The sequence below is a fragment of the Streptomyces sp. NPDC051218 genome, from assembly GCF_044455475.1.
Taxonomy (GTDB): Bacteria; Actinomycetota; Actinomycetes; order Streptomycetales; family Streptomycetaceae; genus Streptomyces.
In genome coordinates this window covers 111,918-339,642 of record NZ_JBITEU010000006.1, presented here as the reverse complement: position 1 = coordinate 339,642, position 227,725 = coordinate 111,918, and the positions used below count along the sequence as shown (strand labels likewise).

General features: G+C 70.6%; 209 protein-coding genes and 7 tRNA genes (2 of these 216 only partly in view). 147 read left to right on the top strand and 69 right to left on the bottom strand.

Annotation, left to right across the window (positions count from 1 at the left end):
* The 9 genes in view from ACIBCK_RS20290 to ACIBCK_RS20250 are tightly spaced (at most 31 nt apart) and all read right to left on the bottom strand, a layout consistent with a single transcriptional unit that may run on beyond the window.
* Nucleotides 1-928, bottom strand: the 5' portion of a protein-coding gene (locus ACIBCK_RS20290) for a PDR/VanB family oxidoreductase (protein ID WP_399392003.1). The gene continues 8 nt to the left of window position 1, outside the view; 928 of the gene's 936 nt are visible here — the first part of the coding sequence; the start codon lies at nt 926-928; its stop codon lies beyond the left edge, outside the window.
* A 13-nt stretch (nt 929-941) separates the two neighbouring features.
* Nucleotides 942-2,597, bottom strand: a complete 1,656-nt coding sequence (locus ACIBCK_RS20285; RefSeq protein ID WP_399392001.1) for a thiamine pyrophosphate-binding protein — start codon at nt 2,595-2,597, stop codon at nt 942-944.
* A 13-nt stretch (nt 2,598-2,610) separates the two neighbouring features.
* Nucleotides 2,611-3,396: an SDR family oxidoreductase gene (locus tag ACIBCK_RS20280; protein WP_399391999.1), complete on the bottom strand. Its 786-nt coding sequence runs from the start codon at nt 3,394-3,396 to the stop codon at nt 2,611-2,613.
* Nucleotides 3,397-3,415: 19 nt separating this feature from the next.
* Complete coding sequence (locus tag ACIBCK_RS20275; protein WP_399391998.1) at nt 3,416-4,186, bottom strand: SDR family oxidoreductase; 771 nt, start codon at nt 4,184-4,186, stop codon at nt 3,416-3,418.
* Nucleotides 4,179-4,700 (bottom strand): cupin domain-containing protein, encoded by a 522-nt coding sequence (locus tag ACIBCK_RS20270; protein WP_399391996.1) that lies wholly within the window; start codon nt 4,698-4,700, stop codon nt 4,179-4,181. Before ACIBCK_RS20270 ends, ACIBCK_RS20275 begins: the two co-directional genes overlap by 8 nt.
* Nucleotides 4,701-4,714: 14 nt before the next feature.
* Nucleotides 4,715-5,503 carry an alpha/beta fold hydrolase gene (locus ACIBCK_RS20265; protein ID WP_399391995.1) on the bottom strand — a complete coding sequence of 263 codons (789 nt, stop codon included), beginning with the start codon at nt 5,501-5,503 and terminating at the stop codon, nt 4,715-4,717.
* Nucleotides 5,500-6,297 (bottom strand): aspartate dehydrogenase domain-containing protein, encoded by a 798-nt coding sequence (locus ACIBCK_RS20260; protein WP_399391993.1) that lies wholly within the window; start codon nt 6,295-6,297, stop codon nt 5,500-5,502. The genes ACIBCK_RS20265 and ACIBCK_RS20260 overlap by 4 nt, the downstream gene beginning before the upstream one ends.
* Nucleotides 6,294-7,247, bottom strand: coding sequence for a VOC family protein (locus ACIBCK_RS20255; protein ID WP_399391991.1), 954 nt, complete (start codon nt 7,245-7,247; stop codon nt 6,294-6,296). The genes ACIBCK_RS20260 and ACIBCK_RS20255 overlap by 4 nt, the downstream gene beginning before the upstream one ends.
* A 31-nt stretch (nt 7,248-7,278) precedes the next feature.
* Nucleotides 7,279-8,766: an aldehyde dehydrogenase gene (locus ACIBCK_RS20250; RefSeq protein ID WP_399391989.1), complete on the bottom strand. Its 1,488-nt coding sequence runs from the start codon at nt 8,764-8,766 to the stop codon at nt 7,279-7,281.
* A gap of 305 nt (nt 8,767-9,071) precedes the next feature.
* Here ACIBCK_RS20250 and ACIBCK_RS20245 point away from each other — a divergent pair, with 305 nt between their 5' ends.
* Entirely contained in the window at nt 9,072-10,451 is a 1,380-nt protein-coding gene (locus ACIBCK_RS20245) for an MFS transporter (protein ID WP_399391987.1), read from the top strand.
* A gap of 245 nt (nt 10,452-10,696) precedes the next feature.
* On the opposite strand, the gene ACIBCK_RS20240 is transcribed toward ACIBCK_RS20245, so the two are convergent.
* The 8 genes from ACIBCK_RS20240 to ACIBCK_RS20205 form a co-directional block, all read right to left on the bottom strand.
* Nucleotides 10,697-11,452: an FAD-binding oxidoreductase gene (locus tag ACIBCK_RS20240; protein WP_399392306.1), complete on the bottom strand. Its 756-nt coding sequence runs from the start codon at nt 11,450-11,452 to the stop codon at nt 10,697-10,699.
* Between the two features lie 4 nt (nt 11,453-11,456).
* Nucleotides 11,457-12,068 carry a sulfite oxidase-like oxidoreductase gene (locus ACIBCK_RS20235; protein WP_399392304.1) on the bottom strand — a complete coding sequence of 204 codons (612 nt, stop codon included), beginning with the start codon at nt 12,066-12,068 and terminating at the stop codon, nt 11,457-11,459.
* A gap of 38 nt (nt 12,069-12,106) precedes the next feature.
* Nucleotides 12,107-13,498: an amidohydrolase gene (locus ACIBCK_RS20230; protein ID WP_399391986.1), complete on the bottom strand. Its 1,392-nt coding sequence runs from the start codon at nt 13,496-13,498 to the stop codon at nt 12,107-12,109.
* 34 nt (nt 13,499-13,532) lie between these two features.
* Nucleotides 13,533-14,324: a purine-nucleoside phosphorylase gene (locus ACIBCK_RS20225; RefSeq protein WP_399391984.1), complete on the bottom strand. Its 792-nt coding sequence runs from the start codon at nt 14,322-14,324 to the stop codon at nt 13,533-13,535.
* 161 nt (nt 14,325-14,485) lie between these two features.
* Nucleotides 14,486-16,093, bottom strand: coding sequence for an FAD-dependent oxidoreductase (locus ACIBCK_RS20220; protein WP_399391982.1), 1,608 nt, complete (start codon nt 16,091-16,093; stop codon nt 14,486-14,488).
* Between the two features lie 5 nt (nt 16,094-16,098).
* A complete protein-coding gene (gene glpK, locus ACIBCK_RS20215; RefSeq protein WP_399391980.1) occupies nt 16,099-17,646 on the bottom strand; it encodes a glycerol kinase GlpK in 1,548 nt (515 codons plus the stop codon).
* A gap of 67 nt (nt 17,647-17,713) precedes the next feature.
* A complete protein-coding gene (locus tag ACIBCK_RS20210; protein ID WP_399391978.1) occupies nt 17,714-18,505 on the bottom strand; it encodes an MIP/aquaporin family protein in 792 nt (263 codons plus the stop codon).
* Between the two features lie 369 nt (nt 18,506-18,874).
* Complete coding sequence (locus ACIBCK_RS20205; protein ID WP_399391976.1) at nt 18,875-19,639, bottom strand: IclR family transcriptional regulator; 765 nt, start codon at nt 19,637-19,639, stop codon at nt 18,875-18,877.
* Between the two features lie 251 nt (nt 19,640-19,890).
* On the opposite strand from ACIBCK_RS20205, the gene metH reads away from it, so the two are divergent.
* From metH to ACIBCK_RS20185, 4 genes are all read left to right on the top strand, one after another.
* The gene (gene metH, locus ACIBCK_RS20200; protein WP_399391974.1) at nt 19,891-23,418 is read left to right on the top strand and encodes a methionine synthase; all 3,528 of its coding nucleotides are present in this window, start codon (nt 19,891-19,893) and stop codon (nt 23,416-23,418) included.
* A gap of 98 nt (nt 23,419-23,516) precedes the next feature.
* Entirely contained in the window at nt 23,517-24,218 is a 702-nt protein-coding gene (locus tag ACIBCK_RS20195) for an HAD-IA family hydrolase (protein ID WP_399391972.1), read from the top strand.
* A gap of 321 nt (nt 24,219-24,539) precedes the next feature.
* The gene (locus ACIBCK_RS20190; RefSeq protein ID WP_399391970.1) at nt 24,540-26,147 is read left to right on the top strand and encodes an ABC transporter substrate-binding protein; all 1,608 of its coding nucleotides are present in this window, start codon (nt 24,540-24,542) and stop codon (nt 26,145-26,147) included.
* Between the two features lie 69 nt (nt 26,148-26,216).
* On the top strand, nt 26,217-27,803 hold the full coding sequence (locus tag ACIBCK_RS20185) for an ABC transporter substrate-binding protein (RefSeq protein WP_399391968.1): 1,587 nt from the start codon (nt 26,217-26,219) through the stop codon (nt 27,801-27,803).
* A 73-nt stretch (nt 27,804-27,876) separates the two neighbouring features.
* Here the strand turns inward: ACIBCK_RS20185 and ACIBCK_RS20180 are convergent, their stop codons facing one another.
* Both ACIBCK_RS20180 and ACIBCK_RS20175 read right to left on the bottom strand, forming a co-directional pair.
* Nucleotides 27,877-28,548: a response regulator transcription factor gene (locus ACIBCK_RS20180; protein ID WP_367040211.1), complete on the bottom strand. Its 672-nt coding sequence runs from the start codon at nt 28,546-28,548 to the stop codon at nt 27,877-27,879.
* Between the two features lie 14 nt (nt 28,549-28,562).
* Nucleotides 28,563-29,444 carry a RecB family exonuclease gene (locus tag ACIBCK_RS20175; protein WP_399391966.1) on the bottom strand — a complete coding sequence of 294 codons (882 nt, stop codon included), beginning with the start codon at nt 29,442-29,444 and terminating at the stop codon, nt 28,563-28,565.
* Between the two features lie 130 nt (nt 29,445-29,574).
* Here ACIBCK_RS20175 and ACIBCK_RS20170 point away from each other — a divergent pair, with 130 nt between their 5' ends.
* The 3 genes from ACIBCK_RS20170 to ACIBCK_RS20160 all read left to right on the top strand — a co-directional run bounded on the left by ACIBCK_RS20170 (nt 29,575) and on the right by ACIBCK_RS20160 (nt 32,825).
* Nucleotides 29,575-31,071, top strand: coding sequence for a site-2 protease family protein (locus ACIBCK_RS20170; protein WP_399391964.1), 1,497 nt, complete (start codon nt 29,575-29,577; stop codon nt 31,069-31,071).
* Between the two features lie 49 nt (nt 31,072-31,120).
* Entirely contained in the window at nt 31,121-32,032 is a 912-nt protein-coding gene (locus ACIBCK_RS20165) for a tRNA (adenine-N1)-methyltransferase (protein ID WP_160503993.1), read from the top strand.
* 202 nt (nt 32,033-32,234) lie between these two features.
* Nucleotides 32,235-32,825 (top strand): hypothetical protein, encoded by a 591-nt coding sequence (locus tag ACIBCK_RS20160; protein WP_399391962.1) that lies wholly within the window; start codon nt 32,235-32,237, stop codon nt 32,823-32,825.
* A gap of 88 nt (nt 32,826-32,913) precedes the next feature.
* Here ACIBCK_RS20160 and ACIBCK_RS20155 read toward each other — a convergent pair whose 3' ends face one another.
* Nucleotides 32,914-33,228, bottom strand: a complete 315-nt coding sequence (locus tag ACIBCK_RS20155; protein WP_399391960.1) for a ferredoxin — start codon at nt 33,226-33,228, stop codon at nt 32,914-32,916.
* A gap of 254 nt (nt 33,229-33,482) precedes the next feature.
* On the opposite strand from ACIBCK_RS20155, the gene arc reads away from it, so the two are divergent.
* From arc to prcA, 5 genes are all read left to right on the top strand, one after another.
* Nucleotides 33,483-35,249: a proteasome ATPase gene (arc, locus tag ACIBCK_RS20150; RefSeq protein ID WP_367040202.1), complete on the top strand. Its 1,767-nt coding sequence runs from the start codon at nt 33,483-33,485 to the stop codon at nt 35,247-35,249.
* A 213-nt stretch (nt 35,250-35,462) separates the two neighbouring features.
* Nucleotides 35,463-36,974, top strand: a complete 1,512-nt coding sequence (gene dop / locus ACIBCK_RS20145; RefSeq protein WP_399391957.1) for a depupylase/deamidase Dop — start codon at nt 35,463-35,465, stop codon at nt 36,972-36,974.
* 124 nt (nt 36,975-37,098) lie between these two features.
* Nucleotides 37,099-37,317, top strand: coding sequence for a ubiquitin-like protein Pup (locus ACIBCK_RS20140; RefSeq protein WP_249590985.1), 219 nt, complete (start codon nt 37,099-37,101; stop codon nt 37,315-37,317).
* 218 nt (nt 37,318-37,535) lie between these two features.
* On the top strand, nt 37,536-38,381 hold the full coding sequence (gene prcB, locus ACIBCK_RS20135; RefSeq protein ID WP_399391955.1) for a proteasome subunit beta: 846 nt from the start codon (nt 37,536-37,538) through the stop codon (nt 38,379-38,381).
* Between the two features lie 60 nt (nt 38,382-38,441).
* Entirely contained in the window at nt 38,442-39,206 is a 765-nt protein-coding gene (prcA, locus tag ACIBCK_RS20130) for a proteasome subunit alpha (RefSeq protein WP_399391953.1), read from the top strand.
* Between the two features lie 65 nt (nt 39,207-39,271).
* Here prcA and ACIBCK_RS20125 read toward each other — a convergent pair whose 3' ends face one another.
* Nucleotides 39,272-40,297, bottom strand: a complete 1,026-nt coding sequence (locus tag ACIBCK_RS20125) for a LacI family DNA-binding transcriptional regulator (protein ID WP_399391951.1) — start codon at nt 40,295-40,297, stop codon at nt 39,272-39,274.
* Nucleotides 40,298-40,427: 130 nt separating this feature from the next.
* Between ACIBCK_RS20125 and ACIBCK_RS20120 the strand changes: the two genes are divergently transcribed.
* The 17 genes from ACIBCK_RS20120 (at nt 40,428) to ACIBCK_RS20040 (ending at nt 57,559) form a co-directional block, all read left to right on the top strand.
* Nucleotides 40,428-41,687 (top strand): MFS transporter, encoded by a 1,260-nt coding sequence (locus tag ACIBCK_RS20120; RefSeq protein ID WP_399391949.1) that lies wholly within the window; start codon nt 40,428-40,430, stop codon nt 41,685-41,687.
* Nucleotides 41,688-41,696: 9 nt separating this feature from the next.
* Complete coding sequence (gene pafA / locus ACIBCK_RS20115; protein ID WP_150165878.1) at nt 41,697-43,058, top strand: Pup--protein ligase; 1,362 nt, start codon at nt 41,697-41,699, stop codon at nt 43,056-43,058.
* Between the two features lie 130 nt (nt 43,059-43,188).
* On the top strand, nt 43,189-44,190 hold the full coding sequence (locus ACIBCK_RS20110) for an FKBP-type peptidyl-prolyl cis-trans isomerase (RefSeq protein ID WP_399392302.1): 1,002 nt from the start codon (nt 43,189-43,191) through the stop codon (nt 44,188-44,190).
* A 46-nt stretch (nt 44,191-44,236) separates the two neighbouring features.
* Nucleotides 44,237-44,611: an FKBP-type peptidyl-prolyl cis-trans isomerase gene (locus ACIBCK_RS20105; protein WP_367048861.1), complete on the top strand. Its 375-nt coding sequence runs from the start codon at nt 44,237-44,239 to the stop codon at nt 44,609-44,611.
* Between the two features lie 169 nt (nt 44,612-44,780).
* Nucleotides 44,781-45,734, top strand: coding sequence for a helix-turn-helix transcriptional regulator (locus ACIBCK_RS20100; protein ID WP_399391947.1), 954 nt, complete (start codon nt 44,781-44,783; stop codon nt 45,732-45,734).
* 16 nt (nt 45,735-45,750) lie between these two features.
* A complete protein-coding gene (locus ACIBCK_RS20095) occupies nt 45,751-46,749 on the top strand; it encodes a helix-turn-helix transcriptional regulator (RefSeq protein WP_399391945.1) in 999 nt (332 codons plus the stop codon).
* A gap of 11 nt (nt 46,750-46,760) precedes the next feature.
* Nucleotides 46,761-47,012, top strand: a complete 252-nt coding sequence (locus ACIBCK_RS20090; RefSeq protein WP_399391943.1) for a hypothetical protein — start codon at nt 46,761-46,763, stop codon at nt 47,010-47,012.
* Between the two features lie 9 nt (nt 47,013-47,021).
* Entirely contained in the window at nt 47,022-47,219 is a 198-nt protein-coding gene (locus ACIBCK_RS20085; protein ID WP_399391941.1) for a hypothetical protein, read from the top strand.
* 249 nt (nt 47,220-47,468) lie between these two features.
* Nucleotides 47,469-47,762, top strand: coding sequence for a Sec-independent protein translocase subunit TatA (tatA, locus tag ACIBCK_RS20080; RefSeq protein WP_160503964.1), 294 nt, complete (start codon nt 47,469-47,471; stop codon nt 47,760-47,762).
* 47 nt (nt 47,763-47,809) lie between these two features.
* Nucleotides 47,810-48,772 carry a twin-arginine translocase subunit TatC gene (gene tatC, locus ACIBCK_RS20075; RefSeq protein WP_399391939.1) on the top strand — a complete coding sequence of 321 codons (963 nt, stop codon included), beginning with the start codon at nt 47,810-47,812 and terminating at the stop codon, nt 48,770-48,772.
* Nucleotides 48,773-48,789: 17 nt separating this feature from the next.
* Nucleotides 48,790-49,698, top strand: a complete 909-nt coding sequence (locus ACIBCK_RS20070) for a diacylglycerol kinase (RefSeq protein WP_399391937.1) — start codon at nt 48,790-48,792, stop codon at nt 49,696-49,698.
* A 52-nt stretch (nt 49,699-49,750) separates the two neighbouring features.
* Nucleotides 49,751-52,561: a DEAD/DEAH box helicase gene (locus ACIBCK_RS20065; RefSeq protein ID WP_399391935.1), complete on the top strand. Its 2,811-nt coding sequence runs from the start codon at nt 49,751-49,753 to the stop codon at nt 52,559-52,561.
* Nucleotides 52,562-52,966: 405 nt separating this feature from the next.
* Nucleotides 52,967-54,604 (top strand): ATP-binding protein, encoded by a 1,638-nt coding sequence (locus ACIBCK_RS20060; protein WP_399391933.1) that lies wholly within the window; start codon nt 52,967-52,969, stop codon nt 54,602-54,604.
* Nucleotides 54,601-55,008: a roadblock/LC7 domain-containing protein gene (locus ACIBCK_RS20055; RefSeq protein ID WP_249591002.1), complete on the top strand. Its 408-nt coding sequence runs from the start codon at nt 54,601-54,603 to the stop codon at nt 55,006-55,008. Before ACIBCK_RS20060 ends, ACIBCK_RS20055 begins: the two co-directional genes overlap by 4 nt.
* Nucleotides 55,005-55,394, top strand: coding sequence for a DUF742 domain-containing protein (locus ACIBCK_RS20050; protein WP_367040178.1), 390 nt, complete (start codon nt 55,005-55,007; stop codon nt 55,392-55,394). The genes ACIBCK_RS20055 and ACIBCK_RS20050 overlap by 4 nt, the downstream gene beginning before the upstream one ends.
* Nucleotides 55,375-55,989: a GTP-binding protein gene (locus ACIBCK_RS20045; protein WP_399391931.1), complete on the top strand. Its 615-nt coding sequence runs from the start codon at nt 55,375-55,377 to the stop codon at nt 55,987-55,989. The genes ACIBCK_RS20050 and ACIBCK_RS20045 overlap by 20 nt, the downstream gene beginning before the upstream one ends.
* Nucleotides 55,990-56,056: 67 nt before the next feature.
* The gene (locus ACIBCK_RS20040; protein WP_399391930.1) at nt 56,057-57,559 is read left to right on the top strand and encodes a cytochrome P450; all 1,503 of its coding nucleotides are present in this window, start codon (nt 56,057-56,059) and stop codon (nt 57,557-57,559) included.
* On the opposite strand, the gene ACIBCK_RS20035 is transcribed toward ACIBCK_RS20040, so the two are convergent.
* The 4 genes from ACIBCK_RS20035 to ACIBCK_RS20020 form a co-directional block, all read right to left on the bottom strand.
* Nucleotides 57,553-58,437, bottom strand: coding sequence for an RluA family pseudouridine synthase (locus tag ACIBCK_RS20035; protein ID WP_399392301.1), 885 nt, complete (start codon nt 58,435-58,437; stop codon nt 57,553-57,555). The two genes, ACIBCK_RS20040 and ACIBCK_RS20035, sit on opposite strands and share 7 nt — an antisense overlap.
* A 111-nt stretch (nt 58,438-58,548) precedes the next feature.
* Nucleotides 58,549-59,154, bottom strand: coding sequence for a GNAT family N-acetyltransferase (locus tag ACIBCK_RS20030; RefSeq protein ID WP_399391929.1), 606 nt, complete (start codon nt 59,152-59,154; stop codon nt 58,549-58,551).
* A gap of 265 nt (nt 59,155-59,419) precedes the next feature.
* Nucleotides 59,420-60,262, bottom strand: a complete 843-nt coding sequence (locus tag ACIBCK_RS20025; protein WP_399391927.1) for a siderophore-interacting protein — start codon at nt 60,260-60,262, stop codon at nt 59,420-59,422.
* Nucleotides 60,263-60,314: 52 nt separating this feature from the next.
* On the bottom strand, nt 60,315-61,220 hold the full coding sequence (locus ACIBCK_RS20020; RefSeq protein ID WP_399392300.1) for a 5'-3' exonuclease H3TH domain-containing protein: 906 nt from the start codon (nt 61,218-61,220) through the stop codon (nt 60,315-60,317).
* A 270-nt stretch (nt 61,221-61,490) separates the two neighbouring features.
* Between ACIBCK_RS20020 and ACIBCK_RS20015 the strand changes: the two genes are divergently transcribed.
* The 5 genes from ACIBCK_RS20015 (at nt 61,491) to ACIBCK_RS19995 (ending at nt 67,888) form a co-directional block, all read left to right on the top strand.
* Complete coding sequence (locus tag ACIBCK_RS20015) at nt 61,491-62,651, top strand: glycine betaine/L-proline ABC transporter ATP-binding protein (RefSeq protein ID WP_399391925.1); 1,161 nt, start codon at nt 61,491-61,493, stop codon at nt 62,649-62,651.
* A complete protein-coding gene (locus ACIBCK_RS20010; RefSeq protein WP_399391923.1) occupies nt 62,644-65,256 on the top strand; it encodes an ABC transporter permease/substrate binding protein in 2,613 nt (870 codons plus the stop codon). Before ACIBCK_RS20015 ends, ACIBCK_RS20010 begins: the two co-directional genes overlap by 8 nt.
* Before the next feature lie 127 nt (nt 65,257-65,383).
* Entirely contained in the window at nt 65,384-66,454 is a 1,071-nt protein-coding gene (locus ACIBCK_RS20005; RefSeq protein ID WP_399391921.1) for a hypothetical protein, read from the top strand.
* A gap of 105 nt (nt 66,455-66,559) precedes the next feature.
* Complete coding sequence (locus ACIBCK_RS20000) at nt 66,560-67,138, top strand: helix-turn-helix domain-containing protein (protein ID WP_399391919.1); 579 nt, start codon at nt 66,560-66,562, stop codon at nt 67,136-67,138.
* A gap of 27 nt (nt 67,139-67,165) precedes the next feature.
* Nucleotides 67,166-67,888 (top strand): helical backbone metal receptor, encoded by a 723-nt coding sequence (locus ACIBCK_RS19995; protein ID WP_399392298.1) that lies wholly within the window; start codon nt 67,166-67,168, stop codon nt 67,886-67,888.
* On the opposite strand, the gene ACIBCK_RS19990 is transcribed toward ACIBCK_RS19995, so the two are convergent.
* Nucleotides 67,815-68,993 (bottom strand): TDT family transporter, encoded by a 1,179-nt coding sequence (locus tag ACIBCK_RS19990; protein WP_399391917.1) that lies wholly within the window; start codon nt 68,991-68,993, stop codon nt 67,815-67,817. The genes ACIBCK_RS19995 and ACIBCK_RS19990 overlap by 74 nt on opposite strands.
* Before the next feature lie 70 nt (nt 68,994-69,063).
* Here ACIBCK_RS19990 and ACIBCK_RS19985 point away from each other — a divergent pair, with 70 nt between their 5' ends.
* Nucleotides 69,064-70,041, top strand: coding sequence for a LysR family transcriptional regulator (locus ACIBCK_RS19985; protein WP_399391915.1), 978 nt, complete (start codon nt 69,064-69,066; stop codon nt 70,039-70,041).
* 163 nt (nt 70,042-70,204) lie between these two features.
* Here the strand turns inward: ACIBCK_RS19985 and ACIBCK_RS19980 are convergent, their stop codons facing one another.
* From ACIBCK_RS19980 to ACIBCK_RS19970, 3 genes are all read right to left on the bottom strand, one after another.
* Nucleotides 70,205-70,930 carry a gamma-glutamyl-gamma-aminobutyrate hydrolase family protein gene (locus tag ACIBCK_RS19980; protein ID WP_399391914.1) on the bottom strand — a complete coding sequence of 242 codons (726 nt, stop codon included), beginning with the start codon at nt 70,928-70,930 and terminating at the stop codon, nt 70,205-70,207.
* A gap of 38 nt (nt 70,931-70,968) precedes the next feature.
* Nucleotides 70,969-72,414, bottom strand: a complete 1,446-nt coding sequence (eat, locus tag ACIBCK_RS19975; RefSeq protein ID WP_399391913.1) for an ethanolamine permease — start codon at nt 72,412-72,414, stop codon at nt 70,969-70,971.
* Between the two features lie 148 nt (nt 72,415-72,562).
* Nucleotides 72,563-73,309 carry a FadR/GntR family transcriptional regulator gene (locus ACIBCK_RS19970; RefSeq protein ID WP_399391912.1) on the bottom strand — a complete coding sequence of 249 codons (747 nt, stop codon included), beginning with the start codon at nt 73,307-73,309 and terminating at the stop codon, nt 72,563-72,565.
* Nucleotides 73,310-73,386: 77 nt separating this feature from the next.
* Here ACIBCK_RS19970 and ACIBCK_RS19965 point away from each other — a divergent pair, with 77 nt between their 5' ends.
* The 6 genes from ACIBCK_RS19965 (at nt 73,387) to ACIBCK_RS19940 (ending at nt 80,670) form a co-directional block, all read left to right on the top strand.
* Nucleotides 73,387-74,757 carry a glutamine synthetase family protein gene (locus ACIBCK_RS19965; RefSeq protein WP_399391911.1) on the top strand — a complete coding sequence of 457 codons (1,371 nt, stop codon included), beginning with the start codon at nt 73,387-73,389 and terminating at the stop codon, nt 74,755-74,757.
* 7 nt (nt 74,758-74,764) lie between these two features.
* Nucleotides 74,765-76,132, top strand: coding sequence for an aldehyde dehydrogenase family protein (locus tag ACIBCK_RS19960; RefSeq protein WP_399391909.1), 1,368 nt, complete (start codon nt 74,765-74,767; stop codon nt 76,130-76,132).
* A 6-nt stretch (nt 76,133-76,138) separates the two neighbouring features.
* The gene (locus ACIBCK_RS19955) at nt 76,139-76,921 is read left to right on the top strand and encodes a 3-oxoacyl-ACP reductase (RefSeq protein WP_399391907.1); all 783 of its coding nucleotides are present in this window, start codon (nt 76,139-76,141) and stop codon (nt 76,919-76,921) included.
* 78 nt (nt 76,922-76,999) lie between these two features.
* Complete coding sequence (locus ACIBCK_RS19950) at nt 77,000-78,292, top strand: haloacid dehalogenase-like hydrolase (protein WP_399391905.1); 1,293 nt, start codon at nt 77,000-77,002, stop codon at nt 78,290-78,292.
* Nucleotides 78,293-78,326: 34 nt separating this feature from the next.
* A complete protein-coding gene (locus ACIBCK_RS19945; protein ID WP_399391904.1) occupies nt 78,327-79,658 on the top strand; it encodes a haloacid dehalogenase-like hydrolase in 1,332 nt (443 codons plus the stop codon).
* Nucleotides 79,659-79,713: 55 nt separating this feature from the next.
* Nucleotides 79,714-80,670 carry a DUF2510 domain-containing protein gene (locus ACIBCK_RS19940; RefSeq protein WP_399391902.1) on the top strand — a complete coding sequence of 319 codons (957 nt, stop codon included), beginning with the start codon at nt 79,714-79,716 and terminating at the stop codon, nt 80,668-80,670.
* A 16-nt stretch (nt 80,671-80,686) separates the two neighbouring features.
* On the opposite strand, the gene ACIBCK_RS19935 is transcribed toward ACIBCK_RS19940, so the two are convergent.
* The gene (locus ACIBCK_RS19935) at nt 80,687-81,889 is read right to left on the bottom strand and encodes an amino acid deaminase/aldolase (protein ID WP_399391900.1); all 1,203 of its coding nucleotides are present in this window, start codon (nt 81,887-81,889) and stop codon (nt 80,687-80,689) included.
* A 351-nt stretch (nt 81,890-82,240) separates the two neighbouring features.
* Here ACIBCK_RS19935 and ACIBCK_RS19930 point away from each other — a divergent pair, with 351 nt between their 5' ends.
* The 3 genes from ACIBCK_RS19930 (at nt 82,241) to ACIBCK_RS19920 (ending at nt 86,540) form a co-directional block, all read left to right on the top strand.
* A complete protein-coding gene (locus ACIBCK_RS19930) occupies nt 82,241-84,289 on the top strand; it encodes a hypothetical protein (RefSeq protein WP_399391898.1) in 2,049 nt (682 codons plus the stop codon).
* Nucleotides 84,286-85,452 (top strand): type VII secretion-associated serine protease mycosin, encoded by a 1,167-nt coding sequence (mycP, locus tag ACIBCK_RS19925; protein WP_399391897.1) that lies wholly within the window; start codon nt 84,286-84,288, stop codon nt 85,450-85,452. Before ACIBCK_RS19930 ends, mycP begins: the two co-directional genes overlap by 4 nt.
* 353 nt (nt 85,453-85,805) lie before the next feature.
* A complete protein-coding gene (locus ACIBCK_RS19920) occupies nt 85,806-86,540 on the top strand; it encodes an SseB family protein (RefSeq protein WP_399391895.1) in 735 nt (244 codons plus the stop codon).
* 4 nt (nt 86,541-86,544) lie between these two features.
* Here the strand turns inward: ACIBCK_RS19920 and ACIBCK_RS19915 are convergent, their stop codons facing one another.
* Complete coding sequence (locus ACIBCK_RS19915) at nt 86,545-86,931, bottom strand: DUF1844 domain-containing protein (protein ID WP_363312720.1); 387 nt, start codon at nt 86,929-86,931, stop codon at nt 86,545-86,547.
* Nucleotides 86,932-87,331: 400 nt separating this feature from the next.
* Between ACIBCK_RS19915 and infC the strand changes: the two genes are divergently transcribed.
* The 10 genes from infC (at nt 87,332) to ACIBCK_RS19865 (ending at nt 98,503) form a co-directional block, all read left to right on the top strand.
* Nucleotides 87,332-88,006, top strand: a complete 675-nt coding sequence (infC, locus tag ACIBCK_RS19910; RefSeq protein WP_367048850.1) for a translation initiation factor IF-3 — start codon at nt 87,332-87,334, stop codon at nt 88,004-88,006.
* A 105-nt stretch (nt 88,007-88,111) separates the two neighbouring features.
* Complete coding sequence (gene rpmI, locus ACIBCK_RS19905) at nt 88,112-88,306, top strand: 50S ribosomal protein L35 (RefSeq protein ID WP_030560333.1); 195 nt, start codon at nt 88,112-88,114, stop codon at nt 88,304-88,306.
* A 94-nt stretch (nt 88,307-88,400) separates the two neighbouring features.
* A complete protein-coding gene (gene rplT / locus ACIBCK_RS19900; RefSeq protein ID WP_003970214.1) occupies nt 88,401-88,784 on the top strand; it encodes a 50S ribosomal protein L20 in 384 nt (127 codons plus the stop codon).
* A 193-nt stretch (nt 88,785-88,977) separates the two neighbouring features.
* Nucleotides 88,978-89,823 (top strand): TrmH family RNA methyltransferase, encoded by an 846-nt coding sequence (locus ACIBCK_RS19895; RefSeq protein WP_399391893.1) that lies wholly within the window; start codon nt 88,978-88,980, stop codon nt 89,821-89,823.
* Nucleotides 89,824-89,878: 55 nt separating this feature from the next.
* Nucleotides 89,879-91,021 carry an ATP-binding protein gene (locus ACIBCK_RS19890; RefSeq protein WP_399391891.1) on the top strand — a complete coding sequence of 381 codons (1,143 nt, stop codon included), beginning with the start codon at nt 89,879-89,881 and terminating at the stop codon, nt 91,019-91,021.
* Between the two features lie 148 nt (nt 91,022-91,169).
* Nucleotides 91,170-92,300, top strand: coding sequence for a phenylalanine--tRNA ligase subunit alpha (gene pheS / locus ACIBCK_RS19885; protein ID WP_367040124.1), 1,131 nt, complete (start codon nt 91,170-91,172; stop codon nt 92,298-92,300).
* Entirely contained in the window at nt 92,300-94,810 is a 2,511-nt protein-coding gene (gene pheT / locus ACIBCK_RS19880; protein ID WP_399391889.1) for a phenylalanine--tRNA ligase subunit beta, read from the top strand. Before pheS ends, pheT begins: the two co-directional genes overlap by 1 nt.
* A gap of 408 nt (nt 94,811-95,218) precedes the next feature.
* Nucleotides 95,219-96,265, top strand: coding sequence for a PP2C family protein-serine/threonine phosphatase (locus ACIBCK_RS19875; protein ID WP_399392296.1), 1,047 nt, complete (start codon nt 95,219-95,221; stop codon nt 96,263-96,265).
* Nucleotides 96,266-96,534: 269 nt separating this feature from the next.
* Nucleotides 96,535-97,884 carry a transcriptional regulator gene (locus ACIBCK_RS19870; RefSeq protein ID WP_399391888.1) on the top strand — a complete coding sequence of 450 codons (1,350 nt, stop codon included), beginning with the start codon at nt 96,535-96,537 and terminating at the stop codon, nt 97,882-97,884.
* Nucleotides 97,885-97,960: 76 nt separating this feature from the next.
* Nucleotides 97,961-98,503 carry an NUDIX hydrolase gene (locus ACIBCK_RS19865; protein WP_367040117.1) on the top strand — a complete coding sequence of 181 codons (543 nt, stop codon included), beginning with the start codon at nt 97,961-97,963 and terminating at the stop codon, nt 98,501-98,503.
* Here the strand turns inward: ACIBCK_RS19865 and ACIBCK_RS19860 are convergent.
* Together ACIBCK_RS19860 and ACIBCK_RS19855 are read right to left on the bottom strand one after the other, a co-directional pair.
* Nucleotides 98,500-98,757 carry a hypothetical protein gene (locus ACIBCK_RS19860; protein ID WP_367040116.1) on the bottom strand — a complete coding sequence of 86 codons (258 nt, stop codon included), beginning with the start codon at nt 98,755-98,757 and terminating at the stop codon, nt 98,500-98,502. The genes ACIBCK_RS19865 and ACIBCK_RS19860 overlap by 4 nt on opposite strands.
* Nucleotides 98,758-98,956: 199 nt before the next feature.
* Nucleotides 98,957-99,817, bottom strand: coding sequence for a 3-hydroxybutyryl-CoA dehydrogenase (locus tag ACIBCK_RS19855; protein ID WP_399391886.1), 861 nt, complete (start codon nt 99,815-99,817; stop codon nt 98,957-98,959).
* 179 nt (nt 99,818-99,996) lie between these two features.
* Here ACIBCK_RS19855 and ACIBCK_RS19850 point away from each other — a divergent pair, with 179 nt between their 5' ends.
* Nucleotides 99,997-101,229 carry a glycoside hydrolase family 10 protein gene (locus ACIBCK_RS19850; RefSeq protein WP_399391884.1) on the top strand — a complete coding sequence of 411 codons (1,233 nt, stop codon included), beginning with the start codon at nt 99,997-99,999 and terminating at the stop codon, nt 101,227-101,229.
* 19 nt (nt 101,230-101,248) lie between these two features.
* On the opposite strand, the gene ACIBCK_RS19845 is transcribed toward ACIBCK_RS19850, so the two are convergent.
* Together ACIBCK_RS19845 and ACIBCK_RS19840 are read right to left on the bottom strand one after the other, a co-directional pair.
* On the bottom strand, nt 101,249-101,443 hold the full coding sequence (locus ACIBCK_RS19845; protein ID WP_399391882.1) for a DUF1918 domain-containing protein: 195 nt from the start codon (nt 101,441-101,443) through the stop codon (nt 101,249-101,251).
* Between the two features lie 91 nt (nt 101,444-101,534).
* Entirely contained in the window at nt 101,535-102,467 is a 933-nt protein-coding gene (locus tag ACIBCK_RS19840) for a DMT family transporter (RefSeq protein ID WP_399391881.1), read from the bottom strand.
* Between ACIBCK_RS19840 and ACIBCK_RS19835 the strand changes: the two genes are divergently transcribed.
* Together ACIBCK_RS19835 and ACIBCK_RS19830 are read left to right on the top strand one after the other, a co-directional pair.
* Nucleotides 102,466-103,911 carry a PLP-dependent aminotransferase family protein gene (locus tag ACIBCK_RS19835; protein WP_399391879.1) on the top strand — a complete coding sequence of 482 codons (1,446 nt, stop codon included), beginning with the start codon at nt 102,466-102,468 and terminating at the stop codon, nt 103,909-103,911. The two genes, ACIBCK_RS19840 and ACIBCK_RS19835, sit on opposite strands and share 2 nt — an antisense overlap.
* 145 nt (nt 103,912-104,056) lie before the next feature.
* Nucleotides 104,057-104,695: a deaminase gene (locus tag ACIBCK_RS19830; protein ID WP_399391877.1), complete on the top strand. Its 639-nt coding sequence runs from the start codon at nt 104,057-104,059 to the stop codon at nt 104,693-104,695.
* Here ACIBCK_RS19830 and ACIBCK_RS19825 read toward each other — a convergent pair.
* The 4 genes from ACIBCK_RS19825 to ACIBCK_RS19810 all read right to left on the bottom strand — a co-directional run bounded on the left by ACIBCK_RS19825 (nt 104,610) and on the right by ACIBCK_RS19810 (nt 107,017).
* Nucleotides 104,610-105,113 carry a DUF6314 family protein gene (locus ACIBCK_RS19825; protein ID WP_399391876.1) on the bottom strand — a complete coding sequence of 168 codons (504 nt, stop codon included), beginning with the start codon at nt 105,111-105,113 and terminating at the stop codon, nt 104,610-104,612. The two genes, ACIBCK_RS19830 and ACIBCK_RS19825, sit on opposite strands and share 86 nt — an antisense overlap.
* The gene (locus tag ACIBCK_RS19820; RefSeq protein WP_399391874.1) at nt 105,110-105,346 is read right to left on the bottom strand and encodes a hypothetical protein; all 237 of its coding nucleotides are present in this window, start codon (nt 105,344-105,346) and stop codon (nt 105,110-105,112) included. Before ACIBCK_RS19820 ends, ACIBCK_RS19825 begins: the two co-directional genes overlap by 4 nt.
* Nucleotides 105,347-105,404: 58 nt before the next feature.
* Nucleotides 105,405-106,391, bottom strand: a complete 987-nt coding sequence (locus ACIBCK_RS19815) for an aldo/keto reductase (protein ID WP_399391872.1) — start codon at nt 106,389-106,391, stop codon at nt 105,405-105,407.
* 152 nt (nt 106,392-106,543) lie between these two features.
* A complete protein-coding gene (locus ACIBCK_RS19810; protein ID WP_399391871.1) occupies nt 106,544-107,017 on the bottom strand; it encodes a VOC family protein in 474 nt (157 codons plus the stop codon).
* 175 nt (nt 107,018-107,192) lie between these two features.
* Here ACIBCK_RS19810 and argC point away from each other — a divergent pair, with 175 nt between their 5' ends.
* From argC to ACIBCK_RS19785, 5 genes are read left to right on the top strand one after another with little or no spacing between them, the layout of a single operon-like run.
* Nucleotides 107,193-108,221, top strand: coding sequence for an N-acetyl-gamma-glutamyl-phosphate reductase (gene argC, locus ACIBCK_RS19805; RefSeq protein ID WP_399391869.1), 1,029 nt, complete (start codon nt 107,193-107,195; stop codon nt 108,219-108,221).
* Nucleotides 108,218-109,372 (top strand): bifunctional glutamate N-acetyltransferase/amino-acid acetyltransferase ArgJ, encoded by a 1,155-nt coding sequence (argJ, locus tag ACIBCK_RS19800; protein WP_399391867.1) that lies wholly within the window; start codon nt 108,218-108,220, stop codon nt 109,370-109,372. Before argC ends, argJ begins: the two co-directional genes overlap by 4 nt.
* Before the next feature lie 20 nt (nt 109,373-109,392).
* Nucleotides 109,393-110,346 carry an acetylglutamate kinase gene (argB, locus tag ACIBCK_RS19795; RefSeq protein ID WP_399392295.1) on the top strand — a complete coding sequence of 318 codons (954 nt, stop codon included), beginning with the start codon at nt 109,393-109,395 and terminating at the stop codon, nt 110,344-110,346.
* Entirely contained in the window at nt 110,343-111,551 is a 1,209-nt protein-coding gene (locus ACIBCK_RS19790) for an acetylornithine transaminase (protein ID WP_399391865.1), read from the top strand. Before argB ends, ACIBCK_RS19790 begins: the two co-directional genes overlap by 4 nt.
* Nucleotides 111,552-111,558: 7 nt before the next feature.
* A complete protein-coding gene (locus ACIBCK_RS19785; RefSeq protein WP_160503870.1) occupies nt 111,559-112,113 on the top strand; it encodes an arginine repressor in 555 nt (184 codons plus the stop codon).
* 140 nt (nt 112,114-112,253) lie between these two features.
* Here ACIBCK_RS19785 and ACIBCK_RS19780 read toward each other — a convergent pair whose 3' ends face one another.
* The 7 genes from ACIBCK_RS19780 to ACIBCK_RS19750 all read right to left on the bottom strand — a co-directional run bounded on the left by ACIBCK_RS19780 (nt 112,254) and on the right by ACIBCK_RS19750 (nt 118,926).
* Nucleotides 112,254-113,225: a PfkB family carbohydrate kinase gene (locus ACIBCK_RS19780; RefSeq protein WP_399391863.1), complete on the bottom strand. Its 972-nt coding sequence runs from the start codon at nt 113,223-113,225 to the stop codon at nt 112,254-112,256.
* A complete protein-coding gene (locus ACIBCK_RS19775) occupies nt 113,222-114,691 on the bottom strand; it encodes a purine-cytosine permease family protein (RefSeq protein ID WP_399391861.1) in 1,470 nt (489 codons plus the stop codon). Before ACIBCK_RS19775 ends, ACIBCK_RS19780 begins: the two co-directional genes overlap by 4 nt.
* 48 nt (nt 114,692-114,739) lie before the next feature.
* Nucleotides 114,740-115,744: an ADP-ribosylglycohydrolase family protein gene (locus tag ACIBCK_RS19770; protein ID WP_399391860.1), complete on the bottom strand. Its 1,005-nt coding sequence runs from the start codon at nt 115,742-115,744 to the stop codon at nt 114,740-114,742.
* A complete protein-coding gene (locus tag ACIBCK_RS19765; RefSeq protein ID WP_399391858.1) occupies nt 115,744-116,460 on the bottom strand; it encodes a GntR family transcriptional regulator in 717 nt (238 codons plus the stop codon). Before ACIBCK_RS19765 ends, ACIBCK_RS19770 begins: the two co-directional genes overlap by 1 nt.
* A gap of 71 nt (nt 116,461-116,531) precedes the next feature.
* On the bottom strand, nt 116,532-117,527 hold the full coding sequence (locus ACIBCK_RS19760) for a bile acid:sodium symporter family protein (RefSeq protein WP_399392293.1): 996 nt from the start codon (nt 117,525-117,527) through the stop codon (nt 116,532-116,534).
* Nucleotides 117,528-117,621: 94 nt separating this feature from the next.
* Nucleotides 117,622-118,335 carry a L,D-transpeptidase gene (locus ACIBCK_RS19755; protein ID WP_399391856.1) on the bottom strand — a complete coding sequence of 238 codons (714 nt, stop codon included), beginning with the start codon at nt 118,333-118,335 and terminating at the stop codon, nt 117,622-117,624.
* A 3-nt stretch (nt 118,336-118,338) separates the two neighbouring features.
* Entirely contained in the window at nt 118,339-118,926 is a 588-nt protein-coding gene (locus ACIBCK_RS19750; protein ID WP_399391854.1) for a pyridoxamine 5'-phosphate oxidase family protein, read from the bottom strand.
* 137 nt (nt 118,927-119,063) lie between these two features.
* On the opposite strand from ACIBCK_RS19750, the gene argH reads away from it, so the two are divergent.
* The 4 genes from argH (at nt 119,064) to ACIBCK_RS19730 (ending at nt 123,769) form a co-directional block, all read left to right on the top strand.
* Nucleotides 119,064-120,494, top strand: coding sequence for an argininosuccinate lyase (gene argH / locus ACIBCK_RS19745; protein WP_399391852.1), 1,431 nt, complete (start codon nt 119,064-119,066; stop codon nt 120,492-120,494).
* Between the two features lie 96 nt (nt 120,495-120,590).
* Nucleotides 120,591-121,565: an aldo/keto reductase gene (locus tag ACIBCK_RS19740; RefSeq protein ID WP_399391850.1), complete on the top strand. Its 975-nt coding sequence runs from the start codon at nt 120,591-120,593 to the stop codon at nt 121,563-121,565.
* Between the two features lie 114 nt (nt 121,566-121,679).
* Entirely contained in the window at nt 121,680-122,231 is a 552-nt protein-coding gene (locus ACIBCK_RS19735) for a TetR/AcrR family transcriptional regulator (protein ID WP_399391849.1), read from the top strand.
* Complete coding sequence (locus tag ACIBCK_RS19730; RefSeq protein WP_399391847.1) at nt 122,228-123,769, top strand: MFS transporter; 1,542 nt, start codon at nt 122,228-122,230, stop codon at nt 123,767-123,769. The genes ACIBCK_RS19735 and ACIBCK_RS19730 overlap by 4 nt, the downstream gene beginning before the upstream one ends.
* Nucleotides 123,770-123,979: 210 nt before the next feature.
* Here the strand turns inward: ACIBCK_RS19730 and ACIBCK_RS19725 are convergent, their stop codons facing one another.
* Complete coding sequence (locus ACIBCK_RS19725) at nt 123,980-124,600, bottom strand: 1-acyl-sn-glycerol-3-phosphate acyltransferase (protein WP_237330157.1); 621 nt, start codon at nt 124,598-124,600, stop codon at nt 123,980-123,982.
* A gap of 455 nt (nt 124,601-125,055) precedes the next feature.
* On the opposite strand from ACIBCK_RS19725, the gene ACIBCK_RS19720 reads away from it, so the two are divergent.
* The 3 genes from ACIBCK_RS19720 to ACIBCK_RS19710 all read left to right on the top strand — a co-directional run bounded on the left by ACIBCK_RS19720 (nt 125,056) and on the right by ACIBCK_RS19710 (nt 127,362).
* Nucleotides 125,056-126,231 (top strand): glycerophosphodiester phosphodiesterase, encoded by a 1,176-nt coding sequence (locus ACIBCK_RS19720; RefSeq protein WP_399391844.1) that lies wholly within the window; start codon nt 125,056-125,058, stop codon nt 126,229-126,231.
* A gap of 74 nt (nt 126,232-126,305) precedes the next feature.
* Nucleotides 126,306-126,821, top strand: coding sequence for a sigma-70 family RNA polymerase sigma factor (locus ACIBCK_RS19715; protein ID WP_399391842.1), 516 nt, complete (start codon nt 126,306-126,308; stop codon nt 126,819-126,821).
* Between the two features lie 37 nt (nt 126,822-126,858).
* Nucleotides 126,859-127,362, top strand: a complete 504-nt coding sequence (locus tag ACIBCK_RS19710) for a GNAT family N-acetyltransferase (RefSeq protein ID WP_399391840.1) — start codon at nt 126,859-126,861, stop codon at nt 127,360-127,362.
* A 6-nt stretch (nt 127,363-127,368) separates the two neighbouring features.
* Here the strand turns inward: ACIBCK_RS19710 and ACIBCK_RS19705 are convergent, their stop codons facing one another.
* Nucleotides 127,369-127,803 (bottom strand): hypothetical protein, encoded by a 435-nt coding sequence (locus tag ACIBCK_RS19705; protein ID WP_399391839.1) that lies wholly within the window; start codon nt 127,801-127,803, stop codon nt 127,369-127,371.
* A gap of 1 nt (nt 127,804) precedes the next feature.
* Complete coding sequence (locus ACIBCK_RS19700) at nt 127,805-128,164, bottom strand: hypothetical protein (protein ID WP_367040068.1); 360 nt, start codon at nt 128,162-128,164, stop codon at nt 127,805-127,807.
* A gap of 92 nt (nt 128,165-128,256) precedes the next feature.
* On the opposite strand from ACIBCK_RS19700, the gene ACIBCK_RS19695 reads away from it, so the two are divergent.
* The 10 genes from ACIBCK_RS19695 (at nt 128,257) to ACIBCK_RS19650 (ending at nt 141,623) form a co-directional block, all read left to right on the top strand.
* A complete protein-coding gene (locus ACIBCK_RS19695; protein WP_399391838.1) occupies nt 128,257-128,904 on the top strand; it encodes an HAD family hydrolase in 648 nt (215 codons plus the stop codon).
* Between the two features lie 407 nt (nt 128,905-129,311).
* The gene (locus ACIBCK_RS19690) at nt 129,312-130,370 is read left to right on the top strand and encodes a methionine ABC transporter ATP-binding protein (protein ID WP_399391836.1); all 1,059 of its coding nucleotides are present in this window, start codon (nt 129,312-129,314) and stop codon (nt 130,368-130,370) included.
* Nucleotides 130,367-131,098 (top strand): methionine ABC transporter permease, encoded by a 732-nt coding sequence (locus ACIBCK_RS19685; RefSeq protein ID WP_399391833.1) that lies wholly within the window; start codon nt 130,367-130,369, stop codon nt 131,096-131,098. The genes ACIBCK_RS19690 and ACIBCK_RS19685 overlap by 4 nt, the downstream gene beginning before the upstream one ends.
* Nucleotides 131,099-131,153: 55 nt before the next feature.
* Entirely contained in the window at nt 131,154-131,990 is an 837-nt protein-coding gene (locus ACIBCK_RS19680) for a MetQ/NlpA family ABC transporter substrate-binding protein (protein WP_399391831.1), read from the top strand.
* A gap of 2 nt (nt 131,991-131,992) precedes the next feature.
* Entirely contained in the window at nt 131,993-132,817 is an 825-nt protein-coding gene (locus ACIBCK_RS19675) for a MetQ/NlpA family ABC transporter substrate-binding protein (RefSeq protein WP_399391830.1), read from the top strand.
* Nucleotides 132,818-132,951: 134 nt separating this feature from the next.
* On the top strand, nt 132,952-133,596 hold the full coding sequence (locus tag ACIBCK_RS19670) for a GNAT family N-acetyltransferase (RefSeq protein WP_399391828.1): 645 nt from the start codon (nt 132,952-132,954) through the stop codon (nt 133,594-133,596).
* Nucleotides 133,597-133,713: 117 nt separating this feature from the next.
* Nucleotides 133,714-134,925 carry a precorrin-6y C5,15-methyltransferase (decarboxylating) subunit CbiE gene (cbiE, locus tag ACIBCK_RS19665; RefSeq protein ID WP_399391826.1) on the top strand — a complete coding sequence of 404 codons (1,212 nt, stop codon included), beginning with the start codon at nt 133,714-133,716 and terminating at the stop codon, nt 134,923-134,925.
* A 354-nt stretch (nt 134,926-135,279) separates the two neighbouring features.
* Entirely contained in the window at nt 135,280-139,290 is a 4,011-nt protein-coding gene (gene cobT / locus ACIBCK_RS19660; RefSeq protein WP_399391824.1) for a nicotinate-nucleotide--dimethylbenzimidazole phosphoribosyltransferase, read from the top strand.
* Nucleotides 139,291-139,485: 195 nt separating this feature from the next.
* Entirely contained in the window at nt 139,486-140,718 is a 1,233-nt protein-coding gene (cobA, locus tag ACIBCK_RS19655) for a uroporphyrinogen-III C-methyltransferase (RefSeq protein WP_399391822.1), read from the top strand.
* Nucleotides 140,719-140,804: 86 nt separating this feature from the next.
* Nucleotides 140,805-141,623, top strand: coding sequence for a TrmH family RNA methyltransferase (locus tag ACIBCK_RS19650; protein WP_399391820.1), 819 nt, complete (start codon nt 140,805-140,807; stop codon nt 141,621-141,623).
* On the opposite strand, the gene ACIBCK_RS19645 is transcribed toward ACIBCK_RS19650, so the two are convergent.
* Nucleotides 141,614-142,939 carry a serine/threonine-protein kinase gene (locus ACIBCK_RS19645; protein WP_399391819.1) on the bottom strand — a complete coding sequence of 442 codons (1,326 nt, stop codon included), beginning with the start codon at nt 142,937-142,939 and terminating at the stop codon, nt 141,614-141,616. The genes ACIBCK_RS19650 and ACIBCK_RS19645 overlap by 10 nt on opposite strands.
* 195 nt (nt 142,940-143,134) lie before the next feature.
* Here ACIBCK_RS19645 and ACIBCK_RS19640 point away from each other — a divergent pair, with 195 nt between their 5' ends.
* The 4 genes from ACIBCK_RS19640 (at nt 143,135) to ACIBCK_RS19625 (ending at nt 145,391) form a co-directional block, all read left to right on the top strand.
* The gene (locus ACIBCK_RS19640) at nt 143,135-143,431 is read left to right on the top strand and encodes a hypothetical protein (RefSeq protein WP_399391817.1); all 297 of its coding nucleotides are present in this window, start codon (nt 143,135-143,137) and stop codon (nt 143,429-143,431) included.
* Between the two features lie 198 nt (nt 143,432-143,629).
* Nucleotides 143,630-143,836, top strand: a complete 207-nt coding sequence (locus ACIBCK_RS19635) for a hypothetical protein (RefSeq protein WP_399391815.1) — start codon at nt 143,630-143,632, stop codon at nt 143,834-143,836.
* Nucleotides 143,837-144,026: 190 nt separating this feature from the next.
* A complete protein-coding gene (locus ACIBCK_RS19630; protein ID WP_399391813.1) occupies nt 144,027-145,016 on the top strand; it encodes an aminoglycoside phosphotransferase family protein in 990 nt (329 codons plus the stop codon).
* Between the two features lie 69 nt (nt 145,017-145,085).
* Nucleotides 145,086-145,391: a zf-TFIIB domain-containing protein gene (locus ACIBCK_RS19625; protein WP_266868962.1), complete on the top strand. Its 306-nt coding sequence runs from the start codon at nt 145,086-145,088 to the stop codon at nt 145,389-145,391.
* A gap of 55 nt (nt 145,392-145,446) precedes the next feature.
* Here the strand turns inward: ACIBCK_RS19625 and ACIBCK_RS19620 are convergent.
* The 5 genes from ACIBCK_RS19620 to ACIBCK_RS19600 form a co-directional block, all read right to left on the bottom strand.
* Nucleotides 145,447-145,521, bottom strand: a tRNA-Val gene (locus ACIBCK_RS19620).
* A gap of 29 nt (nt 145,522-145,550) precedes the next feature.
* Nucleotides 145,551-145,622: transfer RNA gene (locus ACIBCK_RS19615), tRNA-Val, on the bottom strand.
* A 48-nt stretch (nt 145,623-145,670) separates the two neighbouring features.
* Nucleotides 145,671-145,742, bottom strand: a tRNA-Val gene (locus tag ACIBCK_RS19610).
* A 1-nt stretch (nt 145,743) separates the two neighbouring features.
* Nucleotides 145,744-145,817 (bottom strand) — tRNA-Cys (locus ACIBCK_RS19605).
* Between the two features lie 39 nt (nt 145,818-145,856).
* Nucleotides 145,857-145,929 (bottom strand) — tRNA-Gly (locus ACIBCK_RS19600).
* Nucleotides 145,930-146,092: 163 nt separating this feature from the next.
* On the opposite strand from ACIBCK_RS19600, the gene ACIBCK_RS19595 reads away from it, so the two are divergent.
* The 3 genes from ACIBCK_RS19595 to ACIBCK_RS19585 all read left to right on the top strand — a co-directional run bounded on the left by ACIBCK_RS19595 (nt 146,093) and on the right by ACIBCK_RS19585 (nt 148,890).
* On the top strand, nt 146,093-147,172 hold the full coding sequence (locus tag ACIBCK_RS19595) for a chorismate-binding protein (RefSeq protein WP_399392292.1): 1,080 nt from the start codon (nt 146,093-146,095) through the stop codon (nt 147,170-147,172).
* The gene (locus ACIBCK_RS19590) at nt 147,169-147,990 is read left to right on the top strand and encodes an aminotransferase class IV (protein ID WP_399391811.1); all 822 of its coding nucleotides are present in this window, start codon (nt 147,169-147,171) and stop codon (nt 147,988-147,990) included. The genes ACIBCK_RS19595 and ACIBCK_RS19590 overlap by 4 nt, the downstream gene beginning before the upstream one ends.
* 75 nt (nt 147,991-148,065) lie before the next feature.
* A complete protein-coding gene (locus tag ACIBCK_RS19585; RefSeq protein ID WP_399391809.1) occupies nt 148,066-148,890 on the top strand; it encodes a GNAT family N-acetyltransferase in 825 nt (274 codons plus the stop codon).
* Here ACIBCK_RS19585 and ACIBCK_RS19580 read toward each other — a convergent pair.
* Complete coding sequence (locus tag ACIBCK_RS19580; RefSeq protein ID WP_399391808.1) at nt 148,887-149,420, bottom strand: DsbA family protein; 534 nt, start codon at nt 149,418-149,420, stop codon at nt 148,887-148,889. The two genes, ACIBCK_RS19585 and ACIBCK_RS19580, sit on opposite strands and share 4 nt — an antisense overlap.
* 198 nt (nt 149,421-149,618) lie before the next feature.
* On the opposite strand from ACIBCK_RS19580, the gene ACIBCK_RS19575 reads away from it, so the two are divergent.
* Together ACIBCK_RS19575 and ACIBCK_RS19570 are read left to right on the top strand one after the other, a co-directional pair.
* Complete coding sequence (locus tag ACIBCK_RS19575) at nt 149,619-150,062, top strand: hypothetical protein (RefSeq protein WP_399391806.1); 444 nt, start codon at nt 149,619-149,621, stop codon at nt 150,060-150,062.
* Between the two features lie 273 nt (nt 150,063-150,335).
* On the top strand, nt 150,336-150,506 hold the full coding sequence (locus ACIBCK_RS19570; RefSeq protein ID WP_399391804.1) for a hypothetical protein: 171 nt from the start codon (nt 150,336-150,338) through the stop codon (nt 150,504-150,506).
* Between the two features lie 34 nt (nt 150,507-150,540).
* Here ACIBCK_RS19570 and ACIBCK_RS19565 read toward each other — a convergent pair whose 3' ends face one another.
* Together ACIBCK_RS19565 and ACIBCK_RS19560 are read right to left on the bottom strand one after the other, a co-directional pair.
* Nucleotides 150,541-151,122 carry a CGNR zinc finger domain-containing protein gene (locus ACIBCK_RS19565; RefSeq protein WP_399391802.1) on the bottom strand — a complete coding sequence of 194 codons (582 nt, stop codon included), beginning with the start codon at nt 151,120-151,122 and terminating at the stop codon, nt 150,541-150,543.
* 228 nt (nt 151,123-151,350) lie between these two features.
* On the bottom strand, nt 151,351-151,764 hold the full coding sequence (locus tag ACIBCK_RS19560; RefSeq protein ID WP_003959770.1) for an SsgA family sporulation/cell division regulator: 414 nt from the start codon (nt 151,762-151,764) through the stop codon (nt 151,351-151,353).
* Between the two features lie 191 nt (nt 151,765-151,955).
* Here ACIBCK_RS19560 and ACIBCK_RS19555 point away from each other — a divergent pair, with 191 nt between their 5' ends.
* Entirely contained in the window at nt 151,956-152,387 is a 432-nt protein-coding gene (locus ACIBCK_RS19555) for a TIGR02611 family protein (RefSeq protein WP_399391800.1), read from the top strand.
* Between the two features lie 66 nt (nt 152,388-152,453).
* Nucleotides 152,454-152,525, top strand: a tRNA-Val gene (locus tag ACIBCK_RS19550).
* Nucleotides 152,526-152,650: 125 nt separating this feature from the next.
* Here ACIBCK_RS19550 and ACIBCK_RS19545 read toward each other — a convergent pair.
* Complete coding sequence (locus tag ACIBCK_RS19545) at nt 152,651-155,185, bottom strand: SCO7613 C-terminal domain-containing membrane protein (protein ID WP_399391798.1); 2,535 nt, start codon at nt 155,183-155,185, stop codon at nt 152,651-152,653.
* A 92-nt stretch (nt 155,186-155,277) separates the two neighbouring features.
* On the opposite strand from ACIBCK_RS19545, the gene ACIBCK_RS19540 reads away from it, so the two are divergent.
* Nucleotides 155,278-155,724 carry an SRPBCC family protein gene (locus ACIBCK_RS19540; RefSeq protein WP_399391796.1) on the top strand — a complete coding sequence of 149 codons (447 nt, stop codon included), beginning with the start codon at nt 155,278-155,280 and terminating at the stop codon, nt 155,722-155,724.
* A 62-nt stretch (nt 155,725-155,786) separates the two neighbouring features.
* A tRNA-Val gene (locus ACIBCK_RS19535) sits at nt 155,787-155,858 on the top strand.
* A gap of 88 nt (nt 155,859-155,946) precedes the next feature.
* On the opposite strand, the gene ACIBCK_RS19530 is transcribed toward ACIBCK_RS19535, so the two are convergent.
* Nucleotides 155,947-156,672, bottom strand: a complete 726-nt coding sequence (locus ACIBCK_RS19530) for a 3'-5' exonuclease (protein ID WP_399391794.1) — start codon at nt 156,670-156,672, stop codon at nt 155,947-155,949.
* Between the two features lie 168 nt (nt 156,673-156,840).
* Between ACIBCK_RS19530 and ACIBCK_RS19525 the strand changes: the two genes are divergently transcribed.
* From ACIBCK_RS19525 to thrS, 3 genes are all read left to right on the top strand, one after another.
* The gene (locus tag ACIBCK_RS19525; RefSeq protein WP_399391793.1) at nt 156,841-157,407 is read left to right on the top strand and encodes a DUF4365 domain-containing protein; all 567 of its coding nucleotides are present in this window, start codon (nt 156,841-156,843) and stop codon (nt 157,405-157,407) included.
* Nucleotides 157,404-158,645 carry a hypothetical protein gene (locus ACIBCK_RS19520; protein WP_399392290.1) on the top strand — a complete coding sequence of 414 codons (1,242 nt, stop codon included), beginning with the start codon at nt 157,404-157,406 and terminating at the stop codon, nt 158,643-158,645. Before ACIBCK_RS19525 ends, ACIBCK_RS19520 begins: the two co-directional genes overlap by 4 nt.
* Before the next feature lie 131 nt (nt 158,646-158,776).
* On the top strand, nt 158,777-160,753 hold the full coding sequence (gene thrS / locus ACIBCK_RS19515; RefSeq protein WP_399391791.1) for a threonine--tRNA ligase: 1,977 nt from the start codon (nt 158,777-158,779) through the stop codon (nt 160,751-160,753).
* 27 nt (nt 160,754-160,780) lie between these two features.
* Here the strand turns inward: thrS and ACIBCK_RS19510 are convergent, their stop codons facing one another.
* The gene (locus ACIBCK_RS19510) at nt 160,781-161,440 is read right to left on the bottom strand and encodes a potassium channel family protein (protein ID WP_399391789.1); all 660 of its coding nucleotides are present in this window, start codon (nt 161,438-161,440) and stop codon (nt 160,781-160,783) included.
* A gap of 67 nt (nt 161,441-161,507) precedes the next feature.
* On the opposite strand from ACIBCK_RS19510, the gene ACIBCK_RS19505 reads away from it, so the two are divergent.
* The gene (locus tag ACIBCK_RS19505) at nt 161,508-162,071 is read left to right on the top strand and encodes an HIT family protein (protein ID WP_399391787.1); all 564 of its coding nucleotides are present in this window, start codon (nt 161,508-161,510) and stop codon (nt 162,069-162,071) included.
* A 6-nt stretch (nt 162,072-162,077) separates the two neighbouring features.
* Here ACIBCK_RS19505 and ACIBCK_RS19500 read toward each other — a convergent pair whose 3' ends face one another.
* Both ACIBCK_RS19500 and ACIBCK_RS19495 read right to left on the bottom strand, forming a co-directional pair.
* The gene (locus tag ACIBCK_RS19500) at nt 162,078-163,745 is read right to left on the bottom strand and encodes a hypothetical protein (RefSeq protein WP_399391785.1); all 1,668 of its coding nucleotides are present in this window, start codon (nt 163,743-163,745) and stop codon (nt 162,078-162,080) included.
* 132 nt (nt 163,746-163,877) lie between these two features.
* Nucleotides 163,878-166,085 carry an elongation factor G-like protein EF-G2 gene (locus ACIBCK_RS19495; protein WP_399391783.1) on the bottom strand — a complete coding sequence of 736 codons (2,208 nt, stop codon included), beginning with the start codon at nt 166,083-166,085 and terminating at the stop codon, nt 163,878-163,880.
* 258 nt (nt 166,086-166,343) lie between these two features.
* Here ACIBCK_RS19495 and pgsA point away from each other — a divergent pair, with 258 nt between their 5' ends.
* The 15 genes from pgsA to ACIBCK_RS19420 all read left to right on the top strand — a co-directional run bounded on the left by pgsA (nt 166,344) and on the right by ACIBCK_RS19420 (nt 181,766).
* On the top strand, nt 166,344-167,015 hold the full coding sequence (gene pgsA, locus ACIBCK_RS19490; RefSeq protein WP_367039990.1) for a phosphatidylinositol phosphate synthase: 672 nt from the start codon (nt 166,344-166,346) through the stop codon (nt 167,013-167,015).
* Nucleotides 167,012-167,950 (top strand): phosphatidylinositol mannoside acyltransferase, encoded by a 939-nt coding sequence (locus ACIBCK_RS19485; RefSeq protein ID WP_399391781.1) that lies wholly within the window; start codon nt 167,012-167,014, stop codon nt 167,948-167,950. Before pgsA ends, ACIBCK_RS19485 begins: the two co-directional genes overlap by 4 nt.
* Nucleotides 167,947-169,107, top strand: coding sequence for a glycosyltransferase family 4 protein (locus ACIBCK_RS19480; RefSeq protein ID WP_399391779.1), 1,161 nt, complete (start codon nt 167,947-167,949; stop codon nt 169,105-169,107). The genes ACIBCK_RS19485 and ACIBCK_RS19480 overlap by 4 nt, the downstream gene beginning before the upstream one ends.
* A gap of 125 nt (nt 169,108-169,232) precedes the next feature.
* Nucleotides 169,233-169,778, top strand: a complete 546-nt coding sequence (locus tag ACIBCK_RS19475) for a hypothetical protein (RefSeq protein WP_399391777.1) — start codon at nt 169,233-169,235, stop codon at nt 169,776-169,778.
* A gap of 180 nt (nt 169,779-169,958) precedes the next feature.
* On the top strand, nt 169,959-170,873 hold the full coding sequence (gene pdxS / locus ACIBCK_RS19470) for a pyridoxal 5'-phosphate synthase lyase subunit PdxS (protein ID WP_160503800.1): 915 nt from the start codon (nt 169,959-169,961) through the stop codon (nt 170,871-170,873).
* Nucleotides 170,874-170,885: 12 nt separating this feature from the next.
* The gene (pdxT, locus tag ACIBCK_RS19465) at nt 170,886-171,491 is read left to right on the top strand and encodes a pyridoxal 5'-phosphate synthase glutaminase subunit PdxT (protein ID WP_399391775.1); all 606 of its coding nucleotides are present in this window, start codon (nt 170,886-170,888) and stop codon (nt 171,489-171,491) included.
* Nucleotides 171,492-171,539: 48 nt separating this feature from the next.
* Nucleotides 171,540-172,298 (top strand): YebC/PmpR family DNA-binding transcriptional regulator, encoded by a 759-nt coding sequence (locus tag ACIBCK_RS19460; RefSeq protein WP_371530267.1) that lies wholly within the window; start codon nt 171,540-171,542, stop codon nt 172,296-172,298.
* A gap of 134 nt (nt 172,299-172,432) precedes the next feature.
* On the top strand, nt 172,433-173,026 hold the full coding sequence (gene ruvC, locus ACIBCK_RS19455) for a crossover junction endodeoxyribonuclease RuvC (protein ID WP_399391773.1): 594 nt from the start codon (nt 172,433-172,435) through the stop codon (nt 173,024-173,026).
* A complete protein-coding gene (gene ruvA / locus ACIBCK_RS19450) occupies nt 173,023-173,631 on the top strand; it encodes a Holliday junction branch migration protein RuvA (protein ID WP_399391771.1) in 609 nt (202 codons plus the stop codon). The genes ruvC and ruvA overlap by 4 nt, the downstream gene beginning before the upstream one ends.
* A 47-nt stretch (nt 173,632-173,678) precedes the next feature.
* On the top strand, nt 173,679-174,761 hold the full coding sequence (gene ruvB / locus ACIBCK_RS19445; RefSeq protein ID WP_399391769.1) for a Holliday junction branch migration DNA helicase RuvB: 1,083 nt from the start codon (nt 173,679-173,681) through the stop codon (nt 174,759-174,761).
* Between the two features lie 164 nt (nt 174,762-174,925).
* Complete coding sequence (gene yajC / locus ACIBCK_RS19440) at nt 174,926-175,393, top strand: preprotein translocase subunit YajC (RefSeq protein ID WP_367039972.1); 468 nt, start codon at nt 174,926-174,928, stop codon at nt 175,391-175,393.
* Nucleotides 175,394-175,563: 170 nt separating this feature from the next.
* Nucleotides 175,564-177,330: a protein translocase subunit SecD gene (gene secD, locus ACIBCK_RS19435; protein ID WP_399391766.1), complete on the top strand. Its 1,767-nt coding sequence runs from the start codon at nt 175,564-175,566 to the stop codon at nt 177,328-177,330.
* 1 nt (nt 177,331) lies between these two features.
* Nucleotides 177,332-178,465, top strand: a complete 1,134-nt coding sequence (gene secF / locus ACIBCK_RS19430; protein ID WP_399391764.1) for a protein translocase subunit SecF — start codon at nt 177,332-177,334, stop codon at nt 178,463-178,465.
* The gene (locus ACIBCK_RS19425; RefSeq protein WP_399391762.1) at nt 178,462-179,010 is read left to right on the top strand and encodes an adenine phosphoribosyltransferase; all 549 of its coding nucleotides are present in this window, start codon (nt 178,462-178,464) and stop codon (nt 179,008-179,010) included. The genes secF and ACIBCK_RS19425 overlap by 4 nt, the downstream gene beginning before the upstream one ends.
* Nucleotides 179,011-179,192: 182 nt before the next feature.
* On the top strand, nt 179,193-181,766 hold the full coding sequence (locus ACIBCK_RS19420) for a RelA/SpoT family protein (protein ID WP_399391760.1): 2,574 nt from the start codon (nt 179,193-179,195) through the stop codon (nt 181,764-181,766).
* A 70-nt stretch (nt 181,767-181,836) separates the two neighbouring features.
* Here ACIBCK_RS19420 and ACIBCK_RS19415 read toward each other — a convergent pair whose 3' ends face one another.
* Nucleotides 181,837-183,069 (bottom strand): DUF349 domain-containing protein, encoded by a 1,233-nt coding sequence (locus tag ACIBCK_RS19415; protein ID WP_399391758.1) that lies wholly within the window; start codon nt 183,067-183,069, stop codon nt 181,837-181,839.
* A gap of 133 nt (nt 183,070-183,202) precedes the next feature.
* The gene (locus tag ACIBCK_RS19410; protein ID WP_399391756.1) at nt 183,203-184,024 is read right to left on the bottom strand and encodes a peptidylprolyl isomerase; all 822 of its coding nucleotides are present in this window, start codon (nt 184,022-184,024) and stop codon (nt 183,203-183,205) included.
* Nucleotides 184,025-184,170: 146 nt separating this feature from the next.
* Here ACIBCK_RS19410 and ACIBCK_RS19405 point away from each other — a divergent pair, with 146 nt between their 5' ends.
* From ACIBCK_RS19405 to rpsD, 6 genes are all read left to right on the top strand, one after another.
* On the top strand, nt 184,171-184,875 hold the full coding sequence (locus tag ACIBCK_RS19405) for an MBL fold metallo-hydrolase (RefSeq protein ID WP_399391755.1): 705 nt from the start codon (nt 184,171-184,173) through the stop codon (nt 184,873-184,875).
* A 13-nt stretch (nt 184,876-184,888) separates the two neighbouring features.
* Nucleotides 184,889-186,151: a histidine--tRNA ligase gene (gene hisS / locus ACIBCK_RS19400; RefSeq protein WP_399391753.1), complete on the top strand. Its 1,263-nt coding sequence runs from the start codon at nt 184,889-184,891 to the stop codon at nt 186,149-186,151.
* Between the two features lie 144 nt (nt 186,152-186,295).
* On the top strand, nt 186,296-186,949 hold the full coding sequence (locus tag ACIBCK_RS19395; RefSeq protein ID WP_399391751.1) for a vitamin K epoxide reductase family protein: 654 nt from the start codon (nt 186,296-186,298) through the stop codon (nt 186,947-186,949).
* 44 nt (nt 186,950-186,993) lie between these two features.
* Entirely contained in the window at nt 186,994-188,343 is a 1,350-nt protein-coding gene (locus ACIBCK_RS19390) for a replication-associated recombination protein A (RefSeq protein WP_399391750.1), read from the top strand.
* Nucleotides 188,344-188,395: 52 nt separating this feature from the next.
* Nucleotides 188,396-189,148, top strand: a complete 753-nt coding sequence (locus ACIBCK_RS19385) for an HNH endonuclease family protein (RefSeq protein ID WP_399391748.1) — start codon at nt 188,396-188,398, stop codon at nt 189,146-189,148.
* 374 nt (nt 189,149-189,522) lie between these two features.
* Entirely contained in the window at nt 189,523-190,137 is a 615-nt protein-coding gene (gene rpsD, locus ACIBCK_RS19380) for a 30S ribosomal protein S4 (protein WP_160503779.1), read from the top strand.
* Here rpsD and ACIBCK_RS19375 read toward each other — a convergent pair.
* Nucleotides 190,125-192,305, bottom strand: coding sequence for an ATP-binding protein (locus ACIBCK_RS19375; protein ID WP_399391746.1), 2,181 nt, complete (start codon nt 192,303-192,305; stop codon nt 190,125-190,127). The genes rpsD and ACIBCK_RS19375 overlap by 13 nt on opposite strands.
* Before the next feature lie 139 nt (nt 192,306-192,444).
* Between ACIBCK_RS19375 and ACIBCK_RS19370 the strand changes: the two genes are divergently transcribed.
* The 13 genes from ACIBCK_RS19370 (at nt 192,445) to nusB (ending at nt 205,394) form a co-directional block, all read left to right on the top strand.
* Nucleotides 192,445-192,915, top strand: coding sequence for a DUF948 domain-containing protein (locus ACIBCK_RS19370; protein ID WP_399391744.1), 471 nt, complete (start codon nt 192,445-192,447; stop codon nt 192,913-192,915).
* Between the two features lie 7 nt (nt 192,916-192,922).
* Nucleotides 192,923-193,297, top strand: a complete 375-nt coding sequence (locus ACIBCK_RS19365) for a DUF6167 family protein (protein WP_399391742.1) — start codon at nt 192,923-192,925, stop codon at nt 193,295-193,297.
* Nucleotides 193,297-195,966, top strand: a complete 2,670-nt coding sequence (alaS, locus tag ACIBCK_RS19360) for an alanine--tRNA ligase (RefSeq protein WP_399391740.1) — start codon at nt 193,297-193,299, stop codon at nt 195,964-195,966. Before ACIBCK_RS19365 ends, alaS begins: the two co-directional genes overlap by 1 nt.
* Nucleotides 195,966-196,451 carry a Holliday junction resolvase RuvX gene (ruvX, locus tag ACIBCK_RS19355; protein ID WP_399391738.1) on the top strand — a complete coding sequence of 162 codons (486 nt, stop codon included), beginning with the start codon at nt 195,966-195,968 and terminating at the stop codon, nt 196,449-196,451. The genes alaS and ruvX overlap by 1 nt, the downstream gene beginning before the upstream one ends.
* Before the next feature lie 124 nt (nt 196,452-196,575).
* Nucleotides 196,576-198,252 (top strand): endolytic transglycosylase MltG, encoded by a 1,677-nt coding sequence (gene mltG / locus ACIBCK_RS19350; RefSeq protein ID WP_399391737.1) that lies wholly within the window; start codon nt 196,576-196,578, stop codon nt 198,250-198,252.
* Complete coding sequence (locus ACIBCK_RS19345; RefSeq protein ID WP_399391735.1) at nt 198,249-199,079, top strand: shikimate dehydrogenase; 831 nt, start codon at nt 198,249-198,251, stop codon at nt 199,077-199,079. The genes mltG and ACIBCK_RS19345 overlap by 4 nt, the downstream gene beginning before the upstream one ends.
* A gap of 124 nt (nt 199,080-199,203) precedes the next feature.
* Entirely contained in the window at nt 199,204-200,388 is a 1,185-nt protein-coding gene (gene aroC, locus ACIBCK_RS19340; protein WP_399391734.1) for a chorismate synthase, read from the top strand.
* On the top strand, nt 200,385-200,900 hold the full coding sequence (locus ACIBCK_RS19335; RefSeq protein WP_399391733.1) for a shikimate kinase: 516 nt from the start codon (nt 200,385-200,387) through the stop codon (nt 200,898-200,900). Before aroC ends, ACIBCK_RS19335 begins: the two co-directional genes overlap by 4 nt.
* A gap of 5 nt (nt 200,901-200,905) precedes the next feature.
* Nucleotides 200,906-202,009: a 3-dehydroquinate synthase gene (gene aroB / locus ACIBCK_RS19330; RefSeq protein WP_399392288.1), complete on the top strand. Its 1,104-nt coding sequence runs from the start codon at nt 200,906-200,908 to the stop codon at nt 202,007-202,009.
* 161 nt (nt 202,010-202,170) lie between these two features.
* Nucleotides 202,171-203,106 (top strand): Pro-rich N-terminal domain-containing protein, encoded by a 936-nt coding sequence (locus tag ACIBCK_RS19325; protein ID WP_399391731.1) that lies wholly within the window; start codon nt 202,171-202,173, stop codon nt 203,104-203,106.
* A 93-nt stretch (nt 203,107-203,199) separates the two neighbouring features.
* A complete protein-coding gene (locus ACIBCK_RS19320; RefSeq protein ID WP_399391729.1) occupies nt 203,200-204,330 on the top strand; it encodes a M24 family metallopeptidase in 1,131 nt (376 codons plus the stop codon).
* Between the two features lie 60 nt (nt 204,331-204,390).
* Nucleotides 204,391-204,957 (top strand): elongation factor P, encoded by a 567-nt coding sequence (gene efp / locus ACIBCK_RS19315; RefSeq protein WP_344521662.1) that lies wholly within the window; start codon nt 204,391-204,393, stop codon nt 204,955-204,957.
* Nucleotides 204,958-204,959: 2 nt separating this feature from the next.
* On the top strand, nt 204,960-205,394 hold the full coding sequence (nusB, locus tag ACIBCK_RS19310; RefSeq protein ID WP_367039927.1) for a transcription antitermination factor NusB: 435 nt from the start codon (nt 204,960-204,962) through the stop codon (nt 205,392-205,394).
* A 215-nt stretch (nt 205,395-205,609) separates the two neighbouring features.
* On the opposite strand, the gene bldD is transcribed toward nusB, so the two are convergent.
* Nucleotides 205,610-206,110 carry a transcriptional regulator BldD gene (gene bldD, locus ACIBCK_RS19305; protein WP_249591133.1) on the bottom strand — a complete coding sequence of 167 codons (501 nt, stop codon included), beginning with the start codon at nt 206,108-206,110 and terminating at the stop codon, nt 205,610-205,612.
* Between the two features lie 198 nt (nt 206,111-206,308).
* Between bldD and pyrR the strand changes: the two genes are divergently transcribed.
* The 14 genes from pyrR to ACIBCK_RS19235 all read left to right on the top strand — a co-directional run bounded on the left by pyrR (nt 206,309) and on the right by ACIBCK_RS19235 (nt 223,005).
* Nucleotides 206,309-206,881 (top strand): bifunctional pyr operon transcriptional regulator/uracil phosphoribosyltransferase PyrR, encoded by a 573-nt coding sequence (pyrR, locus tag ACIBCK_RS19300; protein WP_399391726.1) that lies wholly within the window; start codon nt 206,309-206,311, stop codon nt 206,879-206,881.
* Nucleotides 206,882-206,962: 81 nt separating this feature from the next.
* A complete protein-coding gene (locus ACIBCK_RS19295) occupies nt 206,963-207,943 on the top strand; it encodes an aspartate carbamoyltransferase catalytic subunit (protein WP_367048841.1) in 981 nt (326 codons plus the stop codon).
* Nucleotides 207,943-209,229, top strand: a complete 1,287-nt coding sequence (locus tag ACIBCK_RS19290) for a dihydroorotase (RefSeq protein WP_399391724.1) — start codon at nt 207,943-207,945, stop codon at nt 209,227-209,229. The genes ACIBCK_RS19295 and ACIBCK_RS19290 overlap by 1 nt, the downstream gene beginning before the upstream one ends.
* Complete coding sequence (locus ACIBCK_RS19285) at nt 209,226-209,795, top strand: hypothetical protein (protein ID WP_399391722.1); 570 nt, start codon at nt 209,226-209,228, stop codon at nt 209,793-209,795. Before ACIBCK_RS19290 ends, ACIBCK_RS19285 begins: the two co-directional genes overlap by 4 nt.
* Complete coding sequence (gene carA / locus ACIBCK_RS19280) at nt 209,792-210,943, top strand: glutamine-hydrolyzing carbamoyl-phosphate synthase small subunit (protein ID WP_399391720.1); 1,152 nt, start codon at nt 209,792-209,794, stop codon at nt 210,941-210,943. The genes ACIBCK_RS19285 and carA overlap by 4 nt, the downstream gene beginning before the upstream one ends.
* Nucleotides 210,936-214,244 carry a carbamoyl-phosphate synthase large subunit gene (gene carB / locus ACIBCK_RS19275; protein WP_399391718.1) on the top strand — a complete coding sequence of 1,103 codons (3,309 nt, stop codon included), beginning with the start codon at nt 210,936-210,938 and terminating at the stop codon, nt 214,242-214,244. The genes carA and carB overlap by 8 nt, the downstream gene beginning before the upstream one ends.
* Before the next feature lie 63 nt (nt 214,245-214,307).
* On the top strand, nt 214,308-215,414 hold the full coding sequence (locus ACIBCK_RS19270) for a quinone-dependent dihydroorotate dehydrogenase (RefSeq protein ID WP_399391716.1): 1,107 nt from the start codon (nt 214,308-214,310) through the stop codon (nt 215,412-215,414).
* Nucleotides 215,411-216,256, top strand: coding sequence for an orotidine-5'-phosphate decarboxylase (pyrF, locus tag ACIBCK_RS19265; RefSeq protein WP_399391714.1), 846 nt, complete (start codon nt 215,411-215,413; stop codon nt 216,254-216,256). Before ACIBCK_RS19270 ends, pyrF begins: the two co-directional genes overlap by 4 nt.
* Before the next feature lie 296 nt (nt 216,257-216,552).
* On the top strand, nt 216,553-216,876 hold the full coding sequence (locus ACIBCK_RS19260) for an integration host factor (RefSeq protein ID WP_005319887.1): 324 nt from the start codon (nt 216,553-216,555) through the stop codon (nt 216,874-216,876).
* 38 nt (nt 216,877-216,914) lie between these two features.
* A complete protein-coding gene (gene gmk / locus ACIBCK_RS19255; protein ID WP_367039911.1) occupies nt 216,915-217,508 on the top strand; it encodes a guanylate kinase in 594 nt (197 codons plus the stop codon).
* Between the two features lie 74 nt (nt 217,509-217,582).
* Complete coding sequence (gene rpoZ / locus ACIBCK_RS19250; RefSeq protein ID WP_005319902.1) at nt 217,583-217,855, top strand: DNA-directed RNA polymerase subunit omega; 273 nt, start codon at nt 217,583-217,585, stop codon at nt 217,853-217,855.
* A gap of 148 nt (nt 217,856-218,003) precedes the next feature.
* Nucleotides 218,004-219,215 (top strand): bifunctional phosphopantothenoylcysteine decarboxylase/phosphopantothenate--cysteine ligase CoaBC, encoded by a 1,212-nt coding sequence (coaBC, locus tag ACIBCK_RS19245; RefSeq protein WP_399391712.1) that lies wholly within the window; start codon nt 218,004-218,006, stop codon nt 219,213-219,215.
* Nucleotides 219,216-219,525: 310 nt separating this feature from the next.
* Nucleotides 219,526-220,734, top strand: coding sequence for a methionine adenosyltransferase (gene metK / locus ACIBCK_RS19240; protein WP_399391710.1), 1,209 nt, complete (start codon nt 219,526-219,528; stop codon nt 220,732-220,734).
* Between the two features lie 123 nt (nt 220,735-220,857).
* Complete coding sequence (locus ACIBCK_RS19235) at nt 220,858-223,005, top strand: primosomal protein N' (protein ID WP_399391708.1); 2,148 nt, start codon at nt 220,858-220,860, stop codon at nt 223,003-223,005.
* Nucleotides 223,006-223,227: 222 nt separating this feature from the next.
* Here the strand turns inward: ACIBCK_RS19235 and ACIBCK_RS19230 are convergent, their stop codons facing one another.
* A complete protein-coding gene (locus ACIBCK_RS19230) occupies nt 223,228-223,776 on the bottom strand; it encodes a hypothetical protein (protein WP_367039899.1) in 549 nt (182 codons plus the stop codon).
* Nucleotides 223,777-224,370: 594 nt separating this feature from the next.
* Here ACIBCK_RS19230 and fmt point away from each other — a divergent pair.
* Complete coding sequence (gene fmt, locus ACIBCK_RS19225) at nt 224,371-225,315, top strand: methionyl-tRNA formyltransferase (RefSeq protein WP_399391706.1); 945 nt, start codon at nt 224,371-224,373, stop codon at nt 225,313-225,315.
* 34 nt (nt 225,316-225,349) lie between these two features.
* Entirely contained in the window at nt 225,350-226,819 is a 1,470-nt protein-coding gene (locus tag ACIBCK_RS19220; protein WP_399391704.1) for an RsmB/NOP family class I SAM-dependent RNA methyltransferase, read from the top strand.
* Here the strand turns inward: ACIBCK_RS19220 and ACIBCK_RS19215 are convergent.
* Nucleotides 226,793-227,725, bottom strand: the 3' end of a protein-coding gene (locus tag ACIBCK_RS19215; RefSeq protein ID WP_399391703.1) for an MMPL family transporter. It continues 1,290 nt past the right edge of the window; only the last 933 of its 2,223 coding nucleotides appear in the window; the start codon falls outside the window, past its right edge; the stop codon is at nt 226,793-226,795. The genes ACIBCK_RS19220 and ACIBCK_RS19215 overlap by 27 nt on opposite strands.

Sequence of the window (227,725 nt, the reverse complement as noted above, 5' to 3'; positions counted from 1 at the left end):
CGAGGACGAGACGGCCGGACGCGCAGCGCGAGACGCAGATCATCATCGAGGCGTTCGCGGCGTGCTCGGCCTCGCTGAGCAGGAAGTCGCGGTGGTCGGGCGTGCCGTCGAGCACCCGGGTCTCGCAGCTGCCGCAGATGCCTTCCTGGCAGGAGCTGTTGACGCTCAGGCCCGCGGCCTCGGCGGCCTGGAGCACCGAGGTGTCCTCGCCGACGGAGAGGGTCACGCCGGAGCGGCGGCACTCGACCTCGAACGCGGACTCGTCACCGGTCCGCTCCGCGACGGGCGCGGTGAACCGCTCCACGCGCAGTCGGTCCGCCGGGGCGACGGCCGCCACGGCGGCGAGCAGGGGCTCGGGGCCGCAGCAGTACACGAGCGTGCGCTCGGGCAGATCGCTGAGCGTGGCGGAGAGATCGATGTGACCGAGCTCGTCCTGTGGCACGAGGGTCAAGTCACCGCCCAGGGCGGCGATGTCATCGGTGAAGGCCATCGACCCCCGGTTGCGCCCGCCGTAGACCATGCGCCACTCGGCGCCGCGCCTGGCGGCCTCGCGGGCCATGGCGAGGAGCGGGGTGATGCCGATGCCGCCCGCGATGAAGAGGTAGCCGGGCGCGTCCTCGAGCGCGAAGTGGTTGCGCGGCTCGGAGACGGTGACGCTCTGGCCGGGCCGCAGCGCGGTGTGCACGTGCCGTGAACCGCCGCGTGAGGAAGCCTCGTTGAGGACGCCAATCCGGTACGCGGACGTGTCCCGCGGATCCCCGCACAGGCTGTACTGGCGTACGTGGCCGCCCGCGTGCAGGTCGAGATGCGCGCCGGGGGTCCAGGCGGGCAGCGGCTTGCCGTCGGGGTGGGTGAGCTCGACGGAGAGGACTCCGTCCGCTTCCCAGGTCATGCGGCGCACAAGGAGCGTGAGTTCGCTCTCGTTCATGGAGAAGGCCTCCTCACTGGCCGGGAATCTTGACGGGCGGGGTGAACGGGTTCTTCATCGGGCCCAGGCGCGCCAGGTCGACCTCGACGAGGGTCGGCCCGTCGGAGGCGACGGCGTGGCTGATCACCGGGAGCGCGTGGTCCTCGGCGGCGATCCGGGCGTAGGGCAACCCGCAGGCACGAGCGAGCAGTTCGAAGTCGGGGGTGGCGAGATCGACGCCCGAGCGGCGCTCGCTGTAGCGGTCCTGCATGTTGCGGAGCACGCCGTACCCGCCGTCGTTGAAGACGATCAGGGTCAGCCGGGGCCGCTCCTGGGCGAGCGTGAGCAGTTCGCCCAGGTGGACGGCGAGGCCGCCGTCGCCTGCGAGGACGACGGTGGGTGCGTCGGGCCGGGCGAGCGCCGCGCCGATGCCCATGCCGAGGCCTTGCCCGATGCCGCCACCGCGCGGGAAGACGTTGTCGCGGGGGTCGTACATCTCCAGGAGCCGGTTGCCCCAGCTGCTGGACGGGATGGTCACGTCACGGGCCACGACGGCCTCGCGGGGCAGCGCGGCGCGGATGGCGTCGCAGATCGCTGCCTGCGGACCGATGTTGTCGTGCAGGGTGGCACGGACGTCCTCGCGGACGGCGGCCACCCGCCGGGTCCACCCCTCCTCGGCCGGGCGCGCGTGCGGCAGCAGGGCCGCGAGTACCTCGGGCGCGTGCCCGTGCAGGGCGTGCCGAGCCGGATACACGCGGCCGAGGGCCGCGGCGTCGATGTCGATCTGGATGTGCGCATCGGGGAGCACGAGCCCGTAGTCGGCGGTCTCGTTGGACCGGAAGTGCGTGCCGACGGTCACCAGCAGGTCAGCGTCCGCGAGGAGGGCACGGCAGACCGGGGTGGTCGCGAAGTTCCCGATCACCTGCGGATGATCCTCGGGCACGGCCCCCCGCCCGGAGTTGGAACTGAGCAGCCCGGCACCGGTGACGCGCAGCAGCTCGGCCAGCTCGTCCCGAGCCCGGGTGGCCCCACCGCCGGCCCAGACGAGGGGGCGCCTGGCCTTGGCCAGGAGGGCCTGAGCGGCGACGAGATCGCCTTCGGCGGGAAGTGAACCGCCCGCGGGACACACGACCGCTGAGCCGATCTGGGCCCGGCCCCCCGCATCCCTCTGTGCCGCGTACTGCAGGTCCACCGGCCACTCCACGCTTGCCGGGCCGGCCGGGGCCGTCAGGGTTGCTTGGGCCGCCTTGCGCAGGATGTGGGCCGCCGTGTCCGTGGACGTCACCGTCTGCGCGTACTTGGAGACCGCCCGGAGCATCCCCAGCTGGTCCTTCGTCTCGTGGATGAAGCCTCGGCCGCTGCCCAGGTACTCCGTTTCCACCTGGCCCGTGACGTGCAGGACGGACGTGCCCGCGCTCAGTGCTTCGACCAGGCTTCCGGCCGCGTTGCCCGCGCCCGTGCCCGTCGAGGTGAGCGCGCAGCCCAGGGAGCCGCGCGCACGGCCGTAGGCGTCGGCGGCGTTCACCGCGGTCGCCTCGTGGCGGACCGGGACGAAACGCAGCTCCCGGTCCACCGCCTCGACCAACGGCAGGTTGTGCACGCTGACGATCCCGAAGACCGTGTCGATGCCGAGTTCCCGCAGGACGGCGACGAGGAGATCGCCGCCGGTGGCGTAGTGAGTGGGTGCCATGGGAGTGAGCTCCTCAGAGGATGCCGCGGCCTACGCCGCCGCAGACGTCGATGCTGGTGCCGGTGGTGTACGAGGCGCGGGGCGAGAGCAGCGCGACGATCGCGTACGCGACCTCCTCCGCGCGGCCCAGCCGGCCGAGCGCGATGCCGCGGTCCGCCGCCAGCTCCGCCTGCCACTCCTCGTACGACAGACCCGAATCGGCTGCCGCGTGGCGGCGGGTCCACTGACCGGTGTCGATCAGGCCGAGGCAGACGGAGTTGACGCGGATGCCCTCCGGGGCGAGCTCCGTGGCAAGGGACTTGGAGAGGTTGAGGATGCCCGCGCGGGCCGCGCTCGTGGTGATGAGGCGCGGCTCGGGCTGCTTGGCGAGGACCGCGTTGACGTTCACGACACTCGCCGCGTCCGACGCGGCCAGGTGCGGGCGCGCGGCGTGCAGGGGGTTCAGGACACCGGCGAACTTCAGCTCCAGCTCGTCGCGCCAGTCCTCGGCGGTCGACTCGTCGAGGCCCTTCATGCGGGACTGCCCCGCGTTGTTGACGAGCCCGTCGAGCGAGCCGAAGGTGTCGGCCGCGCGCTCGGTGAACTCCCGTACGGCATCCGCGTGGCGCACGTCGCACACCCCCGTCAGGAGGCGGTCGCCGCCGCCGAGTCCCGCAGCCGCCTTCGCGAGACGGTCGGCGTCACGCCCGCAGGTCGCGACGCGCGCGCCCTCGTCGAGCAGGGCGCGGACCGTGGCCAGGCCGACACCCGAGCTGCCGCCGGTGACCAGGACGGTCCGGTCGGAGAGGCCCAGATCCATAACTCGAAGCTCCGTTACGTCAGTTCATGGTGAAGCCGCCGTTCACGGCGACCACCTGTCCGGTCAGATAGCGGGACTCCTCGGAGAGGAGGAAGGAGACGAACCCGACGAGGTCGTCCGGCTGTTGCGGGCGCGAGATCGCCCGGTTGCCCCGGTAGAGCGCGTGCCGCTCGGCCGGCACCGTCTCGGTGGCCTCGACCTCCGTGAGCCCCGGCGCCACCGCGTTCACGGTGATCCCCTTGTCGCCCAGCTCGCGCGCCATCGCCCGGGTCAGCGCGATGACCGCGCCCTTGGACGCGATGTAGTGGGCGAGGCGCGGTGATCCGTAAAGGGCCGCGTCCGACGCGATGTTCACGATCCGGCCGGGGGAGCCGAAGAGCGGGTGGAGGGCCTTGGCGACCAGCCACGGGCTGCGGGCGTTGACGGCCATCAGGCGGTCCCACACCTCGATGTCGATGTCCTGGAACTCCTTGCCGCCGACGCCGTTGGCGAGAGCGGCATTGTTGACCAGGCCGTACAGCGGACCCAAGTCACGTACGGTCAGGGCGAGTTCGCTCACCGAAGCCGGGTCCGCCACATCGCACCGTACGAAGTGCACGTCCAGGCCCTCCGCGCACAGCTCCGCGGCGGCCTCGCCGCCCCGCACCGCGTCCACCTCGGCGACGACGACCCGGAAGCCGTCCTCGCCCGCCCGGCGGGCCATGGCAAGGCCGAGGCCACGGCCCGCCCCGGTGACGACGACCGTACGGACATCAGGTGCAGGGACGTCAGCGGCAGGGACGTCAGTCACGCGTGACGCCGTGCATCGGCGAGTGCTCCGGGTAGGTCGGCACCTGCGGCTTCTGCGTGCCGATGACCACACAGAAGAGCGCGTCGGTGTCGCCCTCGTTCTTCAGGGAGCGCGCCACGCCCGCCGGGACGACGATCATGTCGCGGTAGCCGAGGGTGCGGTACTCGGCCTCCTCGGAGCCCCGGTGGATGCCCACCTTGACCTGCCCCTCCAGGACGAAGAAGGCCTCCTCGACGTCGTGGTGGGTGTGCTCGGGGCCCTCGGCGCCCGGCGGCAGCAGCATGTTGGAGAAGGTGAAGCCGCCGGACGGCAGGATGCGGCTGTCGTTCTCGTGGTTGCCGGTCGCGCCCGAGCCGACGTACCGGATCTGCCCGCGGCGGTACTGCGGGCCCGCCTTCTCCTGGAAGGACAGCGTGCTGAAGTCCGCGACACGGGACTCCTTGGTGGCGATCAGCGAGTCGGTGTACTTGCCGAGGTCGCCGCCGTTGTCGTACTCGGTGGTGGTCAGAGGCATGGAGGGGCTCCTTCTCAGAGGTGTTCGGGGATACGGGCGGTGATGCGCAGGTGCGAGAGGACCCAGGCGTTGAAGGCCTCGGGCCGCTCCTGGTTGGCCAGGTGACCGGCGTCCTTGACGATCACGTAGGCGGTTCTGTGCAGGGCTCCGGCGATGGCCTGCGAGGCCTCGACGCCGGTGACCCGGTCCTGGTCGCCGCAGAGGACGAGAGCGGGCGCGGTGATCCCCGGGATCTCGGGGCGCAGATCGGCGTCGGCCATGGACTCGGCGGCGTACGCGTATCCAGGCAGGCGCACCGACGCGGCCATCGTGTCGACGACCCGGCGGACGAGCTGCGGGGACGCGTCCGGTGAGACGAGCCGTGGCCCGCGCCGCTCGGCGAACTCCCGCGGCCCGAGCTCCGCGAGCTCGGCGGCCCGCTCCCGCATGGCGTCGGCCTTCGCGGGATCGGTGCCGGAACCGGCGCTGGAGTCCGCGACGACCAGCGAGTCGACGAGCTCGGGATGCCGGGCCGCGAGGCGCAGCGCGATCACCCCGCCCCACGAGACGCCGAGGACGTGGGCGCTCGCGCCGCGCTCCCGGATGAGGCAGGCCGCAGCGTCCGCGAAGCCGTCCAGGTCCAACGGCCCTTCCGGATCAGCCGACTTGGCGTACCCCGGAGCGTCCCAGGCCACGACCCGCACGTACGCGGACAGCTCGGCGAGCTGCGGTGCGAACGCGGCGGACGACGAGCCGATGCCGTGCAGGCACAGCAGTAGTGGCCCCGCGGAGCCCGCCTCCTCGACATGCACGGCGGCCGTCACAGGATCTGCCCCGTCCGCCCCGCGAGCGCGGCGAGACTGCGCAGGACCGCGTACGGAACGACCTGACTGGTCGCCGGGTTGGCCGGGTCCGGCAGATGCGCCACCTCGAAGCGGTACGAGCCGTGCGCGCCGGACGCCTCGACGACATGCCGCGTGTGGTGGGCGCCGGGATCGGCGACGACCCGGACCCGCACGGCGTCCAGGTCGCCGACGGCGATGGCGACCGATGCCGCGACGTTCGTCGACTTGGGGAACTTCACGGGGACATCGCGCGCCGTCCCGGACATGACCTCGACGGGCCCGGTCGCCGTCCGCATCCGCGACAGCAACTCCGCGTCCATCCACGGCTGTTCGAGCGTGGACGGCAGCTTTGTGGTGGTGAGCCGCACCTCGTCGAGCGGCCCCAGCGAACGCACCGCCTGGAGCAGATCGAGCCCGCCGACCGCGCCCCCGGTGAAGTACACCCGGCCGGGCCCCGCGGCCAGGAGCCGCTTGGAGAGCTCCTCGTCGGTGAGCGCGCCGGTGGAGGCGATCAGCAGATCGGTCCCGGAGGCGAGAACGCGCTCGCCCCATTCCCGTACCACCCCTTGGCCCGCCGCCTCGACGATGAGATCGCAGCGCTCCAAGGCCTCGTCGAAGGAGACCTGCGGCGCCGGGGCGCTCTCGCCGAGCGGGCGGTTGTCGACGAGGCAGGTCAACTCGGCGCCGGTGACGTGCTGTTCGGCCAGTGCGGCGCCGACGACACGACCGATCGCACCCCAGCCGACGATGCCGACCTTGCGTACGGCACTCATACCTGAACCTCCGGATTCTCTGGCCGGGACAGCGGTCCGGGGTCGGGTGACCCCGCCATGTGGCAGCGGATCTCCTTCGACGGCGGCCCGGCCGTTCCCCACAGGTCGGAGAGCTCGGGCACCCGCCGCCAGACCCGCGCGATCCACGCGTCCTCGACGATCTGGGCGACCTCGGAGGTGTACTCGCAGACGAGCCCGGAGGGGTCGGTGAAGTAGGAGAACGTGTTGTTGCCGGGCCCGTGGCGCCCCGGGCCCCACTGCGGGTCGATCCCGTGATGCCGCAGCCGGCCGAGGCCCCGCATGAAGTGGTCGACCGAACTCATCTCGTACGCCACGTGGTTGAGCGAGGCCCACTCCGCCTGGTTGAAGGCGATGCAGTGGTGGTCGGCGTTGCAGCGCAGGAAGGCCATCTGATGCTCGGACCAGTCGGAGACGCGCAGGCCGAGGACGTCGCGGTAGAAGGCGACGGAGGCGTCGATGTCCGCCGTGTTGAGCACCGCGTGCGTGACCCCGACCGGCACGGCGCCGTCCCGGCCGCGCGGCGCGACCGCGTGGACCTCCGCGCTGATCTCGATCAGCCGGTGCTCGGGGTCGGTGAAGCGCAGGCCGTAGCCGCCGCCGACCTGGTCGAGGGGGCCGGGCCCCGCGACCGGCGTGATGCCGCGTGCGAGCAGTCTGCGGGCGGCCTCGTCGACCTCGGCGGGTGTGCCCACGGCGAAGGAGAGCCTGCCGAGGCCCGTGCGGTCGGCGCGGGTGAGCTGGAGGGCGTGGTGCTCGGCGCCGGTGCCGCGCAGCCAGGCGGCGGTGCCGCGCTCGGACTCGACGGTCTCCAGGCCCCAGACCTCCTGGTAGAAGTCGGCCGCCTCGGTGAAGGAGGGGGTGCGGAGCTCGACGGAGCGCAGGGCGCGGAGCCGGGCGATCGGGGGGCTGGGGGTTCGGGGTCGGGACATGACCTGCTCCAGAGGTCCGGAGGTACGGGGTTCAGTTGGCCCAGGGGAGAGGCGCGTCGGTGACGCCCCAGTACAGGGACTTCTGGTGTTGGTAGGCGCGGATGCCGTCGCGGCCCTTCTCACGGCCGAGACCGCTCTCCTTCATGCCGCCGAAGGGGGTGGCGATGCTGAACTGCTTGTAGGTGTTGATCCAGACGGTGCCGGCCTCCACGCGGCGCGCGATCCGCCAGGCGGCCCGGTGGTCGCGGGTCCAGATGCCGCAGGCGAGGCCGTAGACACTGGAGTTGGCCTGCCGCACGAGGTCGTCCTCGTCGTCGAAGGGCAGCGCGACCAGGACGGGCCCGAAGATCTCCTCCTGGCAGGTGCGCGAGGAGTTGGGGAGCCCGTCGAGGACGGTGGGCAGGTAGTACGCCCCGTCCCGGTACTCCGCACCCTCCGGCACACTCCCGCCGCACAGCACCCGCGCGCCTTCCTCGCGGGCGAGATCGACGTACGAGGCGACCGAGTCCCGGTGCTTGTGGTGGACGAGGGGCGCGACCTGGGTGTCGGGAGAGGTGCCGGGCCCGACGCGCAACTTCCCTACGCGCTCGACGAGTTCGCCGACGAACTCCTCGTAGAGAGCGCGGGCCACGAAGAGCCGTGACCCGGCGATACAGGACTGCCCGCTGGAGGAGAAGATCCCGAACATCACGCCGGCCAGCGCCTGTTCGACGTCGGCGTCGGCGAGGACGACCGTCGGCGACTTGCCGCCCAGTTCGAGCGAGAGGGGCATCAGCTTCTCGGCCGCGACGTGCGCGAGCGTCCGGCCGGTGCTCGTGCCGCCGGTGAAGGTGACCTTGCCGACGCGCGGATCGCGGACGATCGCGTCCCCGACGACACTGCCGCGGCCGGTGAGCACGGACAGCAGCCCGGCCGGGAGCCCGAACTCCTCCAGGGCGCCGCTGATCAGCCGGCCGAGCGCCAGCGAGACGAGCGGGGTCCACTCGGCGGGCTTGAGCAGGACCGCGTTGCCGCCCGCGAGCGCCGGGGCGAGCTTCTGGGCATCGCTGGCGACGGGGGAGTTCCAGGGGTTGATCGCGCCGACGACGCCGATGGGCTCGTACACGCTCATCGTCACGTAGTCGCCGCGCGAGGGAGTGATCGTCTCCTCGGCGGTCTCCAGGGCGGCGGCCGTGTAGCGGAAGGTCGCCGCCGCGCTGCCCACCAGGGCTCGGGTCTCGGTGAGCGCCTTGCCGGTGTCGGCGGTCTGCAGGGCCGCGAGATCGTCCGCGGATGCCTCGATCAGCTCGGCGACGCGGTGCAGGAGTAGGGCGCGCCGGTGAGGCAGGAGATCGCTCCAGCGCGGATCGGCGGCGGCCTCGGCAGCCCGCCGCGCCGCCTCGGCGACCTCGTCGGGGGAGACCGCGTGGATGGTGGCGAGGACGCGGCCCGTGGCGGGATCGACGGTGTCGGCGGGGGCGCCCGCGCCGCGTCGCCACTCGCCCGCGATGAGCGCCTCGTCGGCCGGGATGCGAAGCATGGGGCCTCCTTGCGTGCTGTGTCCGGTCGCAACCACCGGGTGTGCCGGGCGAGTTCCGGATGCTCTTCGGTAAGCGCTAGAAATCTAAGGGCTTAAATATCTGAAGCGCAAGACCCTGCCCAGGACCGTTCTTCGGTGATTTCCCTGCGGAGGCCCTTGACGGGCTCCGGTGTCCGGACGGTACAACTTAAGCGCTTAGAAACTTTGCGCTTACTCGCACCTTGGCTCGGGTTTCCCCAGACTCCGCAGTCCGTAGCGTTCCCCGCTCGTCCCCGCCCCCGCCCCCTCAGCAGCGGAGTACCCGCATGACGATCGACGCTTCCCCGGACCGAGCGGTCCGGGCCGCCATAGCCGCCCGCTTCGAACGGCTTCCCCTGTGCCGCTGGCACATCACCGTCCGGCTCATCGTGGGCGCGGTCACCTTCTTCGAAGCCTTCGACCAGCTCCTGATCGCCTACGCCCTGCCCGACCTGCGCCACGAATGGGACCTCAGCACCTCCGCCGCGACGCTGCTGCTCACCGTCGGCTCGATCGGCATGCTGATCGGGGCGCTGCTCTCCGGGCGGCTCGCGGATCGGATCGGCCGGGTGAAGGTCATCGCGCTGTGCATCGCGCTGTCCAGCGTCGCCAACCTGGCCCTGTCCGTGTCCACGTCGCCGGACGCCTTCATGGCCCTGCGGTTCGTCCAGGGCCTGGCCATCGGGGGCGAGGTGCCGGTGGCGGCGACCTTCATCGCCGAGATCACCCGTAGCCACCAGCGCGGCCGTTTCGTGCTCCTCTACGAGCTGGTGTTCCCGGCGGGCCTGACCGTGGGCGCGCTGGTCGCGGCCTGGGTGGTGCCGATACTCGGCTGGCGCTGGATGTACGCCCTCGCCGCGCTGCCCGGCCTGCTCTGCATCCTCGTACAGCGGAAGGTGCCCGAGTCGCCGCGGTGGCTCGCGGATCACGGCAGGACGGCCGAGGCGGACGCGGTGATGGCCGGCATCGAGGCGGACGTCGAGCGGATCACGGCGAAACCCCTGCCGCCCGTGCCCGAGGCGCTTCCCGTCGTGGCGCCCGGCGAGGCGGCCTCCGGTCTCCGCGGCTTGTTCACCGGCCGCTACCGCCGCCGGACACTGATCATCGGCGTGCTCTGGTTCACCGGCTACTTCGTCAACTACGGCATCACGTCCTGGCTCCCGACGATCTACCAGAACCGCTACGACCTCTCCCTCTCGGACGCGCTCCTCTACTCGACGGTCACGTCCTGCGCGGGTCTGCTCGGCTGCCTCGTGGCCGCGCTCACCGTCGACCGGGTGGGCCGGCGGAAGGTCATCACCGGTTGTCTCGGGGGAGCGGCGCTGATGCTGGCGACGCTGGCGGCCGTCGGCGCGGACACGCCGGTGCAGGTCCTGCTGTGGACCTCGCTCGCGGCGGTCTTCTTCTTCGGCTCCAACATCTGCCTGTACCTCTACACGCCGGAACTCTTCCCGACGCGGATGCGGGCGCTCGGCAGCAGCGTGGGCGGGGCGATGAACCGGCTCGGGGTGATCCTCGGCCCGATCGTGGTGGGGGTCGTGTACGCGGGTGGGAACGTGTCGACGGTGTTCGTGATGCTGGGGGGCGTGGCGCTGGTCGGGTCCGTGGTGGCTGCGGTCGGCGCCGAGGAGACGGCGGGGCGGAGGCTGGAGGAGGTCTCGCCGTAGGCGGGGGCGGGCGCTGCCTCCGGCGGATGTTTCCCCAACCCCGCCCCTTCCCGAAAACCCGCTCTGGCGCGGGGGCCTTGGTGGCCGTCATCACCGGCTCCGCCGAGTTCGTCCTCAAACGCCGGACGGGCTGAGACTCTCAGCCCGGCCGGCGTTTGAGGCCATCTTGTACGGGGTCTGGGGCGGAGCCCCAGTTTCGGGAAGGGGTGGGATTGGGGAGAGCCCCGCAGGGACCGCTCTGACCGTTACCCGAACCGCTCGATCCGGATGCGATCAACCGGCTGGCCCCCGGCCACCAGCAGCCGCGACGCATGCTCGGCGAACCCGTTCGACCCGCAGATGTACGCCTCCCAGCCCCCCTCGGGCTGAGCGGGGCCGAGGAACGGCGCCAGGTGCTCGGCACGAAGCCGCCCCTCCGCCCGCGTCAGAACGACCGTGGTCTCGTCCCCGTACTCATCCGCGTAGATCAAATCCTCGCGCGTCCGAGCGGAAACCAGAAGCCGCAACGGCACCGGCCGCCCGGCCCGCCGCCAGTGCCGCAGCATGGACATCAGCGGGACCACACCGGAGCCGGCCCCCAGCAGGAGTGCGGGACGGTCGCCGGGCCACGCGAAGAACCCCGACAGGGGCCCGCGGACCTCCACCACGTCGCCGACGCGGGCCACCGTGTGCAGATGGCCCGACACCTCGCCACCCGGCACATGGTCCAGGGTCAGCTCGATCTCACCGCCCTCGGCGGCTCCCTCGGGCGCGGAGGCGATCGAGTAGTGGCGCTGGGCCACGTACCCGTCCGGGGCGGTCAGCCGCAGCATCAGATGCTGGCCCGGCAGATGCCCCTGCCAGTGGGGCACCTTCAGGCGGAAGCTGGACACCGTGCCCGCCGCGTTCTCGCGCCGGACGTCCACCACCACGGCCCGCTGCCACTCGGACGCCGCACGATCGCTCACCGCGATCCGCCCCGGCACGGCGAACCGCGTCGGGGGAACGAAGGGTTCGGTCACAGACTCAGTCACCGGCGTACCGCTCCTCACGCCAGGGATTCCCCCGGTGGTGATAGCCGTTCTGCTCCCAGAAGCCGGGCTCGTCGTGGTCCAGGAGCCGCAGCCCCGCGACCCACTTCGCGCTCTTCCAGAAGTACAGGTGGGGAACGATCAGCCGCGCCGGGCCGCCGTGCTCGGGCGGCAGCGGGCCGTCCCCGTACTCCCAGACGATCCACGCCTTCCCGCCCGTCACGTCGGAGAGGGGGAGGTTCGTGGTGTACCCGGTGTGGGAGTAGGCGACGACGTGCGTGGCATCCGGGCGCGGCCCCGCCGCGGCCAGGAACGCGTCCAGGCTCACCCCGCCGAAGCGCACCCCGAACTTGGACCAGCTGGTCACGCAGTGGATGTCGCCGCGGTACTCGGACGCGGGCAGCGCGTGCGCCTCGTCCCACGTCCAGGTGTGCGGGGTGGTGACGAGGCCGTCCACGCGGAACGTCCAGTCCGCGGGCGCGAGCTCGGGCGTCACCTCGGCGGACAGGACGGGCCAGCCGTCGGCCGCGTCGTACTGCCCGGGAGGCAGCCGCGGGTCGCGGTCGGCGGCGCGGGCGCGGCCGGTGAAGCCGCGGGTGGGTTCGATGCTCATAACGTGCTCGATGCTCGTACCGTGCTCGGTGCTCATACGGTGCTTGCCACTTCGGAGGTGCCTGTCGTGCTCGCGGGACCGGTCGCCGCGCAGGCCGCCGCGTCCCGCAGGGCGCGCAGCGCACGGCGCTCGTCCACTGTCACCAGCGTACGGTCCCGCATCAGGACCCGGCCGTCGACGACCGTGTCCCGTACGTCACTGGACGCGGCGGCGTAGGCCAGCATCGACCAGGGGTCGTGGCGAGGCGTGAGATGCGGCCGGTCGAGGTCGAGGACGATCAGGTCGGCGCGCTTGCCGGGCTCCAGGGAGCCCAGCTGGTCGCCGAGACCGAGCGCCCGCGCCGATTCGATCGTGGCCATCCGCACGGCCTGCTCGGCGCCGACAGCCGTCGGATCGCCGCCCGCCTTGTGCACGAGCGCCGCGACCTTCACCGCGCCGAGGAGGTCCAGGGTGTTGGAGCTCACCGCGCCGTCCGTGCCGAGGCCCACCGTGACACCCGCGTAGAGCAGGTCGGGGACGCGTGCGATGCCGCAGCCCAGCTTCAGGTTCGACACCGGGCAGTGCGCGACGGACGTACCGGTACGGGCGATGGTTTCGATCTCTGCGTCCGTGAGGTCGACGGCGTGCGCGAGCAGGGTGTCCGGGCCGAGCACGCCCAGCGAGTCGAGCAGTTCCACGGGGCGCATGCCGTGCTGCTCGGTGACCATCTCCACCTCGCCCGCGTTCTCGGCGGCGTGGAGGTGCAGCAGGGCGCCGTGCTCACGGGCGAGCGCGCTGATCGCCGTCAGCTGCGCGGGCGCCAGGGTGTACGCGGAGTGCGCGAAGACCACGGGGCGGGTGCCCGGCGCCGGGGTGCGGGCGGCGAGGTCGGCCGAAGCCCAGCCGAGCCGGTCGGCGTAGGGGCGGCCGTCCGGCGGGCCCGGCACGTCCATGAACGTGGGTCCGGTCAGGAGGCGCCACCCGGCGTCGCGGGCCACGGCCTCGGCCGCCTCGTGGAACCAGTACATGTCGAGCGCGGCGGTGACCCCACCCCGTACGGATTCGGCGATCGCGCCCTGGATGCCCGCGCTCACCGTCTCCGGCGAGAGACCCTCCGCCTCGGCCGGGATCACGCGGGCCAGGAAGCCCTGGAGAGTGACGTCGTCGGCTATGCCACGGAACAGGGCCATCGCCAGGTGCGTGTGCGTGTTGATCAGGCCCGGCAGGACGAGGCAGCCGCGGGCGTCCAGTTCGTCGGCGGCCTCATAGGCGGCGCGCAGCCGCTCGGCCGGGCCGACGTCGACGATCCGGCCCTCGCGCACGGCGACGGCGCCGTCCCGCACGACGGTGCCGGACGCGTCGACGGTGAGGATGTCGCCGCCGTGGACCAGGAGATCGATGGAGCCGCCCCTGTCCTGGGCCGGCAGGTCGGTGGGGTGGTGCATCGGTTCCGTTCTCCTGGGGTGGTGCATGTGCGGCTCAGTGCTCCGTGGCGGCAAGGAGACGGAGCGCGTCCAAGGCTATCCGGGCGCCCCGGTCGACTCCTTCGGCCACCACGTTCCGGTGCGGGTTGTATCCACCGGTGGCAGCCTCGTCGACGAGTTCGTCGGCGTTGGCTCCGTCGACCACGAGCGCGCCGCCCGCGACCAGGCCGTGTGTGGACGCGAAGACGTACAGCGCCGAGAGCTCCATCTCGATGGCCGCGATCCCGGCGGCCGCGTACGCCTCACCGGGCAGCGGCAGGAACCCCGGCTGGAACGCGGCCCGCGTCCACACCACACCACGGTGGTACGGGGCCTCGGCCGCGCGGGCGGCCCGCTGGAGTGCGATGACCGCCTCCGGGGCCGCGAACGCCGGGTACTCGGCGGGGATCAGCTGCTGGGTCACGCCGTCGTCCCGTACCGCCGCGTCCGCGATGACCAGGTCGCCGTCGCGGATGCCGGGGCGGATCGCGCCGGCCGTGCCGAGCCGCAGGATGGTGCTCACGCCCGCCTCCGCGAGCTCCTGGAAGAGGAGCATCGCGCCGGGGGCGCCGACGCCGTGCGAGGCGACGACGACCGGGGTGCCCTGCCAACTGCCGGTGAAGGTGCGGTACTCGCGGTGGTACGACACCTCCTTCGCGTCGTCGAGGAGATCGGCGACGGTGGTGGCGCGCGCCGGGTCGCCGACCACGACCGCACGGGTGGGCAGGCCGGTGCGGGGGACGCGGGTGATGGGCAGCGCGTCGGCGAGCGTGCCGGGTTCGGTGCGCGTACGGGCGTCGGTCGTCATGAGGCTGCTCCTAGGGACTGCTCGCGGCGGCGCCTGCTGTGGCGCCCCGGGCCCCGGAGACGGTAGCCGACGGCGGGACGCGGGGAACAAGCCGCCCGGCACACGCAGGAGGGCGGTTCCCCGCGGGGAACCGCCCTCCGTCAACTCACGTCCAGCTGCGTCTACTTGCCGTCGAGTACGCCCTGGACCTTGGCGCGGACCTCGTCCGTGGCCAGGCCGCGGATCGTCAGCGTCGTGCGGCGGCGCAGCACGTCGTCCGCCGTCTCGGCCCACTCGTTGTCACGGGCGTAGACGACCTGGGCCCAGATCTCCGGGGCATCGGGCGAGACGCGCTCGGCGAGCTCCGGGTTCTCGTTCGCCAGCCGTGCGATGTCGAAGGAGAGCGAGCCGTAGTGCGTCGCCAGGTGCTTGGCGGTGTCGGCCGCCATGCGCGGGCCGGGCGCGGGACCGTCGACAAGGAGCCGGTGCGCGACCGCGCGCGGGTTGGCGATGCCGGGCAGCGGGAGCCGCTTCTGCAGCTGCGAGATCGGCTCGTAGTCGTCGCCGAGCGGGTGGCCCGGCAGCGACTCCAGCTTCTTCATGACCGTACGGCCGATGTGGCGGAACGTCGTCCACTTGCCGCCCGCGACGGAGAGCATGCCGCGCGCGCCCTCGGTGACGACCGTCTCGCGCTTGGCCTTGGAGGTGTCGCCGGGGCCGCCGGGCAGCACGCGCAGACCCGCGAAGGAGTACGTGATCAGGTCACGGGACAGCTGCTGGTCGCGGATGGAGAACGCGGCCTCGTCCAGGATCTGCGCGGTGTCGGCCTCGGTGACCTTGACGTCCGCAGGGTCTCCCTCGAACTCCTCGTCGGTCGTGCCGAGCAGCAGCATGTCCTCCCACGGCAGGGCGAACGTGATGCGGTACTTGTCGATGGGCGTGGCCAGCGCGGCCTTCCAGGGGGCGGTGCGCTTGAGGACCAGGTGCGCGCCCTTGGAGAGGCGGATGGAGGGGGCCGCGTCGGGGTTCTCCATCTTGCGCAGGTGGTCGACCCACGGGCCCGTCGCGTTGAGCACGAGCCGCGCGTTCACGCCGAACTCGTCGCCGCTCATGCGGTCCTTGAGCTCCGCGCCCGTGACCCGGCCGCCGGTGAAGCGCAGGCCCGTGACCTCGGCGTGGTTGAGGACGGCGGCGCCCGCCTCGACGGCCGCGCGGACCGTCATCAGGGCCATGCGGGAGTCGTTCATCTGGTCGTCGCCGTAGACGGCGACGGCCTTGAGGTTGTCCGTGCGCAGCTCCGGCACGTCCTGCGCGGCCTTCGAGGGCGAGAGCAGGTGGCCGACGCCGTCGCCGAAGGCGGACAGCGCGCTGTACGCGAAGACGCCCGCGCCCAGCTTGGCGGCGCCGTGCGGGCCGCCCTTGTAGACGGGCAGGTAGAACGTGAGCGGGTTCGCCAGGTGGGGGGCCACCTGACGGGACACCGCGCGACGCTCGAAGTGGTTCTCCGCGACCAGCTTCACCGCGCCGGTCTGCAGATAGCGCAGACCGCCGTGGAGGAGCTTGGAGGAGGCGGAGGAGGTGGCGCCGGCGAAGTCACCGGCGTCCACCAGGGCCACCCGCAGTCCCGACTGCGCGGCATGCCAGGCGGTGGAGATGCCCAGGATTCCGCCACCGATCACCAGGAGGTCGTACGTCGCCTTGGAAAGCTGCTCCCGGGTCTCGGCGCGGCTCTGGTGGGAACCGGCAGCCGGATGCGTCCCGAGGGCAGGGACGCTCTGCAGGGTGGTCATGTTGTTTACTCCTCGCCACTTTCGTCGAGCCAGCCCATGGAACGCTCCACGGCCTTGAGCCAGCTCTTGTACTCACGGGCGCGGGTGTCCGCGTCCATGGAGGGGGTCCACTCCGCCGCCCGGCGCCAGTTGGCGCGCAGTTCGTCGGTGCCGGACCAGAAGCCGACGGCGAGACCGGCGGCGTAGGCGGCGCCGAGGCAGGTCGTCTCGGCCACCATCGGGCGCACCACCGGTGCGTCGAGGAAGTTCGAGAGCGTCTGCATCAGCAGGTTGTTGGAGGTCATGCCGCCGTCGACCTTGAGGGCCGTGAGCTCGACGCCGGAGTCCTTCGTCATGGCGTCGGTGATCTCACGGGTCTGCCAGGCCGTGGCCTCCAGGACGGCGCGCGCGATGTGCGCCTTGGTGACGTACCGGGTGAGTCCGGCGATCACACCGCGGGCGTCGGAACGCCAGTACGGGGCGAAGAGGCCGGAGAAGGCCGGTACGAAGTAGGCGCCGCCGTTGTCCTCGACCGAGGACGCGAGCGTCTCGATCTCGGCGGCGGAGTTGATCAGGCCCATCTGGTCGCGCATCCACTGCACCAGCGAACCGGTGACGGCGATGGAACCTTCGAGGGCGTAGACCGGCTTCTGGTCGCCGATCTGGTAGCCGACGGTGGTCAGCAGCCCCGAGTAGGAGTTGATGGCCGACTCACCGGTGTTCATCAGCATGAAGGTGCCGGTGCCGTACGTGGACTTGGCCTCGCCCTTGGCGAAACAGGTCTGCCCGAAGAGGGCCGCCTGCTGGTCGCCGAGCGCGGAGGCGACGGGGATGCCGGGCAGGATGTCGCCGAGCTTGCCGCCGGTGACCTCGCCGTAGACCTCGGCGGACGAGCGGATCTCGGGGAGCATCGCCGTCGGCACACCGATGGACTCGGCGATCGACTCGTCCCACTGCATGGTGTGCAGGTTCATCAGCAGGGTGCGCGAGGCGTTGGTGACGTCGGTGACGTGCTTGCCGCCGTTGACACCGCCCGTCAGGTTCCAGATGACCCAGGAGTCCATGGTGCCGAAGAGGATGTCGCCCGCCTCGGCGCGCTCGCGCAGGCCGTCGACGTTGTCGAGCAGCCAGCGGGCCTTGGGTCCTGCGAAGTAGCTGGCGAGCGGCAGGCCGGTCTGACGGCGGAAGCGGTCCTGGCCGACGTTGCGGCCGAGCTCCTTGCACAGGGCGTCGGTGCGGGTGTCCTGCCAGACGATGGCGTTGTGCACCGGCTCGCCGGTGTTCTTGTCCCAGAGCAGCGTGGTCTCACGCTGGTTGGTGATGCCGATCGCCTTGATGTCCTCGTGGGTGATGCCCGCCTTGGAGATGGCGCTCGCGACGACTTCCTGGACGTTCGTCCAGATCTCCTTCGCGTCGTGCTCGACCCAGCCCGGCTTCGGGAAGATCTGCTCGTGCTCCTTCTGGTCGACCGAGACGATCCGGCCGTCCTTGTCGAAGACGATGCAGCGGCTGGAGGTGGTGCCCTGGTCGATGGCCGCGATGAAGGGCCCTGCGGTGTGTGCGTCGGTGGTCACGGTGTGCTCCTGGTCTTCTTGGCTCTCGGCGGTCTGTCTCAGGCGGTCATCGGCAGCGCTCGCGGTCCTACTTGAACGCGAGGTTGTAGAGGCCGCCGGCGATGGCGCCGCCGATCAGCGGGCCGACGATCGGCACCCATGCGTACGTCCAGTCCGAGCCGCCCTTGTTGGGCAGCGGGAGCAGGGAGTGCACGATGCGCGGACCCAGGTCACGGACCGGGTTGATCGCGTAGCCGGTGGGGCCACCGAGCGAGAGACCGATACCGACGACGACGAGCGCGGTGATCAGCGCACCGAGGACGCCGATGCCGTTGCCGTTGTCGTTCAGGCCCTGGGTGAGGATCGCGAGGACCAGTACGACGGTCGCGATGACCTCGGTCAGCACGTTCTGCGCGTAGTTCCGGATCTCGGGCCCGGTCGAGAAGATGCCGAGCACCGGACCGGCCTTGGGCGCGGTCTTCAGGTCGACCATGCCCTCCTCCGGCGGCAGCGTCGCGAGGAGCTCGGGGTCGGTGAGGTGCGCCTTGAACTGACCCATGTACGTGAGCCAGACCAGGAACGCGCCGATGATCGCGCCGAGCAGCTGCGAGCCGAGGTAGAGCGGAACATCGCTCCACTTGGTGCCGCCCTCGATGGCGAGACCGACGGTGACCGCCGGGTTCAGGTGGGCGCCTGACACGCCACCCGCCAGGTAGGCGCCGGTGAGCACCGCGAAGCCCCACCCGAAGGTGATCGCGAGCCAGCCGGCGTCCTTGGCCTTGGAGGCCTTGAGCGTGACGGCGGCGCAGACGCCACCGCCGAGCAGGATGAGTATGGCGGTACCGATGGTCTCGCCGATGAAGATGTCGGAGCTGGACACCCGCGACTCCTTTGTCCTTCGTCCAGGGGAAGGCGAACCCCGGGTCCCTCCGGTGGTCCGCGACCTCAGGTGAGGTCGTTGCCGGCCCTTGGCCTTGTCACACTCTAGCGCGTAATGCCGGTAGGTGTTCGACAATGCCGACCGATGGACGCGAGTCTCACCCCGTGGTTACTTGCCCGTCAAGAGTTCTGTTATTGAAAACACGATCGTTATTGATCGTTCCGGGTTATCGGTCGTGGTGGGGGTCGCCACGGGGGGAAACACGTGCATCGATGGTCGCGCAGAAGGATGCCCCCTGCATGTTGAGCAGGGGGCATGCGGCGTAAGGCGGGGGGCGGAGCCGGCGAGGGTGCCGGTCGCGGTGCGCGGCTAGAAACGCCCCGCGCCCAGGTCCCGCGACACGGCGCGCGCGCAGTCCCGTACGGCGGCGATCAGGTCGGGGCGCAGCTCCCCGTCCTTCTGGACCCGCTCCACCGCGCCGGTGATGCCGACCGCGCCGACCGGCATGCGGCGCCGGTCGTGGATGGGGGCGGCCACGGAGGCGATGCCCTCCCACGTCTCCTCGACGTCGGCCGCGTACCCCCGGGCGCGGGTCAGATCGAGGACGCCCTCGAAGCCGTCGGGGTCCACGACGGTGCGCGCGGTCAGGGCCGGCCAGTCGGCCTCGGCGGCCTCGCTGTGCGCCACCGGGTCGTAGGCGGCGAGCACTTTGCCGAGGGCCGTGGAGTGCAGCGGCTGCATCGCGCCGACCTCGAGCACCTGACGGCTGTCGTCGGGCCGGAAGACGTGGTGCACGATCAGGACGCCCTGCTGGTGCAGGACGCCGAGGTAGACGCTCTCGCCGCTGGACCGGGCCAGGTCGTCGGTCCACACCAGGGCGCGGGCCCGCAGCTCGTGCACGTCCAGATAGCTGTTGCCCAGGCGCAGGAGCTCGGCGCCGAGCTGATAGCGGCCCGAAGCGGACTCCTGCTCGACGAAGCCCTCCGCCTGGAGGGTGCGCAGAATGCCGTGGGCCGTGCCCTTGGCCAGGCCGAGGGCGGAGGCGATCTCCGAGAGGCCGAGCCGCCGCTCTCCGCCCGCGAGCAGCCGCAGCATCGCGGCCGCACGCTCGAGCGACTGGATGTTCCGTGCCATCGCAGCCCCTTCCTCCGTCCCCACTGACTCTGATTGCAACGTTCGACAATGCTGAACACTATCGGTCGTTGTCGACCTCCCGCGACAGAGCGGCCGACTGTGTTTGCCGCCGGTTCCGGACAGCCGGACGACGCGGGGCGTCCGGCCCGTGAACACACGCGCGCTGTGGACCTTCGTCCCGTTACCCTGACCGAGTGCGCCTTCCTCCGAAGCGCAAAGCCGACAGCCGTCGCACCTCTGGGAGCTCTTTCATGGCCTCGTTGCCGACCCCCTCGTCCGGTTCCTCGAATTCCTCGAACGGAACCCGAGCCGATGCCCTCCGTGAAGCCCTCGCCACCCGCGTGGTGGTGGCCGACGGCGCGATGGGCACGATGCTGCAGGCACAGGACCCGACGCTTGAGGACTTCCAGCAGCTTGAGGGCTGCAACGAGATCCTGAATGTGACCCGCCCGGACATCGTCCGCTCGGTGCATGAGGAGTATTTCGCGGTCGGCGTGGACTGTGTGGAGACGAACACGTTCGGCACGAACTTCGCGGCCCTGAGCGAGTACGACATCCCCGAGCGGAACTTCGAGCTGTCCGAGGCGGGCGCGCGGATCGCCCGTGAGGTGGCTGATGAATTCACCGCGTCGACCGGTCAGCAGCGCTGGGTGCTCGGCTCGATGGGTCCGGGCACGAAGCTGCCGACCCTCGGCCACGCCCCGTACACCGTGCTGCGCGACGCGTATCAGACCAACGCCGAGGGCATGATCGCCGGTGGGGCGGACGCGCTCCTGGTGGAGACCACCCAGGACCTGCTCCAGACCAAGTCCGCGATCCTCGGCGCCCGCCGCGCCCTGGAGGCCACCGGCGCGAATCTCCCGCTGATCTGCTCGGTCACCGTCGAGACGACGGGCACGATGCTTCTGGGCTCGGAGATCGGCGCCGCGTTGACGGCGCTGGAGCCGCTGGGCATCGACATGATCGGCCTGAACTGCGCCACGGGCCCGGCCGAGATGAGCGAGCACCTGCGGTATCTGGCCCGCCACTCGCGCGTCCCGATCTCCTGCATGCCCAACGCGGGCCTGCCGGTCCTGGGCAAGGACGGCGCGCACTACCCCCTGACGGCTCCGGAGCTCGCCGACGCCCAGGAGAACTTCGTACGCGAGTACGGCCTCTCCCTGGTCGGCGGCTGCTGCGGCACGACGCCGGAGCACCTGCGCCAGGTCGTCGAACGCGTCCGCGGCGTCGAGACGGTCCGCCGCGAGCCGCGCCCCGAGCCCGGCGCCGCCTCGCTCTACCAGACCGTGCCCTTCCGCCAGGACACCGCGTACATGGCGATCGGTGAGCGCACGAACGCCAACGGATCGAAGAAGTTCCGCGAGGCCATGCTGGAGGCCCGCTGGGACGACTGCGTGGAGATGGCCCGCGACCAGATCCGCGAGGGCGCCCACATGCTCGACCTCTGCGTCGACTACGTGGGCCGCGACGGCGTCACGGACATGGCCGAGCTCGCCGGCCGCTTCGCCACCGCCTCCACCCTGCCCATCGTCCTGGACTCCACCGAACTGCCGGTCATCCAGGCCGGGTTGGAGAAGCTGGGCGGCCGAGCCGTCATCAACTCCGTCAACTACGAGGACGGCGACGGCCCCGAGTCCCGCTTCGCGAAGGTCACCGCGCTCGCCAAGGAGCACGGCGCGGCGCTGATCGCGCTGACCATCGACGAGGAGGGCCAGGCCCGCACCCCCGAGCACAAGGTCGCCATCGCCGAGCGCCTCATCGAGGACCTGACCGGCAACTGGGGCATCCACGAGTCGGACATCCTCATCGACACCCTGACCTTCACCATCTGCACCGGTCAGGAGGAGTCCCGGGGGGACGGCATCGCCACCATCGAGGCGATCCGCGAGCTCAAGCGCCGCCACCCGGACGTGCAGACGACCCTGGGCCTTTCGAACATCTCCTTCGGCCTCAACCCGGCCGCCCGAGTTGTCCTCAACTCCGTCTTCCTGGACGAGTGTGTCAAGGCGGGCCTGGACTCGGCGATCGTCCATGCCTCCAAGATCCTGCCCATCGCGCGGCTGGAGGAGGAGCAGGTCAAGGTCGCCCACGACCTGATCTACGACCGCCGCGAAGAGGGCTACGACCCCCTGCAGAAGCTCATGGAGCTCTTCGAGGGCGTCAACATGAAGTCGATGAAGGCGGGCAAGGCCGAGGAGCTCATGGCCCTGCCGCTGGACGAGCGCCTCCAGCGCCGCATCATCGACGGCGAGAAGAACGGCCTGGAGGCCGACCTGGACGAGGCCCTGCAGTCCCGCCCCGCTCTGGACATCGTCAACGACACCCTCCTGGAGGGTATGAAGGTCGTCGGCGAGCTCTTCGGCTCCGGCCAGATGCAGCTGCCCTTCGTGCTGCAGTCCGCCGAGGTGATGAAGACGGCGGTCGCCCACCTCGAACCGCACATGGAGAAGTCGGACTCCGAGGGCAAGGGCACCATCGTCCTGGCCACCGTCCGCGGCGACGTGCATGACATCGGCAAGAACCTCGTCGACATCATCCTCTCCAACAACGGCTACAACGTGGTCAACCTCGGCATCAAGCAGCCGGTCGCCGCGATCCTGGACGCCGCCGCCGAGCACCGCGCGGACGTGATCGGCATGTCGGGTCTGCTGGTCAAGTCCACGGTGATCATGAAGGAGAACCTGGAGGAGCTCAACCAGCGCAAGATGGCCGCCGACTTCCCCGTCATCCTCGGCGGCGCTGCCCTGACCCGCGCCTACGTCGAGCAGGACCTGCACGAGATCTACGAGGGTGAGGTCCGCTACGCCCGCGACGCCTTCGAGGGCCTGCGCCTGATGGACGCCCTCATCGCGGTCAAGCGCGGCGTCCCCGGCGCCACACTGCCGGAGCTGAAGCAGCGCCGCGTGGCCAAGCGGGACACCCCCCTCCTGGAGGTCAAGGAGGACGAGGGGCCCGCCCGCTCGGACGTCTCGATCGACAATCCCGTTCCCACCCCGCCGTTCTGGGGCACCCGGGTCGTCAAGGGCATCCAGCTCAAGGAGTACGCGTCCTGGCTCGACGAGGGCGCCCTGTTCAAGGGCCAGTGGGGCCTGAAGCAGGCCCGCACCGGTGACGGCCCCACGTACGAGGAGCTGGTGGAGACCGAGGGGCGGCCCCGCCTGCGCGGCTGGCTGGACGAGCTGCACACCAAGAACATGCTGGAGGCGGCCGTCGTGCACGGCTACTTCCCCTGTGTCTCCAAGGGCGACGACCTGATCATCCTGGACGACCAGGGCAACGAGCGCACCCGCTTCTCCTTCCCGCGCCAGCGCCGCGGCAGGCGCCTGTGCCTCGCGGACTACTTCCGCCCGGAGGAGTCCGGCGAGACCGACGTGGTGGGCCTGCAGGTCGTCACCGTCGGCTCGAAGATCGGCGAGGCCACCGCCGAGCTGTTCGCCGCCGACTCCTACCGCGACTACCTCGAACTGCACGGCCTGTCCGTCCAGTTGGCCGAGGCGCTCGCCGAGTACTGGCACGCCCGCGTGCGTGCCGAGCTCGGCTTCGGGGGAGAGGACCCCGCCGATGTGGAGGACATGTTTGCCCTGAAGTACCGCGGCGCGCGCTTCTCGCTCGGCTACGGCGCCTGCCCCGACCTGGAGGACCGCGCCAAGATCGCCGAGCTCCTGGAGCCGGAGCGGATCGGCGTGCAGCTCTCCGAGGAGTTCCAGCTCCACCCCGAGCAGTCCACGGACGCGATCGTCATCCACCACCCCGAGGCGAAATACTTCAACGCGCGCTGAGCGGACAAGTCGTACACTTATCGGTCCAGTGCAGGCCGGTTGCCCACCCGTCACCAGGGGGCAACCGGCCTTCTCGTCCCCTATGGAGGTGTGCCCGGATGACCAGTACGGTTCCCGCGCTCGGTACCCGAACGGCCGAAGGCTCCGCCCTGCAGGCGGTGCTCCTCGACATGGACGGAACACTCGTGGACACCGAGGGGTTCTGGTGGGAGGCGGAGGTCGAGGTCTTCGCCGCGCTCGGACATACGCTCGACGAGGCCTGGCGTGACGTGGTCGTCGGCGGCCCCATGACGCGCAGCGCCGCGTTCCTCATCGCGTCCACGGGAGCCGACATCACGGTTCCCGAGCTGACCGTGCTGCTCAACGACGGCTTCGAGAACCGCATCGGCCGCGCCCTGCCGCTGATGCCGGGCGCCGCGCGACTCCTGGCCGAGCTCGCGGCGCACGAGGTGCCGATGGCGCTGGTCTCCGCGTCGCACCGGCGCATCATCGACCGCGTGCTCGACTCGATCGGGGCCCACCACTTCACGCTGACCGTCGCGGGCGACGAGGTGACCCGGACCAAGCCGCACCCGGACCCGTACCTCCTCGCGGCGGCGGGGGTTGGCGCGGAACCGGCCAGATGTGCCGTCATCGAGGACACCGCCACCGGCGTCGCGGCGGCCGAGGCCGCGGGCTGCCATGTGGTGGCCGTACCGTCCGTCGCGCCCATCGCACCGGCCTCCGGCAGGACCATCGTCCCCTCGCTCGAACATGTCGACCTGCGCTTCCTGCAAGGACTGATGGCCGGAAACCGCTGAACAGTTGAAGCTGTGACCTTTCCCACTCCCCGAGGGGTCGACAGCAGGTCACGGCTGTGCGGGCGCACCGTTATGGGCGAGTTGTGGAGTGACGTTGTGTCCTGATTGAGGGGAACCTCACGAAACCTTCCCGTGTCGGGTTATCGGTGCGTCCACGCCCGGTTTCGCTGCGTGATTGAGGGTCAACTCCGGTCCCTTCCAGCCCTCCTGGTGGTGCGGACTAATGTCGTCGCGAGAACATCGCCCCGCCCTCACGGACCGACTGACCCCACCCCTCGTTGCCGGTCCGGACGGGATCAACAGCTCTGGAGAACGTCGAGCATGAACCGTAAGACTTTGGTGCTGCCCGCCGTCGTGGGCCTGCTCGCTCCCGCCCTCGCGGCGTGCGGCGGAGCGGGCGACGGTGGGGGAGACGACGCGATCGCCGTCGGCACCACGGACCGGTTCGCCACCTCGGCCGAGGTCCCGGCCCCCTTCGACCCGGCGTACGCCTATGACGCGGGCTCCTGGAACATCCTGCGCCAGACGGTCCAGACGCTGATGGCCATGCCGCGTGGCGACGGCGACCCGGAGCCCGAGGCGGCTCAGCGGTGCGGGTTCACCGACACCGGCAACGAGCGCTACGAGTGCACCCTGCGCAAGGGCCTGAAGTTCGCCGACGGCACGCCGCTGACCGCCACCGACGTGAAGTTCTCCATCGAGCGGGTGCGGGACATCAAGGTCAAGGACCCCAGCGGTTCCGACGGCCTGGTGGCCAATGTCGATGCGATCGAGACCCAGGGCGACCGGGGCATCGTCTTCCACCTCAAGAGCCCCGACGCGACGTTCCCGTACAAGCTGGCCACGCCGACCGCGGGCATCATCAGCTCGGAGCACTACGCCAAGAACAAGCTGCGCGACGGCTTCGCGGTGGACGGCTCCGGCCCCTACACCGCCGAGCAGGAGATCAAGGGCAACGAGCTCGTCAAGACGACGTTCTCCAAGAACCCGAACTACAAGGGCGCGATGAAGCCCAAGAGCGACAAGATCGAGCTGCGCAACTACGGGTCGACCGACGCCATGGGTGACGCACTCAAGAGCGGCGACATCGACATGATGACGCGCACCATGTCGCCCGAGCAGATCAAGCAGCTCGGCGAAGACCCGGGCAAGAACATCGAGTTCGTCGAGACGCCCGGCCTCGAGATCCGCTACCTCGGCTTCAACACGGACGCCACCACCGTCAAGTCCAAGGCCGTCCGTCAGGCCATGGCGCAGGTCGTCGACCGCGGCGCCCTCGCGACCGGCGTGTACGGCGACGCGGCCGAGCCGCTCTACTCCCTGGTGCCGACCACGATCACGGGCCACACCAACTCGTTCTTCAACAAGTACGGCGACCCGAGCCCCGCCAAGGCCCGCAACCTGCTGCGGAAGGCCGACATCAGCACCCCGGTGAAGCTCACCCTGCACTACACGACCGACCACTACGGCCCTGGCACCAAGAAGGAGTTCGAGCTCCTGAAGAAGCAGCTCAACGCCAGCGGCGTCTTCGACGTGTCGATCAAGGGCACGGCCTGGAGCACCTTCAGGGCCGCCGAGCAGAAGGGCGCCTACGACGTCTACGGGATGGGCTGGTTCCCCGACTTCCCCGACGCCGACAACTTCCTCGCGCCGTTCCTCGACGAGGACAACTTCCTCGGCTCGCCGTACGTGAACAGCACCATCAACGAGGAGCTGATCCCGCACTCGCGCCGCGAGGCCGACCGGCTCACCGCATCCAAGAGCATCCAGAGGATCCAGGACATCGTCGCCGACGACGTGCCGGTGCTCCCCCTCTGGCAGGGCCGGCAGTACATCGCCGCCCGCGACGACATCACGGGCGTCGAGTGGGCCCTCAACTCCTCCTCGAACCTGCAGCTGTGGGAGCTCGGCCGCGGTGTGAGCGGCTGACCTCCGCCCACACCGGCACACACCGCCGGGCTTCGCTCCACCGATGGACATCAACGACAAGGCACGTACGTGAAATTGCGTAACCAGTGGCTGGCCCTCCCCCTCACGGGAGGACTGGCCGCCGCCCTGCTGACCGGCTGCGGATCGGACTCGGGCGGAGCGGGGGAGGACGGCGAATCGGTGGTGATGGGGATGTCGGACGACGTCCTGGCCACCGACCCGGCAGCGGGCTACGACCCGGGCTCATGGCTCCTTTTCAACAACGTCTTCCAGTCCCTGCTGAGCTTCCCGAACGGGGGCACCGAGCCGGAGCCCGAGGCCGCCAAGGAGTGCGGCTTCACGGACACGGAGACCAAGGTCTTCGAGTGCACGCTGCGGGACGGCCTGAAGTTCAGCAATGGCAACGCGCTGACCTCGAAGGACGTCAAGTACTCCTTCGACCGCATGATGAAGATCAACGACGAGGCCGGTCCGGCGATCATGTTCCCGATGCTCGACCGCGTCGAGACGCCGAACGCCAAGAAAGTCGTCTTCAAGCTCAAGTACGCCGACGCCACCTTCCCCAGCAAGATCGCGTCCGGCGCCGGTTCCATCGTCGACCACGCCTCGTACGAGATGAACGCCCTGCGCGGCGGCGGCCAGGCCACCGGTTCGGGTCCGTACAAGCTCGACTCCTTCGACAAGGAGCAGGCGGTCTTCTCGGTCAACCCCGACTACAAGGGCACCGCCAAGGTGAAGAACAAGGGCGTCACGCTCAAGTTCTTCCACGACGACCAGAAGGGCCTGAAGAAGGCGCTCCTGGACGACAAGATCGACATCGCGTACCGAGGCCTCGCTGCCAACGACATCGCGGACATCGAGGCGGACACCTCCGAGGCGAGCCAGAACATCGACGTCGTCGAGGGCACGAGCGCCGAGGTGCAGCACCTGGTCTTCAACATGAAGGACCCGGTCGCGGGCAAGCTGGGCGTCCGCAAGGCCATGGCGTACCTGCTCGATCGTGACGCCCTGGTCAGGGACGTCTACCGGGACACGGCCACGCCGCTGTACTCGATCGTCCCGGCCGGCATCGGCGGCCACAATACCGCCTTCTTCGACACCTACGGCGCGCGCCCGCAGCGCTCCAAGGCCGCGGCGGCCCTGCGCGCGGAGGGCCTGAGCGGCAAGGTCAAGCTCACGCTCTGGTCCACGCCCTCGCGCTACGGCCCCGCGACCGACCAGGAGCTGAAGGCGATCGCCAAGCAGCTCAACGCGAGCGGCCTCTTCGACGCCGACGTGAAGTCGGTCGAATTCAGCCAGTACGAGCGGGACATCAAGTCCGGCAAGTACGGCGTGTACGTCAAGGGCTGGGTGCCGGACTACCCGGACCCGGACAACTTCACCCAGCCGTTCTTCGGCAAGGGCAACGTCCTGGACAACGGCTACCGCAACAGCGACATCACCGGGAAGATCATCCCCGGCACCGCCGCCGAGACGGACCGCACCAAGACCGACGAGGACTACTCCGACCTCCAGGACATCGTCGCGAACGAGCTGCCGATCCTGCCCGTCTGGCAGGCCAAGCAGTACGCCGTCATCTCCGACGACGTGTACGGCGTCGAGTCGTGCCTCGACGCGTCGACGGTGTTCCGCTTCTGGGAGCTCAGCAAGGCCTGATCCCACGGACAGACGACGGTGGCCGCCCCCTGGGGGACGGCCACCGTCGTCGTTCGTCCGGCTTCACCGGCGCCTACTGGGCGCCCGGCCGCACCAGCCCGCTCTCGTACGCGTACACAGCGGCCTGCACCCGGTCGCGCAGGCCCAACTTCGTGAGCACATGACCCACGTGCGTCTTGACCGTCGTCTCGCTCACGAACAGGTCCGCCGCGATCTCCGCGTTCGACAGACCGCGCGCCACCAGCTTGAGGACCTCGACCTCCCGCTCGGTGAGCGTGTGCAGGGTGTCCGGCACCGGCTCGTCGCCCGAGGGGAGATGACCGGCGTACTTGTCCAGGAGCCTGCGGGTGATGCTCGGCGCGAGCATCGCCTCGCCCGACGCGACCACCCGGATCGCCTGCACCAGCTCGTTCGCCGGGGCGTCCTTGAGCAGGAAGCCGCTGGCGCCCGCGCGCAGCGCCTCCACCACGTACTCATCCAGGTCGAAGGTGGTCAGGACCAGGACCTTCGCAGGTCCGTCCCGGTCGGGCCCGGTGATCTGCCGGGTCGCCTCCACACCGTCCATCCGCGGCATGCGGATGTCCATGAGCACCACATCGGGCTGCAGCGCCCGCACCTGGTCGAGAGCCTGCAGGCCGTCTCCGGCCTCGCCGACGACCGCGACGTCCTGCTCGGCCTCCAGGATCATCCGGAACCCGGTGCGCAGCAGTGGCTGGTCGTCGACCAGTAGGACACGGATCGCCACGTAACTCTCCTTCGCTAGCCCGGGGTCATTCTGCCCTGCGTGCCCTCCTCGGACTCGGGCACCCTCACCGCAAGGGGGTACGGCGGGGGAGTCCCGCCGAATTCCGGACATACGGCCTGGTGGTCGCACCAGCCGCAGAGCTTCGTGGGCCTCGGCCGCCAGTCACCCGTCTCGGTGGCGAGCGTGATCGCCTCCCACAGCGCGTGCAGCTTCCGCTCGACCTGCTCCAGATCCTCGGTCCTGGGGTCGTACGTGATGACGTCGCCGCTGCCCAGATAGACGAGCTGGAGGCGGCGCGGGACCACACCCTTCAGCCGCCACACCACCAGGGCGTAGAACTTCATCTGGAAGAGCGCGCCCTCGGAATACTCGGGGCGCGGGGCCTTGCCCGTCTTGTAGTCGACGATCCGCACCTCGCCGGACGGCGCCACGTCCACCCGGTCGATGATGCCGCGCAGCCTCAGCCCCGACTCCAGATCGGCCTGCACGAACAACTCGCGCTCCGCGGGCTCCAGGCGGGTGGGGTCCTCAAGGGTGAACCACCGCTCCACGAGCCTCTCCGCGTCCGCCAGCCAGCGCGCGAGCCGCTCACCGCGCTCGTCGTCCGCGAACAGCTCCGTCAGCTCCGGCTTGGCCTCGCGCAGCCGGTCCCACTGGCCCGGGATCAGCGACTTGGCGCTCGTCGCCGTCCGCTCGCCCGCGGGCGCGTCGAAGAGCCGCTCCAGGACGGCGTGCACCAGCGTGCCGCGGGTCGCCGCCTCGCTCGGCTTCTCCGGCAGCTTGTCGATCACCCGGAACCGGTAGAGCAGCGGACACTGCATGAAGTCACTGGCGCGCGAGGGCGACAGGGACGCCGGACGCACGGCCGTCACGACACCGTCGGTGCTGGTTTCCATGAGGACAGACCCTACGACCCGCCACTGACAACGGCCGCATACCATCGACGACAGACCCTCTCGCCCTGCATGATCGAGCGTGTACCGCGCCGGACAGGGGCGAGGGACGCTGATCGAACGAGGGGACATCGTGGACGAGAGCGGCGGAAGCGGCAGGCCGCTATCCGACGGCACCGACGGTCGGCGACCGGGTGCCGAAGCAGGCTCCGAGGGCACGCAGAGCACTGACGACACCGCCCGGCCCCAGGCACACGAAGAGGAACCCCGGCAGGCACCCGAGGAAGAAACGCGCCCCGCGGCCGAACCCCCGCGGCCCGCCGACCGCCTCACCAAGACCCCGCACGACACGCCCGGGAAGACACCGAAGGCACCCAAGGAACCCAGGGCACCGAAGGCGCCGGACGACACCCACCCCGAGTTCGCGCACGCCACCCACGGCCCCGCCCCGAAGGCCACGCCTCCCCAGGACAAGAAGAGCCCCGGGGGAGGACTCCTGATGGGACGCCCCTTCGGCGTGCCCGTCTACGTGGCGCCCAGCTGGTTCCTCGTCGCGGCCCTGATCACCTGGGTCTTCGGCGGTCAGCTCGACCGCGTCCTGCCGGAGCTCGGCACCCTTCGCTACCTCGTCTCGCTCTTCTTCGCCGTCGCCTTCTACGCCTCCGTGCTCGTCCATGAACTGGCGCACACCGTCGTCGCCCTGCGCTACAAACTGCCGGTGCGCCGCATCCAGCTGCAGTTCTTCGGCGGCGTATCGGAGATCGAGAAGGAGTCGGAGACCCCCGGACGCGAGTTCGTCCTCGCCTTCGTGGGCCCGCTGCTCTCCCTCGTCCTCTCGGGCGTCTTCTACGGGGCCATGCGCCTCGTGGAGCCCGGCACCGTGCCCGGCGTCCTGCTCGCCGGGCTGATGATCTCCAACCTCATCGTCGCCGCCTTCAACCTCCTGCCGGGCCTGCCCCTGGACGGCGGCCGCATGCTCCGCGCCGTCGTCTGGAAGATCACCGGCAAGCCCATGAGCGGCACCATCGCCGCCGCCTGGGTCGGCCGCGCGCTCGCCGTCTCCGTCCTGATCGGCCTGCCGCTGCTCAACCAGTCCGGCGCACTCGGCGGCGAGCCCCAGGACATCGGCGGCATGGACACCGTCACCGACGCCCTGCTCGCCGCGATCCTCGCCGCCATCATCTGGACCGGCGCCGGAAACAGCCTGCGCATGGCCCGCCTGCGCGAGCACCTGCCCGAGCTCCGCGCCCGCGCCCTGACCCGGCGCGCCGTCCCCGTCGAGTCCGGCACCCCGCTCTCCGAAGCGCTGCGCCGCGCCAACGACTCCGGGGCCCGCGCCCTCGTCGTCGTCGACGCCGACGGCGACCCCATGTCGGTGGTCCGCGAGGCCGCCATCGTCGGCGTGCCCGAGCACCGCCGCCCCTGGGTCACCGTCAGCGGCCTCGCCCAGGACATCACCGAAGGCATGCGGATCTCCGCCGAGCTCGCCGGCGAGGAGCTCCTCGACACCCTCCGGGCGACGCCCGCCACCGAGTACCTCGTGGTCGAGGCCTCCGGCGAGATCTACGGAGTACTGTCCGCCGCCGACGTGGAGCGCGCCTTCGTCAAGGCCATGGCCCGCCCCAGCTGACGCCGCCACCCTGGTCCTCGGCCCCCGAACGGGCCGGTAGGCTGTTCACATGTCCGAACCGACCGGTGCCGCCCGCCGACGCGGGCCCTTCAAGGTCGGGGACCAGGTTCAGCTGACCGACCCCAAGGGCCGCCACTACACGTTCACGCTCGAGGCCGGGAAGAACTTCCACACCCACAAGGGTTCCTTCCCCCACGACGAGCTGATCGGTGCTCCCGAGGGCAGCGTTGTCCGCACCACGGGAAACGTCGCCTACCTCGCGCTGCGCCCCCTGCTCCCCGACTACGTCCTGTCCATGCCCCGCGGCGCCGCCGTGGTCTACCCCAAGGACGCGGGGCAGATCCTGGCCTTCGCGGACATCTTCCCCGGCGCACGCGTCGTCGAGGCGGGCGTGGGCTCCGGCTCGCTCAGCAGCTTCCTCCTGCGCGCCATCGGCGACGACGGAATGCTGCACTCGTACGAGCGCCGCGAGGACTTCGCCGAGATCGCCCAGCAGAACGTGGAGCGCTACTTCGGCGCCCCCCACCCGGCCTGGCAGCTCACCGTCGGCGACCTCCAGGACAACCTGAGCGACACCGACGTCGACCGCGTCATCCTCGACATGCTCGCCCCTTGGGAGTGCCTGGACGTCGTCTCCAAGGCGCTCGTCCCCGGCGGCATCCTCTGCTGCTACGTCGCGACCACCACCCAGCTCGCAAGGACCGTCGAGTCCATCCGCGAGATCGGCGGCTTCAACGAGCCGACCGCCTGGGAATCGATGATCCGCAACTGGCACGTCGAGGGCCTCGCCGTCCGCCCCGACCACCGCATGATCGGCCACACCGGCTTCCTGCTCACCGCCCGCCGCCTCGCGGACGGCGTCGAGCCGCCCATGCGCCGCCGCCGCCCCTCCAAGGGCGCCTACGGCGATGACTACACCGGCCCCAACGCCGGTGGCGGCACCCCCCGCGCGGAAGACTGAGACACCCGGCACCGCCGACACCCACGTACCACCGCTGAACGCACAGGCGCCGCCGCCGAGTTCCCCCCGAGACCGGGGAACTCGGCGGCGGCGCCTTTCCGTTCACGAAAGCCGCCGACCCCGGTGTTCCGCCCCACTGTGAGGTATGGCACGATGCTGGCCACCTCCCCCACCGGCACAGCCCTCACAGGAGACCCTCCTCGTGCAGCACCCCGCCGTCCCGGAAATGGCACACAACACCACCCGCCCCATCCACTGGCTGGCCACCGCGGCCGCGCTCGCCGCCGTCATCGCCGGCTCGTCCTTCCTGCAGCCCGACCCCGCGAACGCGGCCCAGCCGGGCTCCAAGCCCTCCGGCAAAACCGCCGCCGCCCCAGCCCCCGCGCCCGCGCTCGCCCCGGACCCGGCCACCGTCACCTACCCCCTCACCTGCGGAAACGTAAAACCCGTGGTCAAGAAGAAGGCCTCCGGGGACCTCGACGGGGACGGCAGACCGGAGACCGTCGCCGTGGTGCACTGCGCCGCGGGATCGGGCACGCCACCCGACGGCATCTTCGTCATCACGCGCCCCACGGAGGGCAAGCCCCGGGTCGTCGCCACCCTCGTCGACCCGAAGGACCGCCAGAACGTCAGCGACTTCGCCGTACGTGACGGTGTGATCACCGCCACCCTCCTCGGGTACTCGTCACCGAACGTGCCCAGCTGCTGCCCCGACCTCCAGGACGAGGCCAAGTGGCAATGGAAGGACGGCACGTTCGCGCGGTCCACGCCGGCCGAGGCGCACAGCGTGTGACCGGTCCCGCACGAACAAGGGCCTGTGCTCGCCGTCCAGCGGCGGGCACAGGCCCTTGTCCATGCGTCAGTTCGCGGAGCCCGCGGCCTCAGGCCGCGTCGGGACCATAGACCTCGACCCTGTCCGAAACGCGGCGCACGTGAATGCAGTCCCCCGGGCACTCCTTCGCCGAGTCGACCACGTCACGCAGAAGCGGCAACGGCACGGGCGTTGTGGCGCCCGGAGCCTGCAACAGCTCGTCATCGCCGCCCTTCACATACGCCAGTCCGTCGATGTCCAGCTCGAAGACCTCAGGCGCGTACTGCGCACAGATGCCGTCGCCGGTGCAGAGGTCCTGGTCGATCCAGACCTCCAGCGGATCACGGCTCTCGGAGCCGGTACCGGCCTTGTCTCCCACGGTCATCTCTCCTGCCGGTCGTCACGCCGAGTGAGCCGACTTGGCAGCAAGTCGGGCCAGCCCTGACGGGTGTTGAACGCTTCGACGATACAACCGCCCGCTTTCCGATGTTGTTGGGTGGGTAATGACCTGACGTGAGGGAGAGCGCAAGGGTGAAGATCGGACACACCTCTACCGTCTTTGTGATCTAGGGGTTTCAATCGACACCCACCCAGGTAGGGTCTGGAAGCGTCCAGCTCCCCTTGGAGGAGGTGAGGACCGTGGCAGCCCACGACGACGACATCAACCGCGGCATCCGGCCGGGGCGAGGGTCTGAGGACCCCGCCGGTCAGGTTGCCTATCTCGAGCAGGAAATCGCCGTCCTGCGACGCAAGCTCGCCGACTCTCCGCGGCATACGAGGATTCTCGAAGAGCGGATCGTCGAGCTGCAGACGAACCTGGCCGGCGTGTCCGCACAGAACGAGCGGCTCGCCAACACGCTCCGTGAGGCCCGCGACCAGATCGTGGCCCTCAAGGAGGAAGTCGACCGGCTCGCACAGCCGCCGGCCGGCTTCGGAGTCTTCCTCGTGGCGAACGAGGACGGCACCGCTGACATCTTCACCGGGGGCCGCAAGCTCCGGGTGAACGTCAGCCCCAGCGTGGAGCTCGAAGAGCTCAGGCGTGGCCAGGAAGTCATGCTCAACGAAGCGCTCAACGTGGTCGAGGCCATGGAGTACGAGAGCGTGGGAGACATCGTCACCCTCAAGGAAATCCTTGAGGACGGCGAGCGCGCCCTGGTGGTCGGGCACACAGACGAAGAACGGGTGGTGCGGCTCGCCGAACCACTCCTCGACGTCACCATCCGCCCCGGAGACGCACTCCTGCTCGAACCCCGCTCCGGCTACGTCTACGAAGTGGTTCCCAAGAGCGAGGTCGAAGAGCTCGTCCTCGAAGAGGTACCGGACATCGGCTACGAGCAGATCGGCGGCCTGGGCAACCAGATCGAGCTGATCCGCGACGCGGTCGAACTGCCCTACCTCTACCCGGACCTCTTCAGGGAGCACGAACTGCGGCCGCCCAAGGGCGTCCTGCTGTACGGGCCCCCCGGCTGCGGCAAGACGCTGATCGCGAAAGCCGTCGCCAACTCCCTTGCCAAGAAGGTCGCCGAGGTGACCGGAGCGGCTGCGGGGAAGAGCTTCTTCCTCAACATCAAGGGCCCCGAACTACTCAACAAGTACGTCGGCGAGACCGAGCGTCACATCCGCCTGGTCTTCCAGCGTGCGAGGGAGAAGGCGAGCGAGGGCACCCCCGTCATCGTCTTCTTCGACGAGATGGAATCCCTCTTCCGCACCCGCGGATCCGGAGTCAGCTCGGACGTGGAGAACACCATCGTCCCCCAGCTGCTCGCCGAGATCGACGGCGTGGAAGGCCTGGAGAATGTCATCGTCATCGGTGCCTCCAACCGTGAGGACATGATCGACCCGGCGATCCTGCGGCCGGGCCGGCTCGACGTGAAGATCAAGATCGAGCGTCCGGACGCCCAGGCGGCGAAGGACATCTTCGCCAAGTACCTCACCGAGCGGCTCCCGCTGCACGCGGACGACCTCGCCGAACACAGCGCCGACCGGCGCACCACCGTGGACGGCATGATCCAGTCCGTCGTGGAGCAGATGTACGCGGAGTCCGAGGAGAACCGCTTCCTCGAGGTGACGTACGCCAACGGCGACAAGGAAGTCCTGTACTTCAAGGACTTCAACTCCGGCGCCATGATCGAGAACATCGTCGGACGCGCCAAGAAGATGGCCATCAAGGCCTTCCTCGACGCCGACCAGAAGGGCATCAGGGTCTCCCACCTCCTCCAGGCTTGCATCGACGAGTTCAAGGAGAACGAGGACCTGCCCAACACCACCAACCCGGACGACTGGGCCCGCATCTCCGGCAAGAAGGGCGAACGGATCGTGTACATCCGTACGCTCGTCACCGGAAAGCAGGGCGCGGACACCGGACGCTCCATCGACACGGTGGCCAACACCGGTCAGTACCTGTAGAAAGCAGGGCGGCTGCGGGTGTCCTTCGTGGGTACCCGCAGCTGTCTGTTTTTCAATGAACGCAATGATCTCCCCACCAGCGCAAAGGCGCTCTAGGCTCTTCGGTACCGCCGAGTCGCGCAGTGCGGGGACGGGCACCGCACACGCACCGGAGAACCAGCGGTACTTGAGCGCCGTTCCCGAAGGGGAGCGCCGCCGGGCAAGGAGGGCCGCATGACCGTACGGCGAGTAATGGGCATCGAGACGGAGTACGGCATCTCCGTCCCCGGCCACCCGAACGCCAATGCCATGCTCACCTCGTCCCAGATCGTCAACGCCTACGCCGCGGCGATGCACCGGGCGCGACGCGCCCGCTGGGACTTCGAGGAGGAGAACCCCCTGCGGGACGCGCGGGGCTTCGACCTCGCCCGTGAGACCGCCGATTCCAGTCAGCTCACCGACGAGGACATCGGCCTCGCCAACGTGATCCTCACCAACGGGGCGCGCCTCTACGTGGACCACGCACACCCCGAGTACAGCTCACCCGAGGTCACCAACCCCTGGGACGCCGTCCTGTGGGACAAGGCCGGTGAGCGCATCATGGCGGAGGCGGCCGAGCGGGCCGCACAGCTGCCCGGGGCCCAGCCGATCCACCTCTACAAGAACAACACCGACAACAAGGGCGCCTCGTACGGCACGCACGAGAACTACCTGATGAAGCGGGAGACCCCCTTCTCGGACATCGTGCGCCACCTGACGCCGTTCTTCGTCTCCCGCCAGGTCGTCACCGGCGCGGGACGCGTCGGCATCGGCCAGGACGGGCACGAGCACGGCTTCCAGCTCAGCCAGCGCTCCGACTACTTCGAGGTCGAGGTGGGGCTGGAGACGACCCTCAAGCGGCCCATCATCAACACCAGGGACGAGCCGCACTCCGACGCGGAGAAGTACCGCCGGCTGCACGTCATCATCGGCGACGCGAACCTCTCCGAGATCTCGACGTATCTCAAGCTGGGCACGACCTCCCTGGTCCTCGCCATGATCGAGGACGGCTTCATCGCGGTGGACCTCGCCGTCGACCAGCCCGTGCGCACCCTCCACCAGGTGTCCCACGACCCGACACTCAAGCGACTGATCACGCTCCGTAGCGGACGGACACTCACCGCTGTCCAGCTCCAGATGGAGTACTTCGAGCTGGCCCGCAAATACGTCGAGGAGCGGTACGGCTCCGACGCCGACGAACAGACCAAGGACATCCTGACCCGCTGGGAAGACGTCCTGGGCCGCTTGGAGAGCGATCCGATGAGCCTCTCCGGGGAGCTCGACTGGGTCGCCAAGCGAGAACTCATGGAGGGCTACCGCCGCCGTGACAGCCTCGACTGGGACGCGGCACGGCTGCACCTGGTCGACCTCCAGTACGCGGACGTACGGCCCGACAAGGGCCTCTACAACCGCCTGGTGGCACGCGGCAAGATGAAGCGCCTCCTGGAGGAGCCGCAGGTCGAGCGCGCCCAGACCAAGCCGCCGGAGGACACACGCGCGTACTTCCGCGGCCGGTGCCTGGAGCAGTACGCGGACGACGTGGCCGCAGCCTCGTGGGATTCGGTCATTTTCGATCTCCCAGGCCGCGACTCCCTCCAGCGTGTGCCCACACTGGAGCCCCTGCGCGGCACGCGCAACCACGTCAAGGAGCTCCTTGACCGCTGCCGCACGGCAGAGGATCTGGTACGGGTGCTCTCCGGAGGCTGAAAGACCCGGCGTGTGGGAATCATCGAGGTGGTCCCCGGACGTTGCAGTAACTACGGGGCCGATGTCAGACCTGGCTTATAGGGTCTGATCAAGTACATCGCACCTAACGAGCGGGGTGAGGTAGATGGCGACCAAGGACACCGGCGGCGGACAGCAGAAGGCAACGCGTTCCACCGAGGAGGTCGAGGAGCAGACAGAGGAAGCGCAGGGCTCCGAAGACCTCAAGGAGCGCCAGGAGAAGCTGAGCGACGACGTGGACTCCGTGCTGGACGAGATCGACGACGTACTCGAGGAGAACGCCGAGGACTTCGTACGTTCGTTCGTACAAAAGGGCGGACAGTAGGGCCTGGCGGACGCGGCGCGGGGAGGGCGTGGCACGGTATCGGGCCACGCACCTCAACGCCCTGGACCGCACATGTGGATCACCGCCGCGAGGCGGGTAGGGTCCGTGACGAACAGCCGTTCAGACGTAATTCGCTTCAACTGCAATTCGGCCACCGGCGAGTTGGGACACGCTCCCGGCGCTCAGCGCCCGGCCGTCACTTACCTGGAAGGAAACGCGTGGAAGCCAACACTCGTAGCACCGGGCGTCTACCAGCTGCCTTCCTGACGCCTGGTTCTTCGTCGTTCATGGACTTTCTGTCCGAGCATCAGCCCGACATCCTGCCGGGCAACCGGCAGTTGCCGCCCACGCAGGGTGTGATCGAGGCGCCGCACGGCACGACGATCGTGGCGACGACGTTCCCCGGTGGCGTGGTGCTCGCCGGTGACCGGCGGGCGACCATGGGCAACGTGATCGCGCAGCGCGACATCGAGAAGGTCTTCCCGGCCGACGAGTACTCAGCGGTCGGCATCGCCGGCACCGCCGGCCTCGCCGTGGAGATGGTCAAGCTCTTCCAGTTGGAGCTCGAACACTTCGAGAAGGTCGAGGGCGCCACGCTTTCCCTGGAGGGCAAGGCGAATCGGCTGTCGACGATGATTCGGTCGAACCTGGGAATGGCCATGCAGGGCCTGGCCGTTGTCCCGCTCTTCGCGGGATATGACGTGGACCGCGAGAAGGGGCGCATCTTCAGTTACGACGTCACGGGCGGCCGTTCCGAGGAGCACGGCTTCGCGGCCACCGGCTCCGGCTCGGTCTTCGCGCGTGGAGCGATGAAGAAGCTCTACCGCAAGGATCTGACGGAGCAGGAAGCGACGACGCTCGTCGTGCAGGCGTTGTACGACGCGGCGGACGACGACTCGGCCACTGGTGGGCCGGACGTGGCCCGTCGGATCTATCCGATCGTCACCGTGATCTCCGACGAGGGTTTCCGGAGGCTCGCGGACGATGAGTCCTCCGAGATCGCCCGCTCGATCCTGGAGCGGCGCCTGGAGCAGCCCGACGGCCCGCGGGCCTCGCTGCTCTGATCGATCCGTATTCGCCACTGACTTCAGTTTCAGTCACTGACAGAAAGGGACGGATAGCCGGTGTCGACGCCGTTCTATGTCTCACCCCAGCAGGCCATGGCCGACCGGGCGGAATACGCCCGCAAGGGCATCGCCCGTGGTCGCAGCCTTGTTGTGCTGCAGTTCGCCGATGGCATCGTGTTCGTCGGCGAGAACCCGTCCCGTGCGCTGCACAAGTTCAGCGAGATCTATGACCGGATCGGCTTCGCGGCCGCCGGCAAGTACAACGAGTACGAGAACCTGCGGATCGGTGGCGTGCGGTACGCCGATCTTCGTGGGTACACGTACGACCGTGACGATGTGACGGCCCGTGGGCTCGCGAACGTCTATGCCCAGACACTGGGCACGATCTTCTCGAGCCAGGCCGAGAAGCCGTACGAGGTGGAGTTGGTCGTCGCCGAGGTGGGCGCGACCGCCGACGCCGATCAGATCTACCGGCTGCCGCATGACGGTTCGATCGTGGACGAGCACGGCTCGGTCGCGGTCGGTGGCAACGCCGAGCAGATCAGCGCGTTCCTCGATCAGCGTCATCGTGACGGTATGACGCTCGCCGAGGCGCTGAAGCTGGCGGTGCAGTCACTGTCCCGCGACACCAACGGCAGCGAGCGGGAGATCCCCGCGGAGCGCTTGGAGGTGGCGGTGCTCGACCGTACGCGGCCGCAGCAGCGCAAGTTCAAGCGGATCGTCGGGCGTCAGCTCGCGCGGCTGCTCGAAGGGGGCGCGTCGGCTCCCACGGACGCCGCGTCCGACAACGAAGAGCTGGATGCCGACTCCGATGAGGAGTAGGTGAGTCTGTTCCTCGTGTGCCCCGCGTACCGGCCCTGTGGCCGGGACGCGGGGCACATGTGTGTCTAGCGGGCGGCGGGGGCGGTCGAGCCTCGGATCACCAGTTCGACGGGGAGTGTGTCGGCCCGGGGTGTGCGGCCCTCCAGGACGGCGAGCAGGGAGGTCATGCCGCGTTCGCCGAACTGCTCGGCCGGGAGTCGCACGGTGGTGAGTTCGGGTTCCACGGCGGTGGCGAGGGTGAGGTCGTCGAAGCCGGTCACGGAGAGGTCTTCGGGTACGCGCAGGCCAAGGCGGCGGGCGGCTTTGCAGGCGCCCGCGGCCAGGATGTCGTCGTCGCAGACGAGTGCGGTGGGGCGGGGCCCAGAGGCGGAAAGAGCGGCCTCGGTGGCCGTGCGGGCGTCCTCCACGGTGAGGAGCGCCCGAGCGGTGCGCAGGGCCGCGTCGGTGCCCGTCAGTGCCTCCGTGAGGGCGTCGGAGCGTACGTCGAAGGTCCAGGAGTCGACGTCGGCGGCGAGGTGCAGGAAGTCGCGGTGGCCCAGGGCGAGCAGGTGCTCGGCGGTCCGGCGCATTCCGTCGCCGATGTCGAGGTTGACGGTGGCCGCGCCGAGGCTGCCCGCGGGGTCGCTGTCGAGCATCACCAGGGGGAGTGCGTCGCCCTGGATGGTGGCGAGGGCGTCGGAGGCGATGGAGGAGGCGAGGATCCCGTCGAGGGCGGCGCGGCTTGAGTCGAAGGGGTCGCGGGCGGGGCCGATGCCCTCGGGGGAGGGGTAGAGGACGACACCGAAGCCGTTCTCGGCGGCGACGCGGGCGGCTCCGGTGTAGACGCGGGCGAAGAACTCGTTGGTGAGGGCGGGGACGACGAGGAGGGCCGTCCTGGTGCGTCCGAGGCGGAGGTTGCGGGCGGCGAGGTTCGGCCGGTAGCCGAGCTCGCGGGCGGTGGCCCGCACGCGCTCGGCGGTCCGCTCGGCGACGCGTCCTCGCCACTTGTCGCCGAACACGAGGGAGACGGTGGCCTGGGACACCCCGGCGGCTCGTGCGACGTCGCGGCTGGTGGGGCGTGGCCCCGCGGCCTCCTGCTGTGGCCCGGCCACTTCTGGTACCTCCCAGGTCGGTCCCGCGGTGAGATCGGGATGGACCCGCGGTGAGCGCTCATGGTACGTATGAGGCTCGACGTTATACGTAAAACCTCGGCGCGTCCGCGCCGGGGGAGGGGCGGGAAGCATGGCTGCCGGATACGCGGAGATCCTCCGGACGAGATACGCCGGGCGGCTGCTCGCGGGCACGCTGGTCGGCCGGCTGCCGAACGCCACCGCCGCGATCGCGATCGTGCTGTTCATCCGTGCCGAGGGCGGGACCTACAGCCTGGCCGGCGGCCTCGCCGCGGTGTACGGCGTGGCGAACGCGGTGGGTCAGCCGCTGCTCGGCCGCCTGGTGGACCTGTACGGGCAGCCGCGGATCCAGCTTCCCTCGGCGGTGATCTCCGCTCTCGGCATGGGGGCCTTCGCCTTCACCGGGCCCGATTCGCTCGGCCTCGCCTACGTCGCCGTGGGCGTGGCCGGTCTGTTCACTCCGCCTCTGGAGGGCGGCCTGCGTGCGCTGTGGCCGAGCGTCCTGGGCAAGGAGGAGCAGGTCCACACGGCGTACGCCATGGACGCCATCGCCCAGGAAATCATGTTCACCGTGGGGCCGTTGCTGGTCACCGGCTGTGTGGCGCTCTGGTCGGAGCAGGCCGCACTGCTGGTCGTGAACCTCATCGGCGTGCTCGGTGCCCTCTCCGTGGTGACGTCGAAGCCCTCGCGCGCGTGGCGCTCGGCGCCCCGTGAGGCGCACTGGCTCGGCGCGCTGCGCTCACCCGGGCTGATCGCGCTGCTCGGCGCGTTCCTCTTCATCGGCATGGCGCTCGGCTCCATCACCGTCGCCGGGGTGTCGTACGCGGACGCGAACGGCGGCGACGCGGTGTACGGCTGGATGATGGCGGCGATCGGCCTCGGCGCCCTGGTCGGCGGCTCGGTGTACGGGGCGCGGCAGTGGGCCGGGGTGCCGGAGAAGCGGCTGACCGTCCTGGTGGCCCTGCTCGCCCTCTGCTACTGGCCGTTGACGCTGGCGCCCGGAGCTGTCGCGATGACGGCGCTCATGGTGGTCGCCGGAGTGTTCCTTGCGCCCGCGCTCGCGTGCGCGTTCATCATCGTGGACCGGCACGCGCCGCGGGGCACCGTCACGGAGGCGTTCTCCTGGCTGGTGACCACGTTCACGGTGGGCGCGTCGCTCGGCACGGCCGCCGCGGGCCCGGTCGTCGAGTGGGGCGGAACGGTGTGGGGCTTCGCCGTTCCGGGGGGCGCGGGGATCGCCGCGCTGCTCGTTCTGCTGGCCACGGCTCGGGTGCTCGTACTCCCCGCTGATCCGGCGGTCGTTGCGGGTTCATCGGAAAATGATCGAAACGGTGCCGTCGAACCCGGTTTCAGGGCAGGGCATCAGGCGTAATGTTCAGTCATGGACCGCCGCATTTTCGGGCTGGAGAATGAGTACGGCGTCACGTGCACGTTTAGGGGACAGCGCCGTCTGTCGCCTGACGAGGTGGCGCGCTACCTCTTCCGCCGTGTTGTCTCATGGGGCCGCAGCAGCAACGTCTTTCTGCGGAACGGCGCCCGCCTCTATCTTGACGTCGGGTCACATCCGGAATACGCAACACCGGAATGTGACAACGTGACCGAGCTGGTCACGCACGACAAGGCGGGCGAGCGCATTCTGGAAGGCCTGCTCGTCGACGCCGAACGCCGCCTGCACGAGGAGGGAATCGCGGGCGACGTCTATCTCTTCAAGAACAACACCGACTCGGCGGGAAACTCCTACGGCTGCCACGAGAACTATCTGGTGGCCCGGCACGGGGAGTTTTCGCGGCTCGCGGACATCCTCATTCCCTTCCTCGTCACGCGACAGCTGCTGTGCGGCGCGGGCAAGGTGCTGCAGACTCCACGCGGCGCCGTGTACTGCGTCAGTCAGCGTGCCGAGCACATCTGGGAAGGGGTCTCCTCCGCGACCACCCGCTCCCGGCCGATCATCAACACCCGCGACGAGCCGCACGCGGACGCCGAGCGCTACCGCAGGCTGCACGTCATCGTCGGTGACTCGAACATGTCCGAGACGACCATGCTCCTGAAGGTCGGTGCCACCGACCTCGTGCTGCGCATGATCGAGGCGGGCACGGTGATGCGGGACCTGACCCTGGAGAACCCGATCCGGGCCATCCGCGAGGTCAGTCACGACATCACGGGCCGGCGCAAGGTGCGTCTGGCCAGTGGCCGGGAGGCCTCCGCCCTCGAGGTCCAGCGCGAGTACTACGAGAAGGCCGTGGACTTCGTGGACCGCCGCGGCATCCGCACGGGCACGGTCGAGCAGGTCCTGGAGCTGTGGGGCCGCACGCTCGACGCGATCGAGGCCGAGGACCTCGACCGTATCGGCACCGAGATCGACTGGGTCATGAAGTACAAGCTCATCGAGCGGTACCGCGCCAAGAACAACATGACCATGTCGCATCCGCGGGTCGCGCAGATAGACCTCGCGTATCACGACATCCACCGCCGTCGCGGGCTGTACTACCTCCTGGAGAAGAAGGGGCAAGCCGCCCGTATCTGCAACGACTTGAAGATCTTCGAAGGCAAGTCGGTGCCGCCGCAGACCACGCGCGCGCGGCTGCGCGGCGACTTCATCCGCAGGGCCCAGGAGCAGCGCCGCGACTTCACGGTCGACTGGGTGCACCTGAAGCTCAACGACCAGGCACAGCGCACGGTGTTGTGCAAGGACCCCTTCCGGTCGGTCGACGACCGGGTGGAGAAACTGATCGCCGGTATGTAATCCCTGATACAGGAGGTGCGTTGCGGGAACGCAACGCGGGGCGCCGTACGTTCCTCGTACGGCGCCCTTCTCCATGCGTAGAGTTGCGCGCACGCCAACCGACAAGATCGACCGATACGAGGCCCCCACCGTGCGCCGACGCTCACTTCTCCTTGCTGTTCCGGCCGGCCTGCTGACACTGGCCGGGTGTGGTGACGACAAGAAGGCCGACAAGGCCAAGTCCAGCGACAGCCCGTCGCCTTCCAACTCGACCTCGGCCGCGCCGACGGCGAAGATCGTGGACGGGCCGGTGCCCGAGATCACGAAGGGGAACAAGTTCGGCCAGAAGCCGACCGTCGCCAAGGGGTCCGGGAAGCCGTCCTCCGACCTGGCGGTCAAGACGCTGATCCAGGGCAAGGGCGCAGAGGTCAAGAAGGGCGACTACCTCCAGGCGAACTACCTCGGCCAGATCTGGGCCACCGCCAAGGTCTTCGACAACTCGTACGACCGCGGTAACCCCACGGTCTTCCCGATCGGCACCGGTCAGGTCATCCCCGGCTGGGACCAGGCCCTGGTCGGCAAGAAGCTCGACAGCCGTGTGGAGCTCGCGATCCCGCCGAAGATGGGTTACGGCACCGAGGGCAACAAGCAGGCGGGCATCAAGGGCGACGACACGCTGGTCTTCGTCGTCGATCTGGTGGGCACGTTCAGCTCCAAGAGCTCGGCCAAGGGCAAGGAGGTCGCGCAGTCCAACATCGACCTGCCCAAGGTCGGCACGAACACGGACGGCAAGGCCCCCTCGATCGACGTCCCGAAGAAGGACGCCCCGACGAAGCTCGTGGCGAACTACATCCTCGAGGGCGACGGCGAGGAGATCAAGGAGACCGACAGCCTCCTGTGCCAGTACAAGGGCGTGCTGTGGGCCGACGGCAAGGAGTTCGACTCCTCGTACAAGAGGAACGAACTCGCCTCGTTCCAGCTGGCGCAGGTCGTCAAGGGCTGGGCGCAGGGCCTGACCGGCAAGAAGGTCGGCAGCCGCGTCCTGATCGTCGTCCCGCCGAAGCTCGGGTACGGCGACCAGCCGCCGCAGGGCAGCACCATCAAGAAGGACTCCACGCTGGTCTTCACCGTGGACATCCTCGCGAAGATGTAACACTGTCCCAGCTGGCCATTCGTATCAAAGCAGGAGCATGAGCAACGTGAGCATCGACAAGCCCGAGATCGACTTCCCCGACGGCCCGGTCCCCACCGACCTCGAGATCGTGGACATCTGGGAGGGCGACGGCCCGGAGGCCAAGGCCGGCGACACCGTGCAGGTCCACTACGTGGGAGTTTCCTTCTCCACCGGTGAAGAGTTCGACGCCTCCTGGAACCGCGGCAACCCGCTCGCGTTCCAGCTGGGCGCCGGTCAGGTCATCGCAGGCTGGGACCAGGGCGTCCAGGGCATGAAGGTCGGCGGCCGCCGCAAGCTGACCATCCCGTCGCACCTGGCGTACGGCGAGCGCGGCGCCGGTGGCGGCCGTATCGCGCCCGGCGAGACGCTGATCTTCGTCTGCGACCTCGTCGCCGTCTGAGCGACGACCGAGCGACGACTGAGCGACGACTGAGCGATGTCTGAGGACAGGGTCTGATCAGACCTGTCCGTCGAGGCCCATGCCGGTTCCGGCATGGGCCTCGGCTTTTCCCACGACACCCCGGGGCGGTACGGTCGGCGGTCGGAAGCACTGTTGAGAAAGGGCGTCGATGGCCATTGCCAAGGCCGAGCGGCTGATGAATCTCGCGCTGTGTCTGCTCGGGACGCGGCGGCCGCTCAGCAAGCGCGAACTGCGCGAGTCCATCGAGGCCTATCTGGAGGCGGGGTCCGACGACTCCTTCAACCGGATGTTCGAGCGCGACAAGGACGATCTGCGCGAACTCGGCCTGGTCATCGAGACGGTGGAGAACCTCGACGGCGAAGTGGGCTACCTCGCGCGCCGCGACAGCAACCGCCTGCCGCCCATCACCATCGACGCCGAGGAAGCCGCCGCGCTCGGCCTCGCGGCCAAGGTCTGGCAGCAGGCCAGGCTCGCCGGAGCCGCCAGCGGCGCCCTGCAGAAGCTGCGCGCCGCCGGCCTGCCGGAGGACCTCGACCCGTACGGAACGCACAGCGCGCTCGAACCGCGCATCCCCGTGCACGAGGCGTCCTTCGAGCCGCTGATGCTCGCCTGCCGCGACCGCCGCCCCGTCGTCTTCGACTACCGCAAGGCCACCGCCGCCCGCCCCGAGCAGCGCCACGTCGAGCCGTGGGCGCTCGAGTGCTGGCGCGGTCACTGGTACCTCGCGGGCTGGGACCGCGACCGCGGCGCCGAGCGCGTCTTCAGGCTCTCCCGCATCACCGGGAAGGTCCGCGCCCGCGCCGGCAAGTTCACCGCCGACATCCCCGATGTGGTCACGGTGCGCGAGACCGTCGCGAGCTGGGCGGGGGAGAGCGCCGACCGTTCCGCCCTGATCCGACTGCGTACGGGCGCGGGCTACCCGCTGCGTGCCAAGGCCGCCCATATACGTGAACTGGGCGAGGGGTGGGACGAGTTGGAGATTCCGTACGGGCACGGGCTCGATGCCTGGCTGGTGGAGTTCGGGCCCGACGTGGTGGTGATCGGGCCCGCCGAGCTGCGGGCCGACGTAGTGGACCGGCTGCGCGCCGTGGCCAAGGGCTGAGGGGGATACACAGACCATGGCCTCGAACGCCATCGACCAGACCCGGCGGATGCTCTCCCTGGTGACCTATCTGCGCGAGCGCCCCGGCGCCCACGTACAGGACGTCGCCCGTGCCTTCGGGATCACCGAGGACGAGCTGATCTCCGACCTGGACGTGCTGCCGCTGTGCGGGACCAGTTTCCGCGGCGGCGACCTCCTGGACATCGACACCGACGGCGACCGCATCTGGTGGCACAACCCGGACGACGTGGCGGCCCCCCTGCGGCTCGCCGCCGACGAGGCCACCGCGCTCCTGGTGGCCGCCCGCGCGGTCTCCACGCTCCCGGGGCTGCGCGAGAGCGACCGGCAGGCGCTGGTGCGCGCCACCGCGAAGCTGGAGACGGCGGCCGGTGAGAACGCGGGCGCCAGCGCGCGGCTCTCGGTGACCTTCGAGTCCGAGGGCGGTGTCTTCGCCGACGTCGACCGTGCCATCTCCGAGCGCCGCCGGCTCTGGCTGCGCTACTACTCACCGGCGCGCGACGAGCTGACCGAGCGCGAGGTCGATCCGATCCGGCTCTTCGCCGTCGGGCACACGTACATGGAGGCGTGGTGCTACCTCTCCGAGGCGCGCCGCACCTTCCGCCTCGACCGGGTGGCCGAGATCAGGATCCTGGACGAGCCGTCCGCGCCGCCCGAGGTCGAACTGCGTGACCTCTCCGAGGGTCTCGTGCAGCCCGCGGCGGAGGACCCCGAGGTGGTCATCGAGGTCGGCCCCGGCGGCCGCTGGGTCGCCGAGTACTACCCCCACGACAGCGCCGAGGAACAGCCCGACGGCGGCCTGCGGATCACGCTGCGCACCCCGGACCCCACGTCACTGCGCAGGCTCGCGCTGCGGCTCGGCGGGGACGGGCACATCGTCTCCCCGGCGGCCCTCGCGAACAGCGCACGGCAGGCGGCACGCGAGGCCCTGGCGGCGTATGACGAGCAGGACGAACACCCCGGCGGGCCGTACGACAGGCAGGAGCAAGGGCGTTGAACACAAGCCTTATGTCCGAGATTCCCGGAATGTCGAGAATCGCCCCTGTGCTCTTCAAGGCCGCCTGCCCCGACTGCCGCGCCCGCTTCGAACTCTCCGCGGGCTCTCTGCGGTTGGCCATCGGCGCCTCGGCCCGCACCACCTTCTACTCGTTCACCTGCCCCGAGTGCGGCAACGCCGTGCGCAAGCCCGCGGGCGAGCGCATCGTCGAACTGCTCACCGGCGGCGGGGTGCGGACCCTGCGTCTGCACTCGACCGTCTAGGCTCGGCGCATGTTCTGGGCGATGGTGGCGATTGCCGCGGGGTTCTGTGGCCTCGCCGTGCTCGGCGTACTGGCGATTCGGGTCTTCATCGAGGCGCAGCGTCTCAGCACTCAAGTGACGCGGACCACGCAGCGGATCAACCGCGCGGCGGAGGATCTCGAGGCGGCGGCGACGGACGTGGCCCGCGCGAGCCGGGATGTCCCGTAGGGCCTGTGCCTGCGCTCGATGCCCATGAGGCGCGCATCGATACCGCGGCCTGTCAACTTCCCTTGTCCGGCAGGTACGCTGCTGACGTAGCCCGGCATGCGAGGCGCGGGCCGCAACTGGGGGTACGCACAGGGATTGCCCTGCGTTCACCCCTGAGCGTTACGATCGCTGTCAGCACGGTGGCCGGACAGCAAGTCCGACCTGTCCGGCAGCCCCGCCCCTGCCGCCTCGGTGAGAAGGTAAAGACGTATGTTTTCCGGAAAGATCGGCGCCCCCGAGATCATTCTCATTCTCGTCGTTGTCATTCTGCTGTTCGGCGCGAAGAAGCTTCCCGACATGGCCCGGTCGCTCGGCAAGTCCGCGCGCATCCTCAAGAGCGAGGCCAAGGCGATGAAGTCGGACGGCAAGAAGGACGAAGCCGCCCCGGCCGACCCGCCCGGCGACCCGTCCGCCGCTCAGCCGCGCACCATTCAGGCCGCGCCCGGCGACGTGTCCAGCTCCCGCCCGGTCACCGAGCCCACCGACAGCACCACACAGCGCTGATCCAAGGCCGGCGACGGCCGGCCTGCCGCACGAGATGAGGACGTGGGTTGCTCAAGTCTGCCCGCAAGAAGGAACAGGATCCCGAGGGGCGGATGCCGCTTGCGGAGCACCTGCGCGAGCTGCGCAACCGGCTCGCGAAGGCCGTGCTGGCCATCATCGTCGTCGCGATCGTCGCTGCCTTCTTCTACAAGGACATCATCGAGTTCTTCACGAACCCGATCCTGAGCTCCGTAGGGTGCGAGTCGAGCTTCGCCGAGCTGGCGGACAAGGGCGGCGAGGAGACCTGCGCGCGCATCGTGCTGAACGGTCTGATCACGCCGTTCACACTCGCCCTGAAGATCTCGCTGATGGCCGGTGTGGTGCTCGCGTCGCCGATCTGGCTGTACCAGCTGTGGGCCTTCATCGCGCCCGGTCTGCACAGGAGCGAGAAGAAGTACGCGTACGCGTTCGTGGGCGCGGGCTTCCCGCTGTTCATGGGCGGCGCGTTCTTCGCGTACAAGACGCTGCCCACGATGGCCCGCGTGCTGCTGGAGTTCTCACCCGGCGGCGTCGACAACCAGCTGCCGCTGGATGAGCTGATCGACCTGGTCACCCGCATGGTGGTCGTCTTCGGTCTCTCCTTCGAGCTGCCGTTGCTCCTGGTGATGCTCAACCTCACCGGAGTCATCACCGGCAAGCGCATGCTCGGCTGGTGGCGCGGCATGATCATGGGCATCACGGTCTTCGCGGCCGTGGCGACGCCCAGCACGGACCCGCTGACCATGATGGCCCTCGCCGGACCGATCTGGGTGCTCTACTTCGCGGCCACCGCCTTCTCGCTCCTGAACGACCGGCGCAAGGCCAGGATCGAAGCGGCCAAGCCCGATGACGACGAGGCGTCCGACCTGGACCTCACGCCCGAGGACGTCGGCGAGATCGAGCCCGTGTCCGCGAACAGGGCGCTTCCGGAGCAGGCGAGCGGCGACGGAGCGAACCGAGACCGGGTAAACGGTTTCGACGACGCGACGTGACCTTGTAGGGTCCCGCCGTGACCAGCGACATCACGCTCTTCGTCAATCCCACCGCGGGCCGCGGCCGGGGCGCCCACGCGGCGCAGCCGGCCGCTTCCGCGTTGCGGGCCGCGGGCTACTCCGTACGTACGGTCATCGGCGAGGACTCCGCCGACGCGCTGCGCCGGGCGCGCGATGCCGTGGACGCCGGCACGCGCGCGCTGATAGCCGTCGGCGGTGACGGCATGGCGAGCCTCGCGCTGCAGGCCGTCGCGCGGACCTCGACGCCCCTGGGCGTGATCGCCGTGGGCACCGGAAACGACTTCGCGCGCGCCCTCGGGCTCCCGGTGCGCGACCCGGCCGCCGCGGGCGCCGTCATCGCCGAAGCGCTCGACGCGGGGCGCACCCGCGACGTCGACCTGGGGCGGGTGGGCAAGACGTGGTTCGGTACCGTGCTCGCCTCCGGCTTCGACTCGCGGGTCAACGACCGGGGCAACCGGATGCGCTGGCCCACCGGACGCTTCAAGTACGACCTGGCGATGGCCGTCGAGCTCGCGGCCTTCCGGCCCATCCCGTTCCGGATCACGCTGGACGACACACAGGTCCACGAGATCGACGCGACGCTCGTCGCCGTGGGGAACGGGTCCTCGTACGGCGGGGGCATGCGGATCTGCGCGCGGGCCGACATGGGCGACGGCCTCTTCGACGTCACCGTCGTCGGCGACTGCAGCCGTACGACGCTCCTGAAGGTCTTCCCGCGGGTCTACAAGGGAACGCACCTGGACCACCCCAAGGTCACCGTGTTCCGCGCCTCGAAGGTGGAGCTCGCCGCCCCCGGAGTGACGGGGTACGCGGACGGGGAACAGCTCGGCGGGCTGCCGCTGACGGCGGAGTGCGTGCCGGGGGCCGTGCGGGTCCTTGGCCCCGAGGGGCCGCAGGAACCGTAAGGCAGATAATGATCGTCCGTTGTCAGTGGTGGCCGGTAGTCTCGAAAGCACGATGACAGAGGACCTCTCACCGGCCGAGCGGTACGCGGCGGCGCGCGAGCGCGCTGTCGAGCAGGCCACAGCACTCGCCGGCTTCCGCGAGATGTACGAATTCGGCCTCGACCCCTTCCAGATCGACGCCTGTCGGGCGCTCGAGGCGGGCAAGGGTGTGCTCGTGGCCGCCCCCACGGGCTCGGGCAAGACGATCGTCGGCGAGTTCGCCGTGCACCTGGCCCTGCTGCAGGGCAAGAAATGCTTCTACACCACGCCCATCAAGGCGCTCTCCAACCAGAAGTACGCCGACCTCTCCAAGAGATACGGCGCGGACAAGGTCGGTCTGCTGACCGGCGACAACAGCGTCAACTCCGATGCTCCGGTGGTCGTGATGACCACCGAGGTTCTGCGGAACATGCTGTATTCGGGCTCCCAGTCGCTGCTCAACCTCGGCTATGTGGTCATGGACGAGGTGCACTACCTCTCCGACCGCTTCCGCGGCGCCGTCTGGGAAGAGGTGATCATCCACCTCCAGGAGTCGGTGACGCTGGTCTCCCTGTCGGCGACCGTGTCGAACGCCGAGGAGTTCGGCGACTGGCTGGACACCGTGCGCGGCGACACCCAGGTGATCGTCTCGGAGCACCGGCCCGTGCCGCTGTTCCAGCACGTCCTCGCCGGGCGCCGGATGTACGACCTCTTCGAGGAGGGCGAGGGCCAGCGCAAGGCCGTCAACCCCGACCTCACGCGCATGGCGCGGATGGAGGCCAGCCGCTCGTACAACCCGCGTGACCGCCGCAAGGGCAAGATGGTCCGCGAGGCCGACCGCGAGCGCGAGCGCCGCCAGCGGTCGAGGATCTGGACGCCGGGCCGCCCCGAGGTCATCGACCGCCTCGACTCCGAAGGCCTCCTGCCCGCGATCACCTTCATCTTCAGCCGCGCGGCCTGCGAGTCCGCCGTACAGCAGTGCCTGTACGCGGGGCTGCGGCTGAACGACGAGGACGCGCGGGCCCAGGTCCGCGAGATCGTCGAGGAGCGCACGGCCGCCATCCCGGACGAGGACCTGCACGTCCTTGGCTACTACGAATGGCTGGAAGGCCTGGAGCGCGGCATCGCCGCGCACCACGCGGGCATGCTGCCGACCTTCAAGGAAGTCGTCGAGGAGCTCTTCGTGCGCGGGCTGGTGCGCGCCGTCTTCGCCACCGAGACCCTCGCGCTCGGCATCAACATGCCCGCCCGCAGCGTGGTGTTGGAGAAGCTCGTCAAGTGGAACGGCGAGCAGCACGCCGACATCACCCCCGGTGAGTACACGCAGCTGACCGGCCGGGCCGGCCGCCGTGGCATCGATGTCGAGGGCCATGCGGTGGTGCTGTGGCAGCGCGCCATGAGCCCGGAGCACCTCGCGGGGCTCGCAGGCACGCGCACGTACCCTCTGCGCTCCAGCTTCAAGCCGTCGTACAACATGGCGGTGAACCTGACCGAGCAGTTCGGGCGCCACCGTTCGCGTGAGCTTCTTGAGACGTCCTTCGCGCAGTTCCAGGCCGACAAGTCGGTCGTCGGGATCTCCCGGCAGGTGCAGAAGAACGAAGAGGGCCTAGAGGGCTACAAAGCCTCGATGACCTGCCACTTGGGCGACTTCGACGAGTACGCGCGCCTGCGCCGCGAGCTGAAGGACCGGGAGACCGAGCTCGCCAAGCAGGGAGCCAACCAGCGCAGGGCGGCGGCTGCCGCCGCGCTGGAGAAGCTCAAGCCCGGTGACGTCATCCACGTGCCGACCGGGAAGTACGCGGGTCTCGCGCTCGTCCTCGACCCGGGGATTCCGGCGGGGCGGGTGAACGGCCACCGCGGCTTCGAGCACCAGGACGGGCCGCGGCCCCTGGTGCTCACCGCCGAGCGGCAGGTCAAGCGGCTCGCCTCGATGGACTTCCCGGTGCCGGTCGAGGCGCTTGAGCGGATGCGCATCCCGAAGTCGTTCAACGCGCGCTCGCCGCAGTCGCGCCGGGACCTGGCGTCCGCCCTGCGCACGAAGGCCGGGCACATCGTGCCGGAGCGGCACCGCAAGGGGCGCGCCGCCGCCGCCGACGACCGCGAGATCGCCCGGCTCCGTACGGAGCTGCGGGCGCACCCCTGCCATGGGTGCGACGAGCGGGAGGACCACGCGCGGTGGGCCGAGCGCTACTACCGCCTGCGCCGGGACACCGTGCAGCTGGAGCGGCGCATCGAGGGGCGTACGAACACGATCGCGCGGACCTTCGACCGGATCGTGGCGCTGCTCACCGAGATGGACTACCTCCGGGGCGACGAGGTCACCGAGCACGGCAAGCGGCTCGCCCGGCTCTATGGGGAGCTGGACCTCCTGGCGAGCGAATGCCTGCGGGAAGGCGTGTGGGAGGGCCTCAGTCCTGCCGAACTCGCCGCGTGCGTCTCGGCGTTGGTGTTCGAGGCCCGGATGGCGGACGACGCGCTCGCTCCCAAGCTGCCCTCCGGGAAGGTGAAGGCCTCGCTCGGTGAGATGGTGCGGATCTGGGGGCGGCTCGATGCCCTGGAGGAAGAGTTCAAGATCAACCAGGCGGAAGGGGTCGGCCAGCGCGAGCCGGACCTCGGCTTCGCCTGGGCGGCGTACATGTGGGCGTCCGACAAGGGCCTCGACGAGGTGCTGCGGGAGATCGAGATGCCCGCCGGGGACTTCGTGCGGTGGTGCAAGCAGGTGATCGACGTCCTCGGGCAGATCGCGGCAGCCGCTCCTCGCGAGGGTTCGACCGTGGCGAAGAACGCGCGGAAGGCCGTGGATCAGCTGTTGCGGGGCGTGGTGGCGTACAGCTCGGTCGGCTGAGGCCGGCCTGGACGGCGATCTGCGCCGGTCGAGCGGGCCGGCCGCGGCTGGGCGGGCCCGGGGGTTTTCACCCCCGGGCCCGCCCCTTTTCGTATCCAGGTCCGGCTGTTCGACGCCATCACTCCACGTGTTCGATTGATCGCCACGCGTGCAAATGGGGCCGAGTGTATGCCCGTGGGTGAGCGCGCTGCAGGGGGTTACTGAATATGACTCGGCGATGATTCCGGCGGACTAAGCTCGCCCGGAGCGCGGCGAGTTGAAACGAGTTGCGATAGATTCGCGCGCTTGTTCCCAGATCTTTCGTTTCTTCGCATACGTCTACCGCTCTCAACTCCCCGTAAGATCCCCCCATTTCCCCGTACCACCCCCCATTCCTCCCCCGAGACAAGTCTTCAGAGGGCATACATGGTGAGTGTTCAATCGCCTCCCGGTGGCCGAGAAGTCCCTTACGCACGCGTGCTGTTGCTGCCCGCCATACTGATGGCCGCGGCGGCCGGAGCCGCCGTCGCCGCGGTGCCGGAATCCGCCCGCATCGCGGTGGGCTGGTGCGGCGCGATCGCGACCCTCGTGGTCATCGCGGTCGGCGCCGAGGCCGTGCGCCGTGGCCGGACCATCCGGGAGTTGCACACCCAGTACGCGCAGCGGCTCGCATTCCTGGAGCGGCGCATCGCGTCCCATGACGACGAGACCGTCCGACTGGGCAGGGAGATCATCCCCGATGCCGTCTTCCGGCTCCGGCAGGGCGAAGCGCCGTCGGAAGTCATCCGCAACCTCGTCGACGCAGACGAGTCCTTCTCCGAACTCCCGCAGTCCCAGCGGCAGATGCTCCGCCACGTCCTGGAGACCCTGGACGCCGGAGAGGCGATGCGCGAGTCCTCGCAGCGCGCCTTCGTCAACATCGCGCGGCGCGTCCAGGCCATCGTCCACCAGCAGTCCGCCGAACTGCGCGAGATGGAGGAGTTCCACGGCCGCAACCCCGAGGTCTTCGACGACCTGCTCCGCATCGACCACGGCACCGCGCTGATCGGCCGCCTCGCCGACTCGATCACCGTGCTCGGCGGCGCCCGTCCGGGACGCCAATGGCCCAAGCCCGTACCGCTGTTCAGTGTGTTGCGCGGCGCCATGTCCCGGATCCTGGAGTACCAGCGCGTCGATCTGCACTCGATCGCCAAGGTCGCCATCCGCGGCACGTCCGTGGAGCCGCTCATCCACGCCTGCGCCGAGCTGCTCGACAACGCCACGCGCTACTCACCGCCGCAGACCCGCGTGCACGTCACCGCCGTCGAGGTGCAGACCGGCATCGCCGTCGAGATCGAGGACGGCGGCGTCAGCCTCAGCGAGGAGGCGCGGGCACGGGCCGAGCGCATGCTCGCGCAGGCCCAGGCCGGCTTCGACCTGAACGACCTCGGCGAGAGCCCGCGCCTCGGCATGGCCGTCGTGGGGCGCCTCTCGCAGATGTACAACCTCCAGGTCTCGCTGCGCCAGTCCGCGTACGGCGGCGTCCGCGCGGTGCTCATCGTCCCGCGCGAGATGATCACCGCAGGGCCCGCTCCCGGCCTCGCACACGGCATCGGCGCGTCCGCGGTGCCCCGGGTCAACTCCGAAGGCGTGCCCATCGAGGAGGCCGTGGGCATCCGGCGCAAGAAGCCCCGCGTGATGACGGCAGGGCCCCCGCTCTCCAAGTCGCTCGGCGCGGCCATGGAGGACGACATCCCCGAGGTCACCGAGTGGGCGGCGAACGGTCTGCCGCAGCGCCGCAGCAGGGTCCGCACCCCGCTGGCCGAGCGGCTCGCCCAGGAAGCCGCGGACGAGCGGTACGCGGCGCAGAAGGCCCAGTACGCCCCGCAGGCCGCCGCACCGGTCGTACCCGAACCGGCGAAGAAGGAAGAAAAGGAACCCGGCCTCTGGATCGAGGCCTTCATGAAGGGCGTCAACGGCGACGAGTCAGCAGCCGATGACCCGTTGTACCCCAAGGGCCACAGCGAGAACGACCACGGCACCGCCGACAGTGCCGACAACGCCGACGAGGGGGGCTGGAAGTGATCCAGCAACGGGCCAATTTCGACTGGATGCTCAAGGAGCTCGCCGACGGCGTGCCGCAGACCCGGCAGATCGTGGTGCTCTCCGCGGACGGCCTGCGCATCGCCCGCTACGGCGGCGATCCCGACGCCGCCGACCGGATCGCCGCCGCCTGCGCGGGACTTCAGTCCCTGGCCGCCGCGGTGGCCACCGAGATCCCGCACAGCGACGGCGGGATGCGCATGGTGATCATCGAGGTCGACGGCGGCTACTTCTATCTGATGGCGGCCGGGGCAGGGGCTTACCTCGCCGTCCTCGCCGACGAGACCGTCGACGCGGGCCTCATCGGCAACCGTATGCGGGACCTGGTCGTCCGGATCGGCGCCCATCTGACGAGCCCGCCCCGGCGAGACGGGCAGGCCGTATGAATCCTCCGCACGGCGAGAACCCCTCCCACCGAGACGACCCTCCCCAACGGGAACGGCGCAGCCCGGAGAACCCCGAGCGGCTCTACATCCTGACCGGCGAGGACACGGAGCGGGCGCCACTCGACCTCGTCACGCTGATCGTCGCCGACGGCGAGGCACCGCCCATGGCCGAGCCGGAGCACTCCGTCGTCCTGCGGCTGTGCAGGACGCCGCTGTCGGTCGCCGAGCTCTCCGCCTATCTCGCGCTGCCGTTCAGCGTGGTGACCGTCCTGCTGACGAAGATGCTCGGGGCCGACCTGGTACAGGCACGGGCGCCGATCGTCCGCTCCACGCTCCCCGATCGTTCCCTTCTCGAAGCGGTGATGCATGGACTTCAAAAGCTCTGACACGATCACCGGGCCCAGCAGCGAGGACACCCTGCCGCACACGGCCACCGCCGCCGTGAAGGTCGTCATCGTGGGCGGGTTCGGGGTCGGCAAGACCACGATGGTCGGCTCGGTCAGCGAGATCCGTCCACTGACCACCGAAGAGACCATGACCCAGGCCGGCATCGGCGTCGACGACAATTACGGCTCCGAGACCAAGACGGCCACCACCGTCGCCATGGACTTCGGCCGGATCAGTATCTCCGAAGAGCTGGTGCTCTATCTGTTCGGCACCCCCGGCCAGGAGCGCTTCTGGTTCCTGTGGAACGGCCTCTTCGAAGGGGCGCTCGGGGCGGTCGTCCTCCTCGACACCCGGCGCCTCGAAGTCAGCTTCGACGTGATCGGCCGCCTGGAGGAGCGCGGCGTGCCCTTCGTCGTCGCCGTCAACGACTTCCCCGACGCGCCCCACCACGCGATGGAGACGCTGCGCCGCGCCCTCGACCTGGACGAGGCGGTGCCGATGGTGAAGTGCGACGCCCGGCAGCGCGCTTCCAGCCGGGACACCCTGCTGACCCTCATGCGGTACCTGCACACCCTGACCGTGGCCCGCGTCTGACACCGCGCCCCATCCGCAACCCCATCCGCGACCCCGGAACCTCATCCGCGACCCCGGAGCGACGAACGTGACGACCCCTTCCCACTCCCACCCCGGCACGGACGACCCGGCCGTGCCGCCGCCCGGCTGCCCCGCGCACGGGCTCGGCCCCGGCGGCATGCGCCGTCTCTACGGGCCCGAGGCGGAGACCGACCTCGCGGGCCTGTACGAGAAGCTGCGCGCCGAGCACGGCGCGGTGGCCCCCGCCCTGCTGCACAACGACGTACCCGTCTGGGCGGTCCTCGGCCACAGCGAGAACCTCCACATGGTCCGCACCCCCTCGCAGTACACCCGCGACTCGCGCCAGTGGCGGGCCGTCCAGGACGGCTCCATGGCCGCCGACAACCCGCTCGCCCCCGTCGTCACCTGGCAGCCCATGGCCAGTTTCGTGGAGGGCGACGAGCATCAGCGGCTGCGCGGCGCGGTCACCGGCGCCATGGCGGGCCTCGACCACCGGGGCATCCGCCGCTACATCAACCGCTACAGCAACCTCCTGCTCAACGACATCTGCCAGGACGGCCGTGCCGACCTCGTGAGCGGGTTCGCCGAGCATCTGCCGATGATGGTGATGTGCCATGTCATCGGCATGCCCGAGGAGTACAACGAGCGGATGGTGCAGGCCGCCCGCGACATGATCCGCGGCACCGAGACCGCCATCGCAAGCAACGCGTACGTCATGGACGCGCTGATGCGCCTGGTGGCGCGGCGCAGGGCGCAGGCCGAGGAGGACTTCACCAGCAACCTCATCGCGCAGCCCGCGCAGCTCACCGACGACGAGGTCGCCGCCCACCTGCGGCTCGTGCTCATCGCCTCGTACGAGGCCACGGCCAACCTCATCGCCAACGCCCTGCGCATGGTCCTCACCGACCCGCGCTTCCGCGCCCAGCTCAGCGGCGGCCAGATGACGGTGCCGGAGGCGGTGGAGCAGTCCCTGTGGGACGAGCCGCCGTTCAGCGCGATGATCGGCTACTTCGCCAAGCAGGACACCCAGCTCGGCGGCCAGCAGATCAAGAAGGGCGACGGCCTGATCCTCGGCATCGCGCCGGGCAATGTGGACCCCGTCGTACGGCCCGACCTGGCAGCCAGCATGCAGGGCAACCGTTCCCATCTGGCGTTCAGCGGCGGTCCGCACGAGTGTCCGGGGCAGGACCTCGGCCGTGCCATCGCGGACACGGGCGTGGACGCGCTGCTCATGCGCTTCCCGGACGTGGAACTCGACGTCGAGGAGCACGAGTTGAGGTGGACCTCCTCGATCCTCTCCCGGCACCTGGTGGCGCTTCCGGTGCAGTTCGCGCCGCGGCCTCCGCAGGACGTGATGGCGCGGCCGATGGCGCGGGTGCCGGGCGCCCGTGACGACTGGCAGGTGTCGTCCCCCGCGCCGCGTCCCGCGTACGCGGCTCCGGCGGCGCCCAGGACCCCGGCGCCGCAGGCCCCTCCGCCGCCGCCCGCACCGGAGTCCGCACCGGTGGCTGCGTCCGTGCCCCGGCAGGGGGCGTGGCGCAGGCTCGTCACCTGGTGGCGTGGCTACTGATCCCAGTCGGCGTACGAGGTCCAGGCCGCCAACTCGCGTGAGCTGACGAAGCGGTGGTCGGCCCCTGTGACGGGGTCCGTGAACTCCAGTACACGGGACAGGAGTTGTAGGGGTCGCCGGAAGTCGTCCGGCGGCACCGGGCCCGTGACCAGCGGGTAGACGGGATCACCGAGGATCGGCAGGCCGAGCGCGTTCATGTGCACGCGCAGCTGGTGGGTGCGGCCGGTGTGCGGGGTGAGCCGGTAGCGCGCCAACTCGCCTTTGTTCTCCTTGAGTTCGATGCCGCTCTCGCTGTTGGGCTCGGCGCCGGGGACCTCGTACGCGGCGATGATGCCGCGCTCCTTGACGATGTGGCTGCGCACGGTGCGGGGGAGTTCGAGGCCGGGATCATGGGCGGCCACGGCCTCGTACTCCTTGCGTACCCGCCGCTCGCCGAACAGCGTCTGGTACGCGCCGCGTTCCTCCGGCCGCACGGTGAAGAGCATCAGCCCCGCGGTGAGCCGGTCGAGGCGGTGCGCGGCGCCGAGCGCGGGGATGTCGAGGTCCCTGCGGAGCCGGGCGAGCGCGGTCTCGGTGACGTGGCTGCCGCGCGGCATGGTCGCCAGGAAGTGGGGCTTGTCGGCGACGACGATGTGCTCGTCGCGGTACACGACGTCGATGCTGTACGGCACCGGAACCTCGTCCGGCAGATCCCGGTGGAACCACACGAAGGTGCCCGGCACATAAGGGGCGTCCGGCGCCACGGGGAGCCCGTCCACGCCGACGATCAGCCCCTCCCGCAGCATCCCGTCGATCACCTCGGGCCCGGCCTTGAGCCGCTCGACGAGATGATCCCGCACGGTCGCCCACGCCCCATCCGCGGGCAGCTTGACCCGCATGGGGTCGATGCCACGCCGCTGCGGCAGGGGAGAGGGCGGGATACGGGGCTTACGGGTCACAACCGGCAAGAGTACGGGGCCTGGCGACGGCGCCCTGCCGTGTGGGCCAGGTCAGGAGCATGCCGGCGGGCCCGCGGGGTCGTCCCGGATGCGGGCGTGCAGATGCATGTCGTGCCAGCCGTCGGCGTGGAGAACCGCGCTGCGCTTGGTGCCTTCCGGGGCGAAGCCGGTCTTGAGCGCGACGCGGCAGGAGGCCTCGTTGGCGGTGGCGTGAGTGAGTTCAAGGCGGTGCAGGCCTATTTCATCGAAGGCCCAGTCGGACAGCGTCGTGAGGGCGCGCGGGGCGATGCCGCGGCCGCGGGCCGATGGCATGGTCCAGTAGGCGACTTCGGCCTGCCCGTCGGCGAGCACGATCAGGCGCAGCGAGATGCGGCCCACCACCGTGTCCGTCGTGGCATCGGCGATGGCCCAGTGCGCGTCGCGCTCATCGGACCAGGCGTTGCGCCAGCCGTCGATCCAGCCGCCGGTCTCCTCGATGGAATCGGCCTCGCGGGCGTGCCAGCGCTGGATCACCGGGTCCTGGAACGCCTCGTACACGGCGGGCGCGTCATCGGGCGACCAGGGGCGCAGGATCAGCCCTCCCGGGACGGGGATGACGGGCTGTTCCCGATGGGCGAGGGAGCCCGCCGCGACGACGTCCGAGATCTTGAAGGGCATGGAGGCATGCTGCCAGCACCGAACGCCGAGCGGGACTGATTTACCGGGGCCCGCCGACGCCCCCGTCAGGGGCGCGGGGAACTGCGCGCCCAGCCCCCACCGGCCGGTGCACGGGACCCGGCCTTAGCTCCCGGCGGGGGCCCCGTTCCCCTCAGGCCGAGGCCAACGGCCCTGCCCCGCAAGGGGCGCGGGGAACTGCGCGCCCAGCCCCCACCGGCCGGTACACGGGAGCCGGCCTCAGCCCCCAGCAGGGGCCCCGTTCCGCTCAAGCCGAGGGCAACGGCTCCTGCTCTGCCTCCACCTGCGCGTTCCAGTCCCGCTTGGACGCCTGCCAGCCGTCCTCGTTGTGGCCGAGGCGCCAGTAGCCGGAGATCGAGAGACGCTCGCGCGGCACCTCGCGCTCCATGCGGAGGTGGCGGCGCAGCTCCTTCACGAACCCGGCCTCGCCGTGCACGAACGCCTGCACATCGCCCGCGGGGAAGTCGAGGGACCGTACGGCCTCGACGAGGGACTGACCCACGGGGAGCTGACCGCGGTGCAGCCAGGTGATCTCGGCGGCGGAGTTGATCTTCTGCTCCTCGTCCGCGTCGGCGACCTCCACGAACGCGTACGCCTTGGCGCCCTCGGGCAGGGCTTCGAGGGCCGCGGCGATCGCGGGCAGCGCGCTCTCGTCACCGGCCAGCAGATGCCAGTCGGCCTCGGCGTCCGGGGCGTACCCACCGCCGGGGCCGAGGAAGCGGACCGTGGCGCCGGGCTCGACGCTCTTGGCCCACGGGCCCGCAAGGCCCTCGTCGCCGTGGATGACGAAGTCGACGGCGAGCTCACGGGTGCGCGGGTCCCAGGAACGCACCGTGTACGTACGCGTCACGGGCCATTGGTCGCGCGGGAACTCCTCGCGGATCCGCTGGATGTCGAACGGCTCGGGATAGGTGACGCCCTCCGCGCCGAAGAGCAGCTTCACGTAGAGATCGGTGGAGTCGCCCACCGCGAACTCCGCGAGACCCTCGCCGCCCAGGACCACGCGCTGCATGTGCGGGGTGAGGCGCTCGGTGCGCACCACCTGGGCGACGTGGGTCTTCGGTGCCTTGCGTGCCGGACGTTCTGCCATGGCGGCGGCCTCCCCTGATCAAATGTTGCTTAGGCTTACCTAAGCTAACACCTCACCCCTGGAGAGTCGTGAGCAACCGCTTCAGGGCTCCGCCCAGGTTCCACCGCGCCGCCAGCTCGTCGAGGGCCGCGGGATCGCGGGGTTCGCTCGGCAGCGCCAGGTCCACGTCCGGCAGCGGTACGTCGCCCGCGACGCGGACCACCTTCGGCGCGACGGCCACATACGCGCGGGATTCGTCGAGCCGCCTTCGCTGGGACGGCGTCAGCTTGCTCTTCCGATCGTCCACCGCGGCCATGATTCCGGCCAGATCTCCATACGCGTCGAGGAGCTTGGCCGCTGTCTTCTCGCCGATGCCGGGCACACCGGGCAGGCCGTCGCTCGGATCGCCGCGCAGCAGGGCGAGGTCGACATAGCCGGAGCCGTCCACCCCGTACTTCTCGCGGAGCCAGGCCTCGTCGGTGATCTGGAGGGAGCCGACGCCCTTGAGGGGGTAGAGGACGCGGACGCCCCGCTCGTCGTCCACCAGCTGATAGAGGTCGCGGTCGCCCGTGACGATGTCCACCGGCCCCGCGGCGCGGCCGGCGTACGTGCCGATCACGTCGTCCGCCTCGTACGCCGGCACGCCCACGCGGGCGATGCCGAGTGCGTCGAGGACGTCCTCGATGATCGGGACCTGCGGCCCGAGCGTGTCCGGGGTCTCCTCGGCGTCCGGGTCCTGCTCGACCTCCTCGGCGACGCGATGCGCCTTGTACGAAGGGATCAGCTCGACCCGCCAGTGCGGACGCCAGTCCGCGTCCATGCAGGCGACCAGGTCGTCGGGGCGGTGGTCCTGGACGAGCCGGGCGATGAAGTCGAGCAGGCCGCGCACCGCGTTCACCGGGGTGCCGTCCGGCGCCTTGACGGAATCGGGGACCCCGAAATAGGCGCGGTAGTACAGGGACGCCGTGTCGAGCAGCATGAGCCGTCGCGTTCGCTGAGTCACCTTCGCATCATGCCGCACGGCACCGACAGCGCGATCCGACGGCGCATTCCAGCCGATCGAGGTGAATGGAATGTGAACTGGAACACTCTTGCGTTTGATCTGTGTAAGTGAGGGCAGGCGCCGAGCCGGAGCGCCTCCGGTCGAGGATTCAACTATTTCGGCGGGTAACTAGCGAGCGGAACTCGCGCGCTCCACGGCCCGCCGGCGGGGGAGGCGGGCCGTCTTGGTTCAACCCGAGAGGTGTATGTGTCCAGGCTGCAAGCCGAACACCTGTACAAGGTATTCGGCAGACGACCCGCTGACGCGGTGGAGAAACTCCGCCACGGAACCGACCGAGAGGAGCTGCGCGCCGAAGGCACCACCGCCGCGGTGATCGACGCTTCCTTCACGGTCGAGCCGGGCCAGATCTTCGTCGTCATGGGTCTCTCAGGATCCGGCAAGTCCACGTTGCTGCGCATGCTCAACGGTCTGTCGGAACCGACGGCCGGACAGGTGCTCTTCGACGGTCAGGATCTGACCGGTCTGAGCGCCCGTGAGCTGCGCGAGGTGCGCTCCAAGAAGATCAGCATGGTCTTCCAGCACTTCGCGCTCTTCCCGCACCGCAGCGTCCTCGAGAACGCCGGTTACGGCCTCGAGGTGCAGGGCGTGCCGCGCGCCGAGCGTGAGGAGCGCGCCACGGTGGCGCTCGAACTCGCGGGCCTCAAGGGCTGGGAGAAGTCCTGGCCCGACGAGCTCTCCGGCGGTATGCAGCAGCGCGTGGGCCTGGCCCGCGCGCTGGCGACCGACGCCGACCTGCTCCTCATGGACGAGTCGTTCAGCGCGCTCGACCCGCTGATCCGCCGCGACATGCAGGACCAGCTCCTGGAACTGCAGAAGCGGCTGAAGAAGACCATCGTCTTCATCACCCACGACCTGAACGAGGCCATGCGCCTGGGCGACCAGATCGCCGTCATGCGCGACGGTGAGATCGTCCAGATCGGCAACGCCGAGGACATCCTCGTCACCCCGGCCAACGACTACGTCGCCGCGTTCACGCAGGACGTCGACCGCTCCCGTGTCCTCACGGCGGGCGCGATCATGGCCGAGCCCCAGACCGTCATCGGTACGAAGACGCCCGAGGGCAAGGAGCTGAGGACCGCACAGGACGTGCTGTCCGCGGCCCCCGCCAAGGTCAAGGCGGACACCCCGATCATCGAGCTGTTCACGCCGTGCTCCACCAGCGGCGCGGCCGTCGCCGTGACCGACGACGAGGGCGTGCTCATCGGTGTCGTGCCGCGGGCGCGGCTGCTCGCGGTGCTCGGCGAGCCGATGAACCCCGAGAACGAGCCGCAGGACGCTGCCGTCCCGCTCCAGAAGACGCAGGACAACGGCGAGCAGGCCGTGGGCAAGGTGGTCAGCGGTGCCTAGGATTCCCTTCGGCGAGTGGGTCAACGACAGCGTCGACTGGCTGCTCAGCCACATGGCCTGGCTGTTCGATTTCTTCAAGACCGTCTTCCAGGGCGCCTACGACGGCATAGCCGACGTGCTCCAGGCGCCCGAGCCGCTGCTCCTCGCGGGCATCTTCGCCGTCATCGCCTTCTGGCTGCGCGGCGTGGTGGCCGGTGTGCTCACCTTCGCGGGCTTCGCGTTCATCGTCTCCCTCGAACTGTGGGACCACGCGATGATGACGCTGGCCCTGGTGCTCGTGTCGACGATCATCGCGCTGGTGATCTCGGTGCCCGTGGGTATCTGGGCCGCGCGGTCGAGCACGGTCAGCGGCATCGTCCGCCCGGTTCTCGACTTCATGCAGACGCTGCCGGCGATGATCTACCTCATCCCCGCCATCCTCTTCTTCGGGATGGGCGCACCCGCGGGCATCGTCGCCACCCTGATCTTCGCCCTGGCCCCCGGCGTCCGCATGACGGAGCTGGGCATCCGCCAGGTCGACAAGGAACTGGTCGAAGCCGCTGACGCGTTCGGCACCACGCCGCGCAACATCCTGCTGCGCGTCCAGCTGCCCCTCGCGCTCCCCACGATCATGGCCGGTGTCAACCAGGTCATCATGCTGGGCCTGTCCATGGCCGCCATCGCGGGCATGGTCGGTACGGAGGGCCTGGGCGCCGACGTCAACGAGGCCATCGGCCAGCTGAACGTCGGCCTCGGCTCGGAGGCGGGCGTCGCCATCGTCATCCTGGCCATCTACCTGGACCGGATGACCAGCTCGCTCGGCACCCAGGTCTCCCCGCTGGGCCGTCGCGCCATGGCGAAGGTGCGTGCCGCGCAGGGCCTGAACATCTGGAACTACCGTCCGCAGGCCGCCGTCGCGGTCGTCGGTGTGGTCGTCCTCGCGCTCGTCGCGGGCGGCATGGGTGCCTTCGGCGGCTCGAAGTCCGAGGACGTCGCGATCGACGGCAAGAACGTCGGCCAGGGCAAGGAAATCAACATCGGCTACATCCCCTGGGACGAGGGCGTGGCCTCCACCTTCCTCTGGAAGGAGATCCTGGAGCAGCGCGGCTTCAAGCCGCAGACCAAGCAGCTCGAGGCCGGCCCGCTCTACACCTCGCTGTCGCAGGGCAGCATCGACTTCCAGACCGACTCGTGGCTGCCGACGACGCACGCCTCGTACTGGAAGAAGTACGGCGACAAGCTCGAGGACCTGGGCTCGTGGTTCGGCCCGACCTCGCTCGAACTCTCCGTGCCCTCGTACGTGAAGGGCATCGACTCGCTCGAGGACCTCAAGGGCAAGAGCGGTCAGTTCAAGGGCAAGATCGTCGGCATCGAGTCGAGCGCCGGAATGATGGGGCTGCTCAAGGACAAGGTGCTCAAGGAGTACGGCCTCGACAAGGAGTACAAGGTCGTCGACGGCTCCACGCCGGCGATGCTGGCCGAGCTGAAGCGCGCGTACGCCAAGAAGGAACCGATCGTCACCACGCTCTGGTCGCCGCACTGGGCCTACAGCGACTTCGACCTGAAGAAGCTGAAGGACCCCAAGGGCGCCTGGGGCAAGGGCGATGGCGTGCACTCTCTCGCGCGCAAGGGCTTCTCGAAGGAGAACCCCCAGGTCGCGAAGTGGCTCAAGGACTTCAAGCTGAGCGAGAAGCAGCTCACGAGTCTTGAGGCGGAGATCAACAAGGCGGGCAAGGGCAAGCAGCAGGAAGCCGTCCGCGCCTGGCTGAAGAAGAACCCGGGTGTCGTCGACAAGCTGGCCCCGCTGCCGAAGAACACCACCCCCGCCGAGGCGAAGCGTCCGCTGAACGCCGCGTACTTCGCGTGGGACGAGAACATCGCCGTCACCAATCTCTGGAAGCGTGTCCTGGAGAAGCGCGGCTACAAGATGAAGCTGACGCCGTCCGATGTCGGCCCGGTCTACACCGCCCTCGCCCAGGGCGACCTCGACCTGGACCTGGACGCGTGGCTGCCCACGGCCCAGAAGCAGTACTGGGAGAAGAACAAGGCGAACCTCAAGGACCTGGGCTCCTGGTACAGCCCGACGTCCCTGGAGATCGCCGTCCCGTCCTACGTCAAGGGCGTGAAGTCGCTCGAGGACCTCAAGGGCAAGGGCGACAAGTTCAAGGGCAAGATCATCGGCATCGAGCCCGGCACGGGCGTGATGACGGCGCTCAAGGACAAGGTCCTGCCGGGCTACGGCCTGGACAAGGAGTACAAGATCGTCCCCGGTTCGACGCCCGCGATGCTCTCCGAGCTGAAGTCGGCGTACGCCAAGAAGGAGCCGGTCGCGGTCCTGCTCTGGTCGCCGCACTGGGCGTACAACGAGTACAAGCTCACCAAGCTGAAGGACCCCAAGCTCGGCTTCGGCAAGGGCGACACGATCCGGACGATCTCCAGCAAGGAGTTCCCGAAGCAGTACCCGCAGCTCACGAAGTGGCTCAAGGACTTCAAGATGAGCGAGAAGGAACTGGCCAGCCTGGAGAACGAGATCAACAAGGCGGGCAAGGGCAATGAGCCCGAGGCCGTCGACACGTGGCTGAAGAAGAACCCGGGCTTCGAGCAGAAGATGACTCCGCAGTCCTAGTTCTTCCTCCGCACCGCTGAATCACCGCAGCACCGCATCACCCGCAGCACCCCCGAGGGGTGGGCCTCGTCCTTGTGGCGAAGCCCACCCCTCGGGGCGTTCCAGGGGCCGCCCCCGCTCCCTAGGCTTGGCAGCCTCCCCGCTGCTCGAACGTAAGTGCCCCTCCGTGCTCTCCGTGCTCTCCGTGCCTTCCGTGCCTTCTGTGCCGTCCGTGAACGTCCGTGTCTCCCGCACCGTCCTCTGCCTCGCCGTGGCTCTGGCCCTGGCCGCCGGCCTGCTCCTGGCGCATCTGGCCAGCGCCAGCTCCGGTCCCGCCTCCGCGGGCACCGCCCGCCTCGCCGCGCTCGCCGAGGACGTCACGGCCGCCGACGGCCACCGATACGACACCCGGGACCACACCGGCCGCACCATGGACGCCGCGCAGATCGCGCAAGGCCCCGACGGCGGCTATCTGGCCGTCTACCACACGCTTCTGGACGACGGCCGCTTCCACGCGGCCGTCGCCACCTCCACCGATCTGCGGCACTGGCACCGCCGCCACGACTTCGGGCCCGGCACCCACCAGGCGTCGCTCGCCGACGACGGGCGCGGCGGGTACGTCCTCGCATACGAGAAGGACCCGAGGAACCACATCGCCGTGCGCGCCTACGCCGACCGGACCGCGCTGCTCGATGGGCGCGCGTCACGGTCCTTCGACGCGCCGCGCACCCTCTCGCGGTGCGCCGAGGGCACGCCCAGCATCACCGAAGCACGCGGGAACACCATCGAGCTGACCGGGCACTACCGCGCAGGCTGCGACACCGACCGCCAGCTGCGCGCCACCCTCACCGGATTCCGCGACTGGCATGCGACGCCCGACCGACGGCTCGACCGGGCGCTGCAGACCTGGGGCAACGGCGGAAACCTCGGCGACCGGACGCCCCTCGAACTCGCCGGGCAGCGGATGCTCCTCGTGGAGGGACAGCGGTGGCGGGGCGACTTCGGGAGCTGGCGGACCTACGCCTACGACCCCATGAGCGGCCGGGCCGACCGGCTGGCCATCTCCACGCACGGCGGAAGCCGCGCCTTCGCCAACCCGTCGGCGACCCTCGTCACCGACCCGCAGGGCAGGCCCGCGTTGCTGGTCAGCCTGTTCATACCGGCGCAGGGAGCGGCTCCGGGCGAGGCGGGGCAGCTCGTCTACTGGCACAAGCTGTAGGTGGCGGTCCTCGCAACCGGGCAGAACCGTTCGGCGAACATGCGTAGGGTGCAGAAAAGCCCACAGGGCTGAGAGTGGACCGACGCGCAGAAGGGAGCCGAGGCGATGGACGAGCAGAAGGAAACCCTCCGGGTGGGCTCGGCCGTGCGGCGCCGCCGCCGGCAGCTGGAGCTCACCCTCGCCGTGGTGGCCGAGCGCAGCGGTCTCTCGGTGCCCTTCCTGAGCCAGGTCGAGAACGAGCGGGCGCGGCCCAGCAGGCGCTCCCTGCAGCGCGTCGCCGACGCCCTTCTGACGACCGACGTGGAACTGCTGGCCGCCGCCGACCCCGCGTGCACGGTCGACCTGATGCGTGCCGATGAGGGCGACGGCGAGGGTTCGTCGCCGGACGACGCGTCCCGGGTACGCAATCTGGTGCGTGGTCACCACCAGTTGCACGCCATCGAGTTCACCGGCGACCACGACGAGGGACGCGAGTTCCAGCACCGGAACGACGAGTTGATGTACGTGGTGGGCGGCGCCGTCGAGGTCGAGGCGGAGGGCAGGGCGTATCGCCTCGGACGCGGCGACAGCCTGTATCTGACCGGAGGGGTGCGCCACCGGTGGCGGGCGACGGTCCCGGACAGCCAGGTGCTCGTCGTGGCCGTGGCCGACCACATCGAAGCACTGGACGGCTCGCGGCGCTGAGGGGGTCGCACGGTGGCTGGAGTACGGGTGGCCGGGGTACGGGTCGTCTCGCTGGTGCCCTCGCTGACCGAGGCGGTCGCGGTGAGTGCACCGGGAGCGCTGGTGGGGGCCACGGAGTGGTGCAGCCATCCGGAGGACCTGGACGTCGTCCGCGTCGGCGGTACGAAGAACCCTGACGTGCGCCGGATCATCGGCCTCGCCCCGGATCTGGTGATCGCCAACGAAGAGGAGAACCGCGCGCCCGACCTCGCGGCGCTGCGATCGGCCGGGCTCCAGGTGCTCGTGACGGAGGTACGCGATCTGCCGGACGCCTTCCGCGAGCTGACCCGGGTGCTGGCCGCCTGCGGGGCGGGGCGGCCCGGGTGGCTGGAGGAGGCCGAGTCGGTGTGGGGCCAACTGCCGCCCCCCGGAGCCCGGTTGAGGACGGTGATCCCCATCTGGCGGCGCCCCTGGATGGTCCTGGGCCGCGACACGTTCGCCGGGGACCTGCTGCGGCGCCTCGGCGTCGACAACGCGTACGCGACGCACGCCGAGCGCTATCCGCGGGTCACGGTCGATGAGCTGCGGGCGGTGGACCCGGACGTCGTGATCCTGCCCGACGAGCCGTACCGCTTCACCCGCGAGGACGGCCCCGAGGAATTCACGGCCCCGACGGCGCTCGTCAGCGGCCGCCACCTCACGTGGTACGGACCGTCCCTAGCCGAGGCGCCGGCTGTTCTCGGCTCGGCGCTGCGAGCAGCTTGCCGTTGAGGAGGCCGCGCAGGGTCTGGACGAGGGCCACCGTCCAGGCGGTCACCAGGAAGGCGTACAGGGCGATCGCCAGCCAGTCGTAGACCGCGAGTCCGGTGTGCTTGCCCAGGCCCTCGGCGCCGGTGACGCAGGTGCCGACGGGGAACGTGAACGCCCACCAGGTCATCGCGAAGCCCATGCCCCGACGTCGGGCCCGCACCACCATCGCGCCCGCGAGAGCCAGCCACAGCAGGGCGAAGCCCATCACCGGGACGCCGTAGAGCACGGCGAAGACGGCGAAGCCCTGGTCGTACGGGGCGGGGGCGACGCCCGTGGCCGCGGTGTCGGCGAACTTGTTCACGGCGGTCGTCGACTGGCCCAGCGGGCCGAGCACCAGGAACAGCGTGGGAGTGAGCGCGAGGGGGAAGGGGCCGCCGGTCAGCAGCCTGGCGAAGATCATCGGCAGCATCACCAGCGTGGCGAGCAGGCTGAGACCGAACATCGCGACGCAGGCGAAGAGAAGCGTCTCCTGGGCCTGACCGGCGGGCAGATGCGGTACGAGAAGCGGGCCGAGCGCGGCGGACACCATGGGCGCCACCACGGGCAGCAGCCACACCGGCGACGCCTGGCCCGGCTCCACACGGTGCTTCACCACCATCAGGTACGGGATCGCCACCGCCGCCGCGAGGCCGATGACCGTACCGGCGGTGAAGAGCACGGCGTCGAGCGCGACCGCCGCGCCCGTCCCGATCCAGTCCTCGCCCACGAGGAGCGCGCCGCCGCCGACCGCGAGCAGTGCCATGGAGAGGCAGCCGTAGAAGGGGGCGACGGCCGGGTCGAGGAGGTGGGCGCGGGCCTGGTCACGGTGGTGGACCCAGTGCAGGGTCCGGGCGGCGAGCAGCGCGGTCAGCATCAGCAGGGAGAACGCCCAGACCGCGGTGCAGGCGGTCCGCAGGCCGGGGATGTGGACCGGCAGGGTCGCGCCGGCGCCGCCGATGATCGCCGTGCCCATGACGGAGGCGTACCAGTTCGGGCCGAGGTGGCGGGTGGAGAGAGTGATGCCGGTGGTGGTGAGGGGAGTGGTGGGGGTGTTCGGAGGTGCCTGCTGGTGGGCGACGGTGACCATGCGTCCACGGTCGCCGTTCGGCGGGGCCCCCACCAGGAGTCATCTTCGTATGAGGGCATAAGCTGGCTTTATGAGTAAGTCTTCCGGTCCTGTGAGTGTGTCCGGTGCGTCCGATCCGCATACGTCACCGGGGGCGCAGCCGCTCGCACATCGGGTGCCGGATCTCGGGGCGCTCGGGCTGCTGCTCGCCGTGGCACGGCTCGGCAGCCTGGGGCGGGCCGCGAAGGAACTGGGCATCACGCAGCCCGCCGCGAGCAGCCGCATCCGGTCGATGGAGCGGCAGCTCGGCGTCGCGCTGGTCGACCGCTCGCCGCGCGGCTCCCGGCTCACAGACGCGGGGGCGCTCGTCACGGACTGGGCGCGGCGGATCGTGGAGGCCGCGGAGGCGTTCGACGCGGGCGCGCAGGCGTTGCGGGACCGGCGGGACTCGCGGCTCCGCGTCGCGGCGAGCATGACCATCGCCGAGTATCTGCTGCCGGGGTGGCTGATCGCGCTGCGGACGCAACGGCCGGACACGGCGGTGTCGTTGACGGCGGGCAATTCCACCGCGGTCGCGGAGCGGCTGCTCGCGGGGGAGGCGGACCTCGGCTTCGTCGAAGGGCTCGCCGTGCCGACCGGCTTGGACTCGGCGGTCATCGCCCACGACAGCCTGATCGTCGTCACGGCGCCGGGCCACGTCTGGGCGCGGCGCGGAAAGCCGCTGGGGGCGGGGGAGTTGGCGGCTACGCCGCTGATCCTCCGGGAGGAGGGTTCGGGGACGCGGCAGGTCCTCGACGCGGCCCTGGGGGGTCTCGCGCGCCCGCTGATCGAGCTGTCGTCCACCACGGCGGTGAAGGCGTCCGCGGTGAGTGGGGCGGGGCCGGCGGTGCTCAGTGAGCTTGCGGTGGGGGAGGAGTTGTCGGCTCGGCGGTTGGTGGCGATTCCGCTGGAGGGGGTCCGGTTGCGCAGGGCCCTGCGGGCTGTCTGGCCCACTGGGCACCGTCCCTCGGGGCCGGCGCGGGATCTGCTTTCCCTCACTCGGGCGGGGTCCGCGTCCGCCGGGGGATGAATGCCTGCCTCGCCTCCGGCGCATGCTTTCCCGCCCACCCGATTCCCCGGGGTAACGGGTGGGCGGGTGGGAGAGGTCCTGCCGGAGGGGATACCCGGCGGCGCGAGGAGGCGGTGGTGGGGCGGATACCCCCGGCCCGGAGGGCGAACCGCCGCGGTGTCAGTCACCGGGGTCGAAGCCGCTCTCCCGCCGCCTGGACCAACGCCGACATGACCCGGAGATCCTCACCCATCTCCGGGTGCCACTGCACGCCAAGGACCCACCGCGGGGACGGCAGTTCCACCGCCTCCACGGTCCCGTCCTCCGCGTAGGCCGACACGATCAGGTCCCTGCCCAGGCGGTCCACCGCCTGGTGGTGGTACGTGGGCACGGCGGACGCCTCCGGCGCGATGGACGCGTAGAGCGTGTCCGGCACCGGCTTCACCTCGTGCGTGCCGAAGACGCCCACCGACTCCACGTGGCCGTCCATGTGCTGCACCAGCGTCCCGCCCAGCGCGACATTGAGCAGTTGCATCCCCCGGCAGATCCCCAGCAGCGGCGTCCCCGACGCCAACGCCGCCTCGATCAGCGCCAGTTCCCACGCGTCCCGCTCCCGCGCCGGAGGGCCCGTACGCTCCTCACGCTCCGAACCGTAACGGGAAGGGTCGACATCGGGGCCACCCGCGATGACCACGCCGTCCAGCCTGGCGACGACCTCATCGGCGTACGAAGGATCATCCGGCGGAAGCATGGCGGTGAGTCCGCCCGCCGCCCGGACCAGCCGCGGGTACCCGGCGGGGAGCAGCGCCGCGGGCAGCTCCCACACGCCCCACCTCGCCTTCGACTCCAGGTACGTGCTGACGCCGATCAACGGCCTGCCGCCGGTCACGCTCACCCTCTTCTCCCTCATGCCGAACACGCCGAACACGCCGCTCAAGCCCCTCGCGCTCAGTCGCGTTCCAGTTCCGCCTCCGCGGCGGCCAGCGCCGCGAACTCCTCCTCCGGCGCCCGCGCCACGAGCCGCTTCCTGCTGTAGATGCCGAAGTAGGCGATCGCCACCACATATACCGCGAGCGCGATCAACGCCGCCGTCACATCCACCAGGAACGTCGCGACCAGCGCCGAGCAGGCGAGGGCCAGCGCCACCGACGAGGTCAGCATGCCGCCCGGCGTGCGGTACGGACGCTCAAGGCCCGGCTCCCTGCGGCGCAGCACGATGTGCGAAAGCGACATCAGCGCGTACGAGATGGTCGCCCCGAACACCGCCACGTTCAGCATCCGCGCCCCGTCCCCGGTCGCCGCCGCCAGGCCGAAGCCGATCGCGCCGGGGACCAAGAGGCCCAGGTAGGGCGCCTTGCGGCTGCTCGTGAGCGACAGGAACCTCGGCAGGTAGCCCGCCCTCGACAGGGCGAAGAGCTGCCTCGACCCCGCGTAGATGAGGGAGAAGAAGGACGCCACCAGGCCCGCCAGACCCGCATAGTTGACGATGCGGCTCAGCGCCGTCGCCTCCCCGCCCGGCTGCAACGCCTCCACCAGCGGATTGCCCGCGTCCTGGATCGCGTTCGAGCCGCGCGCCCCCGCCGACGCGAAGAACGTGAGGAGCGCGAGCACGATGAGGATGGCCATCGACCAGCGGATGGCGCGCGGCAGCGTGCGGGCGGGGTCCTTGGTCTCCTCGGCCGCGAGCGGCACACCCTCCACGCCCAGGAAGAACCACATGCCGAAGGGGAACGCCGCCCAGATGCCCAACAGGCCCATCGGCAGCCAGGAGTTGGAGCCGAAGGCGCTGGTGTCCACCGCGATGTCGTTCAGCTTCGACGCGTCGAAGTCCATGAACGCGCCGACCGCGAAGACGAGCAGCGCCGCCACCGCGATGCCCGTGACGACGAAGCTGAAGCGCAGCGCCTCGCCCACGCCCCACAGGTGGATGCCGATGAAGACGACGAAGCAGGCCAGATACACCGGCCAGCCGGACGTGAGGCCGAAGAGGCCGAGCGACTCGACGTAGTCGCCGATGAAGATGGAGATCGCGGCCGGCGCCAGGATGTACTCGATGAGGATCGCCGTGCCGGTGAGGAAGCCACCCCACGGACCGAGCGCCCGGCGCGCGAAGCCGTAGCCGCCGCCCGCGGTGGGCAGCACCGACGACAGTTCCGCCAGCGAGAACACCATGCAGGCGTACATCACGCCCATCAGCGCCATGGCGATCGACAGGCCGCCGAATCCGCCCTCCGCCAGGCCGAAGTTCCAGCCGGAGAAGTCGCCGGAGACCACGTACGCCACGCCGAGGCCGGTGAGCAGCAGCCAGCCCGCGCTGCCCCGCCGCAGCGTTCTCCGCTCCAGATAGTCGTCCGCCGGCTCGGCGGTACTGGTCTTGGGGGACTCCACGGTCATGACACGGCTCCTATGCGACTGCGCGGCGGCGGCACTGCGGTGGGCGGGATGGCGACTCAATGGAACGGATCCATACCTTTGCCGTGCGACACGCGAGAAAGCAAGACCCCTGCGTTACGTCACCGTTAATCACCCCGCACCCCGCCCCTTATGTCAGAAAGCCCCGCAGCAAGGCGGCCGTTCCGGCGCAGTGTTCGCGCATCATCTCCCGCGCCCCGTCCGCGTCCCCGTCGAGCACGGCCTCGACGAGCGCGGTGTGCTGGCGCTGTGAATGCTCCAGGTTCCGTACCAAGAGCGGGATGCAGTCCAGGAGGTCGTTGACCGTCGCGCGGACCGCCGCGTACTGCGCGGTGAGCGAGGGGGAGCCGCACAGTTCGGCGAGGGTCAGGTGCAGGAGGGTGTCCAGGCGGCGGTACTCGGAAAGGGGCGCGTCGTGCGTCTGTGCGAGCGCCGCGCGCAGACGCTCGCGCTGTTCGTCGCCGAGGCCGTGCGCCGCGCAGAGCCCGGCCGCCCCCACCTCCAGGACCTCGCGGAACCGCAGCGCGTCCTCCACGTCGACATCCGCCACGCGCCGCCGCAGCTCGTCCTCGCCGGCCGCCTCGGGGCGCGGACGGACGAACGTGCCGCCGTACCTGCCCCGCCGCGACTCGACCAGACCCTGGTCCTGCAGCACCTTGAGCACCTCGCGCAGCGTGACCCTGCTGATGCCGAGCCGGTCGGCCAACTCCCGCTCCGACGGCAGGCGTTCGCCGCCGGGCACCAGGCCGAGGCGTACGACCTGGAGGATCTGCTCCAGGGCCTCCTCGAAACCGTTGCCCGCCCGCACGGGACGCAGCACCGGTGTGAGCCGGTCGTCGTCGGGAGAAGCTGTTGCGTCGGCATCCGTGTGCGACATCTGGCCGTACCCCCTTCCCAATCAATGGTTCTCGGCAATACCTTATGGCTCTCGGCTGACCCAAGGAGGACTTTCCCGTGGCAGACCGCACACCCCCGCTCGGGATCGAGGAGCTGCATGCTCTCATCACGAGCGGCGAGATCGACACTGTCGTCCTGGCCTTCCCCGATATGCAAGGGCGGCTCCAGGGCAAGCGGTTCGCCGCCCAGTTCTTCCTCGACGACGTCCTCGAACACGGCACGGAGGGCTGCAACTACCTCCTGGCCGTCGACGCGGAGATGAACACCGTCGAGGGCTACGCGATGTCCTCCTGGGACCGCGGCTACGGCGACTTCGCCATGCGCCCCGACCTGACCACGCTGCGCCGCGTCCCCTGGAACGAAGGCACCGCGATGCTCATCGCGGACCTCGCCTGGAACGACTCCTCGCCCGTCGTGGCCGCGCCCCGCCAGATCCTGCGCCGCCAGCTGGAGCGGCTCGCCGAATTCGGCTACACCGCCAACGTCGGCACGGAGCTGGAGTTCATCGTCTTCAAGGACACCTACGAGCAGGCCTGGGACGCGGGCTACAAGGCCCTGACCCCGGCCAACCAGTACAACATCGACTACTCGGTGCTCGGCACGGGCCGCATCGAGCCGCTCCTTCGCCGCATCCGCAACGAGATGGCGGCCGCCGGACTCGTCGTCGAGTCGGCCAAGGGCGAGTGCAATCCGGGCCAGCACGAGATCGTGTTCCGCTACGACGACGCACTCGTCACCTGCGACCAGCACGCCATCTACAAGACCGGCGCCAAGGAGATCGCGTCCCAGGAAGGTGTCTCGCTCACCTTCATGGCCAAGTACAACGAGGCCGAGGGCAACTCCTGTCACATCCACCTCTCCCTCGCCGACGCCGACGGCGCCAACGCCATGGCCGGTTCCCAGGACGATCCCGGTGGCATGTCACCCGTCATGCGGCATTTCCTCGCCGGGCAGCTCGCGGCGCTCAGGGAGTTCTCGCTGCTCTACGCGCCCAACATCAACTCGTACAAGCGGTTCCGGCCGGGGTCCTTCGCGCCCACCGCCGCCGCCTGGGGCCACGACAACCGCACCTGCGCCCTGCGCGTCGTCGGCCACGGCCGCTCCATGCGCTTCGAGAACCGGCTGCCGGGCGGCGACGTGAACCCGCACCTCGCGGTCGCCGGACTCGTGGCCGCCGGTCTGCACGGCATAGAGCAGAAGCTGGAACTGCCCGACGAGTGCACCGGCAACGCCTACACCGGCGACTACGCACACGTCCCCACCACGCTGCGCGAGGCCGCCGAGCTCTGGGAGAACAGCCCCATCGCCAAGGCCGCCTTCGGCGACGAGGTGGTCGCGCACTACAGCAACATGGCCCGGGTCGAGCTGGACGCCTTCGACTCCGCGGTGACCGACTGGGAGCTCCGCCGCTCCTTCGAACGCATGTGAGGCACCCTTGCTCGAGGTATTGAATCCGGCGACGGAAGAACTGGTCGCGACCGTCCCCGCCGCCACCCCGCAGGACATCGACGCCGCCGTCGCGCGAGCGGCCTCGGCGCAAGTGAAGTGGGCCGCCGCGGCCCCCGCCGACCGCGCCCGCCTGCTCCGCCGCTTCGCGACCGTGGTCGACGAACACCTTGAAGAACTTGCCCAGTTGGAGGTGCGCGAGGCCGGTCACGTCATCGGCAACGCCCGCTGGGAGGCGGGCAACGTCCGCGATCTCCTGGACTTCGCCGCCGGGGGAGTAGAACGGTTGAGCGGCCGTCAGATCCCCGTACCGGGCGGCCTGAACGTCACGATCCTCGAACCCCTCGGCGTCGTCGGCGTCATCGCGCCCTGGAACTTCCCCATGCCGATCGCCGCCTGGGGCACCGCACCGGCACTCGCGGCAGGCAACGCGGTCATCCTGAAGCCCGCCGAGACGACCCCGCTCACCGCGCTCCGTCTCGCCGAACTCGCCCTGGAGGCAGGCCTCCCCGAGGGTCTCTTCCAGGTCCTCCCCGGCACCGGGGACGTGGCGGGCAACGCCCTGGTCGAGCACCCCGGCGTCGCCAAGATCGTGTTCACCGGCTCCACCCGCGTCGGCAAGCAGATCATGGCCAAGTGCGCCGACCGCGTGAAGCGCCTGACGCTCGAACTCGGCGGCAAGAGCCCGAACATCGTCTTCGCCGACGCGGACGTGGAGGCCGCCGCCCTCGCCACGCCGATGTCGTACCTCGACAACTCCGGTCAGGACTGCTGCGCCCGCACCCGCATCCTCGTCCAGCGCTCGGTCTACGACCGCTTCCTCGAGATCGTGCGGCCCGCGGTCGAGTCGGTCGTCGTCGGTGACCCGTCCGACGAGAAGACGCAGATGGGCCCGCTGATCTCGAAGTCCCAGCTGGAGCGCGTGCGTTCGTACGTATCCTCCGGCGCCGGAATCCACGGCACGGCGCCGGAAGGGCCCGGCTTCTGGTTCCCGCCGACGCTTCTCACCGATGCCGACGTCGACGCCGCGTCGCCGGTGGCGACCGAGGAGGTCTTCGGCCCGGTCGCCGTCGTCCTGCCCTTCGACGACGAGGCCGACGCGATCCGCCTCGCCAACGCCACCGAGTACGGCCTGTCCGGGTCCATCTGGACGCGCGACGTGGGCCGGGCCCTGCGGGTGTCGGCGGCCGTGCGAGCCGGGAACCTGTCCGTCAACTCGCACTCCAGCGTGCGCTATTGGACCCCGTTCGGGGGTTACAAGCAGTCCGGGCTCGGCCGTGAGCTCGGCCCTGACGCGCTCGCCGCCTTCACGGAAACCAAGAACGTCTTCATCAGCACGGAACGCACGGAGGCCTGACGCACCATGACCAACCAGAACATCTGCCGCCGCCTGGTGGGCCGCACCGCCGTCATCACCGGCGCCGGCAGCGGCATCGGCCTCGCCACCGCCCGCCGCCTCGCCTCCGAGGGAGCGCACGTCGTCTGCGGCGACATCGACGAGACGGCGGGCAAGGCCGCGGCCGACGAGGTCGGCGGGACGTTCGTCAAGGTCGACGTCACCGACGCCGAGCAGGTCGAGGCGCTCTTCAAGGCCGCGTACGACACCTATGGCTCGGTCGACATCGCGTTCAACAACGCGGGCATCTCGCCGCCCGACGACGACTCCATCCTGGACACGGGCCTCGAAGCGTGGAAGCGCGTCCAGGAGGTCAACCTCACCTCCGTGTACCTGTGCTGCAAGGCCGCCATCCCCTACATGCGGCGCCAGGGCAAGGGCTCCATCATCAACACCGCGTCGTTCGTGGCGAAGATGGGCGCGGCGACGTCCCAGATCTCGTACACGGCCTCCAAGGGCGGGGTCCTCGCCATGTCCCGAGAGCTGGGCGTGCAGTTCGCCCGCGAGGGCATCCGCGTGAACGCGCTGTGCCCGGGTCCGGTCAACACCCCGCTCCTCCAGGAGCTCTTCGCCAAGGACCCAGAGCGGGCCGCGCGCCGCCTCGTCCACATCCCCGTGGGCCGTTTCGCCGAGGCCGACGAACTGGCCGCCGCCGTCGCGTTCCTCGCGAGCGACGACTCCTCGTTCGTGAACGCCACGGACTTCCTGGTCGACGGCGGTATCGCCGGGGCATACGTCACGCCCATGTAGTTCATCCGCCAGCAACCACCCCGTCAGCCGGGCGTCGCACGACGCCCGGCTGACCTGCGTAAACACGGGAGTGTGTTCGTGAACTTCAAGCGCCGCGCCGTCGCGGCAGCAGCAGTGATCGCCGTCGCCGGAGCCGGTCTCGTCACCGTCCAGGCCACCGCGGAAGCCACTCAGCCCGTGCGGTCCCAGCGGAAGGACTGCCCTTCGCTCACCGTCTCCGAGGGCTGGTACGGCGCCAACAAGGCCAGGCTCCAGAGGATGATCGACACGTACGGGGCGTGCGGCGAGCGTCACCGCCGAGGTGATGCCAAGCCCGTCGCCACCTTCGACTGGGACAACACGGTCATCAAGAACGACGTCGGCGACGCCACGATGTTCTGGCTCCTGCGCAACAGCAAGATACGTACGCCGAAGAACGCCGACTGGCACACCACCAGCCGCTATCTCACCGACCCGGCGGCCAAAGCCCTCGCCAAGGCCTGCCCCGCCGGCGGCGCCACCCTCCCCACGCGCCGCGACACGGACTGCGCCGACGAGATCGCCTCCGTCTACGCCGAGGGCGCCACCACCGGCGGCGACACGGCCTTCGCGGGCTTCGACCACCGGCGCATGGAACCCCAGTACGCCTGGCTCGCCCAGCTCACCCGCGGCTGGTCCACCCGCGAGGTCAAGGGCTTCGCCGCCGCGGCCCGCAAAGAGAACCTCGCAGCTCCCATCGGCACCGAACAGCGCGTCGGCACCGGCGAGTTCACCGGCTGGGTCCGCTACTACGACCAGCAGCGCGATCTGATCCGCACGCTCAAGAAGGCCGGATTCGACGTCTACGTGGTCTCCGCCTCGCCCGAGCCGGTCGCCGAGGTGTGGGCGCGGAGCGTCGGAGTCGACGCCCGGCACACCATCGGCATTCGCAATGTCGCCGCGCACGGGAAACTGACGGCCCGTCTGCAGGGGTGCGGCACCGTCGAGGACGGCGACGACTCGATGATCACGTACATCGACGGCAAGCGCTGCTGGATCAACCAGGAGATCTACGGGGTCCGGGGAGCGGCTGCGGAGAAGGTCCAACCGGCAGCGGAGCGACCGGTGTTCGCGGCCGGTGACTCCGACACCGACATCTCCTTCCTGCGCGATGCCACGGCCCTGCGCCTCGTCCTGAACCGCAACAAGAACGAGCTGATGTGCCGCGCCTACGACAACGGCGACGGCCGCTGGCTGGTGAACCCCATGTTCATCGAGCCGAAGGGCAAGCTCGGAAAGCCATATCCGTGCGCGAGCACCGGCTACACCGAACGGGACGGCGAGGCGGGCCCCGTGCGCCGCGCCGACGGGTCCGTCATCCCCGACCAGAAGGACACGGTGCACGGGGCCTGACCAGGCGCGAGAGATTGATGTACGGTCCATGCGCATGCGCAACAGACATGCCTTGGCGTTGACGCTGGCCACGGCCGCCACTCTGGCAGCCGTGCCGGCGACGCTCCCCGCGGCCGCCGCCACGCCCGCGAACTCCCCGTACGTCTCGAACTCCCAGAAGTCCGCCGCTGTGAAGGCCCGTTGCCCGCAGCTGTCCAAGAAGCTGACCTGGTTCGGCGACAACCGTGCCCGGCTCCAGCGGATGATCGACGAGCGCGGGCGCTGCGGCTCCCACCGGGGCCACGACCAGAAGCGTCCCGTCGCCGCGTTCGACTGGGACAACACCGTCGTCAAGAACGACATCACCGACGCGACGATCGCCTGGTCCCTGCACCACGACAAGATCCTGCGTCCCGCGAGCTGGAAGTCCACCAGCAAGTGGATGACGGACGAGGCCGACCAGGCGCTCACCCGGGCCTGCGGCACGAAGGTGCCGGTCGGCGAGCCGCTGCCCACCTCCACCGACACCGACTGCGCCGACGAGATCTTCGAGGTCCGCGAGGACGGCAGGACGATGAGCGGCGCCGCCGCCTTCGCGGGGGAGTGGAACCACCGGCACACCGTCCCGCAGTACGCCTGGGTGCCCCAGCTCTTCGCCGGACACACCGTCCCCGAACTGAAGTCGTACGCCGCGAAGGCCCGCAAGCAGGTGCTCGCCGCCCCCGTGGGCGCCACCCAGACCGTCGGCACGCACGAGATCCCCGGTTACGCCCGCTACTACGACCAGCAGCGCGACCTCATCCGCACGCTCAAGAAGGCCGGGTTCGACGTCTACATCGTCTCGGCGGGCTCGGAGCCGGTGACCGAGGTGTGGGCCAGCGGCAAGGGGGGCGTGGGCATCGACCGGAAGCACACCATCGCCATCCGCTCGGTCCTCGACCGCAAGGGCCGCATCACTCCCTGGAACCAGGGCTGCGGCGACGTCCCCGTGAACAAGGGCGAGGCCATCCCCTACATCGACGGCAAGCGCTGCTGGATCAACCAGGAGATCTTCGGCGTCAGGGGCGAGTCGGCCTGGGACAAGCAGGACCGGGCCCACCGCATCGCGCTCGGCGGCGGTGACGCCGACACGGACGTGACGTTCGTCGGCGACGCCACTGGGGCTCATCTCGTCCTGAACCGCGAGAAGGACGAGTTCATGTGCCGTGCCTACGACAACGCCGACGGCCGCTGGGTCGTGAACCCCATGTTCATCGAGCCCATGCAGCAGAAGCCGGACCTCTACCCGTGCTCGACGGCCGCGTACAACGCACCGGACGGCAGCAAGGGCCCGGTCCTGCGCGAGGACGGCTCCGTGGTGCCCGACCAGGAGGACGCGGTGTTCTGACTGTTCCAACTGTTCCGACTGTTCTGATCTTCAGAGCACGTCCTAGAGTGCCGGGATGAGCATGTCGCCCCCTCCCGGCTGGTACCCGGACCCGTCGGCCCCGCCCGCACAGCACGTCGAGCGCTGGTGGGACGGATCCGCGTGGACCGAGCACCGGCGCGCGCCCGAATCACCCCAAATGGGAGGGCTGCAGCCGGGGTTCGGCCCGCCGCAGCCGGCGCGGCCGACGGGTTCCGGCGGAGGGGGTCGAGGCAAGGTGGTGGCCCTCGCCACGGCCGGGGTCGTCCTGGTCGCCTCGATCGTCACCGGTGTGGTGCTCCTGGGCGAGGACGACGGCGACCCGCAGGTCGAGGGGCCCGTACCGGGCGCGTCGGAGCCGGTGGACCCGCCGTCACCGACCTCGCCGAGCCCGACCACATCGGCGCCCGACCCCGACCCCTCGACGCTCGTCGACCAGCTCAACGGCATCACGATCCCCGTCCCCGACGGCTGGGAGAAGGCCGACAGCACGGTCGGCGGCGACCCGACCGTCCGCACCCCGGACGTCTACGACTGTCCGGGCGAGGGCAGCCTCTGCCGTCACGGCACGGTGTACTCGCGCACATCGACCGCGACCGACGAGCGCTCGCCCAAGGCACTGGCGCTCGGGGACATCAAGGACGCGGCGGACGGGGCGTACGAGGAGGACAAGGTCGGCATGAGCCCCTTCGGTGGCATCGCGAGCCACGAGAAGGTCAAGGAGGGGTCCGTCGCGGTCGCGGGCCGCTCCGGTTACCTCGTGCGCTGGCGGGTCCGCACCGAGAAGGGCCCCGGCGGGTATGTCCAGTCACTCGCGTTCCCCTCCAGCGTCGGATCCGAGGCGATGGTGATCATCCGCTTCGCGATCGACGCGCGGACCGACGAAGGCGCGCCGCCGCTCTCCGACATGGACGAGATCACCAAGGGGATCCGCCCGGTCGGCGGCGGAGAGACCAGCGGCGGTGTGGGCAGCAGCGTGGGCGCGACGCCCTGACGGGTCAGGGGCGCCCTCAGAGAAAGGTGTGGCCCTCGCCCCGGTACGTCGGAACGGTGGCCGTCACGCGGTCGCCCTCGACGAGGTGCAGCGCGTCGAACCGCTCGCACATCTCCCCGGCCTTGGCGTGCCGGAACCACACCTTGTCGCCGATCCGCAGGTCGTCGGCGGGCGCGCCGAGCAGCGGGGTCTGCACCTCGCCCGCGCCCTCCTGCGGGTCGTAGCGCAGACCCTCCGGGAGGTACGGCACCGGGGAGCGGTCGGCGCCCGCGGCACCCGATGCGGGGTAGCCGCCGCCGAGGACGGTCACGGTGCCCGCGCTCGGGCGGCGCACCACGGGCTGGGCGAAGAGCGCGGCCGGACGCCCGCTGAACGACGTGTAGTTGTCGAAGAGCCGCGGCACGTAAAGCCCCGACCCCGCCGCGATCTCGGTCACCGCCCGCTCGGCAGCGGTGTGCTGCACGCTGCCGGTGCCGCCGCCGTTGACGAACTCCAGGTCCGGCGCGACCGCCCGCACCGCGCGGATGGTCTCGGCGCGCCGCGCCCCGAGCTCCTTGCGGGCCGCGGCCTGCATCAGCCGGATCGCCCGCGAGCGCGCGGGATGACCGGCGACCGCGTCACCGACCCCCGCCACATGCCCCTCGTACGCCATCACGCCCACCAGCCTGAAGCCGGGCCGCCGGGTCACGGCGCGGGCGAGCGCGGCGACTTGGGCGGGGGAGTGCAGGGGTGAGCGCAGTGCCCCGATCCGCACCCGGCCCCCGAGGACCCGGTAGGCGGTGTCCAACTCCAGGCAGACCCGCACCTCTTCGCCCCCGCCGCCCCTCGCCTCGTCGATGAGCCGCAGCTGCGCCGGGTCGTCGACCATCACGGTCACCGAGGAGGCGAGCTTCGGGTCGGCGGCGAGTTCGGCGAAGGCGGCGCGGTCGGCCGAGGGATAGGCGAGCAGGATGTCGTCGAACCCGGAGCGCGCCAGCCACAGGGACTCGGCGAGCGTGTAGGACATGATCCCGGCGAAGCCGTCGCGGGCCAGGACCCGTTCGAGCAGGGCCCGGCAGCGCACGGACTTGCTCGCGACGCGGATCGGCTTCCCGCCGGCCCGGCGCACGAGGTCGTCGGCATTGGCGTCGAATGCCTCCAGATCGACGATCGCGACGGGGGCGTCGAGGTGTGCGGTGGCCCGGTCGTAGCGGGCCCGGTCTGCTGCACGGGAGGTCATGGCCGAAGCCTGCCAGACGCGATTACCCGAGGGTAGGGGGATGATCCGGGCAGATCGCCCGGGGCCGCGGACCGGTTCCCGCACGACCGGAATCTGCCCTTAGAGTTACGCGCAGAAGAGTGAGGAAACGGGGGGGGGTGCATGAGCACGGAAGCGCGACGGGCCCCTGTCCCACCACGCCCCACGACTCCACCCCCACCACCGGGCCCACCCTCAACGCTGCCGCCGCCCCCGCCATCGGCCCGCTTCCCCGATGCGCGTCCGCCGAGGGTAGATCCGGATCCGGAGCCCTCGCCCTCAGCCGATGCCCCCGTCGACGCCGATGCCGACAGGGACTCCGTCCTGGGGGACTTGCTCGCGCCCTTCGACCGGGTGCGGTTGCCGGGGCCGTCGGCGGCACTGGACGACGCGAACAACGCAGACCGTGCCCACGATGCGGGCTACGCGGGCGACTTGGGATACGAGGGCAAGCAGGGCTACGCGGGCGAGCCGGGCTACGCGGGCGACCCGGACCACCCGGGTGGGCCGGGCTACGCAGGCAACCTGGACCACCCGGGCGAGCCGGATTACGCGGGCAAGCCGACCTATCCGGGCGAGTCGGACCACCCGGGCGAGCCGGACTACGCGGGTGGGCCGGGCTACGCGGGTGGGCCGGGCTACGCGGGTGGGCCGGGCTACGCGGGTGGGCCGGGCTACGCGGGCGACCTGGGCCACCCGGGCGAGCCGGATCACGCGGGCAAGCCGACCTATCCGGGCGAGCCCGACCACCCGGGCGAGCCGGGCTACGCGGGCGACCTGGACCACCCGGGTGGGCCGGACTACGCAGGCAACCCGGACCAACCGGGCGAGCCGGACTACGCGGGCAAGCCGACCTATCCGGGCGGGGCGGACTACCTGGGCGGGGCGGACGACCCGGGCGGGGTGGACATCACGGACGGCGCGGCCGCCGAGGCTCAGCAGTCTCCGCCCCCGCCGCCCGCATCGGCACGTTTCCCCGATGCCCCGCCGCCAACGACGACAGGGACGCGCACGCCGGCCTCCGAGGCCGCCGCCCCGGCCCCTGGCCCACCCGCACCCCCGCCGCTGCCTTCCGCCCCGCCGCGCGTGGGCACCCCGGACGCGGAGGACGGACAGCGGGCCGCGGAGTACCCCCTGCGTCCGCCGATGCCTCCGGTGCCGCCGCCGGGCCCGGGACGGCTGCCGGAGCCTCTGCGGTTCTCGGATCCTGTGACGGCGGACATACCCACGCCCGATTCCCGGCCCACTCCTTCCCCCCGGACCACGTCAGGCCAGGAGCCCGGCTCCACAGCCACGTCGTCGCCCGAGCCGCGGGACGTGCCCGACGCGCGGCCCGGGTCGCCACGATCCGCGCGGTTCGAGTCGGCGCCGGTCGCTCCGCCCGCCGCTCCCTCCGCCGCTCCGCCGTCCACGGCCCCCCTGTCCGGTGGCGGCGAGGCCCGGTTCCCTGCCCCCGCGGTCCCGCCCGCCCGCGCCCCCAAGCCCAAGGCCCCCCGAACGGCCGCCGCCCGTCGGGCGGTTGGTGCTGTCGATCTCACCCCGGGGCCCGGAGCCGGACGGCCCTTCGTGTCGTTCGCCAGGCCCGCCCTGTACGACGACAGCACCACGCGGCTGCGCCCCGTCCGCACCTGGGTGCAGCCCCGCGTGACCGCCGCGGCCGCCTGTGTCGTGCTCGGCCTCGGGCTCATCGGGGGCGCGGCGACCGGGAGTTGGCTGACCGGGGACTCCGAAGGAACGGCCACCACGCGCAACACGTACGCCGTGGCGGGCGAGCTGTGGCACAGCGTGCCCGTCGACCAGCTCTTCCCCGCCGCCATCAAGGGCGACGGCGCGGGCCCCGGCGGCGCCGACCGCACCTGGACCCGCGTCGCCGTGGCCCCCGACTCGCACTGCAAGAGCGCCTTCGACCCGCTCCTGCGCAAGGCACTCGCCCCCGCCGGCTGCCTCCGCCTGCTGCGCGCCACGTACACGGACGCGACCCGCAGCCATGTCACCACCGTCGGCCTGCTGTTCACCAAGGCCGACGCCGACGCGATGAGCTCGCTGCGCAACCGCTTCACGGAGGAGGGCCTCGACCGGCGCCCCGACCTCATGCCACGGCCGTACGCGGCCAAGGGCACCCCCGCCGCGGAGTTCGGCGACGCACAGCGCGCGTCCTGGACCGTGTCCGTGCTCCCGGACGCCCCCGTCGTCGCCTTCTCCGTCTCCGGCTTCGCCGACGGCCGCACGGTCACCGAACCGGAGCCCGCCGAAGAGGCCATGGAAACGTCCACCACCTCGGCCCCCGCCCAGGCAGGCCTCGGTCACGAGGCGAAGGGCATCGCCGACCGCGTCGAGCGGCGGCTGCGCAAGACCATCGCGGCCACGGAGAAGTCCCCATGAGAATCCGCCCCCTGGGCGTCGCCGCCCTCGCCGCGACGCTCGCCCTCCTGCCCGCCACCGCCCACGCCGACGACGGCATACGCGCCCAGCAGTGGGCCCTCGACGCCATGCACACCGGCCAGGCCTGGCAGACCACCAAGGGCAAGGGCGTCACCGTCGCCGTCCTGGACACCGGCATAGACCGCGACCACCCCGACCTGACCGGCAGCGTCCTCGAAGGCAAGGACATGGTCGGCTTCGGCGCGAAGAAGGGCGACCGTCCCTGGGCCCGGCACGGCACGGCCATGGCCGGCATCATCGCGGGCCATGGACACGGCGCGGGCCGCGGCGACGGCGTCCTGGGCATCGCGCCCGAAGCCAAGATCCTGCCGATCCGCGTGATCCTGGAGGACGGCGACCCGAACCGCTCGAAGGCGCGCAACACCCGGGGCAACGCCCTGGCCGACGGCATCCGCTGGGCCACCGACCACGGCGCCGACGTCATCAACCTCTCCCTGGGCGACGACTCCAAGTCCGCGCACCCCGAACCCGCCGAGGACGCCGCGGTCCAGTACGCCCTGAAGAAGGGCGCCGTCGTCGTCGCGTCGGCGGGCAACGGCGGCGAGCGCGGCGACCACATCTCGTACCCCGCGGCCTACCCCGGCGTCATCGCCGCCACCGCCGTCGACGAGAGCGGCGAGCGCGCCTCCTTCTCCACCCGCCGCTGGTACGCCACGGTCAGCGCCCCCGGCAAGGACATCGTCATCGCCGACCCGGACCGGGAGTACTACGAAGGCTGGGGCACCAGCGCCGCGTCCGCGTTCGTCTCGGGCGCCGTCGCCCTCATCCGCGCCGCCCACCCCGGCCTGACCCCGCCCCAGATCAAGCAACTCCTGGAGGACACGGCCCGCGACGTCCCGACCGGCGGCCGGGACGACTCACACGGCTTCGGCTTCATCGACCCGGCAGCCGCGATCGCCGAGGGCGCCAAGAAGAAGCCGGACGGCCTGCGGTCGGCGGCGTACGGAAAGAAGTACTTCGGCCAGGGCCCGACAGCGGACAGGGACGACGGCCCCGCGGCCTGGGTGGGCCCGGTCGCGGGCGGCATGGGCGTGGCGCTCCTGGCGACGGCGGTCTACCTCTGGCGGGGGCGCCGGGGGAGCGGCCGCAGCTCTGCACGGTAGGGCTGGGGTAGCGGGGGCCGCACCCAAAGCGAACGAGGGCGACGGCAGCCTCGCGGGCCGGGGGCGCCCAGTGGTGGGCGGTGTCGGTCGCGGCTTTGGGCGGTGGGGCGGACCGTAGCGGACGAGGGTGACGGCGGCTCGCAGGACGGCTGTCGGCCGGGTGGCGGCGGCCTCTCCCCTCGGCGCGGGCGGCGGGAGGCCTCGACTGGCACCGGACCGTGGCGAACGGGAGCGACGGCAGCCTCGCGGGCTGGCTGGCGGCCGGGTGGCGGCGGGCCCCCCGGCGCGGGCGGTGGGAGCCTCGATCGGAACCGGTCGATGGGGGCGACGGCGCGCTCGATAGGGTCGGAGTCGTGGCGAACAAGAACATCCCGGACCCCGGCTTCTCCGATGACGACGGGACAGGTGACCCCCGGCTCACCGCGGCTCTGACCGCTTGGGCGCAGGACCGTACGGCCCACGGGGCCGTTCTGGAGGCACTCGCCGGCGCCCGGCTCCTCGTTCCCGTCGTCGCCGTGCTCGGCGAGGTCGAGGAGGACGAGAACGGGCTGCGCCGCGAGAAGACCAGCGACATGGCGGTCCCCACCCTCAAGGCGGGTGACCGCAAGGCACTGCCCGCGTTCACCTCGACCGAGGCCCTCGCCCTGTGGGACCCGGAGGCCCGGCCCGTCGCCGTCCCCCTGCACCAGGCGCTCCAGGCCGCCGCGCACGAGCAGGCCGACACGATCGTCCTCGACCTCGCGGGACCCGTCCCCTACGAGATCAACCGGCCCGCCCTGATCGCGCTCTCCGAAGGCCGCCACACCCGGGACCCGCTCTCCGACCCCGCCGTCACGGCCGCCGTACGCGCGTCCGTCGCCGCCGAGCCCGCCGTCCTGCGGGCCTACCTCGGCGCGGGCAGCGCAGACGGCACCCTCGCGCTCGTCCTCGACCCGTCGGCGGACCCCGCCGAAGCCGCCCAGCGCGTCGCCCGGCACATCGCGGCCGACGAAACACTGAGGGCCCGCCTGGTCAGCGGCCTCGACCTGGCACTGCTGCCGGCCGGGGCGACGCCACCGGGCGAGCCCTTCTACGTACGGGAAGGCTGAACGCTCAGCCGAAGACCGGGCCCGTGTACTTCTCGCCCGGACCCTGGCCCGGCTCGTCCGGCACCTCGGACGCCTCGCGGAAGGCCAGCTGCAGCGACTTCAGACCGTCGCGCAGCGGCGCCGCGTGGAACGAGGAGATCTCCGTGGCGCTCGCGTCCATCAGACCGGCGAGCGAGTGGATCAGCTTGCGAGCCTCGTCGAGGTCCTTGTGGCCCTCGCCGCCCTCGGCGAGACCGAGGTTCACGGCCGCCGCGCTCATCAGGTGGACGGCGACCGTGGTGATCACCTCGACCGCGGGGACGTCCGCGATGTCACGCGTCAGGGTGTCGAAGTCGGGGGAATCGGAGGCCGGGCCGGTGCCGGACTCGGGGGTGGGGGTCGCGTCGCTCATGTCCCACACGATAAGCGGAGCCCCGCCCGGAGCGGTCCGCGGGAGTCCGCGGCAGCCCGCGGGCGCCGTTGGTTAGCCCCACCCCCGCGGACCTGCTAACCTTGTGTAACGACCGGCCGGACACTCGCGTGCCACGCAGAGACCCGGCCCACAAGTGGAGGCTCCGCTTCCCACCTAGTCGCTCCTGGAGCGGCGGGTCACCGGTCAGGCGGCCGCAGTCCCCGAGACTACGGCAGGCCCGAGATGCGCCCCGCGATCACCGCGGAGGTGCTCCGGTAGTAATGGAGCCCCTTCCTGTGATCGGTTGGGGCATTTTTTATGTACTCACTCGGTTGGTCGAGATAACAGACGTAACGCGGCTGTCCGCCAGACCGCCGCGTGGTGCTACCGAGGAGGATCCATCAGCGCCGAGCCCCGCATCAACGACCGGATTCGCGTTCCCGAGGTGCGACTTGTCGGTCCCAGCGGCGAGCAGGTCGGGATTGTTCCGCTTGCCAAGGCCCTGGAGCTCGCACAGGAGTACGACCTCGACCTGGTCGAGGTGGCGGCGACCGCCCGTCCGCCCGTGTGCAAGCTCATGGACTACGGGAAGTTCAAGTACGAGTCGGCCATGAAGGCCCGTGAGGCGCGCAAGAACCAGGCGCACACGGTCATCAAGGAGATGAAGCTCCGGCCGAAGATCGACCCGCACGACTATGACACCAAGAAGGGTCACGTCGTCCGGTTCCTCAAGCAGGGCGACAAGGTCAAGATCACGATCATGTTCCGTGGTCGCGAGCAGTCCAGGCCGGAACTCGGCTACCGACTGCTGCAGCGTCTCGCGAACGACGTCGAAGACCTCGGGTTCATCGAGTCGAACCCGAAGCAGGACGGCCGAAACATGATCATGGTCCTCGGTCCGCACAAGAAGAAGACCGAAGCCATGGCCGAGGCTCGCGAGGCCCAGGCGGTCCGCAAGGCGGACGCGAAGGCCAACCCGGGCCGCTCGCAGAACTCCGCCGAGGACGAGGAGCCCGCAGAGGCTCCTGCCGAGGCTGCCGCCGAAGCCCCTGCAGAGGCCCCGGCCGAGGCCTGATCCCAGGACGCGAGTCCGGGGATCGCCAACTGACACATACGGTTCCCGGATGCCCGGTTTCACGACCGGGCATCCGAGTGCCACTGACGAGGAGAGAACGGCGCTATGCCGAAGAACAAGACGCACAGCGGTGCCAGCAAGCGCTTCAAGATCACCGGCTCCGGCAAGGTGCTCCGTGAGCGCGCCGGCAAGCGCCACCTGCTCGAGCACAAGTCGTCCCGTCTGACGCGTCGCCTCACCGGCAACGCCGAGATGGCCCCGGGCGACGCCAAGAAGATCAAGAAGCTTCTCGGCAAGTGAGTCCGGGCGCACACCGCGCCTGAACTCTGACCGGGACCCAATCGATACCGGGTCGTGTGAGTCCAACCACGGCCCCGCTACAAGGAGTTAACAAGTGGCACGCGTCAAGCGGGCAGTCAACGCCCACAAGAAGCGTCGGGCGATCCTCGAAGCCGCCAGCGGCTACCGCGGCCAGCGCTCGCGCCTGTACCGCAAGGCCAAGGAGCAGGTCACCCACTCCCTGGTCTACAACTACAACGACCGCAAGAAGCGCAAGGGCGACTTCCGTCAGCTGTGGATCCAGCGCATCAACGCCGCTGCCCGCCAGAACGGCATGACGTACAACCGCCTCATCCAGGGTCTGAAGGCCGCCAACATCGAGGTGGACCGCAAGATCCTCGCGGAGCTCGCCGTCAACGACGCGAACGCCTTCGCGGCGCTCGTCGAGGTTGCGCAGAAGGCTCTGCCGTCGGACGTCAACGCCCCGAAGGCTGCCTGACGCCCGCCGCTCATCCAGCGTGACGTTCGGACCCGTAAGCCGCCCGGCTTGCGGGTCCGACGTTGTTCGGCCACCCGTCTGCCGACGCCTGTCGCTGCCGTCCGCAGGCCCGCCTCGGCTGGTCGCGCAGTTCCCCGCGCCCCTGGCGGGGCGCCCCTGAGGGGGCGCCCGTATTTCTCCCGAAGGTGAATTCATGCCCGCCGCTCCTGAATTGATCTCCCCCAAGTCCCCCCGCGTCAGCGCCGCACGGCGGCTCGGCAAGCGGAACTTTCGGGGGAAGGAGCGGCTGTTTCTCGCCGAGGGGCCGCAGGCCGTGCGGGAGGGTGCCGCGCATCCGGACACGCTCGTCGAGCTGTTCGTCACCGTCGAGGCCGCCGAGCGGTACGCCGACATCGTGGGGGAAGCCCGTGCCGCCGGGGCGCGGGTGCACCTCGCCGACGAGGACGTCATCGCCGACATCTCGACGACCGTCACGCCGCAGGGGCTCGTCGGCGTCTGCCGGTTCCTCGACACCTCCTTCGACGGCATCCTCGCCGCCCGGCCCAAGCTGGTCGCGGTCCTCGCGCACGTCCGTGACCCCGGGAACGCCGGCACCGTACTGCGGTGTGCCGACGCGGCGGGGGCCGACGCCGTCGTCCTGACGGACGCCTCCGTGGACCTCTACAACCCCAAGTGCGTGCGCGCGTCGGTCGGTTCGCTCTTCCATCTGCCCGTCGCCGTCGGCGTACCCGTCGAGCGGGCCGTCCAGGGGCTGAAGGACGCGGGCGTACGCATCCTCGCCGCCGACGGAGCGGGCGATGACGACCTCGACGACGAACTCGACAAGGGCACCATGGGCACGCCGTCCGCCTGGGTCTTCGGCAACGAGGCCTGGGGGCTCCCGGAGGAGACCCGCGCACTCGCCGACGCCGTGGTGCGCGTTCCGATCCACGGCAGAGCCGAAAGCCTCAACCTCGCGACGGCGGCAGCCGTGTGCCTCTATGCGTCCGCCCGTGCACAGCGTGCGGCTGGAGGGTGCCGTTCCGTCACCCCCAGCTAGTAGGGTGACGGGCTCGGAGGCCTCCTGAGCCGGTCCGAGAGGTGGGGTACGGGGAATGAGCATCGGCACGAGCAGATCACCGGGGGTACAGGACATCCTGTCCACTCGCGCGGACCATGGCGCCCTCGGTGACCTCGGCGGGCTCGGCCTCGACCCGGACGACCTGCCGGACGGCCTCGTCGTCGCGGATGAGACGGGCCGTGTCATCTGCTTCAACGCGGCGGCCGAGCGGATCACCGCCGTGCGCGCCGACGACGCCCTGGGCGCGCCGCTCGAGCGCGCCCTCCCCTTAGAGGACCTCGAAGGCCGCCGCTGGTGGCAGCTGACCGATCCGTACGGCGGTCTGGCCACCCGCTTCGCACAGCCCGAGCGCAATCTCCTGCTCCCCGGCGGGCGTGAGGTCCTCGTCTCCGCTCGCTACGTGCGCACCGCGCCCACCGGCCCCGTCCGCCGCGTCGTCGTCTCCATCCGCGACACCGAGGCCCGCCGCCGCACCGAGCGCAGCCACGCGGAGCTGATCGCCACCGTCGCCCACGAGCTCCGCTCGCCCCTCACCTCGGTGAAGGGCTTCACGGCGACGCTGCTGGCCAAGTGGGAGCGCTTCACCGACGACCAGAAGAAGCTGATGCTGGAGACGGTGGACGCCGACGCCAACCGCGTCACGCGGCTCATCGCCGAGCTTCTCGACATCTCCCGCATCGACTCCGGGCGGCTCGAACTGCGGCGCCAGCCCGTCGACATCGGCGCCGCCGTCGGCCGTCACATCCAGGCCCATGTCGCATCCGGCCAGGACGCCGACCGTTTCCTCGTACGGATCGAGCAGCCGATGCCCGACCTCTGGGCCGACCCCGACAAGATCGACCAGGTACTGAGCAACCTGCTGGAAAATGCCGTGCGGCACGGCGAAGGAACCGTCACCATCGACGTGGCACCTTCCTCGTCCCCGCGCGAGCGGGGCGGGGCCGAGACGGCCGTGACCGTGAGCGACGAGGGAACGGGCATCCCGGAGGAATCGATGGGCCGCGTCTTCACCCGCTTCTGGCGGGGCAGCAAACGCGGCGGGACGGGACTTGGCTTGTACATCGTGAAGGGCATCGTCGAGGCGCACGGCGGGACGATCACCGTCGGCCGCGCGCCCGGTGGCGGCGCCCAGTTCCGATTTACGTTGCCCGTGGGCACTCCGGCGTATCTCCTCTGATCCGCCCGAGCACGGCCCGCGGGCTCATTCACCTGCGTCACCCCCGTTAGACTCGATCCTTGGCACGTTTGCGTCCCTGATCTGTGGACGATTCGTCTCCGAGTCGTAGACGGGGACCATCACCAGCCAACCGGAAGCACGGGAAGAGATGTCGGCACCGAACAAGTCGTACGACCCTGTTGAGGTCGAGGCACTGAAACCTGAAGAGATCGAGCGCATGCGGGACGAGGCGCTCGCCGCCTTCGCCGCCGCGGGCGACCTCGAACAGCTCCAGGAGGCCAAGGTCGCGCACACCGGCGGCACCTCGCCGCTGGCCCTCGCCAACCGCGAGATCGGCGCGCTGCCCCCGCAGGCCAAGGCCGAGGCCGGCAAGCGCGTCGGCATGGCGCGCGGCGCGGTCAGCAAGGCGCTCGCCGCCCGCCAGAGCGAGCTCGAGGCCGAGCGCGACGCCCGGGTGCTCGTCGAGGAGGCAGTGGACGTCACGCTGCCGTACGACCGCGTCCCGGCCGGTGCCAGGCACCCGCTGACCACGTTCATGGAGCGCGTCGCGGACGTCTTCGTCGCGATGGGTTACGAGATCGCGGAGGGCCCCGAGGTCGAGGCGGAGTGGTTCAACTTCGACGCCCTGAACTTCACCCCGGACCACCCGGCCCGGCAGATGCAGGACACCTTCTTCGTCGAGGGCCCGAAGGGTACCGAAGGCGACGAGTCCGGTGTCGTGCTGCGCACGCACACCTCGCCCGTGCAGGCCCGCGCGCTGCTCGAACGCCGTGAGCCGCCCGTCTACATCGTCTGCCCCGGCCGCGTGTACCGCACGGACGAGCTGGACGCGACGCACACTCCGGTCTTCCACCAGATCGAGCTGCTCGCCGTGGACGAGGGCCTGACCATGGCCGACCTCAAGGGCACCCTGGACCACATGGTCCAGTCGCTCTTCGGCGCGGACATGAAGACCCGCCTGCGCCCGAACTACTTCCCGTTCACCGAGCCGTCCGCCGAGATGGACATGGTCTGCTACGTCTGCCGTGGCGAGTCCGTGGGCAACCCCGACCGCCCCTGCCGCACCTGCGGCAGCGAGGGCTGGATCGAGCTGGGCGGCTGCGGCATGGTCAACCCGAAGGTGCTCACCGCCTGCGGCGTCGACCCCCAGAAGTACAGCGGATTCGCCTTCGGGTTCGGCATCGAACGGATGCTGATGTTCCGCCACAACGTCGAAGACATGCGAGACATGGTCGAGGGTGACGTCCGGTTCACCCGGCCCTTCGGGATGGAGATCTGATGCGGGTCCCGCTTTCCTGGCTGCGGGAGTACGTCGATCTCCCCGCCTCCGAGACCGGCCGTGACGTACAGGCCAAGCTGATCGAGGTCGGCCTCGAGGTCGAGACCGTCGAGCGGACGGGCGCCGGCCTCACCGGCCCGCTCGTCGTCGGCAAGGTCCTCACCATCGAGGAGCTGGAGGGCTTCAAGAAGCCCATCCGTTTCTGCACGGTCGACGTCGGCCAGGCCAACGGCACCGGTGAGCCGCAGGAGATCGTCTGCGGCGCCCGGAACTTCGCCGTGGGCGACAAGGTCGTCGTCGTGCTTCCCGGCGCCGTCCTGCCCGGCGACTTCAAGATCGCCGCGCGTAAGACGTACGGCAAGACGTCGCACGGCATGATCTGCTCCGGCGACGAGCTGGGCATGGGCGACGACGGCAGCGGCGGCATCATCGTCCTGCCGCCCGAGCACGAGGCCGGCACCGACGCCATCAAGCTGCTCGAACTGGTCGACGAGGTCCTGGACATCGCCGTCACGCCCGACCGCGGGTACGCGCTCTCGATGCGCGGTGTCGCCCGCGAGGCCGCCATCGCGTACGGTCTTCCGCTGCGCGACCCGGCGCTCCTCGACGTGCCCGCGCCGAACTCCTTCGGCTACCCCGTCAAGATCTCCGACCCGCGCGGCTGCGACCGCTTCACCGCGCGCGCGGTCACGGGCCTGAAGCCCGAGGCCCGCTCGCCGATCTGGCTGCAGCGCCGCCTCCAGAAGGCGGGCATGCGCCCGATCTCGCTCGCCGTCGACATCACCAACTACGTGATGCTGGAGCTCGGCCAGCCCCTGCACGCCTACGACCGTTCCCGCATCGAGGGCACGATCGGCGTGCGCCGTGCCGAGCAGGGCGAGAAGTTCACCACGCTCGACGGCGCCAAGCGCGTCCTCGACGCCGAGGACCTGGTCATCACCGACGACCGCGGCCCCATCGGCCTCGCGGGCGTCATGGGCGGCGCCAACACCGAGATCGCGGACCACGAAGAGGCCGCCGGTACGACCGACGTCGTCATCGAGGCCGCGCACTTCGACGCGATCTCCATCGCCCGCACGGCCCGGCGCCACAAGCTGCCCTCCGAGGCGGCCAAGCGCTTCGAGCGCGGCGTCGACCCGCAGGCCGCGTCCGCCGCCGCGCAGCGCACCGTGGATCTCCTCGTGCTGCTCGCGGGCGGCACCGCCGAGGCCGGGGTCACCGAGGTCATCGCGCCCTCCGCGCCGCACACGATCGCGATGCCCGCCGATCACCCGGACAAGGTCGCCGGCGTGCGGTACGGCCGCGAGACCGTCGTGCGCCGCCTCCAGGAAGTCGGCTGCGACGTCTACGGCCAGGACGCCCTGACCGTCACCGTGCCGTCCTGGCGCCCCGACCTCGCAGAGCCGAACGACCTCGCCGAAGAGGTCATCCGCCTGGAGGGGTACGAGAATCTCCCCTCCACGCTGCCCAAGCCCCCCGCGGGCCGCGGCCTGACCGGCCGGCAGCGGCTGCACCGCCGCGTCGGCCGTGCCCTCGCCGGCAGCGGATTCGTCGAGGCGCCGAACTACCCCTTCATCGGCGAGCAGGTCTTCGACCAGCTGGGCCTGGAGCCCGGCGACCCCAAGCGCCGGGTCGTCAAGCTGGTCAACCCGCTCTCCGACGAGGAGCCCGCTCTCCGTACGACGCTGCTGCCGGGGCTGCTCGGCGCGCTGCGCCGGGGCGAAGGCCGCGGCAGCCACGACCTGGCGCTCTTCGAGACGGGGCTGGTCTTCCAGCCGCGTGACGAAGCCCGTGTCGCGGTGCGTCTTCCCGTGGACCGGCGTCCCACGGACGAGGAGATCGCCTCCCTGACCGAGGCGCTCCCCGTCCAGCCGCGGCACGCCGCCGTCGTCCTCGCGGGCGCCCGCGAGCAGGCCGGCTGGTGGGGCAAGGGCCGGCCGTCCGAGTGGGCCGACGCGATCGAGGCCGCGCGCGTCCTCGCCGCCGAGTCGGGCACCGAACTGCTCGTGCGCCAGGGCCAGTACGGCCCGTGGCACCCGGGCCGGTGCGCCGAGCTCGCCGTCGTGATCGACGGCGCCGAGCAGGTCATCGGGCACGCGGGCGAGCTGCACCCGCGGGTCGTCAAGGCGCTCGCTCTGCCCGCGCGCACCTGCGCGATGGAGCTCGACCTGGACCGTCTGGAGGAGGCGAGCACCGGCATCCCGCAGGGGCCGAAGATCTCCACCTTCCCGGTCGCCACGCAGGATGTCGCGCTGGTCGTCGACGGGGGCGTGCCCGCCGCCGAGGTGGAGAAGGTGCTGCGCGAGGGCGCGGGTGAACTCCTTGAATCCATCCGGCTGTTCGACGTCTTCGAGGGCGAGCAGATCGGCGCGGGCAAGAAGTCCCTGGCGTACGCGCTGCGCTTCCGCGCGGCCGACCGTACGCTGACCGTCGACGAGGCCTCCGCGGCCCGGGACGCGGCTGTCGCGCTGGCGGCCGAGCGGACCGGTGCGGTGCTGCGCGGAGCGTAGTCACCGCAAGTAGTCGCCGCCAGGCGCACAAGAGGCGCAAAGAAGGGCGTATCCGGGTCTCCGGATGCGCCCTTCACTCGTTTGAGTGACTAGTGAGCCCTCCCTGGTCCGATCGGCTCAGGCGGTCGACAGAATCAGTCCGGCCGCACGGGCCGTGATCTGTACGGGCTGCGCGGACCGCACGCTGAACAGGGCCTTAGGGGGGCCGTCGGCATGATCCGTATGAGGGCTGGAGCTCCCCGACGGGTGCTGCTCCGGGCAAGGAGCAGGGCCAGGGGCAGGGTCGCTGGCAGGGCTGGGAGCACGACCGCGAGCACGACCGCGAGCACGACCGCGAGCAAGGCCGCGAGCAGGGCCGCGAGCAGGTCAGCGAGCGGGGCCAGGTTCCGGGTGAGGGCCGGGCCGAAGGTGTTCCGGGTGGACCCGCCGCGAATCCGGCGCGTTCTCGCGCTCGGTCTGCCCGCCGTGTGGGGCGCGGCCGCCATCACGTACAAACTCGTCTGTCCGCTCGCGCAGCGGGACGGTCTGGAGGCGCGGATCGTTACCAGCGCGGTCTTCTTCGCGGTCGGCGCCGGTCTGATATTGCAGGTCCGCGGCTCGCTGCTGCGGGAGCTGCGTCAGCTCCGTGAGGTCGCCGGCGCCGCGCAGAACGTCCTGCTGCGCCCGCTGCCACCCCGCGTCGAAGGCCTCACGGTCGCGGCCGGACGGCTCTCCGCGTCCCGCGGCGCCTCCGTCGGCGGGGATCTGTACGAGGTGGTGGCCACGGACCACGGCGTCCGCGTCGTCATGGGCGATGTGCGCGGGCACGGCCTGACCGCCATCAGCACGGCCGCCGCCGTACTCGGCAGCTTCCGCGAGGCGGCGCACGAGGAACCCGAACTGGCCCATGTGCTCAGAAAGTTGGAGCGCGCCCTGGGGCGGCATCTGCGGGAGCGGTCGCGGGCCGAGCACCCGGCGAACGGCGCTCCGGCACCCGAAAGTCCACTGGCCGAGGAGTTCGTCACCGTACTCCTGATGGAGATCGGCCCGGACGGTGAGATGACCGCCCTCAACTGCGGGCACCCCTGGCCGTACCGCCTGGGCACGTGCGCCGAGCCGGTCGTGGGCGGGGACCCGTTGCCACCGCTCGGACCCTTCCCGCTCCCGGCCGAACTGCCCCTGCTGCACTGCGGGTCACTTCTGCCGGGGGAGGCGCTCGTCCTGCACACGGACGGCATGGAGGACGCGCGGGACGCGGCCGGACGGTTCTTCCCGCTCCAGGCGGCGCTCACCGAAGCGGTACGCGTCCCGCCGGTCGCGCCCCAGACCGTGATCCGCGCGGTGTACGCCCAACTCATGCGCCACGCGGGGCGGTTCCCCACCGACGACGCCGCGCTCCTGATCCTGCGCAACGACCGCAGGCGCGTGCCCTTACAGCAGGGGGAGACGGTGCGCCGGCAGAACACCATGACGTGACGCGCCGTCAACCTCCGCCGGCCGTGCGCCGCCCGACCCCGCCTGTAGGTGTCGGGCAGACGACGGGGATCGGACGGCGCCCATGAGGACCGCCGTACTTTTCGAGGGGGAGCCGGCGGCCCGGCCGGCCTCCTTGTGAGGAATCTCAGTCAAGCGTGACAGGAGTGGCGACGGCAGAGCGCACACCCCCCGGATTCGGGCGTTCCGTTCACACCCCGTGTGAAGTCACCTCTACTACGCTGGCCACACCGAGCCACCGGAGGGCCTCCATGCAGCCCAATACCCTGCTCGACGCGATCCTCGACGAGGCGGGAATCTCCCACGCGGGCCTGGCTGCCCACGTCAATCAGGCGGGGAAGAGGCGCGGCCTCGCCCTGCGGTACGAACACACCGCCGTCTCCCGGTGGTTGAAGGGCCAGCGCCCACGCGGCCAGGTGCCCGACCTGATCTGCGAGGTACTCGCGGGGCGGCTCCAGCGCACCGTCACCCTCGACGACATCGGCCTCGGCGTGCCGGGCCTGCCGGCCGTCGGACACCACTCCATGGCCTCGACGCTCTCCGGTTTCGTGGAGCGGGCCACGGCCCTGTGGCGCTCGGACGAACAGCAGCGCCCGCACCTCCTCGGCGCACCCGCGGTCACGGGAACACCCGCGGTGATGCCCGTATGGGAGTGGGAGAACCCGCCCGAGGACGTGGACGTGTCGCGCGGCGGCAGACACCAGGTGAGCACGGCCGACATCGACATGATGCGCGCGGCCCGCGCCCACTACGAGCAGATGTACCGCAAGGCCGGCGGCATCGCGACCCGCACCCGCATCGTCGGCTTCCTCAACGCCGAGGCCGCGCCCCTGCTGCGCGGCAGCTACACGGACGAGACGGGACGCCAACTGCACAGATCCACCGGTGGTTTGGTGGCCATCGCGGGCATCTGCGCCTATGACTCGGACGCGCACGGCCTGGCTCAGCGCTACTTCCACCAGGCCCTGCGCCTGGCAAAGGCCAGCGGCGACAGGGGACTTGGCGCCTACGTCATCGCTCTGCTCGTCAACCAGTCCCTGTTCATGCGCGAGTACCGCCAGGCGGTGGCCTTCGCGGAGGCCGCCCTGCGCGCCGCGGGGCGCGAGCTGACCCCGGCACTGGCCTCCGATCTCTACGCCATGCAGGCCAAGTCGTACGCACACCTGGGCGACGGCAGCAGTGCCCTGTCCTGCATCCGGCGTGCGGAAGGCGCGGCGGACCGCATCCGGCGTGGGCGCGAGCCGGACGAGACGGGCTATGTCCAGCCCGGACTCGTCAACGTACAAGTGGCGGAGGCCCTGCTCAGCCTCGGCGACCTCGCGGGAGCGTACGAACATGCGGCGGCGGCGGTGGACACGCCGGCTCACGACCGGGGCCGGGTCCATCGGCTCGCCATGCTCAGCCAGATCGAACTGCGCCAGGGAAACACCGACGAGGCGGTGGCCACGGCGGTGGAAATGGCAGAGCAGGCACGGGGGATGGAGTCCCAACGACTGCGCGACCGGCTGCGGGCCGTGCGGGAACACCTGGTACGCAGCGACTGCGCGGGCACGGCCGAGGCGGCCGCACTCATCGACGGGGCGCTGCGCGTACCGCTGTGACGTGAAACGCACACCACTGCTCTGAACACCCTCCTGCTGCGATATTGCCATCTACTCGGCGGAAGGTGGCAGAACCGTGCAGTGGACGAAACAAAGCGAACAAACTGTGTATGGAAACAGGTGGTTCACGGTCAATCTGGCAGACGTGGAGCTGCCCGACGGCCGGCACCTCGACCACTTCCTGATACGGCTGCGGCCCGTCGCCGTGGCCACCGCGGTCAATGAGTCCAACGAGGTGCTGCTGCTCTGGCGGCACCGCTTCATCACCGACAGCTGGGGCTGGGAACTCGCGGCCGGCGTCGTCGAGGACGGCGAGGACCTCGCGTACGCGGCAGCCCGGGAAATGGAGGAAGAGACCGGCTGGCGGCCGGGCCCGTTACGACACCTGATGAGTGTCGAGCCGTCCAATGGGCTCACCGACGCAAGGCACCACATCTACTGGTCGGATGAGTGCACCTACATCGGTCATCCCGAGGACGACTTCGAGTCCGACCGCCGTGAATGGGTCCCACTCAAACTCGTCCCTGACATGGTGGCCCGCGGAGAAGTACCGGCCGCCAATATGGCGGCGGCCCTACTGCTCCTGCACCACCTGCGCCTTGGCCAGGACGCGCACTAACGACCGATGGCCTGCCAAACTGCCACGGCTAACGCACCGACCGCCGTCAGGGCGAGAAGTGCGGGCAGCGGCCAGCGTGTGTGCTCGAGTGCGGTGATCCTTACGGTCAACTCGTCCTGGTTCTTGACGCTCTGTTCGTCATGTTGGGTGAGCAACGCCAGCTGTCCGTCGACGCGGGTCAGACCCACGTCCAAGCTGCGGCGTAACTCGGCGAGTTCTTCGGGGACCACGCGATGCTCGGGGTCGGCGGTCACTGGTCCGCTCCTTTCTGTAGCTGTCGATCCCCCTGATGCACACGGAAAGTCAACTCGCCTGGTGGCCAGGGCGGGAGAGTGTGCGAAGGGCATATGCGAGCCCATGGCGCACACGGTGTGTGAACGCCGCGGGCCCGGCACTCGATCGAGTGCCGGGCCCGCGTGCGGTGCGAAGTTCCGGGTGCCAGTGTGACCTGTGTCAGCCGTACGGGTAGAAGCCCGAGCCGGACTTACGGCCGAGCCGTCCCGCGTCCACCATCCGCTGGAGCAGCGGGGGAGCGGCGTACAGCGGCTCCTTGTACTCGGCGTACATGCTGTCCGCGACCGAGGCGACGGTGTCGAGGCCGATCAGGTCGGTGAGCTTGAGCGGACCCATCGGGTGGGCGCAGCCCATCTCCATGCCGTTGTCGATGTCCTCGCGGCTCGCGATGCCCGACTCGAACATCCGGATCGCGGAGAGCAGATACGGGATGAGCAGGGCGTTGACCACGAAGCCGGAGCGGTCCTGGGCGCGGATCGCGTGCTTGCCGAGGACCTTCTCGACCATGGACTGCGCGCGGCTGATCGTCCCCTCGGATGTCGTGAGCGCGGGGATCAGCTCGACGAGCTGCTGCACCGGGGCCGGGTTGAAGAAGTGGATGCCGATGACCGCGTCGGGGCGGGACGTCGCGACGGCCAGCTTCACCAGCGGGATCGAGGAGGTGTTGGAGGCGAGGATCGCGTCCTGCCGGGTCACCACCTGGTCGAGCACCTGGAAGATCTCGGTCTTGACCGCCTCGTTCTCGACGACCGCCTCGATCACGAGGTCGCGGTCGGAGAACTCCCCGAGGTCGGTCGTGAAGCTGAGGCGGGCGAGCGTCTCGTCCCGCTCCTCCTCCGAGATCTTGCCGCGCTCGGCGGCCTTGGAGAGGGAGTTGTAGAGCCGGGTGCGGCCGATCTCCAGGGCCTCGCCGGTGGTCTCCGCGACCATCACGTCCAGTCCGGAGCGGGCGCAGACCTCCGCGATCCCGGCGCCCATCTGGCCGCAGCCCACTACTCCGACGCGTGCGATGTCGGGCATAGAGTCGGTCACCTCGTGCCTTTCGCTGATCAACGGGCGGGCAGTCCCCCGTTCGGATGCGGTGTCTGCCCCAGCGGTGAACGTTACCGCCGAACCTCAGGTGCATGACGTGCCGGGTCGGGCATGCTGTCCGTTACAAGCAGCGGTTCCGGCGGATATACAGGCCAGGGGGCGAGCGGATGAGGCGTATGTCACGCCGAGGGTTCACGATTGCGGCAGCCGCGATGGTGGCGGGTCTCACAGCCGCGGGGGACGCGGCCGCCGTGCCCCGGAGGGCGCCGTCCCGCCGGGAACTGCGGGGCATGTGGCTGGCGACCGTCGTCAACCGCGACTGGCCGTCGAAGCCCGGACTGCCCGCTGCCGAGCAGCGCGCCGAACTGATCGGCCACCTCGACACGGCCCTGCGGCGGCGGCTGAACGCCGTGGTCTTCCAAGTGCGCCCCACCGCCGACGCGTTGTGGCCCTCGCCGTACGAACCGTGGGCGGAGTGCCTCACCGGCGTGCAGGGCAAGCACCCCGGCTGGGACCCGCTGGGCACGGCCGTGGCCGAGGCGCACAGCAGGGGCCTCGAACTGCACGCCTGGTTCAACCCCTTCCGCATCGCCAACCACACGGACCCCTCGCGCCTCGTCCCGACGCACCCCGCGCGGCTGCACCCCGAGTGGGTCGTGCCCTACGGCGGGAAGCTCTACTACAACCCCGGTCTGCCCGAGGTGCGGCGCTTCGTCCAGGACGCGATGCTCGACGCCGTGCGCCACTACGCGATCGACGCGGTGCACTGGGACGACTACTTCTACCCGTATCCGGTCGCCGGGCAGGTCTTCGACGACGACGAGGCCTTCGCGCTCCACGGCGGCGGTTTCCCGGACCGTGCGGCCTGGCGGCGCGACAACATCGACCGCCTGGTGCGCGAGATGGGGACGCGGATCAAGAAGGCGCGCAAGCACGTGCAGTTCGGGGTCAGCCCGTTCGGGGTCTGGCGCAACGCCTCGACCGATCCGCTCGGTTCGGACACCCGGGCGGGCGTGCAGACGTACGACGATCTGTACGCCGACACCCGCGGCTGGGTCAAGAAGGGCTGGCTCGACTACATCTGCCCGCAGCTCTACTGGAACATCGGCTTCGCCGCCGCGGACTACGGCAAGCTGCTGCCCTGGTGGGCCGATACCGTCAAGGACACGGGCGTACGCCTGTATGTGGGCGAGGCCCTCTACAAGGCGGGCGACCCCGCGCAGGCCGCCCCCTGGCAGGACCCGGCCGAGCTGTCCCGCCACCTCACGTACGCCAAGAAGTTCCCGCAGGCGCGCGGCCATGTGTACTTCTCGGCGAAGGAAGTGGGCGTGGACAAGATCGGCGCGATGGCGCGGGTGGTCGCCGACCATTACCAAAAGCCGGCCGAGCCGCCCCGCTGACCGGCCCCGCGCCCGGAAGTCAGGAAGCCGGGTCCTGATGCCGTACGACGGTGTCGGGGCCCGGTGACATCAGCGTCTCGTGGCCGTCCTCGAGGCGGACGCGGTACGGCGGGCCGCCGTCCGGGCCGAGCACCTCGACGACCTCTGCGATCCGGTCGTGCTGGCCGACGACCCTGCCGTGCACCACCAGCTTGTCGCCTACGGTTGCGCGCATCTGGAGCGACCTCCTCGTCCCACCGTGCGGTTGCTTTCCGTGGCCGTCAGTCTACGTCCGGTGGCCGGACCTTGGGCCCGGCCGTCGGCCGCTAGCCGCGTGCCCGTTGCGTGACCGCGATGCACACGAGGACGGCGGCGGCGGTCAGCGGCGCGGCGATCGTGAGGTGCTCGCCGAGCAGGAACACCGACCAGACCAGCGTGAGCAGTGGCTGCGCGAGCTGGAGCTGGCTGGCCTTGGGCACGCCGATCGCGGCCATGCCGCGGTACCAGACGACCAGGCCGAGGAACTGCGAGCCGATGGCGGCGTAGAGCAGCCCCGCGGTGCTGTGCCCGGTGAGCTGGAAGGACTCGTGCTGGAGGGCGAGGGCGGCGCCCGCCAGGGCGAGCGGCAGGCACAGGACCAGCGCCCAGCCGATGACCTGCCAGCCCGGCATCTCACGGGCGAGACGGCCGCCCTCCGTGTAGCCGGCGGCGCAGACGAGGAGCGAGGCGAAGAGGTACAGGTCGGCGGTCGACAGGGCGCCGCCGCTCTGCTGGACCGTGAACGCGATGACCGCCGCCGCGCCCGCGATGGCCGCGGCCCAGAACGTCCGCGAGGGACGGGCCCCGGTGCGCAGCGCCGACAACACGGCGGTCGTCAGCGGGAGCAGTCCGACGACCACGGCCGCGTGGGCGGTGGTGGAGGTCTGCAGGGCGAGCGTGGTGAGCAGCGGGAAGCCGACGACGACCCCGGCGGCGACGACCGCGAGCCCGGCCCAGTGGCGGCGGGCGGGCAGCGGAACGCGCAGGGCGAGCAGGGCGCCGCCCGCGATGACCGCGCTCAGTGCGACGCGCAGGGCCACGAACGACCAGGGGCCGATGCCCTCCAGGCCCCAGGCGGTGGAGGGAAAGGTGAGCGAGAAGGCGGTGACGCCGAGCGCGGCCATGACGGTGCCTGCGCGGCGTGAGCTGTCCTGCGGGATCCCGGCGGCCGCGGGGACCGCTATCCGGCTCGGGCGAGTAGCGCTATCCTGTGCTGTCATGCAAGAGAGTAGCAGTGTGGGCGAGTTGGCAAAACAGTTGCGGGCGGAGCTGGACCGCTACTCACCCGGAGGAAAGCTGCCGTCGAGCCGGTCTCTGGTCGACCGCTTCAAAGTCAGTCCCGTGACGGTGTCGCGGGCCCTGGGGCAGCTGGCCGCCGAGGGCCTGGTCGTCACGCGGCCGGGCGCCGGTGTCTTCCGTGCCGAGCCGCAGGCCGCCGCCGCGCCCTCGGGGGACACCTCGTGGCAGGAGGTGTCGCTGAGCGCCGACGCGGCTACGGAGCTCGTGCCGCGGGCGGTGGACGCCTCGGGGGTCCTGGTCACGCTGGCGGCGCCCTCGCACGGCGTCATCGAGTTCAACGGCGGCTATCTGCATCCCTCGCTGCAGCCCGAGCGCGCGATGGCGGCGGCGCTCGCGCGGGCGGGGCGGCGGCCCGGTGCGTGGGGAAGGCCCCCGATCGACGGGCTCCCCGAGCTGCGGGAGTGGTTCGCGCGGGGCATCGGCGGCGCGATCACGGCCGCCGAGGTGCTGATCACCGCGGGCGGCCAGAGCGGGCTGACCACGGCGCTGCGGGCTCTTGCCCCGCCGGGAGCGCCGGTCCTCGTCGAGTCGCCCACGTATCCCGGCATGTTGGCCATCGCCCGCGCGGCGGGCCTGCGGCCGGTCCCGGTGCCGGTGGACGAGGACGGCGTACGCCCCGAGCTGCTCGCCGCGGCGTTCAAGGCCACGGGGGCGCGGGTGTTCGTCTGCCAGCCGCTGTTCCAGAACCCGACGGGAGCGGTGCTGTCGGCCGAGCGACGCCCGGAGGTGCTGCGCATCGCGCGCGAGGCCGGGGCTTTCGTCATCGAGGACGACTTCGTGCGCCGCCTCGTCCACGAGGACGCGGGGCCGCTGCCGAGGCCCCTGCAGTCCGACGACCCCGACGGAGTCGTCGTGCACGTCTGTTCGCTCACCAAGGCCACGTCGCCGAGCTTCCGGGTGAGCGCGCTCGCGGCCCGTGGCCCGGTCCTCGAACGGCTGCGCGCCATCCAGGTCGTCGACCACTTCTTCGTGCCGAGACCGCTCCAGGAGGCGGCGCTGGAACTGGTCGGCTCCCCGGCCTGGCCGCGCCATCTGCGGCGCGTGGCGGGCGAGTTGAAGGACCGCAGGGACGCGATGGCCGCGGCCCTGCGCCTGAACCTGCCCGAACTCGCCCTGCCGCACATCCCCGCGGGCGGCTACCTCCTGTGGCTGCGCCTGCCCGACGGCACGGACGAGTCGGCCCTCACGGGCGCAGCCCTCCGCGCAGGCGTCGCGGTCGCCCCCGGCCGCCCGTACTTCGCGGCCGAACCCCCGGCGGCACACCTGAGAATGAGCTTCGCGGCGGTCGCGGGACACGGCGAGATCACCGAGGGCGTACGGAGACTGCGCGCGGCGTTCGACGAGGTGCGGGGGGCTTCCCGCTGAGGCGGGTTGCCTTGCTGGTTGGTCGCGAGGCTGGTGGCTCGTAGCTCTGGTGAGGCCTTGACCTGCGCAGCCGTGCCCTTCACGATCACCGCATGTTTGTTCGCGTCTCGGCGGCCGAGGGCCGCATGACTGGTGGGGGCCGGCCGTGAGCCCGGCATGGCCGGGGGAGGCCCTGCCCGAGGAGTTCGGCGCTGCCTGGCAGCGGCTCGACCCGGCGGCCCGGCGCTGCCTCGAACTCGCCCACCGCTCCCTGCGTGGCGGCGGGCTCGCGGTCGGCGCAGTGCTCACCGACGAGGCGGGGGCGATCGTCACCGAGGGACGCAACCGGGCGTACGACCCTCCGGGCGGGGACGACGTCCTCCAGGGGACGCCCCTCGCGCACGCGGAGATGAACGCGCTGGCGGGCGTGCGTACGGAGCGGGAACTGGGTGGTCATGTCCTGTGGAGCAGCCACGAGCCGTGCGCGATGTGCGCTGCGGCGGCCGCCTTCACGGGGGTCGGGACGGTGCGGTACGTCGCGCGTGACCCGTGGGCGCTGGCCACCGGGCAACCGTCGTCGTCGGCGGAAGCCTTGGGGGATCTCGCCTGGGAGACGTGTGCCAACGTCCTGTTCCTGCGCGGCATCGTGCAGCTGCGCGGCGCCGGGCATCCGACCGTGCGGAACAACGCGAGGATCGCCCCGGAAGCCGTGCGGATCGCTACCGGGCCGGATTTTCCGGAGACGGCGGACGTGGCGGAGTTGTGCGCGGCGCTGTGGGGTCGCATCGCGTGTATGCCGTCGTGAGGATCAGGTCCTTGGTGGGGCCCGCCACCCGCCAGCGTGTCAGCCAGTGCCGGTCGTCGTGTACCTCGAACTCGCCCCGGTAGAGGTCGAGTCCGCACGGGTGGTCGGCGGTGTGGCTGCCGGTGCGCAGGTCCAGGTCGTGGAAGGGGCGGCCGTCGGCGAACTTCACGTGCGCGGTGGCCGGGTCGTCGCCCGGCAGGTAGCGCAGGGTGCGTTCGGCGGGGCGGGGAGTGCCGCGCCAGGTGAAGGTGCCGGACTCGTGGCTCAGGAGGCCGCCCCCTTCGGCTGGGGAGAACACCGTGGTGCCCGAGAAGTGGCCCTCCGCGTTGCCCGCCACATCCCGCGCCGTCCGCTCCACCTGCCAGGTACCGGCCAGGAAGGCCAGCAGATCCGGCACGCCGTGCGAGGCCTCGCTCATCGCGCCTCCTGCGGCACGCTTCGGGCGAGCCGCAGCTCACAGGCGCCCCGCGCGTCCCGGAACGGCGGGACGACCTCGGAGCGGTTCGGCGGTTCCGGGCGGAGGCGGAAGCCGGCCGCCGTGAGCGGGGGGATCAGACCCGTCCCGGCGCGCGACCGCGCGAAGTCCGGCGGCCGCCACGGCCGGTACGGCACCACGGCCGCGGCGTCAGCAGCTTCATCCGGAAAGGGCACGCCTCGCAGGCTACGCCGCCTCCCGCCCGGCTTCCGGCCCGCCTCCTGCCCCAGATATCTACTTGTCGACGAACCCGAGGCTGTTCTCGTCGTACCGGGTCCCCGCGACCGCACCCGCCGGTGCCGCCGCGTCGATCGCCGCGAGTTCCTCCGCGGACAGCTCGACGGCGAGCGCGCCCAGGTTCTCCGTGAGGTACTTCTCCCGGCGCGTGCCGGGAATCGGCACCACGTCCTCGCCGCGGTGCTGCACCCAGGCGAGCGCGAGCTGCCCCGCGGTGATGCCCTTCTGCTCGGCGAGCGTGTTGAGGGTGGCCACGATGGGGAGGTTCCGCTCCAGGTTCCCGTCGGCGAACCGCGGCTGGGTACGGCGCATGTCGCCTTCCTGGAGACCGTCGACCGAGGTGTAGCGCCCGGTCAGGAAGCCGCGCCCGAGCGGCGAGAACGGCACGATGCCGATGCCGAGCTCCCGGCAGACCGGCGCGATCTCCGCCTCCAGGTCCCGCGTCCACAGCGACCACTCACTCTGCAGCGCGGCGATCGGATGCACCGCGTGCGCCCGGCGGATCGTGCGCGCGCTCGCCTCGGAGAGCCCGAGGTGACGTACCTTCCCGGCCTCGACGAGCTCCGCCATCGCGCCGACGGTCTCCTCGATGGGCACGTTCTGATCGACGCGGTGCAGGTAGTACAGGTCGATGTGGTCGACCCCGAGCCGCCGCAGCGAGGCATCGCATGCCTGTCGTACGTAGGCGGCGTCGCCCCTGATCTCCACCGGCTCGCCGAGGCGGTTGGCGAAGCCGAACTTCGTGGCGAGAACGGCCTGCTCGCGCCGGCCGGCCAGCGCACGCCCGATCAGCTCTTCGTTGTGCCCCGCGCCGTAGAAGTCGGAGGTGTCGAGCAGGGTGACGCCGAGGTCGAGGGCGCGGTGGAGCGTCGCGATGGACTGCGCGTCGTCCGAGGCGCCGTACGCGTGACTCATCCCCATGCAGCCGAGCCCCTGCGCCGAGACGGTCAGTGCGCCGAGACGGCGGGCGGGAACGCTGGTCATGCCGGTACCTCCAGGTGGAGCAGTGTGCCCTGATGCGGGCGGACGGCTCCGACCCTAGGAGCTGGAGTCGGCTCCAAGTCAAACCATTTCGGCGGGCCTTGAGGTGTTTCCGGCTTACACGGTGTCCCCGGCTTACACGGCTTTCCCGGCGTTCACTTCTGGTCCGCCGCCGCGTACAGCGCCGCCACGTCGATCTTCTGCATGCCGAGCATCGCCGCCATGGCGCGCTGGGCCCGTGCCGGGTCGGGGTCGGACACGAGTTCGTCCAGGGCGGCGGGGACGACCTGCCAGGAGAGACCGAACTGGTCCTTGAGCCAGCCGCAGGGGCCTTCCTCGCCGCCTTCGGAGAGCTTCGTCCAGTAGTGGTCGACCTCTTCCTGGTCGGCACAGTCGATCGTCAGGGAGAGCGCCTCGTTGAAGGTGAACTGGGGGCCGCCGTTGAGCGCCAGATGCGGCTGGCCGTCGAGCTCGAACTCCACGGTCATCACGGTCCCGGCGGGCCGCGGCCCCGCGTCGCCGTAGTGGGTGACGTTCGTGATCTTCGAGTTCGGGAAGACGGAGACGTAGAACGTGGCGGCTTCCTCGCCCTGTGTGTCGAACCAGAGGGTGGGCGTGATGCGAGGCATGACTCTCTCCTGTCGTCGGGCGGGTGGGCGCGGTCGTCTGGCTGTCTCTCTGTCTCTCTGTCTGTCTGTAGTGACCCTCGCCCTCGCGTGAACTCATCGCAGGTGGGCGCCCCGATTCTTCGTTGCATAAAACTGCGGCTGGACGTATAGTCATGCCATCTAGGAGGAGGGTTCCATGGCGGTACGCGCAGCAGTGGCAGGAGCGAGTGGGTACGCGGGCGGTGAATTGCTGCGTCTGCTGCTCGCCCACCCCGAGGTGGAGATCGGCGCCCTGACCGGCAACTCGAACGCGGGCCAGCGCCTGGGTGCGCTGCAGCCGCACCTGATGCCGCTCGCCGACCGTGTCCTGGAGCCGACCACCGCCGACGTCCTCGCCGGTCACGATGTCGTCTTCCTCGCCCTGCCCCACGGCCAGTCCGCCGCCGTCGCCGAACAGCTCGGCCCGGACGTCCTCGTCGTCGACATGGGCGCCGACTTCCGGCTGACGGACGCGGGCGACTGGGAGAAGTTCTACGGCAGCGCACACGCCGGGACCTGGCCCTACGGCCTGCCCGAGCTGCCGGGCGCCCGCGCGGCCCTCGAAGGGTCCAAGCGCATCGCCGTGCCCGGCTGCTATCCCACGGCCGTCTCCCTCGCACTCTTTCCCGCGTACGCCGCCGGGCTCGCCGAGGCCGAAGCGGTGATCGTCGCGGCTTCCGGGACCTCGGGCGCGGGCAAGGCGGCCAAGCCGCACCTGCTGGGCTCCGAGGTGATGGGCTCCATGTCGCCGTACGGCGTGGGCGGCGTCCACCGGCACACTCCGGAGATGATCCAGAACCTCTCCGCGGCCGCGGGCACCCCCGTCACCGTCTCCTTCACGCCCACCCTGGCCCCGATGCCCCGCGGCATCCTCGCCACGTGCAGCGCGAAGGCGACGGACGGCACCACCGCCGAGTCCGTGCGGGCCGCGTACGAGAAGGCCTACGCGGACGAACCGTTCGTGCACCTGCTCCCCGAGGGGCAGTGGCCGGCGACCGCCGCCGTGTACGGCTCGAACGCCGTGCAGATCCAGGTCGCGTACGACGAGGCGGCGGGGCGCGTCATCGTGATCAGCGCCATCGACAACCTGACCAAGGGCACCGCGGGCGGCGCCCTGCAGAGCATGAACATCGCCCTCGGCCTCGACGAGGCCACCGGGCTCTCTACGATCGGAGTCGCGCCGTGAGTGTGACGGCAGCTAAGGGATTCACGGCGGCGGGCATCGCCGCCGGGATCAAGGAGAACGGCAACCCGGACCTGGCCCTCGTGGTCAACACCGGGCCCCGCCTGGCCGCCGCGGGCGTCTTCACCTCCAACCGCGTCAAGGCCGCCCCGGTCCTCTGGTCGGAGCAGGTCGTCAAGGGCGGGCTCATCTCCGCCGTCGTGCTCAACTCCGGTGGCGCCAACGCCTGTACGGGCCCGCAGGGCTTCCAGGACACGCATGCCACCGCCGAGAAGGTCGCCGAGACCCTCGACCTGAACGCGGGCGAGGTCGCCGTCGCGTCGACCGGGCTCATCGGCGTCACCCTCCCCATGGACAAGCTCCTGCCGGGGGTCGAGAGCGCGGCCGGTGAACTCTCCGAGCACGGCGGCGAGAAGGCCGCCATCGCCGTCAAGACCACGGACAGCGTGCACAAGACGGCCGTGGTCACCCAGGACGGGTGGACGGTCGGCGGTATGGCCAAGGGCGCGGGCATGCTCGCCCCCGGGCTCGCCACGATGCTCGTCGTCCTGACCACGGACGCGGACCTGGAGTCCGACGTCCTGGACAAGGCGCTGCGGGACGCCACGAAGGTCACCTTCGACCGCGTCGACTCGGACGGCTGCATGTCCACGAACGACACGGTGCTGCTTCTCGCCTCCGGTGCTTCTCAAGTCGCCCCGGAATACGCCGAGTTCGCCGAGGCCGTCCGGGCCGTCTGTGACGACCTCGCCCGCCAGCTCATCGGCGACGCCGAGGGCGCGAGCAAGGACATCCGGATCGAGGTCGTCAACGCCGCCTCCGAGGACGACGCCGTCGAGGTGGGGCGCTCCATCGCCCGCAACAACCTCCTCAAGTGCGCCCTCCACGGCGAGGACCCCAACTGGGGCCGCGTGCTCTCCGCCATCGGTACGACGAAGGCCGCCTTCGAGCCCGACCAGCTGAACGTCGCGATCAACGGCGTATGGGTCTGCAAGAACGGCAGCGTCGGCGAGGACCGCGACCTGGTCGACATGCGGTACCGCGAGATCAAGATCACCGCGGATCTGGCGGCAGGCACCACCGAGCCGGTCGTGATCTGGGCCAACGACCTCACCGCCGACTACGTCCACGAGAACAGCGCGTACTCCTCATGAGCGGCGACACGACCGGCAATATGAGCGGCGATACGGACAGCGCCACGAGCGGCAATCCGACCGCGCGGAAGCACACCGCGCTCCCCAAGGCGCAGATCCTCATCGAGGCGCTGCCCTGGCTGACCAGGCACCGCGGCAAGACCGTCGTCATCAAGTTCGGCGGCAACGCCATGGTCGACGAGGAGCTGAAGGCCGCCTTCGCGCAGGACGTCGTCTTCCTGCACCACGCGGGGCTCAAGCCTGTCGTCGTGCACGGCGGCGGACCGCAGATCAGCAAGGCCCTGGACCGGCACGGCATCGTCAGCGAGTTCAAGGCGGGCCTGCGCGTCACCACCGAGGACGCCATGGACGTCGTACGGATGGTGCTCGCGGGACAGGTCCAGCGCGAGCTGGTCGGCCTGCTCAATCAGCACGGCCCGCTCGCCGTCGGCCTCACCGGCGAGGACGCGCACACCATCACCGCCACCAAGCACCAGCCCCGCATCGAGGGCGAGTTGGTCGACATCGGCCGCGTCGGCGAGATCACCGAGATCGACACCGGCGCCATCGAGGCGCTGCTCGCGGACGGCCGTATCCCGGTCGTCAGCTCGATCGCCCGCTCCCAGGACGACGGACATGTCTACAACGTCAATGCTGATACGGCGGCTGCGGCACTTGCGGCTGCGCTGGACGCCGAGACCCTCATGGTCCTCACGGACGTCGAGGGCCTCTATGAGGACTGGCCGAACAGTGACGAGGTGATCAGCCGCCTGACCGCGAAGGAGCTGGAGAAGCTCCTTCCCGAGCTGGCGAGCGGCATGGTCCCGAAGATGGAGGGCTGTCTGCACGCCGTGCGCAACGGCGTCGAGACGGCCCGCGTGATCGACGGGCGGGTCCAGCACTCGATTCTCCTGGAGATCTTCACCGACGAGGGCATCGGCACGATGGTCGTACCGGACGCGCCTGAGGACGACATGGAGGGGGAAGCGGCATGACCGGCAACGAGGAGCTGACCCAGCGCTGGCAGGACGCGCTGATGGACAACTACGGCACGCCCAGGCTGCCCCTCGTCCGCGGCGCGGGCAGCAAGCTGTGGGACGCCGACGGCAAGGAGTACGTCGATTTCGTCGGCGGCATCGCGGTCAACGCCCTCGGCCACGCCCACCCGGCGGTCGTCGAGGCCGTCAGCACCCAGATCGCCTCCCTCGGCCACGTCTCGAACCTTTTCGTCGCCGAGCCGCCGGTCGCGCTCGCGGAGCGGCTGCTCCAGCTCTTCGGGCGCGAAGGCCGGGTGTACTTCTGCAACTCCGGCGCCGAGGCCAACGAAGGCGCCTTCAAGATGGGCCGCCTGACCGGGCGTTCGCACATGGTCGCCACGGACGGTGGCTTCCACGGCCGGACGATGGGGGCGCTCGCGCTCACCGGACAGCCCGGCAAGCGGGAGCCGTTCCTGCCGCTGCCCGGCGATGTCACGCACGTCCCGTACGGCGATGTCGAGGCCCTGCGGGCAGCGGTCACCGAAGAGACCGCCCTCGTCATCATCGAACCCATCCAGGGCGAGAACGGCGTCGTCGTGCCGCCCGCGGGCTACCTCAAGGCCGCCCGCGACATCACCACGTCCACCGGAACCCTCCTCGTCCTCGACGAGGTGCAGACCGGAATCGGCCGCACCGGCCACTGGTTCGAGTACCTCGCGCACGAGGGAGTCCAGCCCGACGTCGTCACACTCGCGAAGGGGCTCGGCGGCGGACTGCCGCTCGGCGCGACGGTCGCGTTCGGTGCGGCGGCCGAGCTCCTCAAGCCCGGCCACCACGGAACGACGTTCGGCGGAAACCCCGTGGCATGCGCCGCGGGCCTCGCGGTCCTCGACACGATCGAGGCCGATGGACTCCTGGACAACGTGAAGCGGGCGAGCGAGCGGCTGCGCGACGGAATCGAGTCACTCGGACACCCGCTCGTGGGCCATGTCCGGGGTGCGGGCCTCCTGCTGGGTATCGTGCTCACCGAGCCGCTGGCGCCCCAGGTGCAGCAGGCGGCTCAGGACGCCGGCTTCCTGGTGAACGCGCCCGCCCCCGATGTCGTACGGCTGATGCCGCCGCTGAACGTGCGCGACGACGAGGTGGACGCGCTGCTGCGGGCTCTGCCCGGCGTGTTTGACCAGGCCACCGTGGCCAACGGGGACGGACGATCCGGAGAATGAGACGACGATGAGCCAGGCGCAAGGCAACGAGCACGCGGAACACCCGGATCACGCCGGGCCCGCCGTGCCGCAGACCCGCACCGCACGCCACCGCCGGATCGTGGACATCCTCAACCGGCAGCCCGTGCGCTCCCAGAGCCAGCTGGCGAAGCTGCTCGCCGACGACGGGCTGACGGTCACCCAGGCGACGCTCTCCCGCGACCTGGACGAGCTGAACGCGGTCAAGATCCGCAACGCCGAGGGCGACCTCATCTACGCGGTGCCGAGCGAGGGCGGCTTCCGCACGCCGCGTGCGCCGCTGGGGGAGTCCGCCAAGGAGGAGCGGATGCGCCGCCTCTCGGCGGAGCTCCTGATCTCCGCCGAGGCCTCGGCCAACCTCGTCGTCCTGCGCACGCCGCCGGGCGCCGCCCAGTTCCTCGCCTCGGCGATCGACCAGGCGGAGCTGCATGACATCTTGGGGACGATCGCGGGGGACGACACGCTGATGCTGATCAGCAGGGAGGCTACTGGGGGGCAGGCGCTGGCGGATCACTTGCTGCGGCTGGCTTCGAACGAACACTGAGTTTCCCCGACGGACGGGCTGGAATACAGCCCGTCCGGCGTTTGAGGACGAACTCGGCGGAGCCGGTGATGGCGGCAGCCAAGGCCCCCGCGCCGAGCGGGTTTTCGGGAAGGGGCGGGGTTGGGGAACGAGTAGTGCTCCTACCCCAGCACCCCACCCAGCGGATCATCCCCAAGAAACGCCACCAACTCCGCGAGCCCCGGCGAGGTAGCGGGCCCCCGCCGCGTCACCGCACAAGCCGCCGCAGCGTTCGCACCCCGCGCCGCGGAAAGCGGATCGAGCCCCCGCCCCAACAGGGCGAGGAACGCACCGACATGAGCATCCCCGGCACCATTGCTGTCCACCGCGTCCACGGGGAACCCGGGCACATGCACAACCTCCCCCGAGCCAGGCGCAGCCACCCAGCACCCATCCTTGTCCGCCCGCACCAACACCCCCGCCCCCGGCACAAGCCGCCCCCGCAGGGCGGCAGCGGCGGCCCGAGGCTCGGAGTGACCGCTCATCAGGCGGGCCTCACGCGCATTGCAGCTCAGCCAGTCGGTCCGCCCAAGGACCGGCTCGAGCACCGACACGGGAATGTCGGCCACCAACGGACCGGGATCGAAACAGACCCGCACATCCTCCGGCAACCCTGCCGCGAACGCGGACAGCAACGGACCGTTGATCTCCATCACGAGGCTGTACCCGGACAACTGCACGGTGTCGCCCGCCCGCAGCGCCCCCGCGACAGCGGCAGTCTCCGCCGCCGTCATCCGCGCGTCCACCCCGAAACTGGTCACGAACGTCCGCTCGCCCCCGGCGTCCACCAGCGCCACGCAGAACCCAGTGTCCCCGTCCGTACGCACCGGGAGCAGCGTCCCGATGCCTTCCTCGGCGAGGGAGCGGCGGACGAGGTCTCCGTACGGCCCGGTTCCGTGCAGCCCCGCGTACACCGCCTCCGTCCCCAGCCGTCGCGCCGCCGTCAGGGCGTTGAAGCCGCCGCCCGCGTACAGCTCCGTACGGGAGCCGATCACGTCGCCGCCCCGTTCGGGCAGCGCGGGGACCTCGATGACGAGGTCGGCGATGACGTTCCCCGCGAGGACGAGGCGGGGAGAAGCTGCGGTGGTGCTCATCGGACGGGCTCCTCAACTGATGGGGTGGGCGCGGGAGTTGACGAAAGGGAGCCGCGTCCGCCGAGCGCCGCGTAGACCGCCGCGCCCACCACGATGGACACCGCCCAGCCGAGCCCGTTGACCCCGAACCACGTGTCGGCCAGCGGCCCCGAGAACCACACGTCGTCCGCGCCCGTACCGGCGGTGGTGAACAGGAGCCCCGACACGATCGCCGCGACCCACGCGAGCACGGCGGGCATCCGGAAGCCGCCCGTGTACCAGTAGCGGCTGGTCCGCGAGGTGTCCATCAGGGCATCGGGGTCGTAGTCGCGGCCCCGCAGCATGTCGACCGCGATCACCCCGATCCAGGCGGAGATCGGCACGGCGAGGAGGGTGAGGAAGGTGGAGAACGGCCCGTAGAAGTCGTCGGCGATCAGCATGAAGTAGATGCCGCCGAGGAACATCAGGACGATGTCGATGACCACGGCCCAGGCGCGCGGCACCCGCAGTCCCAGCGTGATCATGGTGAGCCCCGCCGAGTACGTCGACAGGTGGTTGGACATCAGCAGGCCGCCGAAGGCCGCGATCAGATACGGGATCGCCATCCAGGACGGCAGCATCGCGTTGATCGCGGAGACCGGGTCGGAGGACGTGGCGAGCGACGGGTCGCCCGCCGTCAGGAGCGAGCCGAGCGAGATGAGCAGCACGAGCGGGATGCCCGCGCCGAAGGCCGACGCGGTGACCAGGCGGCGCCCCGGGATCGTACGGGGGAGGTAACGGGCGTAGTCCGCACCGGCGTTGGCCCAGCCGATGCCCGTGCCGGCGGCGATGAAACCGATGCCGGCGACGACACCGCTGGTCGGACCCGCCGGGGCTTCGAGGACCTTCGACCAGTCGACGGTCGCGACCAGGAAGCCCATCACGATCAGGTTCAGGACGCCGAAAAGGACGGTCGCCCACTTGTTGATCCACATGATCGTGGCGTGTCCGAGGCCGCTGATCAGCAGCGTGCAGGCGATGAAGACCAGCAGGCAGAGCACGGTCAGGAAGGAGTTCCGGCGAACGTCGAAGGCGACGCCGAGCAGGGCGAGCAGCGCGTACGCCGCCGTGGTCGTCGTGATCGTCTCCCAGCCGACCCTGCTCAGCCAGCTGATGAGCGTCGGGCCCGCGTTGCCGCGCTGCCCGAACACCGCGCGGGAGAGTGTGAGGGCGGGCGCCCCGCCCTTTTTGCCCGCCAGGCTCAAGGCCCCCACCAGCGCGAACGATCCGACCGAGCCGACGATCGCGACCAGCGCGGCCTGCCAGATGTTGAGGCCGCGGAAGGCGACGAGGGTCGCGCCGAGCGGCAGCCCCAGGATCGAGATGTTGGCGGCGAACCAGGTCCAGAACATCTGGCCTGCGTGGCCGTGACGTTCGCTGTCGGGGACCGGCTCGATCCCTCGGGTCTCAACGGTGCCGACCGACACGTTCTTCGTCGAAGCGGCCATGACGGAACCTCCTTGCGCGGTACGTGGGGGAAGCGGGCAGGACGGGGGTTAGCGGTGGGTGAGCAACTGGGCCGTAAGAGGCTCCAGTTCGAGGCTGTTGACCGTGCGCAGGGTGCGTACGGCATCGGCGGGCAGCCCGGAGAGCCCGCGTACCGATCCGGCGACCGCACCCGCGATCGCGGCGATGGTGTCGCTGTCGCCGCCGAGGTTCGCCGCGAGGAGCGCGCTGCGCCAGGGATCTCCTCCGGTCAGTGCGAGCACCGCGAACGCGGCGGGTACCGACTCCTGGCTGGCGACGCTGGTGCCGATGAGCGCGACGATACGGTCGAGGGCCGCGGCCTCGTCCAGGCCGTGCACCAGCTCGCGGGCCCAGCCGATCCGGGTGGAGATGTCGGCGCCGGCGATCCAGTTGCCGCGCCGCGCTCCCGCTTCGGCGGCGGTGATCGCGGCCCGGAAGGCCTCGTCGAGCGTGCCGCCCGCGACCCCCGTGCTCACCGCGGCGGCGACGGCCGCCGCGCCCGCGATGCCGATGTTCGTGTCGTGGGTGACCTGGCAGGACTCCACGACCCGGTCGAGGAAGTCCGGCAGCGGATCGGCGGCGAAGGCGATGCCGACGGGGGTGACGCGCATCGCGGAGCCGTTGGTGGTGCCGTACCTGCCCGCCTCCTTGGGGTCGGCGCCCGCCGCGACGGCGTCAAGGGCGGCCTTGGTGGACGGGCCGAGCAGGTCGAAGGACCCCTTGGCCTTCATCTCCCGCTCCCAGGAGAGGAGTTCGTCGGCGAACCGCAGCGGGTCGACGTGCCCGCCGCCCTCGACGAGCAGCCGCGCCACGATGACCGCCTGGTCGGTGTCGTCGGTGACGGCGCCGGCGGGCATCCCCGCGCTCACGGGGTTGTCGTCACGGGCGGGTTCGAAGCCGGTGAGCGTGCCGTAGACGCGCACGACGTCCTCACGGGACATGACCTGGGTCGGCATGCCGAGGGCGTCGCCGAGCGCGAGCCCGTAGAAGGCGCCGAGTGCCCGGTCGAGAACGTCGGGCGGTGCGGTGGTCATCAGTGGCCTCCTCGGCCGGTGCGTACGTGCAGTTGGAAACGGGACGGGTCGAGCAGGCTCGTCACCTGCTCCACGACCTCCCCATCGGCATCGCGGAAGACCTGGGTGAGCCGGATGAACGGCTCACCGGGGGAGCGGTGGAGGTGCCCCGCGTCCCGGTCGCCGAGGCCGGACACCGCGATGCGGGCGTCGCTGGAAGCGGCGACGCGGCCCGCGGCCAGCAGCGTCCGGTTGAGGGAGCCGCCTTCGAGGCCGCGCTCCGGCAGGTCGGCGAGGGCGGGCACGGCGGGCACGCGGCTGCGCTCCAGCGAGACGCCCACGCCGTCGGGCAGTCGCCTGACGCGGTCGAGGGCGACGAAGTGCGGTTCCGCGAGGCCGAGTTCTGCGGCGAGCTCCGGATCGGCGACCCGCTCGAAGCGGAGGGTGTCGGTGGAGAGCTCGGTGCCCTGGTCGGCGAGCGCCCGGGTCCAGCCGAGCTGCTGGTCGAGCGGGGTGCCGTCGAACGTGACGATCGAACCGATCCCGGCATGCGTCTCGATGAGCCCCTGCTCGCCGAGCGCGCTGAGCGCCTGCCGCACGGTCGTACGGCTGACGCCGAACCGCTCCCGCAGGGCGTGCTCGCCGGGCAGACGGCTGCCGTCGGCGTGGACTCCGGCGCGGATCTCGTCGGCGAGTACGTGCGCGACACGATGATGCTTATGAACCTGTCCAGGCATGTCTAGAAGCTAAGCGGAGCTGATCCGTCCTGTCTACGGCTGCCTGAAGATTCTTTGCGGCGGGGTGCCCGTCAGGCCTGCTCGGCCTGCTGTTCCGTCCGCCGCGCCCGGTGCGACATCCAGGCGGCGACGAGCGCTCCCGAGACGTTGTGCCACACGGAGAACACGGCGGCGGGGAGTGCGGCGAGCGGGCTGAAGTGGGCGGTGGCGAGCGACGCCGCGAGTCCGGAGTTCTGCATGCCGACCTCGAAGGCCATGGCGCGCGACGCGGGCGGGCCCAGGCGGGCCAGCTTGCCCGCGCCGTAGCCGAGCGCGAGGCCGAGGCCGTTGTGCAGGACGACGGCGAGGAACACGAGCAGGGCGGCCGACTTGATGGCCGTCGCACTGCCCGCGACGACGATGGCCACGATGACGGCGATGGTCACGGCGGACAGCCACGGCAACGCACTGAGCACTCGGCCGATGTAGCGCCCGAACAGGAGACGTACGACGAGACCGGCGATGACCGGGAGCAGCACGGTCTTGAGGATGTCCGTGACCATCGAACCCGCGTCCACGGGCAGATACTCGCCCGCGAGGAGCAGTGTCAGCGGGGGAGTGATGAGCGGCGCGAGCACGGTCGACACGGTGGCGACCGAGACCGAGAGGGCCACGTCGCCGCGCGCCAGATAGGTCACGACGTTGGACGCGGTCCCGCTCGGCGCGCAGCCGACGAGGATGACACCGGCGGCCAGTTGTGGCGAGAGCCCGAGCGCGTGGGCGATCAGCCAGCCGAGCCCCGGCATGATGACGTAGTGCGCGACAAGGCCGAGCGCGACGGCCCAGGGCCGCTTGACGACGCCCTGGAAGTCGAGCGGGGTCATGGTGAGCCCCATGCAGAACATCACGAGACCCAGGAGGTACGGGACGTCCGTGCCCCAGCCCTTGAAGGTGTCCGGCGCCAGCAGGCCGAGCGCGCCCGCGGCGAGCACGAGGACGGGGAAGACCGTGACGGCGAGGCGGGCCGCCTTGTCGCCGCTCTTCGTTGTACTGGGGATCGTCTGTTCGGTTCGCACCCGGCGATGCAACGCCGCCGCGCCGAACGCACGCAACCCCGTCTCGATATGTGGTCGCTACACCGAGCTGGCAACCGAGCTGAGGAACGAGCTGGCAGGGGGCTGGTCAGTAGCGCGTCAGAGCGGTGGGCCCCGACGCCGTCCCGATCGCCATGTGCGGCCGCCGCGCCTCATCGGCCCACGCGAGAATCCGACGCATCGCATCCTCAGGCACGGACACACAACCCGCCGTCGCCCCCCGCCCGTTGACGTGCAGGAAGATTCCGGCGCCGCGCCCGCGCACCGGGCGGTCGTAGTTGAAGCCGATCACCAGGGCGTGCACGTACTGGGGGTCGTACGTGATGAGGTGCTCGGACTCGGCGGCGCGGCAGTCGGCGGGGCGTGGCTGGGTCCAGCGGTTGTAGGAGCGCGAGTCGTTGTCCTGGCACCACCAGGAGTTCTTCGCGACGCGGCGGTAGGAGTAGTCCGTGCCGGGCGGCGCGGGCTTGATCCCGAAGGCGTACGGGAGCCGGAAGAGCCCGGTGGGCGTCGTGTTCGTCCCCTGCTTGCGGGAGCCGCCCTCCGTCAGGCCGTTCGCACCGAACCGGGCCGCGGAGGCCCCGGCTTTCGCCCACCGCCCGCCACTGCGGTCCCACCACGTGACCGTGCCGGTGGTGGAACTGGTGCGCGCGGCCTCGGCGGTGATGAGCTGGGTGCCGTCGCCCGTGTCGGCCATGCGGTCCGGCAGCGGGGGGTTCGCGTGGGGCGCGGCGCCGAGCGTGCCGGCGACGGCCAGGACGAGGGCGCTGACGGACGCGAGGGCGACGGCACGGGGGCGCATGGCTCAGACCGTACTGGGCGGCAAGGGCAGCGGCAGCCCCGGCAGGCCGTCCATGCTCTGTGCGATGTGCTCCTTCTTGGCGAAGTACGCGCTGAGCGAGGCGTCGTCCTCCCGTGCGAACCGCTTGGCGTGCAGGTCGCGGTCCTCGTCGTACGACATGAAGGGCACCGCGTATCCACAGGTGTCCCGGACGAGTTCGGCCGTCACGACGATGATGGCGCGCAGGCCGTGCGGGGTCGGGTCGACGTCGGGGAAGTGGCCGAGCAGGTCGGCCCAGCGCGGGTCGTCGCGGAAGACGGGTTCACCGCGGCCGTGCACCCGGACGATGTTCGGCGGGCCCTGGAAGGCGGTCCACATCAGGGTGATGCGGCCGTTCTCGCGCAGGTGCGCGACCGTCTCGGCGTTGCTGCCCGCGAAGTCCAGATAGGCCACGGTGTGTTCGTCGATGACGGCGAAGGAGCCCGTGATGCCCTTGGGGGAGAGGTTGATCGTGCCGTCGCCGGAGAGGGGCGCGGTCGCGGTGAAGAAGAGAGGCTGGGCCTCGATGAACGAGCGGAGTCTGCCGTCGATGCGTTCGTAAGTCTTTCCCATGCCTAAGGATTATTCACAAGGTTAGTTCGCCTGTCTAACGACTTGGCGGATGTCTTGCATCGTGGTTGGATTGACGAAACATACGGCGCACTGCATACTCATGCATAACGGCGCATGCAGGTTAAGGAGCACGTGAAGTGAGCAGCAACAACGGCGGTGACGTCCGGCTCTGGGGCGGCCGGTTCGCGGACGGCCCGGCAGAGGCCCTGGCCAAGCTGTCGGCATCGGTCCACTTCGACTGGCGCCTCGCGCCGTACGACATCGCCGGTTCCCGCGCCCACGCGCGCGTCCTCCACAAGGCGGGGCTGCTCACCGAGGACGAGCTGACCCGCATGCAGGGCGGCCTCGACCAGCTCGAAGCCGACGTGGCCGACGGCTCCTTCGTGGGCACCATCGCCGACGAGGACGTGCACACCGCCCTGGAGCGGGGCCTGCTCGAACGCCTCGGAGCGGACCTCGGCGGCAAGCTGCGCGCGGGGCGCTCGCGCAACGACCAGGTGGCGACCCTCTTCCGGATGTATCTGCGGGACCACGCCCGCGTCATCGGCGGCCTGATCGCCGACCTCCAGGGCGCGCTCGTCGGCCTCGCCGAGGCGCACCCCGACGTCGCCATGCCGGGACGTACGCACCTCCAGCACGCCCAGCCCGTGCTCTTCGCGCACCACGTCCTCGCGCACGTCCAGTCGCTCTCCCGGGACGCGGAACGCCTGCGGCAGTGGGACGAGCGGACGGCCGTTTCGCCGTACGGCTCGGGCGCGCTCGCGGGCTCCTCCCTCGGTCTCGACCCCGAGGCGGTCGCCGCCGACCTCGGCTTCGAGCACGGCTCGGCGGCCAACTCCATCGACGGGACGGCCGCCCGTGACTTCGCGGCGGAGTTCGCCTTCATCACCGCGATGATCGGCGTGAACCTCTCCCGGATCGCTGAGGAGATCATCCTCTGGAACACGAAGGAGTTCTCCTTCGTCACGCTCCACGACGCGTTCTCGACCGGTTCGTCGATCATGCCGCAGAAGAAGAACCCGGACATCGCCGAGCTCGCGCGCGGCAAGTCGGGCCGCCTCATCGGCAATCTGACCGGCCTGATGGCGACGCTCAAGGCGCTCCCGCTCGCGTACAACCGCGACCTCCAGGAGGACAAGGAGCCGGTCTTCGACTCCTGCGACCAGCTGGAGGTCCTGCTCCCCGCCTTCACCGGCATGATGGCGACGCTCACCGTGCACCGCGAGCGCATGAAGGAGCTGGCCCCGGCCGGCTTCTCGCTCGCCACGGACATCGCCGAGTGGCTGGTCAAGCAGGGTGTGCCGTTCCGTGTCGCGCACGAGGTCGCGGGTGAATGCGTCAAGGAGTGCGAGGCGCACGGCATCGAGCTCGACCAGCTCACCGACGAGCAGTTCGCCAAGATCTCCGAGCACCTCACGCCCGAGGTCAGGACCGTCCTGAACGTCCCCGGAGCCCTGGCGTCCCGCAACGGCCGCGGCGGCACCGCCCCCTCGGCCGTCGCCGCCCAGCTCGCCGAGGTCAAGGCCGACCTGACGGTCCAGCAGGAGTGGGCCGCGGCGCGTAAGTGACGCCGGGGCAGTGCGTGCCGCGTTGACGTGGGCATCGCGGGTTACGTTGGTCGTCTTCCGCAAGGAGCCGAAAGAGCCGACCGAACGGAGCCCGCGATGCCCTTCTCGCGCTTGGCCGCAGCGACCACCCCCACCGCCCACATCGGGTTCGGCCTGGCCGCCGTCGGCAGGCCCGGCTACATCACGCTCGGCCGCGACGCCGATCTGCCGCCATCGCGCAGTGTCGAGGCCCTGCGCGAGCGCACCCTCGAACTCCTCGACGCCGCCTACGCGCTGGGCGTCCGGTACATCGACGTGGCCCGCTCGTACGGCCGCTCCGAGGAGTTCCTCGCCGACTGGCTGCACGCCAGGCCCGACATCCGTGACGTCGTGATCGGCAGCAAGTGGGGCTACACGTACACGGCGGCCTGGAACGCCGACGCCGCGGGCTCGCACGAGGTCAAGGACCACAGCGTCGCCGCGTACGTCCGGCAGCGCGAGGAGAGTGCCCAGCTGCTCGGCGAGCGGCTCGACCTCTACCAGATCCACTCCGTCACGCCGCAGAGCCCCGCCCTCAACGACAAGGAACTGCACGGCAAACTGGCCGAGTTGGCGGCAGCGGGCGTGACGGTCGGGCTCTCCGTCAGCGGCCCGGAGCAGGCGGCCGCGATCCGCGCCGCGCTCGAAGTGACCGTCGACGGCGAGCCGCTCTTCCGCACCGTCCAGGCCACGTACAACGCCCTGGAGACGTCGGCGGGCCCCGCGCTCGCCGAGGCCCACGACGCGGGGCTCACCGTGCTGGTCAAGGAGGCCATGGCGAACGGCCGCCTCGCCGACCCGCAGGCGCCCGGGGCCCTGCGCGAGACCGCCGGGGAGGCCGGGCTCGGCTGTGACGCGGTCGCCCTCGCCCTCGTGCTCCGGCAGCCTTGGGCGGGGGTGGTGCTCTCCGGCGCCGCCACCTCGGTCCAGCTCGTGTCGAACCTGCACGCGGCGGCCGTCGACCTCGATGCCGGGCAGCTCGAGCGGCTCGCGGGCCTCGCGGAGGAGCCCGCCGCGTACTGGGAGCGGCGCGGGCAGCTGCCCTGGAACTGAGAACCCCCGGAGGGCACCCCTCCGCGAGACCGAGACCTCCAAAGGCCACCCCTCCGCTGAGAGGCGCGCCTATCTCGTGAGACAAAAATGTCTCACATGGTCTATGGTTGTCTCATGTCAGTCGATCGCGACCAGGTGCTGCGCAGCGCCGCGGCGCTCCTCACCCGCAAAGGCTCGTCCACGATGGACGAGGTGGCGCGCGCGGCGGGGATCAGCCGGGCCACCCTGCACCGTCACTTCGCAGGGCGCGACGCCCTCGTACGCGCCCTGGAAGAGCTCGGCATCCAGGAGTGCGAGGCCGCGCTCGAAGCGGCCAGGCTCGGCGACGACAGCGCCCAGGAGGCGCTGCGCCGGATGGTGAAGGAGATCCAGCCTGCCGCGGGTCTGCTCGCGTTCCTCGTCACCGAGAACCAGCTGTTCGAGGACGACGCGCAGCACGAGGGCTGGTCCCGGCTCGACGACAACATCGGCGCGCTCTTCCGGCGCGGCCAGGAGGGCGGAGAGTTTCGCATCGACCTGAGCCCCGTCTGGCTCACAGAGGCGCTGTACGGCCTGATCGGCGCGGGCGCCTGGGCCGTACTGGACGGCCGCGTGGCCGCCAACGACTTCACACACATGATCGCCGAGCTGCTGATCGGCGGCGCGCAACGGAGAGTGGAACCATGACCAGCATCGAACAGCGGACCGCGTCGGCGGAGGTCGAGCGCAGCCCCGGCCGCTGGCTCGCGCTCGCCGTGCTGGTCCTTGCCGTGCTGCTCGTCGCGGTGGACGCGACGGTGCTCGGTTTGGCCACGCCGTACATCAGCGAGGACCTCAAGCCGACCGGCACGCAGCTGCTGTGGATCGGCGACGTGTACTCGTTCGTCATCGCCGGTCTGCTCGTCTCCATGGGCAGCCTCGGTGACCGCATCGGCCGCAAGAAGCTCCTGCTGGTCGGCGCCGTAGCCTTCGGCGCGGTCTCGGTCCTCAACGCCTACGCGACCACACCCGAACTGCTCATGCTGGCCCGTGCGCTGCTCGGTGTCGCGGGCGCGACGCTGATGCCGTCCACGCTGGCGCTGATCCGCAACATCTTCCACGACCCGCGCGAGCGCAGCCTCGCGGTCGGTATCTGGGGCGCGATGGCGTCGGCGGGCGCGGCAGTCGGTCCTGTCGTCGGCGGCTTCCTGCTCGAACACTTCTGGTGGGGCTCGGTCTTCCTGATCAACCTGCCGGTGATGGCTGTCCTGGTCCTCGTGGGCATCAAGTTCCTGCCCGAATCGAAGAATCCGGCGCCGGGTCCGTGGGACCTGATCAGTGTCGTGCTCTCGCTCATCGGCATGATCGGCGTCGTGTACGCCATCAAGGAAGCGGCGGCGCACGGTTTCCGCTGGGACGTCGCGGTGGCGGGCGTGCTCGGCGTGGCGGCGCTCACCTGGTTCGTACGGCGCCAGCTCACCCTGACGGCGCCACTCCTCGACATGCGTCTGTTCCGCAACCGGGGGTTCTCCGGAGCGGTCCTCGCCGACCTCCTCACGGTGCTCGGCCTCTCCGGCCTGGTCTTCTTCCTCTCCCAGTTCCTGCAACTGGTGCAGGGGCGGCGGCCGTTCGAGGCGGGCCTCGCCGAACTGCCCGCCGCGGTGGGAGCGGTGGCGGCCGGTCTGATCGCGGGCATGGTCGCGCGGCGGTTCTCCGTGCGCGCGGTGGTCGCCGGTGGGCTCGCGGCGGTGGGCATCGCGTTGGCGGCGCTCACCACGCTGGAGCAGAGCACCGGGTATCCGCTGCTCGGAGCCTCGCTCCTGGTCGTCGGCATCGGCGCGGGTTTCTCGTTCACGGTGACCGCCGACGTCATCCTCTCCAGCGTGCCCAAGGAGCAGGCGGGAGCGGCGTCAGCGGTCTCGGAGACGGCGTACGAACTGGGCGCGGCCCTCGGTATCGCCCTGCTGGGCTCCATCGTGACGGGCGTCTACCGGGACTTCACCGCTCCGGCGGGCACCCCGCCCGAGGTGGCTTCGGCCGCACACGAGTCGCTGGGCGGCGCGGTGGAATCCTCCGGCGCCCTCCCGGCCCACGAGGCCCAGGCCCTGCTGCACTCGGCCCAGGACGCCTTCGTCGACGGCCTACGCCTGGCCGCGGGCGCGGGCGCGGCAGTCCTCATCGCCACGGCGGTGGCGGCGTGGTTCCTGCTGAAGGGCTCAAAGCTGGAGGACGGCGTAGAGCACTGAAGGGCGCCCCGTAAGGGAGCGCGGGGCTGCGACAACATGCGGCTCCGCCGCGTGGGCGCGACCAGCCAGGGACGGCGGTGGGCGCCCCGTAAGGGGCGCGGGGAACTGCGCGCTCAGCCGCAGGCGGCCCGCAGGTGGCGAACGACGGGGGACAGCGAAACGCCCGCCCCGGCACCGGGGCGGGCGCACTGCCAAAGACCGAGCCCCGGGCTACGCCGCCTTCGCCTTCGTGGCGTACATGTCCACGTACTCCTGGCCGGACAGCTGCATGACCTCCGTCATCACGGAGTCCGTCACCGCCCGCAGGACGTAGCGGTCGCGGTCCATGCCCTCGTAGCGCGAGAACTCCATCGGCTCGCCGAAGCGGACCGTCACGCGGCCGGGGCGCGGGAGGCCCTTGCCGCCGGGCTGGAGCTTGTCGGTACCGATCATGGCGAAGGGGACGACGGGGGCGCCGGTCATGAGGGTCAGGCGGGCGATGCCCGTACGGCCGCGGTACAGGCGGCCGTCGGGGGAGCGGGTGCCTTCGGGGTAGATGCCGAAGAGCTTGCCCTCCTCCAGGACGCGCCGCCCGGTCATCAGCGCGGCGACACCGCCGTGGCCGCCGTCGCGGTCCACGGGGATCATCCCGGAGCCGGTGAAGAACCAGGCCATCAAACGGCCCTTGAGCCCCTTGCCCGTCACGTACTCGTCCTTGCCGATGAAGAACACCGGGCGCGGGCAGACGAGGGGCATGATCATCGAGTCGATGAACGTGAGGTGGTTGCCGGCCATGATGACCGGACCGGTGCCCGGAATGTTCTCTGCGCCTTCCACCCGGGGGCGGAACATCAGACGCAAGATCGGTCCGAGCACAGCCTTGATGAGCGCGAGACGGGACAACGGGCCCTCCGGTGTCAACGGGTCGACGACGAGTATGTGCAGGTGAGGACGATACTCGCGGGTCCCCGCTCACCGCACATCGGGTTCACGCACTGGATACGCAGAGTTGACATGCGGGCGCGTGGTGTAGCCCTCGAACCGCTCTCCCTGTGACGACGTTATCCCTGTGTGCGGGATGTGGCGCGTCCTAGTGGCCCTTGTCACGCACCGCGGTCACGCGCTGCCACGCAGTTCACGGTCCTTCCGAGGCGGACGACACTCACCGAAAGGACCCCGCCCCGCACACCAGTAGCCATCCGGCGTCACCCTTCCGTTCGGTCCGGGGTCTCCCATCCGTCACGTGGGGCCACCTACGATCGTGCCGCTTTGTCAGGTGCAAGGCAGTGCAACGGGAGGAGCGCTCAATGGCTACACAGAAGTCGGGTCGGTCGGAGTCGGGTTCGGGGGAGCGGCGGCCGGGTCGGCGCGCGGTACTGGGAGCGGCGGTCCTCGGGGCGGGCACAGCCGTCGTAGGACTGCCCGGCGTGGCGAGAGCCGACGAGCACGGGCACGGGCACGGCCACAAGGACCTGCCGGTGCCCACGGTCGTCGCGCACCGTGGCGCGAGCGGCTACCGGCCCGAGCACACGCTCGGCTCGTACCAGCTCGCCCTCGACATGGGCGCGCACGTCATCGAGCAGGACATCGTCCCCACCAAGGACGGCCACCTCGTATGCCGTCACGAGAACGACATCACCGCGACGACGGACGTCGCCGCGCACCCCGAGTTCGCCTCCCGCAGGACGACGAAGTCCGTGGACGGGGTCTCGCTCACCGGCTGGTTCACCGAGGACTTCACGCTCGCCGAGCTGAAGACGCTGCGCGCCAAGGAACGCATCCCCGGCACCCGCCAGCGCAACACCCTCTACGACGGCCGCTGGGAGGTGCCCACCTTGGAGGAGGTCTTCCGGTGGGCCGACAAGGAGGGGCGCGAGCGCGGCAAGCGGGTCTGGCTGCACATCGAGACCAAGCACCCCACGTACTTCCGCAAGCTGGGCCTCGGCCTGGAAGAGCCGCTCGCCAAGCTGCTGCGCAAGTACGGGCGGCACAAGAAGAGCTCGCCCAACTTCCTGCAGTCCTTCGAGCCCAGCAGCATCCAGCGCCTGAACAAGCTCGTCGACCCACCGCTCGTGGTGCTCCTGTCCGGCGCGAGCTCGCGCCCCTGGGACTTCGTCGAGGCGGGCGACCCGCGCACCGTCGCCGACCTGATCAAGCCCGAGGGCCTGAAGTGGATGGCGTCGTTCGCGCAGGGCATCGGCCCCACGCTCGACCTGATCATCCCGAAGAAGCCCGACGGCAGCCTCGGCACCCCGACCACCCTGGTCAAGGACGCGCACAAGGCGGGCCTCATCCTGCACCCGTACACGATGCGCAACGAAAACACCTTCCTGCCCACGAACTTCAAGAAGGGCACCGACCCGAACGCCTACGGCGACGCCTTCGGCGCGTTCAAGACGTACTTCGAGACGGGCATCGACGGGATCTTCTCCGACAACTGCGACACCGCGCTGCTCGCCCGCGAGGACTTCGTCAACGGCTGATCGCCCGGCCCCGGTTGGGGTGACAGACGGCCGCCCCGGCAACCTCCTGCCGGAGCGGCCGCGTCCCGCCCTGCATGACTCACTCGCTCATCCCCGCGCTGCGTCCGCTCCTCGCCGCCGAGGCCTCCGCCGCGGCGCACGGCTCCGGCGCCGACCCCGGCGACCTCGAACAGGCCGTCTGGCTGCGCCTGTTGGAACGCATGGAGGCCGCGGACCCACCCGCCGACCCGGCCACCTGGCTACGGGCCGCCGTCGCGGCCGAGGCGCGCCGCACGCGTCGTACGCAGGAGCGCGAGACGGCATACGCGGCCGAGCCCGCCGACGACACCGAACGCGGACCCGAGCAGCGCGCCCTGCGGGCCGACCGTGACCGCACCCTGCACGCGGCGGTCCGCAGACTGCCCGGCCGCTGCCCCGGTCTCATGGCGGCGCTCCTGTCCCCCAAGGACCTCACCTACCGGGAGATCGCAGGCGAGTTGGGAATGTCACAGGGCAGCCTGGGGCCGGAACGTTCCCGTTGCCTGGGATGCCTGCGCAGAATGCTCGCGGCGGAGGTTGCGGCTCCTGAACCGTGGGGAAAGGAGCGATAGACAACCGGCGGAGCAGGTGAGCGGGAGGCATGCACACATGGGCATGAGCGTGACCATCTCGGAGGCGGGCGGACAGGACGCCGAGAAGATCCTCAAACTGCAGTACCTGTGCTACCAGAGCGAGGCCGAGTTGTACGGCGACTACTCCATCGAGCCGCTGACACAGTCCCTCGACTCCATCAAGGACGAACTGACCGCCGGCACCGTGCTGGTGGCCCGCCTCGGCGACGAGGTGGTCGCGTCGGTGCGCGGCACGGTCGACGCCGACGGCACGGCGCGGATCAACAAACTGATCGTCCACCCCAGGCTGCAGCGGCACGGCCTGGGAGGCAGGCTCCTGAACGCGATAGAGGGGCGCCTCGGCGCGGGCGGCACCACCAAGTGCTTCCAGCTCTACAGCGGCCATCGCAGCGAGCAGAATCTCCAGCTCTACCGCAAGCACGGTTACGTGGCGGTGGGCGCCCAGCAGGTGAGTGAACGGCTGACGCTGGTCACGCTCTCCAAGGAGGTCGGCGCGAGCGCCTACGCGACCAGCGTCTGAGCGCACTTACGGGGCGCTTGCCCTCCGCGCCTTGTTCAGCCAGAAGATCGCCGTGATCGGGAGGATCACCGGGATGAACAGATAGCCCATCCCGAAGTCCGACCACACCGTGGCGTCGGGGAAGGCGGACGGCTCGGCCAGCGTCCACGTCCCCACCGCCAGGACGCCCACCAGCTCGGCGGCGCAGCACACCAGCGCCGCCCTGCGGGCCCTCTCGCCGCCGCGCACGAGCGAGTACGTGATGAAGCCGTAGACGAGACCCGCGAGCGCGGACAGCGTGTACGCGAGCGGCGCCTTGTGGAAGTCCGTCGAGATCTGCACGGCGGAGCGCGACACCGCGCCGACCACCATCACCCCGTACAGCCACACCAGCAGGATGCCGGGCCCGCTGATCAGCCTCTGCCGGGCGCCCTGGCTCTTGCCGTCCTCGGTCACCGTCACCTCAGCCTCCCCAGATGTCGTAGAGCCGCACCTGGAGCACGGCGAGGACCACGCCGCCCGCCGCGACCGTGATCGAGCCCCAACGGGTGCGCTCCGCGAGGGACATGAAGCCCGCGGCCGGGACACAGGCGAAGGAGCCGATCAGATACGCCACGAAGATCGTCGTGCCCTGCTCGGGCTTCTCGCCCCGCGCCAGCTGGACGATGCCGACGATCAGCTGGACGGTGGCCAGGAACGTCACCACGCCCATGCCGATGAAGTGCCAGTCCTTGGTCGGCTGGTCCCGGTAGGCGGCGAAACCGCACCACGCGGCGAGGGCGAGCGCGGCCACGGCGGTCGCGATCGTCAGGGCAACAAGCATGCGGCGACTTTATTACGGGCCCTATGACCCGATGCGCGCACCCCTTAGGCCCGATGCGCGCACCCCGGGGGTGACCCGTACGCTCGGACACCATGAAGATCCACGCTGAAGCGCTCCTGTTCGACAACGACGGCACCCTCATCTCCTCCATGGAGTCGGTGTACCGCTGCTGGAGGCGCTTGGCGCAGGAGTACGGCATCACCGCCGAGGTGTTCGAGCAGGTCGAGCTGCACGGCCGCCCCGCCGCCGAGATCATCGCCGACATGCTGCCCGCCGAGCGCGTGGCCGAGGCCGTCGCCCGCATCGAGGAGCTGGAGGTCTCGGACGTCGCCGGCGGCGTCGTGCTCCTTCCCGGCACCCGTGAGCTGCTCGCATCCCTGCCGCCCGAGCGCTGGGCCGTCGTCACCTCCGCCGGGCGGCGCCTGGCCGAGGCACGCCTCGCCGAGGTCGGCATCGACGCGCAGATGCTCATCGCCGCCGACGACATCACGCGCGGCAAGCCCGACCCGGAGCCCTTCCTGCTCGCGGCGGCGAAACTGGGCGTCGACCCGGCGCGCTGCGTGGTCTTCGAGGACGCCCCCGCGGGTCTCACGGCGGGACGCGCGGCCGGCATGACCACCGTGGCGTTGGCCACAACGCACACCGCGGGCGAGCTCTCCGCCGACGTCGTCGTGAAGGACCTCTCGGCCGTGTCCGCGCAGGCCATCGAGGGTGGCGTGGAGATCACCACCGAGGACTGAGCAGCCGCCCGTCCGTGTCCGTGCCCGTCCACCGGCTGTCCGTATAGCGGACAACCGGGGAGGGGTGCGTACGCACGCGTGTTTTACTGTTCCACATGACCACGACGAGCAGCCGCACCCTTGCGACCGAGGCGATCACGACGCCCGGTGCTCGTTGTATGTGTCGAATGTGCGCCTTCTGAGGGCCCCCGCACCACTCCTGAGCATCGCGCCCCGAAGCGAAGCCGCTGTGCCGCGCCCCTGTGCCACGTACGCCTTACCGGCGGCCATGACGTAGGACGCGAGCCTGCCCCGCGCACACCTCCTCCGGTTCTTTTCGCCACCGCGAGAAACCGTGCCGCGTTCCCCACGAATGCCCCGTGCCCGGCGACACCCGCGCCGCGCACTCGACAGTGACGGAAACCCCTGTGATCACCACTTCCGGCCTTACCAAGGTCTACCGCTCACGCGGTCGTGAAGTAACTGCCCTCGACGGCGTCGATCTGCATGTCCGCGAAGGCGAGGTGTACGGCGTCATCGGCCAGTCCGGCGCCGGCAAATCCTCGCTGATCCGCTGCGTGAACCTCCTGGAGCGCCCCACCGCCGGCACCGTGAGCGTCGCCGGCCAGGACCTCACCGCCATCGCGGGGCGCGGCAGCCGCGCGAGCAAGGACCTGCGCCGGGCGCGCAGCCGTATCGGCATGGTCTTCCAGCACTTCAACCTGCTGTCCTCGCGCACCGTGCAGGACAACATCGAGCTGCCCCTGGAGATCCTCGGCCTCAGCGGCGCCGAGCGCTCCCGCAAGGCCCTGGAACTGCTCGACCTGGTCGGCCTCGCCGACAAGGCGAAGTCCTACCCGGCGCAGCTCTCCGGCGGCCAGAAGCAGCGTGTCGGCATCGCCCGCGCGCTCGCCGGCGACCCGAAGGTGCTGCTCTCCGACGAGGCGACCAGCGCCCTCGACCCGGAGACCACCCGCTCCATCCTCCAGCTCCTGCGCGACCTCAATCAGCAGCTCGGTCTGACCGTCCTGCTGATCACGCACGAGATGGACGTCGTCAAGAGCGTCTGCGACTCCGCCGCCCTCATGGAGAACGGGCGGATCGTCGAGTCCGGCACCGTCACCGAGCTGCTCGCGACGCCCGGCTCCGAGCTGGCCGCCGCGCTCTTCCCGGTCAGCGGCGAGGCATCGGGCCTCGACCGCACCGTCGTCGACGTGACCTTCCACGGCGAAGCCGCGACCCAGCCGGTCATCTCCCAGCTCTCGCGCACGTACAACATCGACATCTCGATCCTCGGTGCCGCGATGGACACCGTCGCGGGCAAGCAGGTCGGCCGCATGCGCATCGAGCTGCCGGGACGCTTCGAGGAGAACGTCGTGCCGATCGGCTTCCTGCGCGAGCAGGGGCTGCAGGTGGACATCGCGGGCCAGGGCCCCGTGACCACGCCGAACGACGCCACGCTGCTGGTCAAGGAAGGTGCCAAGTGACCTGGTCGGAGATGCAGCCCCTGCTGGAGCAGGCCTGTTGGGACACCCTCTACATGGTCGGCTGGTCGACGCTGATAGCCGTCGTCGTCGGACTTCCGCTCGGCATCCTGCTGGTCCTCACCGACCGCGGCGGGCTCCTGCAGAACACGGTGTTGAACAAGCTCATCGGGCAGGTCGTGAACATCGCGCGCTCGATGCCCTTCATCATCCTCATGGTCGCGCTGATGGGCCTCACGCGCTGGATCACGGGCACCACGATCGGTCGCGAGGCCGCCATCGTGCCGCTCGCGATCGGCGCCATCCCGTTCTTCGCGCGCCTTGTGGAGACCTCGGTGCGTGAGGTCGACGGCGGCCTCGTCGAGGCCGTGCAGTCGATGGGCGGCAACACCTGGACCGTCGTACGCAAGGTCCTCGTGCCGGAGTCGCTGCCCTCGCTGATCTCCAGCACCACCACGACGATCGTCACGATCCTCGGCTACTCGGCCATCACCGGCGCCGTCGGCGCGGGCGGCCTCGGGGACATCGCCATCCGCTACGGCTACCAGCGCTTCGAGACCGAACTGATGTGGATCACCGTCGGCGTCCTCGCCGTCGTCATCTCGATCATCCAGTTCGCGGGCGACTACGCGGCCCGCAGGCTGCACCGGCGCGGCGGCCACTCGGGCGCGGCACCCAAGCTGCGGCTGCTCAAGCTCAAGACGCCGCCGCCCCCGACCCCCTCGATCTGACCCACCCCGCACACCCCATCGCGGGGCGTACCACCCATGGAGAAAGGCACTTTTCGTGCGTAACACCGCCAAGATCACCACCGCTGTCCTCGCCACCGGAGCCCTCACCCTCGGTCTCTCCGCCTGCGGCTCCGACAAGGGCTCCGCCGCGGGGGACAAGGACGGCCCGCTCATCGTCGCCGCCACTCCCACGCCGCAGGGCGAGATCCTCGACTACGTCAAGAAGAACCTCGCGAAGAAGGCCGGTCTCGACCTCGACGTGCGGGAGTTCACCGACTACGTCACGCCGAACACCGCCGTGGAGCAGGGCGAGGTCTTCGCCAACTACTTCCAGCACAAGCCGTACCTCGACGACTTCAACAAGAAGAACGGGACGGACATCGTGCCGGTCCCGAAGGCGACGGTGCACCTGGAGCCGCTCGGCGTCTACTCCAAGACCGTCAAGAAGCTCGACGGCCTGAAGAAGGGCGCCACGGTCGCGCTCCCGAACGACACCACGAACGAGGCCCGCGCGCTCAAGCTCCTGGCCGACAACGGCCTGATCGAGCTCAAGAAGGGCGTCGGTTACGAGGCGACCCCCAAGGACGTCTCGAAGAACCCGAAGAACCTCAAGTTCAAGGAGATCGAGGCCGCCCAGGTGCCCCGCTCCCTCGGTGACGTCGACGCCGCGGTGATCAACGGCAACTACGCCCTCGAGGCCAAGCTCAGCCCGGCCAAGGACGCCCTCGTCGCCGAGCCCGCCAAGGGCAACCCCTACGGCAACTTCCTCGCCGTGAAGAAGGGCGACGAGAACGACCCGCGCGTGAAGAAGCTCGCCAAGCTCCTCACCTCGCCCGAGGTCAAGAAGTTCATCGACGACAAGTACGACGGCGCCGTCGTCGCGGCGTTCTGATCATGCGCAGGCACGTCATCGCGGCCGCGGGAGCACTCGCGCTCACTCTCGGCCTGACCGCGTGCGGCTCCGGATCAGGTTCGGGAGGCTCGGACGGTGACACGCTCACCGTCGGCGCCACCCCGACCCCGGCCGGCGAAGTCCTCACGTACATCAAGCAGAACCTCGCGAAGAAGAAGGGACTCGACCTCCAGATCACGGAGTTCACGGACTACGTCACGCCGAACACCGCGCTCCAGGAAGGGTCCCTCGACGCCAACCTCTACCAGCACGCCCCGTACTTGGAGGACTTCAACAAGTCCAAGAAGACGGAGCTCACGCCGGTGACCGAGGTCTATCTGCCGCCGATGGGGGTGTACGCGAAGAAGGCGAAGGACGTCACCGAGCTGCCCGCCGGTGCCACCGTCGCCGTCCCGAACGACACCACCAACGAGGGCCGGGCGCTCGAACTCCTCGCCTCCAAGGGCGTCATCGGGCTCAAGAAGGGGGCCGGCGCGAACGCGACCCCCGAGGACATCACGTCCAACCCGAAGAAGCTCACCGTCAAGCCGCTGGAACCGGCCCAGCTGCCGCGCTCCCTGGAAGACGTCGAAGCCGCGGTCATCAACAACAACTACGCGCTCGACGCCGGACTCAGCCCCAAGAAGGACGCCATCCTTCTCGAGTCACCCAAGGACAATCCGTACAACAACGTGCTCGCCGTCAAGAAGGGCGACGAGGACGACCCGAGGGTCAAGAAGCTGGCCGAACTGCTGACTTCACCCGAGGTGAAGCAGTTCATCAAGGACAAGTACAAGGGGTCCGTCCTGCCCGTCGTGGCGAGCTGACGCACAGTCCGTTTCCGCCCTCACCACGGGGTCCTCTCCTGACGAAGGAGCGGACCCCGTGGTGCGTTTGCGCGCCGACATGCTGCATGCTGGGCACTTCAGCAGGCCGAGGGTTCCAGGTTACGGAGCAGCGCATGACTACCACCTTCCCTGATATCTCCATCAGCACGGAGCGGTTGGTGCTGCGCCCGTTCGAGGACGCCGACGTCTCCGCGTACGCGGAGATGATGAACGACGAGATGGTCACCGCCTGGACCTCAGCGCCCCAGCCCTACACCGAGGACGACGCCCGCGACTGGATCACCCGCGTCGCGCCCGCCGAGCGCACCGAGGGCCGCGGAATCGCCCTGGCCGTCACGGAGTTCCTCACCCAGCGCCTGGTCGGCATCGTGCAACTGCGCGACACCGACTGGCGCGTACGCTCCAGCGAACTCAACTACGTCGTCGCCCCCTGGGCCCGCGGTGAGGGCTACGCGTCGGAGGCGGCGCTCGCCACCGCCCAGTGGCTCTTCAACGACCAGCGCTTCGAGCGCATCGAGCTGCGCACCGCCGCCGACAACACGGCCGCTCAGCAGGTCGCGCAGAAGATCGGCTGCATCAGCGAGGGAGTCCTGCGGGGCGCCTGGATAGCGCGTACGAGGAACGGCGGGGATCCCTTCGGCGGCTGGATCGACGTCCGCACCGACCTCATCGTGTGGAGCCTGCTCCCCGAGGATCTGGAGGGAGTGGGCGAGCAGCTCGCGGACAGCGGGTTCAGCGCCTTCTCCGACTGGAACTGACCGCCGGAGCGGCACAGAGGTTCACCAGGTACGCTCGCCCCTGGCCGCACGCGGTTGCCCCTGCACACGACGCCCGGCCCCCTCAGACGACCCGCGAGACCCAGGAGACCGACGAAGATGGCCGACCGCGTCACGGTGATCGGCTGGGACGGTTCGCCGCTGACCGCCGCCGCGCGCTCGGCGCTCGGCGCCGCCACACTCGTCGCGGGCGCCGCTCACCACCTGACGCTCGCCGAAGTGCCGCCGACCGCGGAACGGATCCGCCTGGGCAGCGTGAGCCTGGCCGCCCGCCGCATCGCCGCCCACCGCGGCACCGCCGTGGTCCTGGCCGACGGCGACCCCGGCTTCTTCGGCGTCGTCCGCACGCTGCGCGCCCCCGAATTCGGCCTCGAGGTCGAAGTCGTGCCCGCCGTCTCGTCCGTCGCCCAGGCCTTCGCCCGCGCCGGGATGCCGTGGGACGACGCCCAGGTCGTGGTCGCCCACCCCCGCACGCTGCGCCGCGCCGTGAACGTCTGCCGCGCGCACACCAAGGTCGCCGTCCTCACCTCGCCCGGCGCAGGCCCGGCCGAGCTCGGCCTGCTTCTCCAGGACGTGCACCGCACCTTCGTGATCTGCGAGGAGCTCGGCACCGAGCGCGAACAGGTCACCGTCCTCACCTCGGACAAGGCAGCCGACCACACCTGGCGCGACCCGAACGTCGTCATCGTCATCGGCGGCCCGGTCGCCGCCTCCGACACCGGCTGGATCGCGGGCCGCGACCCGGGCACCCCGCGCGGCTGGGCGCTCCCCGCTCCCGCCTACGGCGGCGAGGACGGCCTCGGCGAGGGCGAGAGCGACCGCCTGCGAGCCGCTCAACTCGCCCGCATCGGACCGCGCGTGGGTGACCTCGTCTGGGACATCGGCTGCGGCAGCGGCGCCTTCACCGCGGAGGCGGCACGCTTCGGCGCCGCCGTCATCGCCGTCGACGCCGACCCCGACGCCTGCGCGCGCACCACGGCGGTCGCCCGCCACTTCGGCGTACAGCCGCAGGTCGTGCACGGCACGGCGCCGCACGTCCTCGAAGACCTGCCCGAGCCCGATGTCGTACGGATCGGGGGCGGGGGAGCCGAGGTGGTGTCGGCCGTCGCCGACCGGCGCCCGGCGCGCATCGTGACGCACGCGTCGACCCGCGACGCGGCCGAACTCATCGGCAGGGGCCTGATGGAGCACGGATACGCGGTCGAGTGCGCGCTGCTCCAGTCCGTCGAGCTCGACACGCGCGCGTGGACGGAGCGGGAGCGGACCGTGGTCTTCCTGCTCTCCGGACAGTTGCCCGATCGCGCCCCGTGACCCTGCTGCCACACGGTGCGGGGTAGGCTGGCCGATTGTTGTACCGCACCCGAGTGTCCGGCAAATAGTTGGTCAATGTCCGGAAAGCTCACCCGTTTTGGGGGGTGTGTGGTACGGCAGGACCGGAGGGCGCGCAACGTGGCGCAGCCCACAGCGGACCGTTGCGGATCAAGCCGCCGCAGCGGCAGGCCGACCGGGACAATGCCTGTTGTCCGTACGCGGTTCGTGCCGCGCGGCGCGCACGCTCGTTGAGGATGACGGGCGGTTGGTGCGCCGCTCCGGGCAATGGGGCTTCCCCGGCCGAAGGCTGAGGGGCGGTCGAAGAAGCACTAACCGATGGGCGAGGGGTTACGCATGACCGACACCGGCCAGGTCCCGGGCGAGGGACTGCCGGAGAACGCAGGCATGGTGGAGCAGCCGGGCGTCCTCGCCCCGGGTGCGTACACCTACCTCGACCCCTCCGAGAATCCCGCCGAGAGCGTCGCTCCCGCAGACGAAGACGACCTGTTGCTGATGCCGGGTGCCCAGGGCGCCTGGAGCGAGCCGCAGTCGGCACAGCCGCTGCCACAGGCCCAGCCGGGGGTGCCCGAACAGCAGGGCATCGGTCAGCATGGCGTTGGTCAGCAGGGCTTGGGCCAGGCAGTGGTCAACCAATATGCGGCCGGGCAGCACGCGGCGGGCCAGCCCGTGGCGGCGCCTTCCATGGCGGAACAGCCCGTGGTGGACCAGGCCTTGGTGGATCAGGCCCTGGTGGATCAGGCCCTGGTGGATCAGGGCTTGGTGGATCAGTCCTCGGCGGCGGGGCAGCACGCTGCGGCCCAGCAGGCGTTCGCGCAGCAGGCGGTCGGCCAGCAGTCGGTCGGGCAGCAGTCAGTCGGGCAGCCGCAGGCCACGCATCAGCCCGGCCCGCACGAGACGGGTGGCCGCGACAGCGGCTCGGTCGACCTGAACGGCGTCCGGATGCCGGGTGCGCCCACCCCGGCGCCCGCGTCGCATCCCGGCCCCTCCCGCCGCCCGCTGCACCGGGGGCCTTCGGGTCCCGCCGTGCCCGACGCCTCGGGGAGTCCCGTACGTTCCCTCGCCGACCGCGGCCCGGCCGGTGCGCCGCAGCACGCCGCGCCCGCTCGCCATGCGGGGCCGCCCACGGTGGGGCCCGAGTACCTCGACATCCCGCGTGACGAGGACGGGGCGCCGCTGCCGGGGCAGCAGCTCGGTGAGAACGCGCCGCAGGGCGCCACGCCGTGGACGTCCCTGCCGCAGCACTCCCAGGCGCCCCAGCACTCCCAGGCTTCGCAGTCTTCTCAGGCGCAGGCCGAGCAGGCCATGCAGTCCGCCGTACCAGCAGAAACGGTCGTCCCGGACGGCGCTCCCGTCACACCCGTTGCTCCCGCCGCTCCCGTCACAGAGGGCACGCCGGGCGCAGAGGGCACACCTGAAGTACTCGGCGCGCAGCCGGCCCCGGCCGCCGAAACGCCCGTTGTCTTCTTCCCGCAGGCCGCGGATGCCGCCGACGCCGCGATCGCGCAAAGCGCCGAGGAGGGCCGGACGGCCTTCGCCATGGACGCCATGGACAGCACGGACGCCCTGGACGCCGAGCAGCGGTCGGCCGTACAGCCGCAGACCCAGCAGCCCTCTGTCGTGGAACCGTCCTCGCCCGCAGCCCTGAAAGCGAGCCAGGAGCCCGCGCACGCCCCTGGCACCGGCCAGCCGCAGTTCGCCATGGCCGGGGCACAGCCCTGGTCGGACGCGCCGCTCGCCGGCGCGGGGCACGCTGCCCAGGGTCCGCACATCCCGCAGGCTCCCCAGGCTCCGCAGGCCACACCGTACGCAGAGGCCCCCGTGGCCCACACGCCCCAGGGCGAGGGGCTCCCCGGCGACGCGCACCAGCCCTTCGCGGAGCCCCAGGCTCCCGCGCCCCTGGGCCAGTTCGTGCCGGTCGAGGGCTCCGTGCCGACCACGCCCCACCTGGCACCGACGCCGCCGCACGCCATGTCCGTACCCCCGGAGCACATCGAGGCCCCGCAGCCCGAGGCCCCCGAAGCTCAGCCGGAGCCCGCCGAGGCCGAGGCCACCCCTCAGGCAGCCGACATCCCGGAGGGTCCGGCGACCCCGGAGGTCGCCGAGGCCCCCGAGCCCCTCATGGCGCAGGAGCCCTCGACCCTTCTCGAATCCGCTGAGTCCGCTGAGTCCGCTGAGTCCGCCGGAGTAGCAGACGCCCCCGAGTCCGCGTCCCCGCAGCCCGCGGCCACCGTGCCCGCACCGCGTGACGGCGGGGAGCCCGCAGCGGCAACTCCCGCGCAGGAGACAGCTCCGGAAGCGGTACCAGAGGCGGCGCCGGAAGCGGCAGAGGAGCCCGTGGCCGCGGCGCACGAACTGTCGGAGGCGGCCCCCGAAGCCACGCTCCCCGAAGCCACGCTCCCCGAAGCGGCGCCCCTCGAAGCCACGCCCCTCGAAGTGGTCGCCGCGCCCGCCGAAGCGGAGCCCGCCGCAGCCGCCGAGGCTTCCGAGCCCGTGGCCCTCGTCGAAGCCGGGCCCGCCGGGATGACCGAAGCCGCCGACCCGGCGGAGACCACGGACGAGCCCTCGGAACCCGTCCAGCAGCCGGAGCAGGTGCAGCCCCAGCAGTCGGAGGCCCCCGCCGCCCCCGCCTACGACGACGCCGAGCGCGAAGCCGTCCTGCGCGTCATGCGCGAACGCCGCGACATCCGCAACGGCTTCCGCAGCGACGCCATCCCGCACGAGGTACTGCTCCGCGTCCTGGAAGCTGCCCACACGGCGCCCTCCGTCGGCCACTCGCAGCCCTGGGACTTCGTCGTCATCCGCTCGGCGGAGACCCGCCGCACGATGCACGAGCTGGCCATGCGCCAGAAGGACGCGTACGCCAAGTCGCTCCCCAAGGGCCGCGCGAAGCAGTTCAAGGAACTGAAGATCGAGGCGATCCTCGACACCCCGGTGAACATCGTCGTCACCGCCGACCCCACCCGCGGCGGCCGCCACACCCTCGGCCGGCACACCCAGCCGCAGATGGCGCCGTACTCCTCGGCCCTCGCCGTCGAGAACCTCTGGCTCGCGGCCCGCGCCGAGGGCCTCGGTGTCGGCTGGGTGAGCTTCTTCGACGAGCGCGAGATGGTCAGGACCCTCGGCCTGCCCGAGCACCTCGAAGTGGTCGCGTACCTCTGCGTCGGATACGTCGACGAGTTCCCGGAGGAGCCCGAGCTGATGCAGGCAGGCTGGTCCAAGCGCCGCCCGCTCTCGTGGGTCGTCCACGAGGAGACGTACGGCCGTCGCGCGCTGCCCGGCGAGGACCCGAGCGACCTGCTGGCCGAGACCGTCTCCAACATCCGCCCGCTGGACGCGAAGGCGCTCGGCGAGGCGTGGGAGCGGCAGAAGCGCATGACGAAGCCGCCGGGCGCGCTCGGCATGCTGGAGATCATCTCCGCGCAGCTCTCCGGCCTCTCCCGGCAGTGCCCGCCGCCGATCCCGGAGCCCGCGGCCGTCGCGATCTTCGCGGGCGACCACGGTGTGCACGCCCAGGGCGTCACCGCCTGGCCCCAGGAGGTGACCGCGCAGATGGTCGCCAACTTCCTCGGCGGCGGCGCGGTCTGCAACGCCTTCGCCAACCAGGTGGGCGCCGAGGTCTGCGTCATCGACGTGGGCGTGGCCAGTGAACTCCCGGCAACCCCCGGCCTGTTGCCCCGCAAGATCCGTGCGGGCACGGCCGACATGACGACCGGCCCCGCGCTGAGCCGCGAGGAGGTCAAGGCGGCCGTCGAGGTGGGCATCGAGACCGCTCGCGACCTGGTGGCGGCGGGCAACAAGGCCCTGCTCACCGGTGAGATGGGCATCGCGAACACCACGGCGTCCGCGGCCCTCATCTCCGTCTACACGGACACGGACCCGGGCGAGGTGACCGGCCGTGGCACCGGCATCAACGACGAGATGCACGGCCGCAAGGTCGACGTCGTACGCCGCGCGCTCGAACTGCACCAGCCCGACCCGGCCGACCCGATCGGCGTCCTCGCGGCGATCGGCGGCCTGGAGCACGCCGCGATGGTGGGCCTCCTCCTGGGCGGCGCCTCCCTCCGTACGCCGGTGATCCTGGACGGCGTGAGTGCCGGCGCGGCGGCCCTGGTCGCCCGCGCCATCGCCCCCGAGGTCCTCGCGGCCTGCATCGCGGGCCACCGCAGCGCGGAGCCGGGCCACGTGGCGGCCCTGAACAAGCTGGGCCTGCGCCCCCTGGTCGACCTCGACCTCCGCCTGGGCGAGGGCACCGGCGCCCTCCTGGCCCTGCCGGTGGTGCAGAGCGCGGCGCGCGCGATGCACGAGGTGGCCACGTTCGACTCGGCGGGCGTCACAGAAAAGTAGCCGCGCGCCGCTGCTCCCGCTGGGCGCACGGGGGCCAGGGGCGAGGTCCCGGTTTCGGGAAGGGGCGGGGCCGGGGGAGAGAACCCCGCCCCGCCCCAGCCATACTGAACCCGCACGTCAAAGCGCCGTCACAGCCGCCCCACCGTCGCAGCGGCACCCGCAAAGCCCCGCGCCCCGCACGAGGAGCCACCCGCCATGGCCGAAAGCCCCGCCTACCCCGTAGGCCTCCGCCTCACCGCCCGCCGCACGGTCGTGCTCGGCGGTGGCCAGGTGGCCCAGCGCCGCCTCCCCGCCCTGATCGCGGCGGGCGCCGACATCCTCCTCGTATCGCCCACAGCGACGCCTTCTGTGGAAGCGATGGCGGACGGGGGCGAGATCACCTGGGAGCGCCGTCGCTACGAGGCCGGTGACCTCAAGGACGCCTGGTACGCCCTCATCGCCACCAGCGACACCGAGGCCAACACGGCGGCCTCCGCGGAAGCCGAGGCCCACCGCGTCTGGTGCGTCCGCTCGGACGACGCCGATGCCGCGACAGCGCTGACCCCCGCGACCGGCCGCTCCGAAGGCGTCACGGTCGCCGTCCTCACCACGGACATCCACGGCCGCGACCCCCGCCGTACCGCGGCGATCCGTGACGCGGTCGTCGAGGGACTGCGCGACGGCACCCTCGTCGCGCCCCACCACCGCACCCGTACCCCCGGCGTGTCCCTCGTCGGCGGCGGCCCCGGCGACCCGGACCTCATCACGGTCCGAGGCCGTCGCCTCCTCGCCGAGGCGGACGTGGTCATCGCCGACCGGCTCGGCCCCCGCGACCTGCTCGACGAACTCCCGCCGCACGTCGAGGTGATCGACGCCGCGAAGATCCCGTACGGCCGTTACATGGCCCAGGAGGCCATCAACAACGCCCTCATCGAGCACGCGAAGCAGGGCAAGTCGGTCGTCCGTCTCAAGGGCGGCGACCCCTTCGTCTTCGGACGCGGCATGGAAGAGGCCCAGGCGCTCGCCGAAGCGGGAATCCCCTGCACGGTGGTCCCCGGCATCTCCAGCTCGATCTCGGTGCCCGGCGCCGCCGGCATCCCCGTCACGCACCGCGGCGTCGCTCACGAGTTCACGGTGGTCAGCGGCCACGTGGCGCCGGACGACGAGCGCTCCCTGGTCGACTGGGCGTCACTGGCCAAGCTGCGCGGCACGCTCGTCGTCCTGATGGGCGTGGACAAGATCGGCAGGATCGCCGAGAAGCTCACCGCCCACGGCCGGTCGCCCGAGACCCCCGTCGCCCTGATCCAGGAGGGCACCACAGCGGCCCAGCGCCGCGTGGACGCCACGCTCGCGACCGTCGCCGCCGAGGTCGCCGCCCACGAGGTGAAGCCCCCGGCCGTCATCGTCATCGGCGACGTGGTGAAGGTGGGGCCGGGCAGCCCCGCTTGATCGCCCCCCAGCTTCCGCGTAACCACCGGTAACCCAACCCGCCCCCAGGCGTTGGCACCACACCCAGGACAAGGCAGTATCACCCTGTGGCTGATCTCATCTCCATCGACGACCCCGCCGACCCGCGCCTGCGCGACTACACGGGCCTGACCGACGTCGAACTGCGCCGCAAGCGCGAGCCCGCCGAGGGCCTCTTCATCGCCGAGGGCGAGAAGGTGATCAGGCGCGCCAAGCAGGCGGGCTACGAGATGCGCTCGATGCTGCTCTCCGCGAAGTGGGTCGACGTCATGCGGGACGTCATCGACGAGGTCCCGGCCCCGGTGTACGCGGTCAACCCCGACCTGGCCGAGCAGGTCACCGGCTACCACGTGCACCGCGGCGCCCTCGCCTCGATGCAGCGCAAGCCGCTGCCCACGTCGGACGAACTCCTCACCAGGGCGCGCCGCGTCGTCGTCATGGAGTCCGTGAACGACCACACCAACATCGGTGCGATCTTCCGCAGCGCCGCCGCCCTCGGCATGGACGCGGTCCTGCTCTCACCGGACTGCGCGGACCCGCTCTACCGCCGTTCGGTGAAGGTCTCCATGGGCGCGGTCTTCTCCGTCCCCTACGCCCGCCTCGAATCCTGGCCCAAGGGCCTTGAGGGCGTACGGGAAGCGGGCTTCAACCTCCTCGCGCTCACCCCGGACGAGAAGGCGAAGACCCTGGACGAGGCGGCCCCACACCGCATGGACCGGGTCGCGCTGATGCTCGGCGCGGAGGGCGAAGGCCTCACCACGAAGGCTCTGATGGCAGCGGACGAATGGGTCCGCATCCCGATGGCCCACGGCGTCGACTCCCTGAACGTGGGAGCGGCGGCGGCCGTCGCGTTCTACGCCGTGGCGACGGGCCGCCCTCAGCTCTGAGGACCCGGCCCCGAGGTCTGCCGCTGGCTCTGCTGTACGTCGCGCACATCGTGCACGCCGCTGCCGCCGAGCCCGCGCGCGGGCCCCTGGCAGCCTTGCGCCGCCGCGATCCCCAGCGCCGCGAGCAGCGTCACGACCACGAACACGAAGAGCCGCTGGCGCAGCAGCCGCGGATTGGCGGGCCGACGCACGCCGGAGCGCGTGGTGTTCCGGGACTGCGCGGGACGCGAACCCGACCGGGAGGAACTGGACCCGCCCCGCGAGGAACCGGTCCGTGAGGACCCCGTGCGGGAGGGCCCGGTGCGCGAGGAACCGGTCCGCGAGGAACCGGTGCGCGAGGAGCCCGGCCGTGACGAACCGGGCCGCGGCGGGGGAGTGCCCTGCGACTGACGCCGCTGGGTGCGCTGGTCCGCGTACTCCTCGGCCATCCGCCCCGTCGGGCGGTCCTGGTCCTGCCGGGGCGCGGGCGGCCGCGGGTCCGTCAGGCCCTGCGCCTCGCGGGCCGCGATCTCCTTGAGCCTGAGCGACAGTTGGAGCGTGCTGGGACGTTCCTCCGGGTCCTTGGCGAGGCAGGCCCTGATCAGCGGCGCGAGCGCGTCCGGGACACCGCCGAGCTGCGCCTCCTCGTGGACGACGCGGTAGAGCATGACCTCTGAACTGCCGTGCCCGAAGGGCGAGTCCGCCATCCCCGCGTACGCGAGTGTGGCGCCGAGGGCGAACACGTCCGTGGCGGGGGTGACGGCGGCCCCGCGCACCTGCTCGGGCGCGAGGAACCCGGGCGACCCGACGGCGGTGCCCACATGGGTCAACGTCGAGGCGCCGGTGGCCCAGGCGATGCCGAAGTCGATGATCCGCGGCCCCTTCGGGGACAGCAGGATGTTCGACGGCTTCAGATCCCGGTGCACGACACCGGCTTCATGGACGGCTACGAGGCCTTCGGCGAGCGCCGAACCGACGACCGCCACGTCGGCCGCGGAGAGCGGCCCCTCGGCGGCGACCTTGTCGTGCAGGGAGGGCCCGGGGACGTACTGCGTGGCGAACCACGGCCGGTCGGCGTCGAGATCGGCGGCCACGAGCCGCGCGGTGCAGCCGCCGCGGATGCGCCGGGCCGCGGAGACCTCGCGCGCGAAGCGCGACCGGAACTCCTCGTCCTCCGCCAGATCGGGCCGGATCACCTTGAGGGCGACGCGCTGCCCCCGCCGGTCCGACCCCAGGTAGACGACACCCATGCCGCCGGCGCCCAGCCGCCTGTGCAGTCTGAACGAGCCGACGACACGCGGGTCCTCGCGCCGGAGCCGCATCATCGCCATGTCCATCCCCGCTGCCCGGTTCGTTGTCGTGCCACAGCTTACGTTTCCGTGGCCGGGCAGGTGCAGAGGCCGCGCCCTCACGGCCCGACCGATTGTCAGTGCCGGGTGGGAAACTTGAAGAGTGGTCAGGGGCACGGGAGCGGGCGGCCGTTGTGGGGGCCGCCGACCCCAACCATCCATCGCTGAAGGGGGATTGATCCCGTGAAGGGTGATCGCGTGGAGATAGTCGTGGACGCCGGGGACACGACACGGACGTACGAGGTGGTGGCGAGCCGGGCGGGCCGCCGGGTGGAGACGGCGGTCCGCAGGGGGGTGGTCGAAGTGAGCGAAGTCACCCTGGGGGTCCCCCCGCGCCCTTCAGGCAGCGGGGGAGGTTCGGTCGTGCGGACGGCGCGGTTCATGGCGAGCCGCGTCCTGGCTCTGGTCGAGCAGCCCGTTCCCCGCGAGGACACATCGGAGCAGGCGGCCCGCCCCCTCCGGGAAGACCCTGAGACCTAGGACCCCGTCTCCACCCACGGGAGTACATGACCGACGATCGGTCATCCTCCGGGAGGCCCGCCAATCGGTACGAGGGCATGACGACCCAGGCCTCCCACCCCCCTAGATTTGAGGTCAAGCGGCGGGTGCAGCACTCGTCCCCCGAGGTCCGACACCCGCCGCTCTTAAATTCATACAGACTCGGTCAGGAGAGGAACCATGGCGGACACGGCACCGCGGGCAATGATCCGCACGCAAGGACGCAAGGCCTTCGCCTCGTTCGGCGTCCGCCCGTCCGGTACGCGCCACCCCCTGGTGGCGACGGCCATGGTTCTTCCCCTGGCGGCCCTGCTGGTCGTCGTGTTCGGCGGCTGGGAAGCAGTGGTCACACAGGCGTCGTCCGTGGGCGTGATGCTGGGGCGCTGAGCGGCGCCCCGGGCCCGGATGAGCGGTCCGGGCGGGGACATCCGGCCAGGAAACCCCGTGGGGACGGGGGTGCGGCGGACGGCACGAGAAATGCCCGCGCAGCTGGGGAGCTGCGCGGGCACTTCTTTTTTTATGTCCGCCCGTCCGGCGTTCGAGGACATCTTGTCGGGGGTCCAAGGGGCGGAGCCCCATGGTTTGCGTACCCTCGCGGAAGACCCATTCGACGCACCCCGGGGGACCCGTGACCGCCTTGCTGCCCGCGCTGACCGCCAAGGTCCGCCACGCAGCCCACCGCACCCCGAGGCCCTGCGCCTGCGCCCCCGAAGCCGTCCTCGCCGACCGGGACGACGCCACCGTCATACGGCACGGTGACACGGTGGCCAAGGCGCACGCCCCCGGCACGGACCCCGCCGAACTGACGGCGCGCCTGAAGGTCGCCGCCGCCCTCCACGGCACCCTCCTCCCTCCGCTCGGCACGACGGCGAGCCCACTCCACGGGCGTCTTGTCACCCTCTGGGAGGCCGGCACCCCGGTGGACCGCGAGGACCCCGACGCGGCCCCCTGGGAAGCCGCCGCCACCCTTCTCGCCCGGCTGCACGCCACGCCCCCGGCCGAACTCCCGCACCCGCTCCCGGACATGCGCGGGCCCACGAAGGCCGCCCGTGCGATGACGCGCATGCGGGCCGCGGGACCGCACCCCGCCGCCGCCCCCGTCGAGCGAGCCTGGGCCACGCTCCCCGCCTGGGCCCGCGCAGAGGCTCCGGCCCCCGACCCCAAGCTCCTGTGCCACGGAGACCTGCACCTGGGCCAGCTGGTCCGCACGTCGCAAGGGCGCTGGCTGCTCATCGACGTCGACGACCTCGGGCTCGGTGACCCGGCCTGGGACCTGGCCCGCCCCGCCGCCTGGTACGCCTGCGGCCTCCTCTCCCCGGACGAGTGGACCCGCTTCCTCGGCGCCTACCGCGCGGCACGCGGTCCTGCGGTTTCGCCCGACGGCACCGACCCCTGGCCCGCCCTCGACGTACCGGCCCGCGCGCTCACCGCGCAGACCGCCGCCCTGGCCGTGGCCAAGTCGGACAGGGAGAGCCGCCCCCTGGACGAGATCGAGCAGGCAGTGGTCGACGCCTGTGATCGAATGGCCGCCGTCCCGCCGGAGTTGGCTCCCACCCCCACGAAGTAGGGTGCAACGCACCGAAGCCGGGCAGAGATCCGGCGAAGCAGTCACGACCGGCGAGGAGTTGAGCCGACCATGCAGTGTCCCAAGTGCCATGCACCGATGCACACGTACAACCGCAATGGCGTCCAGATCGAGCAGTGCAGCGGTTGCCGCGGGATATTCCTCGACTACGGCGAGCTGGAGGCCCTGAGCCGGGTCGAGTCCCAGTGGGGCGGCCAGCAGGCCCCGCCCCCGCCGCCGGCCCCGCAGGCGTACCCGGCCGCTCCCGCACCCCAGTGGGGCGCTCCCCAGCACGGCGGCCACCACGGCGGTCACGGCGGGCACTACGGCCACAACAAGCGCCACAAGAGCTTCGGGCACATGCTCTTCTCCTCCTGACCCGGAGGAACGACGAAGCCCCCGGCCGTGGGAACGGCCGGGGGCTTCGTACGGATGGTGCGCGATACTGGGATTGAACCAGTGACCTCTTCCGTGTCAGGGAAGCGCTCTCCCGCTGAGCTAATCGCGCGGGTCAACCTGCATGTGCTGCGTTCTGCGTGCGCGATACTGGGATTGAACCAGTGACCTCTTCCGTGTCAGGGAAGCGCTCTCCCGCTGAGCTAATCGCGCGGGGATCCTTGCGGACCGGACCTTCAGTTGTTCTGCGTGTGTTCTGCGTGCGCGATACTGGGATTGAACCAGTGACCTCTTCCGTGTCAGGGAAGCGCTCTCCCGCTGAGCTAATCGCGCTTGGAGGTGGAGACGGGATTTGAACCCGTGTAGACGGCTTTGCAGGCCGTTGCCTCGCCTCTCGGCCACTCCACCAGGAGTGCGGGGGTTCGGGAAGATCCCCCGTTTCCTGCGAGCGGACGACCAGGTTCGAACTGGCGACCTCAACCTTGGCAAGGTTGCGCTCTACCAACTGAGCTACGTCCGCTTGTCTTTCCCGGTCCGCTTGCGCGTCCCGGCGACGTGTTGAACTCTAGCGGATTCCTGGGCCAGTACAAAAACGCGTTTGCGCAGCGTGCTGCGCTGTCACCGGCCCGGGGCGCGACCAGGACGCCGGTCATAGACTCGCAGACGTGCACAGCCCCCCTCAGATGTCCTCCCGGCCGCCCGCCGGGGCGTCCCTGCCCATGGCGCGCTTCGGCGGCCTGCTCGCGACCGGTCTCAGGGACGTGACCAGCGATCCCTCGGCGCTTGACTCCCGCGGTTTCTGGGCGGTCTGCGCCAACTTCGAGGGCGGACTGATCTGCGCCCGCTTCGACGACGTGCGCGCCGAGCCGGTGCCCGCGCCGGTGCCGGGGGCATGGCGAGGACCCGCCGCCGGTGACTGGGTGTCGTCGCTCGACCGCGCCGCGTATGTGGACGGCGTGCGTCGTGTGCGGGAACACATCGCGGCCGGGGACGTCTATCAGGCGAACCTCTGCCGGGTGCTGTCCGCGCCGCTCACGGACGGCGGGGACGGCGGGGCCTGTGGAGACATCGACGCCCTGACCGCGCTCCTCGCGCGCGGGAATCCCGCTCCGTACGCCGGAACGATCCGCCTGCCCGGACACGGCGTCGAGATAGCGACGGCCTCGCCCGAGCTGTTCCTGCGCCGCGATGGACGCGTCGTCGAATCGGGGCCGATCAAGGGCACGGGCCGGACCGAGGCGGATCTCCTGGAGAAGGACTACGCCGAGAACGTCATGATCGTGGACCTCGTCCGCAACGACCTCGGGCGGATATGCGTGACCGGCTCCGTGACCGTCCCCGACCTGTGCGTGGTCGAGAAGCATCCGGGGCTCGTCCACCTCGTCTCCACCGTCCGGGGCGAGCTGACCCCCGACGCAGGCTGGCCCGAGATCTTCGCCGCCGCGTTCCCGCCCGGTTCCGTCACCGGCGCCCCCAAGTCCAGCGCCCTGCGCATCATCGAAGCCCTGGAGACCTCGCCCCGCGGCCCGTACTGCGGCGGCATCGGCTGGGTCGACGCCGACCGGGGAACCGGTGAACTGGCCGTCGGTATCCGTACCTTCTGGATCGACCGGGCGGAGGGCCTGCTGCGGTTCGGCACCGGCGCCGGGATCACCTGGGGCTCGGACCCCGAGGGAGAGTGGCGCGAGACCGAACTGAAAGCGGAACGGCTGCTGGCGGTAGCGTCGGGAGCGTACGAAGTGAGTGGAGGGACCCCTCAGTGAAGATCTGGCTCAATGGCGGCCTGCAGGACCTCGATACCGCCCGCGTCTCCGTGCTCGACCACGGACTGACCGTGGGGGACGGCATCTTCGAGACGGTGAAAACGGTCGAGGGGCGGCCCTTCGCGCTGACCCGGCACCTGGACCGGCTCGCCCGTTCGGCGCGCGGCCTCGGCCTGCCGGAGCCGGACCTGGACGAGGTGCGCGCGGCCTGCGCCGCCGTCATCGACGCCAACCCGATGCCGCTCGGACGGCTGCGCATCACGTACACCGGTGGCCTCTCGCCGCTCGGCTCGGACCGCGGCGACCAGGGGCAGACGCTGGTCGTCGCTCTCGGGGAGGCGAGCAGGCGCCCCGACACGACCGCCGTGATCACGGTGCCGTGGACCCGCAACGAGCGTGGCGCCCTCACCGGCCTGAAGACCACCTCGTACGCGGAGAATGTCGTCGCCCTTGCGCGCGCCCACGAACAGGGCGCTTCGGAGGCACTGTTCGCCAACACGGTGGGGCAGCTGTGCGAAGGCACGGGATCGAACGTCTTCGTCGTCCTCGACGGCGAGATCCACACCCCTCCGGTCGCCTCCGGGTGCCTGGCGGGCATCACGCGCGCGTTGGCCGTCGACTGGACAGGCGCGCGCGAGACCGACCTGCCGCTCGATGTCCTGGACCGCGCCGACGAGGTGTTCCTGACCTCGACGCTCCGTGACGTCCAGGCCGTGCACCGCGTCGACGGGCGCGAACTGCCGGGGGCTCCAGGACCGGTGACCGCCAAGGCGATGCGGATCTTCGGCGAGCGGGCGGCGGACGACCTCGACCCCTGAACCGGTCGGGCCAGACGCCCCAAGTGCACGCAATCCTGATGACGTATGAGCCGCAGGGCGGGTAGAACACCACTGATGACCACGACCCTGCGGCCGACCGGGCCGCTTCAGCAGAGCGCTGACGGCGCGAAGTCACGCATGTACGAAGTGCACGTGAACAGCCGTCCTGTGGGCGGGATAGAACTCGCCACGCACCCCGTGTTCGGGCCCGGTGTCGCCGAGATGCGGGACCTGAGCATCAAGGAGCCCGATCGCAGACGCGGCCGTGCCACCGTCGCCGTGCTCGCCGCCGAGGAGGTGGCGCGCGGCTGGAACTGCGAGCGGATCGAGGTGGCCGTGCCCGCCGAGGCCGCGGCGGCCCACCGTCTCGCCGTCTCGCTCGGCTATCTGGAGCGCAACCGCCACATGGTCAAGCCCCTGACCGCCGAGCCGCCCGCGTTGCCGGCGGGCATCGAGGGGCGGCCGATGACGGACGACGAGTACGAGGTCTGGCTGGCCCGCGAGAAGGAGGCCTACGCGCAGACCTGGATCGAGCGCGGTGTCCCCGAGGCGGAGGCACGCGCCAAGTCCGATGCCGACCACGCCGATCACCTGCCGCAGGGGGTCGCCACTCCCGGCACCCGTCTCAGCGTGCTCACCCAGGAGGGCACGGTGGTCGGCACCCTGTGGCTGGCGCAGCGCGACGACGACGCGTTCGTCTTCGACGTCGAGGTGGTGGAGGAACACCGCGGACGCGGCCACGGCCGGTCCCTGATGCTCCTCGCGGAGGCCCAGGCACGCGAGGCGGGCCTCGACCGCCTGGGCCTCAACGTCTTCGCGGGCAATATCCCGGCCCTGCGCCTGTACGAGTCGCTGGGCTACGAACCGGTCATGTACTACGTCTACAAGCAGCTGCTCTAGGCGTCCTGCCCGGAGGCCGCGAGGAGGCGGTCCGCGATCTCCTCGACGCGCTCGCGCAGCCCTTCCTGGCTCTTGCCGCCGTCGAGGCGCTCACCCTCGATGACGTACGTCGGTGTCCCGGTGACGCCGATCGCCTTGCCCTCCGCCTGGTCGGCGTCGACGATCAGAATGTGCCGTCCGTCGACGAGGGCGGTGTCGAACTCCTCGGCGTCCAGGCCCAGTTCCCGTGCGGCCTCGACCAGGAAGGGGTCGCCCTCGCGGGCCAGCTCCTCGACCTTGCCGAGTACGGCCTCGACGTACGGCCAGCCCTGCCCCTGCTCGAAGGCCTCCTCGGCGGCCTGGGCGGCGGCGAAGGCGTGCTGGTGCTTTTCGAGGGGGAAGTGCCGAAGCCGCAGGTCGACGCGGTCGCCGTAGCGGGCACGGAGTGCGCGTACGTCGTCGAGGGCACTCCGGCAGTCCGGGCACTGCAGCTCGCACCAGATGTCGATGACGAGGGGTCCGGCGGGGGCCGCGGGGGCAGAGTCGCTCATGGGTCACAGTCTCCCAGCCCGGCGTGCGCCTCCCAACCGGGGACGGGGGCCGACCGGAACCTGCGGAGGAGGCGTGACCCTGATATGTCCCTGAAGTCCGCTCGGGGCGTGGCCTGCGAGGGGTCACCCGGTGCAGGATGGAGGGGAAGACAGTGCCGGACGGTGCCACCGTCCACGCCCGCTCGCCTGGAGGACCGGATGATTGCCGAGACCGTCTGTTCCGCTGTGTCCGCGGCCGGCCTCGGCATCGCCGCGATCACGGCCTATCGCAAGCGTTTCCTGGCGGCGACGCGCCTCGCCGCCTATTCGCTGGTCCCGGTCGGCCTGGTGATGACCGGCGTCGTCGGCTGGCTCGCGGACACCGCGTTCAGCATGAAGGCGTGGGCGGGCTTCGGGGTGCTCGGCGTCGCCTGGCTGCTGTTCATGATCACGCGCGCCGTGGAGCGCCGCTCCGGCGGCACGCGCAAGGAACGCAAGGCCGCGAAGGCGGCCCAGCGCGACGCGGTGGCCCCTGCGGCGTCCGCACCCTCCCTGGGGCAGGGCTCCCGCCCGGCCGCGCAGCCTGCGGCCCAGCCGAAGGCGGCGGCGCCCAAGGAGGACTTCAGCGACATCGAGGCCATCCTGAAGAAGCACGGCATCTGAGAATCCGAGAGCAGATCTGAGATCGGCCGGCCACGGCCGCGTGACCGTCAACACGCGTGGCCGTCAACCACCGTCCGCGTCGGACGGCCGTGAGCGTCCCTCGTTCGTGTGGTCGAAGGAGCTGCCCGGCGTGCCGAGGTGCGCTGCTGGTGGGCCGTGGTCGGAATATGCGGCACGACGGATTCCCGCAGGTCACGGGATGCGGCGAACTCCCGCGCTTTCCGGGCGTGTTGGTCATCGGTACCCCCGGGACTGCGTCATCATCGCCGCGAGATGCTGGACACCGCACAGGGCGATGCCGCCCCGCCGACCGATGGCCGAGCCGCGACCGAAGAGCCCAAGGGCTGTCTGTTCGCGCTCTCCCAGCCACCCCTGATGATCTTCCTGGCGGTGATCGGCATTCTGATCCTGATGGGGACCTTGCACGATCTGCTCGGGCTCTAGAGCCCGGGGCTCAGGGGGCCGCGGCCAAGGGCTCTCAGCCCGCCGCTTCCTTGCGCCTGGCCCGGTAGGCGGCGACGTGCAGCCGGTTGCCGCAGGTGCGGCTGTCGCAGTAGCGGCGCGAGCGGTTGCGGGAGAGATCGACGAAGGCGTGCCGGCAGTCCGGGGCCTCGCAGCGCCGCAGGCGCTCCTGCTCGCCGGCGACGACGAAGAACGCCAGCGCCATCCCGCAGTCCGCCGCGAGGTGGTCGGCGATGGAGGCGCCGGGCGCGAAGTAGTGCACGTGCCAGTCGTAGCCGTCGTGGTCCGTGAGGCGGGGCGTCGTGCCCGCCGCCGCGATCAGTTCGTTGATCACCGCCGCCGCGGCCTGGGGCTCGGGCGCCGCGAAGACCTCCTGGAAGCGGCCGCGGATGTGCCGGACGCCGGCCAGGTCACGCTCCGTGAGTACGCCGACGTCACTTATGTCATGGCTTCGTACGAACGCGCTCAGGGCCGCCAGATCCGGGAGCCCCTCCGTCTCGGTGCCCGCCGCGCTCGCTGCGTTCTCGTCGTCCGGCGCGGTGTTCACCAGATCGACCACGGCGTCGAGTGCGCACCGGGTGTCGTGGGTGATCAGCACGATTTGCTCCCTGGCCTGGGGTAGTGGGGTCCCGCCCGGCTCATGGAGAGCTGGGGGAGAGGTGCCCGCTGATGCTGGCCGATGCTAGCGGCTTCACGACACGGCGCACCGGCGCCGTCCCCGCGGGAATCCGCGGCGACGGCGCCGGTACGTCTGCTCTGTGCGGTTGTCTTGCCCGAGCCGTCGCCCCGAGTCGGACGGCGCCGGGCGCTCTCGCGCGGCCTGGAGCTAACTTTCGGCCAGGATGTGCGAGAGCTCCGTATCCAGATCGAAGTGGCGGTGTTCCGTGCCGGGCGGCACGGCCGCGTCCGTTCGCTTCAGGAACGATTCCAGGGCCCGCGCCGGGGCCTCGAGCAGAGCCTCACCCTCGGGGGAGCTCAGGGCGATGCAGACGACGCCCTGACCGTGGCTCCGGGACGGCCAGACTCGGACGTCGCCGGTACCGGTGGGCCGGTGCAGGCCCTCGGCGAGGAGGTCGCGGGCGAACACCCACTCGACGGTTTCCTCGGCTCCGGTGTGGAAGGTGGCGTGCACGGCATAGGGATCGGCCGTGTCATACCGCAGTCCTGCGGGTACAGGCAGTGAGGACTCGCTCGACACAACGAGGCGCAGGTGCAGCTCGCAGCTGACCGTGGTGTTCATAAGCGCCAGGGCCTTTCGCTCAGTGTGCGCTCGGGGATTCGCACGTCGGCGAAATCGACATGCCACCTACGGTGCCGTTGTAAACCCCTCTGAGGGTTTTGGGTGTCTTTAGGTAGCTCGTACGGCGGGTTGTTCGTTCGAGGGGTAGAGCCATTCCAGTGACGGGTTTCCGTCCGGTAGGGTTTGGCCGTATGAATACGGGGAGTAACGAGCCGGGGGTTGCTGAAACAATCACCGGCACGAAGGGCGAACAGCCGCTCGGATCGCGTGCGCCGGAGTTCATCCAGGCCCGCAAGGCGCTGCACCTCAGCTGGCAGGTCGGCGTGTTCATCGTCGGCCTCGCGGTGGTTGCCGCGGGCATCGTGATGCTGCCGCTGCCCGGACCGGGCTGGCTGGTGATCTTCGGCGGAATGGCGATCTGGGCGACCGAGTTCGTCTGGGCCCAGCTGGTGCTTCGCTGGACGAAGCGGAAGGTCACCGAGGCGGCGCAGCGTGCGCTCGACCCCAAGGTGCGCCGCAGGAACATCATCCTGACGACCGTCGGTCTGGTGATCATCGCCGTGCTCGTCGCGGTCTACGTCTGGAAGTTCGGCCTCGAGATGCCATGGAAGATCAAGGAGTGACCTTCGGGTGACTCCACGGCGGTCGGATGCACCCGCTGACATGCGGTAATGTTCTCCGTGCGCCCGGGGCGATTAGCTCAGTGGGAGAGCGCTTCGTTCACACCGAAGAGGTCACTGGTTCGAACCCAGTATCGCCCACCCCGGAACTGCGGCCCGGAGGCTTTTAGCCTCCGGGCCGCAGTCGTATTCGCTCGCTTTCCCGCGCGGCGTAAGGAATTTGATACTCCGTCGGCTCAGCCGACTGCCGTTCGGGAAAAGCGGAGTCAGTGCATTCTGCCGAGAACGTCACGGACCCGGCGTGCGTCGCGCAGCCGCTGTTCGTACGTCGCGCCGATCGCGAGGAGCAGGAGCCCGGCGAGTGCCGGGGGCAGCCAACGCGGCAGGGTGTCCACCACTTGGACGATGTAGGGCGCCAGTTCGTGCAGCGCGTCCAGGGCAAGGGCCGTGCCGCCGAGCACCAGGGGCGCCTGCAGCCGGTGCCGGGCGCCCGCCAGGGTGATCAGCAGGGCCGCGATGCCGAGGAGGAGTGGACGCTGCCAGTGCGGGTCGCTCCAGGCGGCGACGAGGCTCGGCAGGAGGGTCGCGGCGAGGCCGGGTCCGTACGCCGTCCAGGAGGACGTCTCGGGGACGCGGTGGCGCCGCAGGGCGCCGATCAGGAGTGCCGGGACGGTGACCGGCAGGGTGTAGGCCTCGGGGGTTTCGACCTCCCAGGCGGCCAGACGTGCCCAGCTCGCCAGGAGGAACAGCACCCCGGCCGCGTACCCGACGGGGCGGCGGTCCGTGCGCAGTGCCGTGCCCGCGGCGATGAGGCCGCCGAGCGCGAGGGCCAGGGCGAGGGTCGTCGCGTGCCCCGCGGTGAGGGCGACCGCCAGCCCGCCGGCGACCGCCCCGGAGATCTCGACCGGCGCTGCCAGCGGCTGCCGGCCGAGCCTGGCCGCCGCGAGGGCGCCGATCGCGGGTACGGCGAGCATGAGCAGCCCGATGTGGTCCGTGCGCAGGTCCCAGGCCGTACCTGTGGCACCGACGAGCGCGGCGGCGTACGCGACCGTGGCACACGCGGCGATGGCTGCCGGGCCGCTTGCGACGAGCGCGGTCGCCGCGAGGAAGAGCGCCGCCAGGGCGCCGAGAGTGCCCAGCGTGGCCGACGCGGTGGCCAGGGCCAGGAGCGCGGCGCTCACCGAGGAGATGACCGAGAGGCTGATCGAGGTGAAGGCGGTCGCCTTCGAGCGGGCGCGTGACGCGACGGCGAGCAGGGCGGCGGTCAGCGTGACGTACACCGACACCCCGACTGCGTAAGGGAGGTGAAGGGCGGACGGGAGGATGAGAAGGGCGGCCCAGGTGAGGGCCAGAGCGCCGGAGCGGGCGGCATCGGCGGGGTCGAGGCTGCTGGTGCTGGGTTCTGGCGCGGGGGCTGGGCCTGGGGGCGTACCGGGGCGCCGGCCCGGACCTGAGGTGGGCTCTGAGTTCGGGGCTGTGGTGGTGCCCGGGGCGACGGGTGGGGCTGTCGTGGGGCGGGGGTCTGGGGTGTTTGCCGGGAGGGCGGTGGTTGGAAGGGGGAGCAGGGTTGCCGCGAACGTGGCTCCGGCGACTACGGCAAGCGCGAGCGCGGCGATGGCGGGGTGCTGTACGGACAGTCCGGCCAGGGCTACTGCGTCGCCCGTGTCCGCCGGGGTGCCCGACCACGCCTTCCCTACCCAACTCGTGGGCCCGAGCAGCGCGGTGACGAAGGCGGGAAGGGCCCACAGGGTCGCGAGCGCGTACACCGGGAGCGCCGCACCGAGGACTCCGCGCAGGACCGGGCGCGGCAGGGCGGTGCGGACCACCGCCGACAGCGCGACGGCGCACGCCAGGTAGCCGGGAACCGTCCAGGCGGAGGGCAGTGCTTCGCGCAGCACGCCGCCGGTCGCGGCCACCAGCAGCAGGCCGCCAGCGAACGCCGCACCCGTCGCCTGCCGGGGCTCCGTGATCAGCCACGCCGCCACCAGCGCGATCGCCGCGGCAAGGATCAGGAGCGCGCCCGCACGCGCCGCGTCCGGCAGGTCCGTGGCCGACCAGGAGAGGTAGCCGGCGGCCACCGCCCCCCACAGGCCGGTGGCGCAGGCACCCGCGGCCGCGACGGCACGCACGCCCGGATGCCTCACCCGGAGGGCGACCGCGACGTCGAGCGCCGCCGTCACCAGTAGCGCCGCCGCCGTCCCGTGGGTTCCGGCGTCCGCGGCGTGCGCCCAGAGGAGCAGGGGGAGTTGAGCGGTCACGACGGCCAGCGGCAACGGCAGCCGCAGTTCGCGGAACGACAGGCCGTACGCCGTCCACAGCGCGGCGAGCACGGCGGACGCGGCCGCCGTGTAGCCGAGGGCGTCGGCTCGTGGCAGGGCGACGGCATGGACGGCGTACGCGTCGAGGACGGTCAGGGCGAGGCCGAGCGCGGCCACCGTCTCCGCCGTCGAGCGCAGCTTCCGGCGCAGCAGCGGCGCGGGCACCCCGAGCGCGGTCAGCGTCACGACCGCGAGGAGTGCCCCGCGCCAGCCGATGCCCAGGTGACCCCAGCTCACCAGCGTGAAGGCGATCGCCGCGACGGTCAGGAGGATGCCGCCGAGCGTCAGGAGCGCGTTCTGCACGTTCGGCGGTGTGGCCTCGGGGGCACGCACCGGCCGCGCGGGACCCGGTGCGGCGGGCGTCTGCAGGGCACCGATCAGCCAGGCGCGGCGTTGCAGCAACTGCGTCCTGCGCGTGTCGAGTCGGCGCAGCTCCAGGTCGAGGACGCGGAGTTCCTCGGCCGGGGGCGGAATGTTCGTCATGTCCGTGGAGTGTGGTCCAGGACACTGCGGCGGGCATCGGTGCGGATACTCAGTACGTACTCAAGTCGGCTCCTTGCGGGCAGACTCGGTCCATGGACTGGAGCCACTTCCGCTTCCGCAGCATCTGGAAGCTGCCCGCGCCGCCCGCCGACGTGTACGCCGCCCTCGAACGCGCCGAGGACTACCCGGCATGGTGGCCTCAGGTACGGGAGGTGATACCCCGCGACGAACGCACCGGCACGGCACGCTTCCGATCCCTGCTGCCGTACGACCTGTTCATCACCGGCGAGGAACGGCGCCGCGACCCGGCGGCCGGCGTCCTGGAGATCACGATGACCGGTGATCTCGAAGGCTGGGCGCGCTGGACCGTCACGGCGGCACCGGGCGGGACGCGGGCGCTCTACGAACAGGAAGTGGTGGTGCGCAAACCGCTGATGCGACGCCTCGCCGTCCCCGGCAGACCCGTCTTCCTGCTCAACCACAGGCTGATGATGCGCGCGGGCGAGCGAGGCCTGAAGGCGCACCTCGGAGGCGGGTGAGGGCTTTCGCGGAAGCGGTTTGAAGGAAACCCGCGAGGACCTGTATGGTTCAGTCCGTTCCCGGGCGATTAGCTCAGTGGGAGAGCGCTTCGTTCACACCGAAGAGGTCACTGGTTCGAACCCAGTATCGCCCACCCGGAGAATGCCGGTCCGTCACCGACGGACCGGCTTTTTTCATGCCACGCGACTTCCTGCCCTCGGGCCGGTCGCGACCCGTAGATGTCACGCAGCCGCGGGCAGTTCGGGACGCAGCGGCCACGCCGGATCCACCGCTTCCGGCGTACCGCTGCGCGCGAACCAGGCCTGCAGGCCACGCGCCTGCGCCGCGTGCCAGACCGCCTGCAGCGCGTGCAGCTCGGCCGCCGAGAGCCGTTCGAGCCGCGAGGCGAAACGCTGCCCCACGGCCCGTACGACATCCAGTGCGGCCTGCGCGTCGGCCGCCGCGTCGTGCGCCTCGTCGAGCTCCACCGCGTAGTGCGCGCACAGATCGGTCAGTGTGCGGCGCCCCTTGCGGTAGCGGTCGAGCTGCTTGTCCAGGACCCGCGGGTCGAGGACGCACAGCGACGAGCCCGCCATGTACCGGCCGAGCGACGAGGCGCGGTGCCTGCGCAACTCCCGGTCCAGGATCGTCAGGTCGAAGGGAGCGTTCATGACGACGATCGGGCGGCCCGCCGCGCCCTGTTCCGCCAGCTCCCTCGCTATCTCCTCCATCACCGGCGCGGGCCAGCGACCGTTGTGCTGCAGATGTTCCTCCGTCAGGCCGTGCACCGCGGTGGCGGACTCGGGCACCGGAACGCCCGGGTTCACCAGCCAGCGAGTGATGCGCGGGCGGGTGCCCGCGCCTTGCTGGACGACGACGGCGGCCGACACAATGCGGTCGGTCTCGACGTCGACGCCCGTGGTCTCCGTGTCGAATGCGGCCAAGGGCCCCTCGTACCAGCACGTCATAGTGACGCAACTCCTCGATCATGTCCGGCAGATGGCTTTCCTCCCCTGCCCACCCCGGTGATACCCGGGCCGTTTGCGCTGTACGCGGCCCGGAGACAACAGAGGTACAGGGCTTGGAAGTTGACCGGCCCGAAGCGGGGATTCACTGGTTCGGAAGGCACGTTGGACATGGCGCTCGCGCAGCCCGAACAGGGTGGGCTGCTGCCCGAGCGGATCGCACCGCCGCGCGGCACACTCGCCACCACCGCCTGTATGGAGACCCTTCAGGTGGGCTATCTGCACGCCGTCGCCGCCGCGGCGGGGTGTTCGCTCTCGCAGCCCTTTCCGGACAACGGCATCGACTGGCACGTCAGCCACAGCGCCCCCGGGCACACGGTCGACGACGAAGTCACCATCAAGGTGCAGCTCAAGTGCACGTACCAGATACCGCCGAACCCCCCGGGGCCGGCCTTCTCCTTCACGCTCGACAACCCGCACCTGGAGAAGCTCGCCCGCACCCCGGTCTCGGTGCACAAGATCCTGGTCGTGATGCTCGTGCCGCGGTCGCAGGACGACTGGCTGCGCGCGAGCCATGACCGGCTCGACCTGCGGCACTGCTGCTACTGGACCAACCTCGCCGGACACCAGGTGACCGGCCGGCGCAGGACGACCGTGCGCGTCCCGACCTCGCGGATCTTCGACGACAGAGCCCTCTGCGAGATCATGACGCGGGTCGGCACGGGAGGGAGACCCTGATGCACCGCCCGATCGAAGAGCCGCTACGCCCCGTTCGCCCGCACCCCGTCGACACCACGGGCAGCTGGCCGGGACCGACGGCCCCGCTGGGTCCCCCCGAGCCCTCGCAGGTCGACCCCGCCGTGCTCGGCGCGCTGCTCGACCGGCACGGCTGGCGGCGGCGCGGGGGAGCGGCGGGGCGCTACTCCCGCTGGACCCCGCCGGGACCGGGCGGGGGCGGCACGAGCCTGCTCGTGCCGGAGAGCAGGGCCTTCCCCGACTGCGAGGACCTGCTCGGCGAGGCGCTCACCGCCCTGTCCCGCAGCGCGTCCCCGTCCGCGCGTGACGTACTCGTCGGACTCACCGTGCCCAGCGACGAGATCCGCTGGTGGCGCGATGTCCCGGCGGGGCCCGCGGGCGCCGCGACCTGGACGGCGGAGGAACAACTGCGGGCGGCCGCACGGCAGATGCTGCTCGCCGGGGCGCTCGCCGCGCGTGGCCGTGCCGGGTACTACGGCGCGCGGCACCGTGGCCCCGCCGCCGCGTCCCTGGAGAGCGTCCTGGTCGCGCCCGCTCCCGGCGGACGGCAGCTCACCGCGTTCGTGCCCGTCCTGACCGGGCGGCTCCTCGCCGTGCGGCTGCACCAGGCGCTGTACGCGGTCCGCGAGGCCGTCGACTACCAGCGCGCCACCGGAGGCATGGACGCCTTCGACGGCGCCGTCGAGGCGGGCGTCAGCCATGAGCTGACGGAGGCCGTCGTGGCGCTGGTGCGGGGCACGGAAGGGGCACGCGTCGCCGTGGGATGGGCGCCGGCCGCCGGGGTGCCCGAGGGGTGCGCCGTCGATGCCGAGCCCGTCGAGTTCTCGCCCGGTGACCTGACGGTGCTGAGGGAGGCGAGCGCGCGCTACCTGCGGGACGAGCCCGCGATGCCGGTGCGGATCACGGGGGCCGTGGTGCGGATGCGGCGGTCGGGGCCGCGGGGCGAGGGCACCGTGCGGGTCCGGGTGCTAGCGGGCGCGGACGTTCCCCACGTACGTATGACCCTCGATGAGGAGTCGTACCGCATAGCGGGCCATGCCCACCTGGTCGGGCTGCCGATCCGGGTGCACGGGCGTCTGGAGAGCCGGGGCGGGTTCCGGCGGCTCACCGGGGCGTCCGGGGTGGTGCCGGTGCAGGTGGACGAGGGTGAGAAGGACCGTCTGATGAAGTCGCTGCAGGAGAACCTCGACTTCTTCGAGGAGGCGTGCAGCGGGGACTAGGGAGCGTCTGAGGCGGGGGCGGCCGAGGCCCCGGGGATAACCGTTTCGCGATGGGCGCCCCCGGCTCGGTACGATTCGTATCGCGCGCAGGAGCAGATCTGCCGCGACCCCCTTCAGGTAGGAGAAGACCGGTGTCAGACGTCCGTGTGATCATCCAACGCGATTCCGAGCGGGAAGAGCGCGTGGTGACGACGGGCACTACGGCCGCCGAACTCTTCCCCGGAGAGCGCACCATCGTCGCCGCCCGCGTGGCCGGCGAGCTGAAGGACCTCGCGTACGCCGTCCAGGACGGCGAGGAGGTCGAGCCGGTCGAGATCTCCTCCGAGGACGGCCTGAACATCCTGCGCCACTCCACCGCGCACGTCATGGCGCAGGCCGTGCAGGAGCTCTTCCCGGACGCCAAGCTCGGCATCGGCCCGCCGGTGCGACACGGTTTCTACTACGACTTCGACGTCGAGAAGCCGTTCACTCCCGAGGACCTCAAGGCCATCGAGAAGAAGATGCAGGAGATCCAGAAGCGCGGCCAGCGCTTCTCGCGCCGCGTCGTCACCGATGAGGCCGCCCGCGAGGAGCTCGCCGACGAGCCGTACAAGCTGGAGCTCATCGGCATCAAGGGCTCCGCGTCCAGCGACGACGGCGCGGACGTCGAGGTGGGCGGCGGCGAGCTGACCATCTACGACAACCTCGACCCGAAGACCGGCGACCTGTGCTGGAAGGACCTCTGCCGCGGTCCCCACCTGCCCACCACCCGCAACATCCCGGCGTTCAAGCTGATGCGCAACGCCGCCGCGTACTGGCGCGGCAGCGAGAAGAACCCGATGCTCCAGCGCATCTACGGCACCGCATGGCCCACCAAGGACGAGCTCAAGGCCCACCTGGAGTTCCTCGCCGAGGCCGAGAAGCGCGACCACCGCAAGCTCGGCAGTGAGCTGGACCTGTTCTCCATCCCGGAGCAGATCGGCTCGGGCCTCGCGGTCTTCCACCCCAAGGGCGGCATCATCCGCCGGGTCATGGAGGACTACTCGCGCCGCAGGCACGAGGAGGAGGGGTACGAGTTCGTCTACACCCCGCACGCCACGAAGGGGAAGCTCTTCGAGACCTCGGGCCACCTGGACTGGTACGCCGACGGCATGTACCCGCCCATGCAGCTCGACGAGGGCGTGGACTACTACCTCAAGCCCATGAACTGCCCGATGCACAACCTGATCTTCGATGCGCGCGGGCGTTCCTACCGTGAACTGCCGCTGCGCCTCTTCGAGTTCGGCACGGTGTACCGCTACGAGAAGTCGGGTGTCGTGCACGGTCTGACCCGTGCCCGCGGCTTCACCCAGGACGACGCGCACATCTACTGCACCAAGGAGCAGATGGCGGACGAGCTCGACACGACGCTCACCTTCGTCCTGAACCTCCTGCGTGACTACGGCCTGACCGACTTCTACCTGGAGCTCTCCACCAAGGACCCGGAGAAGTTCGTCGGCTCGGACGAGGTCTGGGAAGAGGCTACCGAGACGCTGCGTAAGGTCGCCGAGAAGCAGGGCCTGCCGCTGGTCCCGGACCCGGGCGGCGCCGCGTTCTACGGCCCGAAGATCTCCGTGCAGTGCAAGGACGCCATCGGCCGCACCTGGCAGATGTCGACCGTGCAGCTCGACTTCAACCTGCCGGAGCGCTTCAACCTGGAGTACACCTCGCCGGACGGCTCCAAGCAGCGCCCGGTGATGATCCACCGTGCGCTCTTCGGGTCGATCGAGCGGTTCTTCGCGGTGCTTCTGGAGCACTACGCGGGTGCGATGCCGCCGTGGCTCGCCCCCGTGCAGGCGGTCGGCATCCCGGTCGGGGACGCGCACATCCCCTACCTCCAGGAGTTCGCGGCCGAGGCCAAGAAGAAGGGCCTGCGGGTCGAGGTGGACGCCTCGTCGGACCGCATGCAGAAGAAGATCAGGACGCAGCAGAAGCTGAAGGTCCCGTTCATGATCATCGTCGGTGACGACGACATGAACGCGGGCACGATCTCCTTCCGCTACCGCGACGGCTCGCAGGAGAACGGCATCCCGCGCGACCAGGCGCTCGCCAAGCTCATGGACGTGGTGGAGAGCCGCGTACAGGTGTGACCTGGGACTGAGAGGCCCCCGGGACGTTCAGCGTCCCGGGGGCCTCTTGTCGTCCTCCCGCGCGAACACCTGCAGCAGCCACGACGAGAACGACCCCGTCACCGCGCCGAGCAGCGCCAGACCGCAGAGCATCAGGCCCACCGCGATCACGCGCCCCAGCGGCGTCACGGGCGTCACATCGCCGTATCCCACGGTCGCGAGCGTGGCCGACGTCCACCACACCGAGTCCCCGAAGGTACGGATCGTCGCCCCCGGAGCCGTGTGCTCGTGCTGGTAGACGGCCAGCGCCCCGGTGAAGCCGATGAGCAGCGCCGAAAGACCGGCGTACGTGACCACGCGCGCGTGCAGCGCCAGACGCGGCCTGCCGTGCCTGCGCTGGACGGCCTCGTAGACGTGTACGACGCGCAGCGGCCGCAGCAGGGGCAGGACGAGGACCAGGGTGTCCAGCCAGTGGGTGCGTACGAAGCGCGCGCCCTGCCCGCTCAGCCGCCACCGCACCGCGTAGTCGACGGCGAACGCGGCCCAGGCGGCGAAGAGGACCGCCAGGCAGAGGTCGCGCCAGGCCCTTGGCGGCCCGGGGGCGGCCAGGACCAGGACTGCGTACGAGGTCAGGTAGAGCAGCGAGGCCACGGCGAGCGGTGCCTCCGTGCGGTTCTCCCAGCGGGCCTGACGGCCTTCATCGGTCATCGGCCCAGCTTCGCGGCCGAGGAGGCGGCGGGCGCCCCGCCGACACGCTTCGATCGGGCTAAGTCATATGCTGCACAGCATGACGAGTGAGCCGGAGCAGCAGATCGGAGTGGGGACGCAGGACGCGTTCCAGCGCCTGTGGACGCCCCACCGGATGGCGTACATCCAGGGCGAGAACAAGCCGAGCGGTCCGGGCGCCGACGACGGCTGTCCCTTCTGCTCCATCCCGGCCAAATCCGACGAGGACGGTCTGGTCGTCGCGCGCGGCGAGCAGGTGTACGCGGTGCTCAACCTCTACCCGTACAACGGCGGCCACTTGATGGTCGTGCCCTACCGCCACGTCGCCGACTACACCGAGCTGACCGCTCCGGAGACGGCCGAGCTCGGTGAGCTGACCAAGCAGGCCATGACGGCGCTGCGGGCCGCTTCCGGCGCGCACGGCTTCAACATCGGCATGAACCAGGGCACGGTGGCGGGCGCCGGCATCGCCGCGCATCTGCACCAGCACATCGTGCCCCGCTGGGGCGGGGACACGAACTTCATGCCGGTCGTCGGCCACACGAAGATCCTTCCGCAGCTGCTCGCGGACACCCGCAAGATGCTGGCCGACGCCTGGCCCACCGCCCGCTGACGCGCCTCACGCGTCGTACACGTCCGCCTTCCTCGGCATCGGGTCCTGGACCGCGCCGCTGAGGAAGCCGGAACGCGTACCGAACTTCTCCGTGTCCACGCCGTTCTCCGCGAGCACCTTGATGGCCGCCGAGTGGACGACGCGGAGCACCGGGGTGGCCGCGCGCAGCGCGTCGTCGGCCATGAAGCGGTGCCGCCACGGCTTGTCCGCCCAGGCGTGCCGCAGGCCGAAGGGCTCGGGCAGGACCAGCTGGCCGCCGAGGTGGTCCAGTATCGGCGGATACCACGTGAAGGGCGCCCGCACCGCGAGGCGCACGACCTCGTCGGCGCCGACCAGCGGCAGCTTGCGCTCCGTGGTCTCCCAGAACTTGATGGGCTTGGCGACCTTCTTGACCTTGGGGTCGGGCTTGCTGGTGAACAGCGAGTGGACCGGGCCGAGCGCGTGGCCGGTGACCTCGATGCGCAGGGTCTCGTGCAGGACGGTCACCGTGATCAGCATCGTGATGACCAACTGGCCGTCCCAGAGCGTGAACTGGACGCCGAGATAGTGGCGGTTGCCGCTGCCGAACTGCTGCTCGTTGCAGATCCGCTGTATCTCGTGTCCGCGGATCTGATAGGCCTCGACCTCCGTGCCGCCGGGGCGGGCGACCGCCTTGGCGTTCTCCCCGATGGGGGAGACGATCCAGTGCTTTATCGACGGCGTCGGGAAGCCGCCGGTGTGCAGCGGGCCGCGTTCGAGCAGACGCAGCTGGTCGTGCACGGCCCGTATGACGTCCCAGCTGCGGAACGGGTGGATCTCCGTGCCCTCCTTGGCGGAGACCAGCTCCTCGGCGAGCTGCCAGCTGCCCCAGCGCGTGCCCATGCCCAGTATCCCCTTGGGCCCCGCGTAGAACACCGAGTTGCTCTGCTGTTCGGCCGAGAGGCGGGCAAGGCCCTGCCGGAGCTGCTCGGCGGCCGTCTCGCCCGGACTGCCCGGCACCGCCTCGGGGATCTTGGCCCCGATGCCGCCGCCGGCGAGCAGGCTCGCCCAGCGGTCGCGCAGGTCCCGCGCGGTGCGTTCGGCGATCAGCTTGGCCCAGAACCAGCCGGCCACGGGGACGACGACCGCCGCGCGGATGTACCAGCCGAGGAGGCCGCCGATCGGGAGCTTGATGAGGAAGATCACGGCGAGGACGCCCACGGCGACCAGGACGGCCGTCGCGATCGCGCTCGCGCGCTTGTTGTCCCGCTTCACCACGGCCAGCTTGATCGAGAACAGCAGCAGCCACAGGAGCAGTCCCGGCAGGAAGAGCAGCCCGCACAGCACCATCACGACGGTGAGCCAGCGGTCGCGCTCCTTACGGATGTTGTTCGCCGCGAGGCAGTGCTCGACGATCGACTGCGGCTCCATGCCGAAGGACTGGATGAGCGGCTTGCGGGCGCCGCCGAGCATCCGCACCTGCACGGCCCGCGCGAACGCCTCACCCAGATTGGGCGCGAACAGCGACCAGAGGCCTTTCTTCACCTCGGACTTGTGCCATTCGTTGTTGGCTTCGAGGATCTTCGACACCTTGTCGTCGCGGTACGCGGCCGACGCGAGGGCGTGGGTCGCCGCCGTCTGTCCCGCGGCCCCGGACAGCGGGACCTGGGCCCCGGGCCTGAAGTCGAATACGTCGTCCGCCACTGCCGCCCCCATCGCCGCAATATCTCCGCTGCTGCGGCTTTCCCGACTTCCCTGCCTGGCACACCTGTTGATCAGGTCATCAGCGTATCGGTGCGCACCGACATCCGGCAGGGCGCATCCGTGCGCCCTGCCGGAGTCCCTCAACTAGGAGACGCCCTGGGCCTGTTCACGCATCCTCTCGGAGAGCTGTGGCGGCATCGGTTCGTGGCGTGCGTACGCGCGGCTGAAGCGGGCAGTGCCCTGCGAGAGGGACCTGAGGTCCACGGCGTACCGCCCGATCTCGATCTCCGGCACCTCGGCCCGCACCAGCGTGCGCCCGCCGGGCGCCTGCTCGGTCCCCACCACCCGGCCGCGGCGCCCCGAGAAGTCGCTCATCACCGAGCCCACGTGGTCGTCGCCGACCAGGACCCGCACCTCGGCCACCGGCTCCAGAAGATGGATCCTCGCGTCGGCCGCTGCCTCGCGCAGGGCGAGCGCGCCCGCCGTCTGGAACGCGGCGTCCGATGAGTCCACCGAGTGCGCCTTGCCGTCGAGCAGCGTGATGCGTACGTCGATGAGGGGGTAACCGGCGGCCACACCCTTCGCGGCCTGGGCGCGCACGCCCTTCTCGACGGACGGGATGAACTGCCGGGGCACGGCGCCGCCCACGACCTTGTCGACGAACTCGATGCCGCTGCCGCCCGGCAGCGGCTCGACCTCGATCTCGCAGATCGCGTACTGGCCGTGGCCGCCGGACTGCTTCACATGACGGCCCCGCCCGGCCGACTTGCCCGCGAACGTCTCCCGAAGGGAGACCTTGTGCGGCACGACGTCGACCTGCACGCCGTACCGGCTGCGCAGCCGCTCCAGGGCCACATCGGCGTGCGCCTCGCCCAAGCACCACAGCACCACCTGGTGGGTGTTCTGGTTCTGCTCCAGACGCATCGTCGGGTCCTCGGCGACGAGACGGGACAACCCCTGGGAGAGCTTGTCCTCGTCCGCCTTGCTGTGCGCCTGGATGGCGAGCGGCAGGAGCGGGTCGGGCATGTCCCAGGGCGCCATCAGGAGCGGGTCGTCCTTGGCGGAGAGGGTGTCACCCGTCTCGGCGCGGTTCAGCTTGGCGACGCAGGCCAGATCGCCGGCGATGCAACTGCTGAGCGGACGCTGGTGCTTGCCGAAGGGGGAGGAGAGCGCGCCGACACGCTCGTCGACGTCGTGGTCCTCGTGGCCGCGGTCGGCCAGGCCGTGCCCGGAGACATGCACGGTCTCGTCGGGACGCAGGGTGCCGGAGAAGACGCGTACGAGCGAGACGCGCCCCACGTAGGGATCGGACGCGGTCTTCACGACCTCGGCGACCAGCGGTCCCGCGGGGTCGCAGGAGATCGCGGGCCGCGCCTTGCCGCCGGGGGTGGTGACGGCGGGCGCCGGGTGTTCCAGGGGGGTGGGGAAGCCGCCCGTGATCAGCTCCAGGAGCTCCACCGTGCCGATGCCCTGCCGGGCGCCGTCGGCGGCGGGGGCCGCCGCGAGCACGGGGTGGAAGATGCCGCGTGCCACGGCCCGTTCCAGATCCTCCACCAGGGTCTTGAAGTCGAGCTCCTCGCCGCTGAGATAGCGGTCCATGAGGGACTCGTCCTCGCTCTCGGCGATGATCCCCTCGATCAGTTCGTTGCGGGCGTCCTCGATGAGCGGGAGCTGGTCGTCGCCCGGCTCGGACTCCTTCCGTTCGCCGGACGCGTAGTCGAATATCCGCTGCGAGAGCAGCCCCACGAGGCCGGTCACCGGAGTGTGCCCGTCCGGGCCCTCGGCGCCGTGCAGCGGCAGATAGAGCGGAAGCACCGCGTCGGGGTCGTCGGCGCCGAACGCGTCCGCGCAGGTGCGGGTCATCGCGGCGAAGTCCGCGCGGGCCGACTCCAGGTGCGTGATCACGATGGCCCGCGGCATGCCGACCGCCGCGCACTCCTCCCACACCATGCGGGTCGCGCCGGTGATGCCTTCGACGCCCTCGGCCGCCGAGACGACGAAAAGGGCCGCGTCCGCGGCGCGCAGACCGGCCCTCAACTCGCCGACGAAATCGGCGTACCCGGGGGTGTCCAGGAGATTGATCTTGTAACCGCCCCATTCGACGGGGACGAGGGACAGCTGTACGGAGCGCTGTTGCCGGTGCTCGATGTCGTCGTAGTCGGAGACGGCGGTTCCGTCCTCCACGCGGCCCGCCCGGTTCACCGCCCCCGCGGTCAGCGCGAGGGCCTCCACCAGAGTCGTCTTGCCCGATCCGCTGTGGCCGACCAGCACCACATTCCGTACGGAGGCGGGGTGGTCGGCCGCTGTAGCCCTGCCGGCGGCTCCGGGGTGTGCGTTCGCCTTGTCGCCCATGCCTTGGCCTCCCGGTCACGTGCACGGTGAGGAGGCACAGCCCCCTCGGGGATGCTGGCTGCTCGCGGACACGCGGGGCCGCGTGCGGGTCGGCTCCGGCGACGCCCGCGGTGCTTTCGAGCTTTCCACTCCGGTCACTGTGCGTCCATACGTCGTACGCGATCGTGAGGGGGCGAGCCGGTCGGTCAAGGGCGTGACTACGATGGGCCCGCCGGTGGCCAACAGGGCCGCACGGCTCACCGACCCCTCGGGAAGGCCATGCTGAACAAGTACGCGCGTGCATTCTTCACGCGTGTTCTCACACCGTTCGCCGCGTTTCTCATCCGTCGCGGCGTGAGCCCCGACGCGGTCACGTTCATCGGCACGGCCGGTGTGATGGCAGGCGCGCTGGTCTTCTTCCCCCGCGGAGAGTTCTTCTGGGGCACGATCGTCATCACGCTCTTCGTGTTCTCCGACCTCGTCGACGGGAACATGGCGCGGCAGCTGGGACGCTCCAGCCGCTGGGGCGCCTTCCTGGACTCCACGCTCGACCGGGTCGCCGACAGCGCGATCTTCGGTGGCCTCGCGCTCTGGTACGCGGGCTCCGGCGACAACAACGTCCTGTGCGCCGTCTCCATCTTCTGCCTGGCCAGCGGCCAGGTGGTCTCGTACACGAAGGCGCGCGGCGAGGCGATCGGCCTGCCCGTCGCGGTCAACGGCCTGGTGGAGCGCGCCGAGCGCCTGGTGATCTCGCTGGTCGCCGCGGGCCTCGCGGGACTGCACAAGTTCGGGGTCCCCGGCATCGACGTACTGCTGCCGATCGCCCTGTGGATCGTCGCCGTCGGCAGCCTCGTCACGCTGGTCCAGCGCGTGGTGACCGTGCGCAGGGAGTCCGCGGAGGCGGACGCGGCCACGGCGGCCCCGGCCCAGGGCAGTGAGGCCACGTCGTGAAGGACCGGCTGACCGACGCGCTCTACGGAGTGGCCTGGAGTTCGGTCAAGAAGCTCCCCGAGCCGGTGGCCGTGCGCCTCGGCCGGACCATCGCCGACGCCGTGTGGAAGCGATGCGGCAAGGGCGTCCTGCGTCTTGAGGCCAACTACGCGCGCGTGGTGCCCGACGCGAGCCCGGAGCGGCTGCGCGAGCTGTCCAAGGCGGGCATGCGCTCGTACCTGCGTTACTGGATGGAGTCGTTCCGGCTGCCGTCGTGGAGCCGGGAGCGCATCAAGGAAGGCGTGGACGTCAAGGGCGTCCACCACCTCACCGAAGGCCTCGACGCAGGCAAGGGCGTCATCGTCGCGCTTCCGCACCTCGGCAACTGGGACTTGGCGGGCGCGTGGGTCACCACCAAGCTGGACACGCCGTTCACGACGGTCGCCGAGCGGCTCAAGCCCGAGACTTTGTACGACCGGTTCGTGGCCTACCGCGAGAGCCTCGGCATGGAGGTCCTGCCGCACACCGGGGGCTCCGCCTTCGGCACGCTGGCGCGGCGCCTGCGCGCGGGCGGCCTGATCTGCCTGGTCGCGGACCGGGACCTGTCCGCGTCCGGCGTCGAGGTGAAGTTCTTCGGGGACACCGCGCGGATGCCCGGGGGGCCCGCGATGCTCGCCCAGCAGACAGGCGCGGTACTGCTGCCGGTGACCCTCTGGTACGACGACTCACCGGTCATGAAGGGCCGCATCCACGCGCCCATCGACGTTCCCGAGACAGGCACCCGCGCGGAGAAGACGTCTGTCATGACGCAGGCGCTGGCAGACGCCTTCGCCACGGGTATCGCCGACCATCCGGAGGACTGGCACATGCTGCAGCGCTTGTGGCTCGCTGATCTCGACCCCGCGAAGGGGACCGCCGACGACTCCGTGCGGCCCGGCGAGGGGACCACCCCGTGAGGATCGGCATCGTCTGCCCCTACTCGTGGGACGTGCCGGGCGGCGTCCAGTTCCACATCCGCGACCTGGCGGAGCATCTGATCCGCCTCGGGCACGAGGTGTCCGTCCTCGCTCCGGCGGACGACGAGACCCCCCTTCCGCCGTACGTCGTCTCGGCGGGCCGCGCCGTTCCCGTGCCGTACAACGGCTCGGTGGCCCGGCTCAACTTCGGGTTCCTGTCGGCCGCGCGAGTGCGGCGCTGGCTGCACGACGGCACGTTCGACGTCATCCACATCCACGAGCCGACCTCGCCGTCGCTCGGGCTGCTCACGTGCTGGGCGGCGCAGGGCCCGATCGTCGCGACGTTCCACACGTCCAACCCGCGCTCGCGGGCCATGATCGCGGCCTATCCGATCCTGCAGCCAGCCCTGGAGAAGATCAGCGCGCGCATCGCGGTGAGCGAGTACGCGCGCCGCACGCTCGTCGAGCACCTGGGCGGCGACGCGGTCGTCATCCCGAACGGTGTGGACGTCGACTTCTTCGCCAAGGTCGAGCCCAAGGCCGAATGGCAGGGCGGGACGATCGGCTTCATCGGCCGCATCGACGAGCCGCGCAAGGGCCTCCCGGTGCTGATGAAGGCGCTGCCGAAGATCCTCGCCGAGCGCCCCGACACCCGGCTGCTCGTCGCGGGCCGCGGCGACGAACACGAGGCCGTCTCCTCGCTGCCCGTCGAGATGCGGGAGCGCGTGGAGTTCCTCGGCATGGTCAGCGACGAGGACAAGGCACGGCTGCTGGCCAGCGTCGACGTGTACGTGGCTCCCAACACCGGCGGCGAGAGCTTCGGGATCATCCTGGTCGAGGCGCTGTCGGCGGGCGCACCCGTGCTCGCAAGCGATCTGGACGCCTTCGCGCAGGTCCTCGACCAAGGCGCGGCGGGCGACCTGTTCACGAACGAGGACGCGGACTCGCTGGCCGCCGCCGCCCTGCGGCTCCTCGGCGATCCCGAGCGCCGCGAGGAGCTGCGCGAGCGCGGCAGCAAGCACGTGCGCCGCTTCGACTGGTCGACGGTGGGCGCCGACATCCTCTCGGTGTACGAGACGGTGGCGGACGGGGCTGCCGCGGTGGACGCCGACGAACGCTCCGGCCTGCGGGCGCGGTTCGGGCTCGCGCGGGACTGACCTGACCGGCTGCGGGACTGCCCTGACTGCCCGCGGAACCGCCCTGACCGCCCTTGGGGCTGCCCGGCGCGGTCCTGTGGGCCCGGCGGTCATGCGGGCGGGCCGGCTCGACTAGCCTCGGGCCGGTGACCTCGACACTGATCTGGATCGCGGTAGCCCTCTTCGCGATCGGCCTCTACCTGAGCTGGACCGCGGGCCGGCTCGACCGGCTGCACGCCCGCATCGACGCGGCCCGCGCCGCACTCGACGCCCAGCTGCTCCGCCGCGCCTCGGTCGCCCAGGAGCTTGCCACCTCCGGAGTGCTCGACCCGGCGGCCTCCATCGTGCTCTACGAAGCGGCGCACGCGGCCCGGCAGGCGGAGGAGGAGCACCGCGAGGTCGCCGAGAGCGAGCTGAGCCAGGCGCTGCGTGCGATCTTCGGCGAGCAGGAGCAGGTCGACGCGGTGCGCGAGGCTCCCGGCGGCGACGAGGCGGCGACCGAACTGGCGGCGGCCGTCCGTAGGGTGCCGATGGCCAGGCGTTTTCACAACGACGCCGTACGCGCGGCCCGCGCCCTGCGCAGGCACCGCACGGTGCGCTGGTTCCGCCTCGCGGGGCACGCGCCCTTCCCCATGGCCTTCGAGATGGACGACGAGCCGCCGGTCGCGCTGGCCGACCGCGCGACTTCGTAGACGCCCGGCACGCCCCTGACCAGGAGCGGGCACGTCCCTGACCAGGAGCAGGCACGCCCCTGACCAGGAGCGTCCGGGAAAAATGAGCCACCGGTCAGCCATTGGCCCTTGCTGTGGACTGGTGGCCGGGAGTTTCCTCTTAGACGCAGTAACCCGTCTTCAGCGAGCGAGGTCAACTCCGTGTCCAGCACCCTCCCCAGCAGCAACCAGTCGCCCGAGACCGGCACCGCGCGCGTCAAGCGCGGCATGGCCGAGCAGCTCAAGGGCGGCGTCATCATGGACGTCGTCAACGCCGAGCAGGCGAAGATAGCCGAGGACGCGGGCGCGGTCGCCGTCATGGCGCTGGAGCGGGTCCCCGCCGACATCCGCAAGGACGGCGGCGTCGCCCGGATGTCCGACCCGAACATGATCGAAGAGATCATCGAGGCCGTCTCCATCCCGGTCATGGCCAAGTCCCGCATCGGCCACTTCGTCGAGGCCCAGGTCCTGCAGTCCCTCGGCGTCGACTACATCGACGAGTCCGAGGTCCTGACCCCGGCCGACGAGGTCAACCACAGCGACAAGTTCGCCTTCACGACCCCGTTCGTCTGTGGCGCCACCAACCTGGGCGAGGCCCTGCGCCGCATCGCCGAGGGCGCGGCCATGATCCGCTCCAAGGGCGAGGCCGGCACCGGCAACGTCGTCGAGGCCGTGCGTCACCTGCGCCAGATCAAGAACGAGATCGCCAAGCTGCGCGGCTTCGACAACAACGAGCTGTACGCCGCCGCCAAGGACCTGCGCGCCCCGTACGAGCTGGTCAAGGAGGTCTCCGAGCTGGGCAAGCTGCCGGTGGTCCTCTTCTCGGCCGGTGGCGTCGCCACCCCCGCCGACGCCGCCCTGATGCGTCAGCTCGGTGCCGAGGGCGTCTTCGTCGGCTCCGGCATCTTCAAGTCGGGCGACCCGGCCGCGCGCGCCGCCGCCATCGTGAAGGCCACCACTTTCTACGACGACCCCAAGATCATCGCGGACGCGTCCCGCAACCTCGGCGAGGCCATGGTCGGCATCAACTGCGACACCCTCCCCGAGGCCGAGCGCTACGCGAACCGTGGCTGGTAAGGCACTACGTAGATGACTGACACCCCTGTGGTCGGCGTCCTGGCTCTCCAGGGCGACGTACGGGAGCACTTGATCGCCCTGGCCTCGGCGGACGCCGTGGCCAGGCCGGTCCGGCGCCCCGAAGAGCTCGCCGAGGTGGACGGCCTGGTCATCCCGGGCGGGGAGTCCACCACCATCTCCAAACTGGCCGCACTCTTCGGACTGATGGAGCCCCTTCGCGCGCGTGTGCGCGACGGCATGCCGGTCTACGGCAGCTGCGCGGGCATGATCATGCTCGCCGACAAGATCCTGGATCCGCGCTCGGAGCAGGAGACCTTCGGCGGCATCGACATGATCGTGCGCCGCAACGCCTTCGGGCGGCAGAACGAGTCCTTCGAGGCGGCCGTCGACATCGCCGGCATTGACGGAGACCCGGTGGAGGGTGTCTTCATCCGCGCCCCCTGGGTCGAGTCGGTCGGCGCGCGCGTCGAGGTGCTCGCCGAGCACGAGGGGCACATCGTCGCCGTGCGTCAGGGCAACGCGCTCGCCACGTCGTTCCACCCCGAGCTGACGGGCGACCATCGCGTGCACGAGCTGTTCGTCGGGATGGTGCGGGGGCACGCGGCGGCGGGATCCTAGTAGGATCTCTGCGTTCGTACAGTTGGGTAACGCGAAGGAGACAGGCAGATGTCCGGCCACTCTAAATGGGCTACGACGAAGCACAAGAAGGCCGTGATTGACGCCAAGCGCGGCAAGCTCTTCGCGAAGATGATCAAGAACATCGAGGTCGCGGCCCGTACGGGCGGCGCCGACGTGTCCGGCAACCCGACCCTCTTCGACGCCATCCAGAAGGCCAAGAAGAGCTCGGTCCCGAACAAGAACATCGACTCCGCGGTCAAGCGCGGCGCCGGTCTCGAAGCCGGCGGCGCCGACTACGAGACGATCATGTACGAGGGTTACGGCCCGAACGGCGTCGCGGTGCTCATCGAGTGCCTCACCGACAACCGCAACCGCGCGGCATCGGACGTACGCGTCGCGATGACCCGCAACGGCGGCTCGATGGCCGACCCGGGCTCCGTCTCGTACCTCTTCAACCGCAAGGGCGTCGTCATCGTCCCCAAGGGCGAGGCGGGTCTCTCCGAGGACGACGTCCTGGGCGCGGTCCTGGACGCGGGCGCTGAAGAGGTCAACGACCTGGGCGAGTCCTTCGAGGTCCTCTCCGAGGCCACCGACATGGTCGCGGTCCGCACCGCGCTCCAGGAGGCCGGCATCGAGTACGACTCGGCCGACGCCAACTTCGTCCCGACCATGCAGGTCGAGCTGGACGAGGACGGCGCGCGGAAGATCTTCAAGCTCATCGACGCGCTGGAGGACAGCGACGACGTGCAGAACGTCTTCGCCAACTTCGACGTGAGCGACGAGGTCATGGAGAAGGTCGACGCGTAACGCTGCCACGAGCTGAGCGGTTTTCGGCGGGCCGGGTGGGACACACGTCCACCGGCCCGCCGCTGTTGTCAGTGGCAGCGGATAGCCTGGCTCGCAGTCAAAGATCGTCGCCGCGACGAGGGGAGGGGGCGCGCATGCGCGTACTGGGGGTGGACCCCGGCCTCACCCGGTGCGGTGTGGGGGTCGTCGACGGAGTCGCCGGACGCCCGCTGACCATGCGCGGAGTCGGCGTCGTCCGTACGCCCGCCGACGCTGAGCTCGGCCACCGTCTTGTCGCCATCGAGCGCGGCATCGAGCAGTGGCTCGACGAGCACGACCCCGAAGTCCTCGCCGTGGAGCGCGTGTTCAGCCAGCACAACGTCCGTACGGTGATGGGCACCGCCCAGGCCAGCGCCGTCGCCATGCTCTGCGCGTCCCGCCGCGGCATCCCCGTCGCCCTGCACACGCCCAGCGAGGTCAAGGCCGCCGTCACCGGCAACGGCCGCGCGGACAAGGCACAAATCGGGGCGATGGTCACCCGCCTCCTGCGGCTCGACGCACCCCCCAAGCCCGCCGACGCAGCGGACGCCCTCGCCCTCGCCATCTGCCACATCTGGCGCGCCCCCGCCAAGAACCGCCTCCAGCAGGCCGTGGCCCAGAACCGCCTCCAGCAGGCGGCCGCCCTGCACGCGTCGAGAACCCCGAGAACCCCGAAAGCCCCCACAGCACAGAAAGGCCGTACCGCATGATCGCCTTCGTCAGCGGCCCCGTCGCCGCCCTCGCACCCGATTCCGCGGTGGTCGAGGTCGGTGGCATCGGCATGGCCATCCAGTGCGCGCCGAACACCCTCTCCACCCTGCGGATCGGCCAGCAGACCAAGCTCGCCACCTCCCTGGTCGTCCGCGAGGACTCCCTGACCCTGTACGGCTTCGCGGACGACGACGAGCGCCAGACCTTCGAGCTCCTGCAGACCGCGAGCGGCGTCGGGCCGCGCCTCGCCCAGGCCATGCTCGCCGTGCACAGCCCGGACGCCCTGCGCCGCGCGGTCGCCTCCGGAGACGAGAAGGCGCTCACCGCGGTCCCAGGCATCGGCAAGAAGGGCGCCCAGAAGCTGCTCCTGGAGTACAAGGACCGCCTCGGCGAGCCCATCGGCACGGGTGGCCCCGCGATCGGCACCCCTGTCACCTCCGGCTGGAGCGACCAGCTGCACGCGGCGCTCATCGGCCTCGGGTACGCGACGCGGGAGGCCGACGAAGCCGTCGCCGCCGTCACCCCGCAGGCCGAGGCGTCCGAGAAGCCGCAGGTGGGCCAGCTCCTCAAGGCCGCGCTGCAGACGCTGAACCGCACCCGCTAGCACGTGCCGGCCCCTTCACCACCAGAACCACATCGCGAGGCGAGCTCATGAACTGGGACGAGACGACCGACGACACGACCGCCCCCGCGGGGGCGGCCGAGCGGCTCGTCGGTGCGTCGGCCGACGGCGAGGACCAGGCGGTCGAGGCCGCCCTTCGCCCCAAGGACCTGGGTGAGTTCATCGGCCAGGAGAAGGTCCGCGAGCAGCTCGACCTCGTCCTGCGCGCCGCCCGCGCGCGGGGCGCCACCGCCGACCACGTGCTGCTCTCCGGCGCCCCCGGCCTCGGCAAGACCACCCTGTCGATGATCATCGCGGCCGAGATGGGCGCCCCGATCCGCATCACCAGCGGCCCCGCCATCCAGCACGCGGGAGATCTCGCCGCGATCCTCTCCTCCCTCCAGGAGGGAGAGGTGCTCTTCCTCGACGAGATCCACCGGATGTCGCGGCCCGCCGAAGAGATGCTCTACATGGCGATGGAGGACTTCCGCGTCGACGTCATCGTCGGCAAGGGCCCCGGCGCCACCGCCATCCCGCTGGAGCTGCCGCCCTTCACCCTGGTCGGCGCCACCACCAGGGCGGGCCTGCTGCCGCCGCCGCTGCGCGACCGCTTCGGCTTCACCGCGCACATGGAGTTCTACGAACCCGCCGAGCTGGAGCGCGTGATCCACCGCTCCGCGCAGCTCCTCGACGTGGAGATCGACCCGGCGGGCGCCGCCGAGATCGCCGGGCGCTCGCGCGGCACACCCCGTATCGCCAACCGTCTGCTGCGCCGCGTGCGGGACTACGCGCAGGTCAAGGCCGACGGCACGATCAACAGGGACATCGCGGGCGCCGCCCTCAAGGTCTACGAGGTCGACGGACGGGGCCTCGACCGCCTCGACCGCGCGGTCCTGGAGGCCCTGCTCAAGCTCTTCGGCGGCGGACCCGTCGGCCTTTCGACGCTCGCCGTCGCCGTGGGGGAGGAGCGCGAGACGGTCGAGGAGGTCGCCGAGCCCTTCCTGGTGCGGGAGGGACTGCTCGCGCGGACCCCCCGGGGCCGGGTCGGGACGCCCGCCGCTTGGGCACATCTCGGCCTTGTTCCGCCGCGGCAGGCGGGCGGAATCGGACAAGGGGACCTGTTCGGGGCGTGACGGCGCGCGTACTCGCCCGGTCAGGAACTGCGGTGCCATGCTGAGCGTTGTTCGTTAGGTGCGGACTCGCTTAGACTCCGCCGATGCCGCCCTTGTGGGCGGCGTGCCCACCCCCGTCCATCAGGCCGCTCATCTGCGCGGTCATGCGAAGGAAACTCCGTCCCGTGAATATCGTGACCCTCCTCCCCTTCATCGTGCTCATCGGGGCCATGTTCCTGATGACGCGCTCCGCCAAGAAGAAGCAGCAGGCGGCGGCGCAGATGCGCAATGAGATGCAGCCCGGCACCGGCATCCGCACGATCGGGGGCATGTACGCCACCGTCAAGGAGGTTCACGACGACGCCGTCCTCCTTGAGGTGGCTCCCGGCGTGCACGCGTTCTACGCGAAGAACTCCGTGGGCGCCGTCCTCGAGGACGACGAGTACAACCGCATCATCCACGGCACGAGTGCCGTGAAGTCTGACGACCCCGTCGTCCCGGACGACGCCTCCTCCCTGACCGAGACCGACGAGCCCGCCGCCGACGCTTCCGACGACTCGCCCATCGACCTCGGCAAGAAGGACGCGGACAGCGCCCCCAAGGCCGATGACGCCGAGCCGAAGAAGACCGACGGCGAGTCCGACACGAAGTAGCCACCACCGGGGCCCGTGGGGCGCGCCGCTCGCGCTGCCACGGCCCCCGCAGTGCGTGGGTTTCGTGACGGGTCTCGACACCATTTCATGGCCGCCCGACCTGGGAACTCCCTGCTCCGTGCGGGGCAGATCACCGGACGCCGGGGCGGTTGGACAGGGAGAACGAGAAGGTGGCAGCACCTAAGAAGGGCCGAAGGCAGAGCGCCCCGGGCAAGCCGGGACGCTCTTTGGTCTTCATCCTGATCGCCCTCGTGGCGCTCACCGCGGGAATGTTCCTCTCCGGGAACACCACGCCCCGCCTCGGCATCGACCTCGCCGGCGGCACGAGCATCACGCTCCAGGCGAAGAACGAGCCCGGCCAGAAGAACGCGATCAACCCGACCAACATGAACACCGCGGTCAGCATCATCAACAACCGCGTCAATGGTCTGGGTGTGTCCGAGGCCGAGGTGCAGACCCAGGGCGAAGACAACATCATCGTCAACATCCCCAAGGGCACGAACGAGAAGCAGGCGCGCGAGCAGGTCGGTACGACCGCTCAGCTCTACTTCCGTCCCGTCCTGACGGTGGCCGCCGGTGAGCCCACCCCCGATCCGTCCGCCTCGTCCGGCAAGGACAAGGACAAGGGCAAGGACACGCCCAAGGCGACGGACAAGGGCGACGACAAGGCGTCGTCGACGCCGACCGCCACCGGCTCGCCCAGCCCCCAGGGCCGCGCCGTCAGCGACGGCCTGAAGGCAGACCCGACCCCGACGCCGAAGGCCTCGGACAAGGGCGGCGACAAGGGGGCCCCGACCCCCACCCCGTCCGCCGACCCGGCCACCGCGGCGCTGCAGAAGAAGTTCACCGCCCTCGACTGCACCGACAAGGCCCAGCGCGGCAAGGTCGGCGACGGCGTCAAGGCGTCCGAGCAGACCATCGCCTGTGGCAAGAACAACGCGGGGCAGTGGGAGAAGTACGTCCTCGGCCCGGCCGAGCTGAACGGCAAGGACGTCGACGACGCCAAGGCCACCATCAACCAGCAGAGTGGCGCCTGGGTCGTCAACATGGAGTTCACGGGCGGCGGCTCGAAGAAGTTCTCCAAGACCACCAGCAAGCTCTCGCAGCAGCAGCCCCCGATGAACCAGTTCGCCATCGTCCTCGACGGCGAGGTGGCCTCGGCCCCCAGCGTCAACACGACGCTGAACTCGAACGCCGAGATCTCCGGCAGCTTCACCCAGGAGTCGGCCCAGGACCTCGCGAACATCCTGTCGTACGGCGCGCTGCCGCTCACCTTCCACGAGCAGAGCGTCACCACGGTGAGCCCGGCACTCGGCGGCGAGCAGCTGCACGCCGGTCTGATCGCCGGCGCCATCGGCCTCGCGCTCGTCATCATCTACCTGGTGGTCTACTACCGCGGCCTCTCGCTGATCGCCATCGCGAGCCTCCTGGTCTCGGCGGCCCTGACGTACACCCTGATGACGCTGCTCGGCCCGGCCATCTCCTTCACCCTCAACCTGCCCGCGGTGTGTGGTGCGATCGTTGCGATCGGTATCACCGCGGACTCGTTCATCGTGTTCTTCGAACGCGTCAGGGACGAGGTCAGGGAGGGCCGCACGCTGCGGCCCGCCGTGGAGCGTGCCTGGCCGCGTGCCCGACGCACCATCCTGGTCTCCGACTTCGTGTCGTTCCTGGCGGCCGCGGTGCTCTTCATCGTGACGGTCGGCAAGGTCCAGGGCTTCGCGTTCACGCTCGGCCTGACCACGCTGCTCGACGTCGTCGTGGTGTTCTTCTTCACCAAGCCGCTGATGACCCTCATGGCGCGCAAGCCGTTCTTCGCGAACGGCCACAAGTGGTCCGGTCTCGACCCGAAGCGCCTCGGCGCCAAGCCGCCGCTGCGCCGCACCCGCCGCGCCACTGGTTCTTCCGCTGGCCCTGTCGACCCGAAGGAGGCGTGAGATGTCGAAGCTCGGCAATCTCGGCGCCAGGCTCTACCGCGGTGAGGTCGGCTACGACTTCGTCGGCAAGCGCAAGATCTGGTACGGCATCTCGATCCTGATCACCATCACGGCCATCGTCGGCCTGGCGGTGCGTGGCCTGAACATGGGCATCGAGTTCGAGGGCGGCGCGGTCTTCACCACCCCGAAGACCAGCGTCTCGGTCGCGCAGGCCGAGAAGTACGCGGAAGAGGCCTCCGGCCACGACGCCGTCGTCCAGGAGCTCGGCTCGGGCGGTCTGCGCATCCAGGTAGCCGGCGTGGACACCGCCAAGTCCGACCAGATCAAGGCGGACCTGGCGAAGGACATGGACCTCAAGCCCGAGGTCATCAACGCCGACCTCGTGGGCCCCAGTTGGGGTGAGCAGATCAGCAAGAAGGCCTGGACAGGCCTGATCATCTTCATGGTCCTCGTGGTGATCTATCTGGCCATCGCCTTCGAGTGGCGTATGGCCCTGGCCGCGCTGATCGCCCTGATCCACGACATCACGATCACCGTCGGTGTGTACGCACTGGTGGGCTTCGAGGTCACCCAGGGCACGATCATCGGTCTGCTGACGATCCTCGGTTACTCGCTGTACGACACAGTGGTGGTCTTCGACAGCTTGAAGGAGCAGTCGAAGGACCTCACCAAGCAGACGAGGTGGACCTACAGCGAGGTCGCCAACCGAAGCATCAACAGCACCCTGGTGCGCTCGATCAACACCACGGTCGTCGCGCTCCTGCCGGTCGCCGGACTGCTCTTCATCGGCGGCGGCTTCCTCGGCGCCGGCATGCTCAACGACATCTCGCTGTCGCTGTTCGTCGGCCTCGCGGCCGGTGCGTACTCCTCGATCTTCATCGCCACCCCGCTGGTCGCCGACCTCAAGGAGACCGAGCCGGCGATGAAGGCGCTCAAGAAGCGCGTCCTCGCCAAGCGTGCCGCTGCGGTGGCCAAGGGCGAGTCCGTGGAGGTGGAGAACTCCGCTCGGGACGAGGACGACGAGCCGCAGGACGACCTGCCGGAGGACGCCGCCCCCGCGGGCGTCGTCGGCCCGCGCACACAGCCCGCCTCGCGTGGCCGGGGCCGGGGCCGGCCTTCGGGGAAGCGCCGATGACCGAGCTCGCCGGAACGCCCGAGCTGCTGGCCAGCCGCATCCGGGACGTCCCCGACTATCCCGAGCCCGGGGTGATGTTCAAGGACATCACGCCGCTCCTCGCGGACCCGGAGGCCTTCGCCGCGCTGACCGAGGCCCTCGCGGCCCTCGCCGTGCGGTACGGCGCCACGAAGGTCGTCGGCCTCGAGGCCCGAGGCTTCATCCTGGGCGCCCCGGTCGCCCTGCGCGCCGGGCTCGGCTTCATCCCCGTACGGAAGGCGGGCAAGCTCCCCGGAGCCACGCTCAGCCAGTCGTACGACCTGGAGTACGGCAGTGCCGAGATCGAGGTGCACGCCGAGGACCTCGCCGCCGACGACCGCGTCATGGTCATCGACGACGTTTTGGCGACCGGCGGCACCGCCGAGGCGTCCCTGCGGCTCATCCGCCGCGCGGGCGCCCAGGTCGCCGGTGTGGCCGTCCTGATGGAGCTCGGCTTCCTCGGGGGCCGCGCCAAGCTGGAGACGGCCTTGGAGGGCGCCCCGCTGGAGGCCCTCCTCACCGTCTGAGGCGGCTGAGCAGCCACCACGCACACCCGGAGGCGGGCCCGGAGGAATCCGGCGCCCGCCTCAGGCGTTTCTCTCGTAGAAGGGCGTCTCACCAGCTGAAGGAGAGCCGAAGGTCGAGGATCGATACCATGGGCTCTTCGGGGCCTGACCGGGGGACCCGGATCGCGCACAGGGAGCGCCTCTTGCCAGACGATTCCAAGGCACTCACCGCCGCCAAGGCCGCAGAGGCCAAGCGCGCGGCGGCGCATGCTGCCACGCCCGCGAAGAACGCGACGCCCGCGAGGCAGCAGGAGAGCACGCCCCCCAGCGCCCCCGGCGGCACGTCCGCGCCGAGTACACCTGGCGACAGCGCCCAGCGTGACAAGCCGGTCGCCGAAGCCCGCCCCAAGCCCCCCACCGAGGCCCGCGCGGGCAGCACGACGCCCACGCCCCGCCCCACCGCGGCCAGGAACGAGCGCTCCGGCTCCTCCAACCGAGTACGCGCACGCCTCGCCCGCCTCGGCGTCCAGCGCTCCAACCCATACAACCCGGTCCTCGAGCCGCTGCTGCGGATAGTGCGCAGCAACGACCCCAAGATCGAGACGGCGACGCTGCGGCAGATCGAGAAGGCCTACCAGGTCGCCGAGCGCTGGCACCGCGGCCAGAAGCGCAAGAGCGGCGACCCGTACATCACGCACCCCCTCGCCGTGACGACGATCCTCGCCGAGCTCGGCATGGATCCGGCCACGCTGATGGCGGGCCTGCTGCACGACACGGTTGAGGACACCGAGTACGGCCTCGACACCCTCAAGCGTGACTTCGGCGACCAGGTCGCCCTCCTCGTCGACGGCGTCACCAAGCTGGACAAGGTCAAGTTCGGCGAGGCGGCGCAGGCCGAGACCGTGCGCAAGATGGTCGTCGCCATGGCCAAGGACCCCCGCGTCCTGGTCATCAAGCTCGCCGACCGCCTGCACAACATGCGCACGATGCGCTATCTCAAGCGCGAGAAGCAGGAGAAGAAGGCCCGCGAGACGCTGGAGATCTACGCACCCCTGGCCCACCGCCTGGGCATGAACACCATCAAGTGGGAGCTGGAGGACCTCGCCTTCGCGATCCTCTACCCCAAGATGTACGACGAGATCGTGCGCCTGGTCGCCGAGCGCGCCCCCAAGCGCGACGAGTACCTCGCCATAGTGACCGACGAGGTCCAGGCCGACCTGCGCGCAGCCCGCATCAAGGCCACCGTCACCGGGCGCCCGAAGCACTACTACAGCGTCTACCAGAAGATGATCGTCCGCGGCCGTGACTTCGCGGAGATCTACGACCTGGTGGGCATCCGCGTCCTGGTCGACACGGTCCGCGACTGCTATGCCGCACTCGGCACCGTCCACGCGCGATGGAATCCGGTCCCCGGCCGGTTCAAGGACTACATCGCGATGCCGAAGTTCAACATGTACCAGTCGCTGCACACGACGGTCATCGGCCCCAGCGGCAAGCCCGTCGAGCTCCAGATCCGCACGTTCGACATGCACCGCCGCGCCGAGTACGGCATCGCCGCGCACTGGAAGTACAAGCAGGAGCCGTCCGCCGGCGCCTCCAAGGTGCGTACGGACGTGCCGAGGAAGACCGGTGGCAAGGACGACCACCTCAACGACATGGCGTGGCTGCGCCAGCTCCTGGACTGGCAGAAGGAGACCGAGGACCCCAGCGAGTTCCTCGAATCGCTGCGCTTCGACCTGTCGCGCAACGAAGTCTTCGTCTTCACGCCGAAGGGCGACGTCATAGCGCTCCCGGCGGGCGCGACCCCGGTCGACTTCTCGTACGCCGTCCACACCGAGGTCGGCCACCGCACCATAGGGGCCCGGGTCAACGGACGGCTCGTGCCGCTCGAATCGACCCTGGACAACGGCGACTTGGTGGAGGTCTTCACCTCCAAGGCGGCCGGCGCGGGCCCGTCCCGCGACTGGCTCGGCTTCGTCAAATCACCGCGGGCGCGCAACAAGATCCGCGGCTGGTTCTCCAAGGAGCGCCGGGACGAGGCCATCGAGCAGGGCAAGGACGCCATCGCGCGTGCCATGCGCAAGCAGAACCTGCCGATCCAGCGCATCCTCACGGGCGACTCCCTGGTCACCCTCGCGCACGAGATGCGCTACCCCGACATCTCGTCCCTCTACGCGGCGATCGGCGAAGGCCACGTCACCGCGCAGTCCGTCGTGCAAAAGCTCGTCCAGGCGCTCGGCGGCGAGGAGGCCGCCAACGAGGACATCGCCGAGAGCGCGCCGCCCTCGCGCGGCCGCAGCAAGCGCCGCGCCAACGCCGACCCCGGCGTCGTCGTCAAGGGCGTCGAGGACGTATGGGTCAAGCTGGCCCGCTGCTGTACGCCTGTCCCCGGGGACGGGATCATCGGCTTCGTCACGCGCGGCAGCGGCGTATCGGTTCACCGCGCCGACTGCGTGAACGTCGACTCGCTCTCGCGCGAGCCCGAGCGGATCCTGGAAGTCGAGTGGGCGCCCACCCAGTCGTCGGTCTTCCTGGTCGCCATCCAGGTGGAGGCCCTCGATCGTTCGCGGCTGCTCTCGGACGTCACGCGCATCCTGTCGGACCAGCACGTGAATATCCTGTCCGCGGCCGTCCAGACCTCCCGCGACCGGGTCGCCACCTCGCGCTTCACCTTCGAGATGGGCGACCCCAAGCACCTGGGCCATGTGCTCAAGGCGGTCAGGGGAGTCGAGGGCGTGTACGACGTGTACCGCGTGACGTCGGCGCGCAGGCCGTAAACCGGGTCACTACGTAGCGGGGCTCCCGTACATCGCGTACGGGAGCCCTTCTACGTAGTGCGCGGAAAACTCAGCCGCCGAACTCGTGCAGACCCTTGAGGGCCTGGTCGAGCAGCGCCTGACGGCCGTCGAGCTCCCTCTGGAGCTTGTCCGCCTTGGCGTTGTTGCCCGCGGCGCGCGCCTTCTCGATCTGCTCCGTCAGCTTGTCCACCGCCGCCTGCAGCTGGCCCGTCAGGCCCGCGGCCCGCGCTCGCGCCTCAGGGTTCGTGCGGCGCCACTCGGCTTCCTCGGTCTCCTGAAGGGCGCGTTCCACCGCGTGCATCCGGCCCTCGACCTTCGGCCGCGCGTCACGCGGGACGTGGCCGATGGCCTCCCAGCGCTCGTTGAGCGTACGGAAGGCGGCGCGCGCCGACTTGAGGTCCTTCACCGGGACGAGCTTCTCGGCCTCCTCGGCCAGCTCCTCCTTCAGCTTCAGGTTCTCCGTCTGCTCGGCGTCCCGCTCCGCGAAGACCGAGCTGCGCGCCGCGAAGAACACGTCCTGTGCGCCGCGGAAGCGGTTCCACAGGTCGTCCTCGTGCTCGCGCTGCGCACGGCCCGCGGCCTTCCACTCGGTCATCAGGTCGCGGTACCGCGCGGCCGTCGGGCCCCAGTCGGTCGACCCGGAGAGCGCCTCGGCCTCGCCGACCAGCTTCTCCTTGGTCTTGCGGGCCTCCTCGCGCTGGGCGTCGAGCGAGGCGAAGTGGGCCTTGCGCCGCTTGGAGAACGCCGAGCGGGCATGCGAGAAGCGGTGCCACAGCTCGTCGTCCGACTTGCGGTCCAGGCGCGGCAGACCCTTCCAGGTGTCCACCAGGGCGCGAAGACGCTCGCCCGCCGCCCGCCACTGCTCGCTCTGGGCGAGCTCCTCGGCCTCGACGACCAGCGCCTCCTTGGCGTGCCTCGCCTCGTCCGACTGCTTGGCCTTCTGGACCTTGCGCTCTTCGCGGCGCGCGTCGACGGTCTCGACGAGCTTGTCCAGACGCGTGCTGAGGGCTTCCAGATCGCCGACCGCGTGCGCCTCGTCCACCTGCTGGCGCAGGTGGTCGATGGCGGTCATGGCGTCCTTGGCCGACAGGTCGGTCGTTTTCACCCGGCGCTCGAGAAGTCCGATCTCGACGACCAGACCGTCGTACTTGCGCTCGAAGTAGGCGAGGGCCTCGTCAGGAGATCCCGCCTTCCACGAACCGACTTCGCGCTCACTGCCGTCGGCCTTGCGCACGTACACGGTCCCCGTCTCGTCGACGCGGCCCCACGGGTCGCTGCTCACAGCGCCTCCTCCACATGATGCCTGCGCAGGGCCTCGGGCCCCCGGCATCGTCCACAGTTTCGTCACCGCCAAGATAGGCGACCGGCGGGGCGGCTGTCCGCATCCCGCGCGTCCGAAGTTTGCCCGCGGGCGGTCAGGATTTCGACATGGTCGCCTTGTTGATGACGACCGTCGCGTTCGGGGCGCCCTCGCCCTGCCCGGTGCTCTCGCCGGCGTCGGCGATCTTCTTGAGCACCTTCATCCCGGAATCGGAAATGGTCCCGAACGGTGTGTAGTCGGGCGGCAGCTGACTGTCCCGGTAGACCAGGAAGAACTGGCTGCCACCGGAGTCACGGCCCTTCTTCTCCTGGGCGTTGTACTGGTTGGCCATCGCGACCGTACCCGCCGGATACACGTTCCCCTTCAGGCTCTTGTCCTTGAGGTTCTCGTCCGGGATCGAGTAGCCGGGGCCGCCCTCGCCGGTGCCCTTCGGGTCGCCGCACTGCAGGACGTAGATGCCGCCCGAGACGAGCCGGTGGCACTTCGTGTGGTCGAGATAGCCCTTGTTCAGAAGGAAGTTGAAGGAGTTGACCGTGCGCGGAGCCTTGGCCGCCGAGAGGTTCAGGTCGATGTCGCCGCAGGTGGTGGCGAGCTTCATCGCGTAGTCGGCCGACTTGTCGATCGTGAGCTTCGGTTCCTTCTTGAAGCTGAGCGGCTTCACCTTGCCGCCCGCGGGCTTCTCGCAGGGATCCGCCTTGGTGGTGGGGTTCGCGTTCGCCGTGTTCTCCGACTTGCCGTCGTCGTCGAAGGCGCCTGCCGCGTACGACACCGCGCCACCGGCCACCACCACCGCGAGCGCCGAGGCGATCACCGCGTTGCGCATCCGCGCCCTGCGTCGCGCGGCCTCCCGGCGCTGCTGCTGCCGCAAGAACTTCTCCCGGGCGAGCTGACGCCGCCGCTGATCGTTGCTGACCACCGGGTGATCTCTCCTCTGCGTGGATGACCGCTTCTGTTAGCCCCGTACCGTATATGGGTTAGCTGTGGAATCGGGAGCGCCGGTAGGCTCTGATCTGCCGCGATCCCGCGCGGTCACCTCCGCCGGACGACGAACGAAGGACGATCGTGCTCATTGCCGGGTTTCCCGCTGGGGCCTGGGGCACCAACTGCTACTTGGTCGCCCCCGCCGCAGGCGAGGAGTGCGTGATCATCGACCCGGGCCACCAGGCCGCCGAGGGAGTCGAGGACGCACTCAAGAAGCATCGGCTCAAGCCCGTCGCGGTCGTCCTCACCCATGGCCACATCGACCATGTCGCCTCGGTCGTGCCGGTCTGCGGTGCGCACGACGTGCCCGCGTGGATCCACCCCGACGACCGGTACATGATGAGCGACCCGGAGAAGGCCATAGGCCGTTCCTTCGGCGCGCAGCTGCTCGGCGAACTGACCGTGGGGGAGCCCTCCGACGTCAAGGAGCTGGCCGACGGCGCCCGGTTGAAGCTCGCCGGTCTGGACTTCTCCGTCGCGCACGCGCCGGGGCATACGAAGGGGTCGGTGACGTTCCAGCTCCCCGAGTCCGCCGAGGTTCCCTCGGTGTTCTTCTCGGGCGACCTGCTCTTCGCCGGCTCCATCGGCCGCACCGACCTGCCCGGCGGATCGCAGGACGAGATGCTCGAATCGCTGGCGCGCGTGTGCCTGCCGCTCGACGACTCGACCGTGGTCCTGCCCGGTCACAACGAGCACACGACCATCGGCCGTGAGCGCGCCACCAACCCGTATCTGCGTCAGGTGGCCGCCGGCCTGGGAGCCGACGCTCCCCGACGAGGAATGTGACGAGAGAAAACCCGTGAGCACCTTCAAGGCCCCCAAGGGCACCTACGACCTGCTGCCCCCGGACTCGGCGAAGTACCTGGCGGTGCGCGAGGCCATCTCCGCGCCGCTGAAGAACTCCGGGTACGGATACGTCGAGACGCCCGGCTTCGAGAACGTCGAGCTGTTCTCGCGCGGCGTCGGCGAGTCCACCGACATCGTCTCCAAGGAGATGTACGCCTTCGAGACCAAGGGCGGCGACCAGCTCGCCCTGCGCCCCGAGGGCACCGCCTCCGTACTACGCGCGGCCCTGGAAGCCAACCTGCACAAGGCGGGCAACCTCCCGGTCAAGCTCTGGTACTCGGGCTCGTACTACCGCTACGAGCGCCCGCAGAAGGGCCGCTACCGCCACTTCTCGCAGGTCGGCGCCGAGGCGATCGGCGCCGAGGACCCGGCCCTGGACGCCGAGTTGATCATCCTCGCCGACCAGGCGTACCGCGCGCTCGGCCTGCGGCAGTTCCGCATCCTGCTGAACTCGCTGGGCGACAAGGAGTGCCGCCCCGTCTACCGCGCCGCGCTGCAGGACTTCCTGCGCGGGCTCGACCTGGACGAGGAGACACGTCGACGTATCGACATCAACCCGCTGCGGGTCCTCGACGACAAGCGCGACGACGTCCAGAAGCAGCTGGTCGGCGCCCCGATGCTGCGCGACTACCTGTGCGACGCGTGCAAGGCGTACCACGATCAGGTCCGCGAGCTGATCACGGAGGCGGGCGTCGCCTTCGAGGACGACGAGAAGCTGGTCCGCGGCCTGGACTACTACACCCGCACGACCTTCGAGTTCGTCCACGACGGCCTCGGCTCGCAGTCCGCGGTGGGCGGCGGCGGTCGCTACGACGGCCTGTCCGAGATGATCGGCGGCCCCTCGCTGCCGTCGGTGGGCTGGGCGCTCGGCGTGGACCGCACGGTCCTCGCCCTGGAGGCGGAGGGCGTGGAGCTCGAACTGCCCTCGGCGACCAGTGTGTTCGCGGTGCCGCTCGGTGACGAGGCAAGGCGGGTCCTGTTCGCCAAGGTGACCGAGCTGCGCAGGGCGGGCGTCGCCGCCGACTTCTCGTACGGCGGCAAGGGCCTCAAGGGAGCCATGAAGAACGCCAACCGCAGCGGCGCACGCTTCACGATCGTCGCCGGTGAGCGTGATCTCGCCGAGGGTGTCGTCCAGCTCAAGGACATGGAGTCCGGGGAGCAGGACGCCGTCGCGGTGGACGAGATCGTGGCCGTTCTGCAGGGCAAGCTGGCCTAGCCTCGCGCGCATACGAAGGGCCCCGGCGGACCGAACGCCCGGGGCCCTTCGCACGTACCTCCTTATGTCCATCGAACGGTGGAGACCCGCGTGCGTGCGGCACAATGTCCCTGCCCCCAGGCCCCTGAGCGACGGAACGGCGTGATGAGCAAGACGACCCCGGCAAGCGACAGCCTCCCCTCCGAGCACGATCACGGCGGAAGGGGCGCGGACGCGCCACGCGGTGCCGGCGGGAGCCGTGCGTTCGCGCTGCTTCTGGTGATCACGGGTGCGGCGGGGCTGCTCGCGGCGTGGGTCATCACGCTGGACAAGTTTAAGCTCCTCGAAGACCCGGACTTCACGCCCGGCTGCAGCCTGAATCCGGTGGTCTCCTGCGGCAACATCATGAAGAGCGAGCAGGCGTCGGTGTTCGGGTTCCCGAACCCGATGCTGGGCATCGCCGCGTACGCCGTCGTGATCTGTGTCGGCATGAGTCTGCTGGGCCGTGCGCGCTTCCCGCGCTGGTACTGGCTGACGGTGAACGCGGGCATGCTCTTCGGGGTCGGGTTCTGCACGTGGCTGATGTACCAGTCGCTGTACGAGATCAACTCGCTGTGCCTGTGGTGCTGCCTGGCCTGGGTCGCCACGATCGTCATGTTCTGGTACGTGACGTCGTTCAACGTCCGTAACGGCTTCCTGCCCGCGCCGTCCTGGCTGCGTACGTTCTTCGCCGAGTTCACCTGGGTGCTTCCGGTGCTGCACGTCGGCATCATCGGCATGCTGATCCTCACGCGCTGGTGGGACTTCTGGACCAGCTGACAGCGCCGAGGGCGTTGTCAGTGGGCTGACGTAGGGTTCGAACCGTGGAGCCCGATCTGTTCACCGCAGCCGCCGAGGACCGCCAGGAGAAGGACCCGTCGACGAGTCCCCTGGCCGTCCGGATGCGCCCGCGCACCCTCGAAGAAGTCGTCGGCCAGCAGCATTTGCTGAAGCAGGGCTCGCCCCTGCGGAGGCTGGTCGGCGAGGGCGGCGGAGGACCCGCGGGACCGTCGTCGGTGTTCCTGTGGGGACCGCCGGGCATCGGCAAGACGACCCTTGCGTACGTGGTCTCCAAGGCCACGAACAAGCGCTTCGTGGAGCTCTCCGCGATCACCGCCGGAGTGAAGGAAGTCCGCGCGGTCATCGAGGGAGCCCGGCGCGCGATGGGCGGCCACGGCAAGGAGACCGTCCTCTTCCTGGACGAGATCCACCGCTTCAGCAAGGCCCAGCAGGACTCCCTGCTGCCCGCCGTCGAGAACCGCTGGGTCACGCTCATCGCGGCGACGACGGAGAACCCGTACTTCTCGATCATCTCCCCGCTCCTGTCCCGCTCCCTCCTCCTCACGCTCGAACCCCTCACGGACGACGACCTGCGCGGCCTGCTGCGCCGGGCGCTCGCCGAGGAGCGGGGCCTCGGCGGCGCCGTGGAGCTGCCCGAGGACACCGAGGAGCACCTCCTGCGGATCTCCGGCGGCGACGCCCGGCGCGCGCTCACCGCCCTGGAGGCCGGCGCAGGGTCGGCCCTCGCCAAGGGGGAGAAGGAGATCACCCTCCAGAGCCTGGAGGAGTCGGTCGACCGCGCCGCCGTGAAGTACGACCGCGACGGCGACCAGCACTACGACGTCGCGAGCGCCCTGATCAAGTCCATCCGCGGTTCGGACGTGGACGCGGCCCTGCACTATCTCGCCCGGATGATCGAGGCGGGCGAGGACCCCCGCTTCATCGCACGGCGCCTGATGATCTCCGCCAGCGAGGACATCGGCCTCGCCGACCCCACGGCACTGCCCACCGCGGTCGCCGCCGCCCAGGCCGTCGCGATGATCGGCTTCCCGGAGGCAGCGCTCACCCTCAGCCACGCGACGATCGCCCTCGCCCTGGCCCCGAAGTCGAACGCCGCGACGATCGCCATCCAGTCCGCCCAGGCCGACGTCCGCGCGGGCCTCGCGGGCCCCGTCCCACCCCACCTGCGCGACGGGCACTACAAGGGAGCGGCCAAGCTCGGCCACGCCCAGGGCTATGTGTATCCGCACGACGTGCCGGGCGCGATCGCCGCCCAGCAGTACGCACCGGACACCGTCGCCGCCAAGCGCTACTACCAACCCACGCGCTATGGAGCCGAGGCGCGGTACGCGGACGTGGTGGAGCGGGTTCGGGAGCGCCTCAAGGGGGAGTAGCCGCCCGGCCCACGGCGGGCGGACCCCGGCGCTCCCGCCTACGCTCGGCGCCATGGGCACAGCACCGGGACCGCGCGCGGGGGCCCTCCTGCTCGTTGCCGCCCTCGCCACGGCCTGCACGCCCCCGCAACTGGAGCGAGCCGAGTCCCGCCGCGCGACCGCGACCGCGAAGGAGGCCGCGGAGCCCACGGCGAAGCCGCCCCCCACGGCTGCCCTCGCCGGCCACGGCTTCCCGCCCACCGCAGCGCAGGCCCGCGACCAGCTCACCGGCCTCGCCGTCGCATGGGGCAAGAACTGGCAGACGTACAAGCGCTCCGCGTTCGGCGTGGGCTGGTCCGACGACACCGACGCCCCCGGCGGCCGCAACGGCTGCGACACCCGTGACGACGTCCTGCGACGCGACCTGAAGGACTTGCGCGAGGGCGACCGCAACCCCTGCGTCGTCCTCTCCGGCGTCCTGCACGACCCGTACACCGGCCAGAAGCTGCCGTACTACTACCGCCGTGCCTCGCAGATCCAGACCGACCACGTCGTCGCGCTCGGCGCCGCCTGGCAGGCAGGAGCCTGGGCGTGGAACGCCGAGCGGCGCCTCACGTACGCCAATGACCTGGACGTCCTGCTCGCCGCCGACAAGGCGACGAACTACACGAAGAGCAGCCAGACCCCCGACAAGTGGAAGCCCCCGCGCAAGGAATACTGGTGCGAGTACGGCCGCCGCTGGACCGGCATCAAGACCAAGTACGCCCTCACGGTCACGGCCCCCGAGAAACTGGCCCTCCAGGACCTCCTCGCCACCTGCGGCTGAAGCACGGACCCCCGAGGCGCCCGCGGCCGAGGCACCCCTCGTCACCCGGTACACTTGCCCGAAGTGCTGCGTCCCGTGTCCGGTCTCGTACCGGCACCACCAGAACGGGACATCCAGCCGGAGCCCAGGACCTCACCGTCCAGGGATCTCCAGGAGCGTCGCGCACCGTCGAAGGTGTCGCGGGCAGCCCACCACCATCTCGTACTCCGGGAAGCGGTCGGTGGGCCACTCGCGTGCTGCACATAGTGCCCAGACCAGGGAGCGGCTGCCCGCCGGATCCAGAACCACCGGATCCGATGGGTTTCCCAGGCTGCGGATGCGACCTCCCCTAACCCTGGTGAAGCCGATTTCACAATGAACAGAGAGGTTGGTTCATGCCGAACCAGTCCCGCCCCAAGGTCAAGAAGTCGCGTGCCCTCGGCATCGCGCTGACCCCGAAGGCCGTCAAGTACTTCGAGGCCCGCCCCTACCCGCCGGGCGAGCACGGCCGTGGGCGCAAGCAGAACTCGGACTACAAGGTCCGTCTGCTCGAGAAGCAGCGTCTGCGCGCGCAGTACGACATCAGCGAGAAGCAGATGGCCCGTGCCTACGACCGCGCCAAGAAGGCCGAAGGCAAGACCGGCGAGGCCCTGGTCATCGAGCTCGAGCGCCGTCTCGACGCCCTGATCCTGCGTTCGGGCATCGCCCGCACGATCTACCAGGCCCGTCAGATGGTCAGCCACGGCCACATCGAGGTCAACGGCGGCAAGGTCGACAAGCCGTCGTTCCGCGTCCGTCCCGACGACGTCGTGATGGTCCGCGAGCGCAGCCGCGAGAAGCCGCTGTTCCAGGTCTCCCGCGAGGGCGGCTTCGCCCCCGACGGCGAGATCCCGCGTTACCTCCAGGTCAACCTGAAGGCCCTGGCCTTCCGTCTGGACCGTGACCCGAACCGCAAGGAGATCCCCGTGATCTGCGACGAGCAGCTCGTCGTCGAGTACTACGCCCGCTGACCCGGACGTAGCTCTCCCTGCTTCAGCCCGTCGCCCGCCCTCCCTTCGTGGTGGGGCAGGCGGCGGGTTTTTGCGTTGCTCAGGGTGCCGGTGCGCAGGGCGCGCGACACCGCCGCGTCCGGGGCGAGACGAGCCCCGACGGCAACGCACTCCTCGTAGCGGGCGTCGCCCAGCTGCTCGCGGGCCTGCGACTCGCACAGCGCATGCGGCCCGCCGAAGTTCCCCGAGCCGAACAGCGGAAGGCCCACCGAGGGCCAGATGCGGGACGCGGCGCCCTGCAGCACCGCCGCCTCCGCGGGATCGCCCTCCACCGCGGTGAACAGGGCGAGCAGCTCGATCGCGAGCACCGTGCCGAGCAGATCGTTGAAGGCGTGGTCAAGGGCCAGGCACCGCATGACAAGCTCGCGCGCGGTCGCCGCCTCACCGCGCGTCCAGGCCGCGAAGCCGAGTACATAGAGGGCGTAGGCCAGAGTCCAGCGCTCGCCGTGGTCCTCGCAGACCTGGCGTACGTCCTCGCAGAGCTCCACGGCGGCGGCGAGATCCCCGCGGAAGGCGAGGGCCATCGCCAGCTCGACCTGGCCCATCAGGACATTGCTGTTGAGCTCGCCGATCTCGCGGTACTGGTCGAGGGCCGAGCGCAGCAAGGTTTCGGCGCGCTCCATGTCGTCGGAGAGCAGAGCCAGGCAGCCGATGCGGTGCACGGCGTACGCGGCCGCGATGGAGCTGCCGGTACGTTCCGCCTCGTCCTTGCACTCCTGCAGCGCGGCGAGCGCGGCGACGGTGTCGCCCTGGAGGACCGCGACGTAGCCGAGCACCCACAGGGCCTTGAGGCGCGACTCGTCGTGGCCGCCGTCCAGCTCCAGGGCGCGGTCCAGCCAGTGCCGCCCCTCCGCGAGCCGCCCGCAGCCCACCCAGTAGAACCACAGGCTGCCCGCGAGGTACTGGCCCAGATGCGTCTCGTCCGGCTCGGTCAGGCAGTACTCCAACGCGCCCCGCAGGTTGGGCAGTTCACAGTCGACGAGCTCGGCGACCCGCGCCTGGCGCGGCGAGAACCAGTCCAGCTCGCACCAGGTGGCGAGGCCCATGTACCAGTCTCGGTGCCTGCGCCGCATCCGCGCCGCGTCACCGGACGCCTCCAGCCAGTCGGCGCCGTACGCCCGGACCGTGTCGAGCATGCGGTAGCGGACCCCGGTCGCCCCTTCCTCGCGGGTCACGACGGACTGCGCGAGCAGCTCGCCGAGTACGTCGAGGACGTCGTCGGCGTGCAGGCCGTCGCCGCTGCAGATGTACTCCGCCGCCTCCAGGTCGAAGGGACCGCAGAACACCGAGAGCCGCGACCACAGCAGACGCTCGCCCGCCGTGCACAGCTCATGGCTCCAGCCGATGGCCGTCCGCAGGGTCTGATGCCGCGGCGGCACATCGCGCCGCGTCCCGGTGAGGAGCGCGAAGCGGTTGTCCAGTCGGGCGAGGAGCTGGGCGGGCGAGAGGGCCCGCAGCCGCCCCGCCGCCAGCTCGACGGCGAGCGGGATCCCGTCCAGGCGGCGGCAGAGCTCCGCCACGTCGGCCTCGTTCTCCTCGTCGAGGGTGAAGCCGGGGAGCCCCTCCGCCGCACGGTCGGCGAAGAGCACGGCCGCGTCCTGGGCGGGCAGCGGCGCGAGCGGGAAGATCCGCTCGCCCCCGGTGTCGAGGGGCCGGCGGCCCACCGCGAGCACGCGGAGCCCGGGGGAGTGGTGCAGGAGATCCCCCACCAGCGAGGCGCACGCCTCCACCAGGTGCTCGAACCCGTCGACGACGAGGAGGACTTCCCGCTCCGCGAGATGGTCGAGCAGGACCTCGCGCGGCGTGCGGTGGGTGTGGTCCGTCAGGCGCAGCGCGTCGGCGACCGCGTGCTCCACCAGATCCGGGTCCCTGACCCCGGCGAGCTCCACCAGCCAGGCGCCGTCCGGAGGTACGGCGTCGCAGGCGGCCCGGACAGCCAGGCGCGACTTCCCGACACCGCCGACCCCGGTCACCGTGACCAGGCGTCCGGACTCCAACGCGGCGGCCAGAGAGGCGAGTTCGCCGGTGCGTCCGACGAAGGCGTTGAGCTCCAGAGGGAGGTTGCCGGGTCTCGGCGGGCGTGCTGGGGTGCCGTGCCGACGGTTACCGGTGCCCTGATCGCGTCGCATGAGATACGGAGCGTACCCATCCGTAAGCAGTCCGTACAATCACTTCAGGTAACTCCCTTGCTCCCGCGCGGTAATGCGGTGCGGAGCCTTCGCCCCGGCGCGATAGGGTCGGGGGACGACTTTTCGATGTTCGGGACCGATGATCAGGGAGCGGTGCACAGTGTCCGGTGGAGAGGTGGCCGGGATCCTGGTAGCCGTCTTCTGGGCGATCCTGGTCTCCTTCCTGGCCGTGGTGCTGGTGAGGCTGGCGCAGACGCTCAGGGCGACCACCAAGCTCGTCGCGGAAGTGACCGAGCAGGCCGTTCCGCTGCTCGCGGACGCCTCCACCGCGGTGCGCTCCGCGCAGACGCAGATCGAGCGGGTCGACGCCATCGCGTCGGACGTCCAGGAAGTCACGTCGAACGCGTCGGCGCTCTCCACGACGGTGGCCTCCACCTTCGGCGGGCCCCTCGTCAAGGTCGCGGCGTTCGGCTACGGGGTGCGCAGAGCCCTGGGCCGCAAGGCAGCACCCGAATCAACCAATGTGCCCCCGGCGTCCGCCCGACGTACCGTGATCGTGGGGCGCACCGTCCCCTCAGCGCGGCGGCGGGGCAAGCGGAAGAAGGACTGACGCAGCGATGTTCCGCCGTACGTTCTGGTTCACCGCGGGCGCCGCTGCCGGTGTGTGGGCCACCACCAAGGTCAACCGCAAGATCAAGCAACTGACCCCCGAAAGCCTCGCGGCCCAAGCCGCGAACAAGGCGGTCGAGGCGGGTCACAAGCTCAAGGACTTCGCTCTCGACGTCCGCGACGGCATGGCACAGCGCGAGGCCGAACTGGGTGAGGCCCTGGGGCTCGATGCCCAGGGCGACCCGGAACTGCCCGGTCAGCGCCGCGTGGTCGTGGCCATCGAGGACAGCAGGACCAGCAAATCAAGCAGGACCGACAAGAACACGCAGGGCAAGTACCTCTCGAACACGAAGTACTCGCACAACCGGAATGAGGACCACTGATGGAGTCGGCCGAGATTCGCCGCCGCTGGCTGAGCTTCTTCGAGGAGCGCGGGCACACCGTCGTCCCTTCGGCGTCGCTCATCGCGGACGACCCGACTCTGCTCCTCGTCCCCGCGGGCATGGTGCCCTTCAAGCCCTACTTCCTGGGTGAGGTCAAGCCGCAGTTCTCGCGCGCCACGAGCGTGCAGAAGTGCGTGCGTACGCCCGACATCGAAGAGGTCGGCAAGACCACGCGGCACGGCACGTTCTTCCAGATGTGCGGCAACTTCTCCTTCGGCGACTACTTCAAGGAAGGCGCCATCACGTACGCCTGGGAGCTGCTCACCAGCTCCGTGGCGGACGGTGGCTACGGCCTCGACCCTGAGCGTCTGTGGGTGACGGTCTACCTCGACGACGACGAGGCCGAGACCATCTGGCGCGAGAAGGTGGGCGTCCCCGCCGAGCGCATCCAGCGCCTGGGCAAGAAGGACAACTACTGGTCCATGGGCGTCCCCGGACCCTGCGGCCCCTGCTCCGAGATCAACTACGACCGCGGCCCCGAGTTCGGCGTCGAGGGCGGCCCGGCGGTCAACGACGAGCGCTACGTGGAGATCTGGAACCTGGTCTTCATGCAGTACGAGCGCGGCGAGGGCACCTCGAAGGAGGACTTCGAGATCCTCGGCGACCTGCCGAGCCAGAACATCGACACCGGCCTCGGCCTCGAGCGCCTCGCGATGATCCTGCAAGGCGTACAGAACATGTACGAGACCGACACCCTGCGCGTCGTCATGGACACCGCCACCGAGCTGACCGGCGTCCGCTACGGCGCCGAGCAGGGCTCGGACGTCTCCCTGCGCGTGGTCGCCGACCACATGCGCACGTCCGTGATGCTCATCGGCGACGGCGTCACCCCCGGCAACGAAGGCCGTGGCTACGTCCTGCGCCGCATCATGCGCCGCGCGATCCGCAACATGCGGCTGATGGGCGCCACCGGCCCGGTCGTCCACGAGCTCGTCGACACGGTCATCAAGTCGATGGGCGAGCAGTACCCCGAGCTGCAGACCGACCGCAAGCGCATCGAGACCGTCGCCCTCGCCGAAGAGGCCGCCTTCCTCAAGGCCCTCAAGGGCGGCACGAACATCCTCGACACCGCCGTCACCGAGACCAAGGCCGCCGGTGGCAAGGTCCTCGCCGGCGACAAGGCGTTCCTGCTGCACGACACGTGGGGCTTCCCGATCGACCTCACCCTGGAGATGGCCGCCGAGCAGGGCCTGTCCGTGGACGAGGACGGCTTCCGGCGCCTGATGAAGGAGCAGCGGGAGCGCGCCAAGGCCGACGCCCAGGCCAAGAAGACCGGTCACGCCGATCTGCACGCCTACCGCGAGATCGCCGACAACTCCGGCGCCACGGACTTCACCGGCTACACCCTCACCGAGAACGAGGCCGTGATCGTCGGCCTCCTGGTCAACGGCGCCTCGTCCCCCGCCGCGCGCGAGGGCGACGAGGTCGAGGTCGTCCTCGACCGCACCCCCTTCTACGCCGAGGGCGGCGGCCAGATCGCCGACTCCGGCCGGATCCGTCTGGAGAACGGCGCGGTCGTCGAGATCCGTGACGTGCAGAAGCCGGTCCCCGGCGTGCACGTCCACAAGGGCGTCGTCCAGGTCGGTGAGATCACCGTGGGCGACCAGGTCTGGGCCTCGATCGACGTGCACCGCCGCCGTGCCATCGCCCGCGCCCACTCCGCCACGCACCTCACGCACCAGGCGCTGCGCGACGCGCTCGGCCCGACGGCCGCCCAGGCCGGTTCCGAGAACCAGCCGGGCCGCTTCCGCTTCGACTTCGGCTCCCCGTCGGCCGTGCCCACGGCCGTCATGACGGACGTCGAGCAGAAGATCAACGAAGTCCTCGCGCACGAACTCGACGTACAGGCCGAGGTCATGTCGATCGACGACGCCAAGAAGCAGGGCGCCATCGCCGAGTTCGGCGAGAAGTACGGCGAGCGGGTCCGTGTCGTCACCATCGGCGACTTCTCCAAGGAGCTGTGCGGCGGCACGCACGTCCACAACACCGCCCAGCTCGGCCTGGTGAAGCTGCTCGGCGAATCGTCCATCGGTTCGGGCGTGCGGCGCATCGAGGCCCTGGTCGGCGTCGACGCGTACAACTTCCTCGCCAAGGAGCACACGGTCGTCGCCCAGCTCCAGGAGCTGGTCAAGGGCCGCTCCGAGGAACTGCCCGAGAAGGTCTCCGCCATGCTCGGCAAGCTGAAGGACGCCGAGAAGGAGATCGAGAAGTTCCGCGCGGAGAAGGTCCTCGCGGCCGCCGCCGGTCTCGTCGAGTCCGCCAAGGACGTACGAGGCGTCGCGCTGGCCACCGGCCAGGTGCCGGACGGCACGGGCGCCGACGACCTGCGCAAGCTGGTCCTCGATGTCCGCCATCGCATCCCCGGCGACCGCCCGGCCGTGGTGGCTCTCTTCACGACGACGAACGGCCGCCCGCTGACGGTCATCGCCACGAACGAAGCAGCCCGCGAGCGCGGCCTCAAGGCCGGCGACCTCGTCCGTACGGCCGCCAAGACCCTCGGTGGCGGTGGCGGCGGCAAGCCGGACGTCGCCCAGGGCGGCGGCCAGAACGCCGCGGCCATCGGTGACGCCATGGCCGCCGTCGAGCGCCTCGTGGCAGAGACGGCCTGATGGACGACTCTGCAGCGGGCATGCGCAGGGGCCGGCGTCTGGCCATCGACGTCGGTGACGCCCGGATCGGGGTCGCCTCGTGCGACCCCGACGGGATCCTCGCCACGCCGGTGGAGACGGTGCCGGGGCGCGATGTCCCGGCCGCTCAGCGCCGATTGAAGCAGCTCGTCGACGAGTACGAACCGATCGAGATCGTCGTCGGTCTCCCTCGCTCCCTCAACGGGGGCGAGGGCCCGGCGGCCGCCAAGATCCGCGTGTTCGTACAGGACCTCGCCCGCATGGTCGCCCCCATTTCGGTGAGGCTCGTGGACGAGAGGATGACCACAGTGACGGCCAGTCAGGGGCTGCGCGCCTCGGGCGTGAAGTCCAAAAAGGGCAGGTCTGTCATCGATCAGGCGGCGGCCGTCATCATCCTTCAGCAGGCACTGGAGTCCGAACGGGCGTCAGGTAAAGCTCCGGGCGAGGGCGTCGAAGTGGTCATCTGATCGCGATACGGTAACGTTCCGCGCGATGCGGCGGTGTTCGAACAGCTGCCGCACAGCATCAAGAGGCGGAACGGTTGCCCTCCCACTCAGACGGCGGCCCCGCCTCGCGGCTTGTAGGGGATCGATGACTGAGTATGGCCGGGGTCCAGGCTCCGAACCGTGGCATCCCGAGGACCCGTTGTACGGGGACGGCGGATGGGGAGGACAGCAGGCCGCGAGCGGCCCGTCCCCCTACGGCGGCCAGGGGCAGTACGACCCTCAGCAGCCGCAGCACCCTCAGCAGCAGTCGCAGTACGACGACTGGAGCACGGGCCAGCAGCAGGCGTATGGCCGGCAGCAGTATGGCGGGCCCGCCGGTCAGCAGCAGTACAACGGCGGCCCCGACCAGCAGTACGGCGGCGGCGGCTGGGACACCGGGCAGCAGCAGGGCCATGTCCCGTACACCGCCGACCCGTCGGACCCCTACGGCCACCAGCCGGGCGGCTACGGCGCGGAGAGCCCCGACTTCTACGGCACGCCCGACGCCTACCCCCCGCCGGAGCCGCCGTCCCGCCGCCGCGGCGAGCCGGAGCCGCAGCAGGACTGGGATCCGGGCCCGGACCAGGGCGAGCACGCCTTCTTCTCCGGCGCCGATGACGACGACGAGGATGACGTCACCCCGCCGGGACGTCGCGGGGACCGCCGCGGCGGCCGGGGCGGCAAGAAGCCGAAGAAGCGCAGGAGTGGCTGCGCGTGCCTGGTCGTGACGGTGGTCTTCGCCGGCGGGCTCGGCGGGGTCGGCTATTTCGGCTATCAGTTCTATCAGGACCGATTCGGTACGTCGCCGGACTATGCGGGCGAGGGCTCGGGCGTCACGATCGTCGACATTCCCAAGGGATCCGGCGGCTATGTGATCGGCCAGAAGCTGAAGGAAGCCGGGGTCGTCAAGAGCGTCGACGCCTTCGTCTCCGCGCAGGCGCAGAACGACAGGGGCGACACGATCCAGGCGGGTGTTTACACCCTCAAAAAGGAAATGTCCGCCAAGAGCGCCGTCGACCTCATGCTGAGCCCGAAGAGCCGCAACAACCTCATCATTCCCGAGGGCAGGCGGAACGCCTGGGTCTATGAGCAGGTCGATTCCCGTCTTGACCTCAAGAAGGGGACCACCGAGGACGTCGCCCAGAAGAAATGGAAGGAACTCGGACTTCCTTCCTGGGCGAATACGAACAAGGACATCAAGGACCCGCTGGAAGGATTCCTCTATCCCTCCGCATATCCCGTTGCCAAGGGCCAGAAGCCCGAGGACGTCCTCAAGAAGATGGTCGCCCACGCCAATGAGCAGTACGAGGCGATCGACCTCAAGTCGAAGGCCGCCGCGCTGAATCTGAAGGACCCGCTCCAGGTTCTGACGGTCGCGAGCCTCGTCCAGGCCGAGGGCAAGTACAAGCACGACTTCGAGAAGGTCGCGACGGTCGTCTACAACCGTCTCAAGCCGGGCAACACGGAGACGTACGGCCTCCTGGACTTCGACTCGACGGTCAACTACCTGCGCGGTAAGTCGGAGTTGGCGACAGGTTCGGTCGATGATCTCCGCAAGATCAACGACCCGTACAACACCTACAAGATCAAGGGCCTGCCTCCCGGCCCGATCGGTAACCCGGGCGAAGTGGCACTGAAGTCCGCGCTGAATCCGGCCAAGGGTGACTGGTACTACTTCGTCTCCGTCAGCGAGGACAAGACGCTCTTCGCGAAGACGAACGAGGAACAGAACCGGAACCGCGAGAAGTACGAAGAGAACCTGAAGGAACAGAACGGTCAATGAGCGCTCAGATGCGCCGAGCTGCGGTACTCGGTTCCCCGATCGCCCACTCCCTCTCCCCGGTGCTGCACCGCGCCGCATACGGGGAGCTGGGACTGGCCGACTGGACGTACGACCTGTTCGACGTCGATGAGGCGGCCCTGCCCGGGTTCCTGAAAGGCCTCGGTCCCGAATGGGCCGGGCTTTCGCTGACCATGCCGCTCAAGCGCGCGGTGATCCCGCTGCTCGACGAGATCAGCGGGACCGCCGCTTCCGTGGAGGCGGTCAACACCGTCGTCTTCGCGGACGACGGCCGCCGCGTCGGTGACAACACCGACATCCCCGGCATGGTCGCCGCCCTGCGGGAGCGCGGCATCGAGCAGGTCGAGTCGGCCGCGATCCTCGGCGCGGGCGCCACCGCGTCGTCGGCCCTCGCCGCGCTCGCGCGGATGTGCACGGGCGAGGTCGTCGCGTACGTACGCAGTCAGGCGCGCGCGGCCGAGATGCGGGAGTGGGGCGAGCGGCTCGGCGTCGAGGTGCGGACCGAGGACTGGGCGGACGCCGAGCGGGCGCTGAGCGCGCCGCTGGTGATCGCCACGACTCCGGCCGGCGCCACCGACGCGCTGTCCGCCGCCGTGCCCGAGCGGCCCGCCACCCTCTTCGACGTCCTGTACGACCCCTGGCCCACCGCTCTGGCGGCCCGCTGGTCGATGTACGGCGGGGCCGTGGTGAGCGGTCTTGACCTGCTCGTGCACCAGGCCGTGCTGCAGGTCGAGCAGATGACGGGGCGTACGCCCGCGCCGCTGACCGCCATGCGCAAGGCGGGGGAGCACGCGCTGGCCGCGCGCTGAGGCGTCCGCTTCGTGGACCGGAGGCCAGGTCCGGCCCGCCGACGTGGGAGGATCGGGGGTGGCGGGCCAGGGCCGCGCACCCGGTCGCGCCACGCAGTTCCAGGCGCGAGCAAGAGGAGCACCGTTGAGCAGGTTGCGTTGGCTGACCGCGGGAGAGTCCCACGGACCCGCACTTGTCGCGACGCTGGAGGGTCTTCCCGCCGGCGTGCCGATCACCACGGAGATGGTGGCGGACCACCTGGCCCGGCGGCGCCTCGGCTATGGGCGCGGTGCGCGCATGAAGTTCGAGCGTGACGAGGTCACCTTCCTGGGCGGCGTCCGGCACGGTCTGACCATGGGTTCGCCGGTCGCGATCATGGTGGGCAACACCGAGTGGCCCAAGTGGGAGCAGGTCATGGCGGCCGACCCGGTCGACCCTCAGATCCTCGCCGACCTGGCCCGCAACGCCCCGCTGACCCGGCCCCGGCCCGGCCACGCCGACCTCGCGGGCATGCAGAAGTACGGCTTCGACGAGGCCCGCCCGATCCTGGAGCGCGCCTCCGCCCGCGAGACCGCGGCCCGCGTCGCGCTCGGCGCGGTCGCCCGCTCGTACCTGAAGGAGACGGCCGGGATCGAGATCGTCAGCCATGTGACCGAGCTGGCGAGCGCGAAGGCTCCCTACGGCGTCTACCCGACCCCCGCCGACGTCGAGAAGCTGGACGCCGACCCGGTGCGCTGCCTCGACGCGGATGCGAGCAAGGCGATGGTCGCCGAGATCGACCAGGCCCACAAGGACGGCGACACCCTCGGTGGTGTGGTCGAGGTGCTCGCGTACGGCGTGCCCGTCGGGCTCGGCTCGCACGTGCACTGGGACCGGCGGCTCGACGCGCGGCTCGCCGCCGCGCTCATGGGCATCCAGGCCATCAAGGGCGTCGAGGTCGGCGACGGCTTCGACCTCGCGCGGGTGCCGGGTTCCCAGGCGCACGACGAGATCGTCTCCACCGACGAGGGCATCCGGCGCACCTCCGGCCGCTCCGGCGGCACCGAGGGCGGCCTGACCACCGGTGAACTGCTGCGCGTGCGTGCCGCGATGAAGCCCATCGCGACCGTGCCGCGCGCGCTCGCCACCGTCGACGTCGCCACCGGCGAGGCCACCAAGGCGCACCACCAGCGCTCCGACGTGTGCGCGGTCCCGGCCGCCGGCATCGTCGCCGAGGCGATGGTCGCGCTGACCCTCGCCGACGCTGTCGCCGAGAAGTTCGGCGGCGACAGCGTGCCCGAGACCCGGCGCAACGTGCAGTCGTACCTCGACAGCCTCCAGATCCGGTGACCGGCCCGCAGATCGTTCTGGTCGGGCCGATGGGCGTGGGCAAGTCGACGGTGGGCGCGCTGCTCGCCGAGCGCCTCGGCACCGTCTACCGCGACACCGACGCCGACATCGTGGCCGCACAGGGCCGGGAGATCGCGGACATCTTCGTGGACGAGGGTGAGCCGCACTTCCGCAACCTGGAGCGGGCAGCCGTGCGCACGGCGCTCGCCGAGCACGAGGGCGTCCTCGCCCTCGGCGGCGGCGCGATCCTCGACGAGTCGACCCGCGCGCTCCTCGCCCCGCACCCCGTCGTCTATCTCTCGATGGACGTCGAGGAAGCGGTCAAGCGCACCGGCCTGAACGTCGCGCGCCCGCTGCTCGCGGTCAATCCCCGCAAGCAGTGGCGCGAACTGATGGACGCCCGCCGGCAGTTCTACGCCGAAGTCGCCCGCGCCGTCGTCGCCACCGACGACCGCACCCCCGAAGAGGTAGCCCAAGCGGTCCTCGACGCACTGGAGTTGAAGGAAGCATGACGGAGATGGCCGAGACGTCGGGGCAGACGCCCACCCGCATCCAGGTCGGCGGCACCGCGGGCACCGATCCGTACGAGGTGCTCGTCGGACGGCAGCTCCTCGGTGAGCTGCCCGGCCTGATCGGCGAGCACACCAAGCGCGTCGCGATCATCCACCCGGAGGCGCTCGCCGAGACGGGCGACGCGCTGCGCGAGGACCTGGCGGGCCAGGGCTTCGAGGTCGTCGCCATCCAGGTGCCGAACGCCGAGGAGGCCAAGACCGCCGAGGTAGCCGCGTACTGCTGGAAGGCGCTCGGCCAGTCCGGCTTCACCCGTAGCGACCTCATCATCGGTGTCGGCGGCGGAGCCACCACGGACCTCGCCGGCTTCGTGGCGGCGACCTGGCTGCGGGGAGTGCGCTGGATCGCCGTTCCGACCACCGTGCTCGGCATGGTGGACGCCGCGGTCGGCGGCAAGACCGGCATCAACACCGCCGAGGGCAAGAACCTGGTGGGTTCCTTCCACCCGCCCGTGGGTGTGCTGTGCGACCTGGCCGCGCTCGACTCGCTGCCGGTCAACGACTTCGTGTCGGGCCTCGCCGAGATCATCAAGGCCGGTTTCATCGCCGACCCGGTGATCCTCGAACTCATCGAGGAGGACCCGCAGGCGGCGCGCAGCCCGCAGGGGCCGCACACCGCCGAGCTGATCGAGCGCTCCATCAAGGTCAAGGCCGAGGTCGTCTCCGGCGACCTCAAGGAGTCCGGCCTGCGCGAGATCCTCAACTACGGCCACACCCTCGCGCACGCCATCGAGAAGAACGAGCGCTACAAGTGGCGGCACGGCGCCGCGGTCTCCGTGGGCATGGCCTTCGCGGCCGAACTCGGCCGCCTCGCCGGGCGTCTTGACGACGCGACCGCCGACCGGCACCGCACCGTCCTGGAGTCGGTCGGCCTGCCCCTGAGCTACCGCTACGACCAGTGGCCCAAGCTCCTGGAGACCATGAAGGTCGACAAGAAGTCCCGCGGTGACCTGCTGCGTTTCATCGTCCTCGACGGTCTGGGCAAGCCCACCGTCCTGGAGGGACCCGACCCCGCGGTACTCCTCGCCGCGTACGGCGAAGTGGCGAACTAGCGCTCCACGAGCGGGGAATCGGCCCGACAGAACAAGCCACGGGCACCCTGCGGCCTCCCCGGCCGTTCACACAACGTCGGCCGGGGACGGTACCGTTCGGTAACGGGTGGCCCCGGCCGCCGCCCGACCAGCGTCAGTCGCACGAGACGGAGTGGCACCGGATGCAGCACGCAGTGGGGTCTCCGCTGCCGCCGCCCCATCAGCCGGGGCACGGACCGGCCACCGGCTGGTCCCCGGCCGCACAGCACCCGAGCGGTCCGCCGCCGGGTGCAGCGCCGGGCGGCCCACCGCCTCCCGCGCCGGGATTCGCCGGCGCCCCGCACCCGCCCGGCACGGCCCCTCATCCGCAGGGACCGGCCCCGCAGGCGCACGCCCCGACGCCGCAACACGTGGCGCCGGGCGCCCCCCAGCACGGCCAGGCCCCCGGCGGCAGCCCGCTGCCCCCGACCCCGGACACGACGGGCCACATCCAGCTCCCGCCCGGCGGCCCCGTCGCCATGCCGAGCCCGCCGCCCGGCACGGCCCAGGCGGACACCGGCGCCACCACGCTGGCCGTCCTCCTGATCGGCCCCGCGGGCGCGGGCAAGACCAGCGTCGCCAAGTACTGGGCGGAGCACCGCAGGGTGCCGACCGCCCACATCAGCCTCGACGACGTACGGGAATGGGTGCGCTCGGGCTTCGCCGACCCCCAGTCGGGGTGGAACGACCACTCGGAGGCGCAGTACCGCCTGGCCCGCCGCACCTGCGGCTTCGCCGCACGGAACTTCCTGGCCAACGGCATCTCCTGCGTCCTCGACGACGCGGTGTTCCCCGACCGCCCGGTCGTCGGCCTCGGCGGCTGGAAGCGCCACGTGGGCCCCGGCCTGCTTCCGGTGGTCCTGCTGCCAGGACTGGAGATCGTCCTGGAGCGCAACGCCGAGCGCAGCGGCAACCGCCGCCTCACGGACGAGGAAGTGGCCCGCATCCACGGCCGTATGGCCGGGTGGTACGGCTCGGGCCTGCCCATCATCGACAACTCCCAGCTGGACGTGCCCGCCACCGCCCGGATCCTTGACGACGTCCTCGCCCGGTCCATCGCGAGCCCGCCGCAGTGGTAGGCCCCGCCGCCTGAAGCTCCGGGAACGCCATGGGCCCGCTCGGTCGGCGGCGCTGAACGGGCCGCCCCGCGCCGCCGCTCATAGGCTCGTTCCATGTCTGAGGTGTACGCGGCCCGCCGAGAGCGGTTGAGGGAGCGTTGTGCCGCGGGTGGCAGCGCGTCGGCGTTGGTGTCCCGTCCCGCCAACGTGCGGTATCTCGCGGGGGCGGCGCCACAGGGTGCCGTACTCCTGCTGGGCAGCGGCAGCGGCAGCGGCAGCGGCAGCGGCGAGGATCTGCTGCTGTGTTCGAGGCCGCTCGGTGACGAACAGGGCGAGGGGCGCCCCGACGAGGGGCTGCGGGTGCAGCTGCTCGACGCGGCCGGTGGCGACCCGGCCGTCGCGGGCGCCGATCTCGCGGCCGCGCAGGGCACCGATGCGCTCGCCGTGGAGGAGCACGACCTCACGGTCGCCCGGCATCGCGCGCTGAGATCGGTCGCGCCGCGGCTGCGGCTCACGGATCTCGGGGGAGCGGTCGAACAGCTGCGGCTCGTCAAGGACGAGGAGGAGATCTCCTGTCTGCGGATCGGCGCCGAGATCGCCGACCAGGCGCTCGGCGAACTGCTCGAATCCATCCTTGTCGGGCGTACCGAACGCCACCTCGCCCTTGAGCTCGAACGCCGTCTGGTCGATCACGGCGCGGACGGGCCCGCCTTTCCGACCTCCGTGGGCACCGGGCCGAACTCCGGCCGCGGCGGCCACCGGCCGTCGGACCGGCGGGTGGAGGAAGGGGATTTCCTCTCCGTGTGCCTGGGGGCCGGTTACCGCGGATACCGTTGTGAGATCGGGCGTACGTTCGTCATCGGTACGTCTCCCGCGGACTGGCAGATCGAGCTGTATGACCTCGTCTTCGCCGCTCAGCGGGCGGGCAGGGAGGCTCTCACGCCGGGCGCCGCCTACCGCGACATCGACCGGGCGGCACGACATGTACTGGACTCCGCGGGGTATGCGGAGGGCCTGGCTCCGCTGATGGGACATGGGCTGGGGCTCGAAATCGACGAGGACCCGCAGTTGGCCCCCGCGGCCATGGGTAAACTGGACGCTTGCGTGCCGGTCACCGTCGAACCGGGGGTTCACATCCCGGGACGGGGTGGTGTCCGGATCGATGACACGCTCGTCGTGCGCCCCGAGGCGGACGGCGGACCCGAGCTACTCACCATTACGACCAAGGAGCTGCTCGCGCTCTAGCTCTCCGAGCTATGCGCGTGCGCCGGGGTCGTCCACGTCAGTCCAGGAGATTCCGCAACCGTGGCTTCCACGAACGACCTCAAGAACGGCCTGGTGCTCAAGCTCGACGGGGGCCAGCTCTGGTCCGTCGTCGAGTTCCAGCACGTCAAGCCCGGCAAGGGCCCTGCCTTTGTGCGCACCAAGCTCAAGAACGTGATGTCCGGCAAGGTCGTCGACAAGACGTTCAACGCCGGCGTCAAGGTCGACACGGCGACGATCGACAAGCGCGACATGCAGTTCTCCTACATGGACGGCGACTACTTCGTCTTCATGGACATGGAGACGTACGACCAGCTGCACGTCGACCGCAAGTCCGTCGGTGACGCCGCCAACTTCCTGATCGAGGGCTTCACGGCCTCCGTCGCGCAGCACGAGGGCGAAGTCCTCTTCGTCGAGCTGCCGGCCGCCGTCGAGCTGGTCATCCAGGAGACCGAGCCCGGCGTCCAGGGCGACCGCTCCACCGGCGGCACCAAGCCCGCGACGCTGGAGACCGGCCACCAGATCCAGGTGCCGCTCTTCATCACCACCGGCGAGAAGATCAAGGTCGACACCCGTGACAGCGGCTACCTCGGCCGGGTGAACAGCTAACCGTGGCTGCTCGTAATACGGCCCGCAAGCGCGCCTTCCAGATTCTCTTCGAGGCCGACCAGCGTGGCGCAGACGTAGTGACGGTCCTCGCGGACTGGGTGCGCCACTCGCGGGCCGATACCCGGCAGCCGCCGGTGAGCGAGTTCACGATGGAGCTGGTCGAGGGGTACGCGGAGCACGCGCGCCACATCGACGAGCTGATCTCGCAGTACGCCGTCGGGTGGACCCTGGACAGGATGCCGGTCGTGGACCGCAACATCCTGCGGCTCGGTGCCTACGAGCTGATCTGGGTCGACGCGACGCCGGACGCCGTGGTGCTCGACGAGTGCGTGCAGCTCGCCAAGGAGTTCTCCACGGACGATTCGCCGTCCTTCGTGAACGGCCTGCTCGGCCGCTTCAAGGACCTGAAGCCGAGCCTGCGCCGCGACGAGGCGTAGAGCCCGACGGGCCAAGCCCGAGGAGGCGACAGCCTTCAATGCCGCTCAGAGGGCCCGCAGCGCGTCGCTGCGGGCCCTCTGGCGTCCGTGGGGCCCCTGGGGGCTCTGTGGCCTCCTGGGGCGCCTGTGGCGTACGTAAAACGCCGGGGTGGCCGGAACCCGATCGGTTCCGGCCACCCCGGCGTTACGTTTCTGCTCAAGTGTCCCTTGCGGGATCAGACGTCGTCGTGGGCGACGGCGCGGCGCGCGTCCGCGTCCAGGACGCCCCAGCTGATCAGCTGCTCGGTGAGGACCGAGGGCGACTGGTCATAGATCACGGCGAGGGTGCGCAGGTCGTCCTGGCGGATCGAGAGCACCTTGCCGTTGTAGTCACCGCGCTGCGACTGGATCGTGGCGGCATACCGCTGCAGGGGGCCCGCCTTCTCCTGCGGCACGTGCGCCAGACGCTCAAGGTCGAGCACGAGCTTCGGCGGCGGCTCGGCCGCGCCGCCCGGTGCGGTTCCGGGCAGGAGTTCCTGGACCGGGACGCCATAGAAGTCCGCCAGCTCGGCAAGGCGCTGTACGGTCACGGCGCGGTCGCCGCGTTCGTACGAACCGACCACGACCGCCTTCCAGCGGCCCTGGGACTTTTCCTCGACACCGTGGAGGGAAAGGCCCTGCTGGGTACGGATGGCGCGGAGCTTGGCCCCGAGCTGTTTGGCGTATTCGCTGGACATATAGCTCCCCGGACGAAGAACGGTAACTCACTGTGAGGTTACGCAGCGTTACTTGGCTGCGTCAAGCCGAATGGTCCGTACCGGCGCTTCCCAGGGGGGTCGTGACCGGCGGCGTTGTCCGTACTGGTAGCGTGGATGGCGCAATTCCGACGTCCTTTAAGGTCCGTCCCGTGAGGCGGAGAAGGAGGTCCGTTTCATATGGACTCGCACGACACGAACGAATCCGATGTCGCCCGGCCCGTGCTCGAAGGCCCGGACATCGCACGGGTGTTGACCCGTATCGCACACGAGATCGTCGAGCGCGCCAAAGGCGCCGACGACGTGGTGCTGCTCGGCATTCCCACACGCGGCGTCTTCCTCGCGCGGCGCCTCGCCGAGAAGCTCGAAGAAATCACCGGACGCAGTATCCCGGTTGGCTCACTCGACATCACGATGTACCGCGACGATCTGCGGATGCATCCGCCGCGCGCACTGGCCCGCACCGAGATCCCGGGTGACGGCATCGACGGCCGCCTCGTCGTCCTCGTCGACGACGTGCTCTTCTCCGGTCGCACCATCCGCGCCGCCCTCGACGGTCTGAACGACATCGGGCGCCCGCGCGCGGTGCAGCTCGCCGTCCTCGTCGACCGCGGCCACCGCGAACTCCCGATCCGCGCCGATTACGTCGGCAAGAACCTCCCCACGTCGCTGCGGGAGACGGTCAAGGTCCAGCTCGCCGAGGAGGACGGCCGCGACGCCGTGCTGCTCGGTGCCAAGCCCGCTTCCGCGTAGGACCGGCTTCCCTGCGAGCCCGGGGGCACACCCCTGCGCGCCCGCATGCCCGCAAACCTCCACATGACGGAGTAAACCCAGATGATGCGTCACCTCATCTCGGCCGCCGACCTCACCCGCGACGACGCCGTTCTCATCCTCGACACCGCCGAGGAGATGGCCCGGGTCGCCGACCGGCCGATCAAGAAGCTGCCCGCGCTGCGCGGCCGCACGATCTGCAATCTGTTCTTCGAGGACTCCACGCGGACCCGGATCTCCTTCGAGGCCGCCGAGAAGCGCCTCTCCGCCGACGTCATCAACTTCGCCGCCAAGGGCTCCAGCGTCTCCAAGGGCGAGTCCCTCAAGGACACCGCCCAGACCCTGGAGGCGATGGGCGTCGACGCCGTCGTCATCCGGCACGGCGCGTCCGGCGCCCCCTACCGCCTCGCCACCTCCGGCTGGATCGACGCCCCGGTGATCAACGCGGGCGACGGCACCCACCAGCACCCCACCCAGGCCCTGCTCGACGCCTTCACCATGCGCCGCCGCCTCGTCGGCCGTGACGCGGGCCTCGGCAAGGACCTGAGCGGCAAGCGCATCACGCTGGTCGGCGACGTCCTGCACAGCCGCGTCGCCCGCTCGAACGTCGACCTCCTGCACACCCTGGGCGCCGAGGTGACCCTGGTCGCCCCGCCCACGCTGGTGCCGGTCGGCGTGGACACCTGGCCCTGCGACGTGAGTTACGACCTGGACCGGGTGCTCCCGGATTCCGACGCCGTGATGATGCTGCGCGTGCAGCGCGAGCGCATGAACGCCGCGTTCTTCCCGACCGAGCGCGAGTACTCGCGTCGCTACGGCCTGGACGGCGAGCGCATGGCGAAGATGCCCGAGCACGCCATCGTGATGCACCCCGGGCCGATGGTCCGCGGCATGGAGATCACCGCGGAGGTCGCCGACTCCGACCGCTGCACGGTCATCGAGCAGGTCGCCAACGGCGTGCACACCCGTATGGCCGTCCTCTACCTGCTCCTGGGCGGCAACGAACCCGCCGTCACCCACACCCGTACCGAGGAGAGCAAGTAATGAGCAAGACCCTGATCCGTGGTGCGAAGGTGCTCGGCGGCGACGCCCAGGACGTCCTGATCGACGGCGGGACGATCCTCCAGGTGGGGACCGGTATCGACGCGGGCGACGCGACCGTCGTCGAGGCCGACGGCAAGATCCTGCTGCCCGGCCTCGTCGACCTGCACACCCACCTGCGCGAGCCCGGCCGCGAGGACTCCGAGACCGTCCTGACCGGCACGCGCGCCGCCGCGTCCGGCGGCTACACCGCCGTGTTCGCCATGGCCAACACCTTCCCCGTCGCCGACACCGCCGGCGTCGTCGAGCAGGTCTACCGACTCGGCCAGGAAGGCGGGTACTCGGATGTCCAGCCGATCGGCGCCGTCACCGTCGGCCTGGAGGGCAAGAAGCTCGCCGAGCTCGGCGCGATGCACGAGTCCGCCGCGGGCGTCACGGTCTTCTCCGACGACGGCAAGTGCGTCGACGACGCCGTGATGATGCGCCGCGCCCTGGAGTACGTGAAGGCGTTCGGCGGCGTCGTCGCCCAGCACGCGCAGGAGCCGCGCCTGACCGAGGGCGCCCAGATGAACGAGGGCGTCGTCTCCGCCGAGCTGGGTCTCGGTGGCTGGCCCGCCGTCGCCGAGGAGTCGATCATCGCGCGTGACGTGCTGCTCGCCGAGCACGTCGGCTCGCGGGTGCACATCTGCCACCTCTCGACCGCCGGCTCGGTCGAGATCGTGCGCTGGGCCAAGTCGCGCGGCATCGACGTGACCGCCGAGGTCACCCCGCACCACCTGCTCCTCACCGACGAGATGGTCCGCTCGTACAACCCGGTCTACAAGGTCAACCCGCCGCTGCGGACCGAGCGTGACGTCATGGCGCTGCGCGAGGCGCTGGCCGACGGCACCATCGACATCGTCGCCACCGACCACGCCCCGCACCCGCACGAGGACAAGGACTGCGAGTGGGCCGCGGCGGCCATGGGCATGGTGGGCCTGGAGACCGCGCTCTCCGTCGTCCAGCAGACGATGGTCGAGACGGGACTGCTCACCTGGGCCGCGGTCGCCGACCGGATGTCCGTCAAGCCCGCCGAGATCGGGCAGGCGAAGGGCCACGGCCGTCCCGTCTCGGCAGGTGAGCCCGCGAACCTCACGCTCCTCGATCCGGCTTACCGTGGAGTCGTGGACCCCGCGGGCTTCGCCTCGCGCAGCGGCAACACCCCCTACGAGGGCCGTGAGCTGCCCGGCCGCGTGACGCACACGTGGCTGCGGGGCCGCGCCACGCTCGTCGACGGGAAGCTCGCGTGACATCTCTTCTGGAACTGGCCGCCGAGAAGGAATCGGCGGAGGTGACCGACTGGGCCGCACGCGCGGGCTGGGTCGTCGGACTCCTGCTCTTCATCGCGCTCGTCTACTGGCTGATGCGCGAGGGCTGGAAGTGGCGCGGCACGCTCCAGGGCGACCTGCCGCCGCTTCCCGTGGTGCCGGATGACCCGGGCCCGGCGAAACTTGAGCTCAGCGGCCGCTACCACGGCTCGACCACGGAAGGGCAGTGGCTCGACCGCATCGTGGCGCACGGCCTCGGTACCCGCAGCCGCGTGGAGCTGACGCTCACGGACGCGGGCCTCGATGTCGTACGTCCCGGGGCGGCCGACTTCTTCATCCCGGCCGCGCAGCTGCGCGAGGCCCGCCTCGACAAGGGCATCGCGGGCAAGGTCCTCGCGGAGGGCGGTCTGCTGATCGTCACCTGGGAGCACGGGGACAAGCGACTCGACTCCGGCTTCCGCTCCGACCACGCGGCCGAGCAGGCCGAGTGGGTCGAGGCCATCAACAACATGATCAAGACCAGCACTACGGAAGGCACCGCACGATGACGACCTCCACAAGGGGAGCCTCGAAGACTCCCGCCGTACTCGTCCTGGAGGACGGCCGCATCTTCCGCGGCCGCGCCTACGGGGCCGTGGGGGAGACCTTCGGCGAAGCGGTGTTCTCCACCGGCATGTCCGGCTACCAGGAGACCCTCACCGACCCCTCGTACCACCGCCAGGTCGTCGTCATGACGGCCCCGCACGTCGGCAACACCGGCGTGAACGACGAGGACCCCGAGTCGAAGCGCATCTGGGTCGCCGGTTACGTCGTGCGCGACCCCGCGCGCGTGCCCTCCAACTGGCGCTCCCGGCGCACGCTCGACGAGGAACTCGTCAGCCAGGGCGTGGTGGGCATCAGCGGCATCGACACGCGCGCGCTCACCCGCCACCTGCGTGAGCGCGGCGCGATGCGGGTCGGGATCTTCTCCGGCAACGCGCTCCCGGACGAGGGCGTGATGCTCGCCGAGGTACGCCAGCAGCCCGAGATGAAGGGCGCGAACCTCGCCGCCGAGGTCGCCACCAAGGAGACGTACGTCGTCCCCGCGATCGGCGAGAAGCGCTACACCGTGGCCGCCGTCGACCTCGGCATCAAGGGCATGACCCCGCACCGCATGGCCGAGCGCGGCATCGAGGTGCACGTCCTGCCCGCGACCGCGACCGTCGATGACATCTACGCGGTTCAGCCCGACGGCGTGTTCTTCTCCAACGGTCCCGGCGACCCGGCGACCGCGGACGGCCCCGTCGCCCTCATGCAGTCCGTCCTGGAGCGCAAGACCCCGCTCTTCGGTATCTGCTTCGGCAACCAGATCCTCGGCCGCGCCCTCGGCTTCGGCACCTTCAAGCTGAAGTACGGCCACCGCGGCATCAACCAGCCGGTGCAGGACCGCACCACCGGCAAGGTCGAGGTCACCGCGCACAACCACGGCTTCGCCGTCGACGCGCCGCTCGACAAGGTCTCCGACACGCCCTACGGCCGCGCCGAGGTCTCCCACGTGTGCCTCAACGACCAGGTGGTGGAAGGGCTCCAGCTCCTCGACCAGCCCGCGTTCAGCGTCCAGTACCACCCCGAAGCAGCCGCCGGCCCGCACGACGCCGCGTACCTCTTCGACCGCTTCGTATCCTTGATGACCGCAGAAGGAGCCCAGCGTGCCTAAGCGCACCGATATCCAGTCCGTCCTGGTGATCGGCTCCGGTCCGATCGTCATCGGTCAGGCAGCGGAGTTCGACTACTCGGGCACCCAGGCCTGCCGCGTCCTCAAGGCCGAGGGCCTGCGCGTCATCCTGGTGAACTCGAACCCGGCGACGATCATGACCGACCCGGAGATCGCCGACGCGACCTACGTCGAGCCGATCACCCCCGAGTTCGTCGAGAAGATCATCGCCAAGGAGCGCCCCGACGCGCTCCTGCCCACCCTCGGTGGCCAGACCGCGCTCAACACCGCGATCTCCATGCACGAGCAGGGCGTCCTGGAGAAGTACGGCGTCGAGCTCATCGGCGCCAACGTCGAGGCGATCAACAAGGGCGAGGACCGCGACCTCTTCAAGGGCGTCGTCGAAGAGGTCAACAAGAAGATCGGCCACGGCGAGTCCGCCCGCTCGTACATCTGCCACTCCATGGACGACGTCCTCAAGGGCGTCGACGAGCTCGGCGGCTACCCCGTGGTCGTCCGCCCCTCCTTCACCATGGGCGGCGCCGGTTCGGGCTTCGCGCACAACGAGGAGGAGCTGCGCCGCATCGCCGGACAGGGCCTCACGCTCTCGCCGACCACCGAGGTGCTCCTGGAGGAGTCCATCCTCGGCTGGAAGGAGTACGAGCTGGAGCTGATGCGCGACAAGAACGACAACGTCGTGGTCGTCTGTTCCATCGAGAACTTCGACCCGATGGGCGTGCACACCGGCGACTCGATCACCGTCGCGCCCGCGATGACGCTGACCGACCGCGAGTACCAGACCCTGCGTGACGTCGGCATCGCGATCATCCGCGAGGTCGGTGTCGACACCGGCGGCTGCAACATCCAGTTCGCGATCGACCCGAAGGACGGCCGGGTCATCGTCATCGAGATGAACCCGCGCGTCTCGCGGTCCTCGGCGCTCGCGTCGAAGGCCACCGGATTCCCGATCGCGAAGATCGCGGCGAAGCTCGCCGTCGGCTACACGCTGGACGAGATCCCGAACGACATCACCGAGAAGACCCCGGCGTCCTTCGAGCCGACCCTCGACTACGTGGTGGTCAAGGCCCCGCGTTTCGCCTTCGAGAAGTTCCCCTCGGCGGACTCGACCCTGACGACCACCATGAAGTCGGTCGGCGAGGCCATGGCCATCGGCCGCAACTTCACCGAGGCCCTGCAGAAGGCGCTGCGCTCGCTGGAGAAGAAGGGCTCGCAGTTCACCTTCGTGGGCGAGCCCGGCGACAAGGACCAGCTCCTTGCGGAGGCCGTCCGGCCCACCGACGGGCGCATCAACTCCGTCATGCAGGCCATCCGCGCGGGCGCGACCCCCGAGGAGGTCTTCGAGTCCACGAAGATCGACCCGTGGTTCGTCGACCAGCTCTTCCTGATCAAGGAGATCGCGGACGAGCTGGCCGCCGCCGAGCGCCTGGACACCGACCTGCTCGCCGAGGCCAAGCGGCACGGCTTCTCCGACGCCCAGATCGCCGAGATCCGCGGTCTGCGCGAGGACGTCGTCCGCGAGGTGCGGCACGCGCTCGGTGTCCGCCCGGTCTACAAGACCGTCGACACCTGCGCCGCCGAGTTCGCCGCGAAGACGCCGTACTTCTACTCCTCGTACGACGAGGAGAGCGAGGTCGCCACGCGCGAGAAGCCCGCGGTCATCATCCTGGGCTCGGGCCCCAACCGCATCGGCCAGGGCATCGAGTTCGACTACTCCTGCGTCCACGCCTCCTTCGCGCTCAGCGACGCGGGCTACGAGACCGTGATGGTCAACTGCAACCCCGAGACCGTCTCCACGGACTACGACACCTCCGACCGTCTGTACTTCGAGCCGCTGACGCTCGAAGACGTCCTGGAGATCGTCAACGCCGAGGCGCAGGCAGGCCCGATCGCGGGCGTCATCGTCCAGCTCGGCGGCCAGACCCCGCTCGGCCTCGCGCAGGCGCTCAAGGACAACGGCGTGCCGGTCGTGGGCACCTCGCCCGAGGCCATCCACGCCGCCGAGGACCGCGGCGCCTTCGGTCGCGTGCTCGCCGAGGCAGGCCTCCCGGCGCCCAAGCACGGCACCGCGACCACCTTCGCCGAGGCCAAGGCCATCGCCGACGAGATCGGCTACCCCGTCCTCGTACGCCCGTCGTACGTGCTCGGCGGCCGCGGCATGGAGATCGTGTACGACGAGACCCGCCTCTCCGCGTACATCGAGGAGTCGACCGAGATCAGCCCCTCGCGGCCGGTCCTCGTCGACCGCTTCCTCGACGACGCGATCGAGATCGACGTCGACGCGCTCTACGACGGCGAGGAGCTCTACCTCGGCGGCGTCATGGAGCACATCGAGGAAGCCGGCATCCACTCCGGCGACTCCGCGTGCGCGCTGCCCCCGATCACCCTCGGCGGCTACGACATCAAGCGCCTGCGGGCCTCCACGGAGGGCATCGCCAAGGGCGTCGGCGTCCGCGGCCTCATCAACATCCAGTTCGCGATGGCCGGGGACATCCTCTACGTCCTCGAGGCCAACCCGCGCGCCTCGCGCACCGTCCCCTTCACCTCGAAGGCGACCGCGGTGCCGCTGGCCAAGGCCGCCGCACGCATCTCGCTCGGCGCGACCGTCGCCGAGCTGCGTGCGGAGGGCATGCTCCCCGCGGTCGGTGACGGCGGCACGCTGCCGATGGACGCGCCGATCTCGGTGAAGGAAGCCGTCATGCCGTGGTCGCGCTTCCGCGACATCCACGGGCGGGGCGTCGACACCGTCCTCGGCCCGGAGATGCGCTCCACCGGTGAAGTCATGGGCATCGACTCGGTGTTCGGCACCGCGTACGCCAAGTCGCAGGCGGGCGCCTATGGTCCGCTGCCGACCAAGGGCCGCGCGTTCATCTCGGTCGCCAACCGCGACAAGCGCTCGATGATCTTCCCGGCGCGCGAACTGGTCGCGCACGGCTTCGAGTTGCTCGCCACGTCCGGCACGGCCGAGGTGCTCAAGCGCAACGGCATCAACGCCACGATCGTGCGCAAGCAGAGCGAGGGCGAGGGCCCGAACGGTGAGAAGACGATCGTCCAGCTGATCCACGACGGCGCGGTCGACCTCATCGTCAACACCCCGTACGGCACCGGTGGCCGCCTCGACGGCTACGACATCCGTACGGCGGCCGTCTCCCGCTCCGTGCCGTGCCTGACGACGGTCCAGGCGCTCGCCGCCGCCGTCCAGGGCATCGACGCGCTCAACCACGGGGACGTGGGCGTCCGTTCACTCCAGGAACACGCGGAGCATCTGACCGCGGCCCGCGACTAGCAGCCCACCAGGGGGACACCGATCCGGTGTCCCCCTTCTGGTGAGAACACCAAGGACTCGACCATGTACAAGTTCTTCTTCAACCTCGTCTTCAAGCGCATGGACCCGGAACAGGCCCACCACATGGCCTTCCGCTGGATCCGGCTCGCGGCCCGCGTCCCCGTCCTTCGCACGTTCGTCGCGGCCGTCCTCGCGCCGCGCCACAAGGAGCTGCGCACCGAGGCCCTGGGCCTGCGGATGCACGGCCCCTTCGGCCTCGCCGCGGGCTTCGACAAGAACGCCGTCGCGATCGACGGCATGTCGATGCTGGGCTTCGACCACATCGAGATCGGCACCGTCACGGGGGAGCCGCAGCCCGGCAACCCCAAGAAGCGGCTGTTCCGCCTCGTACAGGACCGTGCGCTGATCAACCGCATGGGCTTCAACAACGAGGGCTCGGCGGCCGTGGCCGAGCGCCTGGGCGCCCGCAAGGCCGTCTTCAAGACGGTCGTCGGCGTGAACATCGGCAAGACCAAGGTCGTCCCCGAGGAGGAGGCCGCCGCCGACTACGTGAAGTCGACCGAGCGACTCGCCGCCCACGCCGACTACCTCGTGGTGAACGTGTCGTCCCCGAACACCCCCGGCCTGCGCAACCTCCAGGCCACGGAGTCGCTGCGGCCGCTGCTCACCGCCGTACGCGAGGCGGCCGACCGCAGCGTCAGCGGGCGGCGCGTGCCGCTGCTCGTGAAGATCGCTCCCGACCTCGCGGACGAGGACATCGACGCGGTCGCCGACCTGGCCGTCGAGCTCGGCCTCGACGGCATCATCGCCACGAACACGACCATCGCGCGCGAAGGCCTCGGTTTGCAGTCCGAACCTTCGCTCTACGGAGAGACCGGCGGCCTGTCCGGAGCGCCCCTCAAGAAGCGCTCCCTGGAGGTCCTGCGCCGCCTCTACGCGCGCGTGGGCGACCGCATCACGCTCGTGGGCGTCGGCGGCATCGAGAACGCCGAGGACGCCTGGCAGCGGATCCTCGCGGGCGCCACCCTGGTGCAGGGCTACAGCGCCTTCATCTACGAGGGGCCCTTCTGGGCCCGCGCGATCCACAAGGGGCTCGCCGCCCGGCTGCGGACGAGCTCGTACGCCACTCTCGCCGAGGCCGTCGGCGCCGACGTAAGGAAGTCCGCATGAGTGCTCTCGAACCCTTCGGTACGCGTCTGCGTCACGCCATGGACGAGCGCGGGCCGCTCTGCGTCGGCATCGACCCGCACGCCTCCCTGCTGTCGGCCTGGGGCCTGAACGACGACATCGCCGGCCTGGAGCGGTTCACCGGGACCGTCGTCGAGGCGCTCGCCGGGACGGTGGCGGTCTTCAAGCCGCAGAGCGCGTTCTTCGAGCGCTTCGGCTCGCGTGGCATCGCCGTACTGGAGAAGGCGGTCCAGGAACTGCGCGCGGCCGGGGCCCTGGTCGTCATGGACGCCAAGCGCGGCGACATCGGCTCGACCATGGCCGCGTACGCCGAGTCCTTCCTGCACAAGGACTCACCGCTGTTCTCCGACGCCCTCACGGTCTCGCCCTACCTCGGCTACGGCTCGCTGAAGCCCGCCGTCGTCCTCGCGCGCGAGAACGGCACCGGCCTCTTCGTGCTCGCCCTCACCTCGAACCCCGAGGGCGCCGAGGTGCAGCACGCGGTGCGCGAGGACGGCCGCACGATCGGCGCGACGATGCTCGGGCACCTGGCGGACGAGAACGCGGGCGCGGAGCCCCTGGGGTCCTTCGGTGCCGTCGTCGGAGCCACGCTGGGCGACCTGTCCTCGTACGACCTCGCCGTCAACGGTCCGCTGCTCGCTCCCGGCATCGGGGCGCAGGGTGCCACTCCGGCGGATCTGCCGGGGGTCTTCGGGGACGCCGTGCGCAATGTCGTGCCGAGCGTGAGCCGGGGTGTCCTGCGTCACGGTCCCGACGTGGTGGGCCTTCGCGTCGCCGCGAGCCGCTTCGCGGACGAGATCCGTGCGGCCGTCGACTCGGCGTGAGGGTCCCTGAGGGTCCCTGAGGGTGTTTTTCCGTCTTCGAACGACGTGTCCGGCCACGTCCTTACGTTTCGTTGATGGCTCACCGGACCAAATCCGGGGTGAAATGCCCGGAATGTACACCTCGGCAGAGGCTGACCAGGACTTTTCGTCTGTTCTCGCTGACTCCGGCGGCCATGCCCGCTAGTCTCCGACGAGAGCGAACGGGCAAGTGCGTTGCACGTTGCTCACCAGGTGTGGGGCGACTAGGTTCCTCACCGGTCCGTATCCGACAGTTCGACATCCGAGGTGACGTAGGCGTGGCTCTTCCGCCCCTTACCCCTGAACAGCGCGCAGCCGCGCTCGAAAAGGCCGCCGCGGCTCGCCGGGAGCGGGCCGAGGTCAAGAATCGACTCAAGCACTCCGGCGCCTCGCTTCATGAGGTCATCAAGCAGGGTCAGGAGAACGATGTCATCGGCAAGATGAAGGTCTCCGCCCTCCTGGAGTCCCTGCCGGGCGTGGGCAAGGTCCGCGCCAAGCAGATCATGGAGCGTCTTGGCATCTCCGAGAGCCGCCGTGTGCGCGGTCTCGGCTCCAACCAGATCGCCTCCTTGGAGCGTGAGTTCGGCGGTGGCGCTGCCTGACGTTCTCAGGCACTCCTGAGAACCTGGATAATCGCTGCATGGCTGCAACATCCCGGGGGACGACCCCCGTGCCCCCGGACGTACGTCCGCGGCTGACCGTGCTCTCCGGCCCCTCCGGGGTCGGCAAGAGCACGGTCGTCGCTCATATGCGCAAAGAACACCCCGAGGTCTGGCTCTCGGTCTCGGCCACGACCCGGAAGCCGCGCCCCGGCGAGAAGGACGGCGTCCACTACTTCTTCGTCTCCGACGATGAGATGGACAAGCTGATCGCCAACGGCGAGCTCCTGGAGTGGGCCGAGTTCGCGGGCAACCGCTACGGCACGCCGCGGGGTGCCGTCCTCCAGCGCCTGGAGGCGGGCGAGCCCGTCCTCCTGGAGATCGACCTGCAGGGTGCGCGCCTGGTCCGCGACTCGATGTCCGAGGCGCAGCTGGTCTTCCTCGCCCCGCCGAGCTGGGAGGAGCTGGTCCGCCGGCTCACCGGCCGCGGGACCGAGGCGCCCGAGGTCATCGAGCGCAGGCTCGGCGCGGCGAAGATCGAACTCGCCGCCGAGGCCGAGTTCGATACGACCCTGGTCAATACCTCCGTCGAGGATGTGGCGCGTGAGCTGCTAGCCTTGATGAAAGTTGTTTGATCTTCTTCATCCTCAGTAACCCGGTTTGATCTTCTCTTTCCATTCGAAGGTCAATCCCCATCGGAAGGCAGAGAGTGTCCTCTTCCATCACTGCGCCCGAGGGCATCATCAACCCGCCGATTGATGAGCTCCTCGAAGCGACCGACTCGAAGTACAGCCTCGTGATCTACGCCGCCAAGCGCGCGCGCCAGATCAACGCGTACTACTCGCAGCTCGGTGAGGGCCTGCTGGAGTACGTCGGCCCGCTGGTGGACACGCACGTCCACGAGAAGCCGCTCTCGATCGCGCTCCGCGAGATCAACGCGGGTCTCCTGACGTCCGAGGCCATCGAGGGCCCGGCTCAGTAAATCGAGGGCCCGGCTCGTAAGTAGCCGCAGTTCTTACCTGTAGTTCTCAGTTCTTCACCACAGGCCCGGCAGCGCGACTGCCGGGCCTGTGGTGTGTCATGGAGTCGTACGTTCCCGAATGCGGGGATCACGAGTGCGGGGAGGCACGGTGGGCAAGCCCAAGGTCGTTCTGGGGGTCAGCGGCGGAATCGCCGCGTACAAGGCCTGTGAGCTGCTGCGGCGGCTGACCGAGTCGGGCCATGACGTACGCGTCGTGCCGACCGCGTCGGCGCTGCACTTCGTGGGCGAGGCGACCTGGTCGGCCCTGTCCGGGAACCCGGTGTCGACCGAGGTGTGGGACTCCGTCCACGAGGTGCCGCACGTGCGCATCGGCCAGTCCGCCGACGTCGTGATCGTCGCCCCCGCGACGGCCGACATGATGGCCAAGGCGGCCCACGGCCTCGCCGACGACCTCCTGACGAACACGCTCCTCACCGCCCGCTGTCCGGTGATCTTCGCGCCCGCCATGCACACGGAGATGTGGGAGCACCCGGCCACCCAGGAGAACGTCGCCACGCTGCGCCGCCGCGGCGCCCTCGTCATCGAGCCCGCCGTCGGCCGTCTCACGGGCGTGGACACGGGCAAGGGCCGCTTCCCCGACCCGGTGGAGCTCTTCGAGGTCGTACGCCGTGTCCTGGCCCGCGGCGATCTGGCCCAGGACCTCGCGGGGCGGCATGTCGTCGTCAGCGCGGGCGGCACCCGGGAGCCGCTCGACCCGGTCCGCTTCCTGGGCAACCGTTCCTCCGGCAAGCAGGGGTACGCCCTGGCCCGCAGCGCGGCGGCGCGGGGGGCCCGCGTGACGCTCGTGTCGGCGAACCCGGCCCTTCCGGAACCCGCGGGCGTCGACGTCGTGCCCGTCGGCACCGCCGTCCAGCTCCGCGAGGCGATGCTGAAGGCTTCGGCGGACGCCGACGCCGTGGTGATGGCCGCGGCCGTGGCCGATTTCCGCCCCGAGACGTACGCGACCGGAAAGATCAAGAAGAGGGACGGCCAGGAGCAGCCCCCGATCGCCCTGGTCCGCAACCCCGACATCCTCGCCGAACTCGCGGGCGAGAGGCCGCGCCCCGGCCAGGTCGTCGTCGGCTTCGCCGCGGAGACGGACGACGTACTGGCCAACGGCCGCGCCAAACTGGAGCGCAAGGGCTGTGACCTGCTCGTCGTCAACGAAGTGGGCGAGCGCAAGACGTTCGGCTCCGAGGAGAACGAGGCGGTCGTGCTCGGCGCGGACGGCAGCGAGACCCCCGTGCCGTACGGGCCGAAGGAAGCGCTCGCGGACACGGTCTGGGATCTCGTGGCTGAACGCCTGCCGAAGAGTTCCTGAAAGAATTGCGGCGCTCTCCGGACGAATCCCTGCCGAAACCCCACCGGACAGGGGCGAAAACCGGGGCGCGGATGACACAATCGCACCACTGGACGCCTCAAACCCGGGAAATTCGGGCGCGAGGCCCTCTGGTGGAGACCGATCGTCGTACCGCACAATGCAGTGCCGCAGGTCACAGCGCTCCCAAGTGGCGAGACACGTGGTCCGGCGGCCGAGTGCGACCGATAAACTGGTCTCGGACGACGCCGGGCGCAGCTCCCGGCCGTCCACCAATGATCAGCCAGCAGCCGCTGCAACCACAGGGAGCGATGTGTCCCGCCGTCTCTTCACCTCGGAGTCTGTGACCGAGGGTCACCCCGACAAGATCGCTGACCAGATCAGCGACACCATTCTCGACGCGCTTCTGCGGGAGGACCCGAAGTCCCGGGTCGCCGTGGAGACGTTGATCACCACCGGCCTGGTGCACGTGGCCGGCGAGGTGACGACCAAGGCGTACGCGCCGATCGCGCAGCTGGTGCGCGACAAGATCCTCGAGATCGGTTACGACTCCTCGAAGAAGGGCTTCGACGGCGCCTCCTGTGGCGTCTCGGTGTCCATCGGCTCGCAGTCCCCCGACATCGCGCAGGGCGTCGACACGGCGTACGAGCAGCGTGTTGAGGGCGACGAGGACGAGCTCGACAAGCAGGGCGCCGGCGACCAGGGCCTGATGTTCGGCTACGCCTGCGACGAGACGCCGGAGCTGATGCCGCTCCCGATCCACCTCGCGCACCGTCTCTCGCGCCGCCTGTCCGAGGTCCGCAAGAACGGGACCATCCCGTACCTGCGCCCCGACGGCAAGACCCAGGTCACCATCGAGTACGACGGCGACAAGGCCGTCCGTCTCGACACGGTCGTCGTCTCCTCCCAGCACGCCTCGGACATCGACCTGGACTCGCTCCTGGCCCCCGACATCCGTGAGTTCGTGGTCGAGGCCGAGCTGAAGGCGCTCCTCGACGACGGCATCAAGCTGGACACCGACGGCTACCGCCTCCTGGTCAACCCGACCGGACGCTTCGAGATCGGCGGCCCGATGGGCGACGCCGGTCTGACCGGCCGCAAGATCATCATCGACACGTACGGCGGCATGGCCCGCCACGGCGGCGGCGCCTTCTCCGGCAAGGACCCGTCCAAGGTCGACCGCAGCGCCGCCTACGCGATGCGCTGGGTCGCCAAGAACGTCGTCGCAGCGGGCCTCGCCGCCCGCTGCGAGGTCCAGGTCGCGTACGCGATCGGCAAGGCCGAGCCGGTGGGTCTGTTCGTGGAGACCTTCGGCACGGCCACGGTCGACACCGACAAGATCGAGGCCGCCATCTCCGAGGTCTTCGACCTGCGCCCGGCCGCGATCATCCGCGACCTGGACCTGCTGCGCCCCATCTACGCCCAGACCGCCGCGTACGGCCACTTCGGCCGGGCGACCCCCGACTTCACGTGGGAGCGGACGGACCGGGTCGAGGCGTTGCGGAAGGCTGCGGGGCTGTAACACCGCCTCGCTCAGCGAGTTCTGAGGAAGCCCGGTGCCCCTGGTGGGGGCGCCGGGCTTCGTCGTGCCGCGGCGGATATCGGGCTCGTGGTCGTGTCAGTGCGGTCTGGTAGGAATGCTGCTGTGAGCAGCGAGAACCAGAAGTCCGAGGGGGCCGGCGGGGGTGAGCCGCCGGAGCAGCTTGCGCTTATTCGGGATGCGGTGCGCAAGGCCGAGGTGCCGCGGGCCAAGCCGCGGACGTGGCGGGGGGCCGCGTTGGCGAAGAGTCTGCCGGTGGCCCGGGTGCTTGTGGACAAGGGGGTGCTGCATCTTGACCGGTACTTCGACTATGCCGTGCCCGAGGAGCTGGACGAGCAGGCTCAGCCCGGGGTGCGGGTGCGGGTGCGGTTCGGGGCCGGGGCGCGGAACGTGCGGGGCGGGCGGCGTGAGGGCGGGGGGCTGATCGACGGGTTTCTCGTCGAGCGGGTCGCCGAGACCGACTACTCCGGGCCGCTGGCCGCGCTCGCGCAGGTCGTGTCGCCCGAGCCCGTGCTGGACGGTGAGCTGCTCGGGCTGGCGCGCGCTGTGGCCGACCGGTATGCGGGGAGCCTCGCTGATGTGTTGCAGCTGGCCGTTCCGCCTCGGCATGGGCGGGCCGAGGCGCGGAAGTCGGGGGAGGCTCCGGCGCCGCCGGTCGCGCCCGAGGTGGGGTCCTGGCGGCGATATGGGCATGGGGCCGAGTTTCTGGGGGCGCTGGCCTCCGGGGGTGCGCCTCGGGCCGTGTGGACCGCCCTTCCCGGTCCTGAGTGGGCGGAGGAGATCGCCAGGGCCGTGCAGGCGACGCTCGCTTCGGGGCGGGGGGCGCTTGTCGTGGTGCCTGCCGGTCGGCCCGCGGCGCGGGTGGACGCGGCGCTGACCCAGCTGATGGGGGCGGGGCAGCATGCTCTGCTCACCGCTGACGTGGGGCAGGAGAAGCGGTATCGGGAGTGGCTCTCCGTGCGGCGCGGTGCCGTGCGGGCCGTGGTGGGTACCCGGGCCGCGATGTTCGCCCCCGTGCGGAACCTCGGTCTTGTCGTGATCTGGGACGACGGCGATGCCAGCCACAGCGATGACAACGCCCCCTTCCCGCATGTGCGGGAGGTGCTGGAGCTTCGGGCATCGCGGGACAAGTGCGGGTTTCTGCTGGGGAGTTGGAGTTGCACCGTTGAGGCGGCGCAGCTTGTGGAGAGTGGGTGGGCGGCGCCGCTGGTCGCCGATCGCGAGCAGGTACGGGGGAGTGCGCCGCTCGTACGGACCGTGGGGGACGGCGATTTGGCCCGGGACGAGGCCGCTCGGGCCGCGCGGCTTCCCACGCTGGCCTGGAACGCGGTGCGGGAGGGGCTGAAGCACGGTCCCGTCCTGGTGCAGGTGCCCCGGCGTGGGTATGTGCCGCGCCTCGCGTGCGAAAGGTGCAGGGAGCCCGCGCGGTGCCGGCACTGTGCGGGGCCGTTGGAGGCGCGGGACGGCGGCGGGCTGTGGTGCGGCTGGTGCGGGGTGGAGGAGGGTGCCTGGCACTGCGGGGAGTGCGGGGGGTTCCGGCTGCGGGCGCAGATCGTGGGGGCGCGGCGTACGGCCGAGGAGTTGGGGCGGGCTTTTCCCGCGGTGCCGGTGCGGACGTCCGGGCGTGAGCAGGTCCTCGACACCGTGACGGGTACTCCCGCGCTGGTGGTGAGCACCCCGGGGGCGGAGCCTGTCGCCGAGGGCGGTTATGCCGCCGCCCTGCTGCTCGACGGGTGGGCCATGCTGGGGCGGCCCGATCTGCGGGCCGGGGAGGAGGCGTTGCGGCGGTGGATCGGGGCGTCTTCGCTGGTGCGGCCCCAGGGGGAGGGCGGGACCGTGGTGGTCGTCGCCGAGCCGACCCTGCGGCCCGTGCAGGCCCTTGTGCGGTGGGACCCCGTGGGTCATGCGGTGCGGGAGCTTGCCGAGCGGGCCGAACTGGGGTTTCCGCCCGTGTCGCGAATGGCATCCGTGGCGGGGACGGCGGAGGCGCTCTCCGGGTTTCTCGCCGCGGCCGAACTGCCGGGGGACGCGGCGGTGTTGGGCCCCGTACCCGTGCCGGACGCGAGCCCCGGGCCCGTCCGGCGCGCTGGGGCTGCGCCGGCGGGGGAGCGGTGGGAGCGGGTGCTGATCAGGGTGCCGCCGGGCAGCGGCGCCGCGCTCGCCGCTTCGCTGAAGGTGGCGCAGGCCGCGCGGATGGCGCGGGGGGCGGCGGAGCCGGTGCGGATTCGGGTGGACCCGTTGGACATCGGCTAGGGCTCTCACCCGGCTTCCCGCCGGGGGGCCTCCTCACTGCCTGGGCAGAGGGCTTCGCTGCGCGGGGCTTTCCGCTGCGCGGGGCTTTCGCTGCGCGGGCTGCCCTGCGGAACGCCTGCCCACAACGACGGCAGGGCGGTGACGCCTGCCCGCCTCAGAGAACGACGGCGGCGGCTGTCCTCGCCGGGGGAACCGGTGGAGACAGCCGCCGCAATGCCGTGGTCAGCCGTTGCGCGGGCCTGGGAAAATGTTCGGGCGGGGGTCCTCGCGGAGGGCGGGGCTGCCTGCCGTGGGCTGGGTCGGCATCGCGCGGGCAGCGGGGACCGAGGGGAGCGGGGCGCCGACCGGGACCGGAGGGCGGGCGGCCGTGGGGGCGGGGATCGTCTCCGTGGCGCGCTCGGCTTCGGCCGCCGCCTGCGTGGTGGCCCGGCGGGCCCCGTAACGGCGGTGAACCGCCTGCTTGGTCACTCCGAGGGCCGAACCCACCGCGTCCCACGAGAAGCCCAGCGAGCGGTCGAAGTCCACGGCGGCGGTCACCAGCGTCTCGACGCTGTCCCGCAGTTCCTGGGCGAGGCGGACGGTCGGGGCAGGGGCACGCCCGTACACGACGAAGCCCGCGGAGGGGCTTGAGCGGCGCGGGCGGTAGACGTTGCCGAGCTGGGCGGTGAGCGTACGCAGTGCGTCCACCTGCCGGCGGACCCGCTCGATGTCCCGAACCAGGAGGTGCAGGCTGGCCCGTGCCTGGGCGTCGTGGGTTGCGTGGTCGGCCATGAACAAGCCTCTCGAACCGGCGTTGAAAAGGATCGGGCCGCATGCGCGGCCCGTTGTGGTCAACTCTTTCTTGACCAACGCGCTAGTTCGTGTGGGGTCACGGTGCGGGGGCGTGTACGCATCTGCACGGGGCGCGCGGCCACGCGTACGCCCCCGCTGCGAGCGGCGGGGGCCCTGCATGCAGCGGGAACCGGCGGGCGCTGAGCGGTGCTCGGTCTCGTGGCGGCTCCTGGCCCGGGGCGAGCCGGGAGACCTCGGCAGGAGGCCGGGAGCGGGGCTCTCGGAGCGGGAGTTGAGCGGGGAGTGGGCCTGTGGAGAGTCGAGGTCGGCTCCGAGTGTCAGGCGCGGGGAGCCGCGAAAGGGATCGTGTCCCGGGTTCTCGGGTGCGCGGGGTGGCGAGCCCCGCGGAGGGCCGTGTCTTCGGGTCGGGGGTGCGGACTGGGCGGTCACTGCGGAGAGCCCTCAGCCTCGGCTGTGCGGTGAAGGGAGCCCGCCGAGAGCCGCCCCCGCCCCCGTGGGGCGCGGGTTGGGGGAGGGGCTCTTAGACTGGTGCGCTCGCCGTACGTTTCCGTCCCGAGAGGCCGACAGCCACCGATGAAGCTCGTCTTCGCAGGCACCCCCGAGGTCGCCGTCCCCGCCCTGGACGCACTGATCGCCTCCGACCGGCACGAGGTGGCTGCCGTCGTCACCCGGCCCGACGCCCCCGCAGGCCGCGGCCGCAGGCTCGTCGCGAGCCCCGTCGCCCAGCGTGCGGAGGAGGCCGGGATCGAGGTGCTCAAGCCCGCGAAGCCGCGCGACGAGGAGTTCCTGGCGCGGCTGCGCGAGATCGGGCCCGACTGCTGCCCGGTCGTCGCCTATGGGGCTCTGCTGCCCAAGGTCGCCCTGGACGTCCCGGCCCGCGGCTGGGTCAATCTGCACTTCTCGCTGCTGCCCGCCTGGCGTGGAGCAGCGCCCGTGCAGCACGCCGTGATGGCGGGCGACGAGATCACCGGGGCCTCCACCTTCCTGATCGAGCAGGGGCTCGACTCCGGGCCCGTGTACGGGACGGTCACCGAGGTCGTCCGGGCCACCGACACCAGCGGTGACCTGCTCACCCGCCTCGCCTTCGCCGGCTCCGGACTGCTCGCCGCCACCATGGACGGCATCGAGGACGGCTCCCTGAAGGCCGTACCGCAGCCCGCCGACGGTGTCACCCTCGCCCCGAAGATCACCGTCGAGGACGCCCAGGTGGACTGGGCGGCCCCCGCCCTCCGCGTCGACCGTGTCGTCCGTGGTTGCACCCCGGCGCCCGGCGCCTGGTCCGTGTTCCGTGGCGAGCGACTGAAGATCATCCAGGCCGCGCTCGTCGCGGACCGCACCGACCTCGCGCCCGGCGAGCTCGCCGCCGCAAAGAACAACGTGTACGTCGGCACCGGCTCGCACGCCGTGGAGCTGCTCTGGGTCCAGCCGCAGGGCAAGAAGCCGATGCGCGGCGCCGACTGGGCGCGCGGGGTGCGGATCGCCCCGGGTGAGCTGCTCGGCGCGACCGACGTAGGCTGAACAGGTTCGGCCCCCACCCATCAGCGGAGCACCTTTGAACGACCAGCCCAGCCGGCGTCCCCAGAAGCAGGGCAACACCGGTAAGCCCGCCGTCAAGCCGGGCAAGCCCGGCAAGCCTCATCGTCGGCCCAAGAAGGATCCCGTCCGGTTCCTCGCCTTCGAGGCGTTGCGGGCCGTGGACGAGCGCGACGCCTACGCGAACCTCGTCCTGCCGCCCCTGCTGCGCAAGGCACGCGACAAGGGCGACTTCGACGCGCGTGACGCGGCGCTCGCCACCGAGCTGGTCTACGGGACGCTGCGCAGGCAGGGAACGTACGACGCGATCGTGGCCGCCTGCATCGACCGGCCGCTGCGCGAGGTCGACCCGCCGGTCCTCGACGTGCTGAACATGGGCGTTCACCAGTTGCTCGGGACGCGCATCCCGACGCACGCCGCCGTCTCCGCGTCCGTGGAACTGGCACGGGTCGTACTGGGCGACGGGCGGGCCAAGTTCGTCAACGCGGTGCTCCGCAAGGTCGCCGCCGATGATCTCGACGGGTGGGTGGCGAAGGTCGCGCCCTCCTACGACGAGGACGCCGAGGACCACCTCGCCGTCGTCCACTCCCACCCGCGCTGGGTCGTCTCCGCGCTCTGGGACGCGCTCGGCGGCGGCCGCGCGGGCATCGAGGACCTTCTGGACGCCGACAACGAGCGGCCCGAAGTGACCCTCGTGGCCCGACCGGGACGCTTCACCGCCGATGAACTCCTCGACACCGTGGGCGAGGAATCCGCGCTGCCGGGGCGCTGGTCGCCGTATGCCGTGCGGCTCAGCGAAGGCGGCGAGCCCGGGTCGATCGAGGCCGTGCGCGACGGCCGCGCCGGTGTCCAGGACGAGGGCAGCCAGCTCGTCGCGATCGCACTCGCGAACGCCCCGGTCGAGGGGCGCGACGAGAAGTGGCTCGACGGATGCGCGGGCCCCGGCGGCAAGGCCGCCATGCTCGCGGGCCTCGCCTCCGGGCGGGGCGCCGCCCTGCTCGCCGCGGAGAAGCAGCCGCACCGTGCCCGCCTCGTCGCGCAGGCCCTGCGGGGCAACCCGGGCCCGTACGAGGTCATCGCCGCCGACGGCACCCGGCCGCCGTGGCAGCCCGGCACCTTCGACCGGGTCCTGATGGACGTGCCCTGCACGGGACTCGGCGCCCTGCGACGCCGCCCCGAGGCCCGCTGGCGCCGCCGCCCGGAGGACCTGGAGGGCTTCGCGCCGCTCCAACGGGGGCTGCTGCGCACCGCGTTGGAGTCCGTGCGCGTCGGCGGCGTCGTCGGCTACGCCACCTGTTCACCGCACCTCGCGGAGACCCGCGCCGTCGTCGACGACGTGCTCAAGCAGCACGAGGGGGCCGAGCTCATCGACGCGCGGCCGCTGATGCCGGGCGTTCCCGCGCTCGGTGACGGGCCCGACGTCCAACTGTGGCCGCACCTGCACGGCACGGACGCGATGTACCTAGCCTTGATCCGGCGGACCGCCTGAGGCAGCCTTCGCGGGAGCCGGCGTACGGGAAGCCGCCGGGTCCTTGCTCAGGGCGTGAGGCCACCACACCTTCGGGCCCACGTCCAGGAACAGCGCGGTGACCAGGACGGACCGTACGACGAAGGTGTCGAGCAGGACGCCGAGCGCGACCGCGAAGCCGATCTCGGCGAACGCCACCATCGGGAGCGTGCCGAGCGCGGCGAACGTGCCCGCGAGCACAAGGCCCGCCGAGGTGATCACCGCGCCGGTCGCTGCGAGGCCCGTCACCACGCCCGCACGGGTGCCCTGGCGGCCCGCTTCCTCACGGATGCGGGTCGACAGGAAGATGTTGTAGTCGATGCCGAGCGCCACCAGGAACACGAAGACGAAGAGCGGGAAGTCCGTGGACTCGCCCGCGTAGTCGAAGAGGTGGCGGAAGGCGAGCGCGCTGATGCCGAGCGCGGCGGAGAAGGAGAGCACCACCGTCGCGATCAGGAGCAGCGGCGCGACCAGGGCGCGCAGCAGCACCGCGAGGATCAGCAGGACGACCACGAGGACGAGCGGGATCACCAGCTTGTTGTCGTGAGCCGTCGCGCGGTCCATGTCCAGGAGGGCCGCCGTGCCGCCGCCCACCTTGGCCTCCGCGTCCGGCACGGCGTGCACCGCGTCGCGCACCCGCTCCACGGTCTGCTTGGCCGCCTCGCTGTCGGAGGGGTCGGTCGGTGTCGCCTCGAACAGGACCCGGCCCCCGGCCTCCGCCTTGGTCCCCGGCGGCACGCCGACGCTCGCGGGGTCCACGCCCCGCGTCCCGGCTACGGCGTCGCGCACCGCGTCGCCCCGGTCCGCCTGCGCCACGATCACCAGCGGGTCACCGCTGCCCGCGGGGAAGTACTTCCCCTGCACCTCCTGGCCCACGATCGAGTCCGG

What these genes read in the sequence shown, in the direction of transcription:
- ACIBCK_RS20285 (WP_399392001.1), bottom strand. Translation starts at nt 2,597, where the DNA reads ATGGCACCCACTCACTACGCCACCGGCGGCGATCTCCTCGTCGCCGTC.
- ACIBCK_RS20280 (WP_399391999.1), bottom strand. Translation starts at nt 3,396, where the DNA reads ATGGATCTGGGCCTCTCCGACCGGACCGTCCTGGTCACCGGCGGCAGC.
- ACIBCK_RS20270 (WP_399391996.1), bottom strand. Translation starts at nt 4,700, where the DNA reads ATGCCTCTGACCACCACCGAGTACGACAACGGCGGCGACCTCGGCAAG.
- ACIBCK_RS20260 (WP_399391993.1), bottom strand. Translation starts at nt 6,297, where the DNA reads ATGAGTGCCGTACGCAAGGTCGGCATCGTCGGCTGGGGTGCGATCGGT.
- ACIBCK_RS20255 (WP_399391991.1), bottom strand. Translation starts at nt 7,247, where the DNA reads ATGTCCCGACCCCGAACCCCCAGCCCCCCGATCGCCCGGCTCCGCGCC.
- ACIBCK_RS20250 (WP_399391989.1), bottom strand. Translation starts at nt 8,766, where the DNA reads ATGCTTCGCATCCCGGCCGACGAGGCGCTCATCGCGGGCGAGTGGCGA.
- ACIBCK_RS20245 (WP_399391987.1), top strand. Translation starts at nt 9,072, where the DNA reads ATGACGATCGACGCTTCCCCGGACCGAGCGGTCCGGGCCGCCATAGCC.
- ACIBCK_RS20230 (WP_399391986.1), bottom strand. Translation starts at nt 13,498, where the DNA reads ATGCACCACCCCACCGACCTGCCGGCCCAGGACAGGGGCGGCTCCATC.
- ACIBCK_RS20225 (WP_399391984.1), bottom strand. Translation starts at nt 14,324, where the DNA reads ATGACGACCGACGCCCGTACGCGCACCGAACCCGGCACGCTCGCCGAC.
- ACIBCK_RS20220 (WP_399391982.1), bottom strand. Translation starts at nt 16,093, where the DNA reads ATGACCACCCTGCAGAGCGTCCCTGCCCTCGGGACGCATCCGGCTGCC.
- ACIBCK_RS20205 (WP_399391976.1), bottom strand. Translation starts at nt 19,639, where the DNA reads ATGGCACGGAACATCCAGTCGCTCGAGCGTGCGGCCGCGATGCTGCGG.
- metH (WP_399391974.1), top strand. Translation starts at nt 19,891, where the DNA reads ATGGCCTCGTTGCCGACCCCCTCGTCCGGTTCCTCGAATTCCTCGAAC.
- ACIBCK_RS20195 (WP_399391972.1), top strand. Translation starts at nt 23,517, where the DNA reads ATGACCAGTACGGTTCCCGCGCTCGGTACCCGAACGGCCGAAGGCTCC.
- ACIBCK_RS20190 (WP_399391970.1), top strand. Translation starts at nt 24,540, where the DNA reads ATGAACCGTAAGACTTTGGTGCTGCCCGCCGTCGTGGGCCTGCTCGCT.
- ACIBCK_RS20175 (WP_399391966.1), bottom strand. Translation starts at nt 29,444, where the DNA reads ATGGAAACCAGCACCGACGGTGTCGTGACGGCCGTGCGTCCGGCGTCC.
- ACIBCK_RS20165 (WP_160503993.1), top strand. Translation starts at nt 31,121, where the DNA reads ATGTCCGAACCGACCGGTGCCGCCCGCCGACGCGGGCCCTTCAAGGTC.
- ACIBCK_RS20155 (WP_399391960.1), bottom strand. Translation starts at nt 33,228, where the DNA reads ATGACCGTGGGAGACAAGGCCGGTACCGGCTCCGAGAGCCGTGATCCG.
- dop (WP_399391957.1), top strand. Translation starts at nt 35,463, where the DNA reads ATGACCGTACGGCGAGTAATGGGCATCGAGACGGAGTACGGCATCTCC.
- ACIBCK_RS20140 (WP_249590985.1), top strand. Translation starts at nt 37,099, where the DNA reads ATGGCGACCAAGGACACCGGCGGCGGACAGCAGAAGGCAACGCGTTCC.
- ACIBCK_RS20120 (WP_399391949.1), top strand. Translation starts at nt 40,428, where the DNA reads ATGGCTGCCGGATACGCGGAGATCCTCCGGACGAGATACGCCGGGCGG.
- pafA (WP_150165878.1), top strand. Translation starts at nt 41,697, where the DNA reads ATGGACCGCCGCATTTTCGGGCTGGAGAATGAGTACGGCGTCACGTGC.
- ACIBCK_RS20100 (WP_399391947.1), top strand. Translation starts at nt 44,781, where the DNA reads ATGGCCATTGCCAAGGCCGAGCGGCTGATGAATCTCGCGCTGTGTCTG.
- ACIBCK_RS20095 (WP_399391945.1), top strand. Translation starts at nt 45,751, where the DNA reads ATGGCCTCGAACGCCATCGACCAGACCCGGCGGATGCTCTCCCTGGTG.
- ACIBCK_RS20090 (WP_399391943.1), top strand. Translation starts at nt 46,761, where the DNA reads ATGTCCGAGATTCCCGGAATGTCGAGAATCGCCCCTGTGCTCTTCAAG.
- ACIBCK_RS20085 (WP_399391941.1), top strand. Translation starts at nt 47,022, where the DNA reads ATGTTCTGGGCGATGGTGGCGATTGCCGCGGGGTTCTGTGGCCTCGCC.
- tatA (WP_160503964.1), top strand. Translation starts at nt 47,469, where the DNA reads ATGTTTTCCGGAAAGATCGGCGCCCCCGAGATCATTCTCATTCTCGTC.
- ACIBCK_RS20065 (WP_399391935.1), top strand. Translation starts at nt 49,751, where the DNA reads ATGACAGAGGACCTCTCACCGGCCGAGCGGTACGCGGCGGCGCGCGAG.
- ACIBCK_RS20060 (WP_399391933.1), top strand. Translation starts at nt 52,967, where the DNA reads ATGGTGAGTGTTCAATCGCCTCCCGGTGGCCGAGAAGTCCCTTACGCA.
- ACIBCK_RS20050 (WP_367040178.1), top strand. Translation starts at nt 55,005, where the DNA reads ATGAATCCTCCGCACGGCGAGAACCCCTCCCACCGAGACGACCCTCCC.
- ACIBCK_RS20045 (WP_399391931.1), top strand. Translation starts at nt 55,375, where the DNA reads ATGGACTTCAAAAGCTCTGACACGATCACCGGGCCCAGCAGCGAGGAC.
- ACIBCK_RS20035 (WP_399392301.1), bottom strand. Translation starts at nt 58,437, where the DNA reads ATGCGGGTCAAGCTGCCCGCGGATGGGGCGTGGGCGACCGTGCGGGAT.
- ACIBCK_RS20030 (WP_399391929.1), bottom strand. Translation starts at nt 59,154, where the DNA reads ATGCCCTTCAAGATCTCGGACGTCGTCGCGGCGGGCTCCCTCGCCCAT.
- ACIBCK_RS20025 (WP_399391927.1), bottom strand. Translation starts at nt 60,262, where the DNA reads ATGGCAGAACGTCCGGCACGCAAGGCACCGAAGACCCACGTCGCCCAG.
- ACIBCK_RS20020 (WP_399392300.1), bottom strand. Translation starts at nt 61,220, where the DNA reads ATGCTGCTCGACACGGCGTCCCTGTACTACCGCGCCTATTTCGGGGTC.
- ACIBCK_RS20000 (WP_399391919.1), top strand. Translation starts at nt 66,560, where the DNA reads ATGGACGAGCAGAAGGAAACCCTCCGGGTGGGCTCGGCCGTGCGGCGC.
- ACIBCK_RS19990 (WP_399391917.1), bottom strand. Translation starts at nt 68,993, where the DNA reads ATGGTCACCGTCGCCCACCAGCAGGCACCTCCGAACACCCCCACCACT.
- ACIBCK_RS19985 (WP_399391915.1), top strand. Translation starts at nt 69,064, where the DNA reads ATGAGTAAGTCTTCCGGTCCTGTGAGTGTGTCCGGTGCGTCCGATCCG.
- ACIBCK_RS19980 (WP_399391914.1), bottom strand. Translation starts at nt 70,930, where the DNA reads ATGAGGGAGAAGAGGGTGAGCGTGACCGGCGGCAGGCCGTTGATCGGC.
- eat (WP_399391913.1), bottom strand. Translation starts at nt 72,414, where the DNA reads ATGACCGTGGAGTCCCCCAAGACCAGTACCGCCGAGCCGGCGGACGAC.
- ACIBCK_RS19970 (WP_399391912.1), bottom strand. Translation starts at nt 73,309, where the DNA reads ATGTCGCACACGGATGCCGACGCAACAGCTTCTCCCGACGACGACCGG.
- ACIBCK_RS19955 (WP_399391907.1), top strand. Translation starts at nt 76,139, where the DNA reads ATGACCAACCAGAACATCTGCCGCCGCCTGGTGGGCCGCACCGCCGTC.
- ACIBCK_RS19945 (WP_399391904.1), top strand. Translation starts at nt 78,327, where the DNA reads ATGCGCAACAGACATGCCTTGGCGTTGACGCTGGCCACGGCCGCCACT.
- ACIBCK_RS19940 (WP_399391902.1), top strand. Translation starts at nt 79,714, where the DNA reads ATGAGCATGTCGCCCCCTCCCGGCTGGTACCCGGACCCGTCGGCCCCG.
- ACIBCK_RS19935 (WP_399391900.1), bottom strand. Translation starts at nt 81,889, where the DNA reads ATGACCTCCCGTGCAGCAGACCGGGCCCGCTACGACCGGGCCACCGCA.
- mycP (WP_399391897.1), top strand. Translation starts at nt 84,286, where the DNA reads ATGAGAATCCGCCCCCTGGGCGTCGCCGCCCTCGCCGCGACGCTCGCC.
- ACIBCK_RS19915 (WP_363312720.1), bottom strand. Translation starts at nt 86,931, where the DNA reads ATGAGCGACGCGACCCCCACCCCCGAGTCCGGCACCGGCCCGGCCTCC.
- rpmI (WP_030560333.1), top strand. Translation starts at nt 88,112, where the DNA reads ATGCCGAAGAACAAGACGCACAGCGGTGCCAGCAAGCGCTTCAAGATC.
- ACIBCK_RS19895 (WP_399391893.1), top strand. Translation starts at nt 88,978, where the DNA reads ATGCCCGCCGCTCCTGAATTGATCTCCCCCAAGTCCCCCCGCGTCAGC.
- ACIBCK_RS19890 (WP_399391891.1), top strand. Translation starts at nt 89,879, where the DNA reads ATGAGCATCGGCACGAGCAGATCACCGGGGGTACAGGACATCCTGTCC.
- pheS (WP_367040124.1), top strand. Translation starts at nt 91,170, where the DNA reads ATGTCGGCACCGAACAAGTCGTACGACCCTGTTGAGGTCGAGGCACTG.
- pheT (WP_399391889.1), top strand. Translation starts at nt 92,300, where the DNA reads ATGCGGGTCCCGCTTTCCTGGCTGCGGGAGTACGTCGATCTCCCCGCC.
- ACIBCK_RS19870 (WP_399391888.1), top strand. Translation starts at nt 96,535, where the DNA reads ATGCAGCCCAATACCCTGCTCGACGCGATCCTCGACGAGGCGGGAATC.
- ACIBCK_RS19855 (WP_399391886.1), bottom strand. Translation starts at nt 99,817, where the DNA reads ATGCCCGACATCGCACGCGTCGGAGTAGTGGGCTGCGGCCAGATGGGC.
- ACIBCK_RS19850 (WP_399391884.1), top strand. Translation starts at nt 99,997, where the DNA reads ATGAGGCGTATGTCACGCCGAGGGTTCACGATTGCGGCAGCCGCGATG.
- ACIBCK_RS19845 (WP_399391882.1), bottom strand. Translation starts at nt 101,443, where the DNA reads ATGCGCGCAACCGTAGGCGACAAGCTGGTGGTGCACGGCAGGGTCGTC.
- ACIBCK_RS19835 (WP_399391879.1), top strand. Translation starts at nt 102,466, where the DNA reads ATGCAAGAGAGTAGCAGTGTGGGCGAGTTGGCAAAACAGTTGCGGGCG.
- ACIBCK_RS19840 (WP_399391881.1), bottom strand. Translation starts at nt 102,467, where the DNA reads ATGACAGCACAGGATAGCGCTACTCGCCCGAGCCGGATAGCGGTCCCC.
- ACIBCK_RS19825 (WP_399391876.1), bottom strand. Translation starts at nt 105,113, where the DNA reads ATGAGCGAGGCCTCGCACGGCGTGCCGGATCTGCTGGCCTTCCTGGCC.
- ACIBCK_RS19815 (WP_399391872.1), bottom strand. Translation starts at nt 106,391, where the DNA reads ATGACCAGCGTTCCCGCCCGCCGTCTCGGCGCACTGACCGTCTCGGCG.
- ACIBCK_RS19810 (WP_399391871.1), bottom strand. Translation starts at nt 107,017, where the DNA reads ATGCCTCGCATCACGCCCACCCTCTGGTTCGACACACAGGGCGAGGAA.
- argC (WP_399391869.1), top strand. Translation starts at nt 107,193, where the DNA reads ATGGCGGTACGCGCAGCAGTGGCAGGAGCGAGTGGGTACGCGGGCGGT.
- argB (WP_399392295.1), top strand. Translation starts at nt 109,393, where the DNA reads ATGAGCGGCGATACGGACAGCGCCACGAGCGGCAATCCGACCGCGCGG.
- ACIBCK_RS19790 (WP_399391865.1), top strand. Translation starts at nt 110,343, where the DNA reads ATGACCGGCAACGAGGAGCTGACCCAGCGCTGGCAGGACGCGCTGATG.
- ACIBCK_RS19785 (WP_160503870.1), top strand. Translation starts at nt 111,559, where the DNA reads ATGAGCCAGGCGCAAGGCAACGAGCACGCGGAACACCCGGATCACGCC.
- ACIBCK_RS19780 (WP_399391863.1), bottom strand. Translation starts at nt 113,225, where the DNA reads ATGAGCACCACCGCAGCTTCTCCCCGCCTCGTCCTCGCGGGGAACGTC.
- ACIBCK_RS19775 (WP_399391861.1), bottom strand. Translation starts at nt 114,691, where the DNA reads ATGGCCGCTTCGACGAAGAACGTGTCGGTCGGCACCGTTGAGACCCGA.
- ACIBCK_RS19770 (WP_399391860.1), bottom strand. Translation starts at nt 115,744, where the DNA reads ATGACCACCGCACCGCCCGACGTTCTCGACCGGGCACTCGGCGCCTTC.
- ACIBCK_RS19765 (WP_399391858.1), bottom strand. Translation starts at nt 116,460, where the DNA reads ATGCCTGGACAGGTTCATAAGCATCATCGTGTCGCGCACGTACTCGCC.
- ACIBCK_RS19755 (WP_399391856.1), bottom strand. Translation starts at nt 118,335, where the DNA reads ATGCGCCCCCGTGCCGTCGCCCTCGCGTCCGTCAGCGCCCTCGTCCTG.
- ACIBCK_RS19750 (WP_399391854.1), bottom strand. Translation starts at nt 118,926, where the DNA reads ATGGGAAAGACTTACGAACGCATCGACGGCAGACTCCGCTCGTTCATC.
- ACIBCK_RS19740 (WP_399391850.1), top strand. Translation starts at nt 120,591, where the DNA reads ATGCCCTTCTCGCGCTTGGCCGCAGCGACCACCCCCACCGCCCACATC.
- ACIBCK_RS19735 (WP_399391849.1), top strand. Translation starts at nt 121,680, where the DNA reads ATGTCAGTCGATCGCGACCAGGTGCTGCGCAGCGCCGCGGCGCTCCTC.
- ACIBCK_RS19730 (WP_399391847.1), top strand. Translation starts at nt 122,228, where the DNA reads ATGACCAGCATCGAACAGCGGACCGCGTCGGCGGAGGTCGAGCGCAGC.
- ACIBCK_RS19725 (WP_237330157.1), bottom strand. Translation starts at nt 124,600, where the DNA reads ATGTTCCGCCCCCGGGTGGAAGGCGCAGAGAACATTCCGGGCACCGGT.
- ACIBCK_RS19720 (WP_399391844.1), top strand. Translation starts at nt 125,056, where the DNA reads ATGGCTACACAGAAGTCGGGTCGGTCGGAGTCGGGTTCGGGGGAGCGG.
- ACIBCK_RS19715 (WP_399391842.1), top strand. Translation starts at nt 126,306, where the DNA reads ATGACTCACTCGCTCATCCCCGCGCTGCGTCCGCTCCTCGCCGCCGAG.
- ACIBCK_RS19710 (WP_399391840.1), top strand. Translation starts at nt 126,859, where the DNA reads ATGGGCATGAGCGTGACCATCTCGGAGGCGGGCGGACAGGACGCCGAG.
- ACIBCK_RS19700 (WP_367040068.1), bottom strand. Translation starts at nt 128,164, where the DNA reads ATGCTTGTTGCCCTGACGATCGCGACCGCCGTGGCCGCGCTCGCCCTC.
- ACIBCK_RS19695 (WP_399391838.1), top strand. Translation starts at nt 128,257, where the DNA reads ATGAAGATCCACGCTGAAGCGCTCCTGTTCGACAACGACGGCACCCTC.
- ACIBCK_RS19675 (WP_399391830.1), top strand. Translation starts at nt 131,993, where the DNA reads ATGCGCAGGCACGTCATCGCGGCCGCGGGAGCACTCGCGCTCACTCTC.
- ACIBCK_RS19670 (WP_399391828.1), top strand. Translation starts at nt 132,952, where the DNA reads ATGACTACCACCTTCCCTGATATCTCCATCAGCACGGAGCGGTTGGTG.
- cbiE (WP_399391826.1), top strand. Translation starts at nt 133,714, where the DNA reads ATGGCCGACCGCGTCACGGTGATCGGCTGGGACGGTTCGCCGCTGACC.
- cobT (WP_399391824.1), top strand. Translation starts at nt 135,280, where the DNA reads ATGACCGACACCGGCCAGGTCCCGGGCGAGGGACTGCCGGAGAACGCA.
- cobA (WP_399391822.1), top strand. Translation starts at nt 139,486, where the DNA reads ATGGCCGAAAGCCCCGCCTACCCCGTAGGCCTCCGCCTCACCGCCCGC.
- ACIBCK_RS19645 (WP_399391819.1), bottom strand. Translation starts at nt 142,939, where the DNA reads ATGGACATGGCGATGATGCGGCTCCGGCGCGAGGACCCGCGTGTCGTC.
- ACIBCK_RS19635 (WP_399391815.1), top strand. Translation starts at nt 143,630, where the DNA reads ATGGCGGACACGGCACCGCGGGCAATGATCCGCACGCAAGGACGCAAG.
- ACIBCK_RS19630 (WP_399391813.1), top strand. Translation starts at nt 144,027, where the DNA reads ATGGTTTGCGTACCCTCGCGGAAGACCCATTCGACGCACCCCGGGGGA.
- ACIBCK_RS19625 (WP_266868962.1), top strand. Translation starts at nt 145,086, where the DNA reads ATGCAGTGTCCCAAGTGCCATGCACCGATGCACACGTACAACCGCAAT.
- ACIBCK_RS19595 (WP_399392292.1), top strand. Translation starts at nt 146,093, where the DNA reads ATGTCCTCCCGGCCGCCCGCCGGGGCGTCCCTGCCCATGGCGCGCTTC.
- ACIBCK_RS19585 (WP_399391809.1), top strand. Translation starts at nt 148,066, where the DNA reads ATGACCACGACCCTGCGGCCGACCGGGCCGCTTCAGCAGAGCGCTGAC.
- ACIBCK_RS19580 (WP_399391808.1), bottom strand. Translation starts at nt 149,420, where the DNA reads ATGAGCGACTCTGCCCCCGCGGCCCCCGCCGGACCCCTCGTCATCGAC.
- ACIBCK_RS19575 (WP_399391806.1), top strand. Translation starts at nt 149,619, where the DNA reads ATGATTGCCGAGACCGTCTGTTCCGCTGTGTCCGCGGCCGGCCTCGGC.
- ACIBCK_RS19570 (WP_399391804.1), top strand. Translation starts at nt 150,336, where the DNA reads ATGCTGGACACCGCACAGGGCGATGCCGCCCCGCCGACCGATGGCCGA.
- ACIBCK_RS19560 (WP_003959770.1), bottom strand. Translation starts at nt 151,764, where the DNA reads ATGAACACCACGGTCAGCTGCGAGCTGCACCTGCGCCTCGTTGTGTCG.
- ACIBCK_RS19555 (WP_399391800.1), top strand. Translation starts at nt 151,956, where the DNA reads ATGAATACGGGGAGTAACGAGCCGGGGGTTGCTGAAACAATCACCGGC.
- ACIBCK_RS19545 (WP_399391798.1), bottom strand. Translation starts at nt 155,185, where the DNA reads ATGACGAACATTCCGCCCCCGGCCGAGGAACTCCGCGTCCTCGACCTG.
- ACIBCK_RS19540 (WP_399391796.1), top strand. Translation starts at nt 155,278, where the DNA reads ATGGACTGGAGCCACTTCCGCTTCCGCAGCATCTGGAAGCTGCCCGCG.
- ACIBCK_RS19530 (WP_399391794.1), bottom strand. Translation starts at nt 156,672, where the DNA reads ATGACGTGCTGGTACGAGGGGCCCTTGGCCGCATTCGACACGGAGACC.
- ACIBCK_RS19525 (WP_399391793.1), top strand. Translation starts at nt 156,841, where the DNA reads ATGGCGCTCGCGCAGCCCGAACAGGGTGGGCTGCTGCCCGAGCGGATC.
- ACIBCK_RS19510 (WP_399391789.1), bottom strand. Translation starts at nt 161,440, where the DNA reads ATGACCGATGAAGGCCGTCAGGCCCGCTGGGAGAACCGCACGGAGGCA.
- ACIBCK_RS19505 (WP_399391787.1), top strand. Translation starts at nt 161,508, where the DNA reads ATGCTGCACAGCATGACGAGTGAGCCGGAGCAGCAGATCGGAGTGGGG.
- ACIBCK_RS19500 (WP_399391785.1), bottom strand. Translation starts at nt 163,745, where the DNA reads ATGGGGGCGGCAGTGGCGGACGACGTATTCGACTTCAGGCCCGGGGCC.
- ACIBCK_RS19495 (WP_399391783.1), bottom strand. Translation starts at nt 166,085, where the DNA reads ATGGGCGACAAGGCGAACGCACACCCCGGAGCCGCCGGCAGGGCTACA.
- pgsA (WP_367039990.1), top strand. Translation starts at nt 166,344, where the DNA reads ATGCTGAACAAGTACGCGCGTGCATTCTTCACGCGTGTTCTCACACCG.
- pdxT (WP_399391775.1), top strand. Translation starts at nt 170,886, where the DNA reads ATGACTGACACCCCTGTGGTCGGCGTCCTGGCTCTCCAGGGCGACGTA.
- ACIBCK_RS19460 (WP_371530267.1), top strand. Translation starts at nt 171,540, where the DNA reads ATGTCCGGCCACTCTAAATGGGCTACGACGAAGCACAAGAAGGCCGTG.
- ruvC (WP_399391773.1), top strand. Translation starts at nt 172,433, where the DNA reads ATGCGCGTACTGGGGGTGGACCCCGGCCTCACCCGGTGCGGTGTGGGG.
- ruvA (WP_399391771.1), top strand. Translation starts at nt 173,023, where the DNA reads ATGATCGCCTTCGTCAGCGGCCCCGTCGCCGCCCTCGCACCCGATTCC.
- ruvB (WP_399391769.1), top strand. Translation starts at nt 173,679, where the DNA reads ATGAACTGGGACGAGACGACCGACGACACGACCGCCCCCGCGGGGGCG.
- secF (WP_399391764.1), top strand. Translation starts at nt 177,332, where the DNA reads ATGTCGAAGCTCGGCAATCTCGGCGCCAGGCTCTACCGCGGTGAGGTC.
- ACIBCK_RS19425 (WP_399391762.1), top strand. Translation starts at nt 178,462, where the DNA reads ATGACCGAGCTCGCCGGAACGCCCGAGCTGCTGGCCAGCCGCATCCGG.
- ACIBCK_RS19395 (WP_399391751.1), top strand. Translation starts at nt 186,296, where the DNA reads ATGAGCAAGACGACCCCGGCAAGCGACAGCCTCCCCTCCGAGCACGAT.
- ACIBCK_RS19385 (WP_399391748.1), top strand. Translation starts at nt 188,396, where the DNA reads ATGGGCACAGCACCGGGACCGCGCGCGGGGGCCCTCCTGCTCGTTGCC.
- rpsD (WP_160503779.1), top strand. Translation starts at nt 189,523, where the DNA reads ATGCCGAACCAGTCCCGCCCCAAGGTCAAGAAGTCGCGTGCCCTCGGC.
- ACIBCK_RS19375 (WP_399391746.1), bottom strand. Translation starts at nt 192,305, where the DNA reads ATGCGACGCGATCAGGGCACCGGTAACCGTCGGCACGGCACCCCAGCA.
- ACIBCK_RS19370 (WP_399391744.1), top strand. Translation starts at nt 192,445, where the DNA reads ATGATCAGGGAGCGGTGCACAGTGTCCGGTGGAGAGGTGGCCGGGATC.
- ACIBCK_RS19365 (WP_399391742.1), top strand. Translation starts at nt 192,923, where the DNA reads ATGTTCCGCCGTACGTTCTGGTTCACCGCGGGCGCCGCTGCCGGTGTG.
- alaS (WP_399391740.1), top strand. Translation starts at nt 193,297, where the DNA reads ATGGAGTCGGCCGAGATTCGCCGCCGCTGGCTGAGCTTCTTCGAGGAG.
- ruvX (WP_399391738.1), top strand. Translation starts at nt 195,966, where the DNA reads ATGGACGACTCTGCAGCGGGCATGCGCAGGGGCCGGCGTCTGGCCATC.
- mltG (WP_399391737.1), top strand. Translation starts at nt 196,576, where the DNA reads ATGACTGAGTATGGCCGGGGTCCAGGCTCCGAACCGTGGCATCCCGAG.
- ACIBCK_RS19345 (WP_399391735.1), top strand. Translation starts at nt 198,249, where the DNA reads ATGAGCGCTCAGATGCGCCGAGCTGCGGTACTCGGTTCCCCGATCGCC.
- aroB (WP_399392288.1), top strand. Translation starts at nt 200,906, where the DNA reads ATGGCCGAGACGTCGGGGCAGACGCCCACCCGCATCCAGGTCGGCGGC.
- ACIBCK_RS19325 (WP_399391731.1), top strand. Translation starts at nt 202,171, where the DNA reads ATGCAGCACGCAGTGGGGTCTCCGCTGCCGCCGCCCCATCAGCCGGGG.
- ACIBCK_RS19320 (WP_399391729.1), top strand. Translation starts at nt 203,200, where the DNA reads ATGTCTGAGGTGTACGCGGCCCGCCGAGAGCGGTTGAGGGAGCGTTGT.
- bldD (WP_249591133.1), bottom strand. Translation starts at nt 206,110, where the DNA reads ATGTCCAGCGAATACGCCAAACAGCTCGGGGCCAAGCTCCGCGCCATC.
- pyrR (WP_399391726.1), top strand. Translation starts at nt 206,309, where the DNA reads ATGGACTCGCACGACACGAACGAATCCGATGTCGCCCGGCCCGTGCTC.
- ACIBCK_RS19295 (WP_367048841.1), top strand. Translation starts at nt 206,963, where the DNA reads ATGATGCGTCACCTCATCTCGGCCGCCGACCTCACCCGCGACGACGCC.
- ACIBCK_RS19290 (WP_399391724.1), top strand. Translation starts at nt 207,943, where the DNA reads ATGAGCAAGACCCTGATCCGTGGTGCGAAGGTGCTCGGCGGCGACGCC.
- carA (WP_399391720.1), top strand. Translation starts at nt 209,792, where the DNA reads ATGACGACCTCCACAAGGGGAGCCTCGAAGACTCCCGCCGTACTCGTC.
- ACIBCK_RS19270 (WP_399391716.1), top strand. Translation starts at nt 214,308, where the DNA reads ATGTACAAGTTCTTCTTCAACCTCGTCTTCAAGCGCATGGACCCGGAA.
- pyrF (WP_399391714.1), top strand. Translation starts at nt 215,411, where the DNA reads ATGAGTGCTCTCGAACCCTTCGGTACGCGTCTGCGTCACGCCATGGAC.
- gmk (WP_367039911.1), top strand. Translation starts at nt 216,915, where the DNA reads ATGGCTGCAACATCCCGGGGGACGACCCCCGTGCCCCCGGACGTACGT.
- ACIBCK_RS19230 (WP_367039899.1), bottom strand. Translation starts at nt 223,776, where the DNA reads ATGGCCGACCACGCAACCCACGACGCCCAGGCACGGGCCAGCCTGCAC.
- fmt (WP_399391706.1), top strand. Translation starts at nt 224,371, where the DNA reads ATGAAGCTCGTCTTCGCAGGCACCCCCGAGGTCGCCGTCCCCGCCCTG.